Below are 213,494 nucleotides of genomic sequence, written 5' to 3'. Positions count from 1 at the left end.
GGCAAGAGCGTCGTCGCGGTCGGTGTCTTCAACTCCGGCCTGCTCTCCCGCGACCACCCCGCCGAGGGCATGAAGTACGACTACCAGGACGCCCCGACCGACCTGGTGCGGCGGGCGTCGGCCATCGCCGAGGTCTGCGAGCAATACGGCACCACCTTGCCCGCCGCCGCCATCGCCTTCCCCTCCAGGCATCCCGCCGTCGTCAACGTCACCCTGGGCATGCGCACCGCGGAACAGGTCCGGCGCAACGTCGAACTGCACGCTCAGCGCGTCCCCGAGGGCCTTTGGGGCGAGTTGCGTGCGCAGGGCCTGATCAGGGCTGAGGTGCCCACCGCGAGCGGCGACGGCCGCCTGCCCTCTAATCCCCCAGAGCCGACGCACTGAGTGTCCGCACCCACCATGGAGCCGCCGCATGTACGCCTGTACGACCATCAGAACCAGGAGGGGCAGACAAGCGGCCGCCTCCCTCCGCCGTCTCCTGCCGGCAGCGCTCGCGACGGCTCTCTCCGCCGTCCTGCTGACCTCCCTCACCACGCCGACCCCCGCCTCGGCCGCCACTCAGGCGACGTACTACGTCGCACCGAACGGTGACGACTCCCACGCGGGGACGATCTCGGCGCCGTTCAAGACCCTGCAGCACGCGCGGGACGTCGTACGCACGGTCAACAGCAACATGACCGGAGACATCAACGTCTATCTCCGGGGCGGCGCCTACCCGGTGAGCAGCACCATCAACTTCACCTCGGCCGACTCCGGCACGAACGGCCACCGCGTCGTCTACGCCGCCTACCCGGGCGAGAAGCCGGTCCTGGACGGTGGCGTCCAGGTGACCGGCTGGACACAGCACAGCGGGAACATCTGGAAGGCCACGCTCAACCGCGACAACAAGCTCCGGGCTCTCTACGTCAACGGCAAGCGCGCCCAGATGGCCTCGAAGACGATCACCTCGGCCGGCTGCTACGCGAACTACCCGTTCCCGTCCCCCATGCCTTCCTGGGCCTGGGACGGGCCCAGGACGACGTGTGATCAGATCAAGTACCGCCTCTCCGACCTGCCTGCCATCGCGTCCAACCAGGACGACGTCGAGATCAGGACGGCGACGACCTGGACCACGGCGATCGTGGGTGTCAGCCAGGTCACCACCAGCTCGGACGGCGCCAATCGCGTGGCCAAGCTCCAGGAGCCGGGTGCGGCGATAGCCCAGGCCGCGTACAACGGCAACTTCCAGTCCACCGGTACCCAGACGTTCATGAACGCGTACGAGTTCCTGGACCAGCCGGGCGAGTTCTACTTCGACAAGTCCACCCACACGCTGTACTACTACAAGGCCGGCTCCGACGACATGACGACGGCGCAGGTCTTCGCGCCGAGCAACGTGTCCACCCTCATCAAGATCGCCGGCACGTCCACGACCGACCACGCGAAGAACATCACCCTCTCCGGGCTCACGGTCGAGCACTCCGACTGGAACCTGACCAATGTGGCGGGTTCCGTGTTCCGGCAGGGCCAGCAGGGCAACGCCAGCACGAACGTGTACACGACGAAGAACTTCCACGCCTACTCGTACCGCAACGTCGACCTGCCGCCGGCGGCCGTCCAGATCGAGAGCGCCGACGGGATCGTCCTGCAGCGCAACACGGTGCAGCACACCGGCGCCGACGGGATCACCCTGGCCAACGACGTGTCGAACTCGCAGTTGACCGGGAACCTCACCAATGACATCGCCGGATCCGCCATCACCGTGGGACACCCTCAGCACGTGTACATCGGGACCGCGGACCCCGACCCGGGGGACCCCCACGAGAAGTACCCGGTGAACGTCGAGGGCGTCTGCAAGAACATCACCGTCACGGACAACTACCTCTACGACAGCGCAGTCCTGTTCCAGGGTTCCAGCCCTGTGTCGGCGTACTTCGCCGACACCCTGGACCTGGAGCACAACCGGATCGAGAAGTCCCCGTGGGCGGGCATCACGCTCGGCTGGGGATGGGACAACTTCGACGGTACGCCGAACAGCAACGTCATCTATCCCGGGCACCCGACCACGACGGCGAGGAACAACACCGTCAAGTACAACGAGCTCATCGACACCATGCAGGTGCTCTTCGACTCCGCTCCCATCTACACGCTGGGCAGCCAGCCGGGCACCGAGATCAGCAACAACTTCATCCAGGGTGAGCCGGCCGGCAAGAGGTACGGAATCCACCCCGACGAAGGCTCCGCCTACATCAACGAGCACGACAACGTCCTCGACGTGGACCCGAACGTCATGTGGGTCATGAACACCGGCACCTGGGGCCGACAGAACCACCTGACCGTCACCGACAACTACGGCCCCCGCAACACGATCTTCAGCAAGAGCGTCACGAGCAGCACCATCGACAACGTGCGCGTGTACGCGGACAACGTGTGGCCGTCGCAGGCGTACGGCATCGCCGTGCGCGCGGGTCTGGAAGACGCCTACAAGGACATCGTCCCCGCCGCCGACACGACCCAGCAGGACTACGCGCTGCCCGCCGGCGTCTTCACCGGCAAGGGCGACGTGACCGTTCCGGTGCGCAGCCCGGGAGACTCGACCAAGACGCTCTGGCTGGCTCCCTCCGGCACGACGACCTTCGCCACCGGTCCCACCATGACCAGCGCGAGCGGCACCGCGACGAGCATCAGCGTCCCGCAGACGGCGGGTGACTACCACCTGTACGTCGTGGACGCCCAGGGCAAGGCCTCCGCCGCGTCGAAGGCGCTCGTGCGGCAGCGCTGGAGCTACGTGGACGACAAGGCGGCCGGCGTGACCTACTCCGGCACGTGGTCGAACTGGAACGACACGAAGGACATCAACGGCTCGGAGAAGTTCACGAGCACCGCGGGCAACTACGCCGCGTTCTCGTTCACCGGCTCGGGCGTGCGCTATCTCGGCATGACGCAGCCGAACATGGGCAAGGTGGACGTCTACCTCGACGGCACACTCGCCCAGGCGGGCATCGACGCCTATGCCTCCACGGTGACGAAGCAGGTGCCGCTGTTCGAGAAGACGGACCTCGCGGCGGGCCCGCACACGATCAGGGTGGTGTGCACCGGCACGAAGAACTCCGCCTCCTCCGGCACCGTCTGCGCACTGGACGCGTTCGCCTCCGTCGCGTTCCCCGCGACCAACGCCAACTACAAGATCATCAACAGGAGCAGTTCCAAGACGGTCGATGTCTCGGGCGGGTCGATGTCCGCCGGAGCCAACGTCATCCAGTGGACCGACACCGGAGCCGTGAACCAGAACTGGCGCTTCGTCCCGGTGGGCGACGGCAGCTACGAGATCGTCAGCCGGAACAGCGCCCTGCTGATGGACGTCAGCGGTGGCGCCACCACGGAGGGCGCGTCCATCGTCCAGTCGTCCGACAACAACGTCGCGGACCAGCGCTGGACACTGGTGCCCGCCGGAACCGGCTACTACAAGATCAAGAACGTGAACAGCAACAAGCTGCTCGACGTGTCCTCGGGAGGCACCCAGCTAGTCCAGACGACGGACGCGAACGCCGGCAGCCAGCTGTGGAAGGTCGTGAACGTCGACTGATTCACCAGAGAGGCGAAGGGCGTGCGCGACGGTGCCGACGAAGGAGGCCGGCACCGTCCCGCGGACATCAGGCATCCGTGAGTCCAGGCCCGGCCGGTGTCGCCTCGCTCGGCAGGAACCGCCGGTTCCCACCCAGCTCTCCTGAACTCGGTCCTGCATACGGCCGCCCGTCGGCAGCCCGATCTCCCGGGAGCCACGGCGGTTGCGCGTGCGGCGAGCTTCCGAAGCCAGTGGGATCAGCGGGTGCGGATCCAGACCGTCTTCTCGCGGGTCCACTGGTCGAAGGCGTTGGTCGACTTCTCCACTCCGCCGAAGCCGGACTGTTTCCAGCCGCCGAAGGGGGTAGAGATGTCGCCCTCGCTGTAGGCGTTGACGGAGACCACACCGGCCTGGATGCCGCGTCCCAGTCGGAGGGCGGTGTCGAGGTCGCGGGTCCACACCGAGGCGGCGAGGCCGTATTCGGTGGCGTTCGCCAGGTGCAGCGCCTCGGCTTCGGAGGTGAAGGTCTGGACGGTGACGACCGGGCCGAAGAGTTCCTTGGTGAGTACGTCGCTGCCTTCGGCGGCGTGGGTGATCACGGTGGGCGGGTAGTAGGCGCCCCGCTGGGGCAGGCCATGCGGCAGGCCTCCCGTGTGGATACGGGCTCCGTCGGCCCGGGCGGCCTCCACCGCCGCCGCGACCCGGTCGAAGGCCGTCCGGTTGATCAGTGGGCCCAGTTGCGTGCGAGGGTCCGCCGGGTCGCCGATGACCAGGCGTTTGGCGGCGGTTGTGAAGCGGTCCAGAACCTCGTCGGCGATGCTGTGGTGGACCAGGACGCGGGAACCGGCCGTGCAGTTCTGTCCCATGGTCAGGAACGCGGCTTCGGTCATGTGGTCGATGAGTTCGTCGCCGTAGGAGAGGGCGTCGGCCATCAGTACCTGGGGGCTCTTGCCGCCCATCTCCAGCGAGACGCGTTTGAAGTTGCTGTCGGCCGCGTCCTTGAGGATGCGGCGCCCGGTGTCGGTGGAGCCGGTGAAGGAGAGGGCGCCCACGACGGGGTCGCGGGCCAGGGCGGTGCCGGTGACGGAGCCATGGCCGGGCAGGACCGTGAGGACCCCCTCGGGCAAACCGGCCTCGGCGGCGAGTCGGGCCAGGTGCAGGGCCGAGCGCGGGGTCGCCTCGGCGGGCTTGACCAGCAGGCAGTTGCCCGCGGCGAGCGCGGGGCCGACCTTCCACGCGGTCATGGCCAGCGGGTAGTTCCAGGGCAGGATCGCCGCGACCACCCCGACCGGCTCCCGGGTGATGAGGCCGAGGCCGTCCGGCCCGCCGGGGGCGACTCTGCCGAACACCTTGTCGGCCGCTTCGGCGAACCAGCGGATCGACTCGACGGCACCGGGTACGTCTCCGGTGAGGCACTCGGTGATCGGCTTTCCCGCGTCCTCGCTGTCCAGCCGGGCCAGGATCCCGGTGTCGCGTTCCATCAGGTCGGCCAGTCCTACGGCGCCCGGAACTGACGCTCCGTGACATCACCCGCCAGGCGGGCTTCGCCGACGTGAGCGCACTGCGACGGGCGGTACGCCGATGGCACGACCTGACCCCGCTCGAGCTGCGCGCCGGCCTGCTGGAGCGGTAGCCGCCGACCGGCCCGACTGCTCGGACCGGGCCGAGAGCAGCCTCACTCGGCGTCGGCGACGACCGAGCCGACCCGTTCGGCCAGGCCAGGATCGCGGCGGACCAGCAGGGTCGCATAGCCGATGGAGAGCAGCAGGGCGGCCAGCGCCGCGACGGGGAACCAGTTGTACGGCGCGGGCTGGCCGGGCTTGGCCAGGTAGTACAGCGGGACCAGGATGGCGAGCGCGCCGAGGGCGGGCAGCACCAGGTGGCGGCCGGTGCGGAACTCCTGTGGCCGGTAGCGGCGGTAGTACAGCGGCAGGGCGATGTTGGACGCGAGGTAGACCAGCAGGATCAGGATGGAGCCCAGGCTGGAGGACTCGGTGAAGAAGACGACGGGGTTCATCGGACCGCCGTCGGCGCCCAGCAGATGGCCCAGGCCCCAGCCGCCGATGATCAGCAGGGAGATGGCGGCGAAGGTGACGATCGCGTTGTTCGGCGTACGGCGGGTGGGGTGGACGTAGCCGAAGAACGACGGCAGCAGTCCCTCACGTCCGGCGTTGAACACCAGACGCGCCTGGGAGTTGATGCCCGCGATCAGCACGCCGAGGGTGGAGGTCAGACCGCCGAGGTAGGCGAGGAAGGCCAGCGCGCCGAGGGTGTGGTGGGCGACGTCGATGAACGGGATGCGTGCCGCGCCGAGCCGGGCGACGTCGTAGTCGAAGCCGGTGACCGTGGCGTAGGAGAAGAGGATGTAGCTCACCGTCATGATCCCGATGGAGGAGAACACGGCGCGGCCGACGTTGCGCCGGGGGTTCTCCGTCTCCTCGGCCAGGGCCGCGGAGTTCTCCCAGCCGATGAAGAGGTAGACCGCGAGGGGGAAGCCCGCCGCCAGACCCCTGAGGCCGTGATGGATGTGGTCGGGCAGGAACGGGGCGGCGGAGAGGTTGCCGCGGTGTTCGACGAGGGCGGCGACCGAGACCACGGCGAGGACCAGCATCTCGACGCCGAAGAAGTAGCCGGCCCACTTGGTGGAGACCACCACGCCGCGCAGCATCAGCACCACCGCCAGCCCGGTCAGCAGCAGTGTCCAGATGATCCAGGGCAGGTCGACGCCGGTGTAGTGGTGCAGGGTGATCTGCACGAAGCCGCCGGAGATCGCGATGACGGAGGCCATCGCGATGATGTAGCCGAGTACGGCCAGCAGGGCGGTGGTGACCGCGCTGACCGGCCCGAAGGTCTTGCCCACGAAGGTGATGAAGCTGCCCGCCGAGGGGTGGGCGCGAGAGAACTGGGCGAGCGTGTTGCCCAGCAGGGCGACCGCGACGCCCGCGGCGAGGATGGTCAGCGGGGACGCCACGCCGGCGGTGGTGGACAGGAATGCGAAGCCGAAGAAGAAGCTCATGGCCGGGCCGACGTTGGCCATGGTGGCGGCGGCGATGTCGGCCATGCCGAGCACGCCGCCGCGCAGCCGCTGGGGCGTGCCGCCGACGGCGCCCGGCATCGGCGGCGGGCCGACGGCTTTGGGGTCGGGCATGGCGGCGGCTCCTTCTGATCCGGTGCGGCGGTGCGAGCGGTGCGCTGCGGGATGTCAGCCGGGGTGGGTGTTGTGGTGTGCCTTGACGGCCTGTACGGCGGGGTCCAGCGCGCCGCGGCCGAGTTCGGTGAGCAGGTCGGCGTGGCAGCGGTTGCGTGCCCGTACGACTTCGAGGTCCGGGGCGGGCTGGACCAGGCACAGCCTGCCCAGGAGGTCGGCGGTCAGTTCCCGGACGCCCGCGCCGCCGAGGGCCTCGGCGAGGTCGAGGTGGAAGCGGGTCTCCAGCATCAGCAGATGTCCGGGGTCGTCGGTCAGCTCCATCTCGTCGACCAGCTCCTGCAGGCCACCCAGTCGGTCGGCCGGGACCTCGCCCGCGGCGTGGGCCACGAGGCCGCACTCAAGGAGCAGGTGGAAGGCGCTCAGCGAGGCCGCCTCGCCCTCGTCGTACAGCGCCGGGACGATCGTGTCCCAGCCCTGGGCGACGAAGGTGCCGCCGGTCCGGCCTCGTCGGCGGTCGAGCAGTCCGTCCTGGCACATGGCCTCCAGCGCGCGCCGCACGGTGATCTCCCCGATGCCCAGTTCCTCGGCCAGCACGCCGGCGTCCGGCAGCCGGTCCCCCGGCGAGACGGAGGTCAGACGCACCTGCAGGGCGATCCGTGAGCGGACGAGCTCCGCGCCGGTCTGGCCGCGGCCGGGCAGCACTCGGGCGTCGTGCACACCGGCGGCCGACGCCGGTGCCGGCTGGCCGTAGGGCCCGAACTTGCCCGCTGCATTCACCACGACGTCACCTTAACGGCCTGCTGAGCGGGGGTTACGGCGGGCGGCGGAGCAGGGTCCTGTGCGCGCTCGGATGCATGCTCGGAAAATAGAGCATGGTGAACAGTTAAACAAGACTGTTCTTTTGGATCGTACTGAACTAATTTCCCGGTCACCGTCCCCGCTCCCCTTCATGGATGTGTGATGACCTCAACGATCACCCAGAGTCCGCCCTCCGAGCCCGGCCTCAAGGCCGGCCTGAAGAACCGCCATCTGTCGATGATCGCCATCGGCGGTGTCATCGGCGCCGGCCTGTTCGTAGGCTCCGGCTCCGGCATCGCCGCCGCGGGCCCCGGCATCCTCATCTCCTACGCCCTGGTCGGCGTGCTCGTCGTCCTCGTCATGCGGATGCTGGGCGAGATGGCCGCGGCCAACCCGACCTCGGGCTCGTTCTCCGCCTACGCCGACCGGGCGCTGGGGCGCTGGGCCGGCTTCACCATCGGCTGGCTGTACTGGTTCTTCTGGGTCGTGGTGCTCGCCGTCGAGGCGACCGCCGGTGCGAAGATCCTGGCCGGCTGGATACCGGCGGTCCCGCAGTGGGGCTGGGCGCTGATCGTCATGGTCGTGCTGACCGCCTCCAACCTGGCCTCGGTCAGCTCCTACGGCGAGTTCGAGTTCTGGTTCGCGGGCATCAAGGTGGTCGCCATCGCCGCGTTCATCGTGGTGGGCGGGCTCGCCATCTTCGGTCTGCTGCCCGGCTCCGACCACCCGGCGTCCGGCTTCTCCAACCTGACCGGCCACGGGGGCTTCCTGCCGCACGGGCCCGGAGCGATCCTCACCGGCGTGCTGATGGTGGTCTTCTCCTTCATGGGCAGCGAGATCGTCACGCTCGCGGCCGGCGAGTCCGCGGACCCGCAGGGCGCGGTCACCAAGGCCACCAACAGCGTGATCTGGCGTATCGCGGTGTTCTACCTGGGCTCGATCCTGATCGTGGTGTCGCTGCTGCGCTGGGACGACCCGGCCATCCTCAAGGACGGCTCCTACGTCGCCGCGCTGAGCTCCATCGGCATCCCGCACGCGAGCCAGATCATGAACGCCATCGTGCTGACCTCGGTGCTGTCCTGCCTCAACTCCGGCCTGTACACCGCCTCGCGCATGGCCTTCTCGCTGGCCCGGCGCAGCGACGCCCCCGCCTCCTTCGGCCGCACCACGAAGCGCGGTGTGCCGCAGGCGGCCATCCTGGCCTCGGTGGTCTTCGGCTTCGTCGCGGTCGCCTTCAACTACCTGTGGCCGGACACGGTCTTCCAGTTCCTGCTCAACTCCTCCGGTGCGATCGCCCTGTTCGTATGGCTGGTGATCTGCTTCTCGCAACTGCGGATGCGCAGGATCATCGAGCGGGAGACCCCGGAGAAGCTCGTTGTCCGCATGTGGCTCTACCCCTACCTGACCTGGGCGACCATCGCCCTGATCACCTTCGTCCTGGGCTACATGCTCACCGACACGGCCGACGGCGGCGGACGCGACCAGGTGGTCCTGTCCACCCTGGTGGCACTCGGCGTGGTCGCCTTCGCGCTGGTCCGCGAGCGGCTGGGGCGCAAGCAGGACGCGCTGGTCCCGTAGGACGGGCCTGCCGGTCCCGTACGACAACGGAACCCCGGGGGCGGCAACACCGCCCCCCGGGGTCGCCGCGTCTCCTACGCCACCGCCTCCCCGGCGGCGGCGATCCCGCCCGCCTCCGCCGCCCGCTCCTCGAACTGCGTCCGGTACAGCTCCGCGTACCGCCCGCCTGCCACCAGCAGTTCCTCGTGCGTGCCCCGTTCCACGATCAGCCCGCCCTCGATCACCAGGATCACGTCAGCCGCCCGCACCGTGGACAGCCGGTGGGCGATCACGACCGCGGTGCGGCCCTCCAGGGCCTCGGTCAGCGCTTCCTGTACGGCGGCCTCCGAGGTGTTGTCGAGGTGGGCGGTGGCCTCGTCGAGGATGACCACGCGCTGGCGGGCCAGGAGCAGCCGGGCGATGGTCATGCGCTGGCGCTCACCGCCGGAGAGCCGGTAGCCGCGCTCGCCGACCACTGTGTCGAGACCGTCGGGCAGGGACCGTACGAGATCGTCGAGGCGGGAGCGGCGCAGGGCGTCCCACAGTTCCGCCTCGGTGGCGGTGGGGGCGGCCAGCAGGAGGTTGGCGCGCACCGTGTCGTGGAAGAGGTGACCGTCCTGGGTGACCATGCCGAGGGTGGCGCGCAGGGAGGCGGCGGTCAGGTCGCGGACATCGCTGCCGCCGACGCGTACGGCGCCCCCGTCGACGTCGTACAGACGCGGAAGCAGTGCGGCGATCGTCGACTTGCCCGCGCCGGACGAGCCGACGAGCGCGACGGTCTGGCCCGGTTCGGCGCGGAACGAGATGCCGTGCAGGACCTCGGCGCCGCCCCGGGTGTCCAGGCTCGCCACCTCCTCCAGGGAGGCCAGGGAGACCTTGTCGGCGGACGGGTAGGCGAAGCGGACGTCGTCGAACTCGACGGAGACCGGGCCGTCGGGCACGGTGTGCGCGTCGGGCTTCTCCTCGATGAGGGGCTTGAGGTCGAGCACCTCGAAGACCCGCTCGAAGCTGACCAGGGCGCTCATCACCTCGACGCGCGCCCCGGCGAGTGAGGTGAGCGGCGCGTACATGCGGGTCAGCAGCAGCGCCAGCGACACGACCGCACCCGGCTCCAGGCTGCCGCGCAGCGCGAACCAGCCGCCGAGACCGTAGACCAGGGCGAGGGCCAGGGAGGAGACCAGGGTCAGGGCGGTGATGAACACCGACTGGGCCGTCGCGGTGCGCACGCCGATCTCCGCGACCCGGCGGGCACGGGCCGCGAACTCCACCGACTCCTCCTCCGGCCGCCCGAAGAGCTTGACCAGCGTGGCTCCCGGGGCGGAGAACCGCTCGGTCATCCGGGTGCCCATCGCCGCGTTGAGGGTGGCCGCCTCTCTCTGCATACGGGCCATGCGGCTGCCCATCCGCCGGGCGGGGATCACGAACGCCGGCAGCAGCACCAAGGCGAGCAGGGTGATCTGCCAGGACAGCGTCAGCATGACGGCGAGAGTGAGCAGCAGGGTGACCAGGTTGCTGACCACTCCGGACAGCGTGTTGCTGAACGCACGCTGGGCGCCGATCACGTCGTTGTTGAGACGGGAGACCAGCGCTCCCGTACGTGTGCGTGTGAAGAACGCGACCGGCATCCGCTGCACATGATCGAACACAGCCGTGCGCAGATCGAGGATGAGTCCCTCCCCGAGCGTCGCCGAAAGCCTCCTGCCGAGGATGCCGAGGGCCGCCTCCGCGACCGCGATGAGCGCGATGAGCAGGGCCAGACGTACGACCGTGCCCTCGTCGTGACCCGACACGATCGCGTTCACGACACGCCCGGCCAGTACGGGCGTTGCGACGGCGAGCAGCGCGGTCACCACCCCGAGCAGCACGAACTGCGCCATGCGGGCACGGTGCGGGCGGGCGAAGGCGGCGATGCGACGCAGCGTGTCGCGCGCCAGGGGGCGCCGCTCCTGCTCGGCGTTCATGACACTGTGCAACTGCATCCAGGCTGTGGTCTCCATGCTCATGAGAGAGACCGTAGGACCTCAAGCTTCGTTGAGGTCAATGTTTTCCTGACGTCCCCCGCGAAGGACCCGATGACCGTACGCAAGCCGCTGTCCCCGCTTCAGCCGCTGTCCCCGCTTCCGCAACCCGCCGTTGGCACGGCCTGGAAACCCTCTCCGGATGTGACTGCGGTACACCTTCCCCAAGGGCCACTCCCACGAGGACGATTCCCCCGACGCGTCCCGGCCCGCGTGCTCCGGCAGATCCTGTGCCTGCTGCCGCTGCTGCTCGTGTCCGTCGTGGCCGTGCAGCACCGCTCGGTCCTCGTCGAGGGCTTCGCTCATCTGCGGGCCGCCGAGTGGCCCTGGCTGCTGGCGGCGGCCGGCGCCACCTGTCTGACCTGGGTGGCGGCCGCCTTCACCCGGCAGGGCGCGGTCGTCGACCGGCTGCCCCGGCGGCGGCTGCTGGCCACCCAGTTCGCGGCGGGTTCGGCCAACCACCTGCTGCCCACCGGCCTTGGCGCGGGCGCGGTCAACCTGCGGTTCATGACCGTGTGCGGCATCCCGCTCGCCCGCTCCTCGGCCGCGCTCGCCCTGTATCTGCTGGCGGAGACGGTCGCCCGGCTGAGCCTGCTGGCCGGGCTCCTGCTCGCCTTCCCGGGCGCGCTGCGCTTCGGCACACTGCTGCCCGACGGCGCGGTGGGCCCGCTGCTGCTCGCCGTCGCCGGGGCCGTCATCGGGGCGGCGGCCGTCCTGGTTCTCGTACGACGGCTGCGCACGGCCGCCGTGTCCTTCCTGCGCACGGCGCTGTGCGAGCTGCGCTCGGTGCACACCCGTCCGTCCCGGGCCCTCGCGCTGTGGGGCGGTTCGCTCGCCTTCCCCGCGCTGCAGGCGGCCGGGCTGGTCCTGGTCGGGCTGTCGCTGGGGCTGCCGGTACCGCCCGTGCACATGGCGGTCGCGTATCTGGCGGCGACGGTCGCGGTCGCACTGGTGCCGACGCCGGGCGGGCTCGGCTCGGTGGAGGCGGCGCTGGTCGTGGCGCTGGTGGCCGCGGGCGGCCCGGTGGCCGTGGCGACCGCGGTGGTGCTCGCCTACCGGATCATCACGGTGTGGCTGCCGCTGCTGCCGGGCGCGCTGACGCTGGGCGCGCTGGTCCGGCTGAAGGTGATCTGAGCCGCCTCCCGGACCTCACCAGGGAATCGGTTCACCGTCCCGGAAGAACCCGCCGGTCGGCCCGTTGTCGGGCAGCGTGGCCGCCCACACGATCCCCGCGGCGCCCTCGGCGACGGGACGCCCGCCATGGCCGCCCATGTCGGTGGCGACCCAGCCGGGACAGATCGCATTGACGAGGATGCGCTGCCGACGCAACTCACCGGCCAGCAAGCAGGTCAGGGCGTTGAGCGCGGCCTTGGAGACGCTGTAGGCGGGGGTGCCGCCGCTCATCGACTGCAGCGAACCGCCCTCGCTGCTCACCATGACCACCCGCGGGTGCCGGCTGCGCTGCAGCAGCGGCAGCAGCGCCTGGGTGACCCTCCCCCACTCTCAACTTCGTTCGAGCGGGGGGACCCCCATCGTCCCCGAACAGGTTGGTGTCCAGGGCCCGTTGGACCTCGCCGAGATCGGCCGACCGGGCCTGCGCCCAGGTGTCGTACAGGATGGCCGCGTTGTTGACGACCACATCCACGCGCCCCAGCGTGTCGCCCACCCGGTCGGCCATGGCGGCCACGCTCGCCGCGTCGGAGACATCGAGCTGCACCGCGCTCACCCGCTCCCCGCCCGGGTCGATGCGCGCGGCGGCGGAGCGCCCCTCGGCGAGGTCGCGCGAGCCGAGCACCACATGGTGACCACGGGCGGCGAGCTGCCGTACGACCTCGTATCCGATGCCGCGGTTGGCGCCGGTCACGACGGCGACCGGCGGCGCGCCCGCATGTCCACCAGGGGCTGCCTCGCGATGTCCCTGCCGGTCGTCCGGGCCGACCTGCTCTGCTGCCGGGGGTGCGGGGGTTGTCCCCCGGGAAGACGCAGCCGCTGCCATGAGCAACACTCCCTCTGTACGGTGATCCAGCCTGGCACAGCCGTTCAACGATCGCCCCGCCGGTCGCCGCCCGCACCGGCACCGTCGGAGAAAGGGGCCCAGCATGCCGGTCCGTGCCGAACGCCGGGGACACGTCACCACCGTGGTCCTCTCCCGCCCCGAGGTCCGCAACGCGGTGGACGGTCCGACGGCCGCCGAACTCGTCGCCGCCTTCCGGGAGTTCGAGGCGGACGAAGGGGCGCGGGCGGCCGTGCTGTGGGGCGAGGGCGGCACGTTCTGCGCGGGCGCCGACCTCAAGGCGCTCGGCACCGATCGCGGCAACCGGGTCGCGGAGGACGGCGACGGCCCGATGGGTCCGACGCGGCTCCGGCTGTCCAAGCCGGTGATCGCCGCGGTCGCGGGGCATGCCGTGGCCGGCGGGCTCGAACTGGCCCTCTGGTGCGATCTGCGGGTCGCCGAGGAGGACGCCGTCTTCGGCGTCTTCTGCCGCCGTTGGGGCGTCCCGCTGATCGACGGCGGCACGGTACGGCTGCCCCGGCTGATCGGGCAGAGCCGCGCCCTGGACATGATTCTCACCGGGCGGGCGGTACCGGCACCCGAGGCCTACGAGATGGGCCTCGCCAACCGCCTCGTCCCCACCGGCACGGCACGCGCCGCGGCGGAGGCCCTGGCCGCCGAGATCGCCCGTTTCCCGCAGGCCTGTCTGCGGGGCGACCGGGCTTCGGTGCTGGAGCAGGATGGGCTGGACGAGCCGGCGGCGATGCGGGGCGAACTCCGCCACGGGATGGGGGTGTTGGCGGAGGGCCTGGAGGGGGCGGCACGGTTCGCGGCCGGGGCCGGGCGGGGCGGGTCGTTCACGGACGTGTGAGAAACCGTGCGGGTCCTTCTTCGGCGAACAGGGAGGCCGAACCGGCGCGGCGCATCGTCCGAAACCGCACCGTCCCACCGGCCACCCGGTACGAACTCCTGTGCGGAATAAGGCAGGATGAACGGCTGCACATCCCGAACTTGGAGGTAGCCGGTGAACCGAGCGCTCACCGTGGACGACCTGGTCATCGCCTCAGTCGCGCTGGCGGCGGGCCTGTTGGCCGCGTTCCTGCTGCGCATGCTGCTGCGCTGGCTGGGCAAGCACGCCGACCGCACCCGCTGGAGCGGCGACGACGTCATCGTCGACGCGCTGCGCACGGTGGTGCCGTGGGCGGCGATCGTGGGCGGCGCGGCCTCCGCGGGAGCGGCGCTGCCGCTGACCAGGACGGTCCAGAACCACGTCAACCAAGTACTGACGGTGGTGCTCATCTTCGTCGTCACGGTGACGGCGGCCCGGGTGATCGCCGGTCTGGTGCGGGCGGTCACCACGTCCCGCTCCGGGGTCGCCGGATCCGCCACGATCTTCGTGAACATCACCCGGGTGCTGGTCCTGGCGATCGGCTTCCTGGTGGTGCTGCAGACGCTGGGCATCTCGATCGCCCCGATGCTCACCGCCCTGGGCGTGGGCGGTCTGGCCGTCGCGCTGGCGCTGCAGGACACCCTCGCCAACCTCTTCGCGGGCATCCACATCCTCGCCTCGAAGACCGTGCAGCCCGGCGACTACATCCGGCTGAGCAGCGGCGAGGAGGGCTACGTCGAGGACATCAACTGGCGTCAGACGACCGTGCGCGCGCTCTCCAACAACCTGGTCGTCATCCCCAACGGACAGCTGGCGAAGACGAACATGACCAACTTCATGCGTCCCGAGCAGCGGCTGACCATCCTGGTCCAGGTCGGAGTCGCCTACGACAGCGACCTGGACCAGGTGGAGCGCGTGACCATGGAGGTCATCGCCGAGGTGATGACCGGGATCAGCGGCGCGGTCCCGGACCACGAGCCGGCGATCCGCTTCCACACCTTCGGCGACTCCCGGATCGGCTTCACGGTCATCCTGGGCGTGGGCGAGTTCAGCGACCAGTTCCGGATCAAGCATGAGTTCATCAAGGCGCTGCACAAGCGCTACCGCGAGGAGGGCATCCGCATCCCGGCGCCCGCGCGGACGGTGGCGCTGCAGCAGGGGGCGGTGACCATCCCGCAGCAGCGCGGCCCGCAGGGGACTGTCGTCGAGGCGGGCGAGGTGTCCGCCGCCCGCCTCGACTGAGACCCTGAAGGGTCAACCAGGTCAGAGCGTCGCGGAGTTCTCGTGCCAGTGGCCGCCCCGGCGGCTGTGCGGCGCGGCGAGCGCCGAGCTCACCGGCTTGACCGTCCAGTCCGGGTGGCCGGGCATCCGCGGCGTCTTCGTACCGTAGAGCCAGTCCTTGAGGAATCCGGACAAGTCCTGCCCGGAGACCTCCGAGGCGACGGCGATGTAGTCGTCCGTCGTCGCCGAGGAGTTGCGGTGCCGGTCCAGGAAGCACCGCTCGATGGCGTGGAAGACGTCCTCGCCGACGACCTGGCGCAGCGCGTACAGGACCAGGACGCCGCCCGTGTAGCGCTGGCTGTCGAAGAGGTTCACCGCGTTCGGGGCCGCGACCGGCCCCGAGTCGTGGCGCCACTGGTCGCCGACGCCGTACGTGTACTTCATGCGGTCCTCGAACGTGCTGTAGCCGAGCGAGTCGGTCCAGCCGCGCTCGTAGCGGTACAGCAGTCCGTAGTAGTCGGCGTGGCCCTCGTTGAGCCACAGGTCGGCCCAGTTGGCGGGGCTGACGAGGTTGCCGAACCAGGAGTGGACCAGCTCGTGCATCATGTGCGAGCCGATCTTCTTCTCCTCCTGGAGCAGGAAGTTCGGCTTGTACAGGGTGAGGGTCTGGGTCTCCAGGCCGGTGAAGTCGAAGGCGTTCGGGTTGTCGGAGTTGCAGGGCAGCAGTCCGTACGTCTCGAAGGGGAACGCCCCGAGCCGCTGCTCCAGCCAGTCGACCAGCCCGGGGGTGAGTGCGAGGGCCGGTTCCAGGGCGGCGGCGCGGGCGGTGGGCACGACGTCCCGCAGCGGCAGCCCGTGCGGGCCCTGCCGGTCCTTGACGACGTAGTCGCCGACGGTGATCTGCACCAGTTCGGTGGCCATCGGCTCGCGGGAGCGGTACGAGTACGCGGTGCGGCCGTCGGCGAGGGTCTCGGTGCCGGTGAGCAGACCGTTCGCGACGCCCCGCAGGCCGGCCGCGACGGTGACGCGGAAGGTGAAGTCCGCCTTGTCCGACGGGTGGTCGTTGCAGGGGAAGACGGTGTGCGCCGAGTTCGGCTGCGGGCAGATCGCGAAGCCGTCCGGGGTGACGACCCAGGCGGTGTGCGCGAGGGTACGGCTCGGGTCCGCGCCGTACTCGATGCACACCGTCGTCCGGGCCCCGGCGGGCAGCGGGCGGGCGGGCGTGATCCGCAGCTTCTCGTCCGCCTGCTCGAAGGCGGCGGTGCGGCCGCCGACGCGCACGGAGCGTATGTCCAGGCCGAGGGCGTCCAGGGAGAAGCGGCTGAGCGCCTGGGTGGCGCTGATCCTCAGGATGGCGGTGGCGTCGACGAGCTTCGTCGTCGGGTCGTAGGAAAAGTCGAGATGGTAGGCCGAAGCGCGGTAGCCGTCGTTGCCGAGGCTCGGGAAGACGGAGTCGCCGAGGGTCTCGGGGCCCGGCGTGCCGTCGTCCTTCGGCGTGCGCTTGCCCTTCGGTGCGGCGGACGCCGTACCCCCCACGGTCAGTGCCGCGGCCGTGCCGATCAGGGCGGCCGCTGGGGCCGTCACTCTGCTGCGATATCTCATGGTCAGCTTTCGCTCTGGCGGCCGGGAGGTCAGCTCCGGCCGTCGACGAACAGATGCACGATCTACATCCAGGACCATGGGAGGGGACGTTTGGTTGCATGCCGGCGAGGTGTTCGGGGTTCCGGAGTGTGGGACGCGTGGCCGGACCCCTGTCGAGCCCGCCTCGATCACGAGATATCTTGATGTCGAGCAATGTTGCAGACGTGGAGCGGAGCACCCGGTGACTGACTCGACCATCTTCTATACGCACACTGACGAGGCCCCGGCCCTGGCGACGTATTCCTTCCTGCCGGTGGTCCAGGCGTACGCCGCGCAGGCGGGTGTCGCTGTGGAGACCCGTGACATCTCGCTGGCCGGGCGCATCATCGCCCTGTTCCCGGAGTACCTGACCGAGGACCAGCGGATCCCGGACGCCCTCCACGAGCTGGGCGAGCTGGCCAAGACGCCCGAGGCCAACATCATCAAGCTGCCGAACATCTCGGCCTCGATCCCGCAGCTGAAGGCCGCGATCGCCGAGCTGCAGGGCCAGGGCTACGCGCTGCCGAACTACCCGGACGACCCCAAGACCGACGAGGAGCGGGACGTCCAGGCCCGCTACGACAAGGTCAAGGGCTCCGCCGTGAACCCGGTGCTGCGTGAGGGCAACTCCGACCGCCGGGCCCCCGCCTCGGTCAAGAACTACGCCAAGACCCACCCGCACCGCATGGGCGCCTGGACCCCCGAGTCCAAGACCAACGTCGCGACCATGGGCGAGAACGACTTCCGCTCCACCGAGAAGTCCACGGTGATCTCCGAGGCCGGTGCGCTGCGCATCGAGCTGCTCGGCGAGGACGGCACCACCACGGTGCTGCGCGAGTCCGTACCGGTGCTCGCGGGCGAGGTCGTCGACGCCTCCGTGATGCGCGCCGCCGCGCTCAACGAGTTCCTCGCCGCGCAGGTCGCCCGCGCCAAGGCCGAGGGCGTCCTGTTCTCCGTGCACCTCAAGGCCACGATGATGAAGGTCTCCGACCCGATCGTCTTCGGTCACGTGGTGCGGGCCTTCTTCCCGAAGACGTTCGCGAAGTACGGCGAGGCCCTCGCCGCGGCCGGTCTGTCCCCGAACGACGGCCTGGGCGGCATCTACAAGGGCCTGGAGTCCCTGCCGGAGGGCGCCGAGATCAAGGCCTCCTTCGACGCCGAGCTCGCCGACGGCCCGGCGCTGGCCATGGTCGACTCCGACAAGGGCATCACCAACCTGCACGTGCCGTCCGACGTGATCGTCGACGCCTCGATGCCGGCCATGATCCGCACCTCCGGCCACATGTGGGGCCCGGACGGCCAGGAGGCCGACACCCTCGCGGTGCTGCCGGACTCCTCCTACTCCGGCGTCTACCAGGCCGTGATCGACGACTGCCGTGCCAACGGCGCCTACGACCCCGCCACCATGGGCTCGGTGCCGAACGTCGGCCTGATGGCGCAGAAGGCCGAGGAGTACGGCTCCCACGACAAGACCTTCGAGATCAAGAAGGCCGGCACGGTCCGTCTGGTCGACCAGGCAGGCAACGTCGTCCTGGAGCAGCCGGTCGCGGTCGGCGACATCTTCCGCGCCTGCCAGACCAAGGACGCGCCGATCCGCGACTGGGTCAAGCTGGCCGTCACCCGCGCCCGCGCCACCGGCGACCCGGCGGTGTTCTGGCTGGACGAGACCCGCGGCCACGACGCCGTGATCATCGAGAAGGTCAAGCAGTACCTGCCGGAGCACGACACCGAGGGCCTGGACATCCGGATCCTCGCCCCGGTCGAGGCGACCAAGCTGTCCATCGAGCGCATCCGCCGCGGCGAGAACACCATCTCCGTGACCGGCAACGTGCTGCGTGACTACCTCACCGACCTCTTCCCCATCCTGGAGCTGGGCACCAGCGCCAAGATGCTGTCGGTCGTCCCGCTGATGGCGGGCGGCGGCCTGTTCGAGACGGGCGCCGGCGGCTCCGCGCCGAAGCACGTCCAGCAGCTGGTCAAGGAGAACTACCTGCGCTGGGACTCGCTGGGCGAGTTCTTCGCGCTGGTGCCGTCCCTGGAGCAGTACGCCACGGCCACCGGCAACACCCGCGCCAAGGTGCTGGCCGACACCCTCGACCGTGCCACGGCGACCTTCCTCAACGAGGACAAGTCCCCGACCCGTCGCGTCGGCGGCATCGACAACCGCGGCAGCCACTTCTACCTGTCCCTGTACTGGGCGCAGGAGCTGGCCGCGCAGACCGAGGACGCGGACCTGGCGAAGGTCTTCGCCCCGCTCGCCGAGACGCTCACCGCCAATGAGCAGAAGATCGTCGACGAGCTGCTCGCCGTCCAGGGGCAGCCCGCCGACATCGGCGGCTACTACCAGCCCGACCCGGCCAAGGCCGCCGCGGTCATGCGCCCCTCGGCCACCTGGAACGCGGCGCTGGCGTCCCTGAGCTGACGCGCCAGGGCCCTGACGGCCCGTTCCTGACTCCGCCCCGGTCGGCACACTGCCCGGCCGGGGCGGAGCCGTGTCCCGAACGGCGTACCACGGCAGGTGACCTCTGCCCCGGCTCGGTCTACTGAGGAGGGGGCACCGGACAGAGGAGGCAAGTCATATGGCTGTTGTGTTGTCCATGACCTGGCCAGGGGTCTCGCCCCAGCAGTACGACACCGTGCGGCAGCTGGTCGACTGGGAGCAGGACCAACCGGAGGGCGCCGTCCTGCACGTGGCCTGGTTCGACGCGGGCGCAATGCACGTCACCGACGTGTGGAACGCCCAGTCCGACTTCGAGCGGTTCTTCGCCGGCCGGCTGGCACCCGCCGTCAAGGAGGCCGGCATCACCGGCGAACCGGAGTCCACGTTCTCACCGCTGCACCGGCGTTTCGTGGCGTCGGGGGTCAGCGGGGGCGGCTGACGGCAGGCCGGCCCGGCAGTCACCGGTCAGGCCGGCGCGAGCTCCAGCTCGTCGCGGGCGCGCACCAGGGCGGCGGCGTGCTCGTCGAACGAAGGTGGGCCACACCGTAAGCCCTCGGGGGCCCGGCCGGTGCTGGCAGGCTGTGGCCATGGAGTTCTTCTGTTACCACCGTGATCGGTCCGGCTCCCTCGGCCTGCGTGGGGAGTTGGTGGAAAAGCACTGGTCCTACATGGACCGGTACGCGGCGGAGCTGATCGCCCGCGGCCCGACCTTCGCCGACGACGGTGAGACACCTTCCGGGAGTATGCACATCGTCGACCTGCCCGACGCCGCGGCCGCCCGTGCGTTCGCCTTCGACGAGCCCAACTACCAGGCCGGGGTGTATCGCGACGTACTGCTGCGGCGGTGGCGCAATCTGCTGGGGCGCACCATGTGGGAGTTTCCCGGTGGCGCGAGCGGCGACGATCGGTTCCTCGTGCTCGGCCTCGGTTCCGGCCCGGCGGCCGACCTCGAGGTGCCCACCGGGCGTGACGAGTTGATCGCCTACGGGCCGCTGTTGTCCGACGACGGTGTCACCTGGCTCGGGACGGCTGCGCTGCTGCGCGCTCCCGACCCGGACAAGGCCCGCGCCGTCCTCACCGCGGAGCGCTACGCGGACATCGAGGTCCACGCCTGGGAATTCGGCGGGCGGCGCTGATGAACTCCTTCGTACCCTCACCGTCCTACGCGTTACTGGCCGGCGCGGCCCACTCCCCCGTCATCCTGCATGTGCCGCACTCGGCGCGGGAGATTCCGGCCGAGGTGCGGGCGGGCATCGTGCTGGACGGGCCTGCACTGGAACGGGAGTTGGATCACATCACCGACTCGCACACCGCGGAGATCGCCGCGGCGGCGGCCGGGCTGGCGGGGGTTGCTCCCTGGCGGTTCGTGAACCGGCTGTCGCGGCTGGTGGTCGATCCGGAACGGTTTCCCGACGAGCGGGAGGAGATGCTCGCCGTCGGGATGGGCGCCGTGTACACGCGGACCACGCACCGGGAGGCGCTGCGGGGCGAGGCCACCGACCCCGCCCCGCTGATCGAGCGGTACTTCCGGCCGTACGCGCAGGCCATGAGGGAGGCGGTGGCCGACCGGCTGGCCGCCACCGGGCGGGCCGTGATCGTCGACGTCCACTCCTACCCGAGCGCGCCGCTGCCCTACGAGCTGCACGGCGGGGGGCCGCGGCCGCCCGTCTGTCTGGGCACCGACTCCTTCCACACACCGCCCGAGCTGCTGGCGGCGGCGCAAAAGGCGTTCGCGGGGTGCGGGGGGACGGGGCTGGACAGCCCGTTCAGCGGGACGTATGTGCCGCTGGAGTTCTACGGGAAGGACCCGCGGGTGAGCGCCCTGATGGTGGAGATCCGCCGGGACACGTACATGACCGAGCCGGGTGGGCCCGCCGGGCCCGGGCTGACCCGCCTGGCGCAGGCGCTGGCCGGGCTCGTCGACGCCGTGACCGGCTGAGGCGCGGGCTCCCGCCCTCCGGCTGGAGCACTCCCGCGCGACAGGCGCCCGGGCCGCGGTGAGGGTGGAGGGCATGACTGAGGAGACCACCACGCTGACGGAGCAGGTCCCGCCCCCGGTACGGGAGTGGCCCGCGCACGACCTGACCGGGACGGAGTTCGACCCCGTGCTCGCGGACCTCATGCGCGAGGGCCCGCTCACCCGCATCCGGCTCCCGCACGGCGAGGGCTGGGCGTGGCTGGCCACCCGCTACGAGGACGTGAAGCTGATCACCAACGACCCGCGGTTCAGCCGCACGGAGGTCACCCGCCGTCAGGTGACCCGGCTCGCCCCCAACTTCGCGCCCCGGCCGGGCTCGCTCGCCTGGGCCGACCAGCCCGACCACAACCGGCTGCGCAAACCGGTCGCCGGCGCCTTCACCGTGGGTGCGATGAAGCGGCTGCGGCCCCGCGCGCAGCGGATCCTCGACGAGCTGCTCGACGAGGTCGTCGGGGACGGGCCGCCGGCCGATCTCGTCGAGCGGGTCCTCGAACCCTTCCCGATCACCGTGGTCAGCGAGGTGATGGGGGTGCCCGCCGAGGACCGGGAGCGGGTGCATGCCTGGACCCGGCAGATCATCTCCACCTCCGGCGGCTCCGAGGCCGCCGACCGCGCCAAGAACGGCATGTACGGGTGGATCACCGACACCATCCGGGCCCGGGCGCACAGCACGGACGAGGACGTGTACGCGCTGCTCGGCGCCGCCGTCGGCCGCGGAGAGATCAGCGAGGAGGAGGCCGTGGGCCTGGCCGGGCCGCTGCAGATCGGCGGCGAGGCCGTCACCCACAACTGCGGGCAGATGCTGTTCCTGCTGCTCACCCGCCCGGAGTTGAGGGAGCGGATGCGGGAGCCGCAGGCCCGCGGGCGGGTGCTGGACGAGCTGCTGCGCTACATCCCGCACCGCACCTCGGTCGGCCTGGCCCGCATCGCCCTGGAGGACGTCGAGCTGCACGGTCACCGCATCAGCGCCGGCGACCCGGTGTACGTCTCCTACCTGGCCGCCAACCGCGACCCGGACGTCTTCCCCGACCCGGACCGGATCGACCCCGACCGTGACCCCAACCCGCATGTGGCGTTCGGCAACGGCGCGCACTACTGCACCGGCGCCGTACTCGCCCGTCTGCAGACCGAACTGCTCGTCGACACGCTGCTGGAACGGCTGCCGGGCCTGCGGCTCGCGGTCCCCGCCGACCAGGTCGTCTGGCGCCGCAAGACGATGATCCGCGGGCCGCAGACCCTGCCCGTCAGCTGGTGAGAGCCTGTGTCACATCCCCGGCCGGGGATGTGACACAGGCTCCGAGGGCAGGGCCCCGCATCAGGCCGTCACCCAGTCCGTGACGAGCACTCCCTCGCCGGTCCGCAGCCGTAGCGCGAAGGGGCCGGAGGGAGGCTCGTCGTAGGTGAAGCGCCCCATGTCGTCGGTGGTCAGCGGCCAGCCGGGCTGCGGGCCGCTGAGCACCTCGATACCGGCCGTCTGCGGCGGCAGCACCTGTCCCATCAGCCCCTGTGCGGTCAGTTCGACGTCGACGGTCACGCCGCCCGCGTGGAACGTGAGCATCCGCGGCACGTCCGTCGCTCCCCTGACGGGGATGGCGTCCACCACCGAGTCGAAGGTCAGCTCGGCGATGCGGGCGTCGAGGTCGTGCAGCGCGAAGGCCTCGACGGCGATCTGCAGCAGTTGGGCCGGCACCGGGTCCAGGATGGCCGCGGCCCCGCGGAGTTCCTCCTCCACCAGGTGGTACGCCAGCTCGTCGATGCCGTCGATGCCGTCGATGCCGCCCAGATCGTTGATGTCGTTGACGTCGTCGTTGTGGTTGGCGTTGTTGTGGGCGTCGTTCATGTCGGTCACACCGTTCCCCGTGCTTCCAGTCGTGCCCGCAGGCGCCGCAGACAGCGCTGGCGGAGCGGTCCGATGCTGCCCACCGCGATGCCCAGCGCCGCGGACACCTCCTGGTAGCTGGGCGGCGGCGAGGCCATCAGGACGCGCAGCAACTGCCTGCAGCGATCACCGAGTTCCTCGAACTCCTGCCACAGGTGCCGGATGCGCTCGGTCTCGGCGGCCGCCTCCTCCAGGTCGAGGAACGACTGCTCGGGCGTACGGTCCTCGCTGACACGGTCGAGCAGCTGCGGATCGTCGGTCGGGGTCAGCCGCCTTAAGCTCTTGAGGACCTTCAGGGACTCGTGTCGCGCGGTACTGGCCAGCCACGACCCGGCCTTGTCGGGTTCGCGGATGCGCCCCAGGTGCTGGGCGAAACGGAACCACACCGTCTGGTACACCTCGTGCGCGTCGGCGTCGGAGAGCCGGTGCGCGCGCACTACGGACCACACCAGTGGGCTCAGCCCCTCCACGAGCGCCTTCCAGGCCGCCGCGTCGCCGCCGACGGCGGACTCGACCAACGCGCCGACATCTGCTCGGTCCACGGCCCCACCCCTCGTGTACGGCAAGACATCGTACGCCGTGGAAGGGACCGTTCCAGACCTCATGCCGGAGGTGCCAGCTGCGTGACGGGCGTGGGACGCCACGTCGGCGGACGCAGCGCCGGCACATGCGCCCCGCGCACCTCCGCGTACGCCCCGAGCTCCGCGAGGAGCTTCTTGCGGGCGGCACGCGCATCACCCAGCTTGTTGGCGGTCATGTAGGCGACGACCATGCCCGCGGCGACCGGGGTGGCGAACGAGGTACCGCTCCAGTGGGCGTAGCCCTCGAACATCACCTGGTCCGCCTTGCCTGCGGTGGGGGTCCCCGCCGCGCTCAGCACGCCGGAGTGCCGCGGGTACTGGCAGGTGCACGCGTAGGTGAAGTGGTACCGGCACTCGTCGTAGGTGGAGTGCTGGTAGACGTACGGCACGGGTGCGTCGAAGCCGGTCAGTGTGCTGGTCAGCCGCTCCCCGGGAGCGTAGGCCTTCACCCAGGAGCCGTAGTTGGAGAAGCAGGCGCCGAACTCGCCGTCGCTGCGCAGCGCTCCGACCGACAGCACGGCGTCCTCGTAGTCGGGCAGATCGGCGTAGGCGGCGGGCCAGAACTTCGACGCGCTGGAGTTGTTGCCGGCCGCCGCGACCAGCAGGGTGCGCTGCCGGCGCAGCTCGTCCATGAAGCTCTGCACGCCGAGCAGGCCGTCGTCGCGGCCGTTGGAGGTGCCGGCGGAGAGACTGATGACGTCCGGCCAGCCGTGCTCGTCGACGGCGTCGAAGAGCCGCTGCCCGAACTGGTCCTCCAGGATGGCGCCGGCGTCGTTGAGGGTGTTGCGCACGGTGATGTTCGTGTTCGGTGCGACGGCCGCGAGGAGGCCCGCGATGAACGTGCCGTGGCCGACGTACTGCAGCAGGTCGCCCTGGGCGTCGGTCTCGGTGCCGTGCAGATCGCCCTGGACATGGGCGAGCAGCGGCACCATGCCGTGGTCGTGGGTGAGGCCGTTGTCGATGACGAGGACGCCGACGGCGGTGTCCGCGTCGTAACCGGCCTCGGCCGCGGCCGGGTTGGTGCCCTGGGTGAGCGGGGCGGGCACGGGCTCGTCGCCGGGACAGGAGTTGACCGCGATCGACACCACGTGGTTGCGGCTGACGAGGCGGCGCTCGGCGCGTGCCTCGTGCTCACGCATGGCCCGCAGGGCGTGCGTGACCGCACGGTCGCCGCGCCGGTCGCCGTGGCCGGGGTCGCCGACCTGGATACGGGTGATGCCGGAGCGGTTGGTCTCCGGGCTCACCCGCCGCACATGGTCGGCGGTCAGTCCGGTCGCCTCGGTGAAGTGGCCGCGCACGGTGTCCTCGACGAGCCGCGCCTCCTCACCGTCGCGGGCCAGGACCACGCCCTTCTCGTAGATGAACTCCGCCGCGTCGTCGGGCCCCATCGCCAGGGAGATGTCCGGCATCGAACGCTGGATCTGGTCGAACTGTTCGTGGAATCGCTGAGGTGCCATGGCGTGTCCTCCCCCTTGAGGCGGCTGTCGTCAGACAGAGTCGCGCAGCCGTTGATTGATACAGCGCCAAACCGGTGTGGGGCGCAACCACGGCCACTACCATCCTTTGAGTGACAGCGGGAAGCGACTCGGTTCTCGAACTGCTGCCGATGGTGTTCGCCGACCCGGGCGAGGCCCGGGCGCGGGCGCAGGGCGTGCTGGACTCCGATCCCACGCCCTGGCGGGCATCCGTCGCACACCAGGTGATCGGCATCTGGCAGCGGGACTGGGGCGACATGCGGATCGCGCTGCACCATCTGCGCCGCGCCCGCGACCTGGCCGCGCGCGCCCAGGCACCCGACCGGGAGGGCGACATCCTGGCCACCCTCGGTGTGGCGCTGGTGCACTCCGGCCGCACCCGGCAGGGCCTGGAGGCGCTGGAGCGGGGTGTCGCGGTCAGCAGCGGGCACACACGTGCGCGGGTCCTGTTCCGGCGGGCCTACGCCTCCTGGGTGCTGGGCCGGCACCGGGAGGCGCTGGAGGACGTACGCCGGGCGATTCCCGTGCTGCGGCAGGCGGACGACGTCATCTGGACGGCGCGGGCGCTGACCCTGCGGGCCACGGTGCATCTGGCGCTCGGCGCGGTGGACCGGGCGGAGGCCGACTTCACCGCCGCGCATGCGCAGTGGGACACCACCGGCCAGGAGCACGACAAGGCGGACGTGGTGGAGAGCCGGGGCCTTGCCGCGTTCCGGTCGGGCGACATCCCCCTCGCGTTGCGGCTGTTGGACGAGGCCGAGGAGCGCTACGCCAAGCTCGGCACACCGTCGTTCATGCTCTACATCCGGCGCTGCGAGGTGCTGATGGCCGCCGGGCTCGCCCCCGAGGCGCTCGCCGAGGCGGACACGGCCATAGGGGCGCTCGACGGCATCGGCGGGCAGTCCACCCGCAAGGCGGAGCTGCTGCTGGTCGCGGCCCGCGCGGCGCGCCTGGCTGGCGATCCGCACACCGCGATCGCGCGTGCCGCGCTGGCCGTGCGGCTGTTCGCCGGGCAGCGGCGCAGCTGGTGGGAGACGCATGCCCGGCTGGTGCTGATCGAGGCGCGGGTGGCCGCGGGGCGCCGTTCGGGACGCCTGGTCGCGGACGCGGCGGCGGTGGCCGAACGGCTCGCCTCGTTCGGCGCGCCGGCCGCCCCGGAGGCCTCGCTGCTGGCCGGCCGGATCGCGCTCTCGCTGGGCTGGACGGCGGACGCGGAGCGGCATCTGGCCGTCGCCGCCCGCAGCCGGCACAGCGGGCCGCCGCTGGCGCGGATGACCGGCTGGGCCGCACAGGCGTTGCGCGCGCGGGCCGCGGGTTCCGGCCGGGGTGTCCTGGAGGCGTGCCGGCGCGGCCTCGACGTGCTCGACGACCACCGGATGACGCTGGGCGCCTCCGAGCTGCGGGCCCGCGCCACCGAACAGGGGGCGGAGCTGGCCGCGTTGGCCCAGCGGGCCAGCCTCGACTCCGGCAGCCCGCGCCGCCTGCTGATGTGGAGCGAACGCTGGCGGGCCACCGTCCTGTCCACGCCGCCCACCCGGCCGCCCGCCGACCCGGCCCTGCTCGGCAACCTGACCGCGTTCCGGGAGATCGCCGCCCGCGCGGAGGAGGCCCGCAGCGACGGCCGCCCCATTCCCACCCTGGAGCGTGAACAGCGGCGTCTGGAGCGGGAGATCCGCTCCCGGACCCTGCACATGCGCGGCGACGCGCCCGGCGCCGAGGAGCGCTTCCAGCCCGGTCGGCTGCTCGAACGGCTGGGCGAGGTGCGGCTGGTGGAGCTCGCCGTGCTCGACGGGCGGGTCCAGGTGCTGCTGTGCGGGCAGGGGCGGGTGCGGCGGTTCGAGGCGGGGCTGCTCGCCGACGCCGAGACCGAGGCCGAGCATGTGCAGGCCGGGCTGCGCAGACTGGCCCACCCCGGCGCGGAGGCGCGGCTTCCGGTGGTCGAGGCCATGGGCCGCCGACTGGAGGAGCTGCTGCTCGGCCCGGCCGCCGCGCAGCTGGGCTGCGGCCCGGTGGTGGTCGTACCGCCCGGCCGGCTGCACCGTGTGCCGTGGGCGCTGCTGCCGTCGCTGCGGGAGCGGGTGCTGAGCGTGTCGCCGTCGGCGAGCAGCTGGCTGCGCGCCCACGAGACCGAGCCGCCGCCCGGCGGCCGCCACGTCCTGGTGCGGGGGCCGGGGCTCGCCACGGGCGGGGCGGAGGTGCCCGAACTCGCCGACCGCTACGGCAGACCGACCCTCCTGGAACACGAGGACGCGCGCGTGCCGCGCGTCCTGGAGGAACTCGACGGCGCCGCGCTGGCCCACATCGCCGCGCACGGCACCTTCCGCGCCGACAGCCCCCTGTTCTCCGCGCTGCGGATGGCCGACGGCCCGCTCATCGTCCATGACTTCGAACGCCTGGACCGCAGCCCGTACCGGATCATCCTGTCCAGCTGCGACACCGCCCGCCTCGCCTCGGTCGGCGCGGACGAACTCCTCGGCCTGGTCACCGCCCTGCTGCCGCTCGGCACGGCGGGAGTGCTGGCGAGCAGCGCACCCGTCAACGACCACGCCGTGGTGCCACTGATGCTCGCCGTGCACAAGGGCCTGAGCGCGGGACTGTCCCTGGCCGAAGCCCTGCGTGACGCCCGCGCCTCGCTGCCGGGCGATGCGCTGCACCAGGCCACGGGGTGGGCGTTCACGGCGTTCGGGGCGGCCTGAACTCGCAGGGTCGGGGCCGGGACCTATGGGCACCCCCGGACGACAGTCACAGAATGATCACTCTCATCACACATCCTTCACAAGCCTCCTTGTGGGGCACTACGGTCACTCCACCCGAAACACCCAGGGGGACGAGATGACCAACCCGTACACGGCACCCATACCTCCGCCGCCCCGCCCGCCGGACATCCGTCCGCTGCACAAGCGCAAGCGCGTGTGGCTCGGCGGCGCCGGCCTGGTCCTCGCGGGCGCGCTCATCGCCTCCCCCGCGAACAGCGACAAGCAGCCCGTCGAGGCCAAGGTCAAGCCCGCGACGACCGTCACGGCGACGGTGACGGCCACGCCCGGGCCCGGCCCGACGGTCACAGAAACCGTCAAGGCCAAGGCCAAGCCGGGCCCCACGGTCACGGTCACCAGAACCGCCGCCGCCCAAGCCGCCGACAGCGGCAGCAGCAGCAGCGGCAGCGGCAGCAGCCAGGACAGCGTGGGCACCTGCTCGATCACCTCCAGCTCGGGCAACTGCTACTCGGCGGGGCAGTTCTGCCGCAACAGCGACCACGGGGCCACGACGACCACCGCGGACGGCACGCCGATCAAGTGCACGTACAGCTCGAGCCGGTGGCGCTGGACCTACGCCTGACGGGAGACGCCGGGCGGCGGCCTGACCCCTCCCCCGAATACTGGGGGTCAGACCGCCGGTTCTTGGGCGCGGCTCAGGCCGGCTGCGCGTCCGGCAGCTCCACGAGCCACGGCAGGGCACCCCGGTCGCTCGCGCCGAGCCGGGCGTAGGCGCTGTAGAGGTGGTTGCCCACGGTGCGGATGGACAGGGTCAGCTGTTCCGCGATCTGCCGGTTGCTCAGACCCGCGGCCGCCAGGGTGACGATCTGCCGCTGGCGGGCGGTCAGTTCGCCCAGGACCAGCCCGGACAGAGCCGGGGTGCGGACGCCCTGGCAGCGGCGGGCCAGGGCGACGGCACGCGTGCGTGAGGTGCGCGCGGCGCGCGGGTCTCGGTGCGCGCTTACCGCCTGCGCGTGCGCCTCGGCCGCGAACAGCAGGAACCCGCGCTCCTCCAGCGCCTCCGCGGCCCGGTCCAGCGCGGGGCCGTCCGCACGGGCCAGCGCCTCGGCATGCCTGGCGAACACGCCGTCGGCCGGGAGGCGTTCGGCGACCTTCTCGGGGGCTCCGAGGCGTACGGCGTCGTAGAGGGCGTACGCGCTGTCGGAGCCGACAGCCATACGGTCGCTGCCGTCGCCGTACCTCTGCACCATGCCGTCGGTGGCGTCGCCGATCGCCGCCAGCGCCCCGTCCACGTCCCCGCGGGCCGCGATCAGCCAGGCGGACGGCTCGTCCAGGTCCGGGCAGCCCGCCACGGCGTCCCGGGCGGTCGCCGCGTCTCCCGACTGGGCGGCGGCCAGGGCGAGTTCGGTGCGGCAGGACGCGTCCTTCCACGCGTCCCGCAGCCCCTCCCGCGCCCAGGCCGCCGCCTCCCGCAGCTCCCCCCGAAGCCGCGAGAACCGTGCCCGTACGGCCGCGTACCCGGCGGGCACGGGTGCGCCCTCCTGCGCGAGCCACTCCCCCACGGGCGTCGGCAGCGGCCGTACGTCCGCCTGCTCGATCCGGCGGGTCAGCGCGGCCGACTCGGCGGCGAGGGCCGCGGCGCACTGGGCCGGTGTACGGGCCAGCCGCCTCGCCCTGAGCCTGCCGGCCGCGGCCCGCAGCACCAGGCCGTGCAAGGGGTGGGCGAGGCGGACGGAGCCCTGGTCGCCCTGGTCGTCGACGCGGATCAGACCGTGGGCCTCGAGGATTTCCAGGACTGGCAGGTCGAGTTCGTCCATGGGCACGGGCAGGGGCTCTGCGAAGGCGAGGCGTTCGAGGGTGTCCCGCTCGTCGGGGCCGGGGCGTTCGAGGAGCTCGGCGGTGCGCCTGCGGACGGTCGCCGTCACCGGCACCGGGCCCCGCCACGCCCATTCCTCGGTGTCCGGCAGGAGGCGGGTCAGCAGGCCGTGCTCGCGCACCGCGTCCACCAGTTCGCGCAGCAGCCTCAGATCGCCCTGGCACAGGTGGTGGAGGCGGTTCAGGGTGAGCGGCTCCAGGCTGCCGCCGACGCCCGTCGCGAGGAGCTGTTCGGTGTCCTCGCGGGGCAGCGGCTCCAGGGCGAGGCGCGGCAGCAGCTCGCCGGTCCACAGCCGGGAGATCGCGCCGGGGCACGGGCCGTCGTCGGCGGCGACGACGATCAGGCGGGTGCGGCCGTGCACGGCCAGCTGGTGCACGAGGGCGGCCGAGGCGTCGTCGAGCAGGTGCGCGTCGTCGACCACCAGCAGCCGCACCCCGGACAGGAGTTGGACCGCCCGGTGCAAGGAGACCGACTCGGGCAGCAGATGGGCGAACGCGGCGAAGGGGAGGTGACGGGTCTCGGGCGTCCCGACCGCTCGGGTGCGGTCGCTGCCCCGTACGGCCTCGGTGACCAGCCGGGTCTTGCCGCTGCCGGCCGGTCCGGTCACCACGATGCCGTGCCGGCCCGCGGTCAGGGAGCGGCGGATCAGCTCGAGCTCGTCCTCACGTCCGGTGAACTGCCAGGGCAGTTCAAGCGCCTTCGCGTCGCGTTCGAAAGTCGTCACGGGAGTATGAGCGCGAGTACTCAACCCTGATACAGGGTGACTTGAGTAGCCCTCGACTCAGGCGCCTGTGACGCCGCCCACGGCAACCTGTGCGCATGACCGGACGCTACTGCTCCCTCGTGCAGCGGTCGGCCCCCGCTTTCACACCGGGGCTGACCGCCGAGCGGCTCAGTGCGCTCATCGGCGGACGGTCGATGTGGGTCAACGGCACCGTGCTGCACTACTGGTTCTTCGACGACGACACCGACGGGTCGGTCATTCCCGTACCGGGAACCGGGCAGTCCCGGCGGGTGTCGTGGGTCGGCGCCAAGGAGCAGCGGGACGTGGTGCGCGAGTGCTTCCAGGAGTGGCAGGGCCTCGGCATCGGCGTGTCCTTCGTCGAGGTCGGCGACCGCTCGGAGGCCGAGCTGCGCATCGGGTTCCAGCACGGTGACGGCTCCTGGTCGATGGTGGGCAAGGACTGTCTGCAGGCCGGGCAGAACGAGCGGACCATGAACTTCGGCTGGGACCTGACCGCGCCCGGGGAGCGCGGGACGGCCCTGCACGAGATCGGGCACGCGCTCGGCATGCTGCACGAGCACCAGAGCCCGTTCGCCGGCATCCACTGGGACGACGAGGCCGTCTACGCCGATCTGGCGGGCCCGCCGAACTTCTGGAGCCGGGACAGGACGTACTTCAACATCCTGCGCAAGCTCGACCCGGACGAGGTCAACGGCTCCGTCTGGGACCCGCAGTCGATCATGGAGTATCCGTTCCCGGACGGGCTGATCCTGGAGCCGGAGCAGTTCCGCGGGGGCCTGAACCCGCCCGGCACGCTCTCGCCGGCCGACAAGGAGTTCGTGCTGCGCTGGTACCCGCCGGCCGATGTGCCGCGGCCGCCCGCGCTGGTGCCCTTCCGCTCGGCGCCGCTGGGCCTCGGCCCCGGCGAGCAGGCCGACTTCACCGTCGACCCGCCTCAGACCCGCGAGTACACCATCGGCACCTTCGGCGCGAGCGACTGCGTCCTCGTGGTCTTCGAGGAGCGGGACGGGGAGCCCCGCTATCTCGCCGGCCGGGACGACGGCGGAGCACCGCACAACGCCACCATCGAGGCCCGGCTCGTCAAGGGCCGCCGCTACTTCGTCCGAGTACGTCTGTACTCCGCGTGGGGACCGGGGGAAACAGCGGTCATGTGCTGGTGACAGCACGGATCCGCCCCACGCGGCCAGCCGGCCCACAGTCCGGCGCCGGGGGAGCGGTCGGGGAACGGTTGCCTTCGGGGGAGGGAAACCGTTCCCCGACCCATGTCCAGGGGTCCCCGCCGCAAGTGGCCGTTCCGGGACGATGGCAGTTGCGGCCGACAGCTCCGACCTCTCGGCAAGCGCGAGCCCCGCGCAGCCCGGTTGTGGACACTCGTCGAGTGGGAGACCGACAGCGACGACGTGAGCGGGCTGGCGCAGGCGCTCGCCGAAGCGCTGGAGCCGGAGAACGGCTGGTACGCGGACTTCACCGTGGGGGACGAGCGCGTGGTCGTGTTCGCCGGGAAGGCCACGCGGCGGCAGCCGCATATCGGATCAGCCGGTATCGGCGCCGCGATGCGGCGGGCCGCGCCGAAGCGATCGTGTACGGGCGGTCGGTGGGGACCCCCGAGCATCGGCTCGACTGGAAGGAGTGAGCCGGGAGGGACTCAGGCGCCGTCCTTGTGCACCGCCGCGTCCAGAAGCGGGCCCAGTTCCCGGGCGACGCTCGTCAGGGCGCGGACGTTCTGCTCGGCGCGGGCGATGAGGATCGCCCCCTCCAGAGCTCCGATCATGAGCGTGGCGAGCGCCCCGGCCCGGTCCTCGGGTACGCCCATGTCCGTCAGGGCCCGGGCGACCGAGTCGGTCCAGGTGCCGAACGCGGCGGCCGCTGCCTCCCGCGTCGACGCGGTGGACTCGGCGCAGTCCACCGTGGCGGCGGCCACCGGGCAGCCGCCCGCGAATCCGGCGCTCTCGTACTCGTCGGTCCACTGGCGCACCATCTCGGCGAACAGTCCGCCGGGCGTGGGTGTGGGCAGCGCGGCGAGGAAGCGGTCGATGCGGTTGCCGGCGTATCTCCCGGCCCAGCCGACCGCCTCGTTGACGAGCTGCTCCTTGCCGCCAGGGAAGTAGTGCTGGAGCGAACCGCGTGGCGCCTGCGCATACGCGGCGACCTCCCGCATCCCCGTGGAGGCGACCCCGTCGCGCCGGATGAGCTGGGCCGCACCGAAGACCATCCGCTCCCGCGGTCCACGCCGCGGCGTTCGTGCCGCCGTCATCCTCGCTCTCCTCCCACCACTCCAAGCATCGACGACTCCCCGCACTCTATGACCGGCGTCATAGGACGGGCTACTATGACCGCTGTCATAGTCCGGAGCGGGGGCAGTCGGCCTCCGCGCCGGCCGGATCGGTGTCAGCCAGGGCGGTGGTACATCGTGTACGTGGGTTTCGTCGGCCTCGGGGTCATGGGGCAGCCCATGGCGCTCAACCTCGTCCGCGCCGGAACACCTCTGGTCGTCTTCAACCGGACCCCGGCCCGGTGCGAGCCCCTGCGTGCCGCCGGAGCCGAGATCGCGGCCTGCCCCGCCGAGGTCTTCGACCGGGCGGAGACCGTGATCCTCATGCTGGCCGACGAGAGCGCCGTCGACGCGGTACTGGGGCGCGGCACCCCGGATCTCGCCGCACAGGTCGCCGGACACACCGTCGTCCACATGGGCACGACCTCGCCGGAGTACTCGGCCGGCCTGCGGGAGGCCGTCCACGGCGCGGGCGGGCACTATGTGGAGGCCCCGGTCTCCGGGTCCCGGGTCCCGGCGGAACAGGGGCAGTTGGTGGCGATGCTGGCGGGGGACGACGACGCCGTGGCGGCCGTACGGCCCCTGCTGGCCCCCATGTGCCGGGAGACGTTCGGCTGCGGCCCCGTGCCGGGTGCGCTGCTGATGAAGTTCTCGGTCAACCTGTTCCTGATCACCCTGGTCACCGGGCTGGCCGAGGCGTTCCACTTCGCCGACCGGCACGGCCTCGACCCTCGGCTGCTGCGGGACGTCCTGGACGCGGGCCCGATGGCCAGCGCCGTCTCCCGGATGAAGGCGCCCAAACTGCTGGACCGCGACTTCGCCGTCCAGGCGGCGGCCGCGGACGTCCTCAAGAACAACCGGCTGATCGCGGAGGCCGCCCGCAAGGCGGGTCTGGCCTCCCCGCTGCTCGACGTCTGCCACGCCCTGTTCGGGGAAACGGTCGCGCAGGGCCATGGGAGCGAGGACATGGTGGCCGTGCTGCGGGCACTGGAGGCCCGATCGGACGGCGCTGCCGCCTCGGACCGTCCTGCGCCTGCCGGGTCAGATGTTTCCGCTGGGTTTCGGGTGCAGTGAGGCGCCCCAGGCGATGGTCAAGACTTGTACAGGAACGCTTGTGCGGTTGTGCGGCGGAGCCGATCATTGGCCGAATCGCATCCATACCCCGCGCGCACGCAGGAGCTCTCGTGACCGTTGGCCAGATCGCGTCCGAGCCGGCAACGGCCCAGACGGAGCGGCAGAAACTGCGCAAGCACTTCGGCCGCTTCGACATCCTCTTCTTCCTCCTGTGCACCATCGTCGGCGTGGACACCATCGGCACGGTGGCCTCGAAGGGTGCCGAGGCGTTCACCTGGCTGATCGTGCTGGCTCTTGTGTTCTTCGTGCCCTCCGCGCTGCTGACCGCGGAGCTCGGGGCCGCGTTCCCGGACGAGGGCGGCCCCTACATCTGGACCAGCCGGGCGTTCGGGCGTCTCGCGGGCGCCGTCAACAACTTCCTCTACTGGATCACCAACCCGGTGTGGCTGGGCGGCACGCTCTCCGTCTCCGCCGTCACGGCCTTCACCACCTTCTTCAACGACGGCAAGGACCTCAGCACGCCGGCCTTCTATGTCTTCACCCTGCTGTTCGTCTGGGTGGGCGTCCTCGCCGCGATCCTCTCCTTCGACGTGGGCAAGTGGATTCCCACCCTCGGCGCCTGGAGCCGTTTCGTCCTCCTCGGCCTGTTCACCGTCACCGTCGTGATCTACGGGATCAAGCACGGCCTGCACGGCTTCGGGGCCGGCGACTTCTCACCCACGTACGCGGGCTTCGTCGCTCTGGTGCCGGTCCTGATGTTCAACTACGTCGGCTTCGAACTGCCCAACACCGCGGGCGACGAGATGACCGACGCCCAGAAGGACGTGCCCTTCGCCATCTTCCGCAGCGCCGCCCTCTCCGTCGCGCTGTACGCGCTGCCGATCCTCGGTATCCTGCTGGTCCTGCCGGTCAAGGCCGTCACCGGCCTCGGCGGGTTCCTCGACGCGATCCGACAGGTCTTCACCGTCTACGGCGGCCACGTCGCCTCCGACGGCACGGCCACCCTCAGCGGTGCCGGCAGCCTGCTCGGGGACCTCGCCGCGATCATGTTCATCCTCACCGTGCTGTCGTCCGGCGTCACCTGGATCATGGGCTCCGACCGCGCCCTCGCCGTGTCCGGCTACGACGGTGCCGCGCCCCGCTTCCTCGGCGTCATCTCCAGCCGCTTCGGCACCCCGGTACGGGTCAACATCCTCAGCGGCCTGGTCTCCACCGTCGTCCTGGTGCTGGCCCACGAACTGACCCACGGCAGCGCGGCCAAGCTCTTCGGCGCGGTCCTCGGCCTCGCCGTCTCCACCACCCTCGTCAGCTACCTGGGCATCTTCCCGGCGCTCGCGGTACTGCGCCGCAAGGCCCCGGACGTCCCCCGCCCGTACAAGGCGCCCATCCCCGGCATCATCAGCGTCGTGCTCAGCGCGCTGATCCTGTTCGCCAGCGTGCAGCTGGTCGCTCCCGGGCTCGGCGACCACTGGTTCGGATCCGCGTACGCACCGACCGGCTGGAGTCATGCCGAGCGCTGGAAGTACCTGCTGACGGAGGCCGTCCCGCTCGTCGGGTTCATGCTCCTGGGCGTGCTCTTCTGGGCACTGGGCAAGCCGACCCGCGCGTCGCTCGCCGACGGGAAATGACCTGATCCACTCTCCCGCGAACGGCACTGCAGACCACCGCAACCGACCCAACCCTCCTAGGATGACAGGGAGTTGATCGTCCCCGGTCGCGTGCGAGGTGGTTGTGCCCATGTCCCCACACACCGTCACGACGTGCCGGCCCGGGCGGGCGATGAGCGCATGCTCGTCGTGATCGGCGGCCTGCCCGCCACCGGGAAGACCACCCTGGCCCGGCTCCTGGCCGCGCAGACCGGTGCGGTGCATGTGCGGGTGGACACCATCGAGCAGGCACTGGTCCGCTCCGGTCTGGCCCGGCATCCCGTGGGACCGGTCGGTTACGTCGTCGGGTACGCGCTGGCCGAGGAACATCTGCGGCAGGGCCTGTCCGTGATCGCGGAGTCGGTGAATCCACTGGCGGTAACACGGGACGCCTGGCGGGACGCGGCGGTGCGGGCGGGTGTCGCCTGGGCCGAGGTGGAGGTGATCTGCTCGGATCCGGCGGAGCACCGGCGGCGCGTGGCATCACGGTCGGTGGACATCCCCAATCTGCCGCTGCCGGACTGGGCAGAGGTGACCGGCAGGGAGTACGAGCCGTGGCACCGCGAACGCATCGTCGTGGACACCGCGAGGGCAACTCCCGAGGAGTCGCTGGCCGCACTGGTAAGGGCGATCACCGTCAACTCGTGACCGCGGGCTCCGATGTCGGCGCGGGCTGCGGAACGTCGCGCATGCGGCGGAGCGGGGAGAAGAACACGAACCAGCCGGCCGCCCACGAACCGATGAAGGCCAGCCAGAGTGCGGGCCGCACCCCGATCAGGGTGCCCAGCGCCCCGCCGAGGACGCCGCCGAGCGGCAGCGTGCCCCACACCACCCAGCGGACGGCCGCATTCATCCGGCCCATCAGCTCCGGCGGTGTCACCGACTGCCGGAAGCTGATCTGGGCGATGTTGTAGACCATCCCGGAGAAGTACGCGATGCCCCAGCCCAGCGGGAACAGCAGCACTCCCCAGCCCTGCCAGGCCGCCGCCGCAATGACCTGCGGCGCGCTGAAGACCAGCATCGACACCCAGATGATGCGCGCCGAGCCGACCTTCCCGGCGAGCCGGCCGGCCAACGCTCCTCCGGCGATCCCGCCGATCGCCGCGCCCGCCATGATCAGCCCGGTGAGCGCGGGGCGCACGTGCAGCACCCGGATGAGGAAGACCATCGCCAGCGCCGAACTCATGCCGCCGAACAGGTTCGTGGTGGCCGTGCACGCCACCACCCTGCGCAGAATGGCGTGCCCGAACACGAACCTCAGGCCCTCGGCGATCCGATTCCGCAGCGTCTCGTCCGCCGGTCGCGGTGGCGGCGGCTCCTCCCGGGTCCTGATCCCTAGGACCGACAGGACCGAGACCGCGTAGGAGAGCGCGTCGGCCGTCATCGCCCCCGCGGCGCCGAACACCCCGACCAGACCGCCGCCCAGACCCGGCCCCCCGAGCTGGGCGAACGCCTGCGTGGTCCCGAGCTTGCCGTTGGCGCTCATCAGGTGTTCGGGGCGGACGAGTGACGGCACATAACTCTGGTACGAGACGTCGAAGAACACCGAGCACACGCCGGCCGCCACCGCGACCGCGTACAGCTGCGCCATCGTCAGTACACCGAACGCCGCCGCCACCGGAACCGAGCCGACGATCACCAGACGGAGAAGGTTGCAGACGATCATGATGGAGCGCTTCGCGGTGCCGTCCACCATCGCACCCGCCGGGAGCGCGATGACCGCGAAGGCCAGGGTGGTGGCCGCGGTCAGCAGTCCGACCTGGAACGTACTCGCCTTGAGCGCGACGACCGCGAGCAGCGGCAGAGCGACCTCGGTGACCGCCGATCCCATCTCACTGACCGTCTGGCCGCTCCACAGCAGCATGAAGTCCCGCTGACGCCACAGGCCCCGCACATCCTTCGCTGCTTCCGTCACAGCACCGACCCCCCGCGTTCAGATCACGCCCCGCACTTTGCCATGGGAAGTGGCGGCGTGGGTCGGCCCAAAGGTCACTGCTGCCGGATGCGGCGGGCGATCTCGCTGTTCTCGGTCTCCCACCACGGGCGTACCAGGTCGGGCGACTCGGTCTGCCCCTCCGTCGGCGCCGCCGGGATCAGCTCCGCCGCCAGGCGGCGGTCAAGGGCGACGGTCGTCGCGCGCTCGGTGCGGGCCCACTGGACCAGGATGGCGAGCAGGAAGGGCAGGGCCACCAGCTCGGCGATGCCGACCATCGCGCCGCCGCCGAGCTGCTGGTCATGCTGGACGTCCCGGGACCAGGGCGGAGCGTGGTGCAGATACCAGGCGCCCGCGATCAGCGTGCCGTGGGTCATGACCACGATGCCGGGGACGGCGTCGACGATGCCGTCGAGGAAGACCAGCGCGGCCCGCACCGGGTGGGTGCACCAGGCGGGGAGCGTCTCCTCGCGGGTGAGCACCGGCACCACGAACAGGCAGCCGGCGAGCAGCAGGTGCAGATACATCAGCTGGTGCAGCCAGCCGTGACGCAGGGCGGTCTCGAAGTACGGGGTGAAGTACACGGTCAGTTCGGTCGCCAGCACCAGCGCCGTACTGACCAGCGGGAAGGTGAGCACGCGTACCAGGCGTCCGGTCATCGCCCGTTGGGCGCGCCCGGCGGCCCGTTCGGGAAGGGCGCGGACGGCCAGCCGCAGGGGGTCGCCCAGCGCCAGGCCCAGCGGTACGACGAGGTCGAGCAGGATGTTCTGCACCGCGGCCGGCCAGAACAGGACGCGGTCGTAGACGGCGAGGGCCGACATGGTCGCCACGACGAGGGTGCCGAGGCCGAGCACCGCGAACGCGGCGATGCGGGACACGGGCCAGCGTTCGCCCCGCCGCCGCAGCCGCAGGACGCCCCAACCGTAGAAGGTGCCCAGAAGCAGGACGAGCAACAGCGCGGGCAGGTCCGGTTGCCATGAGGACAGCAGTCGCCCCACGGTGAGTTCCGGCGGACTTACCATCGCGCGCTCCCTCCACGGCATGTCGGGCCACCCGACCGGACCCGGCCAGGCACTTTACGCCGCCCGCCGGCAGCCGGACCGCGCTGCGCCCGGCGATCGCCCTGCGTCATACCGAGCTCATGTCGAGCTCTTACCGAGACCTCCGGAGCGATCATTTTCGGCCAGTAGTCGACTACGCTGACCGTCGACCTCTGGGAGAGACATGTTCATGGCGCGTCGGCTGCTGGCTGCCGGAGTGGCGGCCGTCCTCATGGCCGGGCTCGGCGCATGCGGGAGCGGCGGGACCGGCGACGGCACGCAGGACGGCGTCGCCGCGCAGATCCAGCCGAGGCCGGAAACCGTTTCCGGGCTCCGGGACACCGTCCGCCACCTACCCCGGAAGACGGTCGCGGACACGCGGCCGCATCTGGTCAGGAAGTGCACGTCGGCCACCAAACAGGTCCGGCACATCTCGCGTTCGGGCTCCGGCACCCACAGGACGACCCGCATCTGGTACACCACCGAGCGCTACCAGAGCTGCCGGAAGGTCCGTCAGGGTACGGAGACGTTCCGGCGGGCCGTCCGGCCGGAGCGGTGGTGCGTGAGCCTCGACGACGTGAACGGCGTCAAGGCCCAGGACGATGTCTGGTACCGGGTCACCCGCGAGATCTACGACCGGGCACGGGCGGCGGACCGGCACACCCGTATGAAGTTCGCCCCGACCGGTTCGGGCTGCTGAGCCTCACCGCCGCTCCCACTCCTCGGCCGGCAGCTCGTACGACCGCACTCGGTCCGCGTGGTCATGGGTGATCGTCGTGATGAGCAACTCGTCGGCGCCCGTTGCCTGTTGGAGTTGTTCCAGCTGGTCGGCGACCCGCGCCGGGGAGCCGACGAACCGGGTGTCGAGGCGGTCCTGGACGAGGGTGCGGCCCTCGTCGGTCCAGGGGAGGGCGCGTGCCTCCTCGGGCGCCGGGAACTCGATCGCGCTCGCGGCGACGTGGCTCAGCACGACCGGCGGCGAGGAGGAGATGAACGGCCGCTCGTGCCGCTCCCCCACACCGAAGCCGTCGAAGCCCAGTTCCTCGGCGAGCAGGGCGTTGTCGAGCACCTCTCGGAACCGGTCGTGGGTGGACCTCCGCACCCGGGTGACCGGGTCCGCGCGGTGGACGATCGGGGTGATCGCGAGGGACTTCACGAAGCCGCCCGCTCGTCGGACGCATTGTCGGGGTGCGCGAGGCCCAGGTGGTCGCGGAGGGTCGGGCCCTCGTACTCCGTGCGGAACACGCCCTGTTCCTGGAGCAGCGGGACGACCTTGTCGGCGAAGACGTCAAGGCCGCTGGGGGTGATGTGCGGGACGAGGATGAAGCCGTCGCTGGCGTCGGCCTGGACGAAGTCGTTGATGGTCCTGGCGACGGTGGCCGGGGAGCCGATGAAGTTCTGGCGGTTGCCGGTCTCGATGACGAGGTCACGGATGGACCAGTTGTTGGCGGCGGCCAGCTCGCGCCACTCGCGGGCGGTGGCCAGCGGGTCGCGGTACATGCGCACCTGGGCGCGGCCCTTGGAGATGTGGTTGTCGCTGACGTCCGGGTCGATGTCGGGCAGCGGGCCCTCCGGGTCGTAGGAGGACAGGTCCCGGTTCCAGACGAACTCCAGGTGCTTGATGGCGGTGGCCCCGCTGACCTGCTGGCGACGCACCTCCTTTGCCAGCTCCTCCGCCTCCGCGTCGGTGTCGCCGAGGATGAAGCTCGCAGCGGGCAGGATGAGCAACTGGTCGGCGCGGCGGCCGTACTTGGCGAGGCGGTTCTTGACGTCCTTGTAGAAGCTCTGGCCCGCCTCCAGGGTGGCGTACCGGCTGAAGATCGCGTCGGCGGAGGAGGCGGCGAACTCGCGGCCCTCGTCGGAGTCGCCGGCCTGGAAGATGACCGGGCGGCCCTGCGGGGAGCGCGGGACGTTGAACTGGCCGTGGATGTCGAAGTGCCGGCCGGAGTGTACGAAGGAACCGGCCTTGGCGTCCTTCAGGAAGACGCCCGTGGCCTGGTCGGCGATGATCTCGTCGCCGTGCCAGGAGTCGAAGAGTTCGTGCGCGGTGGTGAGGAACTCCTTGGCGCGGGAGTAGCGCTCGTCCTGCGGGAGGAAGCCGCCGCGGCGGAAGTTCTCGCCGGTGAAGGCGTCCCAGGAGGTGACGACGTTCCAGGCGGAGCGGCCGCCGGAGAGGTGGTCGAGGCTGGCGAACTGGCGGGCCACCTCGTAGGGCTCGTTGAAGGTGGAGTTGATGGTGCCGGTCAGGCCGAGGTGTTCGGTGACGGCGGCGAGGGCGGCCAGCACGGTGAAGGTGTCGGGGCGGCCGACGACGTCCAGGTCGTAGATCTTCCCGCCCTGTTCGCGGAGCCTGAGTCCCTCGGCGAGGAAGAGGAAGTCGAACTTGGCGCGTTCGGCGGTCTGCGCGAAGTGGACGAAGGAGCTGAACTCGATGTGGCTGCCGGCCCTCGGGTCGCTCCACACCGTGGTGTTGTTGACGCCCGGGAAGTGCGCGGCCAGATGGATCTGCTTCAGCGGCTTGCTCATGTCGGTACGGTCCTTCCGGCTCAGGCGGTGGCGGCTGCGGCGTAGCGGTTGGCGGGGCGGGCGAGGCCCAGCAGGCCGCGCAGGGTGTCGGCCTCGTAGGCGGTGCGGAAGGCGCCGCGGCGCTGGAGTTCGGGGACCAGGCCCCGGCCGATGGCGGGCAGGTCGTGTCCGGCGACGGCGGGCCGCAGCCGGAACCCGGTCAGCCCTGCCTCGGCGAACTCCTGCAGCAGATCGGCGAGTTGGGCGGGCGTACCGGCGAAGATGCGTGCGTCGCTGGTGTACGGCTCTGCCGCCAGGGCGTCGAGACGGGCGCGGCGGTCCTCGGCGGCGGCCTGGTCGTCGTCGAGGAAGACCACCAGGTCGCCGAAAATGTGCAGGAGTTCACCGGCGCGCCCGGCGGCCTCCTGTTCGGCGCGGATCTCGGTGACGATGGCCCGCGCCTGTTCGGTGTCGTGCGGGGTGACGTAACCGACGTCGGTCTGGCGGGCGATCAGCCGGTACGGGACGGTCTGGTGTCCGAGCGAGGTGACGAGCGGCTGGCCCTGCGGCGGGCGCGGGGTGATGGAGGGCCCCTTGACACTGAAGTGCCTGCCCTCGAAGTCGATGTAGTGCAGCTTGTCGCGGTCGACGAAGCGGCCGGTGTCGACGTCCCGGATCTCCGCGTCGTCCTCCCAGCTGTCCCAGAGCCGGCGCACGACCTCGACGTAGTCGGCGGCCTCGTCGAAGAGCTCGGTGAGCCGTTCCTGTCCGGCCGGGCTCCGGAGTTCCGCCAGGTTGATCGGCGGGAAGGTGCGGCGGCCGAAGTGGTCGGCCTCGTGCGGGCGGGCGGTGATCTGCACCCGCAGGCCTGCGCGGCCGGTGCTGACGTAGTCGAGGGTGGCGATCGCCTTGGAGATGTGGAACGGCTCCGTGTGGGTGGCGATCACGGTCGGCACCAGGCCTATGTGCCGGGTGAGGGGTGCGATGCGGGACGCGATCAGTACGGCGTCGAGGCGGCCGCGGACCTCGTCGGTACGGCCGTCCGGCTCGCCGTAGTAGGAGGACTGCAGGCCGAGGCCGTCCTCGAGGGTGACGAAGTCGAGCAGTCCGCGCTCGGCCTCGGCGACCTGGTCGGCCCAGTATCCGGCGGTGAACAGGTCCCGGGGGCGGGCCACTTGCTCGCGCCAGGAGGCGGGGTGCCAGCCGGTGCCCTCGAGGGCCACGGCAAGGTGCAGACGGGAAGCGGGAGTTGAGGACACGAGGGTGCCTTCCTGGAGGTCCGTACGAGATCGCCGGCCCGGGCGTCACGCACTCGGGGCACGGCGCTGGGGAAACGGGGTCAGGGGCGACAGAGAGCGCCGGCGACGCGCTGGAGGTCGATGTGCAGCCGGAGGTAGGGGGTGCACATGGCCCTGCCTCCCGCCGTCGTAGCGCGTTCCGCGTCCCCGGTCACAACGCCCCCGCCCCGGCATCTGTTCCTGGTGTGCGCACCTGGAGGACGGTCGTCCGGCGGCGCAGGGTGAAGCCGATCGACTCGTAGAGCCGGATCGCCGGGGTGTTGGTCGCGGCGGCGTGCAGGAACGGGGTCTCCCCGCGCTCCCTGATGCCCGCCGCGACGGCCCGCACCAGCCGGGTCCCCAAGCCCCGTCCGCGGTGGCGCGGGTCGGTGCAGACGGCGCTGATCTCGGTCCAGCCGGGCAGGTGGAGCCGCTCGCCGGCCATGGCGATCAGCCGGCCGCGGTGCCGGATGCCGAGGTAGGTGCCCAGCTGGACGGTGCGGGCCAGGAAGGGCCCCGGTCGGGTGTGGGCGACGAGGTCCAGCATCTCCGGCACGTCGTCCGGGCCCAGGCGCACGGCCTCCGGGGCGGGCTCGGCCCGCAACCGGGTGTCGATCAGCTGGACGCCCTGGCCGCCGCCGACGACGTCCCACCCTTCGGGGACGCCGTCGGCTCCCTTGAGGCGGACGGTGGTGTCCGGGCCGAGCAGGGCGTGCAGATCGGCCCAGGCGGCCGGGGCCGCCGGGTCCGCGAGCGCGGCGAACGCGTACATGTCCGCCGGGTAGCGCGCCGCCTTGCCGAGCCGTCCGGCCCATGCCGCGTGCGGGCCGTCCAGTGCCGCCCAGACGGGGTTGTCCAGCGGGCGCGTGCCCAGGGCTTCGCCACCACGGACGTCGATCTGTTGGACCACGGTGGCGAGTTCCCTTTCGCTACGGGCCGGTGACGGGTGGTCAGGAGTTGTCGAGGGGCAGGCCGGGCGGGTTGACCTCGGACTTGGCGACGGCCTCGTTGGAGAGGTTCCAGGCGGCCAGCCACTTGGCGTACTGGCCGTTCTCGATCAGGTAGTTGATGGCGTCGGCGAGCGGCTTGGCGAGACCGCTGTCCTTCTTGGCGGTGGCGGCGATCAGGCCCTGCAGCGAGGCTCCGGCGCCCGAGTAGGTACCCGCGTTGCGCGTCGGGTTGGGCGTGTTCGCGGACTGGGTGATGTGGTACGCGATGCCGGGGTTGGGGCCGAAGAAGGAGTCGATCTTGCCGCTGTTCAGGGCGAGGTAGGTGCCGTTGCGGTCCGGGTAGTACTTGACGGTGAGCTTCTTGCCCTCGCTCTCCAGCTTCTTCTTCCACTCCAGGAGGAGCTTCTCCTGGTTGGTGCCGGCGCCGACGGAGACGGTCTTGCCGGCGAGGTTCTCGTAGTTGCCGTCGAAGTTCCACTTGCCGGCCTTGAGCACCTCGAAGCCCAGGTTGTCCTTGCGGTAGGAGGCGAACTCGTACTTCTTCTTGCGCTCCTCGGTGTCGGTGACGTTCGAGAAGGCCACGTTGACCTTGCCGCTGTCGATGCCGACGAAGAGGTTTTCCCAGGTGAAGTTCTTCAGTTCGGGCTTCAGGCCGAGGACCGCGGCGACCAGGCGGCCGAAGTCGGGCTCGGCGCCGGTGAGGGTCTTCTGGTCGCTGCCGACGTAGGCCAGGGGTGCGAAACCGGCGGGCAGGGCGCCGATTCCGATCTCCAGCTTGCCGCTGCTCTTGACGGACTTGGGCAGTTCCGCACTGATCGACTTCACCTCGGAGACCTTGAGGCTGGTCTGCTCGGCGGCGCCGTTGGAGAGCTGTCCGACGGTCACGGTCCCGTTGGCGGCGCCGGTCGTGGTGGCCGCGTCGCTGTTCCCACCGCAGGCGGCGAGCCCGGTGGCGAGGGAGGCGACCGCGGTCGCCGCGGTGATGCCGCGTATCAGGCTGCGTCGGGTGAAGTGGACAGACATGGCCGTTCCTTGTCGCTGAGAGGGTGAGGAGGTGGTGGCGTGGGGGGAGGTCGTGGGGCGCGCCAGATGCGTCAGGGGATCAGAGGACCTTGCTGAGGAAGTCCCTGGTGCGCTCGTGCTGCGGCCTGTCGAGGACCTCGGAGGGCGGGCCCTGTTCGACGATCCTTCCGCCGTCGATGAAGACGACCCGGTCGGCGATCTCGCGGGCGAAGCCGATCTCGTGGGTGACGATGACGAGCGTGGTGCCGCTGGTCGCCAGGTCCTTGATGACAGCGAGGACTTCGCCGACGAGTTCGGGGTCGAGGGCTGAGGTGGGCTCGTCGAAGAGGATGACGCCGGGGCGCAGGGCGAGGGCGCGGGCGATGGCGACGCGTTGCTGCTGACCGCCGGAGAGCTGGCGCGGGTAGGCGCCGGCCTTGTCGGCGAGACCCACCCGGGCGAGCAACTCGCGGGCCAGTTCCTGCGCTTCGGGCTTGCTGAGCCTGCCGGTGGCGACCGGGGCGGCGGCCACGTTGTCCAGGACCGTCAGATGGGGGAAGAGGTTGAAGTTCTGGAAGACGAAACCGATCCGGCCGCGCTGGGTGAGGATGGCCCGCTCGCTCAGCTCCTTCAGCCGGTCGCCGTGCCGCTTCACGCCGATCAGTTCGCCGTTGACGCTGACGTGGCCGATCTCCGGCTTCTCCAGGTGGTTGATGACCCGCAGCAGGGTGGACTTGCCGGACCCGGACGGCCCGAGGATCACGGTGACCTCGCCGGGCCGCACCGTCAGGTCGATGCCGTTGAGCACCCGGTGGGCGCCGTACCACTTGTGCACGTCGTGCACCTCGACGGTGGCGGCCTCGACGCCGGCCGGCGCCTCGAGGGTCCTGGCGCTCATACGGCGGCCTCCCTGCGGATACGGGCTCGCAGGTCGGTGAGACCGGTGCGGAGCTTCTGCAACGGTGTCGGCGGCAGGGAGCGGGTGGCGCCCCGGGCGTAGTACCGCTCGACGTAGAACTGGATGACGGAGACGACGCTGGTCAGGATCAGGTACCAGACGGTGGCGACCAGCAGCAGCGGCACGATGTCGCCGGGGTAGGTGGAGCCCATGGACTGCGCGGTGCCGAACAGGTCGAGCAGCGAGACGTAGAAGACCAGCGAGGTGCTCTTGATCAGGCCGATGAGCTGGTTGACATAGTTCGGGGTGATCGAGCGCAGCGCCTGCGGGAAGACGATCTCCGTGAACTGGTAGCTCTTCGGCAGGCCCAGGGCCGCCGCCGCCTCGTGCTGGCCCTGGTCGACGGAGAGGATGCCGCCGCGGACGACCTCGGCCGCGTAGGCCGCCTCGTTGAGGCTGAGGCCGATGACGGCGACGACCATGTCGCTGGCGAGCTTGGACTCGTCGAAGGAGAGGAAGGCCGGTCCGAAGGGGACGCCGACGCTCAACGTCTTGTACAGGGCGCTGAAGTTGTAGAGGAAGAGCAGCACCACGATGAGCGGTATGGAGCGCAGCGCCCATATGTAGGTCCAGCTGACGGCCCGCAGCACCGGGCTCTTCGAGAGCCGGGCCAGGGCGAGGACGATGCCGCCGGCCAGGCCCAACACCGCGCTGCAGGCGGCGACTTCGAGGGTGATGAGCAGGCCGTCGAGGATGTTCGGCCGCAGGAACCAGTAGCCGAAGCGGTCCCACTGGTAGAACGGGTTGGTCGTCAGGCCGTGCACGAACTGGGCCGCAAGGACGAGGACGACGGCGGTGGCGATCCAGCGTCCGGGCCGGCGCAGCGGCAGAACCCGCTGTGCGGCGAGGGGTTTTGACTGTTCGTCGGCGGGCGGCGCATCGGCGAGGGCGACGGTGGCGCCAGGGGGTTGACTCATGGTGGGCTCCGGCGGAGTCGGACACCCCACAGGCCGCGGCAGCCGTGCGCTGGAGCGGCTCGCTCAGCGCACGGGTGGGCAGGAACACCGGGGGCGGGGAGGACAACGGCACACCGCGCGGGCGGTGTTCGTCAGGGGGTGCGGGGGCTGCGGGGAGGTGTCAGCCCCGGCAGCAAGCACGGCCCGGTGCGGTACACAGTGCGCTGTTCACACGGAGCAGATCGACTGCGCGGTCGGCGGCGAACAGGTTCAGCAGGTTCGCGTACGGCTGTACGCAGCCCTGAGGGCGGCGCGCGGCCGTCCTGGGAGCTGCGTACATGGCGTCACCATCACTGTTCCGGCCCTTTGTGGGCCTCGCGCTTACCGAAACGTCATCCGGTCCGGTCGTCACCTGGGGCACCCCACCGCGGAGCGAGGGTTGCCGGTCAGCCAGCCAGGGCTTGTCGCTGACACTCATGACCGTTCTGGTTCGTAGTTAAAACAATTGCCCGAAGGAATGTCAACGCCGGTCCACTGTGTGGAACGACTCACGCGCTGTTGACCTGCGGTCCTGCCCCGTTTTCATCGGATGCATGGGCCGCCCAGTCCAGGACCTGAACGGCGGCTCCGGCGGCCTCCAGACCCTGGCAACGGGCGTGGTGGCGGCGGGCGATGCCGTCCAGGTCGAGATGGGCACCGAAGGCCGGATGGGCGGCCAGCCGGCGGGCGTAGGCCCACAGGGCGGGATGGCCGGCGATGCGCTGGACGGCACCGGCGTCCAGGTGATTGCGGTGCACGGTGTCGAGTTGGACCAGCGCGACCCACAACTCGACGTCCGCGGCGGTGATTTCGTCGCGGATCACGTACGTTCGCCCGACCAGCCACCGTTCCAGTGCACCGAGCGTTTCGAGCAGCGTCTCGAGCGCCGCCGCGCGCTCCGACTCCTCGCCGCCGGCCGATCCGGCGCGCTGGGCGGCGTCCTCGATGCCCTGCGCGCACATCCGCTCGACGGCCTCGATCTCCGACTCCGCGCCGCACGGGTAGGGCGAGGGGTGGTCGCTGCCGAAGCGGCGGGCGAGGTCGCGCATGATGTCCGGGGCGTGTGTGCTGACGATCCGTCCGGACCAGTCGTCGCTGAGCACGGGCGCGACGGCCGGGCCGGTGTAGTGGTGCGCGCTCGCCTCGTACAGCGGGCGCAGGGCGCGGTGGCCGCCTTCGGGAGTGTCGGGGACGGCGGGCAGGAAGGTCGCCGGACAGACGGTGTCCAGGCCGAGCAGGCTGTGGGTGACGGCGATGCGCAGGCCGTCGGGACACGCGGTCGACAGATGGAGGCGGTAGCGGCCCGGTACGGCGTAGTGGCCGCTGCGGGCGTCGCTGCCGATCCGGCCGCGGAAGGCGGGCGCGGGCCGGGCGGAGGTGTGGGCGGCCAGAGGTGTGACGGACATGGAACTCCCCGGGAGAGGGCGCGGACGTACGCGCGGCGGAAGCGACGTCGGGCGAACTCAGCCCTGGGGGCTGATCGCACTGCAGACACGCTGCAGATCGATGTGACGGCGGGAGGTGAGGAGAGGCGGACGGATCACTCGGACGGTGACCGGCTCAAGGCACCCCATGCGTTTCCCTACCCATTCACTAGGATTCTCCTCTGGAGTGTCGGTCCGGCTCGGAGCCACGTCAAGGGGCCCGTCCCGCAATGCGGACAGCGCGGTGGACACACCCAGGCCGGCGGGCCGCCGGCCGCAGCGTGCGCCGCCGTCGCCGAGGAGGGCAGCATCACCCGTGCCGCGGCCCGTCTGCGGCTGAGCCAGCCCGCGCTCTCCCGCACCCTGCGCCAGCTGAAGGACCATCTGGGCGGCCGGTCTCGTCGACCGCTTCACCCACCGCCTCGAACTCACCGCCGAGGACCATGTCTTCCGCGACAAGGCCGCCGCCGCCCTCGCCGCCGTGGACAGCTCTGGACGCGGGCAGCCTGCGGACCTGGCCGCTGTGCCTGGGCCACCCCTGGACGGCACTCGGTGACCCCACCGTCGCGTTGCTCCGCCGCTGGGACGAAACGCCCCCGGAGGCCCCACCGCAGCTGCTGCGCATCGACGACCGTACGGCGGGACTCACACAGGGATGGTGGCCAGGATGGCCACCGGAGACCTCCGCCCCGCACTCCCCAGCGGCAGAACGAGAGGGAAGTGCAGGGCGGAGAGGCCCCCAGACGGGCGTGACCGCCGGTCAGTGCAGGTCGGCCCGGGCGGGACTGTCGTCCAGGGCAGCGTCTTCCCTCGCACTCTCCACGACGGCACTGTCGTCCACGGCACTGTCGTCGAGGAACCCTCCCGACTGATGCTGCCACAGCTTCGCGTAGGCGCCCTGGGCCGCGAGCAGTTCCTGGTGCGTGCCCTGCTCGACGATCCGACCGCGGTCGAGGACGACGAGCCGGTCCATGCCGGCGACCGTGCTCAGCCGGTGCGCCACCACCAGCGCCGTCCGCCCCTCCATCAGCCGCCACAGCGCCTCCTGCACCAGGACCTCGCTCTCGGAGTCCAGGGCGCTGGTCGCCTCGTCGAGCAGCAGGATCGGCGCGTCCCGCAGGATCGCCCGGGCCAGGGCGACCCGCTGGCGCTGTCCGCCGGACAGCTTGATTCCGCGCTCGCCGACCATGGTGTCGAAGCCGTCCGGCAGCGCGTCGGCGAACTCCGTGACGTGCGCCGCCTCGGCCGCGCGGCGGATCTCGGCGTCGGTGGCATCGGGCCGGGCGAAGGCGATGTTCTCCTTCAGCGTGCGGTGGAACATCGCCGGGTCCTGCGGCACGTAGGCGATCAGTCCGCGCAGGTCGGCCTGGCGCATCCGGCTGATGTCCTGGCCGCCGACCAGGATCCGGCCGCCGTCGATGTCCATCATCCGCAGCAGGAGCCGTGACAGCGTGGTCTTGCCGCCGCCCGAGCGGCCCACGAGACCGATCTTCGTGCCGCTGGACACGGCCAGGTCGAGGCCCCGGAACAGCGGGTCCCCGCCTCCGTGGGCGAAGGTCACCCGTTCGAAGCGGACGTCGGCGGGCCCCGGCAGCAGTGGCTCCGGCGACGCCGGGTCGAGCACGGTCGGCGGAACCAGCAGCAGCTCGGTGAACTGTGCGGCCTCCGTCATCGAGCTCTCCAGACGGCGGTAGATCTGGTTGAACTCGAACATGATCTTCGTGGCGTTGCTGTAGTACGTGAAGGCGACGACGACCGCCTCCACCCCGTGCTCGCCCCCGCCGAGCGCGACCGCGAGCAGCAGGCCCAGCACGTTGGTCAGTACGGACATCGGCGCGACCAGCGTGTCGATGCGCAGGTTGCCGTAGTCCCAGGACCTCAGTGTGAGCCGCCGCGAGTGGGCGACCCGGGTGCGGTGCTCCGCGGCCTCGCGGCGCTCAGCGGCGAACGCCCGGACCGTGTCCATGTTCATCAGGCTGTCGGCGACATGCCCCGACACCCGGGCGATCGCCTCCTCCCGCTGGTCGACGAGCCGCTGGCGGCGCCGGATGAGCGGCGCCACGCACAGCGCCGTCACCGCGATCATCACCAACAGCCCGACGACGAGCAGCGGGTCGTAGCGCCACAGCACCATCGACCCGAACAGCAGCGGTACGAGGCTGCCCATGACACTGAACGTCAGTGTGTCGGCGAACTCCTCGAAGCGGGAGGCGAAACTCAGCACCCGCTTGGTGAGGGCCCCGGCGAAGTTGTCGTGGAAGAAGGCGGCGTCCTTGGCGAACAGCTCGTCCATGCCGAGCACGTACAGGTGCTCGATGCCGAGGGCGTCGAGGCGGTTCAGGCAGTGCAGACCGATCCGCCACAGCGCCTCCGCCAGCAGCAGGACACCGGCGAAGGCGAGGACGTACGGCAGTGTCGAACCGATGCGGATGTCGGCGTTCCCGGCGATACGGCCGACGAGCTTCGCGACGACCAGCGGCGCGATGTAGTTGATCCCGATGTTGCCGAGTGCCGGGAGCAGCATGCCGGGCACGGTCCACACCCGTAGCCGGCCCAACTCCCGTCCGTAGTAACGAAGTGCGAGGAGCACGGAGCCCCTGCGCGGGGGAACCTTGCTTGTTTGAGGTGATCCCATCCCGATCCCGTGTGGTTGTGCGGCGGGATGGGAGTGTCCCGCGACGACACCCACGGCGTCCAAGCGTTTTTTGGGCTGATGGGGCCTTCGCCCCATGTGTCACTCGGGATCCGCACGGCGGCAGCCCGTCGGCTCAATCGCCCTGCGGCTGGGCATCGGTTTCGTCCCGTACTCCCCGCTGGGCCGCGGCTTCCTCACCGGTGGGGTGAAGCCGGCCGCCGAGTACCCGGCCGCCGACATGCGCAGCTGGGACGGGCGCCGGCAGCCGGGCAACTACGAGAAGAACCTGGCCGCCGTACGGGAGTTGACGGTCCTGGCGGAGAGCGTCGCCGCCGGCGGGACATCGTCCGATGCCTCTTGACGTTGCGCCACACCCCGACTGACACTCTCGCCACACGACGTCCCACAACCGTGGCAACCATGTGCCCTTGGCCAAGGCACCCGTTGTCGCGGGCGTTCCCCATGCCCTCTTGCCTCGTCCGTCACCCCCACACACGACGGCTCACCCCCCACACAGGAGGCCCCCACATGACTTCACGACACACCGCGGAGCGCACTGAACGATCAGGCCTCTCCCGGCACGGCAAACTGGCCGCCGCCGCGCTGGCGGCCGCGCTGCTGGCGGGACCGGGCACAGCCCAGGCGGCTCCGCAGCAGACCGCGCCGGTCGCCCGGGAACGGGCCGCCGCGGCCACCATCACCTGGACCCTGGAACGGGCAGGCAGCCCCACTCAGGACCAGCAGACGGCGTACGACCTGATCACCAAGGCCATGAGCGCCGCGGTGGCCCGCTACAACAACCTCAGCGACCTCGGCAAGAGCATCACCGTCCGCTACGACCCGAGCGTCCCCACCGCCGACGGCAACAACAACGGGACGATCCGCTTCGGCAGCAACCGCAGTTACATGACCGAGCGGACCGCCCTGCACGAGATCGCCCACACCATCGGCGTGGGCACCAGCGCCAACTGGAACTCCCTGTCGAGCGGCGGGACTTGGCACGGCGGGCAGGCCACGGCCCTGGTCAAGCAGTTCGACGGCCCGGACGCCACGCTGTCCACCGGCGGCGTCCATTTCTGGCCGTACGGCCTCAACTACGAGAACGAGTTCTCGAACACGGCCGCCGACCGCCACGTCCAGATCGTCGCCGCCATGGTGCGCGACGGGCTCTGACGGCGGGGCCGGTCGCCCGAGCGGGAGCCGCGCGGCCAAGGTCAGTGGTCGAAGCCGATGTGCACGTGGTCGTGGTGGGTGTTGTCGCTGAAGAACTGGTTGGCGGCCCCGCCGCCGGACAACAGGACGGGTCCGCCGACGTTGTAGGAACCGGCCGCTGCCGCGTCCCGCATGAAGCGCTCGATCAGCGTGCGGGGCGTGGCCGGATCGACCACCGCATGACCGTCGATCTGCCACACGTCGAACGCCCTCCCGAGCGGATGGTCGCTGGGGCGGCTGGTGCCGAAGACGTCGAGGGGATGGCCGGAGCGGACCACGCTGACGTACATCCGGTAGGTGCCCGCCAGACGCAGCATCGCCGTCGGCACGCTGTCGTGTACGCGCCCGCTGTGCAGGTCGGCCTGCGCGGCGGGCGGCAACTCGATGCGGGAGTCGGACAGCACCGCGCGGACGCGGGCGGGGAGCGCCGACACGGCGGGTCCCGGCCGGGCCGGGTGCAGGGCGGTGACCGTCCAGCCGGAGGCCGCCCGGGCCAGCCGCACGTCGACCGTCGTACCGCCGGCACTCACCCTGCCGCCGCGCCGGGTCCACTGACGGCATACGACGAGCACGCTCGCGGAGTCGGTGAGGATGCCGCCGTACTGCGCGTCGACCACCTGCAGCACGGCCGCGTCCGCGTCGGGCAGCAGCGGCCCTGCCTCGTCGACAAGGCCGGCGGGCAGCCGGAGCGCGGCCACCCGCGCCCCGGCCGCCGCCGCGCCACCCTTGCCCGCCGGCCACGCCCCGATTGCCTCGACGACCTGAACGGCACGGAGCTTGGCGGCCGGAGTGACCTCGGCCGAGGTCGGGCGCCACGGCGTGGTGCGCGGCAGGGCGGCGACCTGCGAGGCGGAGGGGGACGCTGCGACGGAAGGGGCGGAGGCCGGGCCGGAACGGGCGGTGCCCGAGGCTGAAGGCGCGGTGTGCGAGGAGCCGCCGGAGCAGGCCGCCACGCCGACGAGAGTGCCGGTCGCGCCCAGCAGCACGGCACGGCGGGACGGTGGGCCGGGCTTGCGCGTCATGCCATCCAGTGTCCGTCAGCGAGCGTCCGACCGCCCTGCTGGGTCTGGCGGAAGGCGCCCGGAGTCATGCCGGTGCGGCGGGTGAAGAACTTGCCGATTCGCCCGGCAGATCGTCCGCATCGCTCCCGGCGGTCGCGCCCATGTGCTGGCCACGCTCCCGGCCCCGGCGAAGGCGAGCAATCCGAACCTGGGCAAGGCCTTCGCCGGCGGTATCGCCCGCGCCGACGACGGCACCCTGTACGTCACCTACGCCACCGGCACCGCCGACCTCACCGGCGTCTGGGCCGTGCGCCCCGGCGGCCGCCCGCACCGTATCGCCGCCCTGCCCGCCGACGGACTGCCCAACGGCCTGGCGCTGGACCGGCGCACCGGCCGCCTCTATGTCACCGACTCCGTGCACGGCCATCTACCGCCTCTCCACGCGCGGCGGAAAGGCCGTGGTGTGGGTCAAGGGCAGGGACCTGGAGCCCAGTTCGTTCGCCGGCGCCAACGGGCTGAAGCTGCACAACGGCGCCGTGTGGGCCACCAATCTCGACAAGGGCACCGTGCTGCGCATCCCGGTCACCGCACACGGCGCGGCGGGCCGCATCCAGGTCCGCGCCTCCGGCATGCCGTACATCGACGACTTCGCCTTCACCGGCCGCGGCGACACCCTCCTCGCGGCGCGCGACGACAACCAGGTGGACCTCGTCCGCCCCGACGGCACCCACACCGCCGTACTCACCGCGGCCGACGGCCTGCGGACCCCCACGTCCATCGCCGTCCACGGCAACACGGTCTACGTCCCGAGCGCCGCCTGTCTCACGGACAAGGACCCCAACCTGCTCCTCGCCCGCCTCGACCGCCTCGACCGCTGAGCGGTCGCGGTACTTCAGCGAATCACGCGGCAGGCATTGACGTTTGTGGCGGGGTTCCTATCATCCTCAGAGTCCGAAGACCCGATCGCCGTTCGATATTCCGGACTACGATCCCCTTCCGGCACTGCGCGAGACCGCACCCCCCACCACCGAAGGAGCCGCTCATGCCCTTCCGTCCACGGTTACGTCCCCTGCGGCACGCACTGTTCGCCACCGGCGCCGCCGCCGCGCTCTGCGTCGGCCTGCTCACCGCCGCCGCACCGGCCGCACCCGCCGCCACCTCGCTGCCCTGCGACCTCTACGCCGCCGGCGGCACCCCCTGCGTGGCGGCGCACAGCACGACCCGTGCCCTGTACGCCTCCTACAACGGGCCCCTGTACCAGGTGCGCCGCGCCTCCGACAACGCCACCCGGAACATCGGCGTGCTCAGCGCGGGCGGGGTCGCCAACGCCGCGGCGCAGGACTCGTTCTGCGCCGGCACCAGCTGTCTGATCACCGTCATCTACGACCAGTCCGGCCGCAACAACCGACTCACCCAGGCACCTCCAGGCGGCTTCTCCGGGCCGGCCGCGGGCGGCTACGACAACCTCGCCAACGCGACCGCTGCGCCCATCACGGTCGCCGGACACAAGGCGTACGGGGTCTACGTGGCGCCCGGCACCGGATACCGCAACAACAACACCAACGGGGTCGCCAAGGGCGACCAGCCCGAGGGCATGTACGCGGTCCTGGACGGCACGCACTACAACGGCGGGTGCTGCTTCGACTACGGCAACGCCGAGACCAACAGCCGGGACAACGGAAACGGCACCATGGAGGCCATCTACTTCGGCAACATCAAGGTCTGGGGGTACGGCAGCGGCAACGGCCCCTGGATCATGGCCGACCTGGAGAACGGCCTGTTCTCCGGGGTCAACCAGCACTACAACGCGAACGACCCCTCGATCAGTCACCGTTACCTCACCGCGGTCATCAAGGGCGGCCCGGGCCGCTGGGCCATCCGCGGCGGCAACGCCCAGTCCGGCTCCCTGTCCACCTTCTACAACGGGGTCCGCCCCAACGTCGGCGGCTACAACCCGATGAAGAAGGAGGGCGCCATCATCCTCGGCATCGGCGGCGACAACAGCCACGGCTCCGCCGGCACCTTCTACGAAGGCGTCATGACCTCCGGCTATCCCTCGGACGCCACGGAGAACGCGGTGCAGGCCAACATCACCGCGGCCGGGTACGGCAGGTAGTCGCGGCATCGAGGTGCCGGGGCCAGGGAGGCACCGTGCCGTCCCTGGCCCCGGCGTTTCAGTTCTCCAGGCGCCAGTGCTGGTTCGCGCCGCCCGTGCAGCTCCACAGCTGGATCTTCGTCCCGTTGGCGGTTTGCTGACCCGAGGCGTCCAGACAGAGCCCCGACTGCGCTGCTGTGACGGTGCCGTCGGGGTTCACGTTCCATTGCTGGTCCGCCTGCCCGCTGCAGTCCCAGATCGCCGCCGCGGTGCCGTTGCCCGCCGCCTGGCCGACGCCCAGGCACTTGTTGCCGTAGACGACCAACTGCTTTCCGGCGCTGTAGCTCCACCGTTGGTTGGAGCCGCCGTTGCAGTCCCACAGTTGTGCCTGGGTGCCGTTCGCGGTGGTGAAGTTGTCGATGTCCAGGCAGCGCCCCGACTGCTGGCCGACGATCTTCTGGTTGCCGGAGGGCGGCGGCGGGGGCGGGGGCGTGCTCGAGCCGAACTGGGTGAAGAACTGCCACACCGCTGCGGATGTCCAGGTGCGCCAGCCGTCACCGGTGGAACCGTCGATGGGACCGGGGTCGTGGCCCGCCCCGTCGAACGCGGCCCAGACGACGGGGTATCCGGACCTGCATCCGGAGTAGGTGGTGATGATGTGCGTCAGGCTGCCGTTGGCCGGCTCGGGCGGGTTCTGCGGGGTGCAGCCATTGGCCCGGACGAAGGTGTCGCGCAGTTCCCGTCCCAGTGAGATGGGCAGCACATTGTCCCTGAGGCCGTGCAGACCCATGTAGGCGATGGGCTGGGTGCCGCCGTTGCACCCGCTGAGGTTCGCGCCGGAGTAGACCGCCACCGCGCGGAAGACCGTCGCCCGGGAGCAGGCGAGGGCGTACGACATCGCGCCGCCGTAGCTGAAGCCGGCGGAGAACAACTGGGTGGTGTCGACGCACAGGCCCGATTCGATCTGGTTGACCAGGGCGTCGACGAAGGCCACGTCCTGGCCGCCGGGGTTGGCCCAGCCGTTGCCGTTGCCCTGCGGGGCGACGAAGATCGTGCCGTTGTTCGCGCTGTCCGCCAGGCGCCTGAGGCCGTAGTAGGACCAGTTGTACCCGTCCGTTCCGCCCGAGTCGACGTCGTTCGCTGTGCCGCCGCGCCAGTGGAAGCCGAAGATCAGCCGGTAGGGGTGGTTGTTGTCGTACCCGGCGGGGACCCGCAGGATGTAACTGCGGTTCTGGCCGCCGCTCTGAATCGTGTGGTTACCACTCGTCAGCGCCGGAGCCTTGCCGCAGCCGGTGCTCGCCGCCGCGGGTGCCCTGAGGCCGCTGCTGAACGAAGTGCCCGCAGTGGTCAGGACGAGAAGTAGCGCGGCCACAAGGGACATTAAGAGCGGTTTGCGTTTCATACACACCTTCTTCTGCCATCGGATTCAGACCGTGGTGATGGTCCATTCGTTGTTGGTGCTGGAGTTCGGCGTCCACAGCACCGTGGTGGAGCCGGTCGTGGTGCTGCCGCTGCCGTCGAGGGCGGTGCCGGTGCCGCGATTGACGATCTGGTAGCGGTTGTTGCCGAGGCTGTTCAGCGACCACTGCTGGTTGTTGCCGCCGTTCCACACCTGCTGGCGGGCGGGGGCGCCGTTGGCGGAGTTGCCGTAGCTGTCGGCGACCATGCCGTTGGTGCGGTTCACGATGCGGTAGTAGCCGTTGCCGAGGTCGATCAGCTGCCACTGCAGGTTGCTGCTGCCGTCGTAGTTCCACTGCTTGAGATTGGCGCCCGCTGCGACGTTGCCCCCGCTGTCGAGCACGAGCCCGCTGGTCACGTTGGCGATCTTCACCCAGGTCGTGGAGCCGCCCGGCGCCCCCAGGACGGGGATCTCACCGGAGAAGGTGAACTTGACGGTGTACGCCAGGGCGTTGAACGGCGGGTTCGCCGAGGGCATGGCGAGGTGCAGGCCGGAGGCGTCCTGGGTCGGTGCGGGCAGGTCGATGTAGGTGCCGGCGGTGTTGCCCAGCAGTTTGGCGCCGGTCAGGGTGCTGAGGTTGATCTGGTTCGAGTTCAGCGTCGTGATGGTCATCGTGCCGCCCTGCCAGCCCAGGGCCGTGGCGTAGAGCACCTTGTTGTCCCGGCTGCGGGTGAACCGGATGTCCTGCGGTTTGCCGGCCACCGGGCCGCTGAACGAGCCGCCGCCCATCTTGGTGGGGCCCTCGCCGTAACTGGTCCAGGAGCGGGTGCCGTAGACCGCCTCTCCGAAGCGGCCGAGCCAGTCGCCCATGGCGAGCAGGATCGACTGCTGCCCGGAGGGGATGGTGCCGTCGGCCATCGGGGCGATGTTCAGCAGCATGTTGCCGCCCTTGCTGACCCGGTCGATCAGCGAGTGCAGCAGGGCCTGCGTCGAGTAGTAGCCGATGCCGACCGTGTAGCACCAGCTGGAGGAGGAGATGCTGTCGTCGGTCAGCCAGTAGGGGGTGAGCAGTCCTGCCGGGCCGCCGCGCTCGAAGTCGAAGACCTCACCCTTGTTGTCGAGGCCGTCCTTGTAGGTCGCGACCACGTCCTTGTTCCATGCGACGGCCTGGTTGTAGTAGTGCGCGAGGAACTGCAGCCGGTAGGACTCCTGCACCAGGTTCAGGTCGAAGTCCTGCCAGACCAGGTCCGGCTGGTAGCCGTCGATGACCTCGACCAGCTTGTCGTACCAGAGCTTGTTCTCCGCGGCCGAGCCCTGCTGGCCGTAGAGGATCCGCAGCGTCGGGTCGGACTGGGCGGGCACGTGGTCGTAGTAGCCGTTGAAGTGGTAGGCGTGGTGCAGCGAGGCCATGAACTTCAGCCCCTGCCCGCGGATGGCCTGCGCGTGCAGCCCCACCAGGTCGAGCCGTGGGCCGTGCTGGATTGAGTTCCACGGGTTGGCGCGGCTGTTCCACATGGAGAAGCCGTCGTGGTGCTCGGCGACCGGGCCGGCGAATCTGGCGCCCGCGGCCTTGAACAGCCGCGCCCAGGCGTCCGGATCCCACTTGCCGCCCTGGGAGACGAGTTTCGGGGCGAACTGCACGTAGTTGCCGGCCTTGTCACGGGCGCCGTCGATGAAGTTGTGGTACGGCCATGCCGAGGGGTCGCCGTAGGTGGCGATGTGGTGCTGGTTCTCGGCCGAGCCGCCGACGTACATGTTGCGCGGATACCACTCGTTCCCGAAGGCGGGGACGCTGAAGACGCCCCAGTGGTAGTAGATGCCGAACTTGGCGTCCGGGAACCAGGCCGGGGCCGGGGGGTGCTGGTCCACGGAGGACCAGCTCGGGGTGTAGCTCGCGGGGCCGTCGGTCGCGGCGGCCTCGGGGGCGAACCTCAGCAGCCCGAAGGCCGTGGCCGCGCCGGCCGCCGCCAGCAGTCGGCGCCGGCTCAGCGGCAGGGAAGAGGAAGACGAAGACATGGGGGGCCTCTCGGAATTGACGGTGCGGGTGCGGAACTCGGGCTCGTCAGCCGGTGACGGGATCAGTCGCGTGTCCACTTCTGGTTGCTGCTGCCGTTGCAGGTCCACAGCTGCAGCAGGGTGCCGTTGGTCGTGCCCGCGCCGGTGGCGTCGAGACACAGGCCGGACTGGGCACCGGTGATCGTGCCGTCGGCGTGGAGCGTCCATTTCTGGTTGCTGCCGCCGTCGCAGTCCCAGATGTCCACCTTGGTGCCGGGGCTGGTGCCCTGGCCCGCCGCGTCCAGGCAGTCGCTGCCGTAGACGCGCAGCTCACCGGTCGAGGTGTCGGTCCACTGCTGGTTGCTGCCGCCGTTGCAGTCCCACAGCGCCACCTGGGTGCCGGCCGTGTGCGACTGGTTCGGCACGTCCACGCACCGGCCGGAGGCGGCCCCGACGATCGCGCCGGTCGTGCCGCCGTCGTTTCCGCCGCTGCCGGGGGTGATGGACAGGTTGTCGAACTGCGCCGTCTCGCCCTGGCTGGTTCCGTAGCCGATCTGCCCGGTCGCCCAGGTGCTGTCGTTCACGGACCCGGCCGTGGCACCGTCGATGACGGCGGTGATGGTGGTGCCGGAGAAGGTGAGGCCCAGGGTGTGCCACCGGTTGGTTCCCAGCGCCGCGGTCGTCCCGCGGGCCAGGGTGGAGACGGTGCCGCCGGTGTTCGTGCTCAGGACCGACCAGGCCCCGGTGTCGCTCACCCGCAGGCGGTATGCGTTCTGTCCTCCGGTGCGGTCGTAGTCGTGTGCGCCCGCACGGCCGATCAGTTCGGCGTAACCGGGCTGTTCGAGCAGCACGTCCGACGAGACCGTGTAGTTGCTCCAGCCCACATCACCGAGGAGGGCGTGCGGATCGGTCAGCGTGTCCCAGGCGATCGGCTTCTGCGGGCTCATCTGGCGCACGCACTTGCCGCTGCGGCCGCCGCCGCAGCCCACCGTCTCGAAGGCGCCCTGCCAGTCCATGAGGTACTTGGCCTCGGTGCCGGTGGCGTTGCCGTCGAAGGAGTCGCTGTACGGCAGCTTCAGCGCGCTCTTGGCGGGACCCGTGGCCGTGCCCTTGCCCTGTCCGGTCGTGGTGGTCAGGGTGTACAGGTGGCCGGGCTGGACGGTGAGACTGAAACCGCCGCCGGACGGGGTGATGTCCGCGGTGTGCACGAATTGGTCGGCCGGGTTGCCGGAGCCGACATCGGTGGACCAGACGTGGACGGTGCCGGTGGACAGTCCCCCGGTGACGTTGAAGTTCAGCGTCTGGGCGCTGCCGGCGTCCATCGTCTCGACGACCGTGGAGTAGTCGGAGTTGTCGGTGGATTTCAGCGACACGTAGCTGCCGTTGTTGCGGTTGCCGCCGATGTAGCCGCTGGAGGCATCCAGGTAGTGCCACCCCGGCGCGGTGAACTGGCTGGTGTGCGCCATCACCCAGGTGTTCTTGCCGATCGAGTAGGCACCGGACCAGGGCTGCGAGGCCAGGGCGAGGCCCATGGTGGGGTACGGCAGGTTGGGTGTGAGGGCGGCGACCACCGGCCAGTTGAGGTACGCGGTCATGCGTCCGTCGATGTATCCGCGGTTGATGCCGCGGGCCATGGCCTGCGCTCCCCCGTTGTAGTCGTCCGAGCCGTTCTCGCTCGCCCACAGGGGCTTGCCGGTCGCCATGGCGGCCGCCGGCACCGAGCAGTTGGTCTGGGCCGACCGGTAACCGCAGGGATAGTGCGTGCCGATGGCGCTCACCGCGGAGGCGAAGGACGCGTTGGAGTTGATGTCGTTGGCCACCCCCCAGTCGGAGTCGGCCGCGACGATCTTGACGTTGCCGTAGCCGTTGCTGTTGAGCGCGGAGCGCAGCTGCTGGTACCAGGAGACGTTGTAGCCCCGCTCGTTCCAACCGCCGAGGTAGTCGATGCTCAGACCGTGCTGCTTGGCGCAGCCCAGCCAGGAGAGCGCGTAGTTGACCATGTCGGTGGACCAGAAGTTCCCGCCGCCGATCCAGCCGGGCGCGCCCCAGGCCAGCCCGTACAGCTTGATGTCGGGGTTGCGCGCCTTGGCCTGCTCCATCAGCCACCATTCGTAGCCCCGGTTGCAGTTCAGGTCGGACCGCGTGTGCTGGTGGCTCGGTTCGGCCCCCGAGGTGGAGTTGGTGTCACCCCCGATCTCCGCTTTCAGGATCTGCAGGGAGGCGCCGTAGCCGGGCTTGAACAGGTAGTCGAGGATCTGGCCGCGCTGGGGCTCGGGATAGTCGATCAGGAGTCTGCTGTTGCCGCCCCCGCCGCTGATCGCGCCGACGCCGTCGAAGATCCGGCCGCCGGACGCGCCGTTGATCGTGATGGAGGTGGCGGCCCGGGCCGGCGCGGCGGCTGTGCCGACGAGGCCGCCGACGGTCAGGAGGAGGCCCGCGAGCACGGCTGTCGAGGGGCGCAGGTGTCGTAACAGCCGTCTGAATGCTGACACGGTGGGTTCCCTTCACAGGTGGGAGGCGCCCCGCGGCCGGGGTGGAGGGGCCGGCCGCGGGGCCCGGAGGCTGTGTGGTCGGCGGACGAAGAAGTTGGGTCACCGGGTCATTTCAGTGACCATTGCTGGTTGGACTGGCCGTTGCAGGTCCACAGTTCTACGGGGGTGCCGTTGGCCGTGGCGGCGCCCGTGACGTCCAGGCACAGGCCCGATGGGACGCTGGTGACGGTGCCGTCGGCGTTCAGCGTCCACTGCTGGTTGCTCTGGCCGTTGCAGGTCCAGGTGATGACCTTGGTGCCGGGGCTGGTGCCCTGCCCGGAGGCGTCCAGGCACAGACGGCTGCCGCCGGAGTCGACGGTGAGCTCGTGGGAGGCGGTCTGGGACCAGGTCTGGTTCGCGGCGCCGGTGCAGTCCCGGATCTGGGTCTGCGTACCCGGCGTCGAGGACCCGCCTGGCACCTCCAGGCAGCGGCCCGCGCCCACCGCGTGCAGCGCACCGGTCGTACCGCCGCCGCTTGTCACCCCGTAGCCGGCGGCGGTGACGGCGGCCTGGACGGCGTTCTCGGTGGCGTCGGAGGGGTAGCCCGCCGTCACCGCGCCTTCGAAGAACTCGCCGACGCCATTGGGACTGTTGTCGCCGCCGGTGCCGAGCAGGACCGAGCTGTCCACCTTCATCGGTGAGTAGCCGTTCGGCAGGGGGCCGGAGAAGGTGGTGGTCAGGCCGCCGCTCGTGCCGTTGCCGTACTTGAGGGTGAAGTTGGTGGTGCCGTTGTTCTTGAGCCATGCGCTGACGAACGGGTAGTGGACACCCTGGTTGTTCGGGTCCTTGTTGGAGCCGGTGTTGGTGTGGAACATGCCGTTCTCGAGGTCCGCCTCGACCCACGGCCCGCTGCCGGTGCAGCCGCCGAACCAGCAGGCGGTGCCCCAGTAGATGGCGTTCATGGTGGCGTTGCCGGTGTCGGTGTGGGAGTTCTCACCGCTGCCGTAGTCGAAGCAGCACCACTGGCTGGTGTAGTTCGACGACGTCACCATGTAGATGCCCTCGGGCTGGGATCCGGTGGGCACGCCGCTCGCGTGGTCGATCCGGTAGCCGACGCCGGGGGTGACCTTGACCCCGAAGACCTGGTGGCCGGCCGCGGTCACCGGCAGGGCCATGGCGTCCGCTCCCACGTCCGACCCGTTCGGGCCGGGGCCCTTCCAGTAGCCGCCCCAGGAGATCGGCATGTCGTTGTGCTTGGCGGTCTGGTCGTAGATCTTCGTGATCGTGCACGAGGTGCCCCGGCAGTACGACACCTGGGACGCCGCGTCCGCGTACCCGCCCGTGCCGAGCACCCCGATGTCGCGGTAGCCGTGATCGGAGGACCGCTGGATCTGGTACAGCGGCCCGTTGTACGAGGCGAAGAGCGCCCTGGTCGTGGAGTGCGCCGTCACGCAGGGCGTACCGCCCGCCGCGTAGATGTCGCACGGAAGCGACACGTCCGCCGCGGACACGGGCGCCGGTGCGCCGAACACGGCCAGGGCCATCGCCAGGGCGAGCAGGAGCACTACCGGAAACCGCCTGTGTCGGCGGTGGATTGCTGATCGGAGCACGGAAATCTCCTCTGTCGCGGTGCCGTCGCACTACGGCACCGAAGCTGCCGGTGGCCGTGGGGAGAGGGAGTCAGCCCAGCGTCCACCGCTGACTGCTGCTGCCGTTGCAGGTCTCCAGCTCGGCCAGGGCTCCGTCAGCCGAGGAGCCTCCGGTGACGCCCAGGCACAGGGCGGACTGGACGCCCTTGATGGTGCCGTCGGAGTTCAGCGTCCACTGCTGGTTGGTCTGGCCGTTGCAGTTCCAGATCTCCACCTTCGTCCCCGGCGTGGTCTGGTTGTTGTAGGCGTCCAGGCACATCTGGGAGTTGCCGGAGTAGACGGTGAGCTGGTTGGAGGCGTTGTGCGTCCAGGTCTGGTTGGCGCCGCCGTTGCAGCTCCAGATCTCCACCTGGGTGCCGGCTGTCGTGGTGGAGTTCGGTACGTCCAGGCACTTGCCGGCGCCCACCGCGTGCACCGCACCGGTCACGCTGGTGCCGCCGCCGCTGGTGCCGCCGGCGACCCGGTACATCACGGTGCCGTGGGCCGGCACCCGGGCGCTGATCGTGCCCGAGGTGGTCGAGGACGCCCCCGACCACAGGTCCGTGAGGGTGTAGGTGGATGCCCCGGTCTTGCCGATCGCGGCCGCGGTGGTGGTGATGGTCGCGGTCGAGCCGGTCTCGTTGAACAGCGCAACCGACACGTCCCCGTTCGCCAGCGGCTTCGCCAGCACGTCCAGGCCGCCCGAGGACGACACCATGGTGCCCTGTTTCCCGAGGGGGTCCTGGTCGACCGCGATCACCCGGGAGTTGGTGAGCGTGGACAGGGTGTCCGCACTGGCCTGGGAGATGTTGGTGCCCGCGATCAGCGGCGCGGCCATCTCCGCCCACAGGCTGAACTCACTGCGGCTCTCGGTGGTCGTCAGCGAGCCGTTGCCGACCTCCAGCATGTCCGGGTCGTTCCAGTGGCCGGGTCCGGCGTAGGAGGCCAGTCCGACGTTGCTGTGGAAGATCGACAGCATGCTGGAGTAGTCGGCCGTGATGTCCCCGGTGGTGCGCCAGCTGTTGCCCACGTCCGCGCCCCAGGTCCACACGTTCTCCTGGCCCCAGTTGCACAGGCTGAACAGGATCGGCCGGCCCGTGGCCGCCAGGGCGTCCCGCATCGCGGTGTACCGGGTCCTTGCCGGCACCCCGGTGTTGTTGCAGTTGTCGTACTTCAGATAGTCCACGCCCCACGCCGCGAAGGACTGCGCATCCGTGGTCTCGTGTCCGAGGCTGCCGGGGTATCCCGCACAGGTCGCGGTGCCCGCGTCCTCGTAGATTCCCAGCTTCAGTCCCAGCGAGTGCACGTAGTCCGCGGTGCCCTTGATGCCGTCGGGGAACTTGGCCGGGTCCGGCACCAGGCGGCCGCCGGAGTCGCGGTTGTGGGTCATCCAGCAGTCGTCGATGTTGACGTACGAATATCCCGCCGCCTGCATGCCGTTGGTGTGCATCGCCTGCGCGGTGGACTTGATCAGCGACTCGGAGACGTTGCAGCCGTACGCGTTCCAGTCGTTGAAGCCCATCTGCGGGGTGAGCGCCAGTCCGTTGCCGAGCGCGGCGGCGGGCTGCGCCGCGCCGAGGGAGACGAGGGGGGCGGCCACGGCGAGCAGCACGGCCGAGAAGGTGAGCGCCAGGGTTCTGCGCAGGGACAGCATCGGTGGGAGCGGCCGAAGGCGCCCGGCTCGCGCAGTGGTCATGGGCATAAGTCATCGGCTCCTGAGGCGAGTTGGGAGAAGTAAGTGTGAGGAGTTCAGCGGTAGCCGGCGGCGGCGATGTCGGCCTGCACCGCGTTGTCCGTCGCGTCGGAGGGGTAGCCGGCGACGATGGCTCCTTCGTAGAAGGTGCCGGCGCTCAGGTTGGCGCCGCCGCCGGGCTTGCAGCAGTCGCCGCCGCTGCCGAGGACGATGGCCCCTTGTTTCTTCATGGGGCTGTATCCGCCGGGGAGTGAGCCGTCCCAGAGGGTGGTCAGGCCGCCTGACTGGGCGTTGCCGCCCTTGAGGGCGAACCTCGACGTGCCGTTGTTCTTCAGCATCGCGGTGACGAACTTGTTCGCAAACGCCCGCTGGTTGGTGTTCCAGGACTGGCTGCCGCCGGAGTAGAGGCCCCATTCGAGATCGGCCTGCACCCAGGGACCGCTTCCCCGGCAGCCGCCGAACCAGCACTGGGTGCCGAAGTTGATCGCGTCCATCGCGCCGGCGGCGTCGGCCTTCCGGGTCGTCTCGCTGTTGCCGTAGTCGAAGCAGCAGCCGTTGTTGACATGGGTGCCGCTGGTCACCATGTACGCCCCCTCGGGTGCCGCACCGGTCGGCACGCCCGTGAGGTGACCGTCCCGCCAGTAGCTGTTCCCGGGGTTGATGTACAGCGAGTACGCCTTGGTGCCGCCGGCGGTCAGCGACTCGGAGGTCGCTTTCGCGGGGCTGCTCTGGCTCGATCCCGGGACCTGGGCCGAGCCCTGGTACCACAGGTCGTTGCCGTGTCCGGACTGGTCACGGACGACCGTGATCACGCACGAGGTGCCCGCGCAGAAGGAGTCCTGCGCCGCCGCGTCGGCGAAGCCCCCTCGCGTCAGCAGGCCGATGTCCCTGGTCGCGTTGTCCGAGGCGCGCCTGACCTGGTACAGGGAGCCGTTGTACGAACCGTAGAGCGCCCGCACGGTGCTGTGCGCGGCCACGCACGGGGTGCCGCCCGCGGCGTAGATGTCACACGGACCGGATCCGCCGGGCGGGGGCGGGGACGGGGGTGTTGGCGTGGTCCACTTCTGGTTGCTCTGGCCGTTGCAGGTCCACAGGACGACCGCGGTGCCGTTGGCCGTCCCCGTCCCGTTGACGTCCAGGCAGAAACCTGACCGGGCACCGGTGACGGACCCGTCGGCGTTCTGTCGCCACACCTGGGTCGCTCGCCCGTCGCACTCCCGGATGACCACCGGGCTCCCCGGAGCTGTCCGGTCGTCGTAGGCGTCCACGCACCGGGTGCCGTTCATCGTCCGCAGCTCGCCCGCCGAGGTGAACTCGAACGCCTGATTGGCCTGTTGGTTGCAGTCCCAGATCTCCAGCGCGGTTCCGGGCGTGTCGGCATTGCCCTTGACGTCCAGGCACCGCCCCGACGCCGTGCTCACCAGGGGTGCCGGCGACGCCGACGCCGACCATGTGGGCGCGGTCGTCAGCGACAGGGTGAGCAGTGCCATGACGCATACGGCAGCGGCCGACAAACGTGGCCGCCGAGTCATGGCGTATCCACAGAGAACCCTCAGACATCCCATGTCGCATAGGTGTCCCACAGGGCCATGACCCTGTCAATAGAGGCTGCGGGTCGATTCGGCAGGTCGATCCATCCCATGTTTCTCCTGGTCAGAGCGCCATGAGGGCAGGCCGAAACCCGCGTCCGGCGGCGGCCGCCGTGCCGGACGCGAGTATCCGTTCCGGGTGCCCTGACCGGGCGCCGATCACCTCACCTGAAGCTCCAGTGCTGGTTGGCTCCGCCGTTGGAGTCCCAGATCTGGACGGGGCTCCCGTTGGCGCTCTGCCCCCCGGGGACCTCCAGCGCCCGGCCGGAGGCCACGTTGATCAGGGTGTAGGACCCGTCGCCGTTCTGGGTCGCCCGCCAGTGCTGGTTCGCACCGCCGTTGCTGTCCCAGATCGTCATCCGCGTGCCGTTGCCGGTCTGGCCACCGGGCTCGTCCAGCACCCGCCCACTGGCGATGTTGGTCAGTGTGTACGAGCCGTCGCTGTTCTGGTTGGCCCGCCACTGCTGGTTCGCGGCGCTCCCGTTGGCGTCCCAGATCTGCACCGGCGTGCCGTTCCCGGTCTGCCCGCTCGGCACGTCCAGCACCCGCCCCGCGGAGGCCACGCTCACCTGGTACACCTGGCCCGAGACGATGCCGCCGCCGGGGTTCCCGGTGCCGCCGCCCAGCGCGGTCAGGGTCGCGTCGTAGGCGGGCTTCTTGTTGCCGTTGTTGTCGAACAGCAGCGGGTTCTCACCGGTGCGCCAGGAGTCGCTGTCGCGGATGCCCCACACGGTGATGCCGGTGCACCGCGCGACGTTCATGCACGCCTTGACGGTGTTCGCGTAGGCGCTTGCCGGCGCCTGCGCGATGTCCAGCTCGGTTATCTGTACGTCGACGCCCAGCGCGGCGAAGTTCGACAGCGTGGTCTGGAAGCTGGACGGCGGGCCGCCGGTGCCGAAGTGGGACTGGAAGCCGACGCAGTCGATGGGTACGCCGCGTGACTTGAAGTCGCGCACCATGCTGTAGACGCCCTGGGTTTTAGCGTCGGTCCAGTTCTCGATGTTGTAGTCGTTGTAGCAGAGCTTGGCGGAGGGGTCGGCGTTCCGTGCGGTGCGGAACGCCTCCTCGATGAAGCCGTTGCCCAGCACGTCGTGGAACACCGAACTGCGCTGCTGACCGCTGCCGCCGTCGGCGAACGCCTCGTTGACCACGTCCCAGGCGTAGATCTTGCCCTTGTAGTGGGTCATCTCCTGGGTGATGTGGTTGTCCATCACGCTGCGCAGGGTGTTCGCGTCCCTGATGGAGCCGACCCAGCCGGGCAGTTGGGAGTGCCAGACCAGGGTGTGGCCGCGCATCCGCTGCCCGTGCGCGGTGGCGTGGCTGACGATCTGGTCGGCGGGGCCGAAGTTGAAGTTGCCGCGGGAGGGTTCGGTGGTGTCCCACTTCATCTCGTTCTCGGGGGTGATCATGTTGAATTCCCGGTCGAGAATCGTGGAGTACGTCGAGTCGCCGAGCTTTCCGGCTGCCACGGCCGTGCCGAAATAGCGTCCGCTGTCGGCCGCAGCCGCGCCCAGCGTGCCGGATGCGGCATGCGCGGCGGGGCTCACCGGGCCGGCCAGGACCAGTGCAGCACCGGCTGCCAGTCCGGCGGCCAGGGCGAGGGCCTTGCGGGGGCGGGGCTCTTTGCCGAGCCCGACAGCAGGCAGGGGGGATGAGTGCTTCTTCATCGGCGTTCCTCACTGGTGCGGGACAGTGGGTGGGGTGAACGAGAACGAGAGCCGGTCAGCGGGGGGTGAAGTCCTGGTTGCTGCCGGCCGTGTTCTTGCAGGGCCATTGGTCGAGCTGCCGGCCGAGGTTGCTGGTGCCGCCGTAGACGTCGAGGCACAGGCCGCTGTTCTTGTTCTGGAAGGAGTACGAGCCGTCGGACTGCCGTACCGGCAGCCACAGACTCGCGGCCGCCCCGTCCGTGGCCTGCTGCACGATGTCGGGCGTACCGGCGGTCGTGGAGCCGCCCGACACCGCGACGGCCTGTCCGGAGTGCTGCGCCCGCAGTTGCCCGTAACCGCCCGAGGCCGGCACGAACTCGAACTGCTGGTTGCTCTGCCCGTTGCAGGTCCACTGGTCGATCGCGGCGCCCGCGCTGCCGGAGTTGCCGTACACGTCCAGGCACAGGCCGTTGCTGCCGATCACCAGCTGGTGGTAGCCAGTGGGGAAGCCACCGCCATCGCCCGACGACTGCACTCCCGCCTGCTCGATGACCTGCCTCGCGCCCTGCGGCCAGTTGGTGCCGCTGACCAGGACGTTGCCGGTGAGGACGTTGTTGTGCGGAGGACCGGTGGCGACGTAGGTGTTGCCGCCGTTGTACCAGTTGCCGGAGAAGGTGCTGTCGTCGGTGTGGTTGTTCGCATTGGCGTTGGTGAGCGCCCAGTTGCCGGCGTCCTGCACCACGTTGCCGGACACCTTCAGGTACCGGGAGCCCTCGTCCAGGTACAGCGCGGTGGTGCGGTGGTTGTCGTACATGTAGTTCTCGGAGATCACCGAGCCGGGCATGGCGGACAGGCTGTAGATGCTGCCGCCGTCGAACATCGCGTTCTTGGTGTCGAAGACCAGGTTGTGGGAGACGGTGTTGTTCTTCAGCGTCGTGGGGGTGCTGTAGACGGGCTGGTAGTTGTACGTGCCCCGGTTGGCGTAGTCCTGGCTGCCGCCGGGGTCGTTCATCCCCCAGCCCCAGCCGATGTCGATCCCGTCGTAGGGCAGGTGGTCGCACTGGTTGTGGGTGATCGTCACGTTGGTGACGTAGGTGGACAGGATGCCCGCGGTCTCCTTGTAGTCGGTGCCCACGCCGCTGACCTTGTTGTTGCTGATGGTGATGTTCTGGTTGGTCATCCGCGGGTCGCTGGGGTGGTGGGCGTCCGGCTGGATGCCGCCGATCTGGATGCCGCTGCCGGCGAGGTCGGTGAACGTGTTGCCGGTGACGGTGATGCCGTTCGCGCCGAGCCCGGTGCCGGAGGCCGTCGCGACACCGTCGTTGCCCACGCCCAGTCCGGCCTGGCCGAGTTCGGAGAACGTGTTGCCGGAGAAGGTGATGCCGGTGGCGGCGGAGACCTGTACGGCGGCGGGCATCTGCACCCAGTGGTTACGGGTGGCCTCGAACTGTGTGCACCCCGACTTGCAGGTGCTCAGCCAGTTGGCGGGCATCGCGTAGGCGCCGTTGATGTGTGCACCGCTCTGCTGGTCCGCGTAGCCGTCGGGTCCGCTCGGGCCGAGCCAGGAGGTTCCCGTGAAGCTGATGCCGGTGAACGCGAGGCCGGTCGCCGGTGAGTCGTAGCTGCCGCTGATGCCGAGCAGGCTCTGCAGCCGGGGCAGTTCCACGTCGAGGCCGTTCGGGTTCTGCCCGGGCTGGGCCCGGTAGTAGAGGTCGCCGGTGGACGAGTCGAGATACCACTGGCCGGCCTGCTTGAGGAACGCGTAGTTGTTCTCGAGGTACATCGTCCCGCCGGCGAACGGCGCGTTGATGGTGTCGTAGCCCCAGGAGTTGTTGTTCCACGCGGGCTGCTGCATGGTGATCGTTCTGCCGCTGATCGACTGGACCGGCGCGTAGCGGTCGGTGAAGGAGTTGATGCTCTCGACTTCCAGGTGCTTCTGGTCCGAGAGGCCGGCCAGGTAGTCGAGGGACGAGTCGGTGACCGTCAGGCCGGTCTGCGTGAAGGTGAAGCTGGAACGGGGCACCTGGATCGCCGCCCGCGGTGCCTGCTTGCCGTTCACGTACAACTGACGTGTGTTCACGCCGGTGCCGACGTGAACCGACCAGACATTGCTGTTCTGATCATGCACCTGCCAACCCGAGAGCTGCTGGGCGCCGCTCACGACCGGCTGCTGCCCGGCCACGGCCTGGTAGGTGATGGTGTGGCCGTTCTGGCCGCCGTCGCCGGAGCCGAAGGTCAGCGGCTTGGACAGCCGGTAGGTGCCCCCGGCCAGGTGGACCACGACGTCCGCGTCGGCCGAGAGCCGGTGCGCGGGCTGCTGCGCCTGCTCGATGGTGGCGAACGGCTGCTCGGCGGTACCGTTCCCGCCGGGAGCCGCATCCGGCGCCACGTACAGCTCGGCGGTCGACACTCGGCGCTCGGCGGGTGCCGCGTGCGCGGCCCCGGTCGTGGCCAGGCCCTGGGCCAGTAGGGCGAGCAGGGCCAAGGGGGCGGCCCAGAGGCCGTGGAGCGCTCTGGCTCCGGACATCGTCATCCTCCAGTGGGGGGTGCGTGAGGGCCCGTGGCCGGGCGGGGCCGGCCACGGGTCGGGAGCCGTTCAGGTCAGCTGAGACTCCACTGCTGGTTGGACTGCCCGTTGCACGTCCAGAGTTCGGCCAGGGCGCCGTTGGCCGTGGAGGCGCCGGTGACATCCAGGCAGAGTCCGGACTGGGTGCCCTTGACCGTGCCGTCGGAGTTCACCTGCCACTGCTGGTTGGCGCCGCCGTTGCACGGCCAGGTCACCACCTTGGTGCCGGCGGACGTCTGGTTGTTGTAGGCGTCCAGGCACATCTGGCTGCTGCCGCTGTAGACGGTCAGCTGGCCGGAGGACGTACGGGTCCAGGTCTGGTTGGCGGCGCCGCTGCAGTCCCAGATCTGCACCTGTGTACCCGCCGTGGTGGAGGAGTTGGGCACGTCCAGGCACTTGCCCGCGCCCACGGCGTGCAGCGCGCCGGTTCCCGTCCCGCCGGAGGAGGCGTTGCTGTATCCGGCCGCGGTGATGTTGGCCTGGACCGCGTTCTCCGTGGCGTCCGACGGATAGCCGGAGGTCATCACGCCCTCGTAGAAGGTGCCTTGGGCGCCCTTGCTGTTGTCGCCGCCGGTGCCCAGGATGATGGCACCCTGTTTGCGCATCGGGTTGTAGCCCGCGACGTTGGGACGCACTCCGTCGTAGAAGGTGGACAGGGAGCCGGACTGGGCGTTGCCGCCGCGGATGGCCCAGTGGTTCGGGCCGCCCTTGATGATGGCGGTCGTGTAGCGGTAGTTGATCGTCGGGTCGTTCGCGTTGTAGTGCTGGTTCACACCGGAGAACAGGCCGTTCTCCAGGTCCGCCATGATCCAGGGGCCGTTGCCGCTGCCGTACCCCCAGACCTTGATGTTGCCGAAATAGATGGCCTCCATGGTGCCGTTGCCGTCGTCGTTGCTGTCCGTCTCGGCGTTGCCGTAGTCGAAGCAGCAGCCGCCGTTGTAGTGCGTGCCGTCGAAGATCGCGTACATGCCCTCGGGGTTGTCCCCGGTCGCGATGCCGTTGGTGTGGTTGTTGCGGTAGCCCGTGCCGGGCGCCACGAAGACGCCGTAGGCCTTGTGACCTCCCACCGTGGTGGGCGCGGCGGTCGCGTTCGCGAGGTTGTCGGGGCCGCCCGCCGCGCCGCCGCCGGGCGCCTGGGTGAGGTGGTTGCCGCGGCCGGACTGGTCGTAGACGACCGTGATGAGACAGGTCGTGCCCGAGCAGAACGAGTCCTGGGCGGCGGCGTCGGCGTATCCGCCCGCGCTCAGGACGCCGATGTTCCTCGTGGTGTTGTCCGAGGCACGGCGGACCTGGTACAGCGGCCCGTTGTACGAGGCGTACAACGCTCGTGTCGTGCTGTGCGCGGCGACGCAGGGGGTGCCGCCTGCCGCATAGATGTCGCACGGCCCGGAGGCGGCGGCACGGGCCGTGCCGGCCGTGGCCGTGGCGCCCGCAAGTGTGCCGAGGACGAGCACGGTCGCGGCGCCCGCACGGGCGAACGCCTTCGGCAGCTTGCCGGGCGAGCGCGTCGGCGGAGGAACGTGTGCCCGGTCCGGTGCGTTGGCCGCTCCGGCTCGGTGCCGTACCGCGGCGAGCAACTGCTGGACGCCACCGAGACCGGACAACAGGCGGCGTCTCGTACGTGTGGTTCCCATCTGATCTCCCTACCGCGCCGGGCCAAACCGGTCGGGTTGTGGTGGTGGCGCTGACAGCTGCGGAAGCGCTTGAACGTGCCGTTGTTGCAGTGGGATTGCAGAGAGGCTTCGGGGGAGGGTGCGGAATCGATTCGACTGCTGATTCCTGCGGTTCGCAAGCCGTCGGCAGCGTCGAAAAGTTGCGGTGTGACGGCGGGCGCACGGCGGCGCCACCGCCCGCCGTGCGGGCGCTGTGGGCCGGGCGCGGGTGCCCGACGGCCGGTCCCTGATCACCCGGGTGACCTCCATCTTGCCGGTGAGCAGGACTCAGCGGCCATGTCGGCACTATGGAGGGCCCGTTGAGGACGCGCACTGGCCAAGCAGGCAAGGCTTCGGCCCACGTGTCGCGCCGCCTCCGCCTCACGGCACGCCATTGACCTCGCGTCACCGCCGGCCGTGACGTTCGTCGAAGCGCTTGCGCGGAACCGGTTCGCTCCCTGCACGGGCGTCCTCGTCGGCCCGGGGCCGGGGCACTCGAACGGCCACCGCAGCCGCGAGGACCCCGCCGGAGGTATCCTTTCGGCCCGCGGGCGAGTTCTCGGGGGGCTGCATGAACATCGGGGAGATCGCTCGACGCGCCGGCGTGTCACGCAGCACGGTGTCCTATGCGCTCAGCGGCAAACGCCCCGTCGCGAACAGCACCCGCAGACGCATCCAAGACGTGATCGACGAATTGGGATATCGCCCCAACGCGACCGCGAGGGCCCTCAAGGAGGGCCGCACCCGGACGATCGGTCTCGTCGTCCCGCCGGCCCGCAACAGGCTCACACACATGCAACTGGACTTCGTTGCAAGCGTGGTCGACGCCGCCGCACGGGTCGACCTCGATGTGCTGCTGTCCCCTTCCGGCAGGGACCACGACCGGTCCTTCGAGCGGCTGGTCTCGGAAGGCCGCGTGGACGGCGTCATCCTGATGGAGATACGCCTGGAGGACGCTCGCGTGGGTCGCCTGCAGGACTCCGGGCTGCCCTTCGTCGGCATCGGGCACACGGCCGGCGACCGGCAGATGTCCTGGATCGACGTCGACTACGCGGGCCTGGTCCAGCACTGCGTGCGGCACCTCGCCGATCTGGGGCACCGCCGGGTGGCGCTGATCACCCGTTCCCCGGAACTCGTCTCGGCCGGTTACGGCCCGGCGTGCAGGGCCAGGGACGGCTTCGAGGCCGCCGTGGCGGAACGCGGACTCCACGGCATCGAAGTGCCGTGCGGGGACGATGCCCGCTCGGGTCAGGAATGCCTCGATGCGCTCCTGCGCAGCCATCCGGACCTCACCGCTGTCACCACCATCAACGAGGCCGCCCTGCCCGGCATCCAGCGCGCGCTGGCGGACACCGGCCTGCGGGTGCCGTACGACTTCTCCATCACCGGAGTGGCGGCCAGGACCTGGGCGGAGGACTTCCGCCCGCCCCTCACGGCAGCGGACGTACCGGCCCTGGAAATGGGCGAAGAAGCCGTTTCCCTGCTGGTGGAACGCATCGCCGCGCCCGACACCCCGCCTCGGCACATCCTGCTGGCTCCCCCCATCTCGCTGCGCTCCAGCACGGCCGCCGCCCGCACCGGCCTCCGGGTGTGACCGAGCGTTTCGGCTACCTGGCCGTCCGGTTCGAGGTGGCGTGGAGGGAACCGAGCAGGTTGAGGGCCTGGGCGCTGGGACTGCCGGGTTCGGCCTGGTAGACGACGAGTTGCTGGCCCGGAGCATCGCGTACGTCGAAGGCCTGGTAGGTGAGGGCCAGGGTGCCGACCTCGGGGTGGAGCAGGTGCTTGGCGTCCTGGGTCTTGCCCCGCACGGCATGCGTGGTCCACAGCCGGGTGAAGTCCCTGCTCTGCTCGGAGAGGACGCGGACGAGTTCCCGCAGGCGCGGGTGGTCCGGGTCGAGGCCGGCCGCCTGGCGCAGGTGGCTCACGGTGGCCTGTGCCGTGTGGCTCCACCGGGCGTAGAACTGCCGGCCTGCCGGGTCGAGGAAGGTCATGCGGGCCAGGTTGTCCGCCCGCTCGAAGGGTGAGTGCAGGGCCTCGGCCAGGGCGTTGGTCGCCAGGACGTCCAAGGTCCGGTTGATGACGAACGCCGGAGCGCCCGGGTAGCCGTCCAGCAGCTGGCGAAGGCCGGGAGTGACCCGGTCCGTGGTGTGGTTGAACCGGTCGCTCGGCGCTGTCCCGGCCAGCCGGTGCAGATGCGCGTGGGCGTCGGGGTCCAGTAGCAGGGCTCGGCCGAGCGCGTCGACCACCTGGGCCGAGGGGTGGCGTTCGCGTCCCTGTTCCAGGCGGGTGTAGTAATCCGCGTTCACCCCCGCCAGGACGGCGACCTCCTCACGGCGAAGTCCGGCGACCCTGCGCACGCCGTGGCTCGGCATGCCGACGTCCTGCGGCCCCAGTGCCGCTCTGCGTGCGCGCAGGAACTCCCCCAGATGGTTGTCGGTCATGCCCTCAGGCTAGGCCGCAGGGGCGGTGTGGTGCCTGGGTGTGGTGCACCCAGGCACCACACGTCCTGGTCGGCGGTCTTCGACCTGTCCAGACTCGGTCGGGCAGGACAGATTCGCACCCATGGACGAGGAGAGTCCGTCATGTCAGGGAAGACGGAGCACGGCAACGCCGACGTGGTCGGTATGTGGGTGACCGCGGACGGTCACATCCGCCAGGAGTTGCGGGCGGACGGCCGGTACGAAGAGGCCCGCGGCGACCGACGCAGCGCGTACACGGGCCGATACACGGTGACCGGCAGCCACATCGGCTACGTCGACGACTCCGGGTTCACCGCGACGGGCGACATCCGTGACGGCGTGCTCCACCACGAGCATCTGGTGCTCCACCGAGAGGAAACACAGGCATGACGGACACAGCCAAGGTCGTGGTGGTCACCGGAGCGAGCAGCGGGATCGGAGCGGCGACCGCCCGCCGGCTGGCCGCCGACGGCCACAGCCTGTTCCTCGGGGCACGACGCTCCGATCGTCTGGACACGCTGGCCAAGGAGATCACCACCGCGGGCGGCACCGCGGCGTTCCGGCGGCTGGATGTCACGGATGCCGCCGATGTCCGGGCCTTCATGTCCGCCGCCCGCGAGCGCTACGGCCGAGTGGACGTGGTGGTCAACAACGCCGGGGTGATGCCGCTCTCGCCGATGGAGGCGCTGAAGACCGACGAGTGGGACCGGATGATCGACGTGAACGTGCGGGGAGTCCTGCACGGCATCGCCGCCGCCCTGCCCGCGATGCGCGCGCAGGGTGGCGGGCACTTCGTGAACATCGCCTCCGTCGGCGCATACGAGGTCTCTCCCACCGCCGCTGTCTACTGCGCGACGAAATTCGCCGTACGCGCGCTCTCCGAAGGGCTGCGCCAGGAGTCCACCGGGAACATCAGGGTCACTCTGGTCTCCCCGGGCGTGACCGAGTCCGAACTCGCCGACGGCATCTCCGACCCCGCTGCCAGGGAGGCCATGAAGACCTATCGCGCCGTGGCGCTGCCGGCCTCCGCCGTCGCGGAGGCCATCGCCTACGCCATTTCCCAGCCTTCGCAGGTCGACGTCAACGAGATCGTCGTACGGCCCGCCGCCGGCGCCCAATGAACCGCGGCAGGGGCGGCGGACCCCGCCGCTGCGGCTTGTGGCAGCGGCGGGAGTCGTGAGCGGGTCGCCCGTGGAGGGCCGGTCAGGCGTGGAACTGGTTGGCCGGGACCGGGAGTCCGTAGTGCTCGCGCAGCGTCCTGCCCTCGTACTCCTCGCGGAACAGGCCCTTGCCGCGCAGGATCGGCAGGACGTGTTCGACGAAGGCCGCCAGGCCCGACGGCAGGGCGGGGGCCATGATGTTGAACCCGTCCGCCGCGCCGCCCTCGAACCAGGCGATGATCGTGTCCGCGATCTGCTCGGGGGTGCCGACGAACTCGAAGTGGCCGCGTCCTCCGCCGAGCCGGGAGATGACCTGCCGGACCGTCAGCCGCTCACGCACCGCCAGGTCGATGATCAGGTCGGAACGGCTCTGTGAGCCTTCCAGTTTCGGCCTCGCGAGGATGAAGTCGGGCAGCGGCGCGTCGAGTTGGAAGACCGACGGTTCGGTCTCGAACACGGCGGCCAGCTGGCGCAGCCCGTACTCCGGCACCCGCAGCTCGTCGAACTGCCGGGCCAGCGCCCGGGCCTCCGCCTCGGTCGACCCGATGTACGGGACGATGCCCGGCAGGACGATCACACCGTCCGGGTCGCGCCCCGCGGCCCGGGTGCGGGCCTTGATGTCGGCGTAGAAGGCGGCAGCCCGCTCGTAGGTCGTGTGCGCGGTGAAGATGGCCTCGGCGTGCCGGGCCGCGAAGTCCTTGCCGTCCTCGGAGGAGCCGGCCTGGACGAGCAGCGGGTAACCCTGCGGCGGGCGCTCGACGTTGAGCGGGCCGGCCACCTTGAAGTACCTGCCCTCATGGCCGAGCCGGTGCAGGCGCTCCGGGTCGGCGTAGCGTCCCGTGCTGCGGTCCGCGACGACGGCCTCCGACTCCCAGCTGTCCCACAGGGCTTTGGCGACCTTCAGGAACTCGTCGGCGCGGGCGTAGCGTTCGGCGTGGTCGGGGCGGTTGTCGAGGCCGAAGTTGGCGGCCTCGTCGGCTCCGGCCGAGGTGACGATGTTCCAGCCGGCGCGGCCGCCGCTGACGTGGTCGACGGAGGCGAGCCGGCGGGCCAGGTTGTACGGCTCGTTGTAGGTCGACGACACGGTCGCGATGAGGCCGATCCTGCTGGTCGCCTGGGACAGGGCGGTCAGCAGGGTCAGCGGTTCGAGCTGGCCCGGCGGGCGGAACTCGCCGGTGCCGATGAGCGCGGGGCCGTCCGCCAGGAACAGCGAGTCGAACTTGGCGCTCTCGGCCAGCTGCGCCAGCTCGATCCAGTGCCGCAGGTCGAAGTCCGCCCGCGGATTGCTGTCGGGCAGCCGCCATGCCGCCTCGTGGTGGCCCGCCTCCATCAGGAAGGCGTTGAGGTGGAGCCGCCGTCCCGCGCTCATGAGGTGACCTTCAACGTGGAGCTGTCGTAGCCGGCCGGCAGGAGGTTGTCGACGATCGACGTGACGTCGACCTTCTTGGTGATCTGACCCGCCTCCAGGAAGGCGTCGGCGAGCTTCTGCTCCAGTGCGATGTCGGCCGGCACCACCGGGGTCACCCGGTTCGAGTAGGCCGCCAGGGACGCCTTGGCGTCGGCGAGCGGGATGCCCTGCTCCTGCGAGAGCGCCTGCGCGTATGTGTCGGGGTTCTTCACGGCCCAGGCGAACTCCCGCGACAGCCTCTTCAGGACGTCCGTGAGGGCCGCGCGCTTGGTCTTGTCCTTCAGTGAGGTGTCACTGGCGACGTAGTAGCTGCTGGTCTGGTCGATCGGCGGGAGGCCCTTCACCAGGATCCGGGCTCCGTTCTTGACCGCGATGGCCGACTGCGGGTTCCAGATCGACCAGGCGTCCACCTTGCCGGTGTTGAAGGCGGTCGCGGCGGCCGCCGGGTCGAGGAAGACCAGCTTGGCGTCCTTGGGGGTGAGGCCGACGCTCTTCAGCGCGTTCAGGGCCAGGCCGTGGGCCGAGCTGCCCTGCGGGACGGCGATCCTCTTGCCCTTGAGGTCGGCGGCCGTCTTCAGCGTCGAGCCCTTCGGCACGATGATGTTCTCCACCGCCTGGTCGGGCGTGAGCGACCGGTTGACGGCGACGACCTTGAAGCCGTACTCCTTCGCGGCCCCGGTGATCGGCGGTACGTCGCCGACGCTGCCCAGGTCGATGTCGCCCGACGCCGCCGCCTGCACCAGCGGCGGGCCGTAGGTGAAGCGGGCGAACTTCACCTTGTACGGCGCGTTGTCGAAGACTCCGGTCAGCTTCGCCAGGGCCTCGCTGCCGTCACCGCCGTTGTCGCCGACGGTGAAGGTGTACTTGCTCCAGTCGGGGTGCTTGGCGTCGCTCGTGTCGACGGCGTTCTTCAGCGGCGCGGCGGTGCCCGACGACGAGCCGCAGCCGACGAGCATGCCCGCCAGGGCGAGCGTGCCCACGGCGCCGACGACTCTGCTGGTTCTCTTACGAATTGGACGCATAGGACGCACGGGATGTCGTGTTCTTTCTGTGCTGGGTGAGGGTGTTGGGGGTGGTTCAGTGCCGGCCTGCGAGGCCGAGGTCTTCCAGGAGCCGGGCGCGCAGTTCCTCGCGGGCGACACTCGCTTCGCGGTCCGCGGCGCAGAGCCGGACCTCGTGCGAGGTGCCGATGCGGCCGCTGCTCATGACGACGATGCGGTCCGCGAGGGCGATCGCCTCGTCGACATCGTGGGTGACGAGCAGCATGGCGGCGTGGTGCTTGGCGCGCAGGGCCCGTACGAGGTCGTGCATGCGCAGCCGGGTGATGGCGTCGAGGGCCGCGAACGGCTCGTCGAGCAGCACGAGTTCGGGCTCCGAGACCAGGGCCCGCGCGAGGGACACCCGCTGGGCCTCGCCGCCGGAGAGCTCCTTGGGCCAGGCCTTCTCCCGGCCCGCCAGGCCGACTTCGGCGAGCACGTCGCGGGCGCGCTGTTCCGCGTCGGGTCCGCGCAGGCCGAGGGTGACGTTGCGCAGGACGCGCTGCCACGGCAGCAGCCGGTCGGCCTGGAAGACGATCGCCCGCCGTGCCGGGACCTCCACCCGGCCTGCGTCGGGCCGGTCGAGTCCGGCGAGCAGCCGCAGCAGGGTGCTCTTGCCGCAGCCCGAGGGGCCGAGCAGGATCACCAACTCCTCGTCGCCGACGGTGAGATCGAGGTGGTCGAGCACCACCCGGTCACCGAACTGACGGACCACCTGCTCGACGACGACCCCGGTCCGCCGACGCGGCTCGGTCGCGACTGTGCTGCTCATGACGCCTCATAACTGGGCCGCCACCGCAGCAGCACCCGCTCGAGAGCCCGGACGAACTGATCGGCGAGCAGACCGAGGAGCGAGTAGATCACCAGCCCCACGAAGACCTGGTTGGTCTGCAGATATGTCTGCCCCTGGGTGATGAGGAAGCCAAGTCCCTTGTCCGCGTTGACGGTTTCGGCGGCGACGAGGCCCAGGACGCTGTACGCCAGGGAGAACCGAAGCCCCACCAGGAACCCAGGCAGCGCTCCTGGCACCAGCACCCGCGTCACCAGCCGCCGGCGGCCCGCGCCCGTCGTACGCGCCATCTCGATCAGCCGCTGGTCGACGCCCCGGATCGCGGCGAACAGGTTGAGATACATCGGGACCCCGGCCCCGAACGAGATCAGCAGCACCTTGGTGAGCTCGTCGATGCCGAACCACACGATCATCAGCGGCAGCACCGCGAGGAGGGGGATCGTGTTGAGCACCTGCACCACGCCGTTGAACAGGAACTCACCGCTGCGCAGCAGCCCGCCGAGCACACCGGTGACGATGCCCACCGTCAGACCGATCGCGAGTCCGATGCCGGCCCGCTGCAGTGAGATGGCCAAGTCGGGCCCGAGGACGCCCTGTTGCCACAGATCGGCGGCAGCCTTCACGATCGCGGTCGGCGCCGGAGCATAGGTCTTCGCCAGCACACCGGCGCGGGCGAGGAACTCCCAGGCGACGAGGACCACGACCGGGATCGTGTAGATGCCCAACGGCCAGCGCAGCCGCTCGCGCAGAGTGGTGAGCGGCGTCCGACGGCGGGCGTCCCGCGGCAGGAACACCTCGCGTCGCCGCGCACTGGTCGGCTCGGCGGCCGGGACCGGCTTGGCGAGAGCCGCGGCCGGGATGCGGACCTCGGTCATGGCGCCACCGCCGGCACGTCTACGGTGACCGCGCCGGTGCGGTCGGTGAGCTTACGGATGGACACAGGCATGGGGAGGCCCTTCTCGGAGGAAGCGGGCGCACCGCTGGGTGCTGAGGGGTGAAGAGCGGGAGTGAACGACCGGTTCGAGGCGGCCGAACGGGGACTTGGCAGTCGGTGCGGCCGCGACGCAGGGACAGCCGGCGACCACGGGACGGCACACTGCGCCCGCAGACACTTCTCCCTCAGCCGGGAGGGAGAGACGTGAGGTGAGGCCGGAGAAGAGTCGCTCAGGACGCGGATACGAAGATCCCCGAGGACGGCATCACCGGATGCCGCCGGGGACCGCTTACCGGGTCAGCGACAACAAAACGCGCTGGAGACGTGCGCCAGATCGATGTGGCGCCGCCGGGTCAGGTCCACGCGCGGGTTCATGGAACGGGAGTTCAGCAGAGGTCCGCGAGGTTGGTCAATGACTTCCCGGACAGGTCTTGCATTGCGGACACCGGGAACTTCCCCGGATCAGCACTTCGCGGTCGTCGAGCAACCCTGCGTCGGGAACTGCGAGAAGCGCAGCCACGGCCTCGACGGCATCGTCGACCTGCTCGTCCCGGAACTGCAGGAACGCGGGCTCTACCGCACCGACTGCACCGGCAGCACGCTCCGCGACCACCTCGGCCTGCGCGAACCCCTCCCCCACCGGTCCGCACCCGACCAGCGGCAGGCCGGCTGACCACCACACACGACTGACACGAAGCTGTCACACAGGGAGCGGAATGCGGGTTCGCCGAGCATCCGTTCCGACTGACATGACTGTGGGCGTAGCACTCAACGCATCCGACGCACAGAACCAGGTCGACGCCACCGTGCAGTTGGCCCGGGAGGCCGCGGCCGCCGGGCTGCGGTCGGCCTGGTTCGGTCAGACCTTCGGCGCGGACTCACCCCAGCTCGCGGCGATCGTCGGACGCGAGGTGTCCGGACTGCAGGTGGGGACCTCCGCCATCCCCGTATTCGGCCGCCACCCGCTGCTGGTCTCCAGCCAGGCCCAGACCGCCCAGGCCGCGACACACGGCCGCTACCACCTCGGTCTGGCCCTGGGCACGAAACTGCTGACGGAGAGCGGCTTCGGCCTGCCCTTCGAACGCCCCATCGCCCGCCTGCGTGAATTCCTCGTCGCGCTACGGCAGTTGACGGAGACCGGCACGGCCGACTTCCACGGGGAACTGCTCACCGCCACCACCCCGATTCCGGCGCGCGTCCCGGGCGCCGAAGGCGGCGTCCCCCTGCTGGTCGCCGCGATGGGGCCGCAGGCGCTGCGGGTCAGCGGTGAGCTGGCGGACGGCATCCTGCCGTATCTGGCGGGACCGCGCGCCCTGGCGGACCACATCGTTCCCGCCCTGACCGCGGCCGCCGAGGCCGCCGGCCGTCCCGCGCCCCGGATCGTGGCCCTGGTGCCCGGCGTGGTCACGGACGACGTGGACGCGGTGCGGGCGAAGGCCACCGAGAACCTCGCGTTCTACGAACAGATCCCGTCCTACGCCCGCGTCATCGAGCTCTCCGGCGGCCGACGGGCCGCAGACCTGGCCGTGATCGGCGACGAGAAGGCGGTCGAGGCCGAGGTACGGCGCTACCGCGACGCCGGCGCCACCGAGGTCGTGTTCTCGAGCACCGAGATCGCCGGAGAAGCAGACCGCCGGCGCACCTGGGCCCTCCTCGGCGAACTGGCCGGCTGAGCAAGCCCCCGCCTTCAGCCACCTCCACCCCCTTGCCACTGCGCGAGGCCGAGCCTCGCGGGACGAAGGAGACCACATGACCACCGAGGCCACCGCAACGGACCTGCAGGCCTTCACCGAGACCTGGCTTGACTGGTACCGCACCCAGGAGACCCGGCTCGCCGACCCGCACGGGTTCCTGGCCATCACCGGCCAGCACTGGCTCGACGACCGGCCGCAGCGCTTCCCCGACGCGCCCGGCGCCTGGTACACCGGCCCCGAGGGGGTCGTCGTCACCCTCGACGAGGGCGAGGAACTGGTCGTCGACGGCACCCCGGTGCACGGTGAACACCGCTTCGGCGTGCTTCCCGAGCGCGGCGACATCCACGCGGTCTGGGAAGACGCCGTCATCGAGGTCGCCAAGCGCGGCGGCAACGACATCGTCCGCCCCCGGCACCCGGACGCGCCAGTGCGCACCGCCTTCACCGGGACTCCCGCCTACGCGCCCGACCCGCGCTGGGCCGTGACCGGCCGGTACGTCCCCTTCGACGAGCCGCGGCCGACCGCCGTGGGCGCCGCGGTCGAGGGACTTGAGCACGTCTACGACGCTCCGGGCAGGGTCGAGTTCGAACTGGACGGGCAGCAGCTGGCTCTGACCGCGTTCCCGGGACGCGGTGCGGGCAGTCTGTTCCTGCTGTTCACCGACGCGACCTCCGGGGTCACCACCTACGCCGCCAACCGGTCCCTGGCGCTCGATCCGCCCGCCGCCGACGGCACGGTCGTCCTGGACTTCAACCGCGCCGCGAACCTGCCCTGCGCCTACACGGACATGGCCACCTGCCCGCTGCCCCCGGCCGAGAACCGGCTGCCGGTGGCCATCGAGGCGGGCCACAAGATCCCCGTCGAGCGCGGCGGTTCCTGAGCACCAGGGCCGGCCAGGCAGCGACTCGGCTCGACAGCGCGAGGGTGCAAGGTGCCCGTGGTCCGGGAGAGCGGGGGACGGCCGTCGCCCGTGGTCGGCACGGGCGACGGCCGCCGGGCGCGAGCAGTCGCACCCTCCCCTGGCACGACATCCCCGCGCGGGGATCGTCCTCGCGGCTCGGGGCGTGCGGGAGCTCGCCCCAGCTCGAAGCCACCGCAAGAACGAGGCCCAGGCCTGCATCGCCGGGCGGGTAGCCGGATTTCCGGTCCGAAATCCTCGAACGTGGCAACAGCAGCACCGACAGGTCGCATTTCGGCCTTCCCGGCCCGGATGGTCCACTCGTTGACCGTCCGACGCGCCCACATACAGCCTGCGCAGGTATTCACACGTGCAACTACCGCTTTTGGCTGCCGCGAGCCCTCGGGCGCCGTCGGCGCCACCAGCGGCCGGTCGCCCTCACCCGAGCGCACCGGCTCGATGGAGCCTAGCGTGAGGGTGAGGGGCGGCCGGAGGTGGTTGCGTTGCCGGAGATGGACTACGCGGCGTTGTTCGCCGCCACACCGAGCCCTTATCTGGTGCTGGGCCCGGACCTGGTCATCGTCGAGGTCAACCAGGCGTACCTGGACGCGACCGGCCGCATGCGTGCGGAACTGCTCGGCAAGCAGATCTTCGAGGCGTTCCCCGACAACCCCGCCGACCCCGAGGCGGACGGCGTGCGCAACCTCAGCGCCTCCCTGCACCGGGTGCTGGGCCTGCGCAAGCCGGACACCATGGCGCTGCAGAAGTACGACATCCCGGTCATGGACGAACCCGGAACGTTCGAGGAGCGCTGGTGGTCCCCGATCAACACGCCGATCCTCGCCCCGGACGGGAGCGTGCAGTGGATCATCCACCGCGTGGAGGACGTCACCGCCTTCGTCGAGGCCCGCGTGGCCGGCAACCAGCCGCCCCTGCAGCAGCTGACCAAGCGCGACGCGCTGGAGGCGGAGCTGTACGCACGCGCCCGTGAGCTGCAGCGGCTGAACGAGGAGCTGCGGCTGGCCCACACCCGCGAACGCCAGGTGGCCGTCACCCTCCAGGAGGCCATGCTTCAGGTGCCCGACCTGGCCCGGCATTCGGATGTCGCTGTGCGCTATCTGCCCGCGACCGGGTCACTGAACGTGTGCGGCGACTGGTACGACATGGTCAACCTCTCCGACAGCCGGTTCGCGGTGGCGGTCGGCGACGTCGTCGGCCACGGCCTGGAGGCGGCCGCCGTGATGGGCATGCTGCGCAGTGCACTCAGTGCCGCGATCCGGGCACTGGAGTCACCGGCCCGGGCGCTGGAGGTGCTGGGCCTGTACGCACGGTCCGTCGACGGCGCGCTGAACACCACCGCCGTGAAGGCACTCGTCGATCCCCGCAGCCAGTTGATCATCTACAGCAACGCGGGACACCCGCCGCCGATCCTGATGCACCCGGACGGCACCTGTGACCTGCTGGACAAGGCGACCGACCCGCCGCTGGGAGCCCGGCCCCAGCACGTGCCCCGCCCACAGGCCGGGCAGCCCTACGAGCCCGGGGCCACCCTGGTGCTGTACACCGACGGTCTGATCGAACGACGCGACGAGGACATCGAGAAAGGCATCGTCCGCCTGGTCGACGTCCTGCGGCTGCACCGCACCCTCGGCCCGGACCGCCTTGCCGACACCCTCCTGACCCGTCTCGGTGTAGCAGGCGGCGCCCACGACGACATCGCCCTCGTCATCGTCCGGCTGTGACCTTCCGCCGCCTCGTGCCCCCCTGAAGCCGGACCCCCGCACAGAAGAAGGGCCCTCACAGGTCCCGCCTGCGAAGACCCCTCACACCGTCGGGACGACAGGTTTTGATCCTGCGACCGCTTGACCCCCAGGAGTGAGGGGTACAGGGACCAGCGACCGGCGACCTGGTCGGCGACAGTAGAGTCCTACGAGCTCGACGTCATGCCACCGGCGCAGGACCATCCGGGCGGCCGGGCCTGAGCGATGCTGCACAGCAGGCCATCAGCTCATGATCACTCAGCCATTCCGCCACTCCACCGACACCACCCTTTTTCGTCGCTGCCCCGGGTTCCTCAGGGTGCGGATCCTCACCCAGCCATGACCTTCACGGAACTGCGGACAGAGCAGGTTTTTCACGGCTCTGACCGCAGTCCGTGAGCGGCCCGACGGCGATCAGAGATCAGGTACAAGGACAGGAGGGCCCAAGCCGTTCGGCCGGCCGCCGCAGGCAAATCATGTGCTCGCACGTGCCGGTCAGTCCTGGGTGTTTCGTGTCTTACCAAGCGTTCCAGAGCCCGCCGTGACGGTGGCGGACCGGAGGGATATCTGCGTCGTCAAGGTTGTGGCCAGCGTGGTGCAGTCCGCGGATCCGCTGGGCCTCAAGTCGACCCTGGAGCCGGGCCCGGCCTTCAGCCGTGGCGATCTCGGCAGAGAACGAGCCCCTTCTGCAGTAGAGCACCATCCATTGCCAGGAGGTGATCCGGTGCAGCATCTTCGTAGGAGCGGGGCGACGGCCTTCGCGGGCGGCCTGGGCCAGTTCAGCGTGCGTGTAACGCAGGTCGTACAGGGACATGGACTCCGAAACGACGTCTTGGACCCGGAGTCGCCGGGGAGTTGTGCGGACGGTTCGGGACATCGAGAGCCTCCGTAGGGCCCTCTGGGCTTTCCAGAGGTACCTACGGGGGGTGCGTAGTGGTCAGCACCACTCAGCCCTCTCGTCGGTCGGACGATCTACCAGCAGGACACTAGTCCCACGGTGGCGTGAAAGCCGAGGTTTTCTCCTCGCTCCGTTGCCAGGTCATGCCCCTCCAAGACCTTCGCTGAGGAGGTCCGGAGAAACGGCTCTGGCCGCGATTGCGTGATGGCGACGGCCGCGTCCTCCACCGAGATGCGACTGCGGCCGTCAGCGTCCAGGACCGGCTGGTGGCCGCCGATCCGGAAGCGGCCGGTGCGCTCGCCGGGGCCGATCTCTTCCGCGGGGCTGAAGTAGGTACACAGCCGGTTCGAGGTCCGCAGGACGGCCAGGGCGTCGCGGTGACCGCGTACCGCTGCGGCGTATTCGCGGGGCAGCCCGAGCTGGTCGAGGGTGGCGTGCAGCAGTTCGTCGGAGTCGGCGCAGACCACTCCTGGTTCGATTTCGAGGCTGTCGGCGTGGCCGCGATATCCAATATTTAATTGAATTCGTAAACGCCGCGGAGCGTTTTCTCTATTGGCTATAGCTTCGGAAACTCGGCCCGGCAAGTGGAGCAATGAAATCCGAATACCTCCTCAATGGGATTACAGCGTTCCCGTAGCGTGGGCATGACAAGCTTGGCATGCTTCACGGGCCGCGGGAGGCACAGGCCACCCGCCTTTCTTCAGGGAGAAAGATGCGTATTCGCAAGAGGGCGCTGGCCGTTACGGCGGTGTTAGCGGCAGCGTTCGGCGGCGCGATACCGGCAGCGCAGGCCGACGCGACCACGTCGGCTCACGCGACGCTGGGAGGGGCCCTGGCCTCCTCCAGGCAGGCGGGCCCCAAGGTGGTGACTCCGCAGAGGACCGGCGTCTACATTCGGATCGACAGCCTGTACTCCGTGACACCGGGACAGTGCTTGGATGCGGACGCCAACAACGGCGCGAACGGCACCAAGGTGCAGACCTGGGCGTGCAACGGCAGCACCCAACAAGAGTGGATCTCCTGGGACGACGGCAGCGTGGAGAACGTGCGATTCCCAGGGATGTGTCTGGACGCCGACACCAACGGCGGAGGCGCGAACGGCACCAAGGTCCAGCTGTGGCAGTGCAATGGCAGCACCCAGCAGCAGTGGTTCGTGCGCTCGAACGACCTGGCCATCTACAACGTCAGGTACAACTTCAACTACAACACCGTCCTTGACCGAGACACGAACACGAATGGCAACGGGGCAAAAGCGCAGCTGTGGGTGAAGAACTTCCAGTCGCAGCAGTGGTGGAAGATAGTGGCCGCTTAGCAGCTGAGTGAGGATCGGTTCAAGCGGCCATGGTCGCCTCACGATCATGGCCGCCGTCGGTCCGGTTCAAACCGTGAGGGCCGATACGAGGCCGAACGTCGCGCAACGAGCACCCGTGGCTGCCCACCCCGCGTCCACCGCTTCCGGCGCCGATCCTCATACGGATCGGTTAACCGTCCGTATGCTTCCTGCATGCCCCAGTAATACCAGCCGTTGCGCGTGCGCTCGTCCCGCGAGCCGCCTTCCGATCACGGTGGACCATCCCGGTCACAGCACGATCGGCGTACAGAGCCGAAAGGGGCATCCCTCAGCAGTGGGAGCCCTCTGGGACTCTTCTTTCCGCGCACCTCAGCGTGCTCCGCGCACCACGCTCACTGCCGAGCCCGATCGTCGTGACCCGCTGACCTCGGTCAAGGGCGTCGGTCCCCATCTGGTCCCCCAAAAATGATCAGGGCCGGTTTCGGATGCCTCCGAAACCGGCCCTGACCTGCGACTGTCTCCAGTCGGGACGACAGGATTTGAACCTGCGACCCCTTGACCCCCAGTCAAGTGCGCTACCAAGCTGCGCCACGTCCCGGTGCGCTTCCCGCGGTGAACCGCGGGAACACGCAGGTCAACCTTACCGTACGTACAGCGGTGTTACGGCCGGGGCCGGTGGCCGACCCGGCAGTCCGGGTCGGCTGCCTGGGGTCAGCCGCGGGTGCCGGATGTAGCCGCTTCCGGCTGGGTGGGGGTCAGGTCGGCGGTGGGGGCCGGAGCGGTGAGGCGGGTCTTGCGTGCCGTCGGGACCAGCAGGGCCGCCAGTGCTGCGGCCAGGCACAGCACCGCCAGCAGGGCGAAGCCGTGGGTGTAGCCGGAGACGTACGGCAGACCCGAGGGCTGGAGGCGGCCGGTGACCAGGACGCTGGTGACCGCGGCGCCGATGGAGCCGCCGATGGTGCGGATGTTGGCGTTCATACCGGTCGCGGCGCCGGTCTGGGAGGCCGGGACGCTGCCGACGATCAGGTTGGCCATGGAGGCGAAGGCCAGTCCGATGCCGAGGCCGAACACGCCCGATACCAGGGCGACTTGCCACTGCGCGGAGTGCCAGAGGGCGAGGACGCCCAGGGCGAGGGCGCCGAGTGCGGCGCCGGTGGTCAGGAGGGACTTCGCGCCCACCACGGGTTCCAGACGGCCGCTGAGGATGCCGGAGAGGAACATCGCCACCAGCATCGGCAGCATCAGCAGGCCGGAGGCCGTGACGCTCGCGCCGAAGCCGTAACCCGCGGCGGAGGGCGTCTGGACGAAGGCCGGCAGGAAGGACCAGAGCGCGTACATTCCCGCACCGAACAGCAGGGCGGCGGTGTTGGTGGTCCACACGGCCGGCAGTCGCATGACGCGCAGGTCGATCAGCGGGGTGCGGGAGCGGGCCTCGGACAGCATCCACAGGGCGAACAGGGCGGCGGCCGCGGCGAACAGACCGATCACCTTGGCCGAGCCCCAGCCCCATTTGCTCGCCTGGCTCAGCGGCAGCAGCAGGGCCACCAGCCAGGCCGAGAGCAGACCGGCACCCAGCCAACTGACCTTGCCCTCGGCCCGGGTGGGCGACTCGGGCACGTAGCGCAGGGCGATGAACACCGTGACCGCGACGACGGCGACCGGGATCCAGAACAGCCAGCGGTAGTCGAGCGCGGACACGATGGGTCCGGCCGCGACGATGCCGACGCCGCCGCCCGCGGCGATCACCGCGGAAAGGTTGCTGATGCTGCCGCTGACCTGGGACGGGGCGAACTCGTCGCGGATGATGCCGAAAGAGAGCGGGAAGAGGGCACCACCGACGCCCTGGACGACCCGGGCGACGATCAGGACGCCGATGGTCGGGGCGAGCGCGGCGAGCAGACAGCCGAGCAGCACGACGGACAGGACGGCGACCAGGGTGCGCTTCTTGCCGATCAGGTCGCCGACGCGGCCGAGGATCGGGGTGAAGACGGAGGCGGACAGCAGATAGGCCGTCATCACCCAGGTCGCGGTGGACTGGGAGGTGTGCAGTGCGTGCTGGACGGTCGGCAGGGCCGGCGCGATCAGCGACTGCAGCATGGCGAACACACCGGCGCCGGCCGCGAGGACCGCGAAGGTGAGACGGGTGGACTTGCTGGGCATGAAGGGCCTCTCCGAACGAGCGGGGTGCGGCCGAGGTTCTCGGGCCACGGTCGTGCGGGCCCGGAGCGCCGGTGGGCGGACTCGGGCACGCCGACGGCCGCGGTGAGCGGTCGCGGAAAGGTGGTGGACGTGCCCTCCACTGGTAAAGTGGAGGAGTACCTCCACTCTAGCGGAGGCACACCTCCGCTTCAAGTAGCGGAGGCATTCCTCCGTATCGAACCAGCTCTGGAGGCTCCCGTGACGTTCCCCGTCGGCGAGATCGTGGCGTCCCGGCGGCCGCACCGCAAGGACGCCGCACGCAACTACGACGCCCTGCTGGACGCAGCCCGCGAGGCGTTCGCGGAACACGGCTCCGATGCCTCCCTGGAGGACATCGCGCGTCGTGCGGGCGTGGGCATCGGCACGCTCTACCGCAATTTCCCGACCCGCCGCGACCTGTTCGAAAGCGTCTACGCGAGCGACGTCAACGAGCTGTGCCAGGTCGCGCAGGAGGTCGCCGGGCTGGAGCCGTGGGAGGCGCTGACGGCCTGGCTGAGCCGGTTCGCGGGATATATGGTGACCAAGCGGGCCGTCCGTGAGGCCCTCAACGACGAGTCCGAGATCTTCCAGGCCTGCCGGGAGTCGATGTACGCGGCGGGCGGGCCGCTGTTCGAGCGGGCGCAGGCGGCGGGCGAGGCACGCAAGGACATGGACTTCGTCGACCTGCTGCGGATGGTGGCCGGCATCACGGCCACGGCCTTCGACGACGACGCCCAGCGCGATCGGGTTCTGGCGATCGCGCTGGACGGGGTGCGCACCACCGCCCGCTGACGCTCCCCCGCTTACCGTCCGTGTTCGCGCAGCGGTCCGACCGACAGGTCCCGCTCCTCGCAGGTGTCGAGGATGCGGGGCAGAGCGCCGAGGGCCGAGCGCCAGGCGCCGGGAGCCGAGGTGCAGTCGGAGTCGTGCAGCAGGATCGTGCCGCCGCCGTCCAGGTCGCGGGTGACCGTGCGGTGGACGGAGTCCGGGGTGGCACGGGCGGTCCAGTCCTCGCCCCAGGCCGTCCACAGCACCGGAGTGAGGCCGAGGCGGCGGGCGGCGAGATGACCGCCGGTGGACATCACACCGTAGGGCGGCCGGAAGAGCGCCGGGGCACGGCCGGTGAGGGCGCCGACCGTGTCGCGGGCGCGGGCGAAATCGTCGTACGTGGCGCGCGGGCCCCGCAGCAGCAGCGGGCGGTGGAGCCAGCCGTGGATGCCGATCTCATGCCCGGCGGCGGCGATCTCGCGGACCAGGCCGGGCGAGCGGCGCGCCTGGCAGCCGAGGAGGAAGAAGGTGGCGGTGACCTTCCGTTCTTCCAGGACCCGCAGGAAGAACGGGGTGGACATCGGGTCGGGCCCGTCGTCGAAGGTCAGCGCGACGTGGTCGGCGCGGCCCCGGCCCGCGAGGCGGGGCATGGCCCGGTTGCGCAGCGGACCGAAGGTGGACAGCACCGGGGCCGCGTGAGCGGCGACGAGTACGGGAACGGCGACCCGGGCGGCCGTACGGAGCAGACGTGCGGCACTCACGAGCGGTGGCCCTCCGGGCGATGAGCGCCGGTGTGCGGCGGTTCGTCGAGGTCCAGGCTGCGACCGATGGCGTGCATGACGCCCTTGCCCGTGTCCGTGGTGGCGACCGCGGTACCGACTGCACACACCCAGACGGCACAGGCTGCGACGGCGGTGGCGGCGGCGAGACGACGTAGGGCGGGACGGCTTCGAGGCCCTTCTACGACGAAAGACTCAACGGCGGTACGGGTCCCCGCCCCACGTCCGCCGAAAGGCACAACAGCCGCCCGAACTCCCGTCCTGAGTACGCCGGAAGGCGCAACGGGCGCGCAGACTCCCGCCTCGCGTCCGACGGAAGGCCCAGCGACCGGCCCGGCGGCGTGTGCGGCGGGCCGCGCAGCGGCCGCACGGGCCCCGTGCACAGCGGGCGCCGCACCGGCCGGATCCGCTCCGGTCGCGAGCACAGCAGACGACCCAACCGCCGAACGGGCGCCCGCCCCGCACCCGGCGGACGGCCCAGCGACGGGACCGGCCCCACGCGCAGCAGGCAGCGCACCGGCCGGATCCGCTCCGGTCGCGGACACGACGGACGACCCAACCGCCGGACGGGCTCCCGCCCCGCCGCCGGCGGACCGTGCAAGGGCGAGTGGAGCAGGGAGCGGGGGGCGGGCGCCGCAGGCGCGGGCTATTGCGTCCGCCGGGCCCCGGCCGGGGGTGGCGAACAGGGCTAGTCCTGCCTCGCGTTGGAGCAAGCCGCGGGGGCCGTCGATCAAGTCGCAGAGGATGTCCTTGAGTTCGGCCGGGTGCTCGATCCAGGCGGCGACGCCCGCCTCGTCGAGCGCGGCCGCGTTGGCCGGTCCGTGGCCCGGTATGCAGCGGTAGCTGGCGACGGGCAGGCCGGCGGCGAAGGCCTCCAGCGAGGTCAGTCCGCCGGCGTTCTGGACGAGCACGTCGGCGGCGTGCATCAGGCCGGGCATGTCGTCCACCCAGCCGTAGGCGTGCTCGATGCCGTCCTCCCGCAGCTGACGGGCCAGCGTCTCGTTGCGGCCGCAGACCACGACCGGCACGGCCGCGCCGCAGTCCCGCAGCTCCAGGGCCATCTGCCGGACCGGGCCGACTCCCCAGGAACCCGCGACCAGCAGGGCGAGCGGGGCGGCGGGCAGGCCGAACCGGGCGCGGGCGGCGGTGCGTTCGGCCGCCTGCGCGGGCCGGAACCGCGGGTCGACGACCGGCCCGCCCACCCGGACGTCGTGCGCACCGAGGGCCCGAGCCTGGGCGGCGGGCACGGCGTGGGCGGCGAGGTGGACGTCCACGCCGTCGGCCACCCACAGCGGGTGCACCGAGAAGTCGGTGAGGTAGGTGAACACCGGCACGTCGAGACGGCCGGCCAGCCGCAGTCTGCCCAGCACCCGGCTGGCCCCGGGATAGGTGGAGACGACGGCGCCGGTGTCCGCGGGCAGGGCGCGCAGCATCCGGTCCTCGGCGGTGCGCAGCAGGGCACCGGCCAGCAGGCCGCCACCACCGGCGCGCTCGGTGCTGTCGTAGACCCGCTGGTAGATCCAGGGTGCCCGGACGAGCATCCGGTGGTAGCCGGCGCGGACGGCCCGGCCGATCCGGGCGGGCAGCAGGTCGAGCAGGTCGTACCGGTCGACGGCGACACCGGCGGCCTGGAGCCGGCGGTGCAGCTCGTGCGCGGCACCGTCATGGCCCGCCCCGATGCTGGCGGAGACGATCACGACGCGTTCGGCCGGTGCCGTACGGCGGGGCGTCGTCGCGGGCCGCGTGCTCAGGGCGGCGGCCGCAAGGGCGCGCAGATGCACCGTACTTCCGAGGTGGGGCATGGGCTTGTTCCTCCGCAGGTGGAGTGAGGCGGCGAAACTCTACAACATGTAGTAGGTAAACTCGTACAAGTTGTAGTAGTAACCCGAGGAGCCGGCCGGGCGGTCGGTCCTGGGAGGCCGGACCCATGTCCTACATGTCGTAGTGGACAGGCGGATAGGCTGTGCCCCCGAGCGACGAAGGACGGTGAGGTGAACAGTGCACGACCGGGAGGGCGAGACAGCCGGCAGGCGGGCGCGCGGTGAGCTGGAGAGCGGGGTGCTCGCCACGCTGTGGGGAGCCGAGGAGCCGCTGACCGCACGGCAGGTCAGGGACCGGCTGCCCGGCGATCTCGCCTACACGACCGTGCTGACGATCCTGTCGCGGCTGTACGACAAGGGCATGCTCGTCCGGCACCGGGCAGGCCGCGGCTACGCCTACGCGCCCGCCCGCGACGAGGCCTCCCACACCGCCGATCAGATGCACGCACTCCTCGAGCACGGTTCCGACCGCGAGGCTGTCCTCAGCCGCTTCGTCTCCGAACTGTCCCAGGAGGACGAACAGTTGCTGCACCGACTGCTGTCCGACCAGGACACCGGCCACGACTCCGGCCGCGCCGGCAAGGAGCCGTGAGCCGGTGCGGATCAGCGTCTACGTCCCCCTCCTGGTCACCGTCGTCCTCGCGGTGCTCGTCCCCGGCCCGGCACGGCGGCTGGCTCCACGTCCGGCCGCCTGGGCGCTGGCCTGTGCCGCACTGGTGACCGCGCTGGGCTGGCTGGGGTCGCTGGCCCTGCTGGCGTTCGCCGGGTTCGCACGCATCCCCGAGGTCGCCGCCGAGGGCCGCTGGTCGGTGTCGGCACTGAGCGCCGACGACCCGGTGTACCTCACCGTCGCGACGGCCGCGGCCCTCGCCCTGGCCGCTTCCTGCGCCGGGCTCGGGGTGGCCGCCGTACGCCAGGTGCGGCATCTGAGGTGGGCGCGCCGGGAGTGCCGGCGGCTGTCGGGCGACACCGAACTGGCCGTCCTGGACGACGCGTCACCGACCGCCTTCGCCCTGCCCGGCGCACCCGGGCGGATCGTGGTCTCCCGCGGCATGCTGCGCTGCCTCGGCGACGGCGAACGCGAGGCGCTGCTGGCGCATGAGCGCGCGCATCTGCGCGGCAGGCACCATCTCTTCCAGACCCTGTGGCGGCTCACCGCGGCCGTCAGTCCGCTGCTGCGCCCGCTGGCCGCGACGGGCGGTTTCATCCTGGAGCGCTGGGCGGACGAGGAGGCCGCCGCCCAGGTCGGCGACCGGCGGATCGTCGCGCGATCGGTCGGCCGCGCCGCGCTCGCCTCCGCGGCGCACCCGCCGCGCACGGGCATGCTGGCCGCGACAGGAGGCGCCGTACCGCAGCGGGTCCGCGCGCTGCTCGCGCCTCCTCCGCCGCGGCGGGCGCTGCCGTTCGTCGGAGGCGCGTTGCTGCTGGCTGTGTGCTGCACCAGCCTGGCGAACGCCGCGTCCGACAGCGAGGACATGATCGAGAGCGCGCAGCGTGCGGCGTGCGCGTCACAGGTGAAGTCGGCGGGGATGCCCGGCGAGCCGGTGCGGCAGCCTGGGCCCGGGGATGAGCGGTGTTGCCTGCATGACGGGCGGCACGGGCACTGATCGCTCGGCGGTCAGGCGGAGAGGCCCGGTCCGGCGATGTAGCGGATACGACGGTCGGTGTGGTTCCGGTCGGTGACGTCGGTGCTGTCGACGTACTGGTCGATCGCACCGACCGGGGGCAGTGCGCGCAGGGCGGGATCGCCGATGGAGGCGATCAGGGCATCGGTGAAGCGGTGGGCGTCCAGCACCAGGAACGGCCTGGTGTGGAAGTGACGGACCTTCACGTCAAGGGGTTCGGTCAGCCCGACGCGGTTGTGCATGCCTGCGGCCAGCTCGTACGCCGGGGACAGGTACTGCTCGCGTTCCTGCCAGCTGCGCGCCGCCAACGCGCCCGCCAGGAGCGGGGTGAGCTCCGCGGCACAGGGCAGTGCGGCGAAGGCGCTGCCCAGCCACTTGCTGTAGGGCGGGTAGACGCGGTGCATCAGCAGGCACAGCTTCATCAGGTCGCGCACCTGCCGGGCGGCGACCACCGCGGAACCCAGGTCGTCGCCGACCTCGCCGCAGCGCCCGACGAACGGTTCCTCCTGGGACAGGCGCATCCACTGGCAGGCCAGCACATGACGCCACACGTCATCGGGATACCAGGCGAGAGCTGTGCGGTAGGACTCGAGCAGGCCGAGGCCGTCGTGGAAGACCGCGCCGCCGGTCAATTCCCGTAGCAGTTGCGTCGGAACCATGAGCCAATCACGCACCGGCAAACCCTGAGCCGGGTCGGCGCCGAGCTGCTCGGTGAAGAAGGCCCGCAGATCGTTGATGTGCACCCAGTGCCGGGCCGGTGCGCCGTCGGGAAACGAGAACCGAACCGGGTGGCCGCGGAACTCCTCCGGCAGCCGCCGGTCGAGCTCCGCGTCCAGGTGCTGCGCCCGGGCCCGGAAGTCCTCGCCGGCGAGGAACACCTCCAGGCGCGGCCCCCAGGCGTGGTCGGTGGAACGCGCGGTGTCGAAACCCTGCACCTCCGAGCCGTAGCCGATCAGCGCCGCCGAGTACGCCACGCCGTGCAGCGCGTCGTCCAGGATCGGGGCGACGACCTCCGTGTGGAACAGCTCGGCCAGCTCAAGACCGGGAAGAAAGCGACGCGTCACGCCCGCCACCCTGGCAGAACCACGTGGACGCCGGCCAACGGTTATCGTCAGACTCAGTCCTGCGGCGCGAGCAGGACGACCGGGATTTCGCGGTCGGTCTTCCGCGCGTACTCGTCGTACAGCGGGAAAACGCGCGCCATCCGGGGCCACAGAAGCTCACGTTCGGCCGGGAGGCGACCCGGGCGTGAGCGGTGAAACGGCGGCCGCCGACCTGCACTCCGACGCTCGGGTCCGCCCGGAGGTTCTCGAAAAGCGTGTGGACGCCGTTCGACTCGCGTCCCTCCGAGCCGCCGGAGGCCAGGTACTGACGGGTCTGCTCAGCGACCCAGTCCCGGTGGCGCGTCGCGTCAGCGGGCGGATCCCCTGCGCAGGACCTTGTCGACGGCGACCGTGACGACGACCAGCGTCCCGGTGGCGACGTCCTGATAGAGGCTGTCGATGCCCGCCTGGGTGAGGCCGGAGCGGAGCACGGTGACGATCAGTGTTCCGATGAGCGTTCCGGCGACGCTTCCCCGGCCGCCGAAGAGGCTGGTCCCGCCGATGACGACGGCCGTGATGCTCTCCAGATTCGCCGTCTGGTAGGAGTTCGGGTCGGCGTTGGGGATACGGCCGAGGGCCTGCCACGCGGCGATGCCGTAGAGGAGGCCGGCGGTGACGTAGACCGACAGGACCGTACGCTGCACATTGATGCCGGTCAGGCGGGCGGACTCGGGGGCGTTGCCGACGGCGTAGATGTGCCGGCCCCAGGCCGTCTTGGCGAGGCCGTACCAGAAGAACGCGTACAGGCCCACGAGCAGGAACGTCCCCCAGGTGACGAGAACGCTGCCGACGTGGACGCCGTTGCCCCAGAAGACGAGCAGGTCGTCGGTGACCGGATAGCTGCGGGAGTCGGAGTAGAGCCTGGCCACGGCGTAGATGACGGTCAGTGCGCCCAGCGTCACGATGAAGGGAGGCAGGCCGAGGCGGGCCACGAGCAGGCCGTTGACCAGCCCGAGGACGGTCGCCGTGAGCAGGCCGAGCAGCAACGCCCCCGCGGGGCCGTGCCCTTCGAAGACGAGCTTGGCCATGACGAGCGTGCCGAGCACCGCGATGGCCCCGTTCGCCAGGTCGATGCCGGCGGTGAGGATGATCAGGGTCTGGCCCAGTGCCAGCGTGCCGGTCACGATGGACTGCTGGAGTACCAGGGCGAGGTTCTCCGGCGTCAGGAACGTGTCCGTCGCGACCGAGAAGACCAGTACGGCGACGGCCAGGGCCGCGAGGGGGCCGACGGTCGGTGTGCGCAGGGCGTACCGCAGTGCGTCCCGCAGCGCGGTGCCCGGCTCGCCCTCGGTGGCGGCACTGGTGGTCACGGGTGATCTCATGATCCGTTACTGATCCCTTCGCGCGGTCGGCGCCCGGAGGTCACCCCCAGCAGTGCCGGAGTCCCCAGCCGGTGTCGCGGGACGCCAGCCCGTGCACCGGCTTGTCGGTGATGAGTTGCGTGCCCGTGTCCGTGAAGCCGGACGGTTTCTTCCCGTGCCTGACGAAGTCGGTGACCGCGGCCACGCCCAGGTCGGCCATCCTGACCGGGAACTGCATGACGGTGGCCGCGTACTTGCCCGACCTGACGTCGCGCACACCCTCGCATCCGCCGTCGATGGAGCCGACGGTCACCCGCCCGTTGAGACCGCGTGCCGCGAGGGCCGTGTAGGCGCCGTCGGCCACCGGTTCGTTGATGGTGTACACCGAGTTCACATCGCTCGTGCGCTGCAGCAGGTTCTCCATCGCGGTCTGCCCCCGGTTGCGGTCGCCGTTGGTGATCGCCCGTCCGCGGATCGCCGGTGAGTCGTCCTTGATCCCGAAGCCGCTGAGGAAGCCGTCGTGGCGCTGTTGGCTGACCGTGGAACCCTCCGTGCCGTCGAGCATGAACAGCATGGGGGCCCGGCGGCCGAGCACAGCCCTGACATACGCGCCCTGGAGGTGTCCGGCCTTGAAGTTGTCGGCCGCGTACGTGGCCGCCGCCGCGCTCTCCGGGGCCGTCGCGGTGTCCAGCGCGATCACCAGGATGCCCTGCCGGCGGGCCTCGGCGATGGCGCCCAGGATCCCCGTCGTGTTCGACGGTGTGATCATGATGCCCCGCACATGGCGGGCGATGAGGCTCTCCACCGCATTGACCTGGCCCTCGTTGTCGCCGTCGAACTTGCCGGACAGGGCGATGAGCTCGGCACCCTCCTTCTTCGCCGCGGCCTGGGCCGCCTCGCGCAGAGCCACGAAGAACGGATTTGTCTCCGTCTTGGTCACCAGACCGATCGTGACCTTCCCCGTCCCCTGGCCACCCGTGGAGGCCTGATTTCCGCCGCAGGCCGCGGCGCCGAGCAGCATGGCTCCCACCAGGAGGAGCGTCGGCCCCGCGCGCGAACTCCGTGGCCGACCGCGCCTGCGGACGGTGCAGTGGTGTGCCATGGGTGACACCCTCCTCCGGCCGTGTCCAGTTTGTTCATACATATCGCACTGTGTCGTCTCAGTCTCCTCTTCGGGTGGGCGCGGCTGGACCACGCCGTTTGGACGGGTTCATGCGTTCTGCATTGCATACGTCCGGATAGGGACGAAAGATGGTGATCGGAACAGGGCCGGGGTTCCACCGGGTCCGTGCGGCGTCACCGCGGTCGCGCGGAGAAGGCGAGGTGCGCGTGACTGGTCCGCCGCTGCTCGCGCTGCACGGGATCTCCAAGCGGTACGGCGCCGTCCAAGCCCTCAAGGATGTCGACCTGGAGGTGCACAAGGGCCAGGTCGTCGCCCTTCTGGGTGACAACGGTGCCGGCAAGTCCACCCTGATCAAGGTCATCTCGGGGGTGGATCCCCCCGACAAGGGCGTCATCGAGTGGGAGGGGCGGGCGGTCCAGATCAGGACTCCCCGGATCGCCCAGCGCCTGGGCATCGCGACCGTGTACCAGGACCTGGCCCTGTGCGACGACCTCGATGTCGCCGCGAACCTCTTCCTGGGGCGGGAGCGGCGGTGCTCCGGCGCCCGGGGCCGCCTGTTCCGGTCGATGGACGACAGCGGGATGCGCAGGGAGGCGCGCGGGCAGCTCGACACACTGGGCATCCGCGTCCCCGACCTGCGTGCGCCGGTCGCTTCACTGTCCGCGGGCCAGCGGCAGACCGTCGCGATCTCCCGCGCGCTCCTCGGCCGGCCGAAGGCCGTCCTCCTGGACGAGCCCACCGCGGCGCTCGGCATCGCACAGGCCAGCCACGTCCTCGACCTCGTCGAGGAGCTCCGCGAGCAGGGCATCGGAGTGATCCTCATCAGTCACAACCTGGGAGACGTCAAGGCGGTCGCGGACGAGGCGGCGGTACTGCGCCTCGGCTGCAACAACGGCTTCTTCCATGTGCCGACCTCCCCGCAGGACCGGATCTTCTCCGCCATCGTCGGCGCCACGAGCAACTCCTGACGCTCCCTCACCCCGCCTCCCCCCACCTGCGGACCCGCCGGGATCGAGCAGATGATCACTCTGCTAAGGTGCGCCGATGCCACCGGTCAAGCAGTTCCAGGTCACCTTCGACTGTGCGGAACCCGAGCGCGTCGCCCGCTTCTGGTGCGAGGTTCTGGGGTACGTCGTACCACCGCCGCCCGTGGGGTTCACCACGTGGGACGATTTCGACCGCTCGCTGCCGCCCGAGCGTCAGGGTGCCTCGTTTGCCTGCATGGATCCCACAGGGGTCGGCCCGCGCATGTACTTCCAGCGCGTCCCCGAGGGCAAGGTGGTCAAGAATCGCGTGCACCTCTGCGTGCGAGCCGGTACCGGCCTCGTGGGCGAGGAGCGCCTCGCCACCCTCGAGGCGGAGTGCGCACGGCTGGTCGCGCTCGGCGCGGCGCGCGTGCGGCTGCTGCCCGCCGATGGCGTCAACGAGTCGTGCATCGTGATGCAGGACGTCGAGGGCAACGAGTTCTGTCTCGACTGAGTGGCCGCTCGGCGTCTGCCGGGCGGTGGCTGCTAGTCGGTCCCGCCCTGCAGGATGCGGCGGGCCGCTTCGGCCTCTGCTGCCGGCGGTGACAGTTCGTCGAGGGTGTCGAGTTCGTCGTCCGCTTGGAGTTCCTGTTCCCAGGCCGCCGCAAGGCGTTCTTGCTCCTCGCGCGGCTTGGCGCCGACGGCCTCGCGCTGCTCGGGGCCCAGGGCTGCCAGGAATCGTCCGACCGGGTCCGTGCGCATACGGTGCTCCTTGCCGCAGGAAGAGATGCCCCCTGTCCCAGCATGACTGAACGTTGCCCCGTCGGCCGCCCGGCATTGCGCATGGGTGGCGAGGGGCCGACGTACCGTGCTTCGTCGTGATGCGGGGCACCCAGGAGGGCCGCAGCAGGCTGATGCGTGAGCGGCGGGGAAACGATCGAGGCCGGCCGCGATGCGGGCGTTGTCCTCGGGGGGTCATCGTTCGTCCGCGACCCGTACGACCGCCAGCGTGATGTTGTCGGGCCCGCCCGCCGCGATCGCGGCCTTCCACAGCTCGAAGGCAGCCCGGCCGTCGTCGTGGTCTGTCAGCAGTTCCTCGATGACGTCCGTGGTCAGCGGGTCGGTCAGGCCGTCCGTGCAGACGAGGTAGCGGTCGCCGGGTGAGAGGGGCTCCGCCGTCACATGGGGGCTGACGGCCCGGTAGCCGGGGCTGCCGCCCAGGCACTGGGTGACCAGGGACGTGGTGCGCCGGCCGGGGGCGAGCGGTGGGCTGTCGTCGACGCTCACCTGGCGCAGGCCGTCGCGGGAGGCGGCCAGGACCCGGCTGTCGCCCACGTTGAAGATCAGCAGCGAGCCCGGTCGTACGACGATGCCCGCCACGGTCGTTCCCATGGCGGTCAGCTCGCTGCCCTCCGCTGCGGCCTGGTACACGGCACGGTTGCAGGCGTGCAGCGCGGCGCGGACGGCGTCCTCGTCGTCCAGAGCAGGGCCGATCGACGCGATCCGGCGCGCGACCAGGGCGCTCGCCACGTCGCCGCCGGGATGGCCGCCGAGCCCGTCGGCGACGGCGACGACCAGGGGCGTTCCGAGGGGGAAGACCAGGGTCTGCGGGCTCTCGGTCACGGTGGCGCACAGGGTCCACGGGCCGACGACGAGGCTGTCCTCGTTCCGTTCGCGCAGCAGCCCGGGATGGCTCACCGCGCTCACTGCGACGTACGGCATGGAGCGTCACCGCCTTCACGCACCAGGTGCACCTGGACACACAAGGACGCACCACTGGAGGGCTCGCTTCCGCTGCAAGTCTAGGAGCGGTTCGGTGTTTGTGCGGGTCAGCAGTCCTCTGTCGGCGTCAGCCGCTCATGCGCCCAGGTAGCGCAGCACCGCCAGCACCCGCCGGTTCGCGTCTTCCGAGGCCGTAAGGCCCAGCTTGCCGAAGACGGCGGCCACATGTTTCTCCACCGTGCCGGCCGACACCGCCAGGGTCTGCGTGATCGCGGCGTTCGACCTGCCCTGCGCCATCAGCGCCAGCACCTCGCGCTCGCGTGCCGTCAGTGTTTCGAGGTCCTCGCCCCGCCGCCCGGCACCGGCGAGCTGGGTGACGACCTCGGGGTCGAGGGCGGTCCCGCCGGCCGCCACCCGGGTCAGGGCGTCGGTGAACTCGGCCACGTTGGCGACCCGGTCCTTGAGCAGATAGCCGACGCCGGCCGAACCCTCGGCCAGCAGTCTCGTCGCGTACTTCGTCTCGATGTACTGGGAGAACAGCAGCACCCCGGTCCCGGGATGCTCCCGCCGGATGTCGATGGCGGCGCGCAGGCCCTCGTCCGTGTGGGTGGGCGGCATACGGATGTCGACGACGCCGACGTCCGGCCGGTGTTCGGCGACGGCCGACCGCAGACCCTCGGCGTCGCCCACCAGGGCGCACACCTCGTGGCCGCGCTCGGTGAGCATCTGGGCCAGCAACTCCCGCAGTACGGCGGCGTCCTCGGCGATCACGACACGCATACCGGAATGCTCCCTCACCTCTCGGCGTCCCCTCACGCGTGCAGCGGAAGTGCGACCGTCACCGCCGTCGGCCCGCCCTCCGGGCTGCTGACGTGCAAGGTGCCGTCGACCGTACGTACCCGCTGCAGCAGACCCGTCAGACCACTGCCCGCTCCGGGCGCCGCGCCTCCGCGCCCGTCGTCGGTCACACACAGCCGCAGCAGGCCCTCCTCCTGGCTGACGCGCAGGACCGCCCGCCGGGCGCCGCTGTGCTTGATGACGTTGGTGATCAGTTCGGCGGCGCAGAAGTAGGCGATGGTCTCGATCGCCGGAGTGGGCCGCTGCGGGACGTCGACGGCCAGTTCCACGGGTACGGTGCTGCGGGCCGCCAGCGTGGTGAGGGCGTCGGGCAGGCCGTCGTCCAGTACGGGCGGATGGATGCCGCGGGCCAGGTCGCGCAGCTCGCTGAGCGCTTCGGTGGCGTTGGTGTGCGCGGTCTCGATCAGCCGGCGCAGCCGCCCCGGGTCGGCGACCGGTTCGCCCTCCGCGCCCAGCCCCTCCCTCGCCATGTCGAGGCTCATGGCCAGCGCGACGAGCCGTACCTGCGCCCCGTCGTGCAGGTCCCGCTCCAGCCGGCGCAGCAGGGCCGCGGAGTCGTCGACGGCCAGGGCGCGGGTCTCCTCCAAGTTCCTTACCCGCTGGGCGAGTTCACCCGGCCCTAGCAGGGCATGCACCAGCCAGCGGTCCACGGCGACGATGCCGCGGGTCACCCACGGCGCCGCGAGCAGCGTCACCGCACCGATCGCGGCGGCCACGAAGGTCCCCGCGAAGGTGGTGCTGTGCGGGGCACCGCCGCCGACCGGGACGGGCGTGATGGTCGGCATGCCTTCCCCGCCGGGGTGCGGACGCTGCCCGAAGGCGGCCCAGCGCAGCGGAGCGGACAGATCGAGCAGGCCGGTCAGCCACCAGCCCACGGCATACAACTGCAAGGCGGCAACGGGCAGTTTGACCAATGTGTACGCCACCGAGCGCCATCCGGCGGCGTCCCGTAACCGCGCGTCGAGCCGCGCGAAAGCCTTTCCCGCGGGCCGCACCACCGGCGGCGCCGCCACCCGCTCCCCCAGCAGCCCCGCCGCCAGCCGACGATGCACGGCGGCGAAGGCACGGGCAAGCCCGGTCGAGCCGACGACGAGCAGCAGCCCGAGCACGGCACCGACGAGGGAGACGGTGAAGCCGGCACCGAGGGCAAGAACAACGAGCACCAGTACGGACCCGACAAGGGCAATCGGAAACCCGATCAGACAGTACGCGACCTCGGCCCGGGCCTGAGCCGTGAACGGCGCCCGCAGCACGGCCCGCAGACGCGCCGCCCCCGTATGTGTGTCCTGCATGATCCCAGTGTCCCGTCGCCACTGACATCCAACAGCCACGCGTACGCAAAGCCCCACGGGGAGCGGGCTTCAGCGCGTCGCGGCGGCCGCGTCCAGGATGACGTCGGCGACCCGTGCGGGCTGCTCGACCAGTACGAGGTGCCCGGCGTCGGGCACGGTGACCGTGCGGACCTGCGGGCAGGCCTCCAGGCCCCGCCGCTCGACGTCCGTCAGGCCGATCTCGTCGTGGTCGCCGCGCACCACCCAGGCCGGGACGGCGGCCTCGCACAGCCGTGGGACCAGTACCGGATACCGGTCCAGGTACTCGTAGTAGAGCTGCGCCGGGGCGGCAGACCTCTCAGGCGACCGGCGGGGTCCCGTGCGTGTGGAACGACTCGATGGTCTTCAGCCCCCAGGCCTGCCCTTTCTTCCGCTCCTCCTCGGTCCAGGTGATCAGCGGCCAGTCGGGCGCGAGGACGAGGCGGGTGAGCGGGTTGCACAGCTCGATGCGGTTGCCGCCCGGCTCGTAGACGTACAGGAAGAAGGTCTGCTGGATGGCGTGCTTGTGCGGGCCGGTCTCGATGAACACTCCGGTGTCGATGGCGAGATCGGCGGCGCGCAGGATGTCCTCGCGGGTGTCGGTCGCGAAGGCGATGTGGTGCAGCCGCCCGGTGGAGCCGGTCCAGTCCTCGGTGTAGACGACGTCGTACGACTTGTTCGTGTACGTCAGCCAACGCGCCGCGATCCGGCCGGAGTCGAGCCGGATCTGCTCGGTCGGCCGCGCTCCCAGCACGTGCTGTTGGAACTCGGCGTTGGCGAGCACGTCGGCCGCGAGGAAGTTGATGTGGTCCAGTCGCCGCACCCCGACGCCCCGGTTGGGCTTGGCCTGCGGCTGGTTCTTCAGTGCGGGCCTGAGCCCCTCGGGGGCCCGGTAGTGCTCGCTCTCCCAGTACAGGGCGTGCTCGTGGCCGTCCGGGTCAGTCGTCAAGTAGAGCCTGCCGAGGCCGGGTTCGTCCTCGACCCACTTGCCGGAGCCGCCCGCCTCCTCGATCGCCTTGATACGGCGATGGAGGGCCGCCTCGCTCGAGGTGCGCAGGGCGAGCCGGCCGAGGCCGGGCCGTTCGCGGGCGGTGAGGACCAGGCTGTGGTGCTCGTAGTCGTCGAAGGTCCGCAGGTAGACCGTGTCGCCGTCCTGGCCGTTGACCGTGAGGCCCAGGCAGTCGGTGAAGAAGGCGACGCTGGCGTCCAGGTCCGGGGTGAAGAGCTGGGCGTGGCCGATGTGGGCGATGTCGCCGAGCGGCGGGGTCATCGGTGACCTCCTTCGGGGTGCGGGGGGATGGGTGCCGTCTCGGCGGAGCGTGGGAAGACGGTGCCGTCGAAGATCTTGCGGGCCGTGCGGACCACGGCGGTGCGTCGGGCGGCGGGCAGTCCGTCGGGACCGGTGGTGAGGCTGCTTTCGATGTCCAGGAATCCGGTGGGGTGTTCGATACGGACACGGTCGCTGCCGGCATCGAGCTGCGCGAGTTCCGCACCCACCCCGCCCGCGATCCGCAGGCCGGCGGCCACACTGGCGGCGCCGAGCACACCGATCGACGTGTGGCAGCGCACCGGGATGAAGGTGCGGGTGGAGATCGCGCCGCCGTCCCGGGGCGGGGCGAGGAGGGTGAGCTTGGGCACGGTGGCGTCCGAGACATCGCCGAGGCCCATCAACCGCCCTGCTTCCAGGCGGATTTCATGCAGCCGGTCGGCGAGTGCGAGGTCCTCCTCCAGGTACTTGGGCGACTCGTAGCCGCTCACCTTGAGGGACGAGGCCGCGACGAGCACCGTCGGCATGCCGTTGTCCACGCAGGTCACGGGTGTGCCGTCGAGGTCGTCCCGGACCTTGCCGGTGGGCAGCAGCTTCCCTGCTCCGGCGGGGAATTCGATGACCACGGGCGCGGCCGTCCCCGGCACGCCCGAGATCTCGGCGTCTCCCCTGTAGTCGACGCGACCGCCGGGGGTCGGGAAGGTGGCTGTGGCGAAGTCGCCGGTGTTGACCATGCGGATGCGGACGGAGGTCTGCTCCTCCCGCGCCGCCACAAGCCCGCGCTCGACGGCGAACGGGCCGATGCCGGCAAGGATGTTCCCACAGTTCTGACGATCACTCACTTCAGGCCCGTCGACGGCGACTTGGAGGAAGAGGTAGTCGACGTCGGCGCGCGGATCGGCCGAGACGGACACCACGGCCACCTTGCTGGTGAGCGGATGTGCGCCACCGAGCCCGTCGATCTGCCGCTCGTCGGGACTGCCCATGATGCGCAGCAACAGCGCGTCGCGCAGAGCCGGTTCCGCGGGAAGGTCGTCGGCGAGGAAGTAGGCCCCCTTGGAGGTACCGCCCCGCATCAGCAGACAGCGAACCTCCTCGGGTCCGCCGGTCACGGCTGCTCCCCCAGGTACTCCTCATACGTCCGGTACTCGACGCCGAGCCGCTCGAGGGTCCCCCTCAACCCGTAGCGGTCCAGGCCGAGTTGTCCTTCGAGGAAGGCGGCGCGGGTGGCGGTCTCCTTGGCCTCGCGGGCCTGCGCCTTCTCCGCCGTCCCGCGGGCGCGTTCACGGGGTACGACCACGACGCCGTCGTCGTCGGCGAGGATCACGTCGCCGGGGCGGATCACCTGGCCGTCGATGGCGATCGGCACATTCACCGAACCGCCGGTGGCCTTGACCGTGCCCTGCGAGGAGACGGCCCGGGACCAGGCGGCGAAGCCCATGTCCCGCAGCTCCTGGGTGTCGCGGATCCCCGTGCTGAGGACGACACCGCGCACGCCGCGCTGCTTCAGGGCGGTCGCGAACAGCTCGCCGAACAGACCGTCCGTGCAGGGCGAGGTGGTGGTGACGACCAGGATGTCGCCCTCGCCGCACTGCTCGACGGCCGCGTGGATCATGAGATTGTCGCCCGGCCAGCCGATCACGGTGACGGCTGTTCCCGCGACTCGTACGCCCTGCTGGATCGGGCGGATGTCCGGTCCCAGCAGGCCGCTGCGGCCCATCGCCTCGCTGACCGTGGCCACGCCGAAGCCGGCCAGCGCCTCGACCTCCTTCGCAGCGGCCTTCGGCGGGTTGGTGACGATCACGCCGCTCATGCCAGCTCCTTCGCGATCTGCGGGAACGGCCGCATGTACGCCTCGGCCATGGTGTCGTGCGCAAGGCCCAGGTTCGGGCCGGCGTTCCGTTTGAGCTGGACGCCGCGGCGGACCGCGAGGTCGGTGTAGTACGCCCACAGGTGCTGCTGGGCGGCCAGGCACTCCATGGCCTTGCGCTTGGTGTCCCACACCTCGGTGATGTCGAGGAGGACCTCGGGCCTGAAGCCGCTCATCTCGGGCTGGTGGGGCTCGAAGTAGAAGACGGGCGGGGCGCCGATGATGTCGCCCTCGCCCGGGTAGCCGATAGCCTGGGCGAGGATGCGGGCCTGAAGTGCCATGCGGTTGGCGGCCGGGTGGTCGCCGTTGTACGGGTCCTCGACCGGGTGGGTGAGGACCACGTCCGGCTGTGTCTCGCGGTACACGGCGACGAGTTCGTCGGTCAGCTCGGCGGTGGGGATGAGCGGGTAGTCGCCGGCGTCGAAGAAGCGGACCCCGGCGCCGAGGGTGGCGGCGGCACGCTCGGCCTCGTCCCGGCGTATCGCCTTGATCTCGTCGAGCTTCCTGCCCTCGCGCCACGCCTTGGCGGACTCGCCGCGCTCGCCGAAGGTCAGACAGGCGATGGTGACCTTCTCCCCGCGGGCGGCGGCCAGGGCGATGGCGCCGCCCGCCCGCCACACGAAGTCCCCGGCATGCGCCGTGACGACGAGGGTGGACCGCGGGGAGGCGGGCGCGTTGACCTGGGTCATGCTGCGATCTCCCAATTTCTTGGTGACAGATGGGCGCCCGCCCCTTCCAGCGGCTCTCGGCCGCGCGGCTGTCAGTCGCGCAGCGCCTCGATCACGCTGGTGAGGTGGGCGCGGACGGCCGTCTCGGCCGCCTGCGGATCCCTGGCCCTGATCGCCTCGATCATCACCAGGTGCTCGCTCAGGGACTGCTGCGGACGCCCCGGCCGCAGCGCCAACTGGAAGCGATGGCGCACCAGTTGGGCGTTGAGCCGCTCCAGCAGGTCCACGGCCGTCCGCTGGCCGGAGAACTCGCGCACCTTGGCGTGCAGTTCCTGGTTGAGCTCGGAGTAGGTCACCGGCTCACCGTCGGCCACGGCCTTGGTCATCGCCGCGCCCAGCTCGGTCAGCCGGGCGAGCTGCTCGTCGCTGGCGGCGACGGCGGCCTTCGCCGCGCACAGCCCTTCGAGGACCATCCGGCACTCGGTGATGGCGACCGCTTCCTCCACGCTCACCACCCGCACCCGCGAGCCGCGGTTGCGGATCCGCTCGACGAGACCCTGGGCCTCCAGATCGATGAGTGCCGCGCGGATGCTGGCCCGTGTCACACCGAACTGCTCGGCGAGTTCGTTCTCCACCAGCCGCTGTGCCGGTGCCATCTCGCCGTGCAGGATCGCCTGCCGCAGCTGCGCTAGCGCATGCTGCTTGGCCTGCTCTCCGGTGCTCGGACGGGCTTCTGTCGGCATCGCTGCCCTCCTGAGTGAGTGCCTGTCGAACCTAAATCTAGCCAGACAATATTGTCAACAATTTTGTCCGCCATATTGCGGGCATGGTGCGACTCCCCTTGCGTGAGGGGCAAGGAGACGTGGGAGTACGCCCTCGGGCTGGTTCGGTGATCTGGACCCGCCGGGCCCGGAGGCCGTAGCTCCGGCGGGGCGGCGGCCCTTCGGCGTCAGGCGGCGGGGAAGTCCGGTGCCGCGCCCTCGTACGCCGCCCGCAGCACGGCGAGCGCCCCGTCGGCCGTGACCTCGCGCGGGTTGGCGTAGGCCTGTCCCGCGGTCTGCGCCGCCGCCACCGCCAAGTCGCCTTCCTTCAGGCCGAGTTCGGCAAGGGAGCGAGGTGCGCCGAGGCGCCCGGCCAGCTCCCGCAGGGCGTGCGGGGCGTCGTCCGCGTCGAGGGCGCGGGCGACGGCGGCCGCCGCGTCCGGGGCAGCGGGCGCGTTGTACGCCAGGGCATAGGGCAGGACCACCGTGTGGGTCTCGGCGTGGGGCAGGCCGAAGGTGCCGCCGAGGACGTGGCACAGCTTGTGGTGCAGGCCCATGGTGGTGGCGCCGAGGCAGGAGCCGCACAGCCACGCGCCGTACAGGGCCCGGCTGCGGGCCTCCAGGGATGCCGGGTCGGCGGCCACCTCGGGCAGGGCGCCCGCCATGGCCCGTACGCCCTCCTGGGCCATCAGTGCGATCAGGGGTGAGGTGTCGGGGGCGTACAGCGCCTCGACAGCGTGGGCGATCGCGTTGATCCCGCTGGTGACGGAGAGCGGCACCGGCAGGGAGACGGTGAACTCGGGGTCGTAGACGACGCTGCGGGGCAGGACGACGGGGTCGCGGCCGGTGCGTTTGGCGCCGTGTTCGGTCAGGCCCCAGACCGGGGTCATCTCCGAGCCGGAGTAGGTGGAGGGCACGGCGATCAGCGGCAGGCCGGTGCGCAGGGCGATCGCCTTGCCGAGGCCGATCGAGGAGCCGCCGCCGACGGCCACGCAGCCGTCGGCGCCCGCCGCACGGGCCGCCTCGACGCCCCGGTCGGCCACCTCGATGGGCACATGCATCCGGGCGCCGTCGTGCAGGCCCGCGCAGGCGGAACCCAGCGAGTCGGCGACCGCGCGTGCCGTCCGGGCGCCGTGACTGCCGCACACCACCAGCAGCCGCCGCAGGCCGAGCGCCGCGGCCTCGCCGGCGGTCGCGGTCGTGGCGGCCCCGGGCCGGAAGACGACCCGCACCGGCCGGGACTCGTAGGAGAAGTCGAGGTGGTGCTTCACGACTGCTCCAGTACGAGGTCGAAGCGGGCGTGGCGGAAGGGGTTCGGGACGCCGAACTCTCGCGCCAGGGCAGAGTCATCCGTATGGGTGAACTCCTGGACCAGGCTCGGCTTGACGGCGAACACCGCGTCCGAGTCGAGGTAGTCGCTGCCCGCGACGAAGATGTGTGTGGTCACCGGTACATGGTCTGCGGCCGAGGCGATGAAGTGGATGTGCGCGGGCCGGTAGGGGTGGCGGGCGGTCGCGCGCAGCAGGTCGCCGACCGGGCCGTCGGTGGGGATCGGGTACGGGCTCGGCACGCAGGTGCGGAACCAGAAGCGGCCCTCCGCGTCCGCGGTGAACAGCCCGCGGCCGTTGCCCGGCGGCTGCACGTCCGGGCGCTGGACGTCGTAGAAGCCGTTCCCGTCGGCCTGCCAGACGTCGACGACCGCGCCCGGCAGCGGCGTTCCGTCCCCGGACAGGACCCGTCCGCTGACCACGCAGGGTTCGCCGCCGCCCACCAGGTCGATGTTCGCGCCGAGTTCGCGTGCCGGGGACTCGGTCATGTGGAAGGGGCCGAGGACCGTCGACTCGGTGGCTCCGGCGGCGCGGTCGCCGTTGATCGTCTCGACGAGCATCGACAGGCCGAGCACGTCCGACAGGAGGATGAACTCCTGCCGGGTGTCCGTGCACATCTGCCCGGTCGCCGTGAGGAAGCCGATCGCCCGCTCCCACTCCTGCTGCGTCAGCCGGGTCTCCCGCGCGAAGGCATGGAGGTGGCGGATCAGGCCGGTCAGCAGTTCGCGCAGGCGCGGGTCGGTGGTGGCGTGGAGACTGCGTACCGCCTCGTCCGTGACCGTGGTGTCGGTGGCGTCGGTGGTCATGTCGGCTCCCTTCACCGGTGCGCGGGCCGTCAGCCGAACCAGACGACGAGCCGTACGTGCTCGTCGCCGTATCTGGCCGCCATGTCCCGCATGGTGCTCCATACCTGTGCCCAGCATCCCTCGTCCGGCGGGGCGAGCATCCGCGCCGTGAGGATCACGGGGCGGTGCGCCACGCCGGCCAGGTGCACCTCGGCGCCGGGTGGCCACTCCGGGGGCGCCAGCAGCAGGTTTCCGCCGAAGGTTTCGGCGGCCGCCGCGCGCAGGCCGGGAGTTACCCGCACGAGTTCGTCACCGTCCGGCAGGGACCGCACCGCCCAGTTCCAGGCCGGGCCGTGCGCGAGCGGGGCGTCCCAGTCCACCGCCGCCACCTCGGCCCAGGTGGTGTAGGTGTGGTCGTGCTGGTACTCCCCGATGCCCGACTCGCGTACCGCATCGGAGATCCCGTCCGGCAGCCCGCGGGCGGCGAAGAGCGGACGTTCCACGTCCCCCGCCCCGCGCACTCCGAAGAGACACTCCCAGGCGACATAGTCCCGGGGAGGCTCGAAGTCCAGCAGATCGGCCGTGAACCGCCAGTGCCCATCGGGCGAGCGGCTTTCGATGACCCCGTCGATGTCCGTACCCACGAGGGATGACCATACGACAGTCCGGGGATCAATTGGTCCCTGATGGCCGTCACTTGATGACGGCGTTCGCGACGACCACGACGACACCGAGCAGTGCGTCGACCATGCCGGTGCGCAGGGCGACGCCCCAGGAGCGGCCCGACCATCGCGCGGTGGCCAGCCCCAGGCCGAACAGCAGTGCGATGTTCAGGGTGAACGCCGGATCCTCCACCCCGTCCGCCGGCCACCAGCCCCAGCCCGCCCCCGCGAGGATCGCCACGGTCGGCAGCACCGCGGTGACCAGGGGCCATTCGTCGACGAGGGCGCGCAGGGCGTCCCAGCGGCGGTGGGGTGCACGTTCGGCGATGTAGTGGGCGTAGCCGTGGGCGAGGGCGGAGGCGAGCGCGGTCACCAGCAGCCAGATGGCGTCGTAGCGACGGCTGACGCGGGAGCTGTGGCCGTACTGGCTGAGCGCCGCGACCATGGAGCAGGCCAGTACGGCGCCGTAGACACCGCCGAAGAGGACGGCCTCGCGGGTGTCGTGCTGCCGTTGGCCCGCGGCGGCCGTCGTTGTCTGCGCCATGTCCTCCACGATCACCCGGTACCTGCGGGGCCGCCAGTCGCGACCCGACGAAGTGTCCTCCTGCCTGGGGCGATGCCGCACACAGTGTCCATGCACGGGCTGCGGGAGGTCTCGCTAGGGTCGGGCCATGACCCCCAGCTTCGTTCTTCACATCCCTGATGCCGAGCTCGCGCCCGAGCCCCTCGACCCGGAGCAGATCGTCTCCGGGACGCCGGAGGTGAGTGGGAAGGTGGTGTGGGAGTCGGCGGACGGCCGTCAGGTCCGCGGGGTCTGGCAGATCACGCCGGGCGTCGTCACCGACACCGAGGCGGACGAGCTGTTCGTGGTGCTCAGCGGGTCGGCGACCATCGAGGTCGAGGGCGGGCCCACGCTGACGGTGGGGGCCGGGGACATGGCCGTCCTGCATGCGGGCGACCGCACGAGGTGGACCGTGCACGAGACGCTGCGGAAGGCGTACGCCATCAATCTGTGACCGGTGCCGCCGTGGTGCCGCGGATCTCCAACGTCGGTGCGGTCAGGTGCAGTCGGCCCGCTCCCCCGGGGTGTTCGAAGCGGTCCAGGAGGCAGCGGGCGGCGCGGCGGCCGACCTCGTGGCTGCCGTTGTCGACCGTGGTCAGCCAGACGTGACGCAGGCGGGCGATGCTCGTGTTGTCGTAGCCGACGACGGACACGTCCCGCGGGACGCGCAGGCCCAGTTCCTCCGCCGCCGAGAGCGCGCCGACGGAGGCGATGTCGTTGACGGCGAAGAGGGCGGTGGGCCGGTCCGCGCGGCTGAGCAGCCTGACGGTGCTGCGGTAGCCGCCCTCCTCGGTCATGTCACCGGCCTCCACCAAGGTCTGATCACTGAGCCCGTGCGCCCGCATCGTCGCCTCGAAGCTGCGGCGGCGCAGTTCGCCGACGGCGCCGTAGCCCGCGAGGTGCGCGATGCGGCGGTGGCCGAGGCCGATCAGGTGCTCGGTGACCAGGCGGGCGCCCCGCTCGTCGTCGCCCGCCACCACGTCCACGCCCGCCGGGGCCGGTTCGCGGGCGCCCGCGAGGACGACGGGGATCCGCTCGGCGGCCGTGCCGAGCGCGGCCGGGTCGGGCAGGGTGCCGACGACGACCAGGCCGTCCACCCGCAGGTCCATGAGCGGGTCGGCGGGGTCCTGGCCGGTGCGGCGGTTGAGGCGGGCGTCCGCGAGGAGCATCCGCAGGCCGTTGTCGTGCAGCAGTGAATTGAGGCCGTCGAGCAGGTCGACGAACCAGGGGTTGCGCAGGTCGTTGAGGAGCACGCCGACCGTGCGGGTGCGCTGTTCGCTGAGGCTGCGCGCGGCGGCGTTGGGCCGGTAGCCGAGTTCCCGCACCGCCCGCAGCACGGCCTCCCGCTTCTCGGGCCGCACCTGCTCGGAGCCGCGCAGCACGAGCGAGACCAGCGACTTGGACACGCCGGCCTGTTCGGCCACGTCGCGGATGGTCGGCTGCTTCATGCTGTGGACCGTTCCATGGCCCGGTGCGGCTTGTCAAAGGATCCGGGGAGGGTTGACAGCGGCTGAGCGGGAGCTTCAGGGTGGCCTGGACAGATTGTGGACCGGTCCAAAGAGGGGCTGTCATGGTGGATTCGCTCGGTGTCGCCGTCGTCGGGTTCGGCTGGATGGGCCGGGTGCACACCCAGGCGTACGCCCGGGTCCTGCACCACTACCCGCAGCTGGGCCTGCGCCCGCAGCTGATCACGGTCGCCGAGGAGGTGCCCGGGCGGGCCGAGGAGGCGGCCGCGCAGTTCGGGTTCGCCTCGACGACCCGGAACTGGCGTGATGTCGTCGAGGACCCGCGGATCCAGGCGGTCAGCATCACCGCGCCGAACTTCCTGCACCGCGAGATCGGCGTGGCGATGGCGGAGGCGGGCAAGCACATCTGGATCGAGAAGCCGGTCGGTCTGAGCGCGGCGGACGCCCGGGCGGTCGCCGACGCGGTGGCCACGGCAGGGGTCCAGGGCGCGGTCGGCTTCAACTACCGCAACGCGCCCGCCGTCGAGGCCGCCCGCGAACTGATCGCCTCCGGCGCCATCGGCACCGTCACCCATGTCCGCATCCGCCTCCTCAGCGACTACGCCGCCCACCCCGAGGGTGCCCTGACCTGGCGCTACGAGAAGGAGCGCGGGGGCAGCGGCGTCCTGGGCGACCTCGCCTCGCACGGCGCCGACCTGGCCCGCCACCTGCTCGGCGACATCGACGCGCTGACCGCCGACACGGCCGTGTTCATCCCCCGGCGGGCCCGGCCCACCGGCGCCACCGCAGGCCACACCCGCGCAACGGGCGGCGAGCTCGGCCCCGTCGAGAACGAGGACTACGTCAACTGCCTGCTGCGCTTCGCCTCCGGCGCCCGCGGGGTGCTGGAGGCCTGCCGGGTCTCGGTCGGCGAGCAGAACAACTACGGCTTCGAGGTGCACGGCACCCGGGGGGCGGTCTTCTGGGACTTCCGGCGCATGAACGAGCTGGGCGTCAGCCGTGGCACGAGCTACCAGGACCAGCCGGTCAGCACGGTGTACGTCGGCCCCGGCGACGGCGAGTTCGGGGCCTTCCAGCCGGGCGCGGCGAACGCCATGGGCATGGACGACCTGAAGGTGATCGAGGCCCACCGCTTCCTGCGCTCCGTCGTGGAGGGCAAGCCGCAGGGTGCCACGCTTCCGGACGCCGTGCACAGCGCCGCCGTACTGGAGGCGATGGTGCGGTCGGTCGAGAGCGGGTCCTGGGTCAGTCTCCGGGCATAGCGGAGGTCAGCGCCTCCACGCCCTTGGCCAGGGCGTCGACGACGGACCGCGGGGGTGTGTCCGGCACTCCCGGGGCCCATCGCCTGCGCTCGGTCCTGGCCGCGAGCGGGAGTTCCACCTGGACTCCGCCTTGGCGGGTCAGGTTCACCGGGTTCCGGGAGTGCAGGCCGCGCAGCTTCACGGGGATCTCGTCGAGGTCGGTGACGGGGGCGAACTGCGGCCGCAGGGCGTCGAGTCCGCCGGCGACGAGGCGGGCGGCCTTCCGGTTGCCGCCGCCGAGGAAGATGGCCCGTGGGGTCGCGGTCCGGTTGTGGCCGTGCAGGGAGACCGTGAGCGCCACCCGGGACAGGAAGTCCCGCAGCAGTGTGCAGTGTCCGACCGCCATGCGCGGGGAGGGGATGTGCACCGGATCGGGCACGCCCGGCTGGGTGAAGACCAGGCTGGTGGCCCCGCACCGCTCGGCCACCGCCCGCGCCAACTCGGCCGTACCGCCTTCGTTGCTGCCGTGCAGGGCCAGCAGCCCCAGCTCGCCGCCCGTCGTGAGCGTGGCGAGCAGGCGGACGCCCTCGATCTCCACGTATTCGCTGCTCGTCGTCACCCGGCTCCTCGGTTCGTCGCCTGCGGGGGCATGTTGTACGGCGTGACCACCTGGATCGCCGACGGCAGCGTAGGCCCCGCGGGCGGCAGCGCGCCGTGGGCGCGCATCACCGTGTGGCAGGCCTCGCGCATGTCCTGGCGCAGGTCGTGGTGGAGGACGGCGGACAGGCGGTGCTCGCGCAGCAGGCGGGTGTTGTCGTGGTCGAGGTCGTGGGCGACGAACACCGCGCACTCGCGGCCCAGGTCCTCGAAGGCGCGCAGGGTGGCGTTGTTGCCGCCGCCGATCGAGTAGACGGCGCGGATGTCCGGGTCGCGTTCGAGGGCGGCGCGCACCAGGTCGTACTGGGTGGCGTCCAGGCCGTGTCCCTCGGCGATCTCGACCAGGGTGCGGTCCGGGTGGCGCGCGCGCATGGCGCTGCGGAAGCCCATCTCGCGCTCCTCCTCGTTGCGGAAGAAGCCGCTGCTGAGGCTGGTGAGCACATTGCCGGGACGCTCGCCCAGCCACTGGCCCATGAGATACGCGGCGGTCGCGCCGGCGGCCCGGTTGTCGATGCCGACGTAGGCGAGCCGGGCGGTGGCGGGCAGGTCGGTGACCAGGGTGACGACGGGGATGCCGGCCTCGGCGAGGCGGCCGACGGCGGCCGTCACCTCGGGCACGTCCGGGGCCTTGAGGATCACGCCCTGCGAGCCGCGCCGGGCGATCCGGTCCAGCGTCCTCGTCAGCTCCGCCACCGGGCCGGTCTCGCGGAAGTGGAAGCGCGAGCGCACCACGGCCGGGTGCAGGGCGGGCAGCTCGGCCTCCAGGGCGGCGCGAACGGCGGTGGAGAACCGTTCCGGCGTCTGCATCACTATGTCGATCATGAAGGTGCGGCCGACCAGCCGGACCTGGGTGCGCTGCCGGTCCAGGTCGGCGATGGCCTGCCGGACCTCCCGTGCGGTGCTCTCCCGGACGCCGCCCCTGCCGTTGAGGACCCGGTCGACGGTGGCCTCGCTCAGGCCCGCCTGACGTGCGATCTCCCGGATCGGGAAGGGATGGCCCACCGCGGGCTCCTCTCGCCGGCTTGAGGGGTTTTTGATGGCCGCCTGCTGGTTGTTCGACGGGTTTGTACTGACAAGAATGACAGGGCTGAGTCGCCCCTGTCACCGAGAGGACACCGATGTCCTTCACCGCCGTACACCACCGTGCCTGGCTCTCCGAGCAGGACTGCGACCTCGACTCCTTCCGCACGCTCGTCGAGCGGACGGCCGACCCCGCCGACTACCCGCACGCCTGCGCGGTGGAGCGGAACGTCCTGCTGTACGACGCCGAACGCGTCCGTACCGCGAAGGACCGCCGGGGCCTCCAGGAGGAACTCGTCAGGGCCCTCACCGACGGACCCGGAGTGGTGGTCTTCCGGGGCGCCTTCCCCGATCACGCGGTGGTCGACCGGGCCACCGAGGTGTTCGACGCGCTGATCCGCGAGCAGTACGCGGCGGGCACCACGGCCGGCGACCACTTCGCCAAGCCCGGCGCGAACGAGCGGGTGTGGAACGCACTGGAGAAGGCGGCCCTCTACGACCCGGCGGCCTTCGCCGACTACTACGCCAACCCCGTTCTCGCCCTGGTCTGCGAGGCCTGGCTCGGTCCCGGCTACCAGGTGACCTCCCAGGTCAACGTGGTCAACCCGGGCGGCCTCGCGCAGACCGCGCACCGCGACTACCACCTCGGCTTCCTCTCCGACGAGACAGCCGCGGCCTATCCGGCGCACGTCCACCGCCTCTCCCCCGTGCTCACCCTCCAGGGCGCGGTCGCGCACTGCGACATGCCGGTGGAGTCGGGGCCGACGCTGTACCTGCCGTTCTCGCAGGCGTACGAGCCGGGCTATCTGGCGTGGCGGCGGCCCGAGTTCCAGGCGTACTTCAAGGAGCACCACGTCCAGCTGCCGCTCGCCAAGGGTGACGCCGCCTTCTTCAACCCGGCGCTGTTCCACGCCGCCGGGACCAACCGCACCACCGATGTGCGGCGCATGGCCAACCTGCTCCAGGTGTCCTCCGCCTTCGGCCGGGCGATGGAGACCGTGGACCGGGAGGCCGTGACGAACGCCGTCTACCCCGTGCTGCTGCGCCGAAAGGCGGACGGCGCGGACCAGGCATGGCTCGACAACGTGATCGCCGCCGGCGCCGAGGGCTACCCCTTCCCCACCAACCTCGACAGCGACCCGCCGGTCGACGGCCTGGCCCCGCCCTCGCAGGCGGACCTCGTGCGCCGGGCGCTGCGCGAGGGCCGGCTCCCCCGGGTTCTGCGGGACGAGCTGAGGGCGAGCACCGAGCGCCGCACCAGCTGACGCAAGCCGAAAGGACAACAAAGCCCCATGGGACTTCTCGACGACAAGGTCGTCCTCGTCAACGGCGGCAGCCAGGGAGTCGGGGCCGCCATCGCGCGCGCCGCGGTGCGTGAGGGGGCGGTCGTGGCCGTCACCGGCCGGCGTGCGGAACCCGGCGAGGCACTGGTGACCGAACTGACGGCCGCCGGCGGCAAGGCGATGTTCGTGCGCGCCGACCTGTCCGACGCCGAGCAGGCGAAGGGTGCGGTGCGCGACGTGGTCGCCGCGTACGGGCGGATCGACTGCCTGGTCAACTCCGCGGGTCTGACCTCCCGGGGCACGCTGCTGGACACCACGCCCGAGCTGTTCGACCAGCACATCGCGATCAACCTCAAGGCGCCGTTCTTCGCGATGCAGGCCGCCGTCGCCGACATGGTCTCCCGCAAGGCGCCCGGCACGATCGTCAACATCATCACGTCCTCGGCGCACGGCGGCCAGCCGTTCCTGGCCCCGTACGTGGCCGCGAAGGCCGGCCTGATCGGCCTGACCCGGAATGCCGCCCACGCGCACCGCTGGGACCGGGTGCGGATCAACGGCCTCAACATCGGCTGGACGGCCACCGAGGGCGAGGACGCCACCCAGAAGACGTTCCACGGCGCCGCCGACGACTGGCGCGAGGAGGCCGCCGCCAGGCTGCCGATGGGCAAGCTGGGCCAGCCGGACGAGATCGCGGACTTCGTGGTCTTCCTGCTGTCGGAGCGGTCGGGTGTGGTGACCGGATCGGTGATCGACTGGGACCAGAACGTGTTGGGCGGCCTGGACTGATATTTCAAGCCCGTCCGGCGATTGAGGACGAGCCCGAAGGGCGATCGGGGTCCGGGGCGGAGCCCCGGGAACGGACAGCAACCACCCACCAAGAAACAGGAAAGCAGCGGAGCTCATGCGTATCGGAATCCTCGGCCTCGGCCGCATCGGCGCCTTCCACGCCGAAACCCTCTCCGGGCTCGACGTGGTCGAGTCGCTCGTGCTGACCGACCCGTTCGCGGACGCCGCCAAGTCCGCGGCGGAGCGGTTCGGCGGCGAGGTCGTGGACTCGCCTCAGGCCCTGCTGGCGGCCGGCGTGGACGGCATCGTGGTCGCGGCCGCGACGGACGCCCACCCCGGGCTGATCCTGGCCGGTGTCGAGGCCGGCATCCCGGTCTTCTGCGAGAAGCCCGTCGCCAGGACGATGGCCGAGGGCGTCGAGGTCCTCAAGGCCGTCGAGGGCAAGGACGTGCCGATCCAGATCGGCTACAACCGCCGCTTCGACGCCGGTTTCGTCGCCGCCCGCGCCGCCGTGCAGAGCGGCGAGCTGGGCAAGCTGCACACCGTACGGTCGACCACGCTGGACCCGGCGCCCCCGCCGGCCGCGTACATCGCCGCCTCGGGCGGCATCTTCCGCGACTGTTCGGTCCACGACTTCGACATCATCCGCTGGGTGACGGGCCGCGAGGTCGTCGAGGTGTACGCCGTCGGCGGCAACCGGGGCGCCGAGTACATCAAGGAGGCGGGTGACGCCGACACCACCGGCGCGATCCTCACCCTGGACGACGGCACCATCGCGGTGGTCTCCAACTCCCGCCACAACGCCCGCGGTTACGACGTCCGCATGGAGATCCACGGCTTTACGGACTCCATCGCGGTGGGCCTGGAGGACAAGCTGCCGCTGCGTTCCGTCGAGCCCGGCGTGACCTTCCCGGCGGGCACCCCGCACGACTTCTTCATGGACCGCTTCACCGCGGCCTACCGCGCCGAGCTCACCGCGTTCACCGAGGTCGTCGCCGGCACCCGCCCCTCGCCCTGCACGATCGCGGACGCCCTGGAGGCGGGCTGGATCGCCGACGCGTGCACGCTGTCGCTGCACGAGCACCGCCCGGTGACCATCGCCGAGGTCCGCACCGCCTGAGCGGCGGCCCCGGTCCCTCGTGCTCCGGGTGCCGGCCCGGCCTCCGGCGCCCGGAGCACGAGTGTGCGAATCGCCACGTTGCCCTTGTCGGTCACGACCGCGGGATCTCCCCGTACCACCATGAGATCCACACACGTCGGACCGACGAGGAGCAACGACCATGAGCACCGGCGAGATATCCCGGCCCCACACCGACACCCGTCAACCCGCCGTGTCCGGCGGGCAGTTACGCAGCGGGCGGCGCGTGGTCGTCATCGGCGCCGGGCCCAGCGGCCTCGCGGCAGCCCGTGAACTGGAGCGCGCCGGGCACCGGGTGACCGTCCTGGAGGAGCAGGAGACGGTGGCGGGGAAGTGCCAGAGCGTGCGGGTCGACGGCCGGGCCCACGATCTGGGCGGTCACATCTGCACCAACCAGTACGAGCGGACGGCACGGTTGCTGACGGAACTGGACATCGAGACGGAGCGCACCACCCGCTACCGCGTCCTCGACGTGGAAGCGCGCACCGCAGCCCGCCAGGCCATGTCGTTCCTCCGAGACGGAGCCTTCCGGCGCTACCGGGCGCTGCGCGAGCGGGAGTTCCCGCGCATCGCCGAACCCGGGCTCGCCCACTCGGCGCGGGCCCTGGCCGCACCGGTCACCCGCTGGCTCGCCGAGCACGGCCTCACGTCCATGGCCGAGTCGTTCGGCACCGGATACACCGCGGCCGGGTACGGCTATCTCGACGCGCAGGTGCCCGCCCTGTACTTCGTCAAGTACGCCGAGATGACCGGTCTGCTGTCCCCCGGGCCCGAACTGCTGGGCCACGGAGGTGCGTTCACCGTCACGGGTGGATTCGCCACCCTGTGGCAGCGGGTCGCCGAGGAGCTGAAGGACGTACGGTGCGCGGTGCGCGTGGTGTCGGTCGAGCGGCACGAGGGCGGGGTACGGGTGCACACGGACTCCGGCCCGGTGGAGGCCGACGGCCTGGTGCTCGCCGTCCCTCTGGACCGCGTCCTGCCGCTCCTGGACGCCACCGCCGAGGAGCGCGACCTCGCCGGGCGAATCCGCAGCAACGCCTACCACACCACCCTCGCCACCGCCTCCGGCCTGCCCGAGAACGCCTTCTACTTCCTCGACCGCCACACCGCGACCCGCGAGGCGGCCGGCCACTGCGTCTCGTACCACCACCGCTACCCGGGCAGCGATGTGCGGACCTTCTACTCCTACGGCCGCCCCGAGGACGTGAGCGCGCTGCTGGGGGCCGACGTGGCGGAACTGGGCGGACGGCTGGAGAAGGTACATCTCCACCGTCAGTGGGCGTTCATGCCGCACTTCGGCAGTGACGACCTCGCGGACGGCGCCCTGGACCGGCTCGACGCCCTGCAGGGCCGCGGTCACACCTACTACGTCGGCGGCCTGCCCGCCTTCGAACTGATCGAATGCACCATCGCCCACGCGCAGGACCTGGTCCGCCGCCATTTTCCGCCCGCCGGCGGCACACTGGACCTGCACGAACGGACAGAGAAGGAAACGACCTCATGAGCGAACCGGTCCGCGAACCCCTGCGCATCGGCGTCCTGGGCGCCGCCCGGATCACCGAACGCGCCCTGATCGACCCGGCCCGCACCGCCGGCCACCGCCTGGTCGCGGTGGCCGCCCGTGACCGCTCCCGCGCCGAGGCCTTCGCCGCCGAGCACGGCGTGGAGCGGGTCGCGGACTCCTACGCCGCCCTGCTCGCCGACCCCGAGGTCGAAGTCGTCTACAACCCCCTCGCCAACGGCCTGCACGGCCCGTGGAACCTGGCCGCCCTCGCGGCCGGCAAGCACGTCCTGTCGGAGAAGCCGTCGGCGAGCAACGCCGAGGAGGCCGCCGAGGTCCGGGAGGCGGCGACCAAGGCCGGCACGGTCTTCATGGAGGCCTTCCACTACCTGTTCCACCCGGTCACCCGCCGCCTGCACGGACTCCTGGCCAGTGGTGAACTGGGCGAGCTGCAGCGGGTGGAGACCCTGGTCGCCATCCCGGCTCCGGGGGACGCCGACCCACGCTGGTCCCTGCCGCTGGCCGGCGGCGCCGTGATGGACCTCGGCTGCTACAGCCTGCACGCCGTACGGATGCTGGCCCCCTGGGCAGGCGGCGCACCGAGCCTGGTCTCCGCACGCGGCGGGGAACGCGCGGGCGCCCCCGGCGTCGACGAATGGCTGGACGCCGACGTCACCTTCCCGAACGGCGCCACCGCCTCCGCCCGCTGCCACATGGCGTACGACGAGCTGGAGATGAGCTGCCGAATCATCGGCAGCCGCGGCGAGGCCCTGGCCCCGAACTTCGTCCTCCCCCAGCTGGACGACCGGATCGTGATCCGCACCCCGGACGGCGAACGGACGGAGCGACTCGGCACCCGCTCCTCGTACACGTACCAACTGGAGGCGTTCGCAGCCCGGGTCCGGGAGGGTGCTCCACTGCCCCTGGACGCGGACGACGCGCTGGCGACGATGACCCTGATCGACGAGAGCTACCGGGCAGCGGGGTTCGAACCGCGGCCGCGGAGTCGGGTGTAGAGCGAACTCAGGGCACGGCCATGGCTTTTGAGATGATCGGCGCCATGGCCGCACACATCGCACCCGCCCAAGTCACCGACATCCAGCAGGTCCTCGCCGATCACCCCCGTTACTGGGGTGATCGCGATCTGCGGGATCTGCATCTCCTGGCCCTGGTGCAGGAGTTCGGCGAGACCTGTCTGGTCGCCCGGTCCGACGACGGCATTCTCGGGTATCTGATCGGGTTCGTCACGCCCGGCGGCACCGGGTATGTGCATCTGATCGCGACGCGGGACGACGTCCGTGGCAGCGGTCTGGGGCGGGAGCTGTACGGTGCGTTCGCCGAGGCCGCGCGGCGGCAGGGGGCGGTCCGGCTGAAGGCCATCACGAGCCTCGGCAACAAGGGGTCGGTGGCCTTCCACCGCAGTCTCGGGTTCGAGGCGCACGTGGAGGCGGACTACAACGGGCCCGGCGAGGACCGGGTGGTGTTCAGCCGGGCTGTCGGGTGACCTCGTACAGCGCCGGCCGGTCCACCAGTTCCACCGGCACCCGGGTGCCTTCCTCCAGCGCCTTCACGCCCGCCTCGCAGACCGCGGCGACGGCGTAGCCGTCCCACACGCTCGGGCCGACGACCTCGCCGCGGCGGGTGGCGTCGACCCAGGCCTGGACCTCGCGGTCGTAGGCGTCGGCGAAGCGTTCGAGGTAGTCCTGGATGATGGTGCCGCCCCAGCGGCCTGCCATGTTGGTGACCATGGCGTGGCCGTCGCCGATGCGGGCGGTGCCGCGTTCGCAGACCACCTCGGCCTGGACCTGGTAGCCGAAGCCGCAGTTGACGAAGATCTCGACGTCGACGATGGTGCCGCCGTCGGTCTCGAAGACGACGAACTGCGGGTCCTGGATCCCGTCCGGTGCGTTCGCGGACGGGATGGGGCGCAGCACCGTGACGGCGGTGATCTCCTGGCCGAGCAGCCAGCGCGTCACATCCATCTCGTGCACGACGGAGTCGTTGATGAGCATCTCGCTGCGCCAGCCGGGCGGTGAGGCGAGGTTGCGGTGCCGGTTGTGCAGCATCAGCGGGCGCCCCAACTGACCTGTGTTCAGGAGGGACTTGAGCTTCATGTACTCGGCGTCGTAGCGCCGCATGAAGCCGACCTGGACCCGGCGGCGGCCCAGTTTCTGCTCCGCTTCCAATACCCGCAGCGCGGAGGCCGGGTCCGGGGTGAGCGGCTTCTCGCACAACACGGGCAGATCGTGCTCGAACGCCGTCAGCAGGGCCGCCTCGTGGGCGGGCCCCGGGGAGGCGATCAGCACGGCGTCGACATCGGCTGCCGACATGGCGGCGGCCGGGTCGGAGTAGGCGGTGCAGCCGTCGATGCGGGCGGCGACGTGCTTGGCGCGTTCCGCATCGACGTCCACGACCGCGGTCACCCTGGCCCCGCTGACGACCTCCTGGATACGGCGGACGTGGTCGGCACCCATCTTGCCGGTGCCGACGACCGCGACCTGCAGTGTTCCTTGCCGAGCCATGGTCGTTCGTCCCCCTTCGAAGGGTCAGGCGCCGCAGGACCTCAGGAACTTACGGGTGCGCACCGCGATCGGCAGCGGCTTGTCCGGCTCGCACGGGTACATGTCCTGCTCGACGATGGCGAACAGCTCCACGCCGAGCTTCTGCGCGGCCTCCATCACCGGCCCCAGCTCCGGGACACCGGCGGGCGGTTCGCACATCACGCCCTGCGCCACGGCAGGCCCGAACGGTGTGCCCTTGGCAGTCACGTCGGCGAGGATCTGCGGGTCGACCTGCTTGAGGTGCAGATAGCCGATGCGTTCGCCGTAGGTCTCGATCAACTTGACGCTGTCGCCGCCGCAGTATGCGTAGTGCCCGGTGTCCAGGCACAGGTTGACCAGTTCGGAGTCGGTCGAGTCGAGGAAGCGCTCGACATGGTCCTCGGTGTCGATGTGGGTGTCGGCGTGCGGGTGTACGACGATGTCGAGGCCGTACGCCTCCTTCACCTCGTGCCCGAGCCGCTCCATGCCCTTGGTGAGGTAGGCCCACTGCTCGCCGGTCAGCTCCGGCGGCTCCAGGATCTCGGCCGTCTTGTCGTCCCGCCAGAACGACGGGATGACGACGAGATGCTTCGCGCCCATCGCCTGGGTGAGCGCCGCGACCTGGCTGACGTGCTCCCAGGTGGACTCCCAGACGGAAGGGCCGCGGTGCAGGCCGGTGAAGACCGTGCCCGCCGAGACCTTCAGGTCGCGCCCCGCGATCTCGTCGGTGAGGCGGGCCGGGTCGGTCGGCAGATAGCCGTACGGGCCCAGCTCGATCCACGAGTACCCGGCCTCGGCGACCTCGTCGAGGAAGCGTTCCCAGGGCACCTGCTGAGGGTCGTCCGGGAACCAGACGCCCCAGGAGTCGGGGGCCGATCCGACCCGGATGCGGTCCAGAGCGCCTGCCATGTCAGGAGGTTCCTTCCGGGCTTGCCGCCACGGGTGCGGTGAGGTCTTCCTTCTCCGGGAGTTCCTCGACGTCGACACCGCTGACCTGGGACAGCTCGTGCTTGAGCGCGGCGAGTTCGGCGCCGCCGGCCATGTGGTTGGTCAGCTCTTCCAGGGTGATCCGGGAGCGTTCGGCGGACAGTTCCATGGTGCCCAGGCGCAGCACGCTGAAGTGGTCGCCGACCATGTAGGCGTGGTGCGGGTTGTGGGTGATGAAGATGACCCCCAGGCCCCGCTCGCGGGCCGCGGCGATGTACTTGAGCACCACCCCGGACTGCTTGACGCCCAGGGCGGCGGTGGGCTCGTCGAGGATGAGGACGCGAGCGCCGAAGTAGACGGCGCGGGCGATCGCCACGCACTGGCGCTGGCCGCCCGACAGGGTGCCGATGGGCTGTTCCAGGTTGTCCAGGACGATGCCCATCTCCCGCAGCTCATGGTCCGCGGTCTTCTTCATCTTCTCGATGTCCAGACGACGGATGGGCCAGGGGCCCTTGGTCATCTCGGAGCCGAGGAAGAAGTTGCGCCACACGGGCATCAGCGGCACGGTCGCCAGGTCCTGGTAGACGGTGGCAATACCGCGGTCGAGGGCGTCGCGGGGGGTGGTGAACCGCACCGGGGCGCCGTCGACGAGGAACTCGCCCTCGGTGTGCTGGTGCAAGCCCGAGATGATTTTGATCAACGTGGACTTGCCGGCGCCGTTGTCGCCCAGCACGCAGGTGACCTGACCGGGATGCACCTTCAGGCTCACGCCGTGCAGGGCACGGATGTTGCCGTAGGACTTGCCCGCGTTGCGCAGTTCGACGATCGCGCCGTCCTTCTCCGCCGGAACGGTGTCCTGGAGGATGGCTCCGTGAGTTCCGCTGTTCTTGTCTGTCATCGGATTCACCTCCGGGTCATGGTGCGCTGGACCCACAGATTGATCAGGACGGCGCCGAGGAGCATGACGCCGAGGAAGGCCTTGAACCAGTCGGGGTTCCAGCCGGCGTAGACGATGCCCTGCTGCACCATGCCGAACATGAACGCGCCGAAGACGGGCCCGATCGCCGAGCCGTAGCCGCCGGTCAGCAGGCAGCCGCCGATCACCGCGCCGGAGATGTAGATGAGCTCGATGCCGACGCCCTCACCGGACTGCACCGTGTTGAAGGAGAACAGCTGGTGCATGCCGACGAACCAGGCGCCGAAGCCGACCAGCATGAACAGGGAGATCTTCGTGAACGCGACGGGCACACCGACGGCGCGGGCGCTGTCCTTGTTGCCGCCGACCGCGAAGGTCCAGTTGCCGTACTTGGTGCGCAGCAGGACCCAGGTGGCGATCGCCGCGAACAGCAGCCACCAGAAGACGGTGATCTTCACCTGGACGCCGCCGATGTCGAAGCTGGAGGCGAAGACCTTCTTGGCCTGGTCGAAGCCGTCCATGTTGCTGATGTCGTCGGTGGCGACGTTGCCCGTGACCAGCTTGGTCACGGCGAGGTTGACGCCCTGCAGGATCAGGAAGGTGCCCAGGGTGACCAGGAAGCTGGGCAGTCCGGTCTTGACGACCATCCAGCCGTTGAAGAAGCCGATCGCCAGCGACACGACCAGGGCGGCGATGACACCGACCCACACGTTCATGGTGAGCTGGTAGCTGATCATGGCCGCGGTCAGCGCCGAGGTGATCACCCCGACACCGGCCGACAGGTCGAACTCGCCGCCGATCATCAGCAGGGCGACCGGGATGGTCACGATGCCGAGGGTGGAGGACTGGTAGAGGATGTTCGCCATCGAGCTGGCGTCGCGCACCGGCGGCGCCGAGATCAGGAAGAACACGTACACCGCGACGGCACCGAGGAAGACACCCACCTCAGGGCGGGCCAACAGCCGTACGACAAGAGGCCGTTCGGCGGTGCGCCCGTCGGTCTCCTTGGGGCCGGGGGCCGGCGGTGAGGTCACCGCCGGCTCGGCGTGCTGGGTCATGCTCATCACCGGGTTCCGTTGGCGGCAAACTTGGAGACCGCCTCGACGTTCGACTTGTCGACGAAGGCCGGACCGGTCAGCACCGGCTGCTCACCGCCGCCCATGTAGTTGCCGTTGTTCTTGTACAGCCACAGCGAGTCGATCGCCAGGTAGCCCTGGAGGTAGGGCTGCTGGTCGACCGCGAACTGGATCGTGCCCTTGCTGATGGCGGTCGTCAGGTCCTTGTTGAGGTCGAAGGTGGCGATCTTCGCCTTGCTGCCGGCGTCCGAGACCGACTGCACCGCGGTCAGCGCGTACGGGGCGCCGAGGGTGGTGACGTAGTCGATGGAGGAGTCCTGCTTGAGCTTGGCGGTGATCGTCGACTTCACGGACGGCATGTCCGTGCCGTTGACGTAGAGGACGTCGGTCTTGCCGGAGAAGGTCTTCTTCACGCCGTCGCAGCGCTGGGTCAGGCCGACGTTGCCCTGCTCCTGGATGACACAGACGGTGTGCTTGGCGCCGAGGTCGTTCAGCTTCTTGCCGAACGCCTCGCCGGCCACGGACTCGTCCTGGCCGAAGAACTCCATCAGGCCGAGCTTCTTCCAGTCACTGACACCGGAGTTGAGGCCCACGACAGGTATGTTGGCGGACTTCGCCTTGCCGACGACGGCCTTGAGGGCGTCCGGCTTGGCCAGGGTGACGGCGATGCCGTCGACCTTCTGGTCGATCGCGTTCTGGACCAGGTTGGACTGGTTGCCCGCGTTCGGGTCGGCCGAGTAGATCAGCTTGATGTTGTCCTTGGCCGCGGCGGCCTCGGCGCCCTTGCGGACGATGTCCCAGAAGGTGTCGCCGGGCGACTGGTGCGTGACCAGCGCGACCGTCATCCGAGGCGTGGTGGCCTTGCCGGCCGATGCGTTGGCGCCACCCTCCTCGGACTTCTTGCCCCCGGAGCTGCTGGAGCAGCCGGCGAGGGTGAGGGCAGCCGCCGCGGCCACCGCGACAACGGGGGCGATTCTGCGGGAGCGGGGGTGAGAAGAGCGGTCCATCTTTCCTGGCACCTCACTGTGCGTTGCGGGGGAAAGGGAGAGGGGGATCAGGATGATCCAGCGGCCCGGGATCTTGGCATGCCCGGGTCGTCTGCCGCAAACGCGGCGGTCGGCCTGGGACGGGATCAAACTCCTGGCCGCGCCCGCTGTCAATACTTTGTTAAGACATCATTTCACGAGCTAGTCCGAATGTAAGTACAAACTATTGACAGCGTCGCCCTCCGAGGCCTACACCTGGGGGGCGGCAGGCCCTCTGGGACCCGCATCCCCAGACCAGCTCGAGGAGCGTCGCGCATGGCCGACTCAGACCAGTCCTTCGACTTGATCACTATGGGCCGTATCGGAGTCGATCTCTACCCGCTGCAGTCGGGGGTGCCCCTGGCCCGGGTCGAGACCTTCGGCAAGTTCCTCGGCGGTTCGGCCGCCAACGTGGCGGTCGCCGCCGCCCGGCTCGGCCGGGACACCGCGGTGATCACCCGCACCGGGGACGATCCCTTCGGCGCCTATCTGCACGAGGCGCTGAAGGAGTTCGGCGTCGACGACCGCTGGGTCGCGCCCGTCGCCGCGTTCCCGACACCGGTGACCTTCTGCGAGATCTTCCCTCCGGATGACTTCCCTCTGTACTTCTACCGGCAGCCTAAGGCTCCTGACCTGGAGATACATTCCGAGGAGCTGGACTACTTCGCCATCCGGGCGAGCCGGGTCTTCTGGATCACCGGTACCGGCCTGAGCGAGGACCCCAGCCGCTCCGCCACCCTCGCCGCCCTCAAGGCACGCGACAAGGCGGGAACGACGGTCTTCGACCTCGACTGGCGGCCCATGTTCTGGAGCGACCCGGAGGAGGCGCGCCCGTACTACGCGGAAGCGCTGCGGCACGTCACGGTCGCCGTCGGCAACCTCGACGAGTGCGAGGTCGCCACCGGCGTCCGCGAGCCACGGGCCTGCGCCGAGGCGCTGCTGGAGGCGGGCGTGGAACTGGCGGTCGTCAAGCAGGGCCCCAAGGGCGTCCTCGCGTTGCACCGCGACGGCACCAGCGCCGAGGTACCGCCGGTGCCGGTCGAGGTGGCCAACGGCCTCGGCGCGGGGGACGCCTTCGGCGGCTCCCTCGTGCACGGTCTGCTGGCCGGCTGGGAGTTGGCCGAAATCATGCGGTACGCCAACGCGGCCGGCGCCCTCGTCGCCTCCCGTCTCGCCTGTTCCTCCGCGATGCCCACCGAGGCCGAGGTCGAGGACCTCCTCGCACGGGCCACCCTCTGAAACGGAGCTTCACCTTGTCCCTCAGCATCCCCGACCTCGTCTCGGTCAGGGCCCGCCATCCCGAGGCCGTCGCCGAGGCGGCCGCCCGGCGCGCGCGCCGCCCCCTCATCGGCGACAGCGGCCGTCTGATGATCGTGGCCGCCGACCACCCGGCCCGCGGCGCCCTCGGCGTCGGCGACCGGCGGCTCGCCATGGCCGGCCGCGCCGAGCTGCTGGAGCGCCTGTGCATCGCGCTGTCGCGGCCGGGCGTGGACGGGGTGCTGGCCACCGCCGACATCCTGGAGGACCTCCTCCTGCTCGGGGTGCTGGAGAACAAGGTCGTCATGGGGTCCATGAACCGCGGGGGCCTCGCGGGCGCCGTCTTCGAGATGGACGACCGCTTCACCGGCCACCGCGCCGAGGACATCGCCCGGCTCCGCTTCGACGCGGGCAAGCTGCTGCTGCGTATCGACTACGACGACCCGGGCTCGCTGACCACGCTGGAGTCCACGGCCCGGGCGATCGACGACATGGCCGCACACCGGCTGCCGCTGTTCGTCGAGCCGTTCCTCTCCCGCCGGATCGACGGCAGGGTCAGCAACGACCTGTCCGCCGAGGCCGTCACCAAGTCCATCGCGATCGCCGCGGGCCTGGGCGGCACCTCCGCCTACACCTGGCTGAAGCTGCCCGTCACCGACGACCCGGACGACATGGGCGAGGTCCTGGAGACCTCCACCCTGCCGACCGTGCTGCTCGGCGGCGAGGTGGGTGAGTCCGCAGAGGCACAAGCGGGCGCGTACGAGCGCTGGCGCAAGGCCCTCAGGCTGCCGACCGTGCAGGGCATGGTCGTGGGGCGGTCGCTGCTCTACCCGGCGGAGGGCAGTGTGGAGACGGCGGTCGACACGGCCGTAGGACTGCTGTGACGTGGCTCGTGATACGGAGGAGTGCCCCATGACCTACCACCTGCCCGCCGGCAAGGCCCTCGGCGGCCCCTACGTCGTGGACGTGACCCCGGAGAACGCCGCCTGGGGCTACTCCAGCCTGCGCGTGCTGGAGCTCCCGCCGGGCGGGGCGCACACCTTCGACACCGGCGACAGCGAGTGGATCGTGCTGCCGCTCAGCGGCGGCTGCACGGTCGCGGCGGCCGACGACTTCGGCCACGACACCTTCGAACTCACCGGCCGCGACAGCGTGTTCAGCGCCGTCAGCGACTTCGCGTACATCCCCAGGGACGCCCGTACGACGGTCACGTCCACCGGCGGCGGACGGTTCGCGCTCACCGGCGCGCGCTGCACCCGGCGGCTGCCCGCCCGCTACGGCCCGGCCTCTTCCGTGCCCGTGGAGCTGCGCGGCACCGGGAACTCCTCCCGTCAGGTCAACAACTTCGGCGCCGCAGGGGTTTTCGAGTGCGACAAGCTCATCGCGGTCGAGGTGATCACGCCGGGCGGCAACTGGTCGTCGTTCCCGCCGCACAAGCACGACGAGCACCGGCCCGGCGAGGAATCGGTCCTGGAAGAGATCTACTACTTCGAGTTCGCCGCCCACGACGGCATCCCCGGCCTCGGCTACCAGCGGGTCTCCCCCTCCGGGCAGGGCCGCAACACGGATGTGCTGGCCGAGGTGCGCGGCGGTGACGTCGTGCTGATCCCCGACGGCTGGCACGGGCCCTCCATGGCCGTGCCCGGCCACCACATGTACTACCTCAACGTCATGGCGGGCCCCGAGCCCGATCGTGCCTGGCTGATCTGCGACCACCCCGATCACGCCTGGGTCCGTTCCACCTGGCCCGAGCAGCCCGTCGACCCCAGCCTCCCCCTCTACACGGCACCGGAGAAGTCCTGATGAGCACCACCACCCGCCGCCTGACCGTCGCCCAGGCCCTGGTGCGGTTCCTGTCCGTCCAGTACACCGAGCGCGACGGTGTGCGCCGGCGGCTGATCGCGGGCACCTGGGGCATCTTCGGGCATGGCAACGTTGCCGGGATCGGTCAGGCCCTCCTGGAGGCGGGCGAGGACACGATGCCGTACCACCAGGGCCGCAACGAGCAGGCCATGGTGCATGCGGCCGTCGGCTATGCCCGCCAGCTCGACCGCCTGTCCGCACAGGCGGTGACGACGTCCATCGGACCGGGCGCCACCAACCTGGTCACCGGCGCCGCGCTCGCGACCATCAACCGCCTGCCGGTCCTGCTGCTGCCGGGCGACTACTTCGCCACCCGGGTCGCCGACCCGCTCCTGCAGCAGCTGGAGCACCCGACCGAGGCGGACGTGTCGGTCAACGACACCCTGCGTCCGGTGTCGCGGTACTTCGACCGCATCACCCGTCCCGAGGCCCTGATCCCCTCCGCGCTCAACGCCATGCGGGTCCTCGCCGACCCCGTCGAGACCGGCGCGGTAACCCTGGCCCTCCCCCAGGACGTCCAGGCGGAGGCGTACGACTGGCCGGAGGAGTTCTTCGCCGAGCGTGTGTGGCATGTGCGGCGGCCCGCGCCCGACCCGTACGAGCTCACGGAAGCGGTGGCTGCGATCCGCGCGGCCGAGCGGCCGCTGATCGTCGCGGGTGGCGGCATCCACCACAGCCAGGCCGAGGAGGCGCTCAAGGCGCTGGTGGACGCCACCGGTATCCCGGTCGCCTCGACCCAGGCAGGCAAGGGCTCGCTGCGCCACGACCACCCCGCCGACCTCGGCGGCATCGGCCACACCGGCACGGCGGTCTGCGACGAGATCGCCCGTACGGCAGACCTGATCATCGGCGTCGGGACCCGCTACACGGACTTCACCACCGCCTCCAACACGCTCTTCCAGCGGCCGGAGGTCCGGTTCGTCAACCTCAACATCGCCGCGTTCGACGCTCACAAACTGGCGGCGCGGACGGTGGTCTGCGACGCGCGCGCAGGGCTCACAGCGTTGACGGAGGCCCTCGCCGGTCACCGTGTGAACTCGGTTTACGAGGACGAGTACCGCGTCGGCAAGGAACGCTGGGAACAGGTCGTTGACGCCGCTTTCACCGCCGCCGACGAGAACGCCGTACCCACGCAGACCCAGGTGCTCGGCGCTTTGGACGCGGTGGTCGGCGACGACGACGTGGTGATCAACGCGGCCGGTTCGCTCCCCGGCGACCTGCACAAGCTCTGGCGGGCCCGCAGCCCCCGCCAGTACCACTTGGAGTACGGCTACTCCTGCATGGGCTACGAGATCCCGGCCGGCATCGGCGTCCAGCAGGCGGCACCCGAGACCCCGGTCTGGTCGCTGGTCGGCGACGGCACGTACCTCATGATGCCGACCGAGATCGTCACCGCCGTGCAGGAGGGCCTGCCCGTCAACCTCGTCCTCATCCAGAACCACGGCTACGCCTCCATCGGCGGCCTGTCCGAGTCGGTCGGCGGCGAGCGCTTCGGCACCGCCTACCGCTACCGGGCCTCCGACGGCACCTTCTCCGGCGCCCCGCTCCCCGTCGACCTCGCGGCCAACGCCGGCAGCCTCGGCATGGACGTGCTGCGCGCCAAGACCGTGCGCGAACTGCGCGAGGCGCTCGCCGCGGCCCGCGCCTCCGACCGTCCGACCTGCGTCTACGTCGAGACCGACACCGCCACCCCGACCGCTCCCCCGGCCGAGGCCTGGTGGGACGTGCCGGTCGCCGAGACCGCCTCCCGCGAGGCCGCCGTACAGGCCCGCGAGGAGTACGACCGGCAGGTCGCCGGGCAGCGCCGCCACCTCTGACCTCCCCCGCACCACCCCTTTGTGAAAGGCCCCCGCACCATGAAGACCATCACCCACTGGATCGACGGAAAGCCCGTCGAGTCCACCTCCGGCCGCCACGGCGCCGTGTTCAACCCGGCGACCGGCGCGCAGGAGAAGCAGGTCGGATTCGCGACCGTCGACGAGGTGGACGCCGCCGTCGCCTCCGCGAAGGCCGCCTTCGAGACCTGGGGTTCCTCCTCGCTGGCCAAGCGCACCGCGATCCTGTTCAAGTACCGCGAGCTGCTTGACGCCCACCGCGACGAAATCGCCGAGCTGATCACCGCCGAGCACGGCAAGGTGCACTCCGACGCGCTCGGCGAGGTCGCGCGCGGCATGGAGATCGTCGAGCTGGCCTGCGGGATCAGCGTGCAGCTGAAGGGCGAGCTGTCGACGCAGGTCTCCACCCGGGTGGACGTCGCCTCGATCCGGCAGCCGCTGGGCGTGGTCGCGGGCATCACGCCGTTCAACTTCCCGGCCATGGTGCCGATGTGGATGTTCCCGATCGCCATCGCGTGCGGCAACACCTTCGTGCTCAAGCCGAGCGAGAAGGACCCTTCGGCCTCCTTCCGCCTGGCCGAACTGGCCACCGAGGCGGGCCTGCCGGACGGCGTCCTGAACATCGTGCAGGGCGACAAGGTGGCCGTCGACCGCCTCCTGGAGCACCCGGACGTCGAGGCCGTCTCCTTCGTCGGCTCGACGCCGATCGCGAAGTACATCCAGCTCAAGGCGGTCGAGCACGGCAAGCGCGTCCAGGCCCTGGGCGGCGCGAAGAACCACATGCTGGTGCTGCCGGACGCCGACCTGGACTTCGCGGCCGACCAGGCGATCAACGCGGCGTACGGCTCGGCGGGCGAGCGCTGCATGGCCGTCTCCGTCGTGGTCGCGGTCGGCGACACGGGCGACGCACTGGTCGCCAAGATCGCCGAGCGTGCGAAGAACCTGAAGATCGGCCCCGGCAACGACCCGTCCTCCGAGATGGGCCCGCTCATCACACGCGAGCACCGCGACAAGGTGGCGTCGTACGTGACGAGCGCCGCGGAGCAGGGCGCCGAGGTCGTCGTCGACGGCACCGGCTACACGGTCGAGGGACACCCCGAGTGCGCAGGCGGCTTCTTCCTGGGCGTTTCCCTGCTGGACAGGGTGCCGCTGACGGCGGACGCCTACCGTGACGAGATCTTCGGCCCGGTCCTGGCCGTGGTCCGTGCGGAGTCGTACGACGAGGCCATCAAGCTGATCAACGACTCCCGCTGGGGCAACGGCACCGCGATCTTCACCCGGGACGGCGGAGCCGCCCGCCGCTTCCAGCTGGAGGTCAAGGCGGGCATGGTCGGCGTGAACGTGCCGATCCCGGTGCCGGTCGGCTACCACTCCTTCGGCGGCTGGAAGGACTCCCTCTTCGGCGATCTGCACGTCTACGGCAACGACGGCATCGCCTTCTACACGCAGGGGAAGGTGATCACCACGCGCTGGCCGGACCCGGCCGACGCGGGCATCAACCTCGGTTTCCCCAGCCACTCCTGACGTTTCGTCAGCACTCAGAGGGAGGTACGCCCATGGCGAGGACCGGCGGCACCACACGGGCCGCGACGGCCGCTGTCGACTCGCTGGACTTCGCCCTCGACCGGGGCAGTCCGGTGCCGCTGTACTACCAGCTGGCCCAGCAGCTGGAGGCGGCGATCGAGCACGGAGCGCTCGCCCCGGGCAACCTCCTGGGCAACGAGATCGACCTCTCGACGCGCCTGGGCCTGTCCAGGCCCACCGTCCGCCAGGCCATCCAGTCCCTGGTCGACAAGGGGCTGCTGGTGCGCCGCCGAGGGGTCGGCACTCAGGTGGTGCACAGCCAGGTCAAGCGCCCGCTGGAGCTCAGCAGCCTCTACGACGACCTGGAGTCGGCCGGGCAGGGCCCCACCACGCAGGTGGTGCGCAACGAGCGCGAGCCGGCGTCCCCGGACGTCGCGGCCGCGCTCGGCATCGCGGAGGGCAGCGAGGTGATCGTCCTGGAGCGGCTGCGCCTCACCCACGGCCAGCCGGTCGCCCTGCTGTGCAACTACCTCCCCGCGACCCTGCTGGAACTCGACTCCGCCCGCCTGGAGTCGACCGGCCTGTACCGGATGATGCGCACCGCCGGCATCACCCTGCACAGCGCCCGCCAGATCATCGGCGCCCGCTCCGCCACCGTCGAGGAGGCCGCACGCCTCGACGAGGAGGAGGGCGCGGCCCTGCTCACCATGCAGCGCACGGCGTACGACGACACCGGGCGACCGGTCGAGTACGGGACGCACATCTACCGGGCGTCCCGCTACGCGTTCGACTTCCAGTTGCTGGTCAGGCCGTGAAACCGGCGCGCTTGACTCCTGGGGGCCGGAAAGCGCACTGTCTTAGGTATACGACGTAAACATACGACGTCACTCTCCTCAGGCCCGATGAGGAACCGTGGACAAGTACAGGCGAGCGCGTGCACGCCCGGGGGCCGCACCCTCCTGGGCTCCGTCCACCGTCCTCGTCACCGGCGGCGCCGGGTTCATCGGAAGCCACGCCTGCGTCGAGCTCCTCGACCACGGTTACGAGGTGATCGTGGTCGACGACTACGCGAACAGCACCCCCCATGTCTTCGCGCGGGTGGAGCGGATCGCGGGCCGGTTCGTCGGGGCCGTCTACGAACTGGACATACGGGACCGGCGCGCCCTGTCGGCCGTCTTCGACCGGCATCCCGTGGACGCCGTCGTGCACTTCGCCGCGCTCAAGTCCGTGAGCGGATCGGTCGAGTCGCCGGTCGAGTACTACGACACCAACGTGGGCGGCACCACCTCCCTGCTGCGCACGATGCACGAGCACGGAGTCCACCGGCTCGTGTTCTCCTCCTCGTGCTCGGTCTACGGCGACGCGGGCGCGGGCCCACTCGCCGAATCGACCCCGGCGAACCCGACCAACCCCTATGCGGCATCGAAGCGTGTCTGCGAACAGATCCTCGCCGATGTCTGCCGCCGCCGCCCCGAGTACACGGTGCTGTGCCTGCGCTACTTCAACCCGGCCGGCGCACATCCCAGCGGACTGCTCGGCGAGGACCCGCAGGGCGCCCCCGACAACCTCATGCCGCGCGTGGCGCAGGTCGCCCTCGGCCACAGCAAGCGGCTGCAGGTGTTCGGCGGTGACTACCCCACCCCGGACGGCACCGCGGTCCGCGACTACATCCACGTCATGGACACCGTCGAGGCGCACCGCATCGCGCTCGACCACCTCGCCGACCCTCCTGGCATGCATGTGTTCAACCTCGGCCTGGGACAGGGCATTTCGGTCCTGGACGTGGTCGACGCCTTCTCCGAGGCCAGCGCCAAGCCCATTCCGTACGAAGTCGGGCCGCGCCGTCCCGGAGACGTCGCCACACTCGTCGCCGACGCGAGCGCCGTCAGGCGCGCCTGGGGCTGGCGGCCCACCCGAACCCTTGCGGACATGTGCCGGGACGCGTGGCACTTCCAGCGGCTCAACCCGCACGGGTACGCCGGTGCCGAGCGGCGCCCGGACCCGAAGCCCTGAGGGCGAACGCCGTCTCCACCAGAGCGATGTGGCTGAACGCTTTGGGCGCGTTGCCCAGTTGACGGCCCGCGTCGGGATCCCACTGCTCCGAGAGCAGGCCGACGTCGTTGCGCACGGCGAGCACACGCTCGAAGAGGTCTCGGGCCTGCTCGACATGGCCGGTCGCGGCAAGGGCGTCCGCGTACCAGAGAGAGCAGGACACGAAGGCGCCTTCCGAGCCGTGCACACCGTCCACTTCATGGACGCCGTCGCCGTCCGACGCGTAGCGCCTGACGAAGCCCCCGAGATCGAGCCGCCGCATCGCACGGACGGTGCCGCGCATCCGCTGGTCACGGGCGGGCAGGAAGCCGAACCGCGGCATCAGCAGGACAGAGGCGTCCAGCGCCGACGAGCCGTAGGACTGCACGAAGCTGTACTGTCCGCAGTCCCAGCCCTCCTGGCAGACCTGACGGTGCACCTCGTCCCGCATGGCGCGCCATTCGCCGGAGGAGCCGTTGCGGCCGAGCAGTTCCCCCATCCGCAGGGCACGGTCGGCGGCAACCCAGGCCATGACCTTGGAGTGCACGAACTGCCGCCGCGGGCCCCGTATTTGCCACATGCCCTGATCCGGTTCGCGCCAGTGCCGTTGCAGATAGCCCATCATCGACTCCACCAGCTGCCACACATGGGCCGGCAACGCAATGCCGGCTCGCAGCGACAGGCAGAAGGTGTCGAGGACCTCGCCGTACACGTCCAGCTGGAACTGGTTCGCCGCGGAGTTGCCGAACCGGACGGGCCGGGAGCCCTCGTAGCCGGTCAGCCACGGCGCCTCGGTCTCGGGGAGCAGCCGCTGGCCGCCGACGCCGTACACGGTCTGCAGATCGCACGGGTTTCCGGCGATGGCCCGCACCAGCCAGTCCAGCCAGGCCGTCGCCTCCTCCCGGTAGCCGCTGTGCAGGAGGCAGGACTGGGCGAACGTGGAGTCGCGCAGCCAGCAGTAACGGTAGTCCCAGTTGCGCTCGCCGCCGATGCAGCCGGGCAGGGAGGTGGTGGGGGCTGCCACGATGCCGCCCGTGGGGGCGTAGATGAGCGCCTTCAAGGTGATCAGTGACCGCACCACGGCGTCCCGCCACGGCCCTTCGTAGCGGCACTGGGCGGTCCAGGTCCGCCAGTAGTCGGCCGTCTCCTTGAGCAGCGTCTCCGCCGGGACGCTCAGCGGCGCGGGCGGTTCGGGCAGGTGCGAGGGCGACCACACCAGCGTCAGCGCGAGTCGCCGTCCGGCCGAGACGGTGAAGTCGTGGACCGTGGCGTCGACGCCGCCCGGTTCCCGTACGGCCCCGTCGGCGCCCAGCCAGACGGCGTCCGGGCCGGCGACCGCCACCGCGCACTGGCCGACGGCCCGGACCCAGGGCACGACCCGACCCTGGTGGAAGCGCAGCCGCAGCTCACTGCGCATGGACACGGAGCCCGTGAGTCCCTCCACCACTCGGACCAGACAGGGCACCCCCGCCCGCGGCGGCATGAAGTCCGTGACCCGCACGACGCCCCCCGGGGACTCCCACCGCGAATCCAGCACCAGCGTGTCGGGCCGGTAGGACCGGTGCGTGCACCGACCGCCGCCAAGGGGGGCGACCCGCCAGAATCCGTTGTCCGGCGTGCCGAGCAGCGCGGCCAGACAGGAGGGCGAATCGAAGCGAGGGAGACAGAGCCAGTCGACGGAGCCGTCGCGGCCGATCATGGCGGCGGTCTCCAGGTCGCTGATGAGGGCGTAGTCCTCGATGGGGGTGCTGGTCCCGTTCCGCATCACTGATCACCGCCGAGGGACAGGTATCACAAATGCGTATGTTTACGTCGTATACGTACATCATCACCTCCCGGACCTTCCGGGTCAACCCCAGGGCGCCCGCCGAGGCGACAAGCGATCGACCCGGCCGAGAAGCACGGGACCATTAAAGGTAATTCAAGGCGCATATGACCGAATTGCTCCTCCATGTGGCAGACATCACGGGCGGCGGATCCATAGGGCCAACTCGCATACAGGGCAGGAAATTCGAAGAGCCGGCATACGCCTGGACCCCGAACAGGCTCTTGCGGATCGAATGCACCTCACGCAGAGTCCATGACCATTCAGTCCGCCTTTGCTTCACGCAAAAGCGGGCTCTGCTTCCGCAGGGTGGGGGTGAAAGGTCACGCCGTACATGCCAATGGAACAAAAAGCTGGAATTCCGCGACATCGTCGCCCCTTCGCCGTACGGATGAAGGTGGGCGCCCTCACGCTCGCCACCGCCGCCCTCGCAGGGGGCGCACTCACCCAAGCCGGCCCGGCGAATGCCTCGACCACAGACGTCGTCGTCGATTCCCTGTCCATGTCGGCGACAGCGGACGGACAGTTCAAGGCCGCCGCTAAGGTTCACGCCACCAAAACGATCAAGGTCCAGGCGTTGGCTGTCACAGCACGGTCTGCAGACGGCAACCTCTATGACTTTCCCGGAGCCGCCGCGACCACGCTCAAGACTTGGCCCACCGTCTACACCTCGGGCAGTCGCACGTTGCCCGCGGGCACATATACATATTTCCTCTCGTACAAGCTGCACGACAGCTGGCACGACCTTTCTCCGGTGAATTCCTTCACCTCGGGCACCACCTCCACGCCCGCGCCCCCGCCAACACCCACACCCACACCCACACCCACACCCACACCCACACCCACACCCACACCCACACCCACGGTCGGCTCCACGTCTACGCCGACTGCCACGCCCACACCGACGGCAAGCGGGCCGTCCTCGGCGCCTTCGCCGACCGTCGCAGCACCGCTCGGCATTCCCGGAACATGGCGCAATGTCTTCAGCGACGAATTCGACGGCACCGCACTTGACGGCTCCAAGTGGAATCCGAACTGGCTCGGGTGCTCCGGATGCGTAACGCCACCGGTGAACTCAAGCGAAGAGGCCGCCTACTCTCCGTCACAGGTGAGCGTCAGCGGGGGATATCTCCACCTCAAAGCCATTCAGCAGTCGACAACCGTCAACGGCAAGACGTATCCCTATGTTTCCGGCCTGGTCGAGAGCAACGGAAAGGCCCAGTTCACCTACGGCGCTTTCGAAGCCCGCATCTACACGCCCGCGTCCGGCACACAGATCGCCAACTGGCCCGCCTTCTGGACGGACGGCCAGAATTGGCCGGCCGACGGCGAGATGGATGTCATGGAGGGCCTGAGCGGCTCTGCCTGTTACCACTTCCATTCCTCAGCCGGTGGCCCAGGCGGCTGCGCTCCCGGCAGCTACACCGGATGGCACACCTACGGCGCCGAATGGAAACAGGCGTCGGTCACGTACTACTACGACGGCAAGCAGGTCGGTCAGATCACGTCAGGGATCACCTCGGCTCCGATGTACCTGATCCTCAACAACGCCGTCAGCTCGGCATATGGCGGGCCCACCCAGGTCCCCGCCGACATGATGGTCGACTACGTGAGGGTCTGGCAGCACTGACCCGGCTCGGGCGGGAAGGGCCCTGTCACGCCGGCAGGGCCCTGTACGGTCGCCCGACCCATTCCCTCGTCCGGCGGTACGCACGCCAACCACGAGTCCGCGCTCCCTCGGCGAACGGCGCAACGGGGGCGCCTTCCCCGCGGGTCCACAGCGTGAAGCGTTCCCGCCCGGTGTCGGCCCGCACCATGAGCCGGGCGAACCACAGCGGGTCGTCGCGCAACGAGGTGAAAGCCGAAGCGCGGATGGCGGCGGCCGAAGTCCAGCCGGCCTCCCGCACCATCGCGCGAACCCGGGAGCTCGAATAGCCGTGCGGGTACGCGAAAGAGGTGAGGGAATGACCGAGAGCGTCCTCGAGCTCCTGCTTGCATCCGCCGACTTCCTCCCTCACCGCCTTGCGCGGCAGGGTGTCCAGCTGTGCATGGGTCCTGCTGTGTCCGCCGATCTCGATGCCTGCCGCGTCCAGCTCCCGGACTTGAGCCCAACTCAGCATCGCGACGGACGGAAAGGGTCCGCGACGTGACGGTGTTCCGGGGGTCGTCAGGGCATCGGTCGTGACGTACAAGGTGGCAGGAAGTCCCCTTGCGAGGAGCAGCGGAGCCACCGTTGAGGCGAAGTCCGCGTAACCGTCGTCGAAGGTCAGCACGGCGCACCGGGGCGGCAGTTCGGGGCCGCCGAGCAGCGCCGTGACCAAGTGACGCAGCGGGACCAGGCGCAGGCCGCTGTCAGCGATCATGTCCAGGTGTTCCACGAACGCGCGCGGACTCACCGTGTACGGTGCAAGCCACGCGGGCGGGTCGTAGGACACCGCGTGGTAGAGGAAGACGGGTATGGCGTTCATGGCCCGTCCCACAGTGCCCGAACCGCCACCGGCGGACGCCAGGTGAAGCGCCCGGGCCCTGGTGCCCGGAGCCGTCCGATGAGATAACCGGTGCCGGTGACGCACACTCCTGCGACCAGCGCCCCCAGGGTGCGCAGAGAACCGGGGCGGCCGGTCCGGCTCAGACTCCGGGCCAGCGCCCGCGGAATGGTGGACCGCAGATAGACGCGTTCGCTGGCCAGGGCGGGCCCGCTGCCGTCGTACCGTGCCACCAACGCCTTGCTCAGCCCCTCGCCGTAGCAACGGGACCGGAAGTAGGACCAGCGGGTACGGGCTTCGGGGACCCGGTGGCGCACCTCCGCGGCCGGCTCGTAGACCAGGATGGCGTCCGGGCGGTGGGACGCGATGCGCAGGCACAGCTCCGTCTCCTCGCACCCCGCCGTCGGCCGGGCACCCACCCGCCCGAGGGTCACGAGGAAGCCGCCGACCGCGAGCAACTCCGTTCTGCGGAAGGACATGTTGGCTCCGATGAAGTTGCGTACCGCAGCGGTGTGCTCGGGCAGTCCCCGGTAGGAGCAACCCACCACCCAGTCGAACTCCGGGGGGAACCACACCGGACGCCGGGTGGACCAGCGCGGTCTGACCAGTCCCCCGACACCCGCCACCCTGGGGTTGGCGTAGTGCGCCAGCAGACGGGCGGCCCAGTCCGGTTCTGCGGCCGCGTCGTCGTCGAGGAAGGCGACCACATCGCCGTGCGAGACCGCTACGCCGGTGTTGCGTGCCCCGGACAGTCCACGGGGCCCACGGCTGGGCACCACCCTTACCGCCGGCATCGCCTCCAATGCCCTTTCGTACAGGGGCCGGCAGTGGTCGACAACCAGCACGACCTCGTCCGGGGGCCGGTTCTGGGCCAGGACCGAAGCGATGGCGACCCGCAAGTCGTCCCACCGGTCCATGGTGTAGGCACAGACGACCACCGAAAGGGTCGGGCCGGAGTGAGCGGCGGACATTGTGTCGTTCATGGTGATCCCCGGGTTGCGGAGCGAGCCGGAGCCGCCGGAGCCGACGCGCAGCACTGCGGGAACGGAGCGCCGGCCCGCGCGGGCGGTCTTCGCTGCCGTCGGCACGGTGCCCACCCTCTCATTTCACAGTCCGGTCGTGGTGTGGTCAGAGTCGGGCGTGGCCGCGTGCAAGACGCCCGCGGAGATATCCGCAGGGGCCGTATGCCATCCCGCGTGCTTCGAGCAGAGCCAGTCGCCCCGACCAGGCGGCCTCGGGATCGGCGCTCCGTTCACGCGTTCTCGTCACTGCGTGACGGATGCCGCCTGGAATCCGGCGCAATAGTGCAGGAAGCCTGCGCGGATCGCGCGTCACGGCGCCTGTGAGGTAGGCGGCGAACCCGGCACCGTATCCGAATACCTGCGCGTCCACCGCAGCCTGAGTTCGATGGTGCCGGTGCCAGACGATGGCATCCGGCTGGTAGGCGAGGGCGTGACCGGCGGTCAGGACCTCGAAGAAGGCGAGCAGATCATCACCGCCGCGGGCAGGGGTCCCGGCTCCGGTCGCGGGGTCGAAACCACCCATGGAGCGGAGTACGTCGGTACGAAAGGCCATGTTGGCGCCTGAGCCGAAGTGTCCTGCGGTGAAGGGGAACAGCGGGTCCGGCGGCGGATCGGCCAGCGACCAGACACGAGGCTCGTATCCCTTGGCGAAGCCGCCCTGTCGCTCAAGCGCGATCTGCGCCGGGGTCCGCAGTTCGGCGGGGACGATCAGTCCAGTGACACAGCCGATCCGTGCGTCACGCTCGAACGTCGTGGCCAGGGCAGACAGCCATCCCGGGTCGACGAGGGTGTCGTCGTCGGTGAAGGCCACGAGGGATCCGCAGGCGCGCGCCAGCCCCCGGTTGTGGGCACGGGCAAGGCCTGCAACAGGTTCGCTGACGTAATGCACCTGTTCCCGGAACTCTCCGTGGGCCAGGGCCTCTGCCGAATCGTCGGCCGGGGCGTTGTCGACCACGACGATCTCGAACTCGGGGTAGTCCTGCCGCAGCAGGGACTGCAAGCAGCGGCGCAATTGCTTCGGCCGGTCGTGGGTGGCCACGATCACGCTGATCGCGGGCGGCCGCTCCATAGAGCGGCCCTGTCCGGCCCGACAGGGCCAACCGTCGGTGCCTCCGTCCGGGGCTGCGGCCCGGTCCGCGGCACGGTGCCCGGCTATCTGAGCGGCCAGTTGCCGCTCGGCGGCATGAGCGACCGCCCGCCACAGGCCATCGGCCCCGGAGGGCTCCGCTGCACTGACCATGCCGAGCGGCTGACCGTGCAGTCGCACGAGGGCTCGCATCCGCCCCTGCGGGTCGGCCAGCAGCGGACCGGCCGGGAGCCGGAACTCTCCCGGGCGAGCCAGGTCGACATCGACCACGCGGACCGGGGCGAGAGCGGGGGCGGGGCGCACGGCGACGGACGTCATGAGGCGCTCCGCAGGCCTGCGGTGGCGGAGTGTGCGCCCGGTCGCTCCGAGAGCAGAGTGTGCAGTACCCGACGCCCGTCCGATATGGCATGCAGGTTGGAGGAGCCGCTGCGCCGAGGCAGTTCGAGGCTGGGAACCTCTGCGATGCGCAGCCCCGAGCGCAGGGCGTGCACGATCATCTCGGCCTCGATCTCGAAGCCGGAGGCGTGCAGATCCAACAGCTCAAGGAAGCTGCGCCGGAAGGCGCAGAACCCGTAGCAGAGATCGGTCAGGGAGGCGTGGTAGAGCCGGTTGACTGCGGCCAGGAGTACATGGTTTCCCATCCGCCTGAAGCGGGTGATGTCCAGCGAGCCGCCGCCCGCGACGAACCGTGAACCCTTGACGAAGTCGTAGCCGTGTTCGAGGAAGTGCAGAAAGTGCGGGATCTCCGCCGGCGACATGCTGCCGTCGGCATCCATCATCACCACATAGTCACCGGTTGCCGCGAGGAAGCCGGTACGCAGGGCGTTTCCCTTGCCGGGGCCGTTCTGCCGGACGAAGCGCACGCTCGGCAGACAGTGCCGGGCCATGGGCACCGTCGCGTCGACGGAGTCCCCGTCGACGAGGATGACCTCGTCCACGCTTTCCGGGATCTGCTCGAAGACCCAGGGGATGTTCCGGGCCTCGTTGCGCGCCGGCACGACCAGGCTCACAGTGGCACCCTTCCCCCCGCCGTTCCCCCTGTTGGTGGTCGAGTCGCTGTACATGGTCAGGCGCCTCCGAACACATACGCCATACGCTTACGACGTATACCCACACTTTCGTCCGGTTTGCCCCCATCGTCAAGAGAAAGTAAGGAGATGCTGACGTCGCGGCGCCGGTCCGTCACCGCTGCCAGACGCGCACCCAGTCGACCTTCATCCGGGCCGATTTCACGGAAGGCGGCGGGGCCTGCGGAACGCCGACAGCCAGATTGAGCAGGAGCTCCATGGGAACGTCCGGAACCCGGTCCGCCCCGGTCAGGCGGAACTGCTGGACACCATCCACGAACCAAGTCAGTTCGCCGGGCTTCCAGAGCAGCGAGAAGACGTGGTAGCCGGCGGGGAAGTCGATCGGACCGTACTTCTTCTCCGCTTGCTCCACGAAACCGCTCATCCCTCGCCAGTGCACGTTCATCAAGACCCGCTGCGTGGTCCCGAAGAACTCCATGATGTCCAGTTCCGGGGGGACATACCGGGACGCGGGCATCATCCAGAAGGCCGGGAACATTCCGGCCTGCGGGGGAATCTTGACGGCCGCCTCGAAATACCCGTAGGTGAAGGTCCGACGAGGACGGGCGTCCCAGCTGTCACGGCCGGTGGAGATCATTCCCGAGACCCATGGGTAGTTCCGGCCGTCACTGCCTTGAGTGGCGCGGCGGTCGGCGCTGAGGGTGAGCGCTCCTCCCCCTACTGAGACCTGGCCGGGGAGGTACCACTCCTTTTCATGGTTGCCGCCGTTGGTGCACCCGTTCACATTCCAGTCGTAGCAGGTGGTCCAGCGGTCGGTGTCGAGTTTCGAGCCCTGGAAGTCGTCCTGGAAAACGAGGCGCCAGTGCCCCGGTGGCTTCGACTGTGAAGTCGTCGTGTGGCCACCGCTGTCGCCGCCGCCTCCACCCCCACCGCCGTCACCGGCACCACTGCGGCAAGCCACCGCGAGCAGCAGCGCGCCTGCAGCCAGCGCCCGCAAGACCCGATGGCACCGCACAGTCACCTCCGGATCCCGGCCACCACCGCGGCGGCGAACCGGCGGGCGGTGCGGCGGGCGGCAGCGAAGGCGCCCATGACCGGCCTGGCGCCTCCTTCCGGCGCGGAAGGCTCGGTCCGGTCGGCGGCTGACGTCTGCGGGCCATCGTCCGGAACTGCCCGGCGTGCCGGGCCGCGGATGCCACGAGGACGAGGCAGCAGCGCCAGCAGGGACGTCAGGACGGCGAGTGCGAGCAGCGCTCGGGTGATGGTGAATACGCCGCTCAGGAACAGGACCTCCGCGACGAGAACCGACAGCGACATGCTGACCACGGGAGCCAGGACAGCCGTCTCCAGGAAGATCGCCGGATCCGTGGCACGCGCCGAAGCCGGCGGGCTCCACCGCAGGGCCGTCAGTCCCGGGCAGAGCAGGAGGAAAGCCGTCGCGAGGATCACGCGCAGGACGGCGGCCTCCGGCAGAAGGACAACCGCTGCCAGGGCCACCCAGCCGGATGACGCAAGCCCCCAGCGCAGCAGGCTCATGATCCCGCTCCCCCTACCGGATTCCCGTACTGGTAGACGACCGCGTCCCTGTTGCGGTAGACGGGCACGAACCCGGGTGCCCGAGCCATCGCGGCGTCCATCCGCTGCGTCGTGTCAGCGGGCAGGGTCCCGTTGAGGTACATCTCGGCGGTCTGCGCGCGGCTCAGGATGATGTAGACCGGCTGGCGTGTCGTGGCCCCTTGGATGAAGGGCTCAAGGCCCGACAACGGATCTCTGACCAGCTCTCGCCGGGCGTGGACGTCCTGCTCGTCCAGTTCCACCCGCGGATGCTCGTCGTAGTGCATGAAGAGCCCGGGCACTGCCGAGGTGACGGAGACGATCAGGGACTCGGGTGGTGCCGTGGCCGTGACGAAATGGGCGGCGGCGACCTCGTCCTTGGTGAAGTAGTCAGCCGCCTCCTTGCCGTAGTAGCCGAAGACCAGCCCGCCGAGCGTGGCCATGAGCACCGGATACGACACGAGGACGTGGAGACGCGGCCGTCTGCCCCATTGGAAGAGCAGGGCGGCGACGAGGAAGGCGGCTGCCGGGAGTGCGAACAGATAGCAGCGGAGGATCATCTCACCGCCGTAGGCGTTCGCGACCAGGAGCGGCAGTGGAGACAGGACGAGCAGCGGGAGGCCGGTGCGACGGACCCAGCGACGACGTACGAAGGCCATGGCCGCCAGCAGGAAGACGGCGGCGGACAGGGCACGGTCGACCCAGGACACCACGACCTGTCCCGGCGCCGCGGTGCCCAGTGCGGCCAGCCCCGAGACGACGTTGGTGTTGGGCTGTACCAGCGACTGGACGAAATTGTTCAGATTGGCCGAGATGTAGGGGCGCGCGACGGTGGCGTCCCAGACCAACGTCAACAGCACCGCACCGGCCAGGACAGGCAGGACCACACGTCGGTTGCGGCGTGGGATCGACAGCGCCACGAGCGCGCTGATCAGCATCAGCGGTGTCAGGGGGTGCGAGGTGACGATGACAGCTGCGATCAACAGCACCAGTACAAGCCTGGCGACGGGCCGGCGGGCGGGAGGGACGTCCGGACGGTGCGGCGCGGGCAGTTGCCCCATGACCAGCGCGATCAACGTCACGAACAGCAGAAACGCAAACGCCTGGGGCGCGAAGTAGTCCTGCCCCACCCAGGAGCACGCGTAGAAGATCCACGCGGCTCCCCAGACCAGTCGACGGTCATGTGTGACCGTCCGGTACAGCAACAGCAGGGGGGCGAGCAGCAGGGCGTTGAAGACAGGAGGCGTCCAGGCCGCGTAGGCGAGTGCCGAGTGGAGGCCGGTGGCTTTCAGGAACAACGCGTTGAGCTGGAAGAAGCCCGGCCACTGGTTGTAGAGGGAGAGCTTGTCCGCGTGGGGTACGGTCCCGCCGTTGCGGATCACCGCGTCGATGATCGCGACGTGCTTCCACGCCCAGCCGTAGCGCAGTGTCGGGTAGAGCAGTGTGGGTGTCGCATGGAGGACCGCGATCAGCCCCAGGACGTAGCCGGCGAACCAGCCGCTTCTGGTGCGCCGGTCAATGACGGACAGACAGAACCCGAGGGTGAGCAGGCTCAGGGCGACCCAGTAGAGCGCGGGCAGCACCTGCAGCAGACCGTAGTCGTGCATCCCGCGCAGGTTCACATGGCGCAGGGACAGCAGCCAGAGACCGAGCGCGGTGGGCAGAGCCGTCCTTGCCGCCCACTGGCGTGCGGTGGCGCGCTGCAGACGGCGCCGGTCGGTCCCGGCCGTGACCGGCCATCGCACCGCGGCGCTGGTCAGGGACGTTCCGCGGTTGCCCACCGGCATGGTGCCCTTGCCCATGGAGACGCCTCCACGATTGCACCCTTTTTAGGCTGAAATGAGATGACATGGACGATAATTACGTTACTTCCGTTCGCCATGTACGGCAGTTCACGCTTGCGGTGCGAAGGGACAGCCGAGCGGGCCCAGTCCAGCAGTGAGGGAGCGCAGTGACCAGGACGAAGCTGGTTGCCGGGGCCATGGTGATGGCGAGCCTCCTGTCACTGGCGGGCTGCGATGCGCCGAACCCGCCGCACCACGCCATCCCTCGCCCGGACCACATCGTGGTGGTGGTTGAGGAGAACCACTCGTACGACGACATCATCGGCAACCCGCAAGCTCCCTACCTCAACGAACTGGCCCGGCGGGGCGCCTCTCTCACCGAGTTCTACGCCATCACCCATCCCAGTCAGCCCAATTACCTCGCGCTGTTTTCAGGCTCAGCGCAGGGAGTCACGGGGGACGACTGTCCCGTCACCAGCACGGATCACAATCTCGGTTCCCATCTTCTGCAGGCGGGGCTGACCTTCGCCGGTTACGCGGAGAGCATGCCTCGGGTCGGCTTCACCGGCTGTACCAGCGGGGCGTACGTGCGTCGGCACAACCCCTGGGCGGATTTCACCAACCTTCCCGCCTCCGTCAACCGCCCCTGGACCCGCTTTCCCCGCGACTACACGCATCTGCCGAATGTCTCGTTCGTCGTTCCGGACGTGGCACACGACATGCACGACGGCAGTGTGCATACGGCAGACACCTGGCTGCGGGACCACCTCGGCGGCTACGCCCGCTGGGCGGCCAGGCACAACAGCCTGTTGGTGGTGACCTGGGACGAGAGTTCTGACGCGGGGGCCAATCGCATCCCCACGATTCTCGTCGGTGCACACGTCCAGCAGGGCGACAATGCGCAGCCGAACAATCTGTTCGGACTGCTGCGCACGCTGCTGGACGCCTACCGCTTGAAGCCTCTCAACCACACCGCCGAGGCCGAGCCCGTCGACGTCTGGTAGAGGATGCATCACGGCCCCGGCAACCAGTTCGACCTGCGCCACCACAACACGGCCGCCGCGGCGGCCTGTGAAAGGAGCCAGGCTGCGCCCACTCCTGTGATGCCCATGACCGGCAGCAGGGCGTATGACAGCACGGTGGCCAGCGTGCACACCCCCGCCAGGATGCCGACCAGCAGGCGCAGCCTTCGTCGGACCCGGCACATGCTGACGGCTGCGACCACCACGATGTTCGGGAGGGCGGACAGGGCGGCGAGCCGGAGCAGGTTGGCTCCATAGCGAGCGTAGTCCGGCCCGAAGACGCGGAGGATGATCGGCGCTGCAGTGCACAGGACCGCGATACCGCACATCAGCAGTGCCGCCGTGTGGCGAAGGACCAACCGGCAGTGCGCGACGAGCCGGGACGAGTCGTTGGCCGCCTCGACGATGAGCGAGGCGCCCATGTTCGTGTTCAGCAGGAAGAGCGAGAAGGCGACGAGCCAGGCGAGCGAGAAATAGGCGGCCTGGCGGGCGCCGAGACGATCGAGGACGATGATCGGCAGAGACACGGTGGCGCCCAGCCAGCACAAGGCCGCCAGGTAGTCCGCAATGACGTAGCTGCGGGTGGGTCGGCTGGTGTCCACGCGGTCGTCGGGCATGGCGTCGGCCCGCCGGGGCAGGAACCGGCTGAACAGCAAGGTGTTGGTGAGCGCGATGGCGACAACGACCGAAAGGGCCCAGGACCAGAGGATGCCGGTCGCCGCGAGGAAGGCCAGCACCACCACGAGACCTATCTTCACCAAGGCGAAGACGAGATTCTCCAGCACCACCCAGCCAGGCCTGCGCAGGCCCGTCAGCACCCCGTCCTGCAGCACGAAGACCGCATAGCCGACGGTCGCCAGCACGAAACCGCCCGCAATGAGCGGGTGGCGGAGGAACATCAGGCCCGGCGACACACTCGGGATCAGAAGCACGAACCCCACGGCGAGGACAGCGGTGGTCGAGCACGCGGCCAGATAGGCGGCGGCGACCAGGCGGCGGCTGCGATGACCCGCCCCAGGGGTGAACCTGATCATCACATTGGTCATGTTGAGCTGGCCCACGCCGGCCAGCAACATCATCGCCGCTACCGCGGAGTAGTTCCGCCCGAGGTTCTCGGTGGTGTAGGAATGTGCGGCCACTGCCCAGTAGACAGCTCCGAGGGCCGAGGTGAGCAACGAACTCAAGGTCAGCATGTGCCCGTTGCGCACAACCGTTTCCAGTGACCAGATCTCCAGGGACCGGATCCGCCCGGCTCCTGTGTCCACTCCGCGCAACAGGCGGGCGACACCGGTGGTTCTCATCGCGACCGCCTCTGACGGCTGCCTCCGGCAGCCTCTGGATCCGGTGACGCAAAAGTCGGGCCGTCTGTTCCTGGGGGGCGGGGGCCGGCCACGGCCACGCGGGCTCTCGCGAGTCGGGCGAGGCGGAGAGGCAGGCCGGCCCGGCCGGCCTCGGACAGGGCCAGGAGGGCCGTCAGGGCCGAATCGGCGGGCGACAGGGCAGGCGCTCTGCAGAGGGGACAGCAACCCGGTGAGTGCCCGAGCAGTCGGCCCACCGCATCGGCCAGGCCGGCCTGGTACGGCCGGCGCAGAACCGGGAGTCCCGCCGCCCGTACCGCGGGAGCGGCGTGGCCCGGTGCAAAGCCGTACCGGGCTCGCTGCAGCAGCGGAATGTCTGTGGCGCTGTCGGCCACGGCCAGAACCGGGCGGGTTCCGGGCGGCGCACGGAGCAGTTCCAGCAGGGCCGTCAGCCCTGTGGCCTTGTCGACGCCCGTCGGCACGAAGTCAGTCTGCGCCTCGCCCTGTACGGCGGCGAAACCGCCGGCCTCCGGGCGGCTGATCACTTCGCGTACGGTCCGGGTGTCGAGTGCCGTACGCTCCGTGCCGCGTCCCCGGTAGGCCCGCAGGCACCAGCGGTACTGGGGGTCGACCGTCACGGACGGCAGCCCGGAGAGCAAGCCGGCCAGCGCGGCGCGGTGGTGCCCGGTCACCAGCTGGGTGGAACGGTCGCGCTCCGTCTCGTACGCCACGGCACCGTACTCGGCGACGCCACCGGGCAGCCCATACGCACGGCAGCGGTCGCGGACCTCCGGTACGGGCCGCCCGGTGGCGAGAAGCACCCGGTACCCGTGTGCACGCAGCCCGCGCAGGGCCAGCATGCCGGCCGGCGAGGGCGCGGCGACACCGAACAGATCCGACTCCAGGACGCCGTCCACGTCGAGCGCGCACCATGCCTCCGAGCGCGGCACCGTCGCCTCCCCCGGCATGCCGTCCTTGAGATCACCGAGGTACAAACCGGCGAGATACTGCTGGACAGCTCGGGACAGCGCCCGCCGGGCGGCGGTCTCGTCCATGCCGGCCCCGCTGGCCGAACAGGCGAGGCGCTCGGCGTTCCAGCCGAGCACGACCTGGTACACACACCATCGCGCGGCAGGCACCCGGGTACCCGTCAGCCGCTCGTAGTCGGCAAGCAACTGATCCGCATGGTCGGGCAGAGCCTGTGCCGCACCCGCCAGGTCGTAGGCAGCGTCGTAGTCGGCAAGGTCCAAGTGGCTGAAGTACCCCGCTTGGAAGTCGACCTTGGTCCATCCCTCGGGACCGGGCCCCCAGTGCCCGAACGCCATGTGCCCGTCCACCAGGGAGGCGGATGAGGTGCGCAGCAGGTCACGCAGCAGAGGGTCGATCAGCAGCGGGCGCAGCGGGGCCGCCAACCGTCCGCACCTGTCGGCGAACAATCGGGCGCCGACCTCCCAGACCGGATGGCAGCCCGTCAGCAAGGGAGTGCGATCCGTGTTCAGCGGCAGACGTTCACGGCGTCCGACGACATAGCGAACGACGTCCGTCGGCGGGATCAGTTCCGTCGGCGTGAGGTTCGGCGATCGATCCGGCTCGGCGGGCTGCCGTTCGACCAGCAGCACTCCGTCGTGAAAGCCGTACACCCGGGGCACCAGTCCGTCGAGTGCCTCGGCGGCCGCCAGCGTATGGCGGCCGAAGTAACCCATCCCGGCGCCCTGCGCCACCAGGTGCAGTTCCTTGTCCACGCCATCGGTGCGCGCCAGGGCGGTGAGCGGCACCTCCAGGTGGGACCAGCGGGAGGGCAGTCCCGGCGTGGCTGCCGAGAGGTCGAGCAAGTGGTGGTCCGGCAGCAGGGCCGCCAGAGCACGTCGCAGCCCCTCCTTGCCCATCCGCTCACGGATGTACCACTCGTCCGGCGGCAGCACGACGCCGGGATGGCCGCCGACGGCTCCAGGAACCGGCCGCCAGTCCTGGAAGACGGCAAGGAGCATGACGATCCGATCGGCGGCAAAGCCGGCTCGCAGCAAATCCCATGCCACCGCGGCGAGACTCCCGCCGGTACTCGGCGGATCGTCGACCAGCAGAGCCAGGGCACCCTCACGCATGGCGGACCGCACTCTTGCGGTGTCCGCCCGTGAAGACGCGCCCGCCGGTCTCGTCGTGCAGACTCCGACGCGCGCATACCCCTCGGCCCGGAGGGCGGCACCCGTCAGCGGCCCAAGGTAACTGCCCGACGTACGCAGTCCGATCACAAGAAGCGGACGGCTGCGGTCGGGGTACCGGTGGGTGAAGCGTGCGACAAGTTCGAGAACGTCACGGGGATGCTGGTCGAAGCTGCGGAAGCAGGACGGGGGCCGCAGGACACTGCCCTGGAGCAGCGCGGCGGCGGGCGCTGGCACCTCGGTGCCGAGACGCTCCAGCAGTTCGCGGACCCGACCGGTGAACGCGCTTCGGCCCGAGTCGCCGCCCGGCGGCTGGGTCGTCACGACGTCTGCCAGGGCATCCGTCAGCTGTTGCGCCACCGACAACCAGGATCGGAGCCGACGTATGGCAGGCCTCAGCCCGGCGGCGGTCACCGTGCCGTTCAGCGTGAGGCGCAGCATGGTCCGGGCACACCCCCCGTCGAACTGCCGTGCGGCCCGGGTGAGCAGCCAGCGAGTGCCGTTGAGCCGATCCTCGCAGACCTGGACAAGGCCGGCCGCGAAGAGATATGCGTCGAGGGGGTCGCCACGGGCTGCGGCCTCAAGCAGGCCCCCGTGCAGTTCCGCCACGTCGGCGCAGAGATCGGGTATCCCCTGTCGGTGGGTGTCCGTATCGTCGTGAGAAATAGGGACCACTCCTCTCGTCGCGGACCGCTCACACTGCCGCAAGTTGAGAATCGACCACGACGCCGGGGGCGCCCCACAGCCGACGGGAAGGCAACGCCGCCCGCCTTGAACAGGGCCAGAGGGTATCCGGCCCATGGCAGCGGGCACCGCACCGCTCCTGCTGACCGCTGCAGAGCACGGCCGACCGGTCGCAACGAGGGATCCTGGGTCGGGACAGGCGCGCCTCGAACCCTCGGCCCCGCGGATGTCGCGCCACGCGCATGCTCGTCTGCGAGCCGCACCGCGCGCCGGGCTGGAGGACCGGGCCACGCGCGAGACAGCGGACTTCACCCGGCGCAGGTGCGGTGACATACATGGGACCTGCCGGTGCGATCAGGGGGGCAGCAGGTGTGTACAAGGCCTTCTCCCACCACGGTTCGAACCCCACGAGGACGACACCCCGGAGCGAAGACCCTCGTGCCCCCACACACCGATGCTAGGCGGGGTGGGTGGTACGGGGCATCTCAGGCGTCCCGGTCCCCGGCAACTCGTTCAGGGGCTTCCCTGTGCGGCCACCTCGCTGAGCACGGGAACGACGTTCTCGGCGACCCAGCGGTGGCTTCGCCCGTACCTGGCCGATTTCGCCACATTGCCCGCCACATGCCACAGCCAGGTGAGGAGGGTGAGTGCGGTCTCGCCCCGGCTGTCCGTCGCAGCTTCCCCTGCCTCGGCGAGCAGCCGTCGATCCTCGGGCCGCAGGGACGCATGGCGCACCGCATCGGCCACGACCCGGCCGAACTGGCTGCCTTCGTGCTGGTGCCGCATGGTCAGCACGAAGGTGTAGCAGTCGACGGCAGATGGCCCGTAAGGGACGGCGCCCGCCCAGTCGATCACTCCGAGCACTGCGGCGTGCTTCCGCGCCAGCAGCACGTTTCCCGGATGGAAGTCGCCATGCGTCCATCCGACGAGCAGGCTGCTGCCGGACAGAGTGCGCAGCAGACGGTCCCTCAGCACTGACATGGCATCCGCGCCATCGGTGCGGCCACACCAGCGCACCTCCTGGGCGAGGACGGCCAGCCGGGGATCGATCCAGCCGCCCAGGCGAGCCGTCACCTCCTCCGTTCTCCCGGTGGCCAGGTGCAATCCGCGGATCGTGCGCAGGGCCGACATCGCCACCTCGGGCGTGAGGTGCGGGAAACGCTGCAGTAAGGCGTCGCCTTCGACGCCCGGCAGACACCGCTGCGCCACCAGGGGCAACGATCCGTGCAGCCGCCGATGCTCCACCCGGGGCACAAACCGATGCCAGGGCCCGAGGCGCTCGTCGCGTTCCAGGCGTCGTACGACCTCGCACTCCCGCATGAGCGCCACCATGGCGCGGGGGCTGCGGGGGTGCTTGACCACCAGGGGCGGCGCAGCACCGCTGTCGAGGCGGAAAACCAGGAGATCGGATACTGTCCGCCGCGGACCGCGCGGGCCGCCGTAGGGGAGGCCGTCCGCGCGGAGGGAACCCGCCAGCCGACGAGCGGTCACGAGGTCGGCCGGGCGGGTCAGTAGACCGGCGGGATACATCGGCAGGAACCCGCGAAGCTCCGCTGTGAGGCCCATACGGCCCTCCTCCCTGCCGAGACAGTCACGAAATGTAATCCCACCTGTCGGCGTATGCATGTTTACGCTGTATTCGGACTGCGGCGACCAGCCTGGTCCCAGGGTGAGGAGGCAGGCGCATGGCACGTGACTCCGGGGTCGGCCAAGCACGCCGCGCCAGCGACCGCGGCCGCTACGGCCAGCTGAGCCGCGAACGGGTGCTGGCCAGCGCCCTGGCGCTGGTCGACCGCGAAGGCCTCTCCGCGCTGAGCATGCGCCGCCTAGGCGCCGAACTCGGTGTGGAGGCCATGGCCCTCTACCGGTACGCCTCCAGCAAGGACGCCCTCCTCGACGGCCTGGTCGAAGCCCTGTACCTCGAACTCGAGGAACGCCTGACCGCCGAGGCGCGGGTCGCCGCCGAGGCGCCGTCGTGGCGCGCCGAACTCCACCGCGTCGCCCGCGCCACCTACGAGGTCTGCCTCGCCCACCCCCAGGCGGTCCCGCTGCTCACCACCCGCATGCTCGCCGTCCCGCTCGCGCGGCGGCCGCTTGCCGTGCTCAAGGACCACGAGAGGGTGCTCGCGCTGCTCAGGGAGGCCGGGCTCGACGACGCCGGTACGGCAGCCGTCTTCCGGGCCTTCACGGCCTGGCTGCTGGGCTATGTGTCCGTGGAGCTGCGGCCGATGGTGGACAACCCCGACGAGCAGGACCCGGCGTTCCGTCTCGGCCTGCACCGCATGCCGCCCCAGGAACTGCCCGGGCTCCGCGAGGCGGCCCCCGCCCTCACCGAGCCGGGCGGACCGGAGGGCCTGGCCGCGGGCCTGGACGCGCTGCTCGACCGGTTCGGGGAGATCGCCGGAAAGTAGGCATCCGTCGGAACGTAATCTTCGACGGTGGCCGAGACCGAGCTGATGCGGCTTCCCGACATGCCGTTGCACGACCCCTTCATCGTCGCCGACCAGGCGACCCGCACGTACTACCTCTACACCTCCAACGAGCCGTCCGTATCGGGTGTGAACGGCACCGGCACGATGGTCTACCGCAGCCACGACCTGCGCGACTGGACGCGTCCCGTGGTCGTCTTCCGGGCCGGCGAGCAGAGCGGAATCTGGGCGACCGACGGCGGATGGGCACCCGAGGTCCACGAACTGGGCGGCAGGTACTACCTGTTCACCACCCTCCACAACGAGGACAGGCCGCTCCCGGTGCCGCCCGCCAACCAGTGGGGCACACCGTTCCAGCTCCGCAACTACATGCGCGGCACGATCACCGCCGTGTCCGACTCGCTGCTGGGTCCCTTCACCGCCGTCGAGCCCGCCCGGCCCACCCCGCCCGAGAACCTGATGACTCTCGACGGCACCCTCCACGTCGACCCGTCCGGTCAGCCCTGGATGGTGTACGCACACGAGTGGCTGCAGACCATCGACGGGACCATGGAGGCGGTCCGGCTGACCCCGGACCTGTCGGGGACCGTCGGGGATCCGGTCTTCCTGTTCAAGGGCTCGGACGCGTTCTGGCTCGGCGAGCAGATCCCCGGCGGCGTCCCGAGCCAGCTCCCGCCCTACGTCACGGACGGCCCCCAACTGCACCGCACCCCCGACGGGTCGCTGCTCATGCTCTGGTCGACGTACGAGAAGAACCTGGTCGGCAAGGACGGCACCGTCGGCGGCGGCTATGTGCAGACCTACGCCGTCTCCGAGTCCGGTGAGATCACCGGGCCCTGGCGGCAGCACCGGCCGCTGGTCCGGGACGACAGCGGTCACGGCATGCTGTTCCGCACCTTCGACGACCGGCTGATGATGGTCCTTCACCGCCCGTTCGAGAACGCACGCGGGAAGCTGTACGAGATGCAGCTCGTCGGCCACGAGCTACGGGTGCTCCGGCAGCGTACGGACCTCGACGGCGGCGGATGACCGCCGAGAAAGCAGCAGCCGGGCCCGTCAACCCCCGCAGGCTGACCGGATCTTGTAGAACGTGCTCAGATACTTCGCGTGGTACGACGCACTGACGATCCGCACGATCGCCTCGTCGGCCGACCGCAGCGACGACCCGGCCAGATTGGCACTGCCCGTGTAGACACGCGGGGTGATGTCGCCGCCGTAGTCGCCGTCGATCAGGATCTCCTTGTTGTGCGGACGGACGTCGATTCCCGGGCCGTTGGGGATGCGGCACCTGCGGTGCTGGATGCCGGCGGCGGTCAGCTTGTTGGTGATCTTGGAGTCGGTCTCGGCGTAGAGGATGTCGATCCAGCAGCCCGCGCCGCGCAGTTGGGCCAGCTTGTCGGCGACCTGGATGCGCGAGCCGTAGAAGGCGTGCACCACGATGCGGATGTCGGTCTGGTGCCGTTTCCCGTCCGTACCGGTGTAGGCGCAGCTGACCTCGTTCAGGGCGTTGACGATGGTGTCGGTGGCCGGGTTGTTGTACGAGGCGTCGCCGCGCGGGAAGAAGAAGGCCCGGTAGGTCGAGCCGGTCGGGGTGGAGAAGTACACGTGGTTGTTGCCGCCTTTGAGGTAGCGCGTGGAGCGCTGCTTCTCGTGGTAGGACGCGTAGGCGTCGTAGACGGTGGGGTTCACGAAGGTCACGGCGTCGTTGAAGGACTCGACCTTGTACCAGTCGGAGAGGTTCGAGGAGGTCTGGAAGACGACCTTCGAGTAGCTGGTGCCGTCGTCGAAGGGCCCGATCCTGGAGAAGATGAAGTACTTGTTGTGGTTGTAGGCCGGTGCGGGCGGAGCGACGCTCAGGCAGCCGCGCACGACGTCGTCCACGCCGTCGTCGTCCTCGAATTTGTCGTCGCAGACGACGATCCAGGAGCGCGCGGCGTCATTGTTTCCGAGGCCAACCTTGAGGGCCCGGTAGACCGGGTTGTCGTACTCGACGCCTGCGGTGCCCTCATAGGTCGACTCGTCGACGATGAGCTTGACGTTGACGCCGCGCTGGTCGGCAGCGAGCAGCGCCTCGGCGACCTCCTGGTCCTGGAACTCGTACATCGAACCGCGGATCGTCGCACCGGCGGGCGTCGCGTCGATCAGCCGGACGAGCTGGGTGAAGATCGCCTTCTGCTGGTCCGGTGTACCCAGCGGGTCGTTGAACACGGGCCCGTTGATGACCGGCTTGGTCAGTGCGGCGGCCGGTGTCGCACTGCCGACCAGGAGGGCGGCCACCAGGTACAGGACCACGGCGACTGGCGCCAGCACACGGCGGGGGCGAGCCGCCCGCGGGCACACGGTCGGACGGGTCATCTTCGCCCTTTCCTCGAACGTCGGGAGGGAGCACGGAAGTGGCGAGATCAACCCTGTGCATGGAGTGGTCGCTTTGTGTGGCAGCGGCCCCGCGAGCCGTTGGTGAGTCCAGGCATTCGGAGCATTGGGGCGTTCTACGGGTGCTGGGTGCACCCAACCTCGAAGCCCGTCTGCAGTGCGCAGCACGGGTGGCCGTCCGGCGACGGCACCGGACGGCCACACCTCTGTGAAGCGCCGTCAGCTCTTGCCGAGGAGCCGCCAGATCTGGTTCCTCTTGTTGTTCAGCGTGCTCGCCGGGTCGCAGGTCCACTGGTGGATCAGCGCGCCGGGCGTGGTCGAGACCCCGCTGACGTCGACGCACTTGCCGCTGTGCACCGCGACCAGCTGGTAGTCCTTGCTGTTGCCGAGCGCGGTGACCGGGTTCAGGGTGAACATCTGGTTCGTGCTGCCGCTGCATGTCCACTGGATGACGGCGGCCCCGTCGGCCGTGGAAGCCCCCGAGACGTCCAGGCACTTACCACTGTGCTCGTTCACGATGGTGTAGGTGTTCGCCCGTCCGGCCACCGGCTTCAAGTCGAGCATCTGCTGGTAGCCGCCCTCGCAGTAGTACTGCTGGTACTGCGTGCCGTCGGCGGTGCTGAGGTTGGTGTCGTCCAGGCACTGACCACTGTGCTCGGCCACCGCGACGGTGGAGACGGTCGTGTTCGACGGCGGCAGCAGCGTGACCGTGTAGCCGTCCGCGGCGTCCGTCCACGGCACGCTCACGGAGGCCGAGTTCCCGCTCACGGTCAGGGTCTGGTCGGAGACCGTCACCGGCCCCGTCACCGCGCCGCCGCCGTTGTTCGGTATGCGCTGGACTATCGCGCGGACCCGGCCGTTCTCCACGACCGAGGTGGTGTCGAGACGGTTGAGGCCGACGGTGACATTGCCCGTGTTGCCGTTGCTGCCCAGCAGGATCTTCGCGTTCCGCGCGGAGTTGTCCTTCGTCGCCAGCCCGTCGGTGTTCGTACCGGGCGTGAGGTTCACGATGTTTCCGGTCTGGGAGCCGTAGTACCGGTACAGGAACCACTCGCCCAGCGGCAGGTACTGGCCGGCGCTGTTCTTGGTGAGCAGGTTCGCCTCGAAGTCGTGCAGGTTGGCACCCCACGCCCAGTTGGCGCGCAGTCCGTCCGCTCCGGCGCGCTCCAGACGGGAGATGTACCAGCCGCCGCGGCCGGGGTTCTGCTCGTTGCCGGCGCCGTACTCGTTGATCTGGAAGGGGCGGCTCGTCGTCAACGACCGCGCCGACAGCAGGGACTTGAGGGAGTTGCTGTGGGCGACCGGGTCTCCGGGGAGGTCGTGCCAGCTGTAGATGTCCGGCGCGACGTTGTTCGCCTTCACGTAGTCGAGGTACGTGGTCCACCAGCCGTTGTCCACCGTGGGGTGGCCGCAGGTGCTCGCGCCGACGACGACTGCGCCGGGTATGGCGGCCCGGATCTTCTGGTAGGCGCGCTTCCACATCTCCAGGTACTGGGGCATGCCGGAACCCCAGAACCCGGGACAGTCGGGCTCGTTCCAGATGTCCCATTCGATGTCGGTCATGCCCGCGGCCTTCACGTCGCCGAGAAGACGGTTGTAGAAGGCGTCGAAGCTGGACCAGTCGCCGTTGTCACCGGGGAAGGTGGGTTTGGTGGTGCCGTCGGCACCCCAGAGGTCGTGCGGCAGGATGACGAAGGTGCCGCCGAGCGCCTTGGTGCGCTTGTACTGGGCCAGGGTGGAGTTCCACCGGCGGTCGTACTTGCCGGCGACCCAGCCTCCCGGGCTGTCCAGCTGAGCACCGCCGGCCCGTTCCAACTTCCACTTGATGTCCTTGTAGAAGTGGTCCTGGGGCAGCGAACCGTCCTCGGTCATCCCGTAGAGGGTGCCCGAGGCATGGTATGTGGGGGCGCCCCCGGCGACGGAGAAGTCGACGGCGACGGTGGTGTCGGCGGCCTGTGACGCAGCGGCGGGCATCAGGGTCGCGGCCAGGGTGGCCAGGAGAACGGCCGCGGACGAGATGGCTCGGCGTCTGGTACGCGGTGGGCGTCCGGACGGTGCGGAGAGCGACTTCATAGTGCGACTCCTAACAGGGTGGGGGGGAAGGACCGGGGACTGAACCGTCCCCGGAGCTCGCGGAAGGCGGCAGGTCAGCGGCTGCCCCGTTGTGCATGTGCTCCGGCCAGCAGGAGGTAGCTGCTGGCGGTCCAGGTGTAGGCGCGGTCACGCAGGCCCGTTCCGGTGAGGGCGTCGAAGTTCTCGGCGAAGCCGTGGGTCTCGCACAGGGCGCGGAAGCGGGCGCTGACGTCGTCGGCCAGCCGGTGGTGACCGGCGCGGCGCAGGCCGTCCTCGACCAGCACGGTGGCGGGGGCCCAGATCGGGCCGCGCCAGTAGCCGTCGGCGAGGTAGTGCGGGGAGGTGGTCAGTTCGGTGGCCAGGCCGTACGGAGTGAGGTGGGCCTTGATGTGGTCGGCCAGCGCGCTGCTGATCTCACCGGGCAGGTGCTCGCCCAGCACGACGGGCATCAGGTCGAGGAGGCTTGCGCTGCTCCGGGTGTCCCCGTCGGCGACTCCCCGGGCGACGAACCGTTCACCGGTCCACAGCTGGTCGAGCAGCGCCGTCTGGGTCTCCTCGGCCGCGGCCGTCCATCGGAGCGCCGCGTCCGCCTCTCCCAACTCCTCAGCCAGATCGGCGAGTTCGTGCAACTGGAGAACGAGGAAGGCGGCCAGGTCGGCGGTGACGACCACCCGCTCCGGGTCGAAGGTTGTGGCATTGTCCCAGCCGCTGTCGTTGCCGTGCTGGTAGTGGGCCAGTTCGGCCCCCGGGGCTCGTCGGGCGGTGAGCCAGAAGTTCGTCCAGCGCTCCAACCGGTCGTACGCCTGGGCCAGTTGAGCCCGGTCGGGAGGTGTCGGCAGACGGCGGCGCAGGTGGCCGAAGGCCCAGCCGTGGATGGGGGGCTTGACGAAGTTGTAAAGGACCTCGGAGTGGGTGACCGAGTCGGGCAGGGCGCCTGCGGTGTCCTGGTGGTCGAAGGGCAGGTGGAACTGATCCAGCGCCAGATCCGGCGAACCGGGCGCCAGGGCAAGGGCGTTGAAGCAGTGGTCCCAGCTCCACACCTTGTCCATCCAGTGCTTGGACATCAGCACGGCGGGCCGGGTGACCAGACCCGTGGGCCGTACGGTCGCCGACCAGACCACGTAGGCCGCGAGTTCGGCGGCGGGTGTGGCGGACGAACGCCACGGGGCCACGGCGTCGACGAAGGCCGCGAACGTGCCCTGTGCGCTCTCCACGATCTCGTCGAAGGCAGCCGAGGACGCGTACGGCGGGCGGGCGGTGTCCAGCTCCTCGACCGCGATCTCCCAACCGCCGGCTGCGTCCTCGGCGATGGTGAGCCCGCGGTCGGCACTGCCCAGGGCCTGTGCTCCGGCCGCTTCCGCGAGGGTGCCTGCCAGCACGGTCACGCGGTAGCGGCGTCCGGTCTCGTACGACGTGAAGACGTGCGCGGCCGCCGCCGGGTCGTGAAAGAAGTACGTCCCGCTGAACGGGGTCAGGGCCTGCGCGGCGGCGAACACCCCGATGCCCAGGCCGCTCCCCCGCAGCCGTACGGTGTCCGGCGACTCGTAGGCGAGGTCGACACGCCCGCTCTCACCCACCCAGCTGAGCAGGCCCGCAGTCGCCTCGACACGGGTCGCGGCGCGATCGCCCTTCATCGGGTTCAGGGGGACCAGGCGCAGGACACCGTGCATACCGTTCTGGTGCGAGACGAGGTGGAGATCCTCGGCGTACGCCTTCTCCGCGATCACGGGCGAGATGTCGAACCAGGATCCGCAGGTACTGAACGGGATGTCATGGACGGAGAAGGCCGGGCCGGATCGGGCGGCGGTCATGATGGCGTGACTCGTTTCTGGAGCAGGGAGGCAACAACGGGGGCTCAAAGCAGGTCCGGGGCCCATCGCGGCACCAGGCGGCTCAGTCCTTCACCGCACCGGCGGTCACACCGGCCGCGACGTACCGCTGAGCGAGAACAAGAATCACCGCGGCCGGCAGCGAGGCCACCACGGCGGTGGCCATGATGGCGTTCCACTGCTGGTTGTTGTTGCCGATGTAGTGGTAGATGCCGAGGGTGATCGGCTCGTGGGCGCCGCCGTTGACCAGGGTGCTGGCGAAGACGAAGTCGGACCAGGACCACAGGAACGCGAACAGGGAGACCGTGACGACGGCGTTGCGGCTCATCGGCAGCACCACGGACCAGAAGGTCCGCAGCGCCATCGCCCCGTCCATCTGCGCGGCCTGCAGCAGTTCGCCGGGGATGCCGGACATGAACGCCGTGAAGATCAGCACCGCGAACGGCACGGCCAGGGTGGAGTCGGCGACGATCAGGCCGGGAACGGACTGCAGCAGCCCGAGTTGCAGGTAGATGGCGTAGAAGCCCATCGCCATGATGATGCCGGGGATCATCTGCGCGGCCAGCAGCACGAAGCTGAGGATGCCGCCGCCGCGCGGGCGCAGTTTGGCGAGGGCGTAGCCCGCGGGGGCGGACAGGAGCACGGTCAGCAGGACGGTGCCGAGGCCGATGACGAGGCTGGTGCCGAGGTAGGGCAACTGCTCGTCGAGGACGGTGCGGTAGCCGGCCAGGGTGCCGTGCAGCGGCAGCAGGTCCGGTGGGCTCTTGCGCATGTCCTGGTCGCGGGTGAGGGACACGTTGAGCATCCAGTAGACCGGGAAGAGCATGATCGCGGTCAGTACGACGCCGATCGTGGTCTTCACCCACGTACGTCTGCGGATGCGGCTCATGACAGGGCCTGCTTTCTCTGCACCCGGACGTAAGCCAGGCCGAAGACGAGCGCGGCGACCACGAGCAGGTTGCCGACGGCCGCTCCCGGGCCGAAGGCCGGCAGGAGGTTGCCGAAGCCGAGTTGGTAGGACCAGGTGGCGAAGGTGGTGGAGGAGTCGGCCGGGCCGCCCTTGGTCATGATCCAGATGATGTCGAAGACCTTGAGCGTGTAGACCAGGCCCAGCAGCAGGGTGATCGCGGACACCGGGCGCAGCAGTGGGAAGGTGATGCTCCAGAAGCGCCGCCAGGCTCCCGCCCCGTCGAGCGCGGCGGCCTCGTACAGGCCGGCCGGGATGGACTGCAGACCGCTGTAGAGCACGACCAGGTTGAACGGGACGCCGATCCAGATGTTCGCGATGATCACCGAGGTCAGTGACCAGGACGGTGAGGTCAGCCAGTTGACCGGTCCGACACCGACGGCGTGCAGGACGGCGTTGACGACGCCGGAGTCGGTGTTGAGCATCCACGACCAGGTGGACGCCGACACGATCAGCGGCAGCAGCCACGGTACGAGGAACAGGGCGCGCAGGGTCGCGGAGAGCCGGAAGTTCTGGTTGAAGAAGACCGCGAGGGCGAGCCCGATGACGTACTGGAAGACCAGACACACGGCGGTGAAGAGCGCGGTGTGCAGCAGGGCCGGGGCGAAGGTCGGGTTGTCGAGGACGGTGCGGTAGTTGGCGAGGCCGGTGAAGGGTGCGTCGCCCTGGACGAAGGAGCGGACGGTGTAGTTGCGCAGGCTCAGGTCGATGTTGCGGTAGAGCGGATAGGCGTAGAAGAGGGCGAGGTAGAGGGTCACCGGGGCGAGGAATCCCCAGGCGGCCCACTGTGGGGAAGTCGGTCGGCGGCGCTTCCTGGTGCGGGCCGGGGGCGGGGCGGCGCCGGCCGCCCCGTTCCGGTCGTCCGCGGGCCGGTGGTCCGGCGGGCGGTTCGTCTGCTTCATCTGGTTCATCGGACTCATGTCACTTGGCCGCGGCCTGCGCCGAACTCAGTGCGTCCTTGGGCGACTTGGAGCCGCTGAGGGCGGACTGGACGGCCTTCCACATCTGCTCGGAGATCTTGGGGTACTTGGTGCCCAGGTCGTCACTGGTACGGCCCTTGGCGGCCTTGACGGCGTCGACCCACGCCTTCAGCTCGGCGTTCGCGGTCACCTGCTTGTCCTGGACCTCGCTGGTGGGGGCCACGTAGGACAGCGTGGTGTCGGTGTTGTAGAGGTTGTCGCCGCTGGTCAGGCAGGTCACCAGCTTCTGGGAAGTGGCATAGCGGCCGGTGTCCTTCTGCACCGGGACGGTCACGAACTCGCCTCCGGTGGGGGCCGACGCGTTGCCGCCCGTGGCCGCGGGGATGGGCAGGACGCCGTAGTCGAAGCCGGCCTTCTTGGCGTTGGCGAGCTGCCAGGTGCCGTTCTCGCTGAACGCGTAGTCGCCGCCGGCGAACTCCTGCCAGCTGGTGGTCTGGGTGTTGTTGAGCACCGAGTTGGGGGCGTAGCCCTGCTTCAGCCACTCCTTCCAGAGGGAGAGCGCGGACACGGCCTGGGAGGAGTCGAGTTCGGTGAGCTTGGCGCCCGAGCCCCAGAACCAGGGCAGGAACTGGAAGCTGCCCTCCTCGGTGCCGATCGCGGAGAAGGTGATGCCCTTCTTGCCGGCCTGCTTGACCTTCGCCAGCGCCGCCGTCAGCGACGTCCAGTCCTTGACCGAGGCGACGTCAACGCCGGCCTTCTTCAACACTGCCTTGTTGTAGTAGAGGGCCAGGGTGTTGGCGCCGATCGGCGTGCCGTACGTCTTGCCGCCCGACTGGCCGGCCGCGAGCAGGTTGGGGTCGACCTTCGAGGTGTCCAGCTTGTTGTCGTCGGTGGTGGTGAGCACGCCCGCCTCCGCGAGCGTGGACACCACCGGGTTGTCGACGATCAGGACGTCCGGCGAGTTGCCCTGCTGCGCCGCCAGCAGCGTCTTGTTGCCCAGGTCGCTGGTGTCGAACGCGGTCCGCTTGACCTTCACTCCGGCCTTGGTGCCGCACTGATCCAGCAGCTTCGCCCAGTCCGAGGTCTTGTCGAACTGCGGGTACGGGTCCCAGATCGTGTACGTGCCACCGCCGGCGCCCTTGGTGTCGGTGCTGCCCGAGCCGGAGGAGCAGGCGGTGGCGGAGACGGCCACGGCGAGCGCGGTCACGGCCGCGGCGGTCAGACGGCGCTGTCTGGAGGAGCTGTTCATGGCGAGGGTTCCTTTGTTCTGGGCATGCGGGTGCCGAGGGCACGGGTGGGTGAGGGCACGGGTGACGCAGGCCTGTCCCCTCTTGGCGAGGACAAGCGGGCAGGGCGAGGAGAAGCGGGCACGACGAACGGCGCTCTGCCGAACGGCGCTCTGCCGAACGGTGCGAACGTCCGGTGAAATGAGGCGAGTTGAGGAGTACTACGCGGGGTGCGGTCAGCGCGCGGTGACGGGCCCGGTGCTGGCCCGCAGGGAGATCGGCGGTGCGAGGAGATGGTGGCGGGGCGGGGCGTCGGGATGGTCGAGCCGTTCCACCAGCAGGTCGACGGCTCGCCGGCCCATCTCCTCCGCCGGTACGTCGGCCGCGGTCAGCTGCGGGGTCACCGTCTCCGCCCAGCGGCCGGCCACGACCCCGGTGACGGAGAAGTCACGCGGCACATGGCGGCCGGCTTGGGCGAGCCCCCGGTACAGGCCGCCCAGCGCGGCCTCGTTCAGGGTGACCAGGCCCGTGGTGGCCGGGTCGTCGTGCAGGATCTGTCCCAGGCAGGCCTCGCCGGAGGCCGCGTCGTCCCCGCAGCAGTACGTCCGCACGGTCAGCCCGCGTTCGGCCGCGGCCTTGGTGAAACCGTCGAGACCGCGTTGGGCGGACTCGTATCCGGCCCTCAGCAGCTGCTCGGGGCGGTTGACGAAGGCGACCCGGCGGTGCCCGAGGTCCGCCAGGTGGTGGACGCACGCCGCTGCCAGCGCGGTGTGGTCCAGGCCCACCCACCAGCCGCCTTCCGGGCGGGCGGTGCGGCCGATGGCGACGGAGGGGAAGCCCAGCTCGGCCAGGTGGTCGACCCGGTCGTCCTCGAGCCTGATCTCCATCAGGATCGCACCGTCGACCCGCCGCTCCCCCAGCAGCCGCTGGAACGAGCGGTCGCTGTCCACGCCGCTGGGCGAGAGCAGGACGTCGTAGTCATAGGCCGCGGCGGCCTCCACCACGCTGCCGATGAAGTCCAGCTGCATGCCGGTGTAGTGGTTGCCGGCGGGCGGGAAGACGAGGCCGATGGTGTTGGTGCGGCCGTTGGCGAGGGCGCGGGCGCTGGCGTTCGGGCGGTAGCCGAGCTCGTCGATGACCTGCTGGATCTTCCGGCGGGTGTCGTCCGAGACCGGGCGTTTGCCGCTCAGCGCGTAGGAGACGGTGCTCCGCGAGACACCGGCCCGGCGGGCGATCTCTCCGATGTTCACGGGCGGCTCCTTGCTCGAAAGTCTTGCTCTGACCTTGCTCGAACCGGTTCGACTTCTGAGTGGGGAGAGCACTCGCCGGATCGATCGTCGAACCGGTTCGCGTGAAGTGACGGTAGGAACGGACACAACGACTGTCAACACCTCAGACGAAACTTCCGCATCGACAGAAGGTCCGGATTTCTTCTGGTCGAGGGGATTGATGGCCAGGACTCCCGGTGTTAGCTTCCCCGAACCGGTTCGATGAAGTGATCCTTCCGACGTCCACGGGCCCCTGCCGGCCTCCCCTCAAGCACGGGTACCCCTCCCCTGCCGACGAGCCGCTCCCTACGCCGCATATCGCCCCTCATCGAATCGGTTCGACGCACATTCCCGAGGATTGAGGACGCAATCCATGTCATCCGCTGACAGATCCGCCCGGCGCCGGGCCCCGGCCGCCATGGTGCTGGCTCTCGGTGCGGGCCTGCTGGCCGCACCGGCCGTCCCCGCGCGGGCAGCCGATACGCCCCAGCCCGCCGCCCACTACACCTTCGACCAGGACGACCTCGCCTCCGGCCGGATCACCGACAGCTCCGGCAACGGGCTGACGGCGACCCTGGTGAACGGCTCCACCGCCCAGTCCGTCGCAGGCTCGGACGGCGGCAAGGCGCTGTCCCTGCCCGGCGGGGCACCCACCTCGGACGGCGCGTACGTCCGCCTCCCCCGCGAAGTGCTCGGTGACGCAAGCGACTTGACGGTCTCGGCCCGCGTGAAGTGGAGCGGCGACAAGTCGGCCTGGCAGCGGATCTTCGATCTGGGCACCGACACCACCAAGTACCTGTTCACGACGCCGTACAACGGCAGTGTGCTGCGCACCGCCGTGACCACCGGCTCAGGGGGCGCGGAGGCGCAGGTCTCCGGGTACGCGCCGCTGCCCGCCGACGGCTGGCGGACCGTCACCGTCACCCTCGACGCAGCCGCCCACCGGGTCACCACCTACCTCGACGGGGTGGCGGTCTCCTCCGCCGCGACGAACGTCAAGGCCAAGGACCTCCTGGACGGTTCGGCCACGGCGGCCGGCTACATCGGCAAGTCCTTCTACCCGGACCCCCTGCTCAAGGGCGCGGTCGACGACTTCACGGTCTGGCACTCGGCGCTCACCGCCGAGCAGGTGGCCGGCACCGTCGGGACGCTTCCCACCCTCGACCAGCTCTCGCAGACCTCCTTCGAAGTCCGCACGACGACCGGGACGGCCCCGTCCCTGCCCGCCGCCGTCCGCTCCTCCTTCTCCGACGGCTACGACCGCGACACCCCGGTCACCTGGGATGCCGTACCGTCCGAGAAGTACGCGCAGCCGGGCACCTTCACAGTGGCCGGAACCGCCGCCGGACGCGCGGTGAAGGCGACCGTCACCGTGGTCCGCGAGGGAGCCCTGACCGTCGACCTCGGCTCGGACACCGGCACGTTCCACGGCGGTGCCTCCGGCACCCTCTACGGCGTGTACGGGCCGGGCGTCCCCACCAACAACCTCATCGAGGGCATGGGCCTGCGCACCGTCTCCACCAAGGCGCAGGACGGCCCGCAGCACCCCGGCGCGGACGCGCTGGACGTGGTGAAGCCGCTGGCCGACTCCACCGACGGCGACGTGTACATCTACATGACGGACATCCACCGCGGCTTCCCGTACGAGTGGCCCGGCGCCACCCCGGCGGAGAAGCTCAAGCTCTACGAGGAGAAGATCGCCAAGCAGGTCGACCAGGTCCTCAAGCTGCCCAGGCAGTACCAGGACAACATCGTCTTCGTGCCGTTCAACGAGCCCGAGGGCAACATGTTCGGCACCGGCGAGTGGAGTTACGACAAGGTCAGCTGGCTGAACGACCCCAAGGACTACTTCGCCGCCTGGGACTCCGCCTACAGGCTCATCAAGGGCAAGATGCCGGACGCCCGGATCGCGGGCCCCAACACCAGCATCCTGTACGACCAGGTGAAGGGCTTCCTCACCCACACCCTGGCCGCCGGCACGCTCCCGGACGTCATCACCTGGCACGAGCTGAGCCACCCAGAGGCGGTGCGCGAGAGCGTGGCCAAGTACCGGGCATGGGAGAAGGACCTGTTCAAGGGAACCGCCCACGAGGGATCCCAACTCCCCGTCAACATCAACGAGTACGCCTTCAACTACCACACCTCCGTCCCGGGCCAGATGATCCAGTGGGTGTCCGCGATCGAGGAGTCCAAGGTGGACGCCGACATCGCGTACTGGAACATCGACGGCAACCTCTCCGACTCGGCGGTCCAGTCGGGCCGCGGCAACGGCCAGTGGTGGCTGCTGCACTCGTACGCCTCGATGAGCGGGCACACCGTGAAGGTGACCCCGCCGTTCCCCGGCCAGAACTACACCATGCAGGGCGTGGCCACGCTCGACGAGAAGAAGAAGCAGGCCCGGCTGATCTTCGGTGGCTCGACGGGCAAGGGCCACATCACCTTCGCGGGCATCCCCAAGAAGGTCTTCGGAGATCAAGTCCACGCCTGGGTGCGGGAGATCGACTGGAGCGGGCAGGTCGGCGACAACTCCGGCCCGAAGCTGCTGACGGAGACGAACCTGAAGGTCGCTGCCGACGGGACGGCCGTCGTGGACTTCGGCGACGGCACGCTGCCGAAGCTGAAGGAGTCCTCGGCGTACGAGATCGTCCTCAGCCCGGCCGGCAAGGCGAAGGGCACACAGTCCGCGCCCGTGCGCTGGCAGGGGTCGTACGAGGCGGAGGACGCGGCCCACACCGGGTCCGGCTACTCCAGGAACGGCCCCGAGGGCTCGACGGCCGACGTGTCGAAGTTCTACACCTCCGGCGGCTACGACGTCGGCGGCCTGCGCACCGGCTCGGACGTCACGCTCGACTTCGCCGTGGACGTCCCCGAGGACGGCACCTACGACCTGAGCGTCTTCGCCAACTCCCTCAACACCTTCGACAAGGTGAAGGAGCAGGGCCCCACCAATGTCTTCCTCCGGGTGGACGGACAGGCCGGCAGCGAGCAGGAGCTGTATCTGCCGCTCGGCTACAAGTGGGTGGTGTGGGACCACACCGACACCAAGGTGCATCTCACCAAAGGCAGGCACACCCTGACGCTCGCCGCGCAGAGCCTCGACGGCAAGCGCGCCACCAAGGGCGACGCCATCGTCGACCGCCTCACCCTGTCCCTGCCGGACCCGTCGGCGGCCACCGAGGTCCACGAGGGCGAACTGGCCTGGCTGGGCGGCGGGGCGCAGCCCGTCTACGACCTGCCGAAGCAGGCCGGAACCCCGGCCACGGGCTCGGGCGCGGCCCGGCTCGCGAAGGGCCAGACGGCCACGTTCTGGGTCTACTCCCCCGCCGACCGCGAGGCCACCCTCGACGTCGGCACCCTGGGCGCCGCGGACGCACGGCTGTCGGTCAACGGCCACGACGTCCTGCACGTGACCAAGTCCGGGCACAAGGCGGCCGTCTCCCTCTCGGGCGGCATCAACAAGGTGACGGTGACGGGGAGTTCAACCACCACCCTCGTCGACCGACTGAGGGTCACACCCACCGACGGCACGCTCAAGACGCGTACGTACGAGGCGCAGGACGCCAGGCTCGCGGGCTCGGCCACGCTGACCTCGCTGCCCCTGGCGAGTGACGGTACGGCGATCACCGGGATCGGCGGCGACCCGGGCAACGGCAACACGGCGACGTTCTCGGTCGCCGCGGACAAGCCCGGCCTGTACGCGCTGCGCATCCGCTACTCGAACCCCGAACAGTCCGAGGCCACCCACTACAACCCGGACCCGCTGGCCCGCCACGCGGACATCACGGTCAACGGCGGCACGATGCAGCGCGTCAGTTTCCCGCACACCTTCCACCAGGACAACTTCTGGGAACTGACCGTCCCGGTCCACCTCGAGAAGGGCCAGAACACCCTCACCTTCCGCTCGGAGGAACTGCCGAACTTCGACGGCACGACCTATGCCTCGGACACCTTCCCCGGGGTGCTGCTGCGCTCCCGCTACGCACCGCTGATCGACCGGATCGTCGTGGCGCCGTACGCGCGGGAGGTGCGATGAGTTAGGCGCCGGGCGCCGCGGGCAGAGTCCCGGTTCCGCCAGGGTTGGCGGAACCGGGCCTTCGGCGTTTCCGACGGGGTGCCGGTCGGCCGGGGCGGCGGCGCCGGATCGCAGACGGGCCCATGCCTGTGCACCGCCCTCCTCGCTGATGGACCGAGGTCAGAGGCGGCTCACGTCGTGCCGCGGACTTTCAGGCTCGGTGTCAGGACGATGGGGGGCGGCTGTTCACCTGCGAGGAGCTGGTCGACTTGGTGGATGGCCAGTTCGCCCAGCCGTCGCTTGTCGAGGTGGAGGGTGGTCAGTGGCGGGTCGATCAGATCGACGACGCTCAGCCCGTCGTAGCCGAGCAGTGCGCAGTCGTCCGGGACTTGGACCCCGAGTCGGCGGGCGGCCCGGAGCGCGCCGATCGCCACCAGGTCGTTGAAGGCGACCACGGCGGTCAGGTCCGGGCGCGCGGCGTACAGCGCCTCGAACCCGGCGGCACCCCCGGCCGGGGACTGTTCGGCCATGACGATCCAGTCCTCGTCGACCGGCAGCGCGTATTCGGCGGCGACGTCGAGGAAGGTCCGGCGCCGGACCAGCGGGGCGCTCAAGCACTCGCAGTCGATCAGGCCGATCCGGCGATGACCACGGTCGATGAGGTGCTGCAGCCCGGCCCGGATTCCCGTCGCGGTGTCGATGTGGACCAACGCGTGGTGCGACGAGTCCAGCCCGCGATCGACCAGGACCAGCGGCGTGCTGCCCACGTACGGCTCGAGCTGCGCGTCGGGATGGCTGATGTAGCCGACAAGGGCGTCGACCTGTTGGCCGAGTGAGCGGACCAGGGCCAGCTCCCGGGACCGGTCGTTCTCGGTACTGGCCACGAGCACCTGCCAGTCGCGTTCGTCCGCGGCCGCGATCACTCCTGCCACGAACTCCGGGAAGAACGGGTTGACCACGTCGGGGACGACGAGCCCGACGGACACGACGTCCGGGCGGACCAGCCCCCGGCCGAACCGGCTGGGCCGGTACCGCAGCTGCCTTGCGACATCGAGCACCCGCTGCTGGGTTGCCGGGTCGATCTCCCCCTTGCCGTTGATCGCCCGGGAGACGGTCTGATGGGACACGCCCGCCGCCTGGGCGACGTCGCGGAGCGTGACGCGCTTGACGGTTCTCGCGCCCCGCGCCCGCTGGTCTTCCGTTCCCCGCTGTCCGGCCACGCTGCCCACTCACTATCTGTTTTCTGTGCCGCCCTGTGTCCAAGTCAATCAGGTTCACCGGCCTTCCGCGCCATCCCCCGTCCGGCGGCGGGCGTTGACGGACTCTCCTCCCCTGGGCAACAATCACGTTACCGGTCACGTTAACGGTAACGGAGCAAGCGAAGGAGAGCACAGTGGCTTCATCGAGGGGCCCCCTACCGCACGAGCCCCACCCGGTGTTCCGTGGCGTGTTCAGCGGATGGCACGCAAAGGCCGGCGCCTTTTCGGCGCTGCCGGACGCACCTGTCGAGCCGGATGATCCGCAGCCCTGGTGGCGGCGACTGAAGGTTCGGTGGCAGAAGCCGAGCAGCGGTGGATCCTCACTCGGCCGGTACACGGCACGTCCCCGGGGCTGCCCTGCTCCCAGTGGGGACGGCCGGGGCTGACCGAGGGTCCCGTGGTTCAACGCCACGATGCCGACGCTGCTCGCCACGGCCGTGTCCCACGGCACCGCCACCGACCTGGGACCCGGAGTCCCCACAGCGACCCACATGGACCGCGCCGCCGACACGTCCTCGGCCACATCGCCGACCCCGACCTGTCACCCGCCGCGATCGCCCGGGCGGTGGGTATCCCCATCCGCCGCCTCTACGCGATCCCCCAGGCCGAGAACACCGCACCGTCCCGCCGGATCCTGGGACAGCAGCGCCGGGCGCGGCGATCACATCATGCAGGGCGGCCGCTTCCACAAGCGTCCGCAGCGCGAGGAGTACGAGCGTCTGCTCGCACCGACGGTTCAGGACAGGTCAACCTGAACACCGGCACACCGCCGTCCCCCGTGCTGGCGCGGGCGGGTACCGAGCCGTCCCCCGCACCCGGCTCGGGTCGGGCCCAGCCCAGGGGGCCTGCGCTTCATCGTCCCGTACGCGGATGGCCACGGTCGCGGCATGCACCCGTATCGCGCCGATTTGCGGTAGACGCTCGCCGGTTCATGCCGAGCCGCCGCGTGACGGATGATCTGGCGCAGTTGTTCATGGGAAGGCATACGACCATGCGCGCCGACGCCCTCGGCAGCGACCATGAATACGAAGGCCCCGCCACGCTGAACACGACCGGTTCAGCCCACGACACCCCCCGAGGAGCCCTGAGATGATCTTCATCACGGCGAAGTTCCGTGTCCTGCCCGAGCACGCGGACGAATGGCCGGAGATCGCTGCCGAGTTCACCCGGGCGACACGCGCCGAACCCGGCTGCCTCTGGTTCGACTGGTCCCGCAGCATCGACGACCCGGCCGAGTATGTCCTCGTGGAGGCCTTCCGCGACGACGCGGCGGGCGCCGGGCACGTCGGTTCCGAGCACTTCCGAACCGCCCAGAAGACACTGCCGCCCTACCTCGCCGAGACCCCGCGCATCATCAACGCGACGATCCCCCAGGACGACTGGTCCCTGCTCGGAGAGATGGCCGTTCCCCGGCCCGCTGAGGGGTAAGGGCAGCTCAGTTGTCGCGAAGCAGGTGACCGAAGCCGGTGAGCATGGCCCGTAGGCCGGTGTCGAAGGAGCGCTCCGCGCGCGTGTGGTCGGTCGGGGTGCGATCGAGTACGGCGCTGAGGTGCGGGGCTGTTTCGCGGGTGACGTCGGAGACCATGACCGGCGGGGAGACCAGGTCGAGGGCCGAGCCGAGGATGAAGCTCTCCAGGGCGTTGACCAGGGGCATGACCTGGGCTTCGGCGAACCCCGCGGCGAGCAGCAGTTCGGCGATCTTCTCGTACATGGCGTGCATGAAGGGCTCGGCGAGCGGGGCCACGGCGAGGAGCGGCACCGCGCCGGGGTGAGCGGCGAACGTGGCGAGGTAGGAGCGGGCCCAGGCCTCCAGGGCCTGCTCCCAGGGCTGGGACCAGTCCTGGTCGGCGCCGCCGGTGGTCAGCGCCAGTTCCTCGCGCATGAGGGAGATGATCTCGGCGCGGCCCGAGACGTGATGGTAGAGCGCCGAGGGAGCCACCCCGAGGGCGCGGGCCAGGGCGGGGATGGTGAGGGTGCCCTGCTCGTCGGCCAGGCGCAGTGCGGCGGCGCCGATGCGTCGCCGGTCCAGCAGCGGGGTGCGTGGCCGTGGCACGGCGACTCCTCGTCTCGTGTGTGCGGGAGGGCGGGCCGCTCGGGCTGCCGTACCCCAAACATTACCGAATGACTTTCAGTAAAACTCTTCCGCTCCGTTGCGGTGACCCCTACATTACCGGAAACCGAATGCCATTCAGTTAAGGGATTCGGACGTCGTACCAGGTCGCAGGAGGGCACTGCCACGCCATGCATGCAGACATCGTCTTCACCGGGGGAACCGTCCGCACCGGGGACACCGACGCCCGCTGCCACGAGGCCCTCGCCGTCACGAACGGCCGGATCAGTGCCCTGGGCGCCGAAGCGCTCGCCCTGCGCGGTCCTGGTACGGCCGTGGTCGACCTGGAGGGCGGGGCGCTGCTGCCGGCGTTCGGCGACGGCCATGCCCATCCGGTGCTCGGCGGGCTCGGGCTGCGCGGGGTGCCCGTCCAGGGGTGCGCCTCCGTCGAGGAGAGCGTCGAAGCCGTACGGCGCTGGGCCGAATCGCACCCCGAGGCGGAGTGGATCACCGGCGACGGCATCGACCCCTGGCTGGCACCGGACGGGCTGTTCGACGCACGGTGGCTGGACGCCGCCGTACCCGACCGCCCGGTGCTGCTGCGCACGTCCGACCACCACACGGCCTGGGTGAACAGCGAGGCCCTGCGGCGCGCCGGGTACACGGCCGCCACCGCGGATCCCGCGGGCGGTCAGATCGTCCGCCGGGGCGGCAGTGACCAACCGCTGGGCACGCTGCGCGAGTTCGGCGCCCTGAACCCCGTACTCGCCCTCGTTCCGAAGCCGTCCCACGCAGAGCACGTGGACGCCCTGCGCGAGGCCGCCGCCCGGTTCGCCGCCGCCGGGGTGACCTGGGTGCAGGACGCCCTGGTCACGCCGGACCTCGTAGACGTCTGGATCACCGCCGCGACCACCGGAGAGGGCCTGCCGGTCCGCGCCGACCTGTGCTTCCTCCTGGAACCCGGCGGCTGGCGGGAGCGGATCGACTGCTTCACCTCCGACCGCGAACGGATCGAGGGCGCGGCGCCCGGACTGCTCACCGCGCGGAGTGTGAAGTTCTTCGCGGACGGAGTGATCGAGGCGGGCACCGCCGCCCTGCTGGAGCCCTACGCCGACTGTCCCCACTCGCACGGTATGTCCACTTGGTCACCCGCAGAGCTCGCCGAGGCCGTCGTCGCCGTGGACGCGCTCGGGTTCCGACCGCATGTGCACGCCATCGGGGACGGCGCCGTGCGTTCCGCCCTGGATGCCATCGAGGAGGCCGGCCGTACGAACGGAACACGCGATCGGCGCCCCGTCATCGCCCACGCCGAGCTGATCGATCCCGCCGACCTGCCACGTTTCGAGGCCCTCGGCGTGATCGCCAATCTCCAGCCGCTGTGGGCACAGTGCGACCCCCTGATGACCCGGCTGATCCTTCCCCGGATCGGCGCGGAACGCGGCCGGCGGCAGTACCAGATCGGCTCCCTGCTCGCCTCCGATGCCCGCGTCGCCTTCGGCAGCGACTGGCCGGTCACCGCCCACGAACCACTGCGGGGCATCGCCACCGCAGTCACCCGCCAGACCCCCGAGGGAACTCCCGAGGGCGGCTGGCTCCCCGAGGAGCGGATCGACACCGCGACCGCACTTGCCGCCTACTCCGCGGGCTGCGCCCACCAGGCGTTCGAGGAGAAGGACTGGGGCGCGCTGCGCCCCGGTATGCGCGCCGACCTGGTGCATCTGGCCGCCGACCCGGTCACCACCGCACCGGCCGACCTCGCGCACCTGCCCGTCCTGGGCACCTGGCTCGCCGGCCGCCGCACACACGAGGCCGGCATCTCCACCCCTTCGCGTGCCGCAAGAGGCTAGGCGTACGGTCAGTACGCCGACGCCACGGCCGGCTCGCGGGTCAGGGGCATCCCCGCTCATCGCCTCGATCACACCGCCACCGGAGACCTCATGACCGAGCCCCTCGTCCCCACCGCACCTCAGCAGCCCCCACAGACCGCCGGGACCGACGCGAGCAGCCACCTGCGGCGCGGCACGCTCGGCCTTGCCGACATCGTGTTCTTCGTGGTGGCGGCGGCCGCGCCGCTCACCGTGATGGCCGGTGTCGCACCACTGGCGATCCTCTTCGGCGGCATCGGCGCCCCGGTCGCCTACCTGGCGATCGGTGTCCTGCTGTGCCTGTTCGCGGCGGGCTTCACCGCCATGACGCCGTACATCCGCAACGCGGGCGCCTTCTACTCCTACATCACGCGGGGGCTGGGGCGTCCGGCCGGGCTCGGCGCGGCGCTGCTCGCGGTGTTCTCCTACAACGCCCTGCAGATCGGCGTGTTCGGCGCCTTCGGGTTCTTCGCCGCCGGCACGGCGGGCGACCTGCTCGGCGTCGACCTGCCGTGGTGGGTCTACGCCTTCGCGGGCGTGGCAGTCGTCTGGTTCCTCGGCTTCCGCTCCATCTCTCTGGGTGCCAAGGTCCTGGCCGCGCTGCTGATCGCCGAGACCGCCGTCCTGGTGCTGCTGGCGGGCGCGATCCTGCTCAAGGGCGGGGCGAGCGGCCTGAGCCTGGCCTCCTTCGCACCTTCCCACGTGTTCATCTCGCAGATGAGCGCGCCCCTGGGGCTGGCCGTCGCCGCCTTCACCGGTTTCGAGGCCACCGCCATCTACCGGGAGGAGGCTCGCGACCCCGACCGCACCGTGCCCCGCGCCACCTACGTCGCCATCGCCTTCCTCGGCCTCTTCTACACCTTCGTCGTCTGGGTGATCGTGCAGGCGTTCGGCAACGACGGCGCGGTCGGCGCGGCGGCCAAGAACCCGGCCGAGATGTTCTTCACCGCCATGACGCAGTACGTCGGCACCTGGGCCACCGACCTCCAGCGCATCCTGATCATCACCAGCCTGCTGGCCTCCCTGCTCGCCTTCCACAACGCCATCACCCGCTACGGTTACGCCCTCGCCACCGAGCACGCCCTGCCCACCTCCCTGGGCCGCATCCACGCCCGGCACGGTTCCCCGTGGATCGCGGGCCTCGTGCAGAGCGTCCTGGCGGCAGCGACCGTGGCCGTGTTCGCGGCGATCGGAGCCGACCCGTACAACCAGTTCCTGCTGTGGGTGAACACCCCGGGTGTGGTCGGCATCCTCGTCCTGCAGCTGCTGGCGGCCTGCGCGGTCGTCGCCTTCTTCCGCCGCAACGACCCGCAGCGCGGCGAGGGACGGCTGCGCACCCTGGTCGCCCCCGGCGCCGCCGCTGTCCTGCTCGCCGCCGCCACCGCTCTGGTCTGCACCCGCCTGAACCTCTTCACGGGCGCCGGCCCGGCCGTCAACTGGTCGCTGGTCGCCCTCACCCCGGCCGTCTTCCTCATCGGCGTCGTCCTCGCCGCCCGGATGCGCCGCACCCGGCCCGAGGTCTACGCCGGGCTCGCCACCACCGACGTCGACTGATCACGTCCGGCCGAAGTCGCCCACGACGGCGCCCTGGTACCAGGCCGAGGCCGGGTACCGGGGCGGTGTCGTCCGTTGCCCCGATCAGAACTGCGTAAGGTGATTCGGTGGGTCCCCGTGCCGAGCCGACGCGGCACCGCGTGCGTCCCGCTGGGGAGCGGAGCATGAGCCCCGCCGACACGGCATGATCAATGGATGGAAGCCGTGGAAGACCCGACAGGCGGTGGCGACGTGGATGAGCAGGCGGACATCTCGTCGGCGAAAGACGCTGCGAACGACCCGCTGGTGCTCGCGTTCGGAAGGCTGCAGGGGGCGGCGAACCGGCTGGAGTACATCCTGGGGCGCGCCCTGGAGGAGGAGTGCGGGATCAGCCACCTGATGTTCGAGGTGCTGCTGATCCTGGGGCGGGCGGGCGAGCCGGGCCTGTCGATGCGGGCCATCGCCCAGGAGCAGGTACTGACCACGGGCGGCGCCACTCGCCTGGTGGACCGGATGGAGGCCGCCGGGCTGGTGGAGCGCGCCGAGGATCCCGGCGACCGGCGCGGCCGACTGGTGCGCCTCACGGAGTCGGGCGAGCAGACCGCGGTGCGCGCCTCCCGGCTGCACGTGGAGAACATCCGCCGCTACTTCCTGGCTCCCCTGCCGGCCGAGGATCACGAGCGGTTCGCCGAGGACCTGCGCATTCTCAGCCACTCGGCCCGGGACGTACTGCCGCGCCTGCCCTGATAGGCACCTGAGGCCGCACCAGCGGGGCGCGTGGTCGGCGTCACACGTGCGAGGAAATATCTGACGAGTCAGTTACTGTTTTCTCAGGCAAGACGCTCGCAGTCGGCGGGCGCACCCTCTCCTTGCCGAGGTCTTCGATGAAGCTGGTCTACGTCTTCGACGCCTATTGCGGTTGGTCGCACGGGTTCTCCGAAACGCTGCTCGAGGTCGTCTCCCGTCACCCCGACCTCCCGGTCGAGGTGGTCTCCGGCGGCCTGTTCACCGGGGCGCGCCGGGTGCCGATCCGGGAGTTCGGTCACGTCCGGGGCGCGAACGCCAAGATCGCCGAGGTGACCGGCGCCGAGTTCGGCGCGGCTTATGAGCGACTGGTCGCCGACGGTTCGTTCGTGATGGACTCGGAGGCCGCCGCGCGCGGTTTCGCCGCCCTGCGCCAGGCAGCTCCGGACCGCGCGGCGGAACTGGCCGCCGCGCTGCAGGGTGTCTTCTACGTCGACGGCCTCAGCCTCTCCGACCCGGCCACCTACCGGAAGGCCGCCGCCAAGGCCGGGCTGGACGCCGAAGCCGTCGTCGCCGTCTTCAAGGGCGCCGCATCGCAGCAGGCCGCCGAGACCGACTTCCGTCGGGCCGCCGAACTCGGCGTCACCGGCTTCCCCACGCTCTTCGCCGTCGACGACGACCACGTCACCCCCTTGGCCTACGGCCGCGCCGACGCCGACGAGATCGACCGGCAGCTCACCGCCCTGCACGGCTCCTGATCGCCTCCCCCGCCCCCACCCCGCCCACTCCCCTCAAGGAGCCATCCATGAGCACCCTGTCCTTCAAGGTCCTCGACCTGGACTTCCCCGCAGGCAGCAAGAACAAGACCGCCACCCTCGTCACCGGCGAGAACGAGGCGCTGCTGGTGGACGCCGGCTTCACCCGGGCCGACGGCCACCGCCTGGTCGCCGAGATCCTCGACTCCGGCAAGACCCTCTCCACCGTCTTCGTCTCCCACGGCGACCCCGACTTCTACTTCGGCGCCGAGGCCGTCGCCGACGCCTTCCCCGAGGCGAAGTTCGTCGCCACCCCGATCGTCGTCGAGCACATCCGGCACTCCTACGAGGGCAAGCTCAAGGCCTGGGCCGCGCTCGGCCCGAATCTGCCCAGCCGCCTCGTCGACATCGAGCCCTTGACCGGTGACCTCACCCTGGAGGGCCACCGCTTCGAGCTCCAGGGAGGCCCGGCCGGGCTGCCCGACCGCCACTACCTGTGGCAGGCCGAGCACCGCGCCCTGCTCGGCGGCGTCCTGCTCTTCCAGCAGGAGCACGTCTGGGTCGCCGACACCCCCACCCCCGGCGACCGCGCCGCCTGGATCGACCTGCTCGACGAAATGGCCGCGCTGGAGCCGCAGCTGGTCGTCCCCGGACACCGCCTGCCGGACGCGCCCGCCGACGCCTCCGCCATCGCCGCCACCCGCGAGTACCTGCTCGCCTTCGAGGAGGAGCTGGACAAGGCGGCCGACGGCGCCACCCTGACGGAGGCGCTCATCAAGCGCTACCCGGGCAACGGCATGCAGATCGCCGCCCAGATCGGTGCGAAGGTCGCCAAGGGCGAGATGAAGTGGGGCTGACGATGAGCGAGTTCGCCACCTCCACCGCACCGGCCGACGTCGTACGCCGCCAGTACCTGGCCTCCGCAGCCGGTGATCTGGAGGCCCTGCGCGCCACCCTCGCCCCCGACGTGGAGTGGACGGAGATGGCCGGCTTCCCGCTGGCCGGCACCTACCGCACCCCCGGCGGGGTCACCTCCAACGTCATGGAGAAGCTCGGCAAGGACTGGGACGGCTGGACCGCCCACGACGACACCTACGTCGTCGACGGCGAGAACGTCGTCGTCCTCGCCCGCTACACGGCCGTCAACAAGGCCACCAGCAAGCCGATCGACGTCCGCGTGGCGCACCACTTCGTGGTCCGCGGCGGCCTGATCGTCCGCTTCGAACAGTTCGTGGACACGGCGCTCGTGCTTGAGGCCATGACGCCCTGAGGCAGCCCGAGGTGGCCGCGGCCGTGGTTCAGGCCGTGACCGCCTCGTACTGTGGGCGGCCTGTGGTGCGGTAGGTCTGGATGGTCAGCCCCTTCGGGGTGGACCGCAGGTCGACCAAGTCGCGATCAGGGTGCCCGCCGCCGATGGTCAGACCCGCCGAGAGGGCCGATTCCGGCCAGGTCGACGGCCAACTCCCCCAGGCGGTCCTGCTGTTCGCCCTGTCGAGCACCGGTCGAGAACCCGACCCGCCCGGTCGGAAAGCTGCCCCCGCAAACCACCGTCACAGGCATGGTTCGGCCACAAAGGGGAAAATGCTATTCCATTAGTGGTATTTACGGCACTTCGGAGCGGCGCGCCGCGTCCGGTTCGCGCCCCGAGGCGCACCCCCCGACCCTGCCGGCCTGAAGAACGGCGCAGGTATGAACAAGGGGGACAGCGAGTCCGCAGGAAGACCGGTCGCCGCCTGGCGCAGGCAACGTCGCCGTGCGCGGCAGACCCGTCGGCGCGCCCGGCTGCTGCGCAAGGCGGCACGCGAGGCGATGCCCTGGTGGCGCAGGATGCTCCCCACCTGGCGCATGGTGCTCAGCAGCCTGCTCACCGTGGTGCTGCTCACGGTCGCGGCGTTCTTCGCGCTGTACGTGATCGTCCAGGTCCCCGATCCCAACGCCGCGGCGGTGAGCCAGAGCAACGTCTACTACTACGCCGACGGCACCGAGATCGGCCGTACGGGCGCGGTCAACCGCGAATCGCTGCCGCTGTCGGAGATCTCCGTCGCCATGCAGCACGCCGTGGTGGCCGCGGAGGACCGTACGTTCTACTCCAACCAGGGCGTGGACGCCCGCGGCATCCTGCGTGCGGCCTGGAGCACCGTGACCGGCAGAGGGGTGCAGGGCGGTTCCACCATCACCCAGCAGTACGTGCGGAACTACTACCTCACCCGCGAGCAGACCCTCGACCGCAAGGTCAAAGAGGCCATCATCGCCATCAAGGTCAATGAGACGCAGAGCAAGGACGCCGTCATGGCCGGGTATCTGAACACCAGTTACTTCGGCCGCAACGCCTACGGCATCCGTGCCGCTGCCCAGGCGTACTACGGCATCCGCGCCTCCCAGCTGAGCGTTCCTCAGAGCGCCTACCTCGCCGCGCTGCTCAAGGCACCCAGCAGTTACGACGTCTCCACGGCGGCCCCGGCCCTCAGGGCCGCGGCCGTCGCCCGCTGGAACTACGTCCTGGACGGCATGGTCGACCTCGGCTATCTGGGCAAGGACCGGCGCGCCGCAATGGTCTTCCCGACGCCCATGCCGCCTCGGCCCACCCCCGGTGTCGGCGGCCAGGCCGGATACCTCATCGACATCGCCCGCAAGTACCTGGTCGACAACAACCTCGTCGACGAGGCCACGCTCGGCTCGGGCGGCTGGCAGATCACCACCACCTTCGTGAAGAAGGACCAGCAGGCGCTGGTCGCCGCGGTGAAGAACGGCCTGCGGGAGCTGCCGGGCACCCGTAAGGCCAGGTCCATCCGGGTCGGCGCGGCATCCGTGGACCCGTCGACGGGACGGATCGTCGCCGCCTACGGCGGACCCGACTACGCCGTCCGTCCCTACGACGACGCCGTCCGGCACGACCTCCAGGTCGGCTCCACCTTCAAGCCGTTCGACCTCGCGGCCGCCCTGCAGAACCACGCCACCACTCAGGACGGCCGTGCCATCACTCCCGGCACCCGCTACGACGGCACCAGCCGCCACTGCGTGCAAGGCCTGCCCCGCGGTCTGCACTACTGCCCGCCCAACGAGGACGACCGTGACTACGGCCGAATCAGCCTGCGTACGGCGATGATGAAGTCCGTCAACGCCGTGTACGCGCAGGAGGGCGCGGACGCCGGACTCGCCCGTGTACGCAAGGCCGCCGTCGCGGCCGGACTCCCCGCCGACACGCCCGACATGGGTGCCACGCCCGCCCTGACCCTCGGCGTGGCCACACCCAGTCCGCTGGACATGGCCGGCGCGTACGCGACCTTCGACGACCACGGCCGGCACATCGCCCCCTGGGCGGTGCAGAAGCTGACCCGCGACAACAAGGCGTACGACCTGCCCGGTCACGACGCCACCCGGGCGTTCTCCCGCGCCACGGCCGACCAGGTCACCTCGGTGCTGAAGGGCGTCGTCAGCCCCGGGGGCACCGGCTATCTGGCCACCGCTCTCGGCCGACCGGCCGCCGGGAAGACCGGTACGACGGACAACAACCTCTCGGCATGGTTCGTCGGCTACACCCCCGAACTGACCACATCGGTGGCCATGTTCGCCGAGAAGCCCACGGACCACACCCGGATCTCCCTCGGTGACGCCGCCGGCATCAGCAGGGTCAACGGCGGCTCCTACCCGACCCGGATCTGGACGGCGTACATGTCCGCCGCGCTGAAAGGCCGACCGGTGGACGACTTCCATCTCCAGTTGCCCGCGCAGACCGACAGCCCGCAAACCGCGGCCAGGCCGCACCCCGCGACCCCTCCGAGCCACACCACGACCCCCACTCAGACGGCTCCCGGCCCTACGGCGACCACGCCCACGCCGCCGCCGAGCACGCCCCCGGCGACCACGGCTCCCCCCACGCCCACCCCGAGCGGGACCGAACCACCCACACCCACGGACCCGCCGTCGCCCCCTGCAACGTCACCGAGCGGGCCCAGCACCAGTCCGCCACCCTCCTGACACCGGCGCCTCACGGCCGCTTCGGCGGCTGGATCCACCCCAGGGACCGCTCCACGGCCCGCTTCCAGCTGGCGTACTCCCACTCCCGCCGTCCGGGGTCCATGTCCGGCAGCCACTGGCCGGCCATGTGCCAGTTGCGGCGCAGCACCCGCAGGTCCGGCCAGTAACCCGCCGCGAGCCCCGCCGCGTAGGCGGCACCCAGCGACACCGTCTCGTGGACGAGCGGACGTACGACGGGAACGTCCAGCACGTCGGCCAGGATCTGCATGAGCAGATGGTCGGAGGTCATGCCGCCGTCGACCTTGAGCTGCTTCAGGGCGAGCGCGGAGTCGGCGTTCATGGCGTCGACGACCTCGCGGGTCTGCCAGCCGGTGGCCTCCAGGACGGCCCGGGCCAGATGCCCCTTGGTGATGTACGAGGTGAGGCCGACGATGACGCCGCGGGCGTCGCTGCGCCAGTGGGGTGCGAACAGCCCGGAGAAGGCGGGGACGATGTAGCAGCCTCCGTTGTCCTCGACGGTGCGTGCCAGGGTCTCGATCTCGGGGGCGCTGTGGATCAGGCCCAGCCGGTCGCGGAACCACTGGACGAGCGAGCCCGTGACGGCCATCGGGCCTTCCAGGGCGTAGACCGTGGGCTGGTCCGCGATCTTGTACGCGACGGTGGTGAGCAGCCCGTGCTGGGAGCGCACCAGGTCGGTGCCGGTGTTCATCAACAGGAAGCTGCCGGTCCCGTAGGTGCACTTCGCCTCTCCGGGCGAGAAGCAGGTCTGCCCGAACAGGGCTGCTTGCTGGTCGCCGAGGGCGGCAGTTATGGGCACGCCCGGCAGGAGCGAGCGGGCCTCGCCGTACCGCTCTGCCGAGGACCGGATCTCGGGCAGCATCGAGCGCGGCACGCCGAAGAAGTCCATCAGGGCTTCGTCCCAGGTCAGCGTGCGGATGTCCATGAGCATGGTGCGGCTGGCGTTGGTGGCGTCGGTGATGTGCAGGCCGCCGTCCGTGCCGCCGGTGAGGTTCCAGATCAGCCAGCTCTCGATCGTGCCGAAGAGCACCTCGCCGTCCCGGGCGCGCTGCTCCAGCCCCTCGACGTGGTCAAACAGCCAGCGGATGCGGGGTGCGGAGAAGTAGGTCGAAGGAGGCAGGCAGCAGTGTTCGAGGAAGAACTCGTCTCCGGGCTGTGTTCGCAGCTCGTCGACGAGCGGGGCGGTGCGGGTGTCCTGCCAGACGATGGCCCTGCCCAGCGGGGCCCCGGTCCGCGGGTCCCAGAGCACCGTCGTCTCGCGCTGGTTGGCGATCCCCATGGCCGAGATCTGTCCCGCGTCGATGCCGGCGTTCGACAGGGCCTCGGGTACGACGCGCTGGAGATTGCGCCAGATCTCGACGGCGTCGTGCTCGACCCAGCCCGGCCGCGGGAAGAACTGCTGGTGCTCCCGCTGGGCGACCGACACCAGCCGTCCGCTGTGGTCGAACAGGATGCATCGCGTGGAGGTGGTGCCCTGGTCGATGGACATCACATACCGCTCAACCATGATCGGCCCTCCCTTCCGATGTGTCGCGGAGGTGCTGGGGGCCTACCAGCGGGCCGCGCCCAGGTCTCTGGAGATCGCACGTGCCGCCTCCCGCAGCACGGTGATCAGGGCCGGCTGAGGCCGGCCTTTGGTGTCGCAGATCCGCTCGACGGCGCCGGACACCCCGATCGCGCCCACCACCAGACCGCCCTGCCCCCGGATCGGCGCGGCGATTCCGGCTTCGCCCATGCTCATTTCCTGCACCTCGGCGCCCCAGCCGAGATCCCGTATCTCGGCCAGCGCACGGTTGATCTCCTCCGGGTGGACCAGGGTGTGCCGGGTGTACGGCTCCGGTGGCTCCTCCAGCAGGGCGTCGACGGGCGTGGCACCGAACGCCAGCAGGACCTTGCCGAGCGAGGAGGCGTGCAAGGGCAGCAGTGCGCCCACGTCCAGGGTCTGGAGGGTGTCGTCCGGCCGGAAGACATGGTGGATGACGAGCACCCTGCCCTCCAGGGGCGTGCCCAGGCGTACGGCCTCGCCGCTGCGGGCGGCCAGGGCGTCGGCCCAGTTGATGGAGCGCGAGCGCAGTTCGTTGACGTCGAGATAGCTGGTGCCCAGGTGCAGCAGAGCCGCCCCGAGCTGGTACTTTCCGGTAGCCGGGTCCTGCTCCACGAAGTCCACATGCTGCAGGGTGCGCAGGATTCCGTGGGCGGTGCCCTTGGCCAGCCCCAGCGATGACGCGACCTCGCCCAGCCCCATTCGACGGGATCCGCCGGCGAGCAGGCGCAGGATCGCCGCCGCTCGCTCTATGGACTGGACTGGGCCGGCCATGAAGCGATGGTAGTCCGACTCTTCCCGGTTTGGGACTGCCGTTCGGTAATGCCGACCGATGTTCATTGACTGGCGGAATTTCCCTCCTTAGCGTGCCATGACCACGCCCGGTCTGCCGCCCCCGCACTTCCCCGAGGAGGAAACATGCCAGCAGCGCAGCTCGACGCCGCGCCCCGCGGGGAAGCCGAACACGTCTTTCCGCTGCCGCACGCGCCCGGGGCCGTCTCGGCCGTCCGCCGACACATCCGCACGATTCTCACCGACTGGAACCTGACCGCGGACCTGACCGAAGACGTGCTGCTGGTGGCCTCGGAACTGCTCACCAACGCCATCGTCCACGCCCTGCCCCCGGCGACGCTGAGCCTCTCGCGCAGTGGGGTGGACAGGTGTGGAGGCGTACGCGTCGAGGTGACCGACATGGGGCCGGTGGGATCGGCGGGGCTCCCCCCTTCCGCCGTCGACCCGGACGAGCACGGCCGGGGTCTCGGCATCGTCACCGCGCTGGCGACCCGGTGCGGCGTACACGTGCACTCGGGCGGGACGAGTCGGTGGGCGGAGCTGCAGATCGGGCGGGGCTGAGGCCGCCCTTCATTGCAACGCAACGTTGCATTCGACAGCACTGTCATTGCATCAATTTACCGCCTCTCACCTGGGAACTCGCCTCTATCGAGATTGACGCAAACCCGAATGCAACGTAGCTTTCGGTGAACGCCAAACACGTCATATCTTGAGCTGAGGCATAGCCATGAGCGAATCTCTCCACACGGTCACGACGCTGCCCACGGCGCGTCGGCCCGGCTGCCCCTTCGACCCCCCGGCCGAGTTACTCGACGCCCGCCGACACGGACCCATCAGCCGCTTCACCCACGTCGGCGGCAGACCCGGCTGGCTGATCACCGGATACGACCTGGTCAGGTCCGTACTGGCGGACTCGCGGTTCAGCTCGCGCAAGGAGCTTCTGAACGTGGGCGACTTCGAGGTTCCTCCGCCGCCGCCCGGCGAGTTCCTCCTCATGGACGAGCCGCAGCACGGGCGCTATCGCAAGCCGCTGGTGGGGAAGTTCACGGTACGGCGGATGCGGCTGCTCACCGAGCGCATCGAGCAGATCACCGCCGACTGCCTGGACGCCATGGAGAAGGCGGGACCCCCGACGGATCTGGTGACCGCGTTCGCCAAGCCCATCCCCACCATCGTCATCTGTGAGCTGCTGGGGGTGCCGTACCAGGACCGGGCTTCCTTCCAGAAGCAGATCGACACGTTCATGGGGGGCGAGACCAGCGAAGAGGAGCTGATAGCGGCCTACACCGCGACCCAGGAGTACCTCGCCGAACTGGTGGCCGCCAAGCGGGCGAACCCCACCGACGACGTGCTCAGCGAACTCACCGACAGCGACCTGAACGACGAGGAGCTGCGGGGGATCAGCTTGATCCTGCTGGCCGCCGGATTCGACACCACCGCGAACATGCTGTCCCTCGGCACCTTCGCGCTGCTGCAGAACCCGGCGCAACTGGCCGCGCTGCGCGCCGACCCGGCACTCACGGACCGGGCCGTGGAGGAGTTGCTGCGTTATCTGAGCGTCGCCAAGACGTTCATGAGGACGGCCCTCGAGGACGTCGAGCTGGGTGGCCAGACCATCGAGGCGGGGACGACGGTCGTCCTGTCGTACAACACCGCCAACCGTGACCCCGAGCGCTTCGCCGACCCACACGTGCTCGATCTGCAAAGGCAGGACGTCGGCGGGCATCTGGCCTTCAGCCACGGCATTCACCAGTGCCTGGGCCAGCAGTTGGCCCGTGTCGAGATGCGGGTCGCGTTCCGAGCGCTGGTCGAACGCTTCCCCACCCTGCGCCTGGCCGTACCGGCCGAAGAAGTCGCCCTGCGCCCGGAGACCGCGGACATCTACGGGGTGAAGAGCCTTCCGGTCACCTGGGACAAGGAGTAGCCATGGCGACGACGCACCTGCGCATCGACCGTGAGCGCTGCATCGGGGCCGGGATGTGCGCCCTCACCGCCCCCGAGGTCTTCGACCAGGACCCCGAGGACGGCCGCGTGCTCCTGCTGCACCCCGAGCCGACGACCGCCCACCGCGCGGCCGCACGGATGGCCGCCGGCGTCTGCCCCTCGGGGGCGATCACCCTGGGTGAGCCGGAAGACGGCGGCTCCTGAGACCGAGACGGCGTGCGCGCCCGAACCAAGCGCGTCACGCGAGCCAGCGGGCAGCGGCCTCGTAGGTGGTGGCGGGGCTGCTGTTGAACGCGATGGCCGCATCGGGGGCGTGCCGCCGAATCAGGTTGATCACCTGCTCCAGGAGTTCAACCTGATCGTCCGAGTGCCGCAGGCCACCGCCGACGGTGACGCACTCCCACGGGTGGGCTCGCAGCGGAGCCCCGACGACGGCCTCTACGTCGTCACTTCCGTCGAGGCCGATGAGGCAGGTCTCCACGCCCACCGCGTGTTCGGCGAACCTGGCCAGTCCCGCCTCGATGGCCTTGGCCACCGGCTCGGGATTCCACGGCCCGGGCACCCGGTAGGGATCAAGCCCGATGACGAGGACGCGGGGTGAGGCAGCGGAGTCCATGTCCGGACGATAGGCGACCGGGCTCGGCGTGGACCTGTGCCACCACGGGCCCCGAAGGGCCATGACATGCTTTGAGGGACCGAAGGGAGCCGCATGGCCACCGGGGACGACATGGACTCCCTCGACGAGGCGACCAAGGTGTTCATGGCGGCGCGGCCCCAGCTCTTCGGCATCGCCTACCGCGTGCTCGGCAGCACCGTGGAGGCGGAGGACGTACTGCAGGAGGCGTGGCTGCGGTGGCAGCACACCGACCGCGCCGCCGTCCGCGAGCCGAGGGCGTTCCTGACCACGGTCACCGCCCGTCTGGCGATCAACCTCGCCCAGTCCGCCCGGGTGCGGCGCGAGTCGTACACCGGCCCCTGGCTCCCGGAGCCGGTCGACACCGGCGCGGATCCGCATCTGGGCGCGGAGCGGGCCGAGGCGCTCGACCTGGCGGTGCTCTTCCTTCTGGAGAAGCTGAATCCGGTGGAGCGGGCCGCCTATGTGCTGCGGGAGGCCTTCGACTATCCGTACCAGGACATCGCGGAGATGCTGGAGACGAGCGAGGCCAACACACGCCAGCTGGTCAGCCGTGCCCGCAAGCGGCTCTCGTCGGACCGCCGGCGGCCGGTCAGCGCCGCCGCGCACCGACGGCTGATGGGGGTCTTCCTCGCCGCCGCGCAGACCGGCGATCTGTCCGTGCTGGAGAACGTGCTCACCGAGGACGTGGTCAGCTACTCCGACGGCGGAGGCCTCCGCGGGGCGTCCAGGATCCCGGTCGTCGGCCGGCTGCACGTCTCCAAGTACCTCGCCGCCTTCGCCCCGCGGTTCTGGCCCGAGAAGGGCATCCGCTGGGTCGAGGCCAACGGCGGCCCGGCCGTGCTCATCGAGGCCGACGGGGTGGCCGTTGCGCTGCTCGCCCTGGAGGTCTCGGAGCGCGGCGTCGAACGCATCATGTGGGTCATGAACCCACAGAAACTGGCACCGTACGTGGCATCCCTGGACGGCGGCGGCACGCTCTCCGGGTGAACATTCCGGCCGTCCCGACGAGATTCCCGCCCTGCTGGAAGAGATCTCGACCGCAGGAAAACTCGCCGAATGAGCAGCTGTCACAAAAGCAGGCTCTGCCCTGTCTCCTCTGGTGGAGGCGTCTCGTACAGGCGCCTCGTACAGAGATCAGGGAAACCCGAGAGGAATTCCGTCATGAAGGTCGTAGTGATCGGTGGGACCGGGCTGATCGGCTCGAAGGTGGTCGCCAGGCTCGGCGAGCACGGGCACGAGGCGGTCGCGGCCGCGCCCAGCACCGGCGTCAACACGCTGACGGGCGAGGGGCTGGCCGATGTCCTGCAGGGCGCGTCGGTCGTGGTCGACGTCTCCAACTCGCCCTCGTTCGAGGACGAGGCGGTCATGGAGTTCTTCCGTACCTCCACGACGAACCTGTTGAAGGCGGAGACCGAGGCCGGCGTCGGGCACCACGTGGCGCTGTCCGTGGTCGGCACCGACCGCCTCCAGGGCAGTGGGTACTTCCGCGCCAAGCGGGTCCAGGAAGAGCTGATCAAGGCATCGGGCATCCCCTGTTCCATCGTTCACGCCACCCAGTTCTTCGAGTTCGGGAAGGGGCTCGCCGACGGGATGACCGAGGGCGACACCGTGCGGGTGCCCGACGCAAGGATCCAGCCCATGGTCTCCGACGATGTGGCCGCGGCCGTTTCCCGCACCGCCGTCGGCGCCCCCGCGGGCGGTGTGGTGGAGGTCGGCGGCCCCCAGGCGTTCCAGCTCGAGGAGTTCATCCGCATGGCCCTCGCCGCCCACGACGACCCTCGCACGGTCGTCACGGACGCTCAGGCGACGTACTGGGGTGCGGAGTTGACGGAGAACACGCTGCTTCCGGGGCCGGACGCGCACATCGCCGAGACCCGGTTCGCCGACTGGCTCGCCCAGCAGAAGTAGGCGTCGGTTCCCCGCGCCGATCGGCCGGCGTTGGCGGCATCGGAAGCGCGCAGGTAGAGCTCGGTCCTGGACAGGGAGGCCAGGTCGTCGTCCTGCTGCCTGCCCCGTCGGCGCGCGGTCAGCTGATGGACTTCTCCGCGCGCCCCGCCGCGGCGGGAGTTCTTGGCGCGGGCTCCTTCGACGCTCTTCCGCAGGGCGTCCATGAGGTCGAGGACGTTGGTGGCGTCCGACGGCTCGTCCTCGCCGACGACCTCCTCGCCGCGCCGCTCGGCGTCGACCAGGTGCAGCCCTTGACGATGCCGCCCGTGTCGACCTCCTTGCCGGTGCGCTCGTTGACGCGCTTGTTGCGGATCCGGTCGGAGGTGCCGCGCTGCAGCTGGTGGAAGTGGACCGTGCGGTCCTCGATCGCCGTTGACAGGGCCACCGGAACGGTGACCAGCCTCAGCGTCACCACTCCGACCCAGACGGGTCGCTCCAGCACCTCTCACCGCACCTTTCGCTTCTTGTCCTGGGTGCTCCCCCGCTCCGGCCCGCTCAGACGCTCGACCTGGGCGGCAGCGGATTCGGCGCGGCGGCGGCCCTCCCGCACCTGCCGGTCGGCGGCGCGGGCCTGCTCGCGTGCCTTCCGCGCGGCCGACTCGGCCTGACGGTGTTCGCTCTCCAGCCGCTTGATCTCGCCGGCCAGCTCGGCCAGACGGTTTTCGAGTTCGTCGGTGCGGGCCTGCGTGTCCTGCGCCTGCCGGTCGGCGGCCGCGGCCTCCTCCTGGCGGGCGGCGAGGTCGCGTTCGGCCTCCTCGGCCTGCTGCCGGGCCTGCTCGAGCCGACGGCGCTGCTCTTCCCCCGCCCGGCTGCGGTCTCTCGCGGGCCGGGCCGGTCCAGGCTCGCGAGGACGCGGGCGCGCTCCCTCGGCGGCCGCCGGAAAGCCGGCGACCTGGTCGAAGGCTTTGACCAGGCGTCCACCGGCCCACTCCCGGGCGGCATCCGGGTTGGCGAGCACGGCATGCAGGATGGTCTCGACCTCGCGCTGGACGCCCTCGCCGACCGGGTGCCCGGCCTGGGAGGTCAGCCGGCGTGCCTGCCGGGAGAGCGCGTTGATCAGGGCGTGCTGCTGACGGCTGAGTTCCCGCAGCTGCGCTCCGTCCAGGTCGCGGTGTGCCTGGCGCAGGCCTTCGCCGAGGCGCAGCAGCGCGTCGGTCTCCTCCGGCTGATCCCGTACGAGGAGGTTGCTCGCCCAGGCCGAGAGGCTGGGACGGCGCAGCTTGCTGATCTCCCCGGCAAGGGTGCGGTCACCGGCCTTGCGGGCCTCGGACGCACGGGCATCGCGGGCCGCGGTGAAGTCCTCCGGCTTCAGCGCGTACAGCTCGCCCGCGACCGTCTCCAGGTCCACCGCGTCCCTCCGTGCCCGACGTCCCTCGGTGCTCGACGCCAAGGGACGAGTTTCGCCGTTTTCCAGCCTTATGCCCCGATCCGTACGGCGCCGGGTCCTTGGGGTCGTGATCCAGCCGGCCGTTCCGGCGCTCTCGGGCGGAAGAGTTCCCGTTCCTGCGCGCGGTGCTTGAGTTCGCCGCAGCCGGTCACGGGAGATCCAGCAAGGCACGCAGCGGAGCCGACGAGTGCGGGCCGGAGCGCCAGAGCAACGCCTTGGCGTAGGGGATACGGGGGGTCACCGGCACCACGGTGATCCGAGGATCGCCGGTGAGTCCCCGGGCCGCGCCTGCCGCGAGGGCGATGCCGACACCGGCGGCGACGAGTTCCAGTTGCAGCGCGACATGGTTGGTGGCGTAGGCGGGCCGGAAGGGCACCTCGGCCTCCTCGAAGGCCGTACGCAGACGGGGGTACAGACCGCTGTCCGAGCCGTAGGTGATCAGCGGGGCGGCGGACACCTCGTCCAGGGACAGCGTCGCCGCTCGCGCCTGCGGCTGGTCGGAGGCGACCAGGGCCACGATCTCGTCCCGGACGAGGACCCGGTGCCCGAACCCCGGGTCGAGCCCCTCCAGCGGGACGGCGACGAACACCGCGTCGAGGGAGCCCTGCCGCACCTGGGGCACCAGGCTGGCGCTCGCCCCCTCGACGAGGCGTACGCCGACCCCGGGATACAGCCGGTGGAAGGTGCCCAGCAGGGCCGGGAGACTGCTGCTCTCCACGCCGTCGGCCGCTCCGATGGAAAGGGTCCCGGTGAGCAGTCCGGAGCGCGCGGCGAACTCGGCCTTCGCGGCGGCAACCGCCCCCGTCACCGTCCGGGCATGCGGCACCAGCGCCTCGCCGGCAGCGGTCAGCCGGACCGTACGGGAGTCCCGCTCGAACAGCGCCTCGCCCAGCTCACGCTCCAGGGAACGAATCTGCTGACTGATGGCGGGCTGGGCGACATGACAGCGGGCCGCGGCCCTGGTGAACGATTTTTCCTCGGCGACCGCGAGGAAGTACTGCAGCGTGCGCACCTCCATGACCTCAGTGTATTCGGAATTCTTATAACTGGGGGAAGAGCTAGGTCTTTGACCTATGAATCCCCGCTCGGCACGCTGGAGGCACAGCCCAGCTCCCCTCACCCGAACAAGGAGTTCTGCCATGCCCCTGGTCCGCATCGACCTCGTCAAGGGCCGCAACGAGACCCAGGTCCGCGCTGTCGCCGACGCCGTCCACGCGGCCGTCGTCGAGGTGCTGGCCGTCCCCGAGCGCGACCGCTTCCAGATCATCACCGAGCACGAGGCGAGCCGGATCATCGCGCTCGACGCCGGCCTGGGCTTCGAGCGGAGCGACGACACCGTGCTCATCCAGATCTTCACGCAGGCCGGTCGTTCGACCGCCGTCAAGCAGCAGCTCTACGCCGCCATCGCCGACTCGCTGTCCAAGCTGGGGGTGGCCGGGGAGGACGTCTTCATCGGGTACGTCGAGAACACCCCGTCCGACTGGTCCTTCGGCTTCGGGCGCGCCCAGTACGTGGAGGGCGACCTGGGAATCCCCGCGGCGGCATAGGCCGGAGTGCTCTGATCGCCCTGCCGAGTCGAGCAGTTGGCCGACGGGAATCACGTACCCTTCGCGGCGTGAAGGAGATAGTGACGTATCTCGAAATGACTGCCCCTGACCAGCTCAACCCAGCCGCTCCGGTACCCGGCCTGGTCCTGGGGCCCCTGGACCGGCACTCACCACTGGTCGTCGACATCCAGGCCGAGATCGGCGCTCCCTATGGCTGGAAGAGCGCGAGCCGCAGCAGCGAGGAATGGCTCGTCTGGTTCGCCGAGGCACCGGACAGGACGTTCTGGTTGCTGTCCTTCGAGGGAGCACCCGCAGGCCTGGTCACCTGCGATCTTCATCCGGACGGCGAGACGGAGATCGAGACCTTCGGGCTGTTGCCGAAGTTCGTCGGCAAGGGCCTGGGAGGATTCGCGTTGACGCTCGGGGTTCGGCAGGCGTGGGAGTTGGATCCCTCGGCGAACAGGGTCTGGCTGCACACTTCGACGCTGGACCATCCCCACGCTCTGCCCAACTATCACCGTCGAGGTTTCCGCCCCTTCAGGACCGAGGAACGCGAGCGCGACTGAGGAGACGGGCAGCCCCCCTCCCAGACCGGTCACCGGCCGGGTCGGACACGGAAAAAAGGGTCTTCACAGGCTCTCGCCTGCGAAGACCCTTCACACCGTCGGGACGACAGGATTTGAACCTGCGACCCCTTGACCCCCAGTCAAGTGCGCTACCAAGCTGCGCCACGTCCCGGTGCGCTTCCCGCGGTGAACCGCGTGATCGCGCGGACAGCACTTTACCCCACGTGCGGGGCGGTACCGAAGCGGGCCGGGGGCGCGGGACAATCGGGCCCATGGGCAGTACGGAACGCAGGAGCGGCGCGTCGTCGGGCCGGGTGGCCGCGGCGCGGGACCGGGACGGTGAGGGGCGGGCGCGCAATGCCCGGCCGCGGGACGGGCTCGGGCGGCCGCTGCCGTACGACGCGGACGGGGTGGCCCGGCAGCCCGAGGGCGTGGTGCGCACCCCGGAGCAGAGCGTCGTAGAGGCGCAGGAACTGCTGGACGCCGGCAAGCCCTTCCATGCGCATGAGGTGTTCGAGGATGCCTGGAAGTCGGGGCCGGAGGAGGAGCGGGAGCTGTGGCGGGGGCTGGCGCAGCTCGCCGTGGGGCTCACGCATGCAGCCCGGGGGAATGTCACCGGTGGCGCACGGCTGCTGCGGCGGGGTGCCGGGGCCGTCGAGCAGTGGGCGGCGGAATCGGGGCGGCAGCGGCCGTACGGGATGGATCTTGTGCGCGTGGTCGGCTGGGGGCGTGCGCTGGCGGACGACGTGGAGAGTGGTGGCGGGGCCGTCGACGCCGGGGCGCGGGCGCCGCGGTTGCGTGGGCGAACCTCGAAGGACCAGTAGGGCCTGCGGCTTCCGTACCCGCTCGGTACGGATGCGGTGTACGGACTGTCAGTGGGGTGCGGCAGACTCGGGGTGTGCGAAAGATTCATGTCATCGGTATCGGCGCGGGCGACCCCGACCAGCTCACCCTGCAGGCGGTCAGGGCGCTGCGGAGCACGGACGTGTTCTTCATTCTCGACAAGGGCGAGGTGAAGGACGACCTCACCCGCCTCCGCCGGGACATGCTCGACGCACACATACCGGACGGGGCGTCGTACCGGGTGGTCGAGGCGCGGGACCCGGAGCGGGACCGGAAGGCGGGCGGCACGGCCTACTCCCCCGCCGTCGGGGACTGGCGCAGTGCCCGTGCCGACATCTATGAGCGGCTGATCGCCGAGGAACTGGGCGCGGACGAGAGCGGCGCGTTCCTGGTGTGGGGCGATCCGGCGCTGTACGACAGCACGATCGGGATTCTGGAGGAGGTACGGGAGCGGGGTGCCGTCGAGTTCGACTACGACGTCGTGCCGGGCATCAGCAGCGTCTCCGCGCTCGTCGCCCGGCATCGCACCGGGCTGAACCGGGTGGCCCGGCCCGTTCAGATCACCACCGGACGGCGGCTCGCCGAGGGCTTCCCGGAAGGCGTGGACGACGTGGTCGTGATGCTGGACGCCCACCAGACCTTCCGGCAGTATGCCGACGAGGACATCGACATCTACTGGGGCGCGTACATCGGCACTCCGGACGAGATCCTGGCCTCCGGGCCGATCGGTGAGGCCGCACCGCGGATCGAGCGGCTGCGGGCCGAGGCCCGGGAGCGCAAGGGATGGATCATGGACACGTATCTGCTGCGCAGGCATCCCGGGGAGCAGTAGGGCGAAGGCCTGCGCCGTCGGTCCGGCCGCCCTCACCAAGGCCGCGACCAGTCCGGAGGGCCTGCACAGGCCACTGGCGGCCACCGCAGCCCCGATCATCCAGGCCCACGCCGACCCCATCCAGACCGTGTTCCTGTGGACCGTGCCGGTCGCGGCCGTCGGCTTCCTGGTCTCGCTGTTCCTCAAGCAGGTCGGGCTGCGCGACGGCTACCGCAAGGGCTCCGCCGACATGGGCGAGGGGTCGCGTCACCGCACGGCGCCGTCACGGGAGACGGTCACCCCCGCTGCCTGAAAACGGGGTGCTCCGCGGGGCGGACGGTCGCCATACTCGCCCCATGTCCCCCGCACCCGTCCGCTTCCACGACACCCGCCGCACGGCGTACGACTTCGCCGGGTCCGCCCTGGTGCGCTGCCCGCGCTGCGAGCGCGTCGCCCACTTCGAGCGGCGCCCGGGCCGGGCGGCGGACGCTCGGGGCCGGACGTATCCGGAACGGCGTCTGGTCTGCCGCTCCTGCGGCCTGTCCCGCATCGACACCGGACCGCACTGTACGGCGCGGCGGCCCGGGCAGGGCTGTTGCAGGCCGGCCCTGTGGCTGCGGGCGGAGACCAGGCACGGTGAGCTGTGGGCGTACAACCTCGAACACCTCGACCTGATCAGGCGGTTCGTCGCCGCCGATCTGCGGGAGCGGGCGCCCTGGTACCACACCGGGCGGAAGATGACGCTGGTCGCGAGGCTGCCCGCCTGGATCAAGAGCGCCAAGAACCGCACCGAGGTGCTGCGCGCGATCGACCGGCTGCGGGCCTCGGTCACATCTGGCTGAGACCCAGCCGGGCGAGGGCCTGCGGCACGTCGGGGACGGCGGTCACGCCCTCCGGCAACGGCGGCCTGCGTACCACCACGACCGGCAGCCCAAGTCCGCGGGCGGCCGTGAGCTTGGCGGCCGTCGCCTCTCCCCCGCTGTCCTTCGTCACCAGGACGTCGACCAGGTACTCGCGCAGCAGCGCCGTCTCGTCGTCCACCGTGAACGGCCCGCGGGCCAGCAGCACTTCCGTGTGCGGCGGCATCGGCGGCTCGGGGGCCTCCACGGACCGTACGACGAAATGACGGTCCGTCAGGTGGGCGAAGGCGGCCAGGCCCATGCGTCCCGTGGTCAGGAAGACGCGGGGGCCGAAGCGCGGCAGCAGGTCCGCCGCCGCGGCCAGGGACGGGACCAGGTGCCAGCGGTCCTCAGGGCCGGGCTGCCAGCCCGGCCGGCACAGGACGACCGCCGGGACGCCGGTCGCCGACGCGGCCTGTGCCGCGTTCGCCGTGATGGCCTCGGCGAAGGGGTGCGTGGCGTCCACGAGGGCGTCCACGCGCTGCTCGCGCAGCCAGTCGGCCAGGCCCTCCGCCCCGCCGAAGCCTCCGACGCGCACGTCCCCTGCCAGCGCGCCCGGCCGGGACACCCGCCCCGCGAGTGAGGTCGTGACGCGGACGCCGGGATGTGCCGCTAGGGCGGCGGCCAGTTCGCGGGCCTCGGTGGTGCCGCCGAGGATCAGGACGTGGGGGGACATGGGTGCGAGCGTACGAGGTCGGCGATGGGCGCGGTTGCGGGGGGGGATGCGGGACGGCCGCCCGGTGGGGTACCGGGCGGCCGTCTTGTTCATGCGCTCAGCCCTGGCGGGCCTTGAAGCGGGGGTCCTGCTTGTTGATCACGTAGACCACGCCCCGTCGGCGGACCACCTGGGCGCCGGGCTTGGACTTCAGCGAGCGCAGGGACTTGCGGACCTTCATGGTTCTGCTCTCCTCGGGTAGCGCGCGGGACCGCGTCAGTGACGGGTCGCCGTGGGGCGGCCGTAGCGGCGCTCGAAGCGCTCCACCCGGCCGGCCGTGTCCAGGACCCGCGACCTGCCCGTGTAGAAGGGGTGGGACGCCGAGGAGATCTCGACGTCGATCACGGGGTAGGTGTTGCCGTCCTCCCACTCGATCGTCTTCGAGGAGTCGGCGGTGGAGCGGGTCAGGAAGGTGACGTCCGCGGTGCGGTCACGGAAGACCACATGGCGGGAGTCGGGATGGATGCGGGGCTTCATGGGGTTTTCCTTTCCGGGACCGCGGCCGGAGGGTGGTCCCTCAAGGCCGCGGCCTGGTCGTCGCGGGCTGCTTCAGCGCTCCTCGCGGAACTCGACGTGCGCGCCGGCCACCTGGTCGTACTTACGCAGGACGAGTCGGTCGGGGTCGTTGAGGCGGTTCTTGCGGGTCACGTAGGTGACTCCGGTTCCGGCCGTCGACTTCAGCTTGACGACGGGGCGCGCGGTGCTGCGTGCCATGAGGTTCTCCCTTCGCCCACGCCACGGATTCATGATCCGAGCATGTCAATCACAGCCGGTCCAACAACGTCTTCGGCCATCGCATTCCCGGGGCGGCGGGCGGTGCGCGGTTATCTTCCAGGCATGGAGTCAGTAGGTGAGTCCGTGAGTGGGTCTGGGCGTGAGTCCGTGCGTGCCGTTCTCATCGACATCGACGGGGTGCTCACCGTCTCGTGGGAGCCGTTGCCGGGGGCGGTCGAGGCGTTGCGGGAGATCCGGGAGGCCGGGTTCGGGGTCGCGCTGGTCACCAATACGACGTCGCGGACCCGGGCGTCGATCGCCGGGACCTTGCGGGAGGCGGGGTTCGCTGTGGAGGCGGAGGACATTCTGACTGCGCCCGTGGCCACCGCCGGGTATCTCGCCGAGCAGTGTCCGGGGGCGCGGTGTGTGCTGCTGAACAGCGGGGACATCCGGGAGGATCTCGACGGGGTCGCGCTGCTCGACCCTGCGGATGTCGACCCTGAGGATGTGGGGAGCGTGCCGGATGTCGTGATCGTCGGGGGTGCCGGGCCGGAGTTCGACTACGGCGCCCTCAACCGGGCCTTCGGGTATCTGCAGCGCGGTGCGCGGCTGGTGGCCGTACACCGGAATCTGTACTGGCGTACCGAGGCCGGGCTGCAGCTCGACTCCGGGGCGTTTCTCGTCGGGCTGGAACAAGCCTCCCGGACGGAGGCCGAGGTGACAGGGAAGCCGTCGGCGGCGTTCTTCGAGGCGGGGCTCGCGCGGCTCGGGGTGGGGGCGGGTGAGGCGCTGATGGTCGGGGACGACATCGAGTCCGATGTGCTGGCGGCGCAGCGGGCCGGGATCACCGGGGTGCTGGTGAAGACCGGGAAGTATCTGCCGGAGACGCATCGGGATGCGAGCGGTACGCCCGATCACGTCATCGAGTCGTTCGCGGATCTGCCGGGGCTGTTGCGGGGTTCGGCCAAGGAGTAGCTCGGGTCAGCGGAGCAGCAGCTGCAGGCCGCCCACGATCGTCGCGGCGATCACTAGTTGTTCGAAGAGGCGCTGGTTGATTCGGTTCACAGCCCATTTGCCGAACAACGCGCCGGGTACGACGAACACCGCCAGTGCGGCGTCAAGGAACAGTGAGCGGCCGTCGATCAGGCCGAGGCCGGCACTGAAGGGCAACTTCGACACGTTCACGATCAGGAAGAAGAATGCCGAGGTGCCGAGGAAGCCGAGCTTGCGGAAGCCCGCTGACAGCAGGTACATCGACATCACCGGGCCGCCCGCGTTGGCGACCATCGTGGTGAAGCCGCCGAGCACGCCGTACGAGCGGGCCTTGACCCGGCCGGACCTCGTGGCCACCGAGTCCGGTTCCTCCTCGGCCTCCGCCGTGCGCCGCCGCCACACCGTCACGGCCGCCATCAGCAGCAGGATCGCGCCGATCGACGTCCGTACGATGCCGTCGTCGGCCCACATCAGGAAGAGGGTGCCGACGACCACGCCTGCCGCGACCGCCGGGAACAGCCGCCACAGCGTGGGCCAGTGGGCGTGCCGCCGGTAGGTGAGGACGGCGAGGACGTCGCCGACGATCAGGATCGGCAGGAGTACGCCGGTGGAGGCGCGGGCGGGCAGGACCGCCGCGAAGATGGCGAGGCTCACCGTGTTGGCGCCGCTCACGGCGGTCTTGGAGAAGCCGACGAGGAGGGCTGCGCAGGCGAGGGCGGCGAACTCCCAGCCGGTTATGTGCCAGAGCGTCATCGTGTTCATGCGGGGACCGATGCTATGCGCAGGCAACTGGGCGTGTAAGTACCGTCTCGCTGGTTGGCCCCGGCGGTGGTGCGGCCGCTGCTGGGGGCTGCCGCCCCCAGAGCCCCGCTTCGGCCTGAACGGCCTCGTCCTCAAACGCCGGACGGGCTGAAGTGCATCGCCCGGCGGCCAGGCAGCGCCCCGAAGGGGCGCGGGGCTGTGTCGATATGCGGCTCCGCCGCGTGGGCGCGACCAGCCACGACGACCCCGCAGACAAGCACGGCGCAGACAAACACGGCGCGCCCCTCAGCACATATGGCAGGCGGCTCAATGCCGCTCCACCAGCACCGCACTCCCCTGCCCCACCCCCACACACATCGTCGCCAAGCCCCGCTCCGCCCCCGTCCGCCGCATCCGGTGCAGCAGCGTCGTGAGGATCCGCGCCCCGGAGCAGCCCAGTGGATGGCCCAGGGCGATCGCGCCGCCGCTCGGGTTGACCAGGTCGGGGTCGATGCCGAGCTGGTCGACACAGGCGAGGGCCTGGGCGGCGAACGCCTCGTTGAATTCGGCCTCCTGGATGTCGGCGATGGTCCAGTCGGCGCGGGCCAGGGCCTTGCGGGTGGCGGGCACCGGGCCGATGCCCATCACGTCGGGGTGGACTCCGGCCGAGGCGCCGGCGACGTAGCGGCCCAGGGATTCCAGGCCCAGGTCGTTGAGGGCTTCCTCGCTGACCAGGAGGAGGCCGGCGGCGCCGTCGTTCATCGGGGAGGCGTTGCCCGCGGTGACCGTCCCTTCGGCGCGGAAGACGGGCTTGAGGCGGGAGAGCTTCTCGTACGACGTGTCCTCACGGATGCATTCGTCGGCGTCGACGAGCACGCCGTCGGGGCGTTCCACCGGGAGGAGTTCGTCGTCGAAGTGCCCGTTCTTGCGGGCGTCCGCGGCGCGTTGGTGGCTGCGCAGGGCGAACTCGTCCTGGCGTTCGCGGGTGATGCCGTAACGGTCGGCGACCTCCTCCGCGGTCTCGCCCATGGACAGCACGCCGTGGAGGTCCTTCATCGCCCGGTTGACCAGGCGCCAGCCGAGGCGGGTGTCGACGGTCTCGATGCGGTGCGGCAGGGCCTCGTCGGGGCGGGGCAGGACGAAGGGGGCGCGGCTCATCGACTCGGAGCCGCCCGCTAGGACGATGTCGGCCTCTCCGGCGGCGATGGTGCGAGCGGCCGTCGTCACCGCTTCCAGGCCCGAGGCGCACAGCCGGTTGACGGTGGCGCCGGGGACGGATTCGGGGAGGCCGGCCAGCAGGGCGGCCATGCGGGCGACATTGCGGTTGTCCTCGCCCGCCTGGTTGGCGGCGCCCCAGTAGACGTCGTCGATGCGCGCCGGGTCGAGGGCGGGGACGTCGGTCACGAGGGAGCGGATCACGTGCGCCGCGAGGTCGTCGGGGCGCACGGAGGACAGGGCTCCGCGCAGCTTTCCGATGGGGGTGCGGCGGGCGGCCGCGAAGTGGACGGGGCGCACGACAGGACTCCTGACCGACGGCACACTTAATTAGCGCTGCTAGTTTTGGAGTGTAGACCGCTGCCGCGCCGCCTGGGAAGATCCCGGAAGGTCACCCGGCCACCGGGCCCCCAAGAACCAGGACCTTCACCGACGCAGCTGGAGGAGACATGGCCGACGCCCGCGAGCACGTCCTCACGGGGAGCCACGGCTCGATCGCCGTACGCGAGTGGCCCCGGGAGCGGCCCCGGTACGTGGCGCTGGTCGTGCACGGCTATGGGGAGCACGCCGGCCGGTACGAGGAACTGGCCGGCGTGCTGGTCGAGCACGGAGCCGCGGTCTTCGCGCCCGATCATGCGGGGCATGGCAGGTCGGCCGGCGAGCGGGTGTTGGTCGAGGACTTCGAGGACGTGGTCGGGGACGTCCACCTCGTGGCGGAGCTGGCACGGTCCGCGCACCCGGGGCTGCCGGTCGTGGTGATCGGGCACTCCATGGGCGGGCTGATCTCGGCCCGTTATGCCCAGCGCTACGGCGACGGGCTCGCGGCGCTCGTGCTGTCCGGCCCGGTGATCGGCGCGTGGGAGCTGCCGGGGCAGCTGCTCGCGCTCGACGAGATCCCCGACACGCCGATCAGTCCGGCCTCGCTGTCCCGCGATGCGGCGGTCGGGGCGGCGTACGTGGCCGATCCGCTGGTCTGGCACGGTCCGATGAAACGGCCGACCGTCGAAGCGTTCGCCCGGACGCTGGAGACGGTCGCCAAGAGCGGTGACGTCGGCCGGCTGCCGCTGCTGTGGCTGCACGGCGACGACGACCGGCTGGTCCCGCTCCCCGGGAGCCGCGTCGGCGTCGAGCAGCTCAGCGGAGGCAACCTCACCGAACGGATCTACCCCGGCGCCCGGCACGAGGTGTTCAACGAGACCAACAAGGCCGAGGTCTTCGCGGATCTGTCCCGGTTCCTGGACGGTGTGCTCACGGGCTGAGACGGCGCGGGGTGGCCCCGCCCCCTGTTTGCGGCACTTCGCCACGGGCACCCGAGATCGCGTGGAGTGACCGCAATGGCTGGAAGGAGAAGCTCCCTGATGACTGCGGTGAAGAGCACACTTCCCGAACCGGCCCGCAAGATCGCCGGTGAAGCGCTGCAGAGCACCCTCGTGGATCTTCTCGGGCTCTCACTGATCGCAAAGCAGGTGCACTGGAACATCGTGGGCCCGCGGTTCCGCTCGATCCACCTTCAGCTGGACGAGGTGGTGGCCACGGCCCGTACGTACGCCGACACGGTCGCTGAGCGCTCCTCGGCGCTCGGCCTGCCGCCCGACGGCCGGCCCGAGACGATCGCGGCGGCCTACACGCTGCCGGGTCCGAAGGACGGCTGGGTGCGCGACACGGACGTCGTCCAGCTGATCGCGGACGCGCTGGAGGCGGCGATCGGACGGCTGCGCGAGCGCATCGCCGCGACCGCCGAGCCGGATCCCGTCACCCAGGACCTGCTGATCTCCCTCACCGCGGAGCTCGAGAAGCAGCGGTGGATGTTCGACGCGGAGAACTGGCCGCGCGAGGACTGACCCGTCGACGGCCGGACCATGCACGAAGATAAGGCATGCACGTACGGAAGGGGCACTCGATGACCGACGCCCTCGAACTCGACGCGCTGTGGGACGACTTCCACCGCGCGGTGAACATGACCTCCCAGGAGCTCGCCGCCTGGTTGCGGGTGAGCGACGCCGACGAGAACACGGAGCCGCTGCCCGAGCAGGCGGGCTCGCCCACCGGGCAGCACGTCCTCGCGATCCTGCAGAAGCGGCGCACGGACCTCACGGACGACGACATCCGTGTGATGTACGAGGTCGTGGACACGGTGACGGAGGAGTCGGACCCGGAGAACGAGCCGGAGGCCGAGGACACCGACCGCCGGCACCGGCTGATGACGATCGGCCATGACCCGCTGAAGCCATGAGCGGCCAGAAGGACGTCGTCCGCGAACTGGTGCGCGCACATGGGCAGACGTTCGCCGAGGAGGCGGGCATCACGCTCAAGGACACCCCGCAGCCGCTGTACCGGCTGCTGGTCCTTGCGCTGCTGCTCAGTGCCCGCATCCGCGGGTCCATCGCGGTCGACTCCGCCCGCGAGCTGTACCGGGCGGGGCTGCGCGACCCGCGCCGGATGGCCGAGGCCGACTGGCAGCAGCGGGTGGACGCGCTGGGCCGGGGCGGTTACCGACGCTACGACGAGCGCACCGCCACTCAACTCGGTGACGGCGCCCAGCTGTTGATCGAGCGGTGGGGCGGGGATCTGCGTCGGCTGCGGAAGGAGGCGGACGGCGACGTCGACGAACTGCACCGTCTGCTCCAGGAGGTCCCCGGCCTCGGTCCGGCCGGCGCCGACATCTTCCTGCGCGAGGCCCAGCGGGTGTGGCCGGAAGTGGCCCCGTACCTGGACCGCAAGGCGCTCGACGGTGCGGAGCGGCTGGGCCTGCCGAAGGACCCGGACCGGCTGGTGAAGCTCGCCGAGAACACCCAACCGGCCGTGCTCGCCGCCGCGTTGGTGCGGGCGGCGCTCGACAAGGAGGTGGCCGAAGACAGTCTCCGCCGCGCGGCATGATCGTGTAACACTGCTCGCACGCACGCCTTCCGGGCCTGTCGAGCAGAGGAGCGTCACGTGACGGGGACCGAGCCGGCCGCACAGCGGATCGACACGACCAGGCCGCACCCGGCCCGCGTCTACGACTGGTTCCTCGGCGGCAAGGACAACTACCCCGTCGACGAGGAGCTGGGCCGGCAGATCGCCTCGATCCAGGGGGACGCGCCGCGGGCCGCCCGCGCCAACCGCCGCTTCATGCAGCGGGCCACGCGCAGACTCGTCGAGCAGTCGGGAATCCGCCAGTTCCTCGACATCGGCACGGGCATACCCACCGAGCCCAACCTCCATCAGATCGCCCAGCGCGTCGCACCGGATGCGCGCGTCGTCTACGTCGACAACGACCCGATCGTCCTCGCCCACGCGAGCGCCCTGCTGCGCGGCACCCCGGAAGGCGTCACCGAGTACCTCCAGGCCGACGCCCGCGACCCGGCCGCCATCCTCGAACAGGCCGGCCGCATCCTCGACTTCGACCGCCCGATCGCCCTGTCCCTGATCGCCCTGCTGCACTTCATCGCCGACGAGGACGGCGCCTACGACCTGGTGGCCACCCTCGTCGACGCCGTCGCCCCGGGCAGCTGCCTGGTCCTGTCCGCGATGACGGCCGACTTCGAGCCGGAGAACGTACGGCGGGGCATCGAGGCCTACGCGGCGGGCGGAGTGACCCTGGTGGCCCGCACGCACACCGAGATGGGCGGCTTCTTCAAGGGACTCGACCTCGTCGAGCCGGGGATCGTGTCCGTGGTGGACTGGCACCCCGAGCTCGGCGTGGACGAGACACCGGACGGCGAGGGACCCGTGTCGCTGTACGGGGGCGTCGGCGTCAAGGGCTGATTCAGGGCCACCCACCACCGCCGACCTCACCGAGGGATCGCCGAGGTGGGGAGCCGATGGCCGCGGGGCTCATGTCATGGGCGACGTACTCGCGGTCACTTCAAAGCGGACTTCAGCGCTGAAGCAACGGACCCTGAATCCGTCAACGGGATCTTCCAGTGGAATGCGACGCCGTTGCCGTCAACGTAGACGAGGGTGCCACCCTTCTCGGCGGCGGTGATGTCGAACGCGACAGAGTCGGCCTGGTAGGTGTTGGGGGAGACATCTGGAGCACCCTCACTGAACCCAACGGGAGCGACCTTTCCCGCCGCTTTGCTGTTGCCTGCCTTGACGGTCTTCCCGCCGGGTGTCTTCCACCGGAAGCCGTCCTTGCCGGCTGTGGTCGTCACCGGGGTCTTGCCCTGATTCCTGGCTTCGAACCTGACGACAGCGAACAGACCATGCTTCGGGCTCTCAGCGCCGGCCTTGTCGACGTAGACGACGGCATCCGGGGTGATCCGCGCGGTGCCCCTCCCACCGACTCCGGCTGTGTCGGCGCTCTGCCCGAAATTGAGCGCGGTACGCGGACTCGGCTGCGGATCGCTCCTGTCATCCCCGTCGGAACAGGCAGTCAGGCTCAAGGAGCAGGCCGCTGCGAGCGCGGATGCTCTGATGATGTGGCGCATGATCCCCCCCGGGTAGAAGCAGACGCAGTACGCAGAGTCTGCGCCGCGCCGGCATGTCAGATGGGTCATCGTTGCCCTGCTACGGCTGGTTTCGTAGCTCATCCCTCTTTCAACGCCGCCGGTGTGGGCCGAGTTCGAGGAGCACGCTGCCGAGTTGGGCGGAGGTCAGGGGCGGCACGGGCAGGGTGGACGTGCCTGGGTGGGCGCGGAAACTGTCGAGAAGCAAGGCAAGCGGGCGGGTCCAGGCGTCGGGGGCGACGGTGCTCAGCGCAGGCACGACCCGGCCGAGCGCCGCGAGGACGAAAAGGACGTCCTCGGTGGTGAGGTTCGGGCGGACGGTGCCCTGCGCCTGGCCGCGGCGGAGCAGGTCTGCGATGGTGTCACGGTTGTGGGCGTGGACGGCCTCCAAAGAGGTCACGCCTTCCAGGCTCGTGGTCATGAGGTCGTTGGTGCCACGGTCTGCGGCAAGCGTTGCGAACACGGTGTGCAGGTACTGCGTCAGACCTGTCCATGCGTCCACGGCGGCGCGTGCTCGCGCGCCGGCAGCCATGGTCTCGGTGAGAGCGTCCCGGAAGACCTCGTCCACGAGCGCGGCGCGGGTCGGAAAGTGGCGGTAGAGGGTCGCGTTGCCCACGCCCGCGCGCCGAGCGATGACGTCAAGCGGAGCGTCCAGCCCCTGCTCGGCGAAGACCTCGCGGGCCGTCCGCGTCAGCAGCACCCGGTTGCGCAACGCGTCGCGGCGCCCAGTCGGCGAGTGGCCGCCCATCGCGTCTCCCTCTTCACCGTCTCGTCCCCGTACCGGAGAGTGCTCCCCGGTACGGATGCTACCGACGATTGTGCGAACAGGGACCATTGCCCCCTTTGCAGCTGGGCTCGGCGTTCGTGCTCGGCGGCAGGGCCCACCTCTACCAGCGCACCGGCAGCTCTCGCAGGCTCCGCATGAGACTGGTGCGCCACCGCGGTGTGCCGTCACCGTCGAAGGCCAGGCAGGGGAAGCGGTCCAGCAGGATACGCAGGGCCAGGGTCGCCTCCAGGCGGGCCAACGGGGCGCCCAGGCAGTGGTGCAGGCCGTGCCCGAAGGCGAGGTGGGCGCGGGTCTCGGCCGGATCGCGGCGGATGTCGAACCGTTCGGGGGCGGGGAAGCGCGCGGGGTCGCGGTTGGCGGCGGCGATGGAGAGCACGACACGCGCGCCCGCCGGTATCCGGGCGCCGCCGAGGGTGATCGCTTCGGCGGTGTAACGGTAGGTGCCCGCCGGTGCGGGCGACTCGAAGCGGAGCGTCTCCTCCACAGCACCCTTCAGCAACTCGGGGTCGGCGCGGAGGGCGGCGAGCTGCCCGGGATGGCCGAGCAGCAGCTGGACGGCGTTGGCGATGAGATTGACGGTGGTCTCGTGCCCTGCGACGAGCAGCAGGAAGGCCATGCCGAGCAGTTCCTCCGGGGTGAGCCGGTCGGCGCCGTCCCCGTCGTGGGTGCGGACCAGGGCGTGCAGCAGATCGCTCTCCGCTGCGTCGCGCAACCGCCGTTTCTCCTCCGCAAGCCCCGCGAGGTACACGGCCATCTCCTGCGAGGCGCGGGCGGACTGCTCCGCATCGTCGAGGGCGACGACCTTCGTGGACCACGCCCGGAAGGCGGCCCGGTCCATGTCCGGCACGCCGAGCAGCTCGCAGATGATGGTGAGCGGCAAGGGGTAGGCGTACGCAGCCACAAGGTCGGCACGGCCGTCGGCGACCACGGCGTCCAGGAGAGCGCCGGCCGCCTCCTGAACGCGGGGCCGCAGCGCCTGGACGCGGCGGGCGGTGAACTCGCGGGCCACCAGCGTCCGCAGGCGGCTGTGATCGGGCGGATCCACCTGGAGCATGTTGCGGCCCACGGCGTACAGCCCGTCGTCCTCGAAGTCGGCAGAGTGCCGCACGTCATTGCGCAGCCTGGGGTCGGCGAACGCCCTGCGCACTTCCTCGTGCCCGACCACCAGCCACGACTCCTCCCCGGTGGGGAAACGCACGTGGTGGACAGGCCCGCGGGAACGCAGCGCGGTGAAGGCGGAGTAGGGATCGGCGGTGAAGTCGTCGGTGAGGTCGGCGAGTCGGACGGTGGGGTGCTGCGTGCGCATGGGCGGCTCCCGGGCATAAGTGGGGATCAGTCCCCGCTTAGATGTCGAGCGCGACCATAGCACGAACCGGGGAACAGTCCCCGTTTCGGTCTTCGGACGGGCCCGCCGGCACGGCTCCCGTGATCCCGCGGACCTGGTCGCCGCGATCCGCAGCCACGCCGACACCCGGAGTACAGCGAAGGTGCTGGACACCCGCAACGCGCTGTTCGACGCGATCGTCCACAGCCAGGACATCGCCCTCCCGCTCACTCGACAGCTTCCGGTCCCGGCCGAACACAGCCGTCAAGCACTGCGGCGGGTCTGGGCGATGGGCTGGCCGTCCCACGCCGAGCGCCGCCTGGCCGGCTTCGCTCTCCGGGCGACCGACACCGACTGGGCGGTGGGCGCCGGACCGGAGATCGCCGGGCCCGCCCTGGCCCTGCTGCTGCTCTCGACCGGACGCACCGCCTGCCTGGACGCCCTGCTCGACCTGGTCGGCATCGTCGGCCTGTGGCAGCACCCTGGGCCGCCGCCCGGCATCACCATCACCGGCGCGGTGCTGGGTGCCGTCACCCTGGCGTTCTACCGGTCCGCCGGCCGGGGCAACGTGCGCGCCCTGCGGGTCGTCGTCGGCTCGCGGGTGGTCTCGGCCCTGCTCGGCCTTCCGGTCTTCTTCACCGCGGACGCGCCCGGCTGGCCCGGATCGTCGTGGCGGTCCTCATCGTCGCCACCGCCACCGCCATCGCCGTCGCGGTGCTGGCGCCCGCCGCCCGCCCGACCGCTGCCGAGCACGCCTGGCGCCACTGGCCACTACCCGGCGCGCTCTGACAGACGCCGCCTCGGCTGGACCCGCCCGAAGATCCACCTCAGCGGTCCAGCCGCAGGCTCTCAATCGCCCGCAGAAGGACCCCCGCGCCCATCCGGCCGGTACCGATCCGCACCGACGCGCAGTCGCGGATCGCTTGCCCCGGTCCCGCTCACCCCAGCAGCCACCCACCGTCCACGCTCAACTCCACTGCATTGACCGACCTGTTGCGCAGCAGGAAGTCCACCGAGTCCACGACGTCCGCCACGGTGGCGAGTCGTCCGGTCGGCGTCCTGGCGCGCAAGGCGGCCAGGACCTCTTCCGGCTTGGACTGCCAGTAGGGGCTGTCGCCCACGACGCCCGGATGGACTGCGTTGACGCGGACCGGAGCGAGCTCCACCGCGAGGGTGTTCACCAGGCCGCGTACGCCCGCGTTGACCGTGGCCACCGTGGTCGCTCCGGGGTAGGGGCGTTCCTTGGCCTGGCCGCCGAAGATGACGATCGCGCTGTCGTCGGTCATGCGCGGCCGCAGCACGTGCACGACCTCGGTGTAGCCGACGAGCTTGAGGGTGACGAGGCGCAGGGCGGCGGTGATGTCGTAGTCCGTCGCCCGGTTCTCGTCGCGGGAGACGCCCGCGAGGACCAGGTGGTCGACGCGTCCGATGTCCGCCAGCGCCGCGGCGATCTCGCGCGGCCGGGACAGGTCGAGGGCGAGGCCCCGCGCGCCGACCTCCTTGGCGACGGCTTCGGTGCGGTCGGGATCGCGGCCGGTGAGGACGACCTCGTCGCCCCGCTCGGCCCGGACCCGGGCGAACTCGCGGCCGATGCCGGACGTACCACCGACGACAACGACGCTGCTCATGGCTCCAGGGCCTCCCTCAGGTACTCCCAGTCCCGCGTGAACCGGTACGAGTGGCGCAGCGGCGGCTGCGGCGCCTGGGTCTCCAGCCAGCGCAGCGGCCCGGTGCCGGCGTTGGCGAAGCCGTGCACGCAGCCGGCGCCCGCCCACGCGCAGTCGCCCGGCCCGAGCCGGCAGCGCTCGCCGTCGAAGACCGCGTCCGCCTCGCCCTCCAGGAAGTAGTACGTCTCCTCGAAGGGGTGGTCGTGGGTGCCGGCGACGCCGTCGGGCGCGTACTGGACCATGAACATCGTCGAGGCGACCGCGCCGAGGTCGCTGTCGATCATCATCTTGACGGTGATGCCGCTGTAGACGAGCAGCGCGGTGCGCATGCTCGCGGAGACGGCCAGGAGGTCCTGGGACTGTTTGCCGGGGTCCATCCGGTCGGGCTCGAAGTGGCCGAAGGTGCGGGTGCGCGGGTCGCGGACGTCGATGCGGACGGGGTCACGCGCAGGCAGGGCGCGCACGCCCTGGGTGTCGTGGCCGTAGCGTGCCCGCGGGACCGGAGCCAGCATGTCCGCCCAGCGTGCGGGCGTGTCCCCGGCGCCGCGCCAGGCATGTGGGACGCCGGTCGGCAGGATGCCGTAGTCGCCCTCCTCCAGGAGGTACGAGCCCTCGGGCATGTCGAGGATCACGGTCCCGTCGAGGATGTGGAAGCTCTCCTCGTACGAGTGCACATGCGCCGACAGCCTGCCGTCCGGCCGCAGTTCGCACAGGCCGAAGCCGGTGTGCACGCTGCCGTCGTCCTCGCCGACCAGGGTGCGGCGCCGGTAGCCGTGTGCGTCGTACGGCGGCTCGGCCGCGTCGGCGGCCCGCCGCACCAGATGCCGGGTCATGCGCTCGGCTTCGCCTCCTTCGCCTTCGCTTCCTTCGCCGCGAGCAGCCGGTCGCGGGACTCCTCGACCAGTTGCCGGGCGCGTGCGACGTCGGCCGTCAGCCTGCCGTCGCGCTTGCGGATCACCCCGTCGACGATGACGGTCTCGACGTTGGAGACGTCCGCGCACAGCGTGACCGCGGAGGCCGCGTCGTGCACCGGCGCGATGTTCAGCGCGGTGGCGTCGAGGGCGACGACGTCGGCGCGCTTGCCGGGGGTCAGGGAACCGGTGCGGTCCTCCAGTCCCGCGACATGCGCGCCGTTGCTCGTCGCGATCTCCAGCATCTGACGTGCCGTCAACATGGTCTCCGGGACGGGCATGTTGGCCTGCCAGCAGTCGGCGTTGAGCCGGCCGCGCTCGGCGCCGAAGGCCGCGCGGATCTGGGTGAACATGTCGCCGGGCACGGTGGTGACGACGTCGATGCTCAGGGACGGTCGCAGTCCGTGCTCGATCGCTGCCATCACGGGCGGCCAGCCGTGCCCCATCTGTGTCTCCACCTGCGGCGCGACGGAGACCGTGCCGCCGCTGTCGGCAACCATCTGCCACTCGTCCTCGTGCAGGTAGCAGCAGTGGATGTAGGTGGTGTCGGGGCCGAGGAGGCCGAGGTCGTTGAGCTGTTTGACCATGCCGAAGCGGCCGGCCAGCCGCCCCATCGCCACATGCACGGTGATCGGGATGTCCAGCTCACGGGCGAGCGCCCACTCGGAGGTGACGACGTCGTTGACGCAGAAGCCGGGGCCGCGGGTGGCCAGCGCCATGGTCAGCAGACCGTCGTCGGAGGAGAAGTACTTGGCGCGGACACGGCGGACGTCGTCGCCCGGGATCGCGATCTTGCTCTCGAACCAGTAGTCGGCGAGGGAGGTGTTGGCGCTGCCGTATGCGTACTGGGCCCGGATGCCGGTCTCGCTCAGCGCCTGGATCGCGGCGTCCGGGTGCTCGGGCGTGTTGTTGATGTGGGACCAGTCGACGAGCGTGGTGATACCGGCGTTGAGGCACTCCAGGGCGCCGGCGAGGTTGGCGGCGTACACGTCCTCGGGGGTGTACAGCGGGGCGAAGGTGTCCAGGATGTCGACGAAGTAGTCGTCGAGGGTGGCGTCGGGGGCGACGCCGCGGATCGAGGCCTCCCAGGTGTGGCGGTGGGTGTCGACGAAGCCGGGGATCACGATGCGGCCGCTCATGTCGAGGACCTCGGCGTCGGCGCTGATCTCCGGCTGCACCGCCGCGATCCGGCCGTCCTCGATGAGGACGTCGCCCCGCGGCAGATCCCCGACGGAGGGATCCATCGAGAGCACGTGCCCCGCGCGAAGCAGTATCCGATCGGTCATCGCGCTTCCTCCTCAGGGGTGTTCAGTACGCGGCGAGACTCCGCACGGCCGCCACGACCTTGTCCACGGTGGGAATGACTTGCTCCTCCAGCGCGTCGGCGAACGGCAGCGGCACGCACTCCCCCGCCACCCGGCGCACCGGCGCGTCCAGCAGCCCGAAGCCCTCGTCGGCGACGACCGACACCAGGGTGGCGCCCCAGCCGCCCTGGAAGGGGTTCTCCTCCACGGTCACCAGCCGCGAGGTCTTGCCGAGGGAGGTGAGGACGGTGGCGACGTCGAGCGGGACGAGGCAGCGCAGGTCGACGACCTCCGCGCCGATGCCCTCCGCGGACAGCTGCGAGGCGGCCTGTAGCGCCACCGGGACCATGGAGGCCAGGGCGACGAGAGTGATGTCGCAGCCCTCGCGCACCACCGCCGCGCGCCCCAGCTCGACCATGTGACCCGGCGGTGCGGGCGCACCCTTGCTCGCCAGCAGCCCCTTGTGCTCGAAGAAGACCACCGGGTCGTCACTGCGAATGGCCGCCGCCATCATGCCGATGACATCGGCGGGCGTGGCAGGGGCGGCGATCTTCAGCCCGGGGACGGTCAGCGCCCAGTTCTCGGTGGCCTGCGAGTGCTGGGCGCCGAAGCCGAGACCGCCGCCGTTGGCGGTGCGCACCACGAGCGGCACGGTGACCTGGCCGCCCGTCATGTACCGGACCTTCGGGATCTCGTTGGCGAGGTAGTCCCAGCAGCAGGCCAGGAAGTCGGAGAACATGATCTCGGCGACCGGCCGCATCCCGGTCATCGCGGCGCCCATCGCCGCCCCCACGATGGCCTGTTCGGAGATCGGCGTGTCCCACACCCGCTCGGGCCCGAACTCCTTGAGCAGCCCGACGGTCGTCTTGAACACCCCGCCGGCCTCGCCGATGTCCTCGCCGAGGCAGACGACGGCCGGGTCACGGCGCATCTCCCGCGCGATGCCCTCGGCGACCGCATCACGGTAGGTGATCACGTCACGGTCCGTGCTCACGTCCGCCATGCCGCACCTCCGTCCGCCCATACGTCGGTCAGCGCCTCGCCCGGGTCGGGCGACGGCGCGTTCTTCGCCGCCTCGACCGCCTGCTGTACGAGGTCACGGGCGCGCTCGTCGGCCGCGGTGACCGTCGCCTCGTCCGTCCCCAGCTCGAAGAGGCGCCCGCGAGCCACGTCCAACGGGTCGTGCTTGAGCCAGCGTTCGACCTCCTCGGCCGGGCGGTAGGTGGCCGGGTCGGCGCGGCTGTGCCCGAAGTGGCGGTAGGTCTCGGCCTCCAGCAGAGCGGGCCCGTCTCCTGCCCGGGCCCGCTCGGCGAGGCGGGCGACCGCCTCCTGCACGGCGAGGACGTCGTTGCCGTCGACGACCTCGCCGGGGATGCCGTACGCGGGCGCCCGGTCGGCCGCCGGGCGGGCGACGGCCGTGACGTCGGCGATCGGCGTGTACTCCATGTACAGGTTGTTCTCGCAGACGAACAGCACCGGCAGCTTCCATACGGCGGCCAGGTTGAGCGCCTCGTGGAAGGCGCCGATGTTGGTGGCACCGTCGCCGAAGAAGGCGACGGCCAGCTGACCGGTGCCGCGCAGCCTGGCCGACCATGCCGCCCCCACCGCCATCGGGAGATGGGCGCCGACGATGGCGTACGAGCCGAGCATGAACGCGTCCGCCTTGGTGAGGTGCATGGAGCCGCCCTTGGCCCTGCACAGCCCCGTGGCCTTTTGCATGAGTTCGGCCAGGCACTCCTCGGGGGTGGCGCCGCGGGCCATGGCGTGGTGGTGGCCACGGTAGGTGGCGAAGACGTAGTCGTCGGGGCGCAGGGCGGCGCTCGCGCCGACGGCGATCGCCTCGTGCCCGGCGGCGAGGTGCGTGGTGCCCTTGACCAGGCCGGACAGGAACAGGTCGTGGGCGGCCTTCTCGGTACGGCGGATGACGGCCATCTGCTCGTAGAGAGTGAGGAGTTCTGCGCGGTCGGTCATCAAGTTCCCCCGTTGGTAGGGGTGTTGAGGTGGGACTGCGCCTCGCGGCGGGTGTTGAGCTCGCCGCCGACCGTCCAGTACTTGCGGCCCGCGACCAGCAGTTCCTCGGCGGGGAACTTGGTGATGACCTCGCAGCCGTCGGCGGTGACGACCAGCTCCTCCTCGATCCGGGCGGCGGACCAGCCGTCGGCGGCCGGCCAGTAGGTCTCCAGGGCGAACACCATGCCCTCTTCGAGGACTTCGGGGTGGTCGAGGGAGACCAGGCGGCTGAAGATGGGCTTCTCCCAGATCGACAGGCCCACCCCGTGGCCGTACTGGAGGGCGAAGGCGGCGGTCTCGTCGGCGAAGCCGAACTCCTCGGCGCGCGGCCACACTTGGACGATGTCGGCGGTGGTGGCACCCGGGCGGACCAGGGCGATGGCCTCGTCCATGTACGCGCGGCAGCGGACGTAGGCGTCGCGCTGGGCGCTGGAGGCGCTGCCGACCGCGAAGGTGCGGTAGTAGCAGGTGCGGTAGCCGAGGTGGCTGTGCAGGATGTCGAAGAAGGCGGGGTCGCCGGGGCGGATCAGGCGGTCGCTGTAGACGTGCGGGTGGGGTGAGCAGCGTTCGCCGGAGATGGCGTTGACCCCTTCGACGTACTCGCTGCCGAGGTCGTAGAGGACCTTGCTGACCAGGCCGACGCACTCGTTCTCGCGCACGCCGGGGCGCAGGTAGCCGTACAGCTCCTCGTAGGCCGCGTCGACCATCGCGCAGGCCTGGGTGAGCAGGGAGATCTCGTCGCGGGTCTTGGTGCGGCGGGCCTCCAGGAAGACCTGCTGGCCGTCGACGACGTCGATGCCTTCGGCGCGCAGGGCGGCCAGGATCGGCATCTCGGCGACGTCGATGCCGAGGGGCTCACTCGCGAGGCCGTGCTCGCGCAGCTCGGTGGCGATCTTGCGGGCCACGTCCTCGGCGATGCCCGCCTGCGGGTGGAAGGCGCCCCGCAGGGTGGAGATGCCGGCGCGGGCGCCGGTGGGCGGGCCTTCCTTGCCGTCGCTGTAGTCCAGCCACGGGTTGTAGAGCTGGTGGTGGCGGGCCGCTGAGCCGAAGTCCCAGACGACGGGTTCCCCGCCGCGCACCAGCAGGGCGAAGCGGATCAGCTTGTCCATCGCCCAGGTGCCGATGTGCGTGGCGGTCATGTAGCGGATGTTGGCGAAGTCGAAGCTGAGCACCGCGCCGAGCGAGGAGCGGTTCAGGGTCTCGTCGAGCCGGGCCAGGCGCTGCTTGCGCAGCCGGTCCAGGTCGATGCGCTCTTCCCAGTCGACGGCGTTGGGTCCATATGTGCGGATCGCCATGGCGACCACCCCCACTCCGGAGTGAACGACCAGGCCGGGCAGGTGTCAAGTGTTACTGAACACTCTGGCTGAACACGAACCAGACCCCGACGGCCGGTTCGGTTCCATCATTCCGGTAGCGGTGCGGGGTCGTCGACTCGAAGCAGACGGCGTCGCCCGGTCCGAGTGTGTACTCGTCGAAACCGAGGGTGAGGACCAGCTCTCCGGAGGTCACATAGCCGTACTCGGTGCCCGTGTGCCGCATCAGGCCGCCGGAGCCGGAGGAGGAGCCGCCGGGCCGGTAGGTCACCAGCAGGAAGTCGACGTCCGTGCCCGGAACATGCCCGAGCCGCTCCCACACCACCCCCGAGTCCAGCTCCAGCAGCTCGCGCTCCCCTGGTGTGACCAGCGGTCCGATGCGCCGGCCGGGGTCGGCGGCGAAGGCCGCGAGGGCGTGCAGGACGGTGGCGGGGGCGGCGGCCGCGGCCACGACCGGCGGGGCGGCGGCCTCGTCCTCGTAGCCGTCGAAGAGCGCCTCCACGGAGACCGACAGCGCGGTGGTGATGGCGTACAGCGTGCTCACCGACGGCTGGCTCTTGCCGGTCTCGATCTGGGAGACCAGGCTCGCGGAGACGCCGATCTCCCGGGCCAGGGAGCGCAGGCTCACGCCTTTGGCCAGGCGTGCCCGCCGGATGCGTGCGCCGACGGGCGGCACGGCGGCAGGAGACACGGCTGCTCCCCTCTCGGGCGGACATGTGCAGCACCATTGAACAGCGGGGGCCGGCTGTGAGGCCAGAGTCTCAGGCGAGGAGCGGAGTACGGAGATCAGCGCACCCGCGCCGGGAACACCGCCCGTACCTTGAGGCCGACCAGGCCGAACCCGCCGCCGTGGGTCACCGAGACGCGGAGCCGGCCGGCGTCGTAGCGCACCTGGACGGTGATCTCGACGGCGTCGGCCGTGTGGCGCCGCACGTTCGTCAGGGCCTCCTGGCCGGGTGCGCGCAGCCGACCGGCTAGAGGTCCAGCAGGCGCGCGATCGTGCGCAGCACTCCGTTGTCGTTGTTGGACGGGGCCAGGTGGCGGGCCCGGGCGATGACGTCCGGGTGGGCGTTGGCCATGGCGAAGGACCACTCGGCGGCGTCGAGCATCTCCAGGTCGTTGAGGTAGTCGCCGAAGACCATGGTCTGGGCGGGCGTGATGCCCAGGTCGTGCTGGAGTCGGCGCAGGGCGGCACCCTTGTTGGCGGTGCGGTTCATGACGTCGACCCAGTGCTCGCCGGAGACGACGACCATGGGGGTCCCCCCGCTCGAGCGAAGTCGAGAGTGGGGGAGGGTGGCGGTGAAGGACTCCAGGGCGGGCGCCGTCGTGTGCGCGGCGGAGCCGAAGTCGAAGAGGGCGACCTTGATGACGTCGTCGTCGAGCGCGGTGGCGTCCTCGACGACGCGGTGCTCGACGTAGTACTTGCGCACCTCCGCCAGGAACGCCTCGTCGCTGCGTTCGACGTAGGCGGAGCGCTTGCCGCAGACGACGGCGCCCACGTCGACACCCTCGTCGACCAGCAGTCGTACGGCCTGGACGACACGGGCCGCGACACCCGGCTCCAGTGGGTCCGAGCTGAGTTCCACTCCGTCGCGCACCACGTACGTGCCGTTCTCCGCGATGAACACCATGCCCTCGGCGGCCTCGGCGAACTCGCGCGCCAGGGTGGCGTATTGGCGTCCGCTCGCCGGGCTGAACAGCACACCGCGCCGGCGCAGTTCGGCCAGCGTCTCCCACAGGCCGGGCGGGATCCGCTTGGCGTCGTCCAGCAGCGTGCCGTCCATGTCGGTGACGATGAGGCGTATGTCGGCGGAGCCGGTGGGCTGACCGGAGGCGGTGCGGAGGGGCGAGGCGGCGGAGGACATGACCTGCTTCCGGTGGGGCGCGACGGGGCGCCGGATGGCTGGAGGCTGTGCCCCAGGCTCTTACGGCGGTCCCGTCACCCTACGCGAGCTGCGCGGACGCTCAGCTTCCGGACCGGATCAGGCCCGTCAGGTAGCGCCACAGCGAGGAGCGGCGCTTGGCGGCCTGGTCCGGTACCGGCGGTGCCTCCGGTACGTCCGCCGCGGGCGCAGGCGCGAGAGGCAGCGGGGGCCCGGACAGTTCGTAACGCACCGGCAGCGAGCGCAGCCCCCGCATGAACGGCGAGGAACGCCACGGCAGTTGGTCGACGGGCAGGGCGAGCTCCAGGTGCCCGAACCGTTCGAAGACACGGCTGACGCCCGCTGCCGCGATCGTCGACGCCAGTTCGCGGGCCGGGCACTGGCGGGGGCCCGCGCCCCACGACAGGTGCGCGCGGCTGCTGATGCCGGCGCCGGGTGCCATCTGGCCGGCGAAGAGGGGGTCGGCGTGGGCGGCGGCGGAGGAGACCCACACGGGGTCACCGGCGCGGATGGTGTAGTTGCCGAGCCGGGTGTCCGCGGCCGCGAACCTCGGCACGAAGTTCACCAGCGGCGGCTTGCGCATGACCACCCGGTTCATGGTCTCGCGCACCATCCCGGCGGACAGAGTGGTGCGGACTCCGCCCTCGTTCTCTCCTGCGATCACCTCGACGACCGTGTTGGAGATGAGGATGCCGACGTGGTCGGAGGTCATGCCGAGCAGCATGAACAGCTCACGGGCCAGCGCGTCGACGGAGAGGTCCGGGTGGGCGGCCAGCAGATGGGAGGGGAAGTCGTCGCCCGGCTTCTCGATCTTGGCGGCGGCCAGTTCGCCGAGTGTGACCAGGAGGCGGGCCAGGGCGGGTTCGGCGTCCGGGCCGGCGTCCAGCACCCGCCACATGTCCATCAGGGCGTCGTCGCCCTGCGAGCCGGGGAAGCCGAGCAGATGGCTCGCCGCCATCAGCGGCAGCGGGCGGGAGAACTGCGCCGACAGGTCGGCCATTCCCGTGCCGCCGCCCTGGGCCAGCAGGGAGATCAGCTCGTCGGCGTAGCCGGTGACGGCCGCCCTGAGCCGCTTGGCCTGCGGGTTGCGCGGGTCCTGGAAGGGGCGCAGGGCCGTGTCCCAGGCGCCCCGCAGCGTGCGGTGGCCGGGGCCGCCCTGGATCAGCACATGGTTGACCTCGAGGGAGGGGCCGAGCGGCCAGTCGGCGGGCACCCGGCCCTCCGTACGGGCCCGCCAGTTCTCCAGGCCCTTGGGCCAGCCGGCGTCGTCCTGGAGCACCTGCAGCGACTCACGGTAGCCGAGCACCAGCCACGCGGGCACGCCCAGCAGGTCGACCGGCGCGACCGGGCCGTGGCGCTCCCGCAGCCGCTCGTAGACGAGCGCGGGGCGGGTCTCGTAGTCACGCGTCAGCAGGGGTTCCGGAGCCAGGTCCTCCAGCCGCGTGCCGGCTCGCTCCGCGCCGTCCTCGTCGACCAAGTGGAACTCCATGCTTCCGCCGCCCCCTTCGACACCGTCTGCAGGGCGCTCCGCAAGATGTGCCGATCACCTGCGGCGCCGTCGTGGCTGGTCGCGCCCACGCCGCGGAGCCGCATGTCGATACAGTCCCGCGCCTCTTGCCTCGCCGGCGAACCCGCAGGGACGGTACCTCAGGCGTCACTTAGGTCACACGGTGGGGTACTGGCCGGTAGCAGCATGCCGAGCGGGGCGTCCGAGTTGCCGTAACGGCCGGGTCCTGCTCACCCGGACGGGCCAGTGCGCTGGTGGGGCCGTGCGGCGGATGGTGCGCTGAGGAAAGCCACCTCTTTCCCTTCTCCGCGGCTTGTCCGGAGGCGTCCGCCATGACCCGTCGTCGTCCGTCCCGTCCCCTCCGCGTGCTTGCCTGCGCGTCGGCCGCGGCCGTGCTGCTGGCCACCGCTGCCTGTTCGGGCGGGGGCGGCGGCGGCGGTTCGACGGCCCCCGAGGTCACCGCCTCCCCGCTCGCCGAGAACACGCCCACGGCCCCGCCCCGTCTCACCCGGGCCGGAGCACAGGCCGCGCTCATCACCGAGGGCGACCTCGAGGGCAACTGGAACCAGGTCAAGGGCGCCGCCGCCTGGGGCGACACCCTGCTCATCGGGAAGGTCGACGTGGCCCAGTTCCTCACCGCGAAGGCGAACGCCGCGGACTGTCAGCGGCTTCTCGACGCGCTCTACGACGACGACCTGCTGGGCAAGCCGACCGGCGTGTCCGCGCTCGCCGGGTTCGAGCAGGGTGATGCCCGCCTGCTCCACCAGGTCGCCGCCTACATCCCCGTACGGCTGAGCGCCTCGTTGGCCTGGCTGAAGACCCTGCCGGTCAAGTGCGACCAGTTCACCGCCACCGACGCCAAGGGCGGCAAG

At 70.5% G+C, this 213,494-nt stretch carries 190 protein-coding genes, 2 tRNA genes, 8 pseudogenes and 1 riboswitch (1 of these 201 cut by a window edge); of the genes and pseudogenes, 85 read left to right on the top strand and 115 right to left on the bottom strand.

Going from position 1 to position 213,494, the window contains the following annotated elements; genetic code table 11:
* The coding region (locus ACWCRD_RS26740; protein WP_450968298.1) for an aldo/keto reductase at positions 1-384 on the top strand (384 nt) is incomplete at its 5' end.
* Between the two features lie 28 nt (positions 385-412).
* The gene (locus ACWCRD_RS26735; RefSeq protein ID WP_450968297.1) at positions 413-3,565 is read left to right on the top strand and encodes an RICIN domain-containing protein; all 3,153 of its coding nucleotides are present in this window, start codon (positions 413-415) and stop codon (positions 3,563-3,565) included.
* A gap of 236 nt (positions 3,566-3,801) precedes the next feature.
* Here the strand turns inward: ACWCRD_RS26735 and ACWCRD_RS26730 are convergent.
* Positions 3,802-5,037, bottom strand: a pseudogene (locus ACWCRD_RS26730) (aldehyde dehydrogenase family protein); the annotation flags it as partial.
* Between ACWCRD_RS26730 and ACWCRD_RS26725 the strand changes: the two are divergent.
* A pseudogene (locus ACWCRD_RS26725) lies at positions 5,037-5,177 on the top strand (AraC family transcriptional regulator); the annotation flags it as partial. The pseudogenes ACWCRD_RS26730 and ACWCRD_RS26725 sit on opposite strands and share 1 nt — an antisense overlap.
* Before the next feature lie 42 nt (positions 5,178-5,219).
* Here ACWCRD_RS26725 and ACWCRD_RS26720 read toward each other — a convergent pair.
* Both ACWCRD_RS26720 and ACWCRD_RS26715 read right to left on the bottom strand, forming a co-directional pair.
* Positions 5,220-6,692, bottom strand: coding sequence for an APC family permease (locus ACWCRD_RS26720; RefSeq protein WP_450968296.1), 1,473 nt, complete (start codon positions 6,690-6,692; stop codon positions 5,220-5,222).
* 54 nt (positions 6,693-6,746) lie between these two features.
* Complete coding sequence (locus ACWCRD_RS26715) at positions 6,747-7,472, bottom strand: FadR/GntR family transcriptional regulator (RefSeq protein WP_450968295.1); 726 nt, start codon at positions 7,470-7,472, stop codon at positions 6,747-6,749.
* A 180-nt stretch (positions 7,473-7,652) separates the two neighbouring features.
* Here ACWCRD_RS26715 and ACWCRD_RS26710 point away from each other — a divergent pair, with 180 nt between their 5' ends.
* On the top strand, positions 7,653-9,068 hold the full coding sequence (locus ACWCRD_RS26710; RefSeq protein WP_450968294.1) for an amino acid permease: 1,416 nt from the start codon (positions 7,653-7,655) through the stop codon (positions 9,066-9,068).
* A gap of 74 nt (positions 9,069-9,142) precedes the next feature.
* Here ACWCRD_RS26710 and ACWCRD_RS26705 read toward each other — a convergent pair whose 3' ends face one another.
* The gene (locus tag ACWCRD_RS26705; RefSeq protein ID WP_450968319.1) at positions 9,143-11,044 is read right to left on the bottom strand and encodes an ABC transporter ATP-binding protein; all 1,902 of its coding nucleotides are present in this window, start codon (positions 11,042-11,044) and stop codon (positions 9,143-9,145) included.
* Positions 11,045-11,209: 165 nt separating this feature from the next.
* Here ACWCRD_RS26705 and ACWCRD_RS26700 point away from each other — a divergent pair, with 165 nt between their 5' ends.
* Positions 11,210-12,199: a lysylphosphatidylglycerol synthase transmembrane domain-containing protein gene (locus tag ACWCRD_RS26700; protein WP_450968293.1), complete on the top strand. Its 990-nt coding sequence runs from the start codon at positions 11,210-11,212 to the stop codon at positions 12,197-12,199.
* Between the two features lie 15 nt (positions 12,200-12,214).
* Here ACWCRD_RS26700 and ACWCRD_RS26695 read toward each other — a convergent pair whose 3' ends face one another.
* Both ACWCRD_RS26695 and ACWCRD_RS26690 read right to left on the bottom strand, forming a co-directional pair.
* Entirely contained in the window at positions 12,215-12,502 is a 288-nt protein-coding gene (locus ACWCRD_RS26695; protein WP_450968292.1) for an SDR family oxidoreductase, read from the bottom strand.
* Positions 12,396-13,061 carry an SDR family NAD(P)-dependent oxidoreductase gene (locus ACWCRD_RS26690; protein WP_450968291.1) on the bottom strand — a complete coding sequence of 222 codons (666 nt, stop codon included), beginning with the start codon at positions 13,059-13,061 and terminating at the stop codon, positions 12,396-12,398. The genes ACWCRD_RS26695 and ACWCRD_RS26690 overlap by 107 nt, the downstream gene beginning before the upstream one ends.
* 103 nt (positions 13,062-13,164) lie before the next feature.
* Between ACWCRD_RS26690 and ACWCRD_RS26685 the strand changes: the two genes are divergently transcribed.
* Both ACWCRD_RS26685 and ACWCRD_RS26680 read left to right on the top strand, forming a co-directional pair.
* Positions 13,165-13,929, top strand: coding sequence for a crotonase/enoyl-CoA hydratase family protein (locus ACWCRD_RS26685; protein ID WP_450968290.1), 765 nt, complete (start codon positions 13,165-13,167; stop codon positions 13,927-13,929).
* Positions 13,930-14,082: 153 nt separating this feature from the next.
* Positions 14,083-15,189, top strand: coding sequence for a mechanosensitive ion channel family protein (locus ACWCRD_RS26680; RefSeq protein ID WP_450968289.1), 1,107 nt, complete (start codon positions 14,083-14,085; stop codon positions 15,187-15,189).
* Positions 15,190-15,210: 21 nt separating this feature from the next.
* Here ACWCRD_RS26680 and ACWCRD_RS26675 read toward each other — a convergent pair whose 3' ends face one another.
* Complete coding sequence (locus tag ACWCRD_RS26675; RefSeq protein ID WP_450968288.1) at positions 15,211-16,770, bottom strand: M1 family metallopeptidase; 1,560 nt, start codon at positions 16,768-16,770, stop codon at positions 15,211-15,213.
* Between the two features lie 220 nt (positions 16,771-16,990).
* On the opposite strand from ACWCRD_RS26675, the gene ACWCRD_RS26670 reads away from it, so the two are divergent.
* The 5 genes from ACWCRD_RS26670 (at position 16,991) to ACWCRD_RS26650 (ending at position 22,461) form a co-directional block, all read left to right on the top strand.
* Positions 16,991-19,210 carry an NADP-dependent isocitrate dehydrogenase gene (locus ACWCRD_RS26670; RefSeq protein WP_450968287.1) on the top strand — a complete coding sequence of 740 codons (2,220 nt, stop codon included), beginning with the start codon at positions 16,991-16,993 and terminating at the stop codon, positions 19,208-19,210.
* Positions 19,211-19,367: 157 nt separating this feature from the next.
* Entirely contained in the window at positions 19,368-19,667 is a 300-nt protein-coding gene (locus ACWCRD_RS26665; RefSeq protein ID WP_450968286.1) for a hypothetical protein, read from the top strand.
* 148 nt (positions 19,668-19,815) lie between these two features.
* Positions 19,816-20,364, top strand: coding sequence for a YciI family protein (locus ACWCRD_RS26660; RefSeq protein ID WP_450968285.1), 549 nt, complete (start codon positions 19,816-19,818; stop codon positions 20,362-20,364).
* Complete coding sequence (locus ACWCRD_RS26655; RefSeq protein ID WP_450968284.1) at positions 20,364-21,167, top strand: N-formylglutamate amidohydrolase; 804 nt, start codon at positions 20,364-20,366, stop codon at positions 21,165-21,167. The genes ACWCRD_RS26660 and ACWCRD_RS26655 overlap by 1 nt, the downstream gene beginning before the upstream one ends.
* A 73-nt stretch (positions 21,168-21,240) precedes the next feature.
* Positions 21,241-22,461, top strand: coding sequence for a cytochrome P450 (locus ACWCRD_RS26650; RefSeq protein WP_450968283.1), 1,221 nt, complete (start codon positions 21,241-21,243; stop codon positions 22,459-22,461).
* 60 nt (positions 22,462-22,521) lie between these two features.
* Here ACWCRD_RS26650 and ACWCRD_RS26645 read toward each other — a convergent pair whose 3' ends face one another.
* Genes ACWCRD_RS26645 through ACWCRD_RS26635 form a run of 3 tightly spaced genes read right to left on the bottom strand, consistent with a single transcriptional unit; the run spans position 22,522 to position 25,123 of the window.
* Complete coding sequence (locus tag ACWCRD_RS26645) at positions 22,522-23,046, bottom strand: hypothetical protein (protein WP_450968282.1); 525 nt, start codon at positions 23,044-23,046, stop codon at positions 22,522-22,524.
* A 5-nt stretch (positions 23,047-23,051) separates the two neighbouring features.
* Positions 23,052-23,627, bottom strand: coding sequence for an RNA polymerase sigma factor (locus tag ACWCRD_RS26640; protein ID WP_450968281.1), 576 nt, complete (start codon positions 23,625-23,627; stop codon positions 23,052-23,054).
* Between the two features lie 59 nt (positions 23,628-23,686).
* Complete coding sequence (locus ACWCRD_RS26635) at positions 23,687-25,123, bottom strand: S8/S53 family peptidase (RefSeq protein ID WP_450968280.1); 1,437 nt, start codon at positions 25,121-25,123, stop codon at positions 23,687-23,689.
* Positions 25,124-25,272: 149 nt separating this feature from the next.
* On the opposite strand from ACWCRD_RS26635, the gene ACWCRD_RS26630 reads away from it, so the two are divergent.
* Both ACWCRD_RS26630 and ACWCRD_RS26625 read left to right on the top strand, forming a co-directional pair.
* On the top strand, positions 25,273-27,837 hold the full coding sequence (locus ACWCRD_RS26630) for a CHAT domain-containing protein (protein ID WP_450968318.1): 2,565 nt from the start codon (positions 25,273-25,275) through the stop codon (positions 27,835-27,837).
* A gap of 136 nt (positions 27,838-27,973) precedes the next feature.
* Positions 27,974-28,477: a hypothetical protein gene (locus ACWCRD_RS26625; RefSeq protein WP_450968279.1), complete on the top strand. Its 504-nt coding sequence runs from the start codon at positions 27,974-27,976 to the stop codon at positions 28,475-28,477.
* A 73-nt stretch (positions 28,478-28,550) separates the two neighbouring features.
* Here the strand turns inward: ACWCRD_RS26625 and ACWCRD_RS26620 are convergent, their stop codons facing one another.
* A complete protein-coding gene (locus tag ACWCRD_RS26620; RefSeq protein WP_450968278.1) occupies positions 28,551-30,455 on the bottom strand; it encodes a LuxR family transcriptional regulator AbsR2 in 1,905 nt (634 codons plus the stop codon).
* Positions 30,456-30,550: 95 nt separating this feature from the next.
* On the opposite strand from ACWCRD_RS26620, the gene absR1 reads away from it, so the two are divergent.
* Entirely contained in the window at positions 30,551-31,636 is a 1,086-nt protein-coding gene (gene absR1 / locus ACWCRD_RS26615) for a beta-glucuronidase AbsR1 (protein ID WP_450968277.1), read from the top strand.
* A gap of 485 nt (positions 31,637-32,121) precedes the next feature.
* Here absR1 and ACWCRD_RS26610 read toward each other — a convergent pair whose 3' ends face one another.
* Positions 32,122-32,730: a TetR/AcrR family transcriptional regulator gene (locus tag ACWCRD_RS26610; RefSeq protein ID WP_450968276.1), complete on the bottom strand. Its 609-nt coding sequence runs from the start codon at positions 32,728-32,730 to the stop codon at positions 32,122-32,124.
* Between the two features lie 153 nt (positions 32,731-32,883).
* Here ACWCRD_RS26610 and ACWCRD_RS26605 point away from each other — a divergent pair, with 153 nt between their 5' ends.
* The 3 genes from ACWCRD_RS26605 (at position 32,884) to ACWCRD_RS26595 (ending at position 36,116) form a co-directional block, all read left to right on the top strand.
* Complete coding sequence (locus tag ACWCRD_RS26605) at positions 32,884-33,822, top strand: NAD(P)-dependent oxidoreductase (protein ID WP_450968317.1); 939 nt, start codon at positions 32,884-32,886, stop codon at positions 33,820-33,822.
* A 110-nt stretch (positions 33,823-33,932) separates the two neighbouring features.
* A complete protein-coding gene (locus tag ACWCRD_RS26600; RefSeq protein WP_450968275.1) occupies positions 33,933-35,450 on the top strand; it encodes an APC family permease in 1,518 nt (505 codons plus the stop codon).
* Between the two features lie 159 nt (positions 35,451-35,609).
* Complete coding sequence (locus tag ACWCRD_RS26595; protein ID WP_450968316.1) at positions 35,610-36,116, top strand: AAA family ATPase; 507 nt, start codon at positions 35,610-35,612, stop codon at positions 36,114-36,116.
* Here ACWCRD_RS26595 and ACWCRD_RS26590 read toward each other — a convergent pair.
* Complete coding sequence (locus ACWCRD_RS26590; protein WP_450968274.1) at positions 36,106-37,383, bottom strand: MFS transporter; 1,278 nt, start codon at positions 37,381-37,383, stop codon at positions 36,106-36,108. The two genes, ACWCRD_RS26595 and ACWCRD_RS26590, sit on opposite strands and share 11 nt — an antisense overlap.
* 74 nt (positions 37,384-37,457) lie before the next feature.
* Positions 37,458-38,423: a cytochrome c oxidase assembly protein gene (locus ACWCRD_RS26585; protein ID WP_450968273.1), complete on the bottom strand. Its 966-nt coding sequence runs from the start codon at positions 38,421-38,423 to the stop codon at positions 37,458-37,460.
* 202 nt (positions 38,424-38,625) lie between these two features.
* Here ACWCRD_RS26585 and ACWCRD_RS26580 point away from each other — a divergent pair, with 202 nt between their 5' ends.
* On the top strand, positions 38,626-39,141 hold the full coding sequence (locus ACWCRD_RS26580; protein WP_450968272.1) for a hypothetical protein: 516 nt from the start codon (positions 38,626-38,628) through the stop codon (positions 39,139-39,141).
* 3 nt (positions 39,142-39,144) lie between these two features.
* Here the strand turns inward: ACWCRD_RS26580 and ACWCRD_RS26575 are convergent, their stop codons facing one another.
* The 8 genes from ACWCRD_RS26575 to ACWCRD_RS26540 all read right to left on the bottom strand — a co-directional run bounded on the left by ACWCRD_RS26575 (position 39,145) and on the right by ACWCRD_RS26540 (position 47,474).
* On the bottom strand, positions 39,145-39,543 hold the full coding sequence (locus tag ACWCRD_RS26575) for an LLM class flavin-dependent oxidoreductase (protein ID WP_450968315.1): 399 nt from the start codon (positions 39,541-39,543) through the stop codon (positions 39,145-39,147).
* A 50-nt stretch (positions 39,544-39,593) separates the two neighbouring features.
* Entirely contained in the window at positions 39,594-40,967 is a 1,374-nt protein-coding gene (locus ACWCRD_RS26570; RefSeq protein WP_450968271.1) for an NtaA/DmoA family FMN-dependent monooxygenase, read from the bottom strand.
* A gap of 20 nt (positions 40,968-40,987) precedes the next feature.
* The gene (locus ACWCRD_RS26565) at positions 40,988-42,205 is read right to left on the bottom strand and encodes an LLM class flavin-dependent oxidoreductase (RefSeq protein ID WP_450968270.1); all 1,218 of its coding nucleotides are present in this window, start codon (positions 42,203-42,205) and stop codon (positions 40,988-40,990) included.
* A gap of 190 nt (positions 42,206-42,395) precedes the next feature.
* Positions 42,396-43,133, bottom strand: coding sequence for a GNAT family N-acetyltransferase (locus ACWCRD_RS26560; RefSeq protein ID WP_450968269.1), 738 nt, complete (start codon positions 43,131-43,133; stop codon positions 42,396-42,398).
* Between the two features lie 40 nt (positions 43,134-43,173).
* Complete coding sequence (locus tag ACWCRD_RS26555; RefSeq protein WP_450968268.1) at positions 43,174-44,196, bottom strand: transporter substrate-binding domain-containing protein; 1,023 nt, start codon at positions 44,194-44,196, stop codon at positions 43,174-43,176.
* 79 nt (positions 44,197-44,275) lie between these two features.
* A complete protein-coding gene (locus tag ACWCRD_RS26550; protein WP_450968267.1) occupies positions 44,276-45,073 on the bottom strand; it encodes an amino acid ABC transporter ATP-binding protein in 798 nt (265 codons plus the stop codon).
* On the bottom strand, positions 45,070-46,050 hold the full coding sequence (locus ACWCRD_RS26545) for an amino acid ABC transporter permease (protein ID WP_450968266.1): 981 nt from the start codon (positions 46,048-46,050) through the stop codon (positions 45,070-45,072). Before ACWCRD_RS26545 ends, ACWCRD_RS26550 begins: the two co-directional genes overlap by 4 nt.
* A gap of 351 nt (positions 46,051-46,401) precedes the next feature.
* Positions 46,402-46,511, bottom strand: a riboswitch (SAM riboswitch).
* 66 nt (positions 46,512-46,577) lie between these two features.
* Positions 46,578-47,474 carry a glutathione S-transferase C-terminal domain-containing protein gene (locus ACWCRD_RS26540; RefSeq protein WP_450968265.1) on the bottom strand — a complete coding sequence of 299 codons (897 nt, stop codon included), beginning with the start codon at positions 47,472-47,474 and terminating at the stop codon, positions 46,578-46,580.
* A gap of 327 nt (positions 47,475-47,801) precedes the next feature.
* Here ACWCRD_RS26540 and ACWCRD_RS26535 point away from each other — a divergent pair.
* Positions 47,802-48,148, top strand: a pseudogene (locus ACWCRD_RS26535) (helix-turn-helix domain-containing protein); the annotation flags it as partial.
* A gap of 104 nt (positions 48,149-48,252) precedes the next feature.
* Here ACWCRD_RS26535 and ACWCRD_RS26530 read toward each other — a convergent pair.
* The gene (locus ACWCRD_RS26530; RefSeq protein ID WP_450968264.1) at positions 48,253-50,127 is read right to left on the bottom strand and encodes an ABC transporter ATP-binding protein; all 1,875 of its coding nucleotides are present in this window, start codon (positions 50,125-50,127) and stop codon (positions 48,253-48,255) included.
* Between the two features lie 136 nt (positions 50,128-50,263).
* Between ACWCRD_RS26530 and ACWCRD_RS26525 the strand changes: the two are divergent.
* Together ACWCRD_RS26525 and ACWCRD_RS26520 are read left to right on the top strand one after the other, a co-directional pair.
* Positions 50,264-50,452 (top strand): annotated as a pseudogene (locus ACWCRD_RS26525) (aldo/keto reductase); the annotation flags it as partial.
* A gap of 203 nt (positions 50,453-50,655) precedes the next feature.
* Positions 50,656-51,300, top strand: a complete 645-nt coding sequence (locus tag ACWCRD_RS26520) for a hypothetical protein (RefSeq protein ID WP_450968263.1) — start codon at positions 50,656-50,658, stop codon at positions 51,298-51,300.
* A gap of 41 nt (positions 51,301-51,341) precedes the next feature.
* On the opposite strand, the gene ACWCRD_RS26515 is transcribed toward ACWCRD_RS26520, so the two are convergent.
* Positions 51,342-52,361 carry a hypothetical protein gene (locus tag ACWCRD_RS26515; RefSeq protein ID WP_450968262.1) on the bottom strand — a complete coding sequence of 340 codons (1,020 nt, stop codon included), beginning with the start codon at positions 52,359-52,361 and terminating at the stop codon, positions 51,342-51,344.
* 380 nt (positions 52,362-52,741) lie between these two features.
* Here ACWCRD_RS26515 and ACWCRD_RS26510 point away from each other — a divergent pair, with 380 nt between their 5' ends.
* Both ACWCRD_RS26510 and ACWCRD_RS26505 read left to right on the top strand, forming a co-directional pair.
* Positions 52,742-53,218: a hypothetical protein gene (locus ACWCRD_RS26510; RefSeq protein ID WP_450968261.1), complete on the top strand. Its 477-nt coding sequence runs from the start codon at positions 52,742-52,744 to the stop codon at positions 53,216-53,218.
* 164 nt (positions 53,219-53,382) lie between these two features.
* A pseudogene (locus ACWCRD_RS26505) lies at positions 53,383-54,447 on the top strand (arabinofuranosidase catalytic domain-containing protein); the annotation flags it as partial.
* Between the two features lie 67 nt (positions 54,448-54,514).
* On the opposite strand, the gene ACWCRD_RS26500 reads toward ACWCRD_RS26505, so the two are convergent.
* The 9 genes and pseudogenes from ACWCRD_RS26500 to ACWCRD_RS26460 form a co-directional block, all read right to left on the bottom strand.
* A complete protein-coding gene (locus ACWCRD_RS26500) occupies positions 54,515-55,816 on the bottom strand; it encodes a ricin-type beta-trefoil lectin domain protein (protein ID WP_450968260.1) in 1,302 nt (433 codons plus the stop codon).
* Positions 55,817-55,861: 45 nt separating this feature from the next.
* On the bottom strand, positions 55,862-57,850 hold the full coding sequence (locus ACWCRD_RS26495) for an alpha-L-fucosidase (protein ID WP_450968259.1): 1,989 nt from the start codon (positions 57,848-57,850) through the stop codon (positions 55,862-55,864).
* A 62-nt stretch (positions 57,851-57,912) separates the two neighbouring features.
* Complete coding sequence (locus ACWCRD_RS26490; RefSeq protein ID WP_450968258.1) at positions 57,913-60,321, bottom strand: ricin-type beta-trefoil lectin domain protein; 2,409 nt, start codon at positions 60,319-60,321, stop codon at positions 57,913-57,915.
* Positions 60,322-60,428: 107 nt separating this feature from the next.
* A complete protein-coding gene (locus ACWCRD_RS26485) occupies positions 60,429-61,910 on the bottom strand; it encodes an arabinofuranosidase catalytic domain-containing protein (RefSeq protein WP_450968257.1) in 1,482 nt (493 codons plus the stop codon).
* Positions 61,911-61,980: 70 nt separating this feature from the next.
* Positions 61,981-63,624: a glycoside hydrolase family 27 protein gene (locus ACWCRD_RS26480; RefSeq protein WP_450968256.1), complete on the bottom strand. Its 1,644-nt coding sequence runs from the start codon at positions 63,622-63,624 to the stop codon at positions 61,981-61,983.
* 53 nt (positions 63,625-63,677) lie between these two features.
* Positions 63,678-65,111, bottom strand: coding sequence for an arabinofuranosidase catalytic domain-containing protein (locus ACWCRD_RS26475; RefSeq protein WP_450968255.1), 1,434 nt, complete (start codon positions 65,109-65,111; stop codon positions 63,678-63,680).
* A 266-nt stretch (positions 65,112-65,377) separates the two neighbouring features.
* Positions 65,378-66,877: pseudogene (locus ACWCRD_RS26470) on the bottom strand (endo-1,4-beta-xylanase); the annotation flags it as partial.
* A 55-nt stretch (positions 66,878-66,932) separates the two neighbouring features.
* Positions 66,933-69,383 carry an RICIN domain-containing protein gene (locus ACWCRD_RS26465; RefSeq protein WP_450968254.1) on the bottom strand — a complete coding sequence of 817 codons (2,451 nt, stop codon included), beginning with the start codon at positions 69,381-69,383 and terminating at the stop codon, positions 66,933-66,935.
* A 74-nt stretch (positions 69,384-69,457) separates the two neighbouring features.
* Positions 69,458-71,056 carry an arabinofuranosidase catalytic domain-containing protein gene (locus ACWCRD_RS26460; protein ID WP_450968253.1) on the bottom strand — a complete coding sequence of 533 codons (1,599 nt, stop codon included), beginning with the start codon at positions 71,054-71,056 and terminating at the stop codon, positions 69,458-69,460.
* Between the two features lie 589 nt (positions 71,057-71,645).
* On the opposite strand from ACWCRD_RS26460, the gene ACWCRD_RS26455 reads away from it, so the two are divergent.
* Positions 71,646-72,668 (top strand): LacI family DNA-binding transcriptional regulator, encoded by a 1,023-nt coding sequence (locus tag ACWCRD_RS26455; protein WP_450968252.1) that lies wholly within the window; start codon positions 71,646-71,648, stop codon positions 72,666-72,668.
* Positions 72,669-72,681: 13 nt separating this feature from the next.
* Here the strand turns inward: ACWCRD_RS26455 and ACWCRD_RS26450 are convergent, their stop codons facing one another.
* Positions 72,682-73,515: a helix-turn-helix transcriptional regulator gene (locus ACWCRD_RS26450; protein WP_450968251.1), complete on the bottom strand. Its 834-nt coding sequence runs from the start codon at positions 73,513-73,515 to the stop codon at positions 72,682-72,684.
* Between the two features lie 141 nt (positions 73,516-73,656).
* Here ACWCRD_RS26450 and ACWCRD_RS26445 point away from each other — a divergent pair, with 141 nt between their 5' ends.
* Both ACWCRD_RS26445 and ACWCRD_RS26440 read left to right on the top strand, forming a co-directional pair.
* Positions 73,657-73,923 (top strand): Atu4866 domain-containing protein, encoded by a 267-nt coding sequence (locus tag ACWCRD_RS26445; RefSeq protein ID WP_450968250.1) that lies wholly within the window; start codon positions 73,657-73,659, stop codon positions 73,921-73,923.
* Positions 73,920-74,654, top strand: coding sequence for an SDR family oxidoreductase (locus tag ACWCRD_RS26440; RefSeq protein ID WP_450968249.1), 735 nt, complete (start codon positions 73,920-73,922; stop codon positions 74,652-74,654). Before ACWCRD_RS26445 ends, ACWCRD_RS26440 begins: the two co-directional genes overlap by 4 nt.
* A gap of 82 nt (positions 74,655-74,736) precedes the next feature.
* On the opposite strand, the gene ACWCRD_RS26435 is transcribed toward ACWCRD_RS26440, so the two are convergent.
* The 4 genes from ACWCRD_RS26435 to ACWCRD_RS26420 form a co-directional block, all read right to left on the bottom strand.
* Entirely contained in the window at positions 74,737-76,062 is a 1,326-nt protein-coding gene (locus ACWCRD_RS26435) for an LLM class flavin-dependent oxidoreductase (RefSeq protein ID WP_450968248.1), read from the bottom strand.
* Positions 76,059-77,081: an aliphatic sulfonate ABC transporter substrate-binding protein gene (locus ACWCRD_RS26430; RefSeq protein WP_450968247.1), complete on the bottom strand. Its 1,023-nt coding sequence runs from the start codon at positions 77,079-77,081 to the stop codon at positions 76,059-76,061. Before ACWCRD_RS26430 ends, ACWCRD_RS26435 begins: the two co-directional genes overlap by 4 nt.
* Before the next feature lie 97 nt (positions 77,082-77,178).
* Positions 77,179-77,910 carry an ABC transporter ATP-binding protein gene (locus tag ACWCRD_RS26425; protein ID WP_450968246.1) on the bottom strand — a complete coding sequence of 244 codons (732 nt, stop codon included), beginning with the start codon at positions 77,908-77,910 and terminating at the stop codon, positions 77,179-77,181.
* Complete coding sequence (locus ACWCRD_RS26420) at positions 77,907-78,803, bottom strand: ABC transporter permease (RefSeq protein WP_450968245.1); 897 nt, start codon at positions 78,801-78,803, stop codon at positions 77,907-77,909. The genes ACWCRD_RS26425 and ACWCRD_RS26420 overlap by 4 nt, the downstream gene beginning before the upstream one ends.
* A 579-nt stretch (positions 78,804-79,382) precedes the next feature.
* Between ACWCRD_RS26420 and ACWCRD_RS26415 the strand changes: the two are divergent.
* The 6 genes and pseudogenes from ACWCRD_RS26415 to ACWCRD_RS26390 form a co-directional block, all read left to right on the top strand.
* Positions 79,383-79,535: pseudogene (locus tag ACWCRD_RS26415) on the top strand (F420-dependent methylene-tetrahydromethanopterin reductase); the annotation flags it as partial.
* Positions 79,536-79,611: 76 nt separating this feature from the next.
* Positions 79,612-80,535, top strand: a complete 924-nt coding sequence (locus tag ACWCRD_RS26410) for an LLM class F420-dependent oxidoreductase (protein ID WP_450968244.1) — start codon at positions 79,612-79,614, stop codon at positions 80,533-80,535.
* Between the two features lie 76 nt (positions 80,536-80,611).
* Positions 80,612-81,436, top strand: coding sequence for a DUF1684 domain-containing protein (locus ACWCRD_RS26405; RefSeq protein WP_450968243.1), 825 nt, complete (start codon positions 80,612-80,614; stop codon positions 81,434-81,436).
* A 530-nt stretch (positions 81,437-81,966) separates the two neighbouring features.
* Positions 81,967-83,196: a PP2C family protein-serine/threonine phosphatase gene (locus ACWCRD_RS26400; RefSeq protein WP_450968314.1), complete on the top strand. Its 1,230-nt coding sequence runs from the start codon at positions 81,967-81,969 to the stop codon at positions 83,194-83,196.
* Positions 83,197-84,378: 1,182 nt separating this feature from the next.
* Entirely contained in the window at positions 84,379-84,630 is a 252-nt protein-coding gene (locus ACWCRD_RS26395; protein ID WP_450968242.1) for a hypothetical protein, read from the top strand.
* Positions 84,631-84,824: 194 nt separating this feature from the next.
* Positions 84,825-85,424 carry an RICIN domain-containing protein gene (locus ACWCRD_RS26390; protein WP_450968241.1) on the top strand — a complete coding sequence of 200 codons (600 nt, stop codon included), beginning with the start codon at positions 84,825-84,827 and terminating at the stop codon, positions 85,422-85,424.
* Between the two features lie 503 nt (positions 85,425-85,927).
* Here ACWCRD_RS26390 and ACWCRD_RS26385 read toward each other — a convergent pair.
* Positions 85,928-86,001: transfer RNA gene (locus tag ACWCRD_RS26385), tRNA-Pro, on the bottom strand.
* Positions 86,002-86,114: 113 nt separating this feature from the next.
* A complete protein-coding gene (locus tag ACWCRD_RS26380) occupies positions 86,115-87,563 on the bottom strand; it encodes an MFS transporter (RefSeq protein ID WP_450968240.1) in 1,449 nt (482 codons plus the stop codon).
* A gap of 225 nt (positions 87,564-87,788) precedes the next feature.
* Between ACWCRD_RS26380 and ACWCRD_RS26375 the strand changes: the two genes are divergently transcribed.
* Positions 87,789-88,373, top strand: a complete 585-nt coding sequence (locus ACWCRD_RS26375) for a TetR/AcrR family transcriptional regulator (protein WP_450968313.1) — start codon at positions 87,789-87,791, stop codon at positions 88,371-88,373.
* Positions 88,374-88,384: 11 nt separating this feature from the next.
* On the opposite strand, the gene ACWCRD_RS26370 is transcribed toward ACWCRD_RS26375, so the two are convergent.
* On the bottom strand, positions 88,385-89,110 hold the full coding sequence (locus tag ACWCRD_RS26370; RefSeq protein WP_450968239.1) for a polysaccharide deacetylase family protein: 726 nt from the start codon (positions 89,108-89,110) through the stop codon (positions 88,385-88,387).
* Positions 89,107-90,930: a glycosyltransferase gene (locus ACWCRD_RS26365; protein WP_450968238.1), complete on the bottom strand. Its 1,824-nt coding sequence runs from the start codon at positions 90,928-90,930 to the stop codon at positions 89,107-89,109. Before ACWCRD_RS26365 ends, ACWCRD_RS26370 begins: the two co-directional genes overlap by 4 nt.
* A gap of 196 nt (positions 90,931-91,126) precedes the next feature.
* On the opposite strand from ACWCRD_RS26365, the gene ACWCRD_RS26360 reads away from it, so the two are divergent.
* Both ACWCRD_RS26360 and ACWCRD_RS26355 read left to right on the top strand, forming a co-directional pair.
* Positions 91,127-91,540 (top strand): BlaI/MecI/CopY family transcriptional regulator, encoded by a 414-nt coding sequence (locus tag ACWCRD_RS26360; protein WP_450968237.1) that lies wholly within the window; start codon positions 91,127-91,129, stop codon positions 91,538-91,540.
* Between the two features lie 4 nt (positions 91,541-91,544).
* Complete coding sequence (locus ACWCRD_RS26355) at positions 91,545-92,555, top strand: M56 family metallopeptidase (RefSeq protein WP_450968236.1); 1,011 nt, start codon at positions 91,545-91,547, stop codon at positions 92,553-92,555.
* Positions 92,556-92,566: 11 nt separating this feature from the next.
* On the opposite strand, the gene ACWCRD_RS26350 is transcribed toward ACWCRD_RS26355, so the two are convergent.
* The 4 genes from ACWCRD_RS26350 to ACWCRD_RS26335 form a co-directional block, all read right to left on the bottom strand.
* Complete coding sequence (locus tag ACWCRD_RS26350) at positions 92,567-93,637, bottom strand: DUF4037 domain-containing protein (RefSeq protein WP_450968235.1); 1,071 nt, start codon at positions 93,635-93,637, stop codon at positions 92,567-92,569.
* 53 nt (positions 93,638-93,690) lie between these two features.
* On the bottom strand, positions 93,691-93,777 hold the full coding sequence (locus tag ACWCRD_RS26345) for a hypothetical protein (RefSeq protein ID WP_450968312.1): 87 nt from the start codon (positions 93,775-93,777) through the stop codon (positions 93,691-93,693).
* Positions 93,778-93,984: 207 nt separating this feature from the next.
* The gene (locus ACWCRD_RS26340) at positions 93,985-94,986 is read right to left on the bottom strand and encodes an ABC transporter permease (RefSeq protein WP_450968234.1); all 1,002 of its coding nucleotides are present in this window, start codon (positions 94,984-94,986) and stop codon (positions 93,985-93,987) included.
* 52 nt (positions 94,987-95,038) lie between these two features.
* Complete coding sequence (locus ACWCRD_RS26335; protein ID WP_450968233.1) at positions 95,039-96,079, bottom strand: substrate-binding domain-containing protein; 1,041 nt, start codon at positions 96,077-96,079, stop codon at positions 95,039-95,041.
* A 227-nt stretch (positions 96,080-96,306) separates the two neighbouring features.
* Between ACWCRD_RS26335 and ACWCRD_RS26330 the strand changes: the two genes are divergently transcribed.
* Together ACWCRD_RS26330 and ACWCRD_RS26325 are read left to right on the top strand one after the other, a co-directional pair.
* Complete coding sequence (locus ACWCRD_RS26330; RefSeq protein ID WP_450968232.1) at positions 96,307-97,068, top strand: ATP-binding cassette domain-containing protein; 762 nt, start codon at positions 96,307-96,309, stop codon at positions 97,066-97,068.
* 76 nt (positions 97,069-97,144) lie between these two features.
* Positions 97,145-97,579 carry a VOC family protein gene (locus tag ACWCRD_RS26325; RefSeq protein ID WP_450968231.1) on the top strand — a complete coding sequence of 145 codons (435 nt, stop codon included), beginning with the start codon at positions 97,145-97,147 and terminating at the stop codon, positions 97,577-97,579.
* A 32-nt stretch (positions 97,580-97,611) separates the two neighbouring features.
* Here ACWCRD_RS26325 and ACWCRD_RS26320 read toward each other — a convergent pair whose 3' ends face one another.
* The 14 genes from ACWCRD_RS26320 to ACWCRD_RS26255 form a co-directional block, all read right to left on the bottom strand.
* Positions 97,612-97,827: a hypothetical protein gene (locus ACWCRD_RS26320; RefSeq protein ID WP_450968230.1), complete on the bottom strand. Its 216-nt coding sequence runs from the start codon at positions 97,825-97,827 to the stop codon at positions 97,612-97,614.
* Positions 97,828-98,040: 213 nt separating this feature from the next.
* Positions 98,041-98,787 carry a PP2C family protein-serine/threonine phosphatase gene (locus tag ACWCRD_RS26315; RefSeq protein WP_450968229.1) on the bottom strand — a complete coding sequence of 249 codons (747 nt, stop codon included), beginning with the start codon at positions 98,785-98,787 and terminating at the stop codon, positions 98,041-98,043.
* A 135-nt stretch (positions 98,788-98,922) separates the two neighbouring features.
* Positions 98,923-99,567, bottom strand: coding sequence for a response regulator (locus tag ACWCRD_RS26310; RefSeq protein ID WP_450968228.1), 645 nt, complete (start codon positions 99,565-99,567; stop codon positions 98,923-98,925).
* A gap of 32 nt (positions 99,568-99,599) precedes the next feature.
* Positions 99,600-100,937 (bottom strand): sensor histidine kinase, encoded by a 1,338-nt coding sequence (locus tag ACWCRD_RS26305; protein WP_450968227.1) that lies wholly within the window; start codon positions 100,935-100,937, stop codon positions 99,600-99,602.
* A gap of 69 nt (positions 100,938-101,006) precedes the next feature.
* Positions 101,007-101,180 carry an alpha/beta fold hydrolase gene (locus ACWCRD_RS26300; RefSeq protein WP_450968226.1) on the bottom strand — a complete coding sequence of 58 codons (174 nt, stop codon included), beginning with the start codon at positions 101,178-101,180 and terminating at the stop codon, positions 101,007-101,009.
* Positions 101,181-101,274: 94 nt separating this feature from the next.
* On the bottom strand, positions 101,275-102,225 hold the full coding sequence (locus ACWCRD_RS26295; protein WP_450968225.1) for a catechol 2,3-dioxygenase: 951 nt from the start codon (positions 102,223-102,225) through the stop codon (positions 101,275-101,277).
* Positions 102,222-103,334 carry a 4-oxalomesaconate tautomerase gene (locus tag ACWCRD_RS26290; RefSeq protein WP_450968224.1) on the bottom strand — a complete coding sequence of 371 codons (1,113 nt, stop codon included), beginning with the start codon at positions 103,332-103,334 and terminating at the stop codon, positions 102,222-102,224. Before ACWCRD_RS26290 ends, ACWCRD_RS26295 begins: the two co-directional genes overlap by 4 nt.
* Entirely contained in the window at positions 103,331-104,035 is a 705-nt protein-coding gene (locus ACWCRD_RS26285; protein WP_450968223.1) for a 4-carboxy-4-hydroxy-2-oxoadipate aldolase/oxaloacetate decarboxylase, read from the bottom strand. The genes ACWCRD_RS26290 and ACWCRD_RS26285 overlap by 4 nt, the downstream gene beginning before the upstream one ends.
* The gene (locus tag ACWCRD_RS26280; RefSeq protein ID WP_450968222.1) at positions 104,032-104,781 is read right to left on the bottom strand and encodes a PIG-L deacetylase family protein; all 750 of its coding nucleotides are present in this window, start codon (positions 104,779-104,781) and stop codon (positions 104,032-104,034) included. Before ACWCRD_RS26280 ends, ACWCRD_RS26285 begins: the two co-directional genes overlap by 4 nt.
* Positions 104,782-104,852: 71 nt before the next feature.
* A complete protein-coding gene (locus tag ACWCRD_RS26275; protein WP_450968221.1) occupies positions 104,853-105,503 on the bottom strand; it encodes a GntR family transcriptional regulator in 651 nt (216 codons plus the stop codon).
* A gap of 206 nt (positions 105,504-105,709) precedes the next feature.
* A complete protein-coding gene (locus ACWCRD_RS26270) occupies positions 105,710-106,792 on the bottom strand; it encodes a maleylacetate reductase (RefSeq protein WP_450968220.1) in 1,083 nt (360 codons plus the stop codon).
* The gene (locus tag ACWCRD_RS26265; protein ID WP_450968219.1) at positions 106,789-107,655 is read right to left on the bottom strand and encodes an intradiol ring-cleavage dioxygenase; all 867 of its coding nucleotides are present in this window, start codon (positions 107,653-107,655) and stop codon (positions 106,789-106,791) included. The genes ACWCRD_RS26270 and ACWCRD_RS26265 overlap by 4 nt, the downstream gene beginning before the upstream one ends.
* 29 nt (positions 107,656-107,684) lie before the next feature.
* Positions 107,685-108,278, bottom strand: a complete 594-nt coding sequence (locus ACWCRD_RS26260; protein ID WP_450968218.1) for a hypothetical protein — start codon at positions 108,276-108,278, stop codon at positions 107,685-107,687.
* Positions 108,279-108,327: 49 nt separating this feature from the next.
* On the bottom strand, positions 108,328-108,840 hold the full coding sequence (locus ACWCRD_RS26255) for a hypothetical protein (RefSeq protein WP_450968217.1): 513 nt from the start codon (positions 108,838-108,840) through the stop codon (positions 108,328-108,330).
* A gap of 127 nt (positions 108,841-108,967) precedes the next feature.
* Between ACWCRD_RS26255 and ACWCRD_RS26250 the strand changes: the two genes are divergently transcribed.
* Positions 108,968-109,312 (top strand): cupin domain-containing protein, encoded by a 345-nt coding sequence (locus ACWCRD_RS26250; protein WP_450968216.1) that lies wholly within the window; start codon positions 108,968-108,970, stop codon positions 109,310-109,312.
* Here the strand turns inward: ACWCRD_RS26250 and ACWCRD_RS26245 are convergent.
* The gene (locus tag ACWCRD_RS26245) at positions 109,302-110,306 is read right to left on the bottom strand and encodes a LacI family DNA-binding transcriptional regulator (RefSeq protein ID WP_450968215.1); all 1,005 of its coding nucleotides are present in this window, start codon (positions 110,304-110,306) and stop codon (positions 109,302-109,304) included. The genes ACWCRD_RS26250 and ACWCRD_RS26245 overlap by 11 nt on opposite strands.
* A 122-nt stretch (positions 110,307-110,428) precedes the next feature.
* Between ACWCRD_RS26245 and ACWCRD_RS26240 the strand changes: the two genes are divergently transcribed.
* Positions 110,429-111,586 carry a Gfo/Idh/MocA family protein gene (locus tag ACWCRD_RS26240; RefSeq protein ID WP_450968214.1) on the top strand — a complete coding sequence of 386 codons (1,158 nt, stop codon included), beginning with the start codon at positions 110,429-110,431 and terminating at the stop codon, positions 111,584-111,586.
* On the opposite strand, the gene ACWCRD_RS26235 is transcribed toward ACWCRD_RS26240, so the two are convergent.
* Positions 111,570-112,184: a poly-gamma-glutamate hydrolase family protein gene (locus ACWCRD_RS26235; protein WP_450968213.1), complete on the bottom strand. Its 615-nt coding sequence runs from the start codon at positions 112,182-112,184 to the stop codon at positions 111,570-111,572. The genes ACWCRD_RS26240 and ACWCRD_RS26235 overlap by 17 nt on opposite strands.
* Entirely contained in the window at positions 112,181-113,224 is a 1,044-nt protein-coding gene (locus ACWCRD_RS26230; protein WP_450968212.1) for a LacI family DNA-binding transcriptional regulator, read from the bottom strand. Before ACWCRD_RS26230 ends, ACWCRD_RS26235 begins: the two co-directional genes overlap by 4 nt.
* Positions 113,225-113,340: 116 nt before the next feature.
* Between ACWCRD_RS26230 and ACWCRD_RS26225 the strand changes: the two genes are divergently transcribed.
* The 6 genes from ACWCRD_RS26225 (at position 113,341) to ACWCRD_RS26200 (ending at position 119,454) form a co-directional block, all read left to right on the top strand.
* Complete coding sequence (locus ACWCRD_RS26225; RefSeq protein WP_450968211.1) at positions 113,341-114,507, top strand: phytanoyl-CoA dioxygenase family protein; 1,167 nt, start codon at positions 113,341-113,343, stop codon at positions 114,505-114,507.
* Between the two features lie 27 nt (positions 114,508-114,534).
* Positions 114,535-115,311 carry an SDR family oxidoreductase gene (locus ACWCRD_RS26220; RefSeq protein ID WP_450968210.1) on the top strand — a complete coding sequence of 259 codons (777 nt, stop codon included), beginning with the start codon at positions 114,535-114,537 and terminating at the stop codon, positions 115,309-115,311.
* 115 nt (positions 115,312-115,426) lie between these two features.
* Complete coding sequence (locus ACWCRD_RS26215; protein ID WP_450968209.1) at positions 115,427-116,431, top strand: Gfo/Idh/MocA family protein; 1,005 nt, start codon at positions 115,427-115,429, stop codon at positions 116,429-116,431.
* A gap of 160 nt (positions 116,432-116,591) precedes the next feature.
* Entirely contained in the window at positions 116,592-117,953 is a 1,362-nt protein-coding gene (locus ACWCRD_RS26210; protein ID WP_450968208.1) for a protoporphyrinogen/coproporphyrinogen oxidase, read from the top strand.
* A complete protein-coding gene (locus ACWCRD_RS26205) occupies positions 117,950-118,966 on the top strand; it encodes a Gfo/Idh/MocA family protein (protein WP_450968207.1) in 1,017 nt (338 codons plus the stop codon). The genes ACWCRD_RS26210 and ACWCRD_RS26205 overlap by 4 nt, the downstream gene beginning before the upstream one ends.
* Positions 118,967-119,010: 44 nt before the next feature.
* Positions 119,011-119,454, top strand: coding sequence for an N-acetyltransferase family protein (locus ACWCRD_RS26200; protein ID WP_450968206.1), 444 nt, complete (start codon positions 119,011-119,013; stop codon positions 119,452-119,454).
* Here the strand turns inward: ACWCRD_RS26200 and ACWCRD_RS26195 are convergent.
* Genes ACWCRD_RS26195 through ACWCRD_RS26175 form a run of 5 tightly spaced genes read right to left on the bottom strand, consistent with a single transcriptional unit; the run spans position 119,435 to position 124,416 of the window.
* Complete coding sequence (locus ACWCRD_RS26195; RefSeq protein ID WP_450968205.1) at positions 119,435-120,472, bottom strand: Gfo/Idh/MocA family protein; 1,038 nt, start codon at positions 120,470-120,472, stop codon at positions 119,435-119,437. The two genes, ACWCRD_RS26200 and ACWCRD_RS26195, sit on opposite strands and share 20 nt — an antisense overlap.
* A gap of 24 nt (positions 120,473-120,496) precedes the next feature.
* The gene (locus tag ACWCRD_RS26190) at positions 120,497-121,399 is read right to left on the bottom strand and encodes a sugar phosphate isomerase/epimerase family protein (RefSeq protein ID WP_450968204.1); all 903 of its coding nucleotides are present in this window, start codon (positions 121,397-121,399) and stop codon (positions 120,497-120,499) included.
* A 1-nt stretch (position 121,400) separates the two neighbouring features.
* Complete coding sequence (locus tag ACWCRD_RS26185; RefSeq protein ID WP_450968203.1) at positions 121,401-122,315, bottom strand: ATP-binding cassette domain-containing protein; 915 nt, start codon at positions 122,313-122,315, stop codon at positions 121,401-121,403.
* A gap of 5 nt (positions 122,316-122,320) precedes the next feature.
* Positions 122,321-123,397, bottom strand: coding sequence for an ABC transporter permease (locus ACWCRD_RS26180; RefSeq protein WP_450968202.1), 1,077 nt, complete (start codon positions 123,395-123,397; stop codon positions 122,321-122,323).
* Positions 123,397-124,416: a sugar ABC transporter substrate-binding protein gene (locus ACWCRD_RS26175; RefSeq protein ID WP_450968201.1), complete on the bottom strand. Its 1,020-nt coding sequence runs from the start codon at positions 124,414-124,416 to the stop codon at positions 123,397-123,399. Before ACWCRD_RS26175 ends, ACWCRD_RS26180 begins: the two co-directional genes overlap by 1 nt.
* Positions 124,417-124,710: 294 nt before the next feature.
* On the opposite strand from ACWCRD_RS26175, the gene iolC reads away from it, so the two are divergent.
* The 7 genes from iolC (at position 124,711) to galE (ending at position 132,926) form a co-directional block, all read left to right on the top strand.
* Entirely contained in the window at positions 124,711-125,673 is a 963-nt protein-coding gene (gene iolC, locus ACWCRD_RS26170) for a 5-dehydro-2-deoxygluconokinase (protein ID WP_450968200.1), read from the top strand.
* Between the two features lie 14 nt (positions 125,674-125,687).
* Entirely contained in the window at positions 125,688-126,575 is an 888-nt protein-coding gene (locus tag ACWCRD_RS26165) for a Cgl0159 family (beta/alpha)8-fold protein (protein ID WP_450968199.1), read from the top strand.
* Positions 126,576-126,603: 28 nt separating this feature from the next.
* On the top strand, positions 126,604-127,494 hold the full coding sequence (iolB, locus tag ACWCRD_RS26160; protein ID WP_450968198.1) for a 5-deoxy-glucuronate isomerase: 891 nt from the start codon (positions 126,604-126,606) through the stop codon (positions 127,492-127,494).
* A complete protein-coding gene (iolD, locus tag ACWCRD_RS26155; protein ID WP_450968197.1) occupies positions 127,494-129,371 on the top strand; it encodes a 3D-(3,5/4)-trihydroxycyclohexane-1,2-dione acylhydrolase (decyclizing) in 1,878 nt (625 codons plus the stop codon). The genes iolB and iolD overlap by 1 nt, the downstream gene beginning before the upstream one ends.
* A gap of 39 nt (positions 129,372-129,410) precedes the next feature.
* Positions 129,411-130,913, top strand: a complete 1,503-nt coding sequence (locus tag ACWCRD_RS26150) for a CoA-acylating methylmalonate-semialdehyde dehydrogenase (RefSeq protein ID WP_450968196.1) — start codon at positions 129,411-129,413, stop codon at positions 130,911-130,913.
* A 32-nt stretch (positions 130,914-130,945) separates the two neighbouring features.
* Entirely contained in the window at positions 130,946-131,728 is a 783-nt protein-coding gene (locus ACWCRD_RS26145) for a GntR family transcriptional regulator (RefSeq protein WP_450968195.1), read from the top strand.
* A gap of 97 nt (positions 131,729-131,825) precedes the next feature.
* Positions 131,826-132,926 (top strand): UDP-glucose 4-epimerase GalE, encoded by a 1,101-nt coding sequence (galE, locus tag ACWCRD_RS26140; RefSeq protein WP_450968194.1) that lies wholly within the window; start codon positions 131,826-131,828, stop codon positions 132,924-132,926.
* Here the strand turns inward: galE and ACWCRD_RS26135 are convergent.
* The gene (locus tag ACWCRD_RS26135; protein ID WP_450968193.1) at positions 132,874-134,709 is read right to left on the bottom strand and encodes a glycoside hydrolase family 15 protein; all 1,836 of its coding nucleotides are present in this window, start codon (positions 134,707-134,709) and stop codon (positions 132,874-132,876) included. The genes galE and ACWCRD_RS26135 overlap by 53 nt on opposite strands.
* 394 nt (positions 134,710-135,103) lie before the next feature.
* Between ACWCRD_RS26135 and ACWCRD_RS26130 the strand changes: the two genes are divergently transcribed.
* Positions 135,104-136,399 (top strand): glycoside hydrolase family 16 protein, encoded by a 1,296-nt coding sequence (locus tag ACWCRD_RS26130; protein ID WP_450968192.1) that lies wholly within the window; start codon positions 135,104-135,106, stop codon positions 136,397-136,399.
* Positions 136,400-136,424: 25 nt separating this feature from the next.
* Here the strand turns inward: ACWCRD_RS26130 and ACWCRD_RS26125 are convergent, their stop codons facing one another.
* The 7 genes from ACWCRD_RS26125 to ACWCRD_RS26095 all read right to left on the bottom strand — a co-directional run bounded on the left by ACWCRD_RS26125 (position 136,425) and on the right by ACWCRD_RS26095 (position 143,748).
* On the bottom strand, positions 136,425-137,237 hold the full coding sequence (locus ACWCRD_RS26125; protein ID WP_450968191.1) for a polysaccharide deacetylase family protein: 813 nt from the start codon (positions 137,235-137,237) through the stop codon (positions 136,425-136,427).
* Positions 137,234-138,343: a glycosyltransferase family 2 protein gene (locus ACWCRD_RS26120; RefSeq protein ID WP_450968190.1), complete on the bottom strand. Its 1,110-nt coding sequence runs from the start codon at positions 138,341-138,343 to the stop codon at positions 137,234-137,236. Before ACWCRD_RS26120 ends, ACWCRD_RS26125 begins: the two co-directional genes overlap by 4 nt.
* 40 nt (positions 138,344-138,383) lie before the next feature.
* The gene (locus tag ACWCRD_RS26115) at positions 138,384-139,682 is read right to left on the bottom strand and encodes a glycosyltransferase family 2 protein (protein WP_450968189.1); all 1,299 of its coding nucleotides are present in this window, start codon (positions 139,680-139,682) and stop codon (positions 138,384-138,386) included.
* Positions 139,679-140,374: a glycosyltransferase family 2 protein gene (locus tag ACWCRD_RS26110; protein WP_450968188.1), complete on the bottom strand. Its 696-nt coding sequence runs from the start codon at positions 140,372-140,374 to the stop codon at positions 139,679-139,681. Before ACWCRD_RS26110 ends, ACWCRD_RS26115 begins: the two co-directional genes overlap by 4 nt.
* A gap of 172 nt (positions 140,375-140,546) precedes the next feature.
* Positions 140,547-141,389, bottom strand: coding sequence for a glycoside hydrolase family 16 protein (locus ACWCRD_RS26105; protein ID WP_450968187.1), 843 nt, complete (start codon positions 141,387-141,389; stop codon positions 140,547-140,549).
* 20 nt (positions 141,390-141,409) lie between these two features.
* Positions 141,410-141,928: a hypothetical protein gene (locus ACWCRD_RS26100; protein WP_450968186.1), complete on the bottom strand. Its 519-nt coding sequence runs from the start codon at positions 141,926-141,928 to the stop codon at positions 141,410-141,412.
* Positions 141,925-143,748, bottom strand: a complete 1,824-nt coding sequence (locus ACWCRD_RS26095) for a glycosyltransferase (RefSeq protein WP_450968185.1) — start codon at positions 143,746-143,748, stop codon at positions 141,925-141,927. The genes ACWCRD_RS26100 and ACWCRD_RS26095 overlap by 4 nt, the downstream gene beginning before the upstream one ends.
* Before the next feature lie 149 nt (positions 143,749-143,897).
* Here ACWCRD_RS26095 and ACWCRD_RS26090 point away from each other — a divergent pair, with 149 nt between their 5' ends.
* Positions 143,898-144,734 (top strand): alkaline phosphatase family protein, encoded by an 837-nt coding sequence (locus ACWCRD_RS26090; RefSeq protein ID WP_450968184.1) that lies wholly within the window; start codon positions 143,898-143,900, stop codon positions 144,732-144,734.
* Positions 144,735-144,742: 8 nt separating this feature from the next.
* On the opposite strand, the gene ACWCRD_RS26085 is transcribed toward ACWCRD_RS26090, so the two are convergent.
* From ACWCRD_RS26085 to ACWCRD_RS26075, 3 genes are all read right to left on the bottom strand, one after another.
* A complete protein-coding gene (locus ACWCRD_RS26085) occupies positions 144,743-146,053 on the bottom strand; it encodes a lipopolysaccharide biosynthesis protein (RefSeq protein WP_450968183.1) in 1,311 nt (436 codons plus the stop codon).
* Positions 146,050-148,818 (bottom strand): HAD family hydrolase, encoded by a 2,769-nt coding sequence (locus ACWCRD_RS26080; protein WP_450968182.1) that lies wholly within the window; start codon positions 148,816-148,818, stop codon positions 146,050-146,052. The genes ACWCRD_RS26085 and ACWCRD_RS26080 overlap by 4 nt, the downstream gene beginning before the upstream one ends.
* A gap of 588 nt (positions 148,819-149,406) precedes the next feature.
* Entirely contained in the window at positions 149,407-150,459 is a 1,053-nt protein-coding gene (locus ACWCRD_RS26075; protein ID WP_450968181.1) for a phosphotransferase family protein, read from the bottom strand.
* 119 nt (positions 150,460-150,578) lie between these two features.
* Between ACWCRD_RS26075 and ACWCRD_RS26070 the strand changes: the two genes are divergently transcribed.
* On the top strand, positions 150,579-151,304 hold the full coding sequence (locus tag ACWCRD_RS26070; RefSeq protein ID WP_450968180.1) for a TetR/AcrR family transcriptional regulator: 726 nt from the start codon (positions 150,579-150,581) through the stop codon (positions 151,302-151,304).
* A 45-nt stretch (positions 151,305-151,349) separates the two neighbouring features.
* Complete coding sequence (locus tag ACWCRD_RS26065; protein WP_450968311.1) at positions 151,350-152,351, top strand: glycoside hydrolase family 43 protein; 1,002 nt, start codon at positions 151,350-151,352, stop codon at positions 152,349-152,351.
* Positions 152,352-152,378: 27 nt separating this feature from the next.
* On the opposite strand, the gene ACWCRD_RS26060 is transcribed toward ACWCRD_RS26065, so the two are convergent.
* From ACWCRD_RS26060 to ACWCRD_RS26030, 7 genes are all read right to left on the bottom strand, one after another.
* Positions 152,379-153,677 carry a phospholipase D-like domain-containing protein gene (locus ACWCRD_RS26060; protein ID WP_450968179.1) on the bottom strand — a complete coding sequence of 433 codons (1,299 nt, stop codon included), beginning with the start codon at positions 153,675-153,677 and terminating at the stop codon, positions 152,379-152,381.
* 237 nt (positions 153,678-153,914) lie between these two features.
* Positions 153,915-155,768, bottom strand: a complete 1,854-nt coding sequence (locus tag ACWCRD_RS26055) for an RICIN domain-containing protein (RefSeq protein ID WP_450968178.1) — start codon at positions 155,766-155,768, stop codon at positions 153,915-153,917.
* Between the two features lie 74 nt (positions 155,769-155,842).
* Positions 155,843-157,579, bottom strand: coding sequence for an amylo-alpha-1,6-glucosidase (locus ACWCRD_RS26050; protein ID WP_450968177.1), 1,737 nt, complete (start codon positions 157,577-157,579; stop codon positions 155,843-155,845).
* An 82-nt stretch (positions 157,580-157,661) separates the two neighbouring features.
* Complete coding sequence (locus ACWCRD_RS26045) at positions 157,662-158,486, bottom strand: carbohydrate ABC transporter permease (RefSeq protein WP_115910555.1); 825 nt, start codon at positions 158,484-158,486, stop codon at positions 157,662-157,664.
* On the bottom strand, positions 158,483-159,466 hold the full coding sequence (locus ACWCRD_RS26040; RefSeq protein ID WP_450968176.1) for a carbohydrate ABC transporter permease: 984 nt from the start codon (positions 159,464-159,466) through the stop codon (positions 158,483-158,485). The genes ACWCRD_RS26045 and ACWCRD_RS26040 overlap by 4 nt, the downstream gene beginning before the upstream one ends.
* A 19-nt stretch (positions 159,467-159,485) precedes the next feature.
* The gene (locus ACWCRD_RS26035; RefSeq protein ID WP_450968175.1) at positions 159,486-160,733 is read right to left on the bottom strand and encodes a sugar ABC transporter substrate-binding protein; all 1,248 of its coding nucleotides are present in this window, start codon (positions 160,731-160,733) and stop codon (positions 159,486-159,488) included.
* Between the two features lie 213 nt (positions 160,734-160,946).
* Positions 160,947-161,960 carry a LacI family DNA-binding transcriptional regulator gene (locus ACWCRD_RS26030; protein ID WP_450968174.1) on the bottom strand — a complete coding sequence of 338 codons (1,014 nt, stop codon included), beginning with the start codon at positions 161,958-161,960 and terminating at the stop codon, positions 160,947-160,949.
* A 436-nt stretch (positions 161,961-162,396) separates the two neighbouring features.
* Here ACWCRD_RS26030 and ACWCRD_RS26025 point away from each other — a divergent pair, with 436 nt between their 5' ends.
* The gene (locus tag ACWCRD_RS26025; RefSeq protein WP_450968310.1) at positions 162,397-166,011 is read left to right on the top strand and encodes a LamG-like jellyroll fold domain-containing protein; all 3,615 of its coding nucleotides are present in this window, start codon (positions 162,397-162,399) and stop codon (positions 166,009-166,011) included.
* Between the two features lie 170 nt (positions 166,012-166,181).
* Here the strand turns inward: ACWCRD_RS26025 and ACWCRD_RS26020 are convergent, their stop codons facing one another.
* On the bottom strand, positions 166,182-167,210 hold the full coding sequence (locus tag ACWCRD_RS26020; protein WP_450968173.1) for a LacI family DNA-binding transcriptional regulator: 1,029 nt from the start codon (positions 167,208-167,210) through the stop codon (positions 166,182-166,184).
* A gap of 1,128 nt (positions 167,211-168,338) precedes the next feature.
* On the opposite strand from ACWCRD_RS26020, the gene ACWCRD_RS26015 reads away from it, so the two are divergent.
* Entirely contained in the window at positions 168,339-168,677 is a 339-nt protein-coding gene (locus tag ACWCRD_RS26015; RefSeq protein WP_450968172.1) for a putative quinol monooxygenase, read from the top strand.
* Positions 168,678-168,684: 7 nt separating this feature from the next.
* On the opposite strand, the gene ACWCRD_RS26010 is transcribed toward ACWCRD_RS26015, so the two are convergent.
* Complete coding sequence (locus ACWCRD_RS26010; protein ID WP_450968171.1) at positions 168,685-169,302, bottom strand: TetR/AcrR family transcriptional regulator; 618 nt, start codon at positions 169,300-169,302, stop codon at positions 168,685-168,687.
* Positions 169,303-169,490: 188 nt separating this feature from the next.
* On the opposite strand from ACWCRD_RS26010, the gene ACWCRD_RS26005 reads away from it, so the two are divergent.
* The 6 genes from ACWCRD_RS26005 to ACWCRD_RS25980 all read left to right on the top strand — a co-directional run bounded on the left by ACWCRD_RS26005 (position 169,491) and on the right by ACWCRD_RS25980 (position 175,466).
* On the top strand, positions 169,491-171,146 hold the full coding sequence (locus tag ACWCRD_RS26005) for an amidohydrolase (RefSeq protein WP_450968170.1): 1,656 nt from the start codon (positions 169,491-169,493) through the stop codon (positions 171,144-171,146).
* A gap of 90 nt (positions 171,147-171,236) precedes the next feature.
* Entirely contained in the window at positions 171,237-172,718 is a 1,482-nt protein-coding gene (locus ACWCRD_RS26000; RefSeq protein WP_450968169.1) for an APC family permease, read from the top strand.
* A 231-nt stretch (positions 172,719-172,949) separates the two neighbouring features.
* On the top strand, positions 172,950-173,444 hold the full coding sequence (locus ACWCRD_RS25995) for a MarR family winged helix-turn-helix transcriptional regulator (RefSeq protein ID WP_450968309.1): 495 nt from the start codon (positions 172,950-172,952) through the stop codon (positions 173,442-173,444).
* 137 nt (positions 173,445-173,581) lie between these two features.
* Positions 173,582-174,199, top strand: coding sequence for a DsbA family protein (locus tag ACWCRD_RS25990; protein ID WP_450968168.1), 618 nt, complete (start codon positions 173,582-173,584; stop codon positions 174,197-174,199).
* Positions 174,200-174,246: 47 nt separating this feature from the next.
* Positions 174,247-175,053 (top strand): MBL fold metallo-hydrolase, encoded by an 807-nt coding sequence (locus ACWCRD_RS25985; RefSeq protein ID WP_450968167.1) that lies wholly within the window; start codon positions 174,247-174,249, stop codon positions 175,051-175,053.
* A gap of 2 nt (positions 175,054-175,055) precedes the next feature.
* Positions 175,056-175,466, top strand: a complete 411-nt coding sequence (locus ACWCRD_RS25980; RefSeq protein WP_450968166.1) for a nuclear transport factor 2 family protein — start codon at positions 175,056-175,058, stop codon at positions 175,464-175,466.
* Positions 175,467-175,494: 28 nt separating this feature from the next.
* On the opposite strand, the gene ACWCRD_RS25975 is transcribed toward ACWCRD_RS25980, so the two are convergent.
* Positions 175,495-175,695: a hypothetical protein gene (locus ACWCRD_RS25975; RefSeq protein WP_450968165.1), complete on the bottom strand. Its 201-nt coding sequence runs from the start codon at positions 175,693-175,695 to the stop codon at positions 175,495-175,497.
* A gap of 190 nt (positions 175,696-175,885) precedes the next feature.
* Here ACWCRD_RS25975 and ACWCRD_RS25970 point away from each other — a divergent pair, with 190 nt between their 5' ends.
* On the top strand, positions 175,886-178,174 hold the full coding sequence (locus ACWCRD_RS25970; protein ID WP_450968164.1) for a transglycosylase domain-containing protein: 2,289 nt from the start codon (positions 175,886-175,888) through the stop codon (positions 178,172-178,174).
* Positions 178,175-178,184: 10 nt separating this feature from the next.
* Here the strand turns inward: ACWCRD_RS25970 and glpK are convergent, their stop codons facing one another.
* Together glpK and ACWCRD_RS25960 are read right to left on the bottom strand one after the other, a co-directional pair.
* Positions 178,185-179,699 carry a glycerol kinase GlpK gene (glpK, locus tag ACWCRD_RS25965; RefSeq protein ID WP_450968163.1) on the bottom strand — a complete coding sequence of 505 codons (1,515 nt, stop codon included), beginning with the start codon at positions 179,697-179,699 and terminating at the stop codon, positions 178,185-178,187.
* Between the two features lie 42 nt (positions 179,700-179,741).
* Entirely contained in the window at positions 179,742-180,509 is a 768-nt protein-coding gene (locus ACWCRD_RS25960; protein WP_450968162.1) for an IclR family transcriptional regulator, read from the bottom strand.
* Positions 180,510-180,653: 144 nt separating this feature from the next.
* Here ACWCRD_RS25960 and ACWCRD_RS25955 point away from each other — a divergent pair, with 144 nt between their 5' ends.
* The 3 genes from ACWCRD_RS25955 (at position 180,654) to ACWCRD_RS25945 (ending at position 182,675) form a co-directional block, all read left to right on the top strand.
* Positions 180,654-181,088 (top strand): ATP-binding protein, encoded by a 435-nt coding sequence (locus ACWCRD_RS25955; RefSeq protein ID WP_450968161.1) that lies wholly within the window; start codon positions 180,654-180,656, stop codon positions 181,086-181,088.
* A 166-nt stretch (positions 181,089-181,254) separates the two neighbouring features.
* Positions 181,255-182,451, top strand: coding sequence for a cytochrome P450 (locus tag ACWCRD_RS25950; protein WP_450968160.1), 1,197 nt, complete (start codon positions 181,255-181,257; stop codon positions 182,449-182,451).
* A gap of 2 nt (positions 182,452-182,453) precedes the next feature.
* Positions 182,454-182,675: a ferredoxin gene (locus ACWCRD_RS25945; RefSeq protein ID WP_450968159.1), complete on the top strand. Its 222-nt coding sequence runs from the start codon at positions 182,454-182,456 to the stop codon at positions 182,673-182,675.
* 34 nt (positions 182,676-182,709) lie between these two features.
* Here the strand turns inward: ACWCRD_RS25945 and ACWCRD_RS25940 are convergent, their stop codons facing one another.
* On the bottom strand, positions 182,710-183,087 hold the full coding sequence (locus tag ACWCRD_RS25940; RefSeq protein ID WP_450968158.1) for a hypothetical protein: 378 nt from the start codon (positions 183,085-183,087) through the stop codon (positions 182,710-182,712).
* A gap of 93 nt (positions 183,088-183,180) precedes the next feature.
* Between ACWCRD_RS25940 and ACWCRD_RS25935 the strand changes: the two genes are divergently transcribed.
* Both ACWCRD_RS25935 and ACWCRD_RS25930 read left to right on the top strand, forming a co-directional pair.
* Positions 183,181-184,095 (top strand): RNA polymerase sigma-70 factor, encoded by a 915-nt coding sequence (locus tag ACWCRD_RS25935; protein WP_450968157.1) that lies wholly within the window; start codon positions 183,181-183,183, stop codon positions 184,093-184,095.
* Between the two features lie 174 nt (positions 184,096-184,269).
* Positions 184,270-185,016 carry an SDR family oxidoreductase gene (locus ACWCRD_RS25930; RefSeq protein WP_450968156.1) on the top strand — a complete coding sequence of 249 codons (747 nt, stop codon included), beginning with the start codon at positions 184,270-184,272 and terminating at the stop codon, positions 185,014-185,016.
* A 118-nt stretch (positions 185,017-185,134) separates the two neighbouring features.
* Here the strand turns inward: ACWCRD_RS25930 and ACWCRD_RS25925 are convergent, their stop codons facing one another.
* The 3 genes from ACWCRD_RS25925 to ACWCRD_RS25915 all read right to left on the bottom strand — a co-directional run bounded on the left by ACWCRD_RS25925 (position 185,135) and on the right by ACWCRD_RS25915 (position 187,460).
* A complete protein-coding gene (locus ACWCRD_RS25925) occupies positions 185,135-185,497 on the bottom strand; it encodes a Ku protein (RefSeq protein ID WP_450968155.1) in 363 nt (120 codons plus the stop codon).
* Positions 185,498-185,500: 3 nt separating this feature from the next.
* Positions 185,501-186,445 (bottom strand): hypothetical protein, encoded by a 945-nt coding sequence (locus ACWCRD_RS25920; RefSeq protein WP_450968154.1) that lies wholly within the window; start codon positions 186,443-186,445, stop codon positions 185,501-185,503.
* A 145-nt stretch (positions 186,446-186,590) separates the two neighbouring features.
* The gene (locus tag ACWCRD_RS25915; protein ID WP_450968153.1) at positions 186,591-187,460 is read right to left on the bottom strand and encodes a LysR family transcriptional regulator; all 870 of its coding nucleotides are present in this window, start codon (positions 187,458-187,460) and stop codon (positions 186,591-186,593) included.
* A 121-nt stretch (positions 187,461-187,581) separates the two neighbouring features.
* Here ACWCRD_RS25915 and ACWCRD_RS25910 point away from each other — a divergent pair, with 121 nt between their 5' ends.
* A complete protein-coding gene (locus ACWCRD_RS25910) occupies positions 187,582-187,989 on the top strand; it encodes a tautomerase family protein (protein WP_450968152.1) in 408 nt (135 codons plus the stop codon).
* Positions 187,990-188,057: 68 nt separating this feature from the next.
* Positions 188,058-188,555, top strand: a complete 498-nt coding sequence (locus ACWCRD_RS25905; RefSeq protein WP_450968151.1) for a GNAT family N-acetyltransferase — start codon at positions 188,058-188,060, stop codon at positions 188,553-188,555.
* A 98-nt stretch (positions 188,556-188,653) separates the two neighbouring features.
* Here the strand turns inward: ACWCRD_RS25905 and ACWCRD_RS25900 are convergent.
* Positions 188,654-188,727 (bottom strand) — tRNA-Pro (locus tag ACWCRD_RS25900).
* A gap of 100 nt (positions 188,728-188,827) precedes the next feature.
* On the opposite strand from ACWCRD_RS25900, the gene ACWCRD_RS25895 reads away from it, so the two are divergent.
* From ACWCRD_RS25895 to ACWCRD_RS25880, 4 genes and pseudogenes are all read left to right on the top strand, one after another.
* Positions 188,828-189,379 (top strand): DUF309 domain-containing protein, encoded by a 552-nt coding sequence (locus ACWCRD_RS25895; protein WP_450968150.1) that lies wholly within the window; start codon positions 188,828-188,830, stop codon positions 189,377-189,379.
* 74 nt (positions 189,380-189,453) lie between these two features.
* Complete coding sequence (gene cobF, locus ACWCRD_RS25890; RefSeq protein WP_450968149.1) at positions 189,454-190,230, top strand: precorrin-6A synthase (deacetylating); 777 nt, start codon at positions 189,454-189,456, stop codon at positions 190,228-190,230.
* A gap of 25 nt (positions 190,231-190,255) precedes the next feature.
* Positions 190,256-190,491: pseudogene (locus ACWCRD_RS25885) on the top strand (MFS transporter); the annotation flags it as partial.
* 74 nt (positions 190,492-190,565) lie between these two features.
* Positions 190,566-191,051: a hypothetical protein gene (locus ACWCRD_RS25880; protein WP_450968148.1), complete on the top strand. Its 486-nt coding sequence runs from the start codon at positions 190,566-190,568 to the stop codon at positions 191,049-191,051.
* Here the strand turns inward: ACWCRD_RS25880 and ACWCRD_RS25875 are convergent.
* The 4 genes from ACWCRD_RS25875 to rpmG form a co-directional block, all read right to left on the bottom strand.
* Positions 191,038-191,784, bottom strand: coding sequence for a cobalt-precorrin-6A reductase (locus tag ACWCRD_RS25875; protein ID WP_450968147.1), 747 nt, complete (start codon positions 191,782-191,784; stop codon positions 191,038-191,040). The two genes, ACWCRD_RS25880 and ACWCRD_RS25875, sit on opposite strands and share 14 nt — an antisense overlap.
* Before the next feature lie 97 nt (positions 191,785-191,881).
* The gene (gene ykgO, locus ACWCRD_RS25870) at positions 191,882-192,004 is read right to left on the bottom strand and encodes a type B 50S ribosomal protein L36 (protein ID WP_450968146.1); all 123 of its coding nucleotides are present in this window, start codon (positions 192,002-192,004) and stop codon (positions 191,882-191,884) included.
* 35 nt (positions 192,005-192,039) lie between these two features.
* Positions 192,040-192,300: a type B 50S ribosomal protein L31 gene (locus ACWCRD_RS25865; protein ID WP_450968145.1), complete on the bottom strand. Its 261-nt coding sequence runs from the start codon at positions 192,298-192,300 to the stop codon at positions 192,040-192,042.
* 72 nt (positions 192,301-192,372) lie between these two features.
* Positions 192,373-192,537, bottom strand: a complete 165-nt coding sequence (gene rpmG / locus ACWCRD_RS25860) for a 50S ribosomal protein L33 (RefSeq protein ID WP_115910518.1) — start codon at positions 192,535-192,537, stop codon at positions 192,373-192,375.
* Positions 192,538-192,660: 123 nt separating this feature from the next.
* Here rpmG and ACWCRD_RS25855 point away from each other — a divergent pair, with 123 nt between their 5' ends.
* Positions 192,661-193,512 carry an HAD-IIA family hydrolase gene (locus ACWCRD_RS25855; protein WP_450968144.1) on the top strand — a complete coding sequence of 284 codons (852 nt, stop codon included), beginning with the start codon at positions 192,661-192,663 and terminating at the stop codon, positions 193,510-193,512.
* Between the two features lie 6 nt (positions 193,513-193,518).
* Here the strand turns inward: ACWCRD_RS25855 and ACWCRD_RS25850 are convergent, their stop codons facing one another.
* Both ACWCRD_RS25850 and ACWCRD_RS25845 read right to left on the bottom strand, forming a co-directional pair.
* Positions 193,519-194,292, bottom strand: a complete 774-nt coding sequence (locus ACWCRD_RS25850) for a sulfite exporter TauE/SafE family protein (protein ID WP_450968143.1) — start codon at positions 194,290-194,292, stop codon at positions 193,519-193,521.
* A gap of 306 nt (positions 194,293-194,598) precedes the next feature.
* Positions 194,599-195,786 (bottom strand): thiolase family protein, encoded by a 1,188-nt coding sequence (locus tag ACWCRD_RS25845; protein ID WP_450968142.1) that lies wholly within the window; start codon positions 195,784-195,786, stop codon positions 194,599-194,601.
* A gap of 149 nt (positions 195,787-195,935) precedes the next feature.
* Here ACWCRD_RS25845 and ACWCRD_RS25840 point away from each other — a divergent pair, with 149 nt between their 5' ends.
* The 5 genes from ACWCRD_RS25840 to ACWCRD_RS25820 all read left to right on the top strand — a co-directional run bounded on the left by ACWCRD_RS25840 (position 195,936) and on the right by ACWCRD_RS25820 (position 199,233).
* Complete coding sequence (locus ACWCRD_RS25840; RefSeq protein ID WP_450968141.1) at positions 195,936-196,745, top strand: alpha/beta hydrolase; 810 nt, start codon at positions 195,936-195,938, stop codon at positions 196,743-196,745.
* 99 nt (positions 196,746-196,844) lie between these two features.
* Positions 196,845-197,327, top strand: a complete 483-nt coding sequence (locus ACWCRD_RS25835) for a Dps family protein (RefSeq protein WP_450968140.1) — start codon at positions 196,845-196,847, stop codon at positions 197,325-197,327.
* 59 nt (positions 197,328-197,386) lie between these two features.
* On the top strand, positions 197,387-197,719 hold the full coding sequence (locus tag ACWCRD_RS25830; protein WP_450968139.1) for a DUF3140 domain-containing protein: 333 nt from the start codon (positions 197,387-197,389) through the stop codon (positions 197,717-197,719).
* Positions 197,716-198,363 carry an endonuclease gene (locus ACWCRD_RS25825; RefSeq protein WP_450968138.1) on the top strand — a complete coding sequence of 216 codons (648 nt, stop codon included), beginning with the start codon at positions 197,716-197,718 and terminating at the stop codon, positions 198,361-198,363. The genes ACWCRD_RS25830 and ACWCRD_RS25825 overlap by 4 nt, the downstream gene beginning before the upstream one ends.
* A gap of 57 nt (positions 198,364-198,420) precedes the next feature.
* Positions 198,421-199,233: an SAM-dependent methyltransferase gene (locus tag ACWCRD_RS25820; protein WP_450968137.1), complete on the top strand. Its 813-nt coding sequence runs from the start codon at positions 198,421-198,423 to the stop codon at positions 199,231-199,233.
* Positions 199,234-199,328: 95 nt separating this feature from the next.
* Here the strand turns inward: ACWCRD_RS25820 and ACWCRD_RS25815 are convergent, their stop codons facing one another.
* The 3 genes from ACWCRD_RS25815 to ACWCRD_RS25805 all read right to left on the bottom strand — a co-directional run bounded on the left by ACWCRD_RS25815 (position 199,329) and on the right by ACWCRD_RS25805 (position 202,009).
* Entirely contained in the window at positions 199,329-199,898 is a 570-nt protein-coding gene (locus ACWCRD_RS25815; RefSeq protein ID WP_450968136.1) for a hypothetical protein, read from the bottom strand.
* Positions 199,899-200,007: 109 nt separating this feature from the next.
* Positions 200,008-200,664: a TetR/AcrR family transcriptional regulator gene (locus ACWCRD_RS25810; RefSeq protein ID WP_450968135.1), complete on the bottom strand. Its 657-nt coding sequence runs from the start codon at positions 200,662-200,664 to the stop codon at positions 200,008-200,010.
* A 139-nt stretch (positions 200,665-200,803) separates the two neighbouring features.
* Positions 200,804-202,009 (bottom strand): cytochrome P450 family protein, encoded by a 1,206-nt coding sequence (locus ACWCRD_RS25805; protein WP_450968134.1) that lies wholly within the window; start codon positions 202,007-202,009, stop codon positions 200,804-200,806.
* Between the two features lie 181 nt (positions 202,010-202,190).
* Here ACWCRD_RS25805 and ACWCRD_RS25800 point away from each other — a divergent pair, with 181 nt between their 5' ends.
* Positions 202,191-203,012: a hypothetical protein gene (locus ACWCRD_RS25800; RefSeq protein WP_450968133.1), complete on the top strand. Its 822-nt coding sequence runs from the start codon at positions 202,191-202,193 to the stop codon at positions 203,010-203,012.
* On the opposite strand, the gene ACWCRD_RS25795 is transcribed toward ACWCRD_RS25800, so the two are convergent.
* From ACWCRD_RS25795 to ACWCRD_RS25750, 10 genes are all read right to left on the bottom strand, one after another.
* The gene (locus ACWCRD_RS25795) at positions 202,966-203,655 is read right to left on the bottom strand and encodes an SDR family NAD(P)-dependent oxidoreductase (RefSeq protein ID WP_450968132.1); all 690 of its coding nucleotides are present in this window, start codon (positions 203,653-203,655) and stop codon (positions 202,966-202,968) included. The two genes, ACWCRD_RS25800 and ACWCRD_RS25795, sit on opposite strands and share 47 nt — an antisense overlap.
* Positions 203,652-204,527: a cupin domain-containing protein gene (locus ACWCRD_RS25790; protein WP_450968131.1), complete on the bottom strand. Its 876-nt coding sequence runs from the start codon at positions 204,525-204,527 to the stop codon at positions 203,652-203,654. The genes ACWCRD_RS25795 and ACWCRD_RS25790 overlap by 4 nt, the downstream gene beginning before the upstream one ends.
* Positions 204,524-205,891 (bottom strand): amidohydrolase family protein, encoded by a 1,368-nt coding sequence (locus ACWCRD_RS25785; RefSeq protein WP_450968130.1) that lies wholly within the window; start codon positions 205,889-205,891, stop codon positions 204,524-204,526. Before ACWCRD_RS25785 ends, ACWCRD_RS25790 begins: the two co-directional genes overlap by 4 nt.
* A 22-nt stretch (positions 205,892-205,913) precedes the next feature.
* Positions 205,914-206,912 carry an alpha-ketoacid dehydrogenase subunit beta gene (locus ACWCRD_RS25780; protein ID WP_450968129.1) on the bottom strand — a complete coding sequence of 333 codons (999 nt, stop codon included), beginning with the start codon at positions 206,910-206,912 and terminating at the stop codon, positions 205,914-205,916.
* Complete coding sequence (locus ACWCRD_RS25775; protein WP_450968128.1) at positions 206,900-207,880, bottom strand: thiamine pyrophosphate-dependent dehydrogenase E1 component subunit alpha; 981 nt, start codon at positions 207,878-207,880, stop codon at positions 206,900-206,902. Before ACWCRD_RS25775 ends, ACWCRD_RS25780 begins: the two co-directional genes overlap by 13 nt.
* Positions 207,880-209,214, bottom strand: a complete 1,335-nt coding sequence (locus ACWCRD_RS25770; protein WP_450968127.1) for a M24 family metallopeptidase — start codon at positions 209,212-209,214, stop codon at positions 207,880-207,882. Before ACWCRD_RS25770 ends, ACWCRD_RS25775 begins: the two co-directional genes overlap by 1 nt.
* A gap of 52 nt (positions 209,215-209,266) precedes the next feature.
* Entirely contained in the window at positions 209,267-209,923 is a 657-nt protein-coding gene (locus ACWCRD_RS25765) for a helix-turn-helix domain-containing protein (protein ID WP_450968126.1), read from the bottom strand.
* A 95-nt stretch (positions 209,924-210,018) separates the two neighbouring features.
* A complete protein-coding gene (locus tag ACWCRD_RS25760; protein ID WP_450968125.1) occupies positions 210,019-210,165 on the bottom strand; it encodes a hypothetical protein in 147 nt (48 codons plus the stop codon).
* A gap of 41 nt (positions 210,166-210,206) precedes the next feature.
* Positions 210,207-211,097: a Cof-type HAD-IIB family hydrolase gene (locus ACWCRD_RS25755; protein ID WP_450968124.1), complete on the bottom strand. Its 891-nt coding sequence runs from the start codon at positions 211,095-211,097 to the stop codon at positions 210,207-210,209.
* A gap of 100 nt (positions 211,098-211,197) precedes the next feature.
* Positions 211,198-212,604, bottom strand: coding sequence for a cytochrome (locus ACWCRD_RS25750; RefSeq protein ID WP_450968123.1), 1,407 nt, complete (start codon positions 212,602-212,604; stop codon positions 211,198-211,200).
* A 350-nt stretch (positions 212,605-212,954) separates the two neighbouring features.
* Here ACWCRD_RS25750 and ACWCRD_RS25745 point away from each other — a divergent pair, with 350 nt between their 5' ends.
* Positions 212,955-213,494: the 5' portion of a hypothetical protein gene (locus ACWCRD_RS25745; protein ID WP_450968122.1), read on the top strand. 279 nt of this gene lie beyond the right edge of the window; 540 of the gene's 819 nt are visible here — the first part of the coding sequence; the start codon lies at positions 212,955-212,957; the stop codon falls past the right edge of the window.

This window comes from Streptomyces sp. NPDC002092 (assembly GCF_053593775.1).
This window is presented reverse-complemented; position numbering and strand designations above follow the sequence as displayed.

Excerpts from the sequence above, each read along its gene's own strand:
- ACWCRD_RS25985 (WP_450968167.1), top strand. The coding sequence starts at position 174,247 with ATGAGCACCCTGTCCTTCAAGGTCCTCGACCTGGACTTCCCCGCAGGC.
- ACWCRD_RS25915 (WP_450968153.1), bottom strand. The coding sequence starts at position 187,460 with ATGGAGGTGCGCACGCTGCAGTACTTCCTCGCGGTCGCCGAGGAAAAA.
- ACWCRD_RS26365 (WP_450968238.1), bottom strand. The coding sequence starts at position 90,930 with ATGCCCCACCTCGGAAGTACGGTGCATCTGCGCGCCCTTGCGGCCGCC.
- ACWCRD_RS26480 (WP_450968256.1), bottom strand. The coding sequence starts at position 63,624 with ATGACCACTGCGCGAGCCGGGCGCCTTCGGCCGCTCCCACCGATGCTG.
- ACWCRD_RS26195 (WP_450968205.1), bottom strand. The coding sequence starts at position 120,472 with ATGGCTCGGCAAGGAACACTGCAGGTCGCGGTCGTCGGCACCGGCAAG.
- ACWCRD_RS25775 (WP_450968128.1), bottom strand. The coding sequence starts at position 207,880 with ATGACCGACCGCGCAGAACTCCTCACTCTCTACGAGCAGATGGCCGTC.
- ACWCRD_RS26100 (WP_450968186.1), bottom strand. The coding sequence starts at position 141,928 with ATGAGCCTGCTGCGCTGGGGGCTTGCGTCATCCGGCTGGGTGGCCCTG.
- ACWCRD_RS26410 (WP_450968244.1), top strand. The coding sequence starts at position 79,612 with ATGACTGTGGGCGTAGCACTCAACGCATCCGACGCACAGAACCAGGTC.
- ACWCRD_RS26310 (WP_450968228.1), bottom strand. The coding sequence starts at position 99,567 with ATGCGTGTCGTGATCGCCGAGGACGCCGCCGTACTGCGGGAGTTGCTG.
- glpK (WP_450968163.1), bottom strand. The coding sequence starts at position 179,699 with ATGGTTGAGCGGTATGTGATGTCCATCGACCAGGGCACCACCTCCACG.
- ACWCRD_RS25790 (WP_450968131.1), bottom strand. The coding sequence starts at position 204,527 with ATGACCCGGCATCTGGTGCGGCGGGCCGCCGACGCGGCCGAGCCGCCG.
- ACWCRD_RS26390 (WP_450968241.1), top strand. The coding sequence starts at position 84,825 with ATGCGTATTCGCAAGAGGGCGCTGGCCGTTACGGCGGTGTTAGCGGCA.
- ACWCRD_RS25875 (WP_450968147.1), bottom strand. The coding sequence starts at position 191,784 with ATGTCCCCCCACGTCCTGATCCTCGGCGGCACCACCGAGGCCCGCGAA.
- ACWCRD_RS25895 (WP_450968150.1), top strand. The coding sequence starts at position 188,828 with ATGGGCAGTACGGAACGCAGGAGCGGCGCGTCGTCGGGCCGGGTGGCC.
- ACWCRD_RS25755 (WP_450968124.1), bottom strand. The coding sequence starts at position 211,097 with ATGTCCTCCGCCGCCTCGCCCCTCCGCACCGCCTCCGGTCAGCCCACC.
- ACWCRD_RS26205 (WP_450968207.1), top strand. The coding sequence starts at position 117,950 with ATGAGCGAACCGGTCCGCGAACCCCTGCGCATCGGCGTCCTGGGCGCC.
- ACWCRD_RS26400 (WP_450968314.1), top strand. The coding sequence starts at position 81,967 with ATGGACTACGCGGCGTTGTTCGCCGCCACACCGAGCCCTTATCTGGTG.
- ACWCRD_RS25825 (WP_450968138.1), top strand. The coding sequence starts at position 197,716 with ATGAGCGGCCAGAAGGACGTCGTCCGCGAACTGGTGCGCGCACATGGG.
- ACWCRD_RS25955 (WP_450968161.1), top strand. The coding sequence starts at position 180,654 with ATGCCAGCAGCGCAGCTCGACGCCGCGCCCCGCGGGGAAGCCGAACAC.
- ACWCRD_RS26040 (WP_450968176.1), bottom strand. The coding sequence starts at position 159,466 with ATGAAGCAGACGAACCGCCCGCCGGACCACCGGCCCGCGGACGACCGG.
- ACWCRD_RS26130 (WP_450968192.1), top strand. The coding sequence starts at position 135,104 with ATGCCAATGGAACAAAAAGCTGGAATTCCGCGACATCGTCGCCCCTTC.
- ACWCRD_RS26240 (WP_450968214.1), top strand. The coding sequence starts at position 110,429 with ATGGTGGATTCGCTCGGTGTCGCCGTCGTCGGGTTCGGCTGGATGGGC.
- ACWCRD_RS25910 (WP_450968152.1), top strand. The coding sequence starts at position 187,582 with ATGCCCCTGGTCCGCATCGACCTCGTCAAGGGCCGCAACGAGACCCAG.
- ACWCRD_RS26675 (WP_450968288.1), bottom strand. The coding sequence starts at position 16,770 with ATGAGATATCGCAGCAGAGTGACGGCCCCAGCGGCCGCCCTGATCGGC.
- ACWCRD_RS26005 (WP_450968170.1), top strand. The coding sequence starts at position 169,491 with ATGCATGCAGACATCGTCTTCACCGGGGGAACCGTCCGCACCGGGGAC.
- ACWCRD_RS25850 (WP_450968143.1), bottom strand. The coding sequence starts at position 194,292 with ATGAACACGATGACGCTCTGGCACATAACCGGCTGGGAGTTCGCCGCC.
- ACWCRD_RS26625 (WP_450968279.1), top strand. The coding sequence starts at position 27,974 with ATGACCAACCCGTACACGGCACCCATACCTCCGCCGCCCCGCCCGCCG.
- ACWCRD_RS26125 (WP_450968191.1), bottom strand. The coding sequence starts at position 137,237 with ATGAACGCCATACCCGTCTTCCTCTACCACGCGGTGTCCTACGACCCG.
- ACWCRD_RS26685 (WP_450968290.1), top strand. The coding sequence starts at position 13,165 with ATGCCGGTCCGTGCCGAACGCCGGGGACACGTCACCACCGTGGTCCTC.
- ACWCRD_RS25795 (WP_450968132.1), bottom strand. The coding sequence starts at position 203,655 with ATGAGCAGCGTCGTTGTCGTCGGTGGTACGTCCGGCATCGGCCGCGAG.
- absR1 (WP_450968277.1), top strand. The coding sequence starts at position 30,551 with ATGACCGGACGCTACTGCTCCCTCGTGCAGCGGTCGGCCCCCGCTTTC.
- ACWCRD_RS26635 (WP_450968280.1), bottom strand. The coding sequence starts at position 25,123 with ATGGCACCTCAGCGATTCCACGAACAGTTCGACCAGATCCAGCGTTCG.
- ACWCRD_RS26550 (WP_450968267.1), bottom strand. The coding sequence starts at position 45,073 with ATGAGCGCCAGGACCCTCGAGGCGCCGGCCGGCGTCGAGGCCGCCACC.
- ACWCRD_RS26475 (WP_450968255.1), bottom strand. The coding sequence starts at position 65,111 with ATGGCACTGCTCACCCTGTCGCTGACGACCGCGCCCACATGGTCGGCG.
- ACWCRD_RS26695 (WP_450968292.1), bottom strand. The coding sequence starts at position 12,502 with ATGGTGAGCAGCGAGGGCGGTTCGCTGCAGTCGATGAGCGGCGGCACC.
- ACWCRD_RS26295 (WP_450968225.1), bottom strand. The coding sequence starts at position 102,225 with ATGACCCCGCCGCTCGGCGACATCGCCCACATCGGCCACGCCCAGCTC.
- ACWCRD_RS26520 (WP_450968263.1), top strand. The coding sequence starts at position 50,656 with ATGACTTCACGACACACCGCGGAGCGCACTGAACGATCAGGCCTCTCC.
- ACWCRD_RS26075 (WP_450968181.1), bottom strand. The coding sequence starts at position 150,459 with ATGGGCCTCACAGCGGAGCTTCGCGGGTTCCTGCCGATGTATCCCGCC.
- ACWCRD_RS26000 (WP_450968169.1), top strand. The coding sequence starts at position 171,237 with ATGACCGAGCCCCTCGTCCCCACCGCACCTCAGCAGCCCCCACAGACC.
- ACWCRD_RS26045 (WP_115910555.1), bottom strand. The coding sequence starts at position 158,486 with ATGAGCCGCATCCGCAGACGTACGTGGGTGAAGACCACGATCGGCGTC.
- ACWCRD_RS26035 (WP_450968175.1), bottom strand. The coding sequence starts at position 160,733 with ATGAACAGCTCCTCCAGACAGCGCCGTCTGACCGCCGCGGCCGTGACC.
- ACWCRD_RS26465 (WP_450968254.1), bottom strand. The coding sequence starts at position 69,383 with ATGTCCGGAGCCAGAGCGCTCCACGGCCTCTGGGCCGCCCCCTTGGCC.
- ACWCRD_RS26280 (WP_450968222.1), bottom strand. The coding sequence starts at position 104,781 with ATGACCCAGGTCAACGCGCCCGCCTCCCCGCGGTCCACCCTCGTCGTC.
- ACWCRD_RS25865 (WP_450968145.1), bottom strand. The coding sequence starts at position 192,300 with ATGAAGCCCCGCATCCATCCCGACTCCCGCCATGTGGTCTTCCGTGAC.
- ACWCRD_RS26655 (WP_450968284.1), top strand. The coding sequence starts at position 20,364 with ATGAACTCCTTCGTACCCTCACCGTCCTACGCGTTACTGGCCGGCGCG.
- ACWCRD_RS25960 (WP_450968162.1), bottom strand. The coding sequence starts at position 180,509 with ATGGCCGGCCCAGTCCAGTCCATAGAGCGAGCGGCGGCGATCCTGCGC.
- ACWCRD_RS26250 (WP_450968216.1), top strand. The coding sequence starts at position 108,968 with ATGACCCCCAGCTTCGTTCTTCACATCCCTGATGCCGAGCTCGCGCCC.
- ACWCRD_RS26530 (WP_450968264.1), bottom strand. The coding sequence starts at position 50,127 with ATGGGATCACCTCAAACAAGCAAGGTTCCCCCGCGCAGGGGCTCCGTG.
- ACWCRD_RS26025 (WP_450968310.1), top strand. The coding sequence starts at position 162,397 with ATGGTGCTGGCTCTCGGTGCGGGCCTGCTGGCCGCACCGGCCGTCCCC.
- ACWCRD_RS25750 (WP_450968123.1), bottom strand. The coding sequence starts at position 212,604 with ATGGAGTTCCACTTGGTCGACGAGGACGGCGCGGAGCGAGCCGGCACG.
- ACWCRD_RS26665 (WP_450968286.1), top strand. The coding sequence starts at position 19,368 with ATGGCTGTTGTGTTGTCCATGACCTGGCCAGGGGTCTCGCCCCAGCAG.
- ACWCRD_RS26345 (WP_450968312.1), bottom strand. The coding sequence starts at position 93,777 with ATGGCGCGCGTTTTCCCGCTGTACGACGAGTACGCGCGGAAGACCGAC.
- ACWCRD_RS25930 (WP_450968156.1), top strand. The coding sequence starts at position 184,270 with ATGAAGGTCGTAGTGATCGGTGGGACCGGGCTGATCGGCTCGAAGGTG.
- ACWCRD_RS26305 (WP_450968227.1), bottom strand. The coding sequence starts at position 100,937 with ATGCAGGACACACATACGGGGGCGGCGCGTCTGCGGGCCGTGCTGCGG.
- ACWCRD_RS26500 (WP_450968260.1), bottom strand. The coding sequence starts at position 55,816 with ATGTCCCTTGTGGCCGCGCTACTTCTCGTCCTGACCACTGCGGGCACT.
- ACWCRD_RS26555 (WP_450968268.1), bottom strand. The coding sequence starts at position 44,196 with ATGTCTGTCCACTTCACCCGACGCAGCCTGATACGCGGCATCACCGCG.
- ACWCRD_RS25855 (WP_450968144.1), top strand. The coding sequence starts at position 192,661 with ATGGAGTCAGTAGGTGAGTCCGTGAGTGGGTCTGGGCGTGAGTCCGTG.
- ACWCRD_RS25840 (WP_450968141.1), top strand. The coding sequence starts at position 195,936 with ATGGCCGACGCCCGCGAGCACGTCCTCACGGGGAGCCACGGCTCGATC.
- ACWCRD_RS26510 (WP_450968261.1), top strand. The coding sequence starts at position 52,742 with ATGTCACCGACTCCGTGCACGGCCATCTACCGCCTCTCCACGCGCGGC.
- ACWCRD_RS26690 (WP_450968291.1), bottom strand. The coding sequence starts at position 13,061 with ATGGCAGCGGCTGCGTCTTCCCGGGGGACAACCCCCGCACCCCCGGCA.
- ACWCRD_RS26285 (WP_450968223.1), bottom strand. The coding sequence starts at position 104,035 with ATGAGCGGCGTGATCGTCACCAACCCGCCGAAGGCCGCTGCGAAGGAG.
- ACWCRD_RS25815 (WP_450968136.1), bottom strand. The coding sequence starts at position 199,898 with ATGCGCCACATCATCAGAGCATCCGCGCTCGCAGCGGCCTGCTCCTTG.
- ACWCRD_RS26445 (WP_450968250.1), top strand. The coding sequence starts at position 73,657 with ATGTCAGGGAAGACGGAGCACGGCAACGCCGACGTGGTCGGTATGTGG.
- ACWCRD_RS25810 (WP_450968135.1), bottom strand. The coding sequence starts at position 200,664 with ATGGGCGGCCACTCGCCGACTGGGCGCCGCGACGCGTTGCGCAACCGG.
- ACWCRD_RS26420 (WP_450968245.1), bottom strand. The coding sequence starts at position 78,803 with ATGACCGAGGTCCGCATCCCGGCCGCGGCTCTCGCCAAGCCGGTCCCG.
- ACWCRD_RS26225 (WP_450968211.1), top strand. The coding sequence starts at position 113,341 with ATGTCCTTCACCGCCGTACACCACCGTGCCTGGCTCTCCGAGCAGGAC.
- ACWCRD_RS26320 (WP_450968230.1), bottom strand. The coding sequence starts at position 97,827 with ATGCGCACGGACCCGGTCGGACGATTCCTGGCAGCCCTGGGCCCCGAG.
- ACWCRD_RS25990 (WP_450968168.1), top strand. The coding sequence starts at position 173,582 with ATGAAGCTGGTCTACGTCTTCGACGCCTATTGCGGTTGGTCGCACGGG.
- ACWCRD_RS26255 (WP_450968217.1), bottom strand. The coding sequence starts at position 108,840 with ATGGCGCAGACAACGACGGCCGCCGCGGGCCAACGGCAGCACGACACC.
- ACWCRD_RS26145 (WP_450968195.1), top strand. The coding sequence starts at position 130,946 with ATGGCGAGGACCGGCGGCACCACACGGGCCGCGACGGCCGCTGTCGAC.
- ACWCRD_RS26405 (WP_450968243.1), top strand. The coding sequence starts at position 80,612 with ATGACCACCGAGGCCACCGCAACGGACCTGCAGGCCTTCACCGAGACC.
- ACWCRD_RS26645 (WP_450968282.1), bottom strand. The coding sequence starts at position 23,046 with ATGAACGACGCCCACAACAACGCCAACCACAACGACGACGTCAACGAC.
- ACWCRD_RS26275 (WP_450968221.1), bottom strand. The coding sequence starts at position 105,503 with ATGCCGACAGAAGCCCGTCCGAGCACCGGAGAGCAGGCCAAGCAGCAT.
- ACWCRD_RS26055 (WP_450968178.1), bottom strand. The coding sequence starts at position 155,768 with ATGAAGTCGCTCTCCGCACCGTCCGGACGCCCACCGCGTACCAGACGC.
- ACWCRD_RS25880 (WP_450968148.1), top strand. The coding sequence starts at position 190,566 with ATGTCCCCCGCACCCGTCCGCTTCCACGACACCCGCCGCACGGCGTAC.
- ACWCRD_RS25770 (WP_450968127.1), bottom strand. The coding sequence starts at position 209,214 with ATGGCGATCCGCACATATGGACCCAACGCCGTCGACTGGGAAGAGCGC.
- ACWCRD_RS26440 (WP_450968249.1), top strand. The coding sequence starts at position 73,920 with ATGACGGACACAGCCAAGGTCGTGGTGGTCACCGGAGCGAGCAGCGGG.
- ACWCRD_RS26135 (WP_450968193.1), bottom strand. The coding sequence starts at position 134,709 with ATGCGGAACGGGACCAGCACCCCCATCGAGGACTACGCCCTCATCAGC.
- ACWCRD_RS26185 (WP_450968203.1), bottom strand. The coding sequence starts at position 122,315 with ATGACAGACAAGAACAGCGGAACTCACGGAGCCATCCTCCAGGACACC.
- iolC (WP_450968200.1), top strand. The coding sequence starts at position 124,711 with ATGGCCGACTCAGACCAGTCCTTCGACTTGATCACTATGGGCCGTATC.
- ACWCRD_RS26425 (WP_450968246.1), bottom strand. The coding sequence starts at position 77,910 with ATGAGCAGCACAGTCGCGACCGAGCCGCGTCGGCGGACCGGGGTCGTC.
- ACWCRD_RS26455 (WP_450968252.1), top strand. The coding sequence starts at position 71,646 with ATGAACATCGGGGAGATCGCTCGACGCGCCGGCGTGTCACGCAGCACG.
- ACWCRD_RS26315 (WP_450968229.1), bottom strand. The coding sequence starts at position 98,787 with ATGCCGTACGTCGCAGTGAGCGCGGTGAGCCATCCCGGGCTGCTGCGC.
- ACWCRD_RS26495 (WP_450968259.1), bottom strand. The coding sequence starts at position 57,850 with ATGTCTTCGTCTTCCTCTTCCCTGCCGCTGAGCCGGCGCCGACTGCTG.
- ACWCRD_RS26190 (WP_450968204.1), bottom strand. The coding sequence starts at position 121,399 with ATGGCAGGCGCTCTGGACCGCATCCGGGTCGGATCGGCCCCCGACTCC.
- ACWCRD_RS26085 (WP_450968183.1), bottom strand. The coding sequence starts at position 146,053 with ATGAGAACCACCGGTGTCGCCCGCCTGTTGCGCGGAGTGGACACAGGA.
- iolB (WP_450968198.1), top strand. The coding sequence starts at position 126,604 with ATGACCTACCACCTGCCCGCCGGCAAGGCCCTCGGCGGCCCCTACGTC.
- ykgO (WP_450968146.1), bottom strand. The coding sequence starts at position 192,004 with ATGAAGGTCCGCAAGTCCCTGCGCTCGCTGAAGTCCAAGCCCGGCGCC.
- ACWCRD_RS26720 (WP_450968296.1), bottom strand. The coding sequence starts at position 6,692 with ATGCCCGACCCCAAAGCCGTCGGCCCGCCGCCGATGCCGGGCGCCGTC.
- rpmG (WP_115910518.1), bottom strand. The coding sequence starts at position 192,537 with ATGGCACGCAGCACCGCGCGCCCCGTCGTCAAGCTGAAGTCGACGGCC.
- ACWCRD_RS25945 (WP_450968159.1), top strand. The coding sequence starts at position 182,454 with ATGGCGACGACGCACCTGCGCATCGACCGTGAGCGCTGCATCGGGGCC.
- ACWCRD_RS25835 (WP_450968140.1), top strand. The coding sequence starts at position 196,845 with ATGACTGCGGTGAAGAGCACACTTCCCGAACCGGCCCGCAAGATCGCC.
- ACWCRD_RS26650 (WP_450968283.1), top strand. The coding sequence starts at position 21,241 with ATGACTGAGGAGACCACCACGCTGACGGAGCAGGTCCCGCCCCCGGTA.
- ACWCRD_RS26710 (WP_450968294.1), top strand. The coding sequence starts at position 7,653 with ATGACCTCAACGATCACCCAGAGTCCGCCCTCCGAGCCCGGCCTCAAG.
- ACWCRD_RS26335 (WP_450968233.1), bottom strand. The coding sequence starts at position 96,079 with ATGGCACACCACTGCACCGTCCGCAGGCGCGGTCGGCCACGGAGTTCG.
- ACWCRD_RS26115 (WP_450968189.1), bottom strand. The coding sequence starts at position 139,682 with ATGACGTCCGTCGCCGTGCGCCCCGCCCCCGCTCTCGCCCCGGTCCGC.
- ACWCRD_RS26660 (WP_450968285.1), top strand. The coding sequence starts at position 19,816 with ATGGAGTTCTTCTGTTACCACCGTGATCGGTCCGGCTCCCTCGGCCTG.
- ACWCRD_RS26630 (WP_450968318.1), top strand. The coding sequence starts at position 25,273 with ATGGTGTTCGCCGACCCGGGCGAGGCCCGGGCGCGGGCGCAGGGCGTG.
- ACWCRD_RS26215 (WP_450968209.1), top strand. The coding sequence starts at position 115,427 with ATGCGTATCGGAATCCTCGGCCTCGGCCGCATCGGCGCCTTCCACGCC.
- ACWCRD_RS26540 (WP_450968265.1), bottom strand. The coding sequence starts at position 47,474 with ATGTCCGTCACACCTCTGGCCGCCCACACCTCCGCCCGGCCCGCGCCC.
- ACWCRD_RS26070 (WP_450968180.1), top strand. The coding sequence starts at position 150,579 with ATGGCACGTGACTCCGGGGTCGGCCAAGCACGCCGCGCCAGCGACCGC.
- ACWCRD_RS26150 (WP_450968196.1), top strand. The coding sequence starts at position 129,411 with ATGAAGACCATCACCCACTGGATCGACGGAAAGCCCGTCGAGTCCACC.
- ACWCRD_RS26220 (WP_450968210.1), top strand. The coding sequence starts at position 114,535 with ATGGGACTTCTCGACGACAAGGTCGTCCTCGTCAACGGCGGCAGCCAG.
- ACWCRD_RS26050 (WP_450968177.1), bottom strand. The coding sequence starts at position 157,579 with ATGACCGCCGCCCGATCCGGCCCGGCCTTCTCCGTCCATGACATCCCG.
- ACWCRD_RS25950 (WP_450968160.1), top strand. The coding sequence starts at position 181,255 with ATGAGCGAATCTCTCCACACGGTCACGACGCTGCCCACGGCGCGTCGG.
- ACWCRD_RS25785 (WP_450968130.1), bottom strand. The coding sequence starts at position 205,891 with ATGACCGATCGGATACTGCTTCGCGCGGGGCACGTGCTCTCGATGGAT.
- ACWCRD_RS26735 (WP_450968297.1), top strand. The coding sequence starts at position 413 with ATGTACGCCTGTACGACCATCAGAACCAGGAGGGGCAGACAAGCGGCC.
- ACWCRD_RS26450 (WP_450968251.1), bottom strand. The coding sequence starts at position 73,515 with ATGACCGACAACCATCTGGGGGAGTTCCTGCGCGCACGCAGAGCGGCA.
- ACWCRD_RS26200 (WP_450968206.1), top strand. The coding sequence starts at position 119,011 with ATGGCCGCACACATCGCACCCGCCCAAGTCACCGACATCCAGCAGGTC.
- ACWCRD_RS26705 (WP_450968319.1), bottom strand. The coding sequence starts at position 11,044 with ATGGAGACCACAGCCTGGATGCAGTTGCACAGTGTCATGAACGCCGAG.
- ACWCRD_RS26015 (WP_450968172.1), top strand. The coding sequence starts at position 168,339 with ATGATCTTCATCACGGCGAAGTTCCGTGTCCTGCCCGAGCACGCGGAC.
- ACWCRD_RS26380 (WP_450968240.1), bottom strand. The coding sequence starts at position 87,563 with ATGCCCAGCAAGTCCACCCGTCTCACCTTCGCGGTCCTCGCGGCCGGC.
- ACWCRD_RS26245 (WP_450968215.1), bottom strand. The coding sequence starts at position 110,306 with ATGAAGCAGCCGACCATCCGCGACGTGGCCGAACAGGCCGGCGTGTCC.
- ACWCRD_RS26570 (WP_450968271.1), bottom strand. The coding sequence starts at position 40,967 with ATGAGCAAGCCGCTGAAGCAGATCCATCTGGCCGCGCACTTCCCGGGC.
- ACWCRD_RS25830 (WP_450968139.1), top strand. The coding sequence starts at position 197,387 with ATGACCGACGCCCTCGAACTCGACGCGCTGTGGGACGACTTCCACCGC.
- ACWCRD_RS25980 (WP_450968166.1), top strand. The coding sequence starts at position 175,056 with ATGAGCGAGTTCGCCACCTCCACCGCACCGGCCGACGTCGTACGCCGC.
- ACWCRD_RS26435 (WP_450968248.1), bottom strand. The coding sequence starts at position 76,062 with ATGAGCGCGGGACGGCGGCTCCACCTCAACGCCTTCCTGATGGAGGCG.
- ACWCRD_RS26265 (WP_450968219.1), bottom strand. The coding sequence starts at position 107,655 with ATGACCACCGACGCCACCGACACCACGGTCACGGACGAGGCGGTACGC.
- ACWCRD_RS25970 (WP_450968164.1), top strand. The coding sequence starts at position 175,886 with ATGAACAAGGGGGACAGCGAGTCCGCAGGAAGACCGGTCGCCGCCTGG.
- ACWCRD_RS26060 (WP_450968179.1), bottom strand. The coding sequence starts at position 153,677 with ATGACCCGTCCGACCGTGTGCCCGCGGGCGGCTCGCCCCCGCCGTGTG.
- ACWCRD_RS26065 (WP_450968311.1), top strand. The coding sequence starts at position 151,350 with ATGCGGCTTCCCGACATGCCGTTGCACGACCCCTTCATCGTCGCCGAC.
- ACWCRD_RS26460 (WP_450968253.1), bottom strand. The coding sequence starts at position 71,056 with ATGGGAACCACACGTACGAGACGCCGCCTGTTGTCCGGTCTCGGTGGC.
- ACWCRD_RS26545 (WP_450968266.1), bottom strand. The coding sequence starts at position 46,050 with ATGAGTCAACCCCCTGGCGCCACCGTCGCCCTCGCCGATGCGCCGCCC.
- ACWCRD_RS26610 (WP_450968276.1), bottom strand. The coding sequence starts at position 32,730 with ATGACGGCGGCACGAACGCCGCGGCGTGGACCGCGGGAGCGGATGGTC.
- ACWCRD_RS26595 (WP_450968316.1), top strand. The coding sequence starts at position 35,610 with ATGCTCGTCGTGATCGGCGGCCTGCCCGCCACCGGGAAGACCACCCTG.
- ACWCRD_RS25940 (WP_450968158.1), bottom strand. The coding sequence starts at position 183,087 with ATGGACTCCGCTGCCTCACCCCGCGTCCTCGTCATCGGGCTTGATCCC.
- ACWCRD_RS26515 (WP_450968262.1), bottom strand. The coding sequence starts at position 52,361 with ATGACGCGCAAGCCCGGCCCACCGTCCCGCCGTGCCGTGCTGCTGGGC.
- iolD (WP_450968197.1), top strand. The coding sequence starts at position 127,494 with ATGAGCACCACCACCCGCCGCCTGACCGTCGCCCAGGCCCTGGTGCGG.
- ACWCRD_RS26175 (WP_450968201.1), bottom strand. The coding sequence starts at position 124,416 with ATGGACCGCTCTTCTCACCCCCGCTCCCGCAGAATCGCCCCCGTTGTC.
- ACWCRD_RS26210 (WP_450968208.1), top strand. The coding sequence starts at position 116,592 with ATGAGCACCGGCGAGATATCCCGGCCCCACACCGACACCCGTCAACCC.
- ACWCRD_RS26325 (WP_450968231.1), top strand. The coding sequence starts at position 97,145 with ATGCCACCGGTCAAGCAGTTCCAGGTCACCTTCGACTGTGCGGAACCC.
- ACWCRD_RS26580 (WP_450968272.1), top strand. The coding sequence starts at position 38,626 with ATGTTCATGGCGCGTCGGCTGCTGGCTGCCGGAGTGGCGGCCGTCCTC.
- ACWCRD_RS25780 (WP_450968129.1), bottom strand. The coding sequence starts at position 206,912 with ATGGCGGACGTGAGCACGGACCGTGACGTGATCACCTACCGTGATGCG.
- ACWCRD_RS25935 (WP_450968157.1), top strand. The coding sequence starts at position 183,181 with ATGGCCACCGGGGACGACATGGACTCCCTCGACGAGGCGACCAAGGTG.
- ACWCRD_RS26095 (WP_450968185.1), bottom strand. The coding sequence starts at position 143,748 with ATGGGCAAGGGCACCATGCCGGTGGGCAACCGCGGAACGTCCCTGACC.
- ACWCRD_RS26585 (WP_450968273.1), bottom strand. The coding sequence starts at position 38,423 with ATGGTAAGTCCGCCGGAACTCACCGTGGGGCGACTGCTGTCCTCATGG.
- ACWCRD_RS25805 (WP_450968134.1), bottom strand. The coding sequence starts at position 202,009 with ATGCGCACGCAGCACCCCACCGTCCGACTCGCCGACCTCACCGACGAC.
- ACWCRD_RS26180 (WP_450968202.1), bottom strand. The coding sequence starts at position 123,397 with ATGAGCATGACCCAGCACGCCGAGCCGGCGGTGACCTCACCGCCGGCC.